The sequence below is a fragment of the Paenibacillus sp. PL91 genome, from assembly GCF_012935325.2.
Taxonomy (GTDB): Bacteria; Bacillota; Bacilli; order Paenibacillales; family Paenibacillaceae; genus Pristimantibacillus.
Map to the genome: position 1 here is coordinate 1 of NZ_JABBYG020000011.1, position 230,641 is coordinate 230,641.

The 230,641-nt window shown below is 47.6% G+C and carries 190 protein-coding genes, 1 pseudogene and 2 riboswitches; of the genes and pseudogenes, 128 read left to right on the top strand and 63 right to left on the bottom strand.

What is annotated here, in order from left to right:
• From HI950_RS37060 to HI950_RS22670, 4 genes are all read left to right on the top strand, one after another.
• Nucleotides 1-117 (top strand): IS3 family transposase (locus HI950_RS37060; RefSeq protein WP_411268111.1); only part of this gene is annotated, 117 nt, incomplete at its 5' end.
• Nucleotides 118-642: 525 nt separating this feature from the next.
• On the top strand, nucleotides 643-1,473 hold the full coding sequence (locus tag HI950_RS22660) for a MetQ/NlpA family ABC transporter substrate-binding protein (protein ID WP_169087462.1): 831 nt from the start codon (nucleotides 643-645) through the stop codon (nucleotides 1,471-1,473).
• A gap of 75 nt (nucleotides 1,474-1,548) precedes the next feature.
• On the top strand, nucleotides 1,549-2,577 hold the full coding sequence (locus HI950_RS22665) for a methionine ABC transporter ATP-binding protein (RefSeq protein ID WP_169087464.1): 1,029 nt from the start codon (nucleotides 1,549-1,551) through the stop codon (nucleotides 2,575-2,577).
• Nucleotides 2,567-3,241, top strand: coding sequence for a methionine ABC transporter permease (locus tag HI950_RS22670; RefSeq protein ID WP_169087466.1), 675 nt, complete (start codon nucleotides 2,567-2,569; stop codon nucleotides 3,239-3,241). The genes HI950_RS22665 and HI950_RS22670 overlap by 11 nt, the downstream gene beginning before the upstream one ends.
• 85 nt (nucleotides 3,242-3,326) lie before the next feature.
• Here the strand turns inward: HI950_RS22670 and HI950_RS22675 are convergent, their stop codons facing one another.
• Entirely contained in the window at nucleotides 3,327-4,775 is a 1,449-nt protein-coding gene (locus HI950_RS22675; protein ID WP_223285450.1) for a DHA2 family efflux MFS transporter permease subunit, read from the bottom strand.
• A gap of 304 nt (nucleotides 4,776-5,079) precedes the next feature.
• Here HI950_RS22675 and HI950_RS22680 point away from each other — a divergent pair, with 304 nt between their 5' ends.
• From HI950_RS22680 to HI950_RS22695, 4 genes are all read left to right on the top strand, one after another.
• Nucleotides 5,080-6,000, top strand: coding sequence for a PLP-dependent cysteine synthase family protein (locus HI950_RS22680; RefSeq protein WP_169087470.1), 921 nt, complete (start codon nucleotides 5,080-5,082; stop codon nucleotides 5,998-6,000).
• 1 nt (nucleotide 6,001) lies between these two features.
• Nucleotides 6,002-7,138 carry a bifunctional cystathionine gamma-lyase/homocysteine desulfhydrase gene (locus HI950_RS22685; RefSeq protein ID WP_169087802.1) on the top strand — a complete coding sequence of 379 codons (1,137 nt, stop codon included), beginning with the start codon at nucleotides 6,002-6,004 and terminating at the stop codon, nucleotides 7,136-7,138.
• Between the two features lie 109 nt (nucleotides 7,139-7,247).
• Nucleotides 7,248-8,375: a copper amine oxidase N-terminal domain-containing protein gene (locus HI950_RS22690; protein ID WP_169087472.1), complete on the top strand. Its 1,128-nt coding sequence runs from the start codon at nucleotides 7,248-7,250 to the stop codon at nucleotides 8,373-8,375.
• Nucleotides 8,376-8,622: 247 nt separating this feature from the next.
• Entirely contained in the window at nucleotides 8,623-10,203 is a 1,581-nt protein-coding gene (locus HI950_RS22695) for an ATP-binding protein (protein ID WP_169087475.1), read from the top strand.
• Between the two features lie 60 nt (nucleotides 10,204-10,263).
• On the opposite strand, the gene HI950_RS22700 is transcribed toward HI950_RS22695, so the two are convergent.
• A complete protein-coding gene (locus HI950_RS22700) occupies nucleotides 10,264-11,091 on the bottom strand; it encodes a hypothetical protein (protein WP_169087477.1) in 828 nt (275 codons plus the stop codon).
• Between the two features lie 161 nt (nucleotides 11,092-11,252).
• Nucleotides 11,253-12,059, bottom strand: coding sequence for a helix-turn-helix domain-containing protein (locus HI950_RS22705; protein WP_169087479.1), 807 nt, complete (start codon nucleotides 12,057-12,059; stop codon nucleotides 11,253-11,255).
• A 134-nt stretch (nucleotides 12,060-12,193) separates the two neighbouring features.
• Between HI950_RS22705 and HI950_RS22710 the strand changes: the two genes are divergently transcribed.
• From HI950_RS22710 to HI950_RS22740, 7 genes are all read left to right on the top strand, one after another.
• A complete protein-coding gene (locus HI950_RS22710; RefSeq protein WP_169087481.1) occupies nucleotides 12,194-12,643 on the top strand; it encodes an SRPBCC family protein in 450 nt (149 codons plus the stop codon).
• A gap of 168 nt (nucleotides 12,644-12,811) precedes the next feature.
• Nucleotides 12,812-13,591, top strand: coding sequence for a Cof-type HAD-IIB family hydrolase (locus HI950_RS22715; RefSeq protein WP_169087483.1), 780 nt, complete (start codon nucleotides 12,812-12,814; stop codon nucleotides 13,589-13,591).
• Nucleotides 13,592-13,753: 162 nt separating this feature from the next.
• Nucleotides 13,754-14,476, top strand: coding sequence for an ABC transporter ATP-binding protein (locus HI950_RS22720; RefSeq protein ID WP_169087485.1), 723 nt, complete (start codon nucleotides 13,754-13,756; stop codon nucleotides 14,474-14,476).
• A 14-nt stretch (nucleotides 14,477-14,490) separates the two neighbouring features.
• Nucleotides 14,491-15,723, top strand: a complete 1,233-nt coding sequence (locus tag HI950_RS22725) for an ABC transporter permease (RefSeq protein WP_169087487.1) — start codon at nucleotides 14,491-14,493, stop codon at nucleotides 15,721-15,723.
• Nucleotides 15,724-16,006: 283 nt separating this feature from the next.
• A riboswitch (cyclic di-GMP riboswitch) is annotated at nucleotides 16,007-16,092 on the top strand.
• A gap of 118 nt (nucleotides 16,093-16,210) precedes the next feature.
• Complete coding sequence (locus HI950_RS22730) at nucleotides 16,211-17,899, top strand: pyridoxal phosphate-dependent decarboxylase family protein (RefSeq protein ID WP_169087488.1); 1,689 nt, start codon at nucleotides 16,211-16,213, stop codon at nucleotides 17,897-17,899.
• Nucleotides 17,880-19,610: a methyl-accepting chemotaxis protein gene (locus HI950_RS22735; RefSeq protein WP_169087490.1), complete on the top strand. Its 1,731-nt coding sequence runs from the start codon at nucleotides 17,880-17,882 to the stop codon at nucleotides 19,608-19,610. Before HI950_RS22730 ends, HI950_RS22735 begins: the two co-directional genes overlap by 20 nt.
• 144 nt (nucleotides 19,611-19,754) lie before the next feature.
• Nucleotides 19,755-20,138, top strand: coding sequence for a GNAT family N-acetyltransferase (locus HI950_RS22740; protein WP_169087492.1), 384 nt, complete (start codon nucleotides 19,755-19,757; stop codon nucleotides 20,136-20,138).
• An 80-nt stretch (nucleotides 20,139-20,218) separates the two neighbouring features.
• Here the strand turns inward: HI950_RS22740 and HI950_RS22745 are convergent, their stop codons facing one another.
• The gene (locus tag HI950_RS22745) at nucleotides 20,219-22,378 is read right to left on the bottom strand and encodes an ABC transporter transmembrane domain-containing protein (RefSeq protein WP_169087494.1); all 2,160 of its coding nucleotides are present in this window, start codon (nucleotides 22,376-22,378) and stop codon (nucleotides 20,219-20,221) included.
• Between the two features lie 196 nt (nucleotides 22,379-22,574).
• Between HI950_RS22745 and HI950_RS22750 the strand changes: the two genes are divergently transcribed.
• The 9 genes from HI950_RS22750 (at nucleotide 22,575) to HI950_RS22790 (ending at nucleotide 33,296) form a co-directional block, all read left to right on the top strand.
• Complete coding sequence (locus HI950_RS22750) at nucleotides 22,575-23,393, top strand: protein-glutamine gamma-glutamyltransferase (RefSeq protein WP_169087496.1); 819 nt, start codon at nucleotides 22,575-22,577, stop codon at nucleotides 23,391-23,393.
• 114 nt (nucleotides 23,394-23,507) lie between these two features.
• Nucleotides 23,508-24,188 carry a response regulator transcription factor gene (locus HI950_RS22755; RefSeq protein ID WP_169087498.1) on the top strand — a complete coding sequence of 227 codons (681 nt, stop codon included), beginning with the start codon at nucleotides 23,508-23,510 and terminating at the stop codon, nucleotides 24,186-24,188.
• Nucleotides 24,185-25,567 (top strand): sensor histidine kinase, encoded by a 1,383-nt coding sequence (locus HI950_RS22760; protein ID WP_169087500.1) that lies wholly within the window; start codon nucleotides 24,185-24,187, stop codon nucleotides 25,565-25,567. The genes HI950_RS22755 and HI950_RS22760 overlap by 4 nt, the downstream gene beginning before the upstream one ends.
• Nucleotides 25,568-25,638: 71 nt before the next feature.
• Nucleotides 25,639-27,825, top strand: coding sequence for an MMPL family transporter (locus HI950_RS22765; protein WP_169087502.1), 2,187 nt, complete (start codon nucleotides 25,639-25,641; stop codon nucleotides 27,823-27,825).
• Between the two features lie 569 nt (nucleotides 27,826-28,394).
• Nucleotides 28,395-29,381 carry a YhdH/YhfP family quinone oxidoreductase gene (locus HI950_RS22770; protein WP_169087504.1) on the top strand — a complete coding sequence of 329 codons (987 nt, stop codon included), beginning with the start codon at nucleotides 28,395-28,397 and terminating at the stop codon, nucleotides 29,379-29,381.
• Between the two features lie 19 nt (nucleotides 29,382-29,400).
• Nucleotides 29,401-30,198, top strand: a complete 798-nt coding sequence (locus HI950_RS22775; RefSeq protein ID WP_169087505.1) for a helix-turn-helix transcriptional regulator — start codon at nucleotides 29,401-29,403, stop codon at nucleotides 30,196-30,198.
• A 114-nt stretch (nucleotides 30,199-30,312) separates the two neighbouring features.
• Nucleotides 30,313-31,290, top strand: coding sequence for an ABC transporter substrate-binding protein (locus HI950_RS22780; protein WP_169087506.1), 978 nt, complete (start codon nucleotides 30,313-30,315; stop codon nucleotides 31,288-31,290).
• Between the two features lie 4 nt (nucleotides 31,291-31,294).
• Nucleotides 31,295-32,323, top strand: coding sequence for a FecCD family ABC transporter permease (locus HI950_RS22785; RefSeq protein ID WP_169087507.1), 1,029 nt, complete (start codon nucleotides 31,295-31,297; stop codon nucleotides 32,321-32,323).
• Nucleotides 32,316-33,296: a FecCD family ABC transporter permease gene (locus HI950_RS22790; RefSeq protein WP_411268132.1), complete on the top strand. Its 981-nt coding sequence runs from the start codon at nucleotides 32,316-32,318 to the stop codon at nucleotides 33,294-33,296. The genes HI950_RS22785 and HI950_RS22790 overlap by 8 nt, the downstream gene beginning before the upstream one ends.
• Before the next feature lie 28 nt (nucleotides 33,297-33,324).
• Here the strand turns inward: HI950_RS22790 and HI950_RS22795 are convergent, their stop codons facing one another.
• Nucleotides 33,325-33,747: a DUF4395 domain-containing protein gene (locus tag HI950_RS22795; RefSeq protein ID WP_169087509.1), complete on the bottom strand. Its 423-nt coding sequence runs from the start codon at nucleotides 33,745-33,747 to the stop codon at nucleotides 33,325-33,327.
• Between the two features lie 459 nt (nucleotides 33,748-34,206).
• Between HI950_RS22795 and HI950_RS22800 the strand changes: the two genes are divergently transcribed.
• Genes HI950_RS22800 through HI950_RS22815 form a run of 4 tightly spaced genes read left to right on the top strand, consistent with a single transcriptional unit; the run spans nucleotide 34,207 to nucleotide 40,832 of the window.
• The gene (locus tag HI950_RS22800; protein ID WP_169087510.1) at nucleotides 34,207-35,970 is read left to right on the top strand and encodes a CHASE2 domain-containing protein; all 1,764 of its coding nucleotides are present in this window, start codon (nucleotides 34,207-34,209) and stop codon (nucleotides 35,968-35,970) included.
• Complete coding sequence (locus HI950_RS22805) at nucleotides 35,967-38,474, top strand: FecR family protein (RefSeq protein WP_169087511.1); 2,508 nt, start codon at nucleotides 35,967-35,969, stop codon at nucleotides 38,472-38,474. The genes HI950_RS22800 and HI950_RS22805 overlap by 4 nt, the downstream gene beginning before the upstream one ends.
• A 31-nt stretch (nucleotides 38,475-38,505) precedes the next feature.
• Nucleotides 38,506-39,975, top strand: coding sequence for an NHL domain-containing protein (locus HI950_RS22810; RefSeq protein WP_169087512.1), 1,470 nt, complete (start codon nucleotides 38,506-38,508; stop codon nucleotides 39,973-39,975).
• A 35-nt stretch (nucleotides 39,976-40,010) separates the two neighbouring features.
• The gene (locus HI950_RS22815; RefSeq protein WP_169087514.1) at nucleotides 40,011-40,832 is read left to right on the top strand and encodes a class I SAM-dependent methyltransferase; all 822 of its coding nucleotides are present in this window, start codon (nucleotides 40,011-40,013) and stop codon (nucleotides 40,830-40,832) included.
• Between the two features lie 434 nt (nucleotides 40,833-41,266).
• Here HI950_RS22815 and HI950_RS22820 read toward each other — a convergent pair whose 3' ends face one another.
• Nucleotides 41,267-41,461 (bottom strand): sporulation protein Cse60, encoded by a 195-nt coding sequence (locus HI950_RS22820; protein WP_169087516.1) that lies wholly within the window; start codon nucleotides 41,459-41,461, stop codon nucleotides 41,267-41,269.
• Between the two features lie 424 nt (nucleotides 41,462-41,885).
• On the opposite strand from HI950_RS22820, the gene HI950_RS22825 reads away from it, so the two are divergent.
• A complete protein-coding gene (locus HI950_RS22825; RefSeq protein ID WP_169087518.1) occupies nucleotides 41,886-43,289 on the top strand; it encodes an asparaginase in 1,404 nt (467 codons plus the stop codon).
• 20 nt (nucleotides 43,290-43,309) lie between these two features.
• The gene (locus HI950_RS22830) at nucleotides 43,310-45,514 is read left to right on the top strand and encodes an asparaginase domain-containing protein (protein WP_169087520.1); all 2,205 of its coding nucleotides are present in this window, start codon (nucleotides 43,310-43,312) and stop codon (nucleotides 45,512-45,514) included.
• A gap of 67 nt (nucleotides 45,515-45,581) precedes the next feature.
• Here HI950_RS22830 and HI950_RS36025 read toward each other — a convergent pair whose 3' ends face one another.
• The 6 genes from HI950_RS36025 to HI950_RS22855 form a co-directional block, all read right to left on the bottom strand.
• Complete coding sequence (locus tag HI950_RS36025; protein ID WP_317618430.1) at nucleotides 45,582-46,547, bottom strand: alpha/beta fold hydrolase; 966 nt, start codon at nucleotides 46,545-46,547, stop codon at nucleotides 45,582-45,584.
• Between the two features lie 5 nt (nucleotides 46,548-46,552).
• On the bottom strand, nucleotides 46,553-47,410 hold the full coding sequence (locus tag HI950_RS36030) for an SDR family oxidoreductase (protein ID WP_223285451.1): 858 nt from the start codon (nucleotides 47,408-47,410) through the stop codon (nucleotides 46,553-46,555).
• Between the two features lie 61 nt (nucleotides 47,411-47,471).
• A complete protein-coding gene (locus HI950_RS22840) occupies nucleotides 47,472-48,053 on the bottom strand; it encodes a TetR/AcrR family transcriptional regulator (protein WP_169087522.1) in 582 nt (193 codons plus the stop codon).
• Nucleotides 48,054-48,215: 162 nt separating this feature from the next.
• Complete coding sequence (locus HI950_RS22845; protein ID WP_169087524.1) at nucleotides 48,216-48,788, bottom strand: DUF6143 family protein; 573 nt, start codon at nucleotides 48,786-48,788, stop codon at nucleotides 48,216-48,218.
• 66 nt (nucleotides 48,789-48,854) lie between these two features.
• Nucleotides 48,855-50,345 carry an arabinan endo-1,5-alpha-L-arabinosidase AbnB gene (gene abnB, locus HI950_RS22850; RefSeq protein WP_169087804.1) on the bottom strand — a complete coding sequence of 497 codons (1,491 nt, stop codon included), beginning with the start codon at nucleotides 50,343-50,345 and terminating at the stop codon, nucleotides 48,855-48,857.
• 158 nt (nucleotides 50,346-50,503) lie between these two features.
• Nucleotides 50,504-51,214, bottom strand: a complete 711-nt coding sequence (locus HI950_RS22855; protein WP_169087526.1) for a peptidylprolyl isomerase — start codon at nucleotides 51,212-51,214, stop codon at nucleotides 50,504-50,506.
• 355 nt (nucleotides 51,215-51,569) lie between these two features.
• Here HI950_RS22855 and HI950_RS22860 point away from each other — a divergent pair, with 355 nt between their 5' ends.
• On the top strand, nucleotides 51,570-55,745 hold the full coding sequence (locus HI950_RS22860; protein ID WP_169087528.1) for a glycosyl hydrolase: 4,176 nt from the start codon (nucleotides 51,570-51,572) through the stop codon (nucleotides 55,743-55,745).
• 82 nt (nucleotides 55,746-55,827) lie between these two features.
• On the opposite strand, the gene HI950_RS22865 is transcribed toward HI950_RS22860, so the two are convergent.
• The 5 genes from HI950_RS22865 to HI950_RS22885 form a co-directional block, all read right to left on the bottom strand.
• Nucleotides 55,828-56,184, bottom strand: a complete 357-nt coding sequence (locus HI950_RS22865) for a VOC family protein (protein WP_169087530.1) — start codon at nucleotides 56,182-56,184, stop codon at nucleotides 55,828-55,830.
• 189 nt (nucleotides 56,185-56,373) lie between these two features.
• The gene (locus tag HI950_RS37065) at nucleotides 56,374-56,535 is read right to left on the bottom strand and encodes a GNAT family N-acetyltransferase (protein ID WP_169087532.1); all 162 of its coding nucleotides are present in this window, start codon (nucleotides 56,533-56,535) and stop codon (nucleotides 56,374-56,376) included.
• 142 nt (nucleotides 56,536-56,677) lie between these two features.
• A complete protein-coding gene (locus HI950_RS22875; protein ID WP_169087534.1) occupies nucleotides 56,678-57,592 on the bottom strand; it encodes a D-alanine--D-alanine ligase in 915 nt (304 codons plus the stop codon).
• Nucleotides 57,589-59,052 carry a MocR-like pyridoxine biosynthesis transcription factor PdxR gene (gene pdxR / locus HI950_RS22880; protein ID WP_169087536.1) on the bottom strand — a complete coding sequence of 488 codons (1,464 nt, stop codon included), beginning with the start codon at nucleotides 59,050-59,052 and terminating at the stop codon, nucleotides 57,589-57,591. Before pdxR ends, HI950_RS22875 begins: the two co-directional genes overlap by 4 nt.
• Before the next feature lie 287 nt (nucleotides 59,053-59,339).
• Nucleotides 59,340-59,729, bottom strand: a complete 390-nt coding sequence (locus tag HI950_RS22885; protein ID WP_169087538.1) for a bleomycin resistance protein — start codon at nucleotides 59,727-59,729, stop codon at nucleotides 59,340-59,342.
• A 351-nt stretch (nucleotides 59,730-60,080) separates the two neighbouring features.
• Here HI950_RS22885 and HI950_RS22890 point away from each other — a divergent pair, with 351 nt between their 5' ends.
• Nucleotides 60,081-60,749, top strand: coding sequence for a class I SAM-dependent methyltransferase (locus HI950_RS22890; RefSeq protein WP_169087540.1), 669 nt, complete (start codon nucleotides 60,081-60,083; stop codon nucleotides 60,747-60,749).
• Nucleotides 60,750-61,519: 770 nt separating this feature from the next.
• Here the strand turns inward: HI950_RS22890 and HI950_RS22895 are convergent.
• The gene (locus HI950_RS22895) at nucleotides 61,520-62,332 is read right to left on the bottom strand and encodes a helix-turn-helix transcriptional regulator (protein WP_169087542.1); all 813 of its coding nucleotides are present in this window, start codon (nucleotides 62,330-62,332) and stop codon (nucleotides 61,520-61,522) included.
• A 211-nt stretch (nucleotides 62,333-62,543) separates the two neighbouring features.
• Here HI950_RS22895 and HI950_RS22900 point away from each other — a divergent pair, with 211 nt between their 5' ends.
• The 7 genes from HI950_RS22900 (at nucleotide 62,544) to HI950_RS22930 (ending at nucleotide 76,187) form a co-directional block, all read left to right on the top strand.
• The gene (locus HI950_RS22900; RefSeq protein WP_169087544.1) at nucleotides 62,544-63,383 is read left to right on the top strand and encodes a phytanoyl-CoA dioxygenase family protein; all 840 of its coding nucleotides are present in this window, start codon (nucleotides 62,544-62,546) and stop codon (nucleotides 63,381-63,383) included.
• Between the two features lie 392 nt (nucleotides 63,384-63,775).
• Nucleotides 63,776-64,558 carry a CPBP family intramembrane glutamic endopeptidase gene (locus HI950_RS22905; protein ID WP_169087546.1) on the top strand — a complete coding sequence of 261 codons (783 nt, stop codon included), beginning with the start codon at nucleotides 63,776-63,778 and terminating at the stop codon, nucleotides 64,556-64,558.
• Nucleotides 64,559-64,844: 286 nt separating this feature from the next.
• Complete coding sequence (locus HI950_RS22910; protein ID WP_317618432.1) at nucleotides 64,845-66,155, top strand: histidine--tRNA ligase; 1,311 nt, start codon at nucleotides 64,845-64,847, stop codon at nucleotides 66,153-66,155.
• A gap of 303 nt (nucleotides 66,156-66,458) precedes the next feature.
• Entirely contained in the window at nucleotides 66,459-68,366 is a 1,908-nt protein-coding gene (locus tag HI950_RS22915) for an alpha/beta hydrolase family protein (RefSeq protein WP_169087548.1), read from the top strand.
• A 245-nt stretch (nucleotides 68,367-68,611) separates the two neighbouring features.
• Nucleotides 68,612-74,875, top strand: a complete 6,264-nt coding sequence (locus tag HI950_RS22920; protein WP_169087550.1) for an S-layer homology domain-containing protein — start codon at nucleotides 68,612-68,614, stop codon at nucleotides 74,873-74,875.
• 530 nt (nucleotides 74,876-75,405) lie between these two features.
• Nucleotides 75,406-75,927 carry a tubby C-terminal domain-like protein gene (locus tag HI950_RS22925; protein WP_169087552.1) on the top strand — a complete coding sequence of 174 codons (522 nt, stop codon included), beginning with the start codon at nucleotides 75,406-75,408 and terminating at the stop codon, nucleotides 75,925-75,927.
• 119 nt (nucleotides 75,928-76,046) lie between these two features.
• Nucleotides 76,047-76,187 carry a hypothetical protein gene (locus HI950_RS22930; protein ID WP_169087554.1) on the top strand — a complete coding sequence of 47 codons (141 nt, stop codon included), beginning with the start codon at nucleotides 76,047-76,049 and terminating at the stop codon, nucleotides 76,185-76,187.
• 309 nt (nucleotides 76,188-76,496) lie between these two features.
• On the opposite strand, the gene HI950_RS22935 is transcribed toward HI950_RS22930, so the two are convergent.
• On the bottom strand, nucleotides 76,497-76,991 hold the full coding sequence (locus tag HI950_RS22935) for a glutathione peroxidase (RefSeq protein WP_169087556.1): 495 nt from the start codon (nucleotides 76,989-76,991) through the stop codon (nucleotides 76,497-76,499).
• 477 nt (nucleotides 76,992-77,468) lie between these two features.
• Between HI950_RS22935 and HI950_RS22940 the strand changes: the two genes are divergently transcribed.
• From HI950_RS22940 to HI950_RS22960, 5 genes are all read left to right on the top strand, one after another.
• Nucleotides 77,469-79,223 (top strand): sensor histidine kinase, encoded by a 1,755-nt coding sequence (locus HI950_RS22940; RefSeq protein WP_169087558.1) that lies wholly within the window; start codon nucleotides 77,469-77,471, stop codon nucleotides 79,221-79,223.
• A 32-nt stretch (nucleotides 79,224-79,255) separates the two neighbouring features.
• Nucleotides 79,256-80,830, top strand: a complete 1,575-nt coding sequence (locus HI950_RS22945; RefSeq protein ID WP_169087560.1) for a response regulator — start codon at nucleotides 79,256-79,258, stop codon at nucleotides 80,828-80,830.
• Between the two features lie 164 nt (nucleotides 80,831-80,994).
• The gene (locus HI950_RS22950) at nucleotides 80,995-81,915 is read left to right on the top strand and encodes an ABC transporter permease (protein WP_169087562.1); all 921 of its coding nucleotides are present in this window, start codon (nucleotides 80,995-80,997) and stop codon (nucleotides 81,913-81,915) included.
• A 16-nt stretch (nucleotides 81,916-81,931) separates the two neighbouring features.
• Nucleotides 81,932-82,849 carry a carbohydrate ABC transporter permease gene (locus HI950_RS22955; RefSeq protein ID WP_169087564.1) on the top strand — a complete coding sequence of 306 codons (918 nt, stop codon included), beginning with the start codon at nucleotides 81,932-81,934 and terminating at the stop codon, nucleotides 82,847-82,849.
• Between the two features lie 48 nt (nucleotides 82,850-82,897).
• Nucleotides 82,898-84,460, top strand: coding sequence for an ABC transporter substrate-binding protein (locus HI950_RS22960; protein WP_169087566.1), 1,563 nt, complete (start codon nucleotides 82,898-82,900; stop codon nucleotides 84,458-84,460).
• Between the two features lie 159 nt (nucleotides 84,461-84,619).
• Here HI950_RS22960 and HI950_RS22965 read toward each other — a convergent pair whose 3' ends face one another.
• The 3 genes from HI950_RS22965 to HI950_RS22975 all read right to left on the bottom strand — a co-directional run bounded on the left by HI950_RS22965 (nucleotide 84,620) and on the right by HI950_RS22975 (nucleotide 86,685).
• Entirely contained in the window at nucleotides 84,620-85,105 is a 486-nt protein-coding gene (locus HI950_RS22965; protein ID WP_169087568.1) for a hypothetical protein, read from the bottom strand.
• 105 nt (nucleotides 85,106-85,210) lie between these two features.
• On the bottom strand, nucleotides 85,211-86,185 hold the full coding sequence (locus HI950_RS22970; RefSeq protein WP_169087808.1) for an aldo/keto reductase: 975 nt from the start codon (nucleotides 86,183-86,185) through the stop codon (nucleotides 85,211-85,213).
• A 50-nt stretch (nucleotides 86,186-86,235) separates the two neighbouring features.
• Nucleotides 86,236-86,685 carry a MarR family winged helix-turn-helix transcriptional regulator gene (locus HI950_RS22975; RefSeq protein ID WP_187768151.1) on the bottom strand — a complete coding sequence of 150 codons (450 nt, stop codon included), beginning with the start codon at nucleotides 86,683-86,685 and terminating at the stop codon, nucleotides 86,236-86,238.
• 190 nt (nucleotides 86,686-86,875) lie between these two features.
• On the opposite strand from HI950_RS22975, the gene HI950_RS22980 reads away from it, so the two are divergent.
• Nucleotides 86,876-87,112, top strand: coding sequence for a DUF6953 family protein (locus HI950_RS22980; protein WP_169087810.1), 237 nt, complete (start codon nucleotides 86,876-86,878; stop codon nucleotides 87,110-87,112).
• 101 nt (nucleotides 87,113-87,213) lie between these two features.
• Here HI950_RS22980 and HI950_RS22985 read toward each other — a convergent pair whose 3' ends face one another.
• Nucleotides 87,214-87,621: a DUF1761 domain-containing protein gene (locus tag HI950_RS22985; protein WP_169087572.1), complete on the bottom strand. Its 408-nt coding sequence runs from the start codon at nucleotides 87,619-87,621 to the stop codon at nucleotides 87,214-87,216.
• Nucleotides 87,622-87,881: 260 nt separating this feature from the next.
• Between HI950_RS22985 and HI950_RS22990 the strand changes: the two genes are divergently transcribed.
• The 6 genes from HI950_RS22990 to HI950_RS23015 all read left to right on the top strand — a co-directional run bounded on the left by HI950_RS22990 (nucleotide 87,882) and on the right by HI950_RS23015 (nucleotide 94,809).
• Nucleotides 87,882-88,247, top strand: coding sequence for a hypothetical protein (locus tag HI950_RS22990; RefSeq protein ID WP_169087574.1), 366 nt, complete (start codon nucleotides 87,882-87,884; stop codon nucleotides 88,245-88,247).
• A 249-nt stretch (nucleotides 88,248-88,496) separates the two neighbouring features.
• Nucleotides 88,497-89,840 carry an extracellular solute-binding protein gene (locus HI950_RS22995; RefSeq protein ID WP_169087576.1) on the top strand — a complete coding sequence of 448 codons (1,344 nt, stop codon included), beginning with the start codon at nucleotides 88,497-88,499 and terminating at the stop codon, nucleotides 89,838-89,840.
• Nucleotides 89,841-89,912: 72 nt separating this feature from the next.
• Nucleotides 89,913-90,806: a carbohydrate ABC transporter permease gene (locus HI950_RS23000; RefSeq protein WP_317618433.1), complete on the top strand. Its 894-nt coding sequence runs from the start codon at nucleotides 89,913-89,915 to the stop codon at nucleotides 90,804-90,806.
• A 120-nt stretch (nucleotides 90,807-90,926) separates the two neighbouring features.
• Nucleotides 90,927-91,715: a carbohydrate ABC transporter permease gene (locus HI950_RS23005; protein ID WP_223285464.1), complete on the top strand. Its 789-nt coding sequence runs from the start codon at nucleotides 90,927-90,929 to the stop codon at nucleotides 91,713-91,715.
• Nucleotides 91,716-91,787: 72 nt separating this feature from the next.
• The gene (locus tag HI950_RS23010) at nucleotides 91,788-93,611 is read left to right on the top strand and encodes a sensor histidine kinase (protein ID WP_169087580.1); all 1,824 of its coding nucleotides are present in this window, start codon (nucleotides 91,788-91,790) and stop codon (nucleotides 93,609-93,611) included.
• Between the two features lie 28 nt (nucleotides 93,612-93,639).
• Nucleotides 93,640-94,809 (top strand): response regulator, encoded by a 1,170-nt coding sequence (locus HI950_RS23015; protein ID WP_169087582.1) that lies wholly within the window; start codon nucleotides 93,640-93,642, stop codon nucleotides 94,807-94,809.
• A 63-nt stretch (nucleotides 94,810-94,872) separates the two neighbouring features.
• Here the strand turns inward: HI950_RS23015 and HI950_RS23020 are convergent, their stop codons facing one another.
• The 3 genes from HI950_RS23020 to HI950_RS23030 are packed head-to-tail and all read right to left on the bottom strand — an operon-like array spanning nucleotide 94,873 to nucleotide 98,114.
• Nucleotides 94,873-95,856 carry a 2,3-diaminopropionate biosynthesis protein SbnB gene (locus tag HI950_RS23020; RefSeq protein WP_187768152.1) on the bottom strand — a complete coding sequence of 328 codons (984 nt, stop codon included), beginning with the start codon at nucleotides 95,854-95,856 and terminating at the stop codon, nucleotides 94,873-94,875.
• 33 nt (nucleotides 95,857-95,889) lie between these two features.
• Nucleotides 95,890-96,861 (bottom strand): 2,3-diaminopropionate biosynthesis protein SbnA, encoded by a 972-nt coding sequence (gene sbnA, locus HI950_RS23025; protein WP_169087586.1) that lies wholly within the window; start codon nucleotides 96,859-96,861, stop codon nucleotides 95,890-95,892.
• A gap of 14 nt (nucleotides 96,862-96,875) precedes the next feature.
• Complete coding sequence (locus tag HI950_RS23030; RefSeq protein ID WP_169087588.1) at nucleotides 96,876-98,114, bottom strand: phenylacetate--CoA ligase family protein; 1,239 nt, start codon at nucleotides 98,112-98,114, stop codon at nucleotides 96,876-96,878.
• A 151-nt stretch (nucleotides 98,115-98,265) separates the two neighbouring features.
• On the opposite strand from HI950_RS23030, the gene HI950_RS23035 reads away from it, so the two are divergent.
• Nucleotides 98,266-99,105, top strand: coding sequence for a YheC/YheD family protein (locus HI950_RS23035; RefSeq protein WP_169087590.1), 840 nt, complete (start codon nucleotides 98,266-98,268; stop codon nucleotides 99,103-99,105).
• Between the two features lie 26 nt (nucleotides 99,106-99,131).
• Here HI950_RS23035 and HI950_RS23040 read toward each other — a convergent pair whose 3' ends face one another.
• Complete coding sequence (locus HI950_RS23040) at nucleotides 99,132-100,802, bottom strand: PucR family transcriptional regulator (protein WP_169087592.1); 1,671 nt, start codon at nucleotides 100,800-100,802, stop codon at nucleotides 99,132-99,134.
• 218 nt (nucleotides 100,803-101,020) lie between these two features.
• Between HI950_RS23040 and HI950_RS23045 the strand changes: the two genes are divergently transcribed.
• The 13 genes from HI950_RS23045 to HI950_RS23105 all read left to right on the top strand — a co-directional run bounded on the left by HI950_RS23045 (nucleotide 101,021) and on the right by HI950_RS23105 (nucleotide 116,678).
• Entirely contained in the window at nucleotides 101,021-101,782 is a 762-nt protein-coding gene (locus tag HI950_RS23045; RefSeq protein ID WP_169087594.1) for an ABC transporter ATP-binding protein, read from the top strand.
• Nucleotides 101,782-102,684 carry an ABC transporter permease gene (locus HI950_RS23050; RefSeq protein ID WP_169087596.1) on the top strand — a complete coding sequence of 301 codons (903 nt, stop codon included), beginning with the start codon at nucleotides 101,782-101,784 and terminating at the stop codon, nucleotides 102,682-102,684. The genes HI950_RS23045 and HI950_RS23050 overlap by 1 nt, the downstream gene beginning before the upstream one ends.
• 88 nt (nucleotides 102,685-102,772) lie before the next feature.
• Nucleotides 102,773-103,867, top strand: a complete 1,095-nt coding sequence (locus tag HI950_RS23055; RefSeq protein ID WP_169087598.1) for an ABC transporter substrate-binding protein — start codon at nucleotides 102,773-102,775, stop codon at nucleotides 103,865-103,867.
• A 254-nt stretch (nucleotides 103,868-104,121) separates the two neighbouring features.
• Nucleotides 104,122-105,492 carry an allantoinase gene (locus tag HI950_RS23060; protein ID WP_169087600.1) on the top strand — a complete coding sequence of 457 codons (1,371 nt, stop codon included), beginning with the start codon at nucleotides 104,122-104,124 and terminating at the stop codon, nucleotides 105,490-105,492.
• A 29-nt stretch (nucleotides 105,493-105,521) separates the two neighbouring features.
• Nucleotides 105,522-106,808, top strand: coding sequence for an allantoate deiminase (allC, locus tag HI950_RS23065; protein WP_169087602.1), 1,287 nt, complete (start codon nucleotides 105,522-105,524; stop codon nucleotides 106,806-106,808).
• Complete coding sequence (locus HI950_RS23070) at nucleotides 106,805-108,031, top strand: pyridoxal-phosphate-dependent aminotransferase family protein (RefSeq protein ID WP_169087605.1); 1,227 nt, start codon at nucleotides 106,805-106,807, stop codon at nucleotides 108,029-108,031. Before allC ends, HI950_RS23070 begins: the two co-directional genes overlap by 4 nt.
• A 108-nt stretch (nucleotides 108,032-108,139) precedes the next feature.
• Nucleotides 108,140-109,018, top strand: a complete 879-nt coding sequence (locus HI950_RS23075; protein WP_169087607.1) for a hypothetical protein — start codon at nucleotides 108,140-108,142, stop codon at nucleotides 109,016-109,018.
• Between the two features lie 304 nt (nucleotides 109,019-109,322).
• Nucleotides 109,323-111,329 (top strand): copper amine oxidase, encoded by a 2,007-nt coding sequence (locus HI950_RS23080; RefSeq protein ID WP_169087609.1) that lies wholly within the window; start codon nucleotides 109,323-109,325, stop codon nucleotides 111,327-111,329.
• Between the two features lie 289 nt (nucleotides 111,330-111,618).
• Nucleotides 111,619-112,296 carry a FadR/GntR family transcriptional regulator gene (locus tag HI950_RS23085; RefSeq protein ID WP_169087611.1) on the top strand — a complete coding sequence of 226 codons (678 nt, stop codon included), beginning with the start codon at nucleotides 111,619-111,621 and terminating at the stop codon, nucleotides 112,294-112,296.
• A 109-nt stretch (nucleotides 112,297-112,405) separates the two neighbouring features.
• A complete protein-coding gene (locus tag HI950_RS23090; RefSeq protein ID WP_169087613.1) occupies nucleotides 112,406-113,737 on the top strand; it encodes an ABC transporter substrate-binding protein in 1,332 nt (443 codons plus the stop codon).
• A 72-nt stretch (nucleotides 113,738-113,809) separates the two neighbouring features.
• Complete coding sequence (locus HI950_RS23095; protein ID WP_169087615.1) at nucleotides 113,810-114,691, top strand: carbohydrate ABC transporter permease; 882 nt, start codon at nucleotides 113,810-113,812, stop codon at nucleotides 114,689-114,691.
• Nucleotides 114,691-115,518, top strand: a complete 828-nt coding sequence (locus tag HI950_RS23100) for a carbohydrate ABC transporter permease (protein WP_169087617.1) — start codon at nucleotides 114,691-114,693, stop codon at nucleotides 115,516-115,518. The genes HI950_RS23095 and HI950_RS23100 overlap by 1 nt, the downstream gene beginning before the upstream one ends.
• A complete protein-coding gene (locus HI950_RS23105; RefSeq protein ID WP_169087619.1) occupies nucleotides 115,515-116,678 on the top strand; it encodes a trans-sulfuration enzyme family protein in 1,164 nt (387 codons plus the stop codon). The genes HI950_RS23100 and HI950_RS23105 overlap by 4 nt, the downstream gene beginning before the upstream one ends.
• Nucleotides 116,679-116,798: 120 nt before the next feature.
• Here the strand turns inward: HI950_RS23105 and HI950_RS23110 are convergent, their stop codons facing one another.
• The 3 genes from HI950_RS23110 to HI950_RS23120 all read right to left on the bottom strand — a co-directional run bounded on the left by HI950_RS23110 (nucleotide 116,799) and on the right by HI950_RS23120 (nucleotide 120,436).
• Complete coding sequence (locus HI950_RS23110) at nucleotides 116,799-118,943, bottom strand: sensor histidine kinase (protein ID WP_169087621.1); 2,145 nt, start codon at nucleotides 118,941-118,943, stop codon at nucleotides 116,799-116,801.
• Nucleotides 118,921-119,637 carry a response regulator transcription factor gene (locus HI950_RS23115; protein WP_169087623.1) on the bottom strand — a complete coding sequence of 239 codons (717 nt, stop codon included), beginning with the start codon at nucleotides 119,635-119,637 and terminating at the stop codon, nucleotides 118,921-118,923. Before HI950_RS23115 ends, HI950_RS23110 begins: the two co-directional genes overlap by 23 nt.
• A gap of 184 nt (nucleotides 119,638-119,821) precedes the next feature.
• A complete protein-coding gene (locus HI950_RS23120; RefSeq protein ID WP_169087625.1) occupies nucleotides 119,822-120,436 on the bottom strand; it encodes a PH domain-containing protein in 615 nt (204 codons plus the stop codon).
• A gap of 249 nt (nucleotides 120,437-120,685) precedes the next feature.
• Between HI950_RS23120 and HI950_RS23125 the strand changes: the two genes are divergently transcribed.
• Nucleotides 120,686-122,068, top strand: coding sequence for an amino acid permease (locus HI950_RS23125; RefSeq protein ID WP_169087814.1), 1,383 nt, complete (start codon nucleotides 120,686-120,688; stop codon nucleotides 122,066-122,068).
• Nucleotides 122,069-122,159: 91 nt separating this feature from the next.
• Here the strand turns inward: HI950_RS23125 and HI950_RS23130 are convergent, their stop codons facing one another.
• On the bottom strand, nucleotides 122,160-123,257 hold the full coding sequence (locus HI950_RS23130) for a PdaC/SigV domain-containing protein (protein ID WP_169087627.1): 1,098 nt from the start codon (nucleotides 123,255-123,257) through the stop codon (nucleotides 122,160-122,162).
• Between the two features lie 540 nt (nucleotides 123,258-123,797).
• Between HI950_RS23130 and HI950_RS23135 the strand changes: the two genes are divergently transcribed.
• Entirely contained in the window at nucleotides 123,798-126,179 is a 2,382-nt protein-coding gene (locus tag HI950_RS23135) for an S-layer homology domain-containing protein (RefSeq protein WP_169087629.1), read from the top strand.
• A 172-nt stretch (nucleotides 126,180-126,351) separates the two neighbouring features.
• On the opposite strand, the gene ytxJ is transcribed toward HI950_RS23135, so the two are convergent.
• A complete protein-coding gene (gene ytxJ, locus HI950_RS23140) occupies nucleotides 126,352-126,690 on the bottom strand; it encodes a bacillithiol system redox-active protein YtxJ (RefSeq protein WP_169087631.1) in 339 nt (112 codons plus the stop codon).
• Between the two features lie 273 nt (nucleotides 126,691-126,963).
• Between ytxJ and HI950_RS23145 the strand changes: the two genes are divergently transcribed.
• Both HI950_RS23145 and HI950_RS23150 read left to right on the top strand, forming a co-directional pair.
• Nucleotides 126,964-127,539, top strand: coding sequence for a TetR/AcrR family transcriptional regulator (locus tag HI950_RS23145; protein WP_169087633.1), 576 nt, complete (start codon nucleotides 126,964-126,966; stop codon nucleotides 127,537-127,539).
• 76 nt (nucleotides 127,540-127,615) lie between these two features.
• Nucleotides 127,616-129,850 (top strand): YhgE/Pip domain-containing protein, encoded by a 2,235-nt coding sequence (locus tag HI950_RS23150; protein ID WP_169087635.1) that lies wholly within the window; start codon nucleotides 127,616-127,618, stop codon nucleotides 129,848-129,850.
• 409 nt (nucleotides 129,851-130,259) lie between these two features.
• On the opposite strand, the gene HI950_RS23155 is transcribed toward HI950_RS23150, so the two are convergent.
• The 7 genes and pseudogenes from HI950_RS23155 to HI950_RS23185 form a co-directional block, all read right to left on the bottom strand.
• Nucleotides 130,260-130,520 carry an HPr family phosphocarrier protein gene (locus HI950_RS23155; protein WP_169087637.1) on the bottom strand — a complete coding sequence of 87 codons (261 nt, stop codon included), beginning with the start codon at nucleotides 130,518-130,520 and terminating at the stop codon, nucleotides 130,260-130,262.
• Nucleotides 130,513-132,246 (bottom strand): phosphoenolpyruvate--protein phosphotransferase, encoded by a 1,734-nt coding sequence (gene ptsP, locus HI950_RS23160; protein WP_169087639.1) that lies wholly within the window; start codon nucleotides 132,244-132,246, stop codon nucleotides 130,513-130,515. The genes HI950_RS23155 and ptsP overlap by 8 nt, the downstream gene beginning before the upstream one ends.
• Nucleotides 132,243-133,427: a mannitol-1-phosphate 5-dehydrogenase gene (locus HI950_RS23165; protein ID WP_169087641.1), complete on the bottom strand. Its 1,185-nt coding sequence runs from the start codon at nucleotides 133,425-133,427 to the stop codon at nucleotides 132,243-132,245. Before HI950_RS23165 ends, ptsP begins: the two co-directional genes overlap by 4 nt.
• Entirely contained in the window at nucleotides 133,424-133,861 is a 438-nt protein-coding gene (locus HI950_RS23170) for a PTS mannitol transporter subunit IIA (protein WP_169087643.1), read from the bottom strand. The genes HI950_RS23165 and HI950_RS23170 overlap by 4 nt, the downstream gene beginning before the upstream one ends.
• 3 nt (nucleotides 133,862-133,864) lie before the next feature.
• Entirely contained in the window at nucleotides 133,865-135,625 is a 1,761-nt protein-coding gene (locus tag HI950_RS23175; protein ID WP_169087645.1) for a BglG family transcription antiterminator, read from the bottom strand.
• Nucleotides 135,626-135,736: 111 nt separating this feature from the next.
• Nucleotides 135,737-135,913, bottom strand: a pseudogene (locus HI950_RS37070) (HTH domain-containing protein); the annotation flags it as partial.
• A gap of 68 nt (nucleotides 135,914-135,981) precedes the next feature.
• Nucleotides 135,982-137,418 carry a PTS mannitol transporter subunit IIBC gene (locus HI950_RS23185; RefSeq protein ID WP_169087647.1) on the bottom strand — a complete coding sequence of 479 codons (1,437 nt, stop codon included), beginning with the start codon at nucleotides 137,416-137,418 and terminating at the stop codon, nucleotides 135,982-135,984.
• A 201-nt stretch (nucleotides 137,419-137,619) separates the two neighbouring features.
• On the opposite strand from HI950_RS23185, the gene HI950_RS23190 reads away from it, so the two are divergent.
• The 32 genes from HI950_RS23190 to HI950_RS23345 all read left to right on the top strand — a co-directional run bounded on the left by HI950_RS23190 (nucleotide 137,620) and on the right by HI950_RS23345 (nucleotide 172,690).
• Nucleotides 137,620-138,729, top strand: coding sequence for an ABC transporter ATP-binding protein (locus HI950_RS23190; RefSeq protein WP_169087648.1), 1,110 nt, complete (start codon nucleotides 137,620-137,622; stop codon nucleotides 138,727-138,729).
• Nucleotides 138,719-139,537, top strand: coding sequence for an ABC transporter permease (locus HI950_RS23195; protein WP_169087650.1), 819 nt, complete (start codon nucleotides 138,719-138,721; stop codon nucleotides 139,535-139,537). The genes HI950_RS23190 and HI950_RS23195 overlap by 11 nt, the downstream gene beginning before the upstream one ends.
• The gene (locus HI950_RS23200) at nucleotides 139,521-140,321 is read left to right on the top strand and encodes an ABC transporter permease (protein ID WP_169087652.1); all 801 of its coding nucleotides are present in this window, start codon (nucleotides 139,521-139,523) and stop codon (nucleotides 140,319-140,321) included. The genes HI950_RS23195 and HI950_RS23200 overlap by 17 nt, the downstream gene beginning before the upstream one ends.
• Complete coding sequence (locus tag HI950_RS23205) at nucleotides 140,321-141,394, top strand: ABC transporter substrate-binding protein (protein WP_169087654.1); 1,074 nt, start codon at nucleotides 140,321-140,323, stop codon at nucleotides 141,392-141,394. The genes HI950_RS23200 and HI950_RS23205 overlap by 1 nt, the downstream gene beginning before the upstream one ends.
• A 93-nt stretch (nucleotides 141,395-141,487) precedes the next feature.
• Entirely contained in the window at nucleotides 141,488-142,426 is a 939-nt protein-coding gene (locus HI950_RS23210) for a DMT family transporter (RefSeq protein ID WP_169087656.1), read from the top strand.
• 366 nt (nucleotides 142,427-142,792) lie between these two features.
• Nucleotides 142,793-143,455 carry an HAD family hydrolase gene (locus tag HI950_RS23215; protein WP_169087658.1) on the top strand — a complete coding sequence of 221 codons (663 nt, stop codon included), beginning with the start codon at nucleotides 142,793-142,795 and terminating at the stop codon, nucleotides 143,453-143,455.
• 121 nt (nucleotides 143,456-143,576) lie between these two features.
• Nucleotides 143,577-144,743 (top strand): mannitol-1-phosphate 5-dehydrogenase, encoded by a 1,167-nt coding sequence (locus HI950_RS23220; protein WP_169087660.1) that lies wholly within the window; start codon nucleotides 143,577-143,579, stop codon nucleotides 144,741-144,743.
• 321 nt (nucleotides 144,744-145,064) lie between these two features.
• The gene (locus tag HI950_RS23225; RefSeq protein WP_169087662.1) at nucleotides 145,065-146,324 is read left to right on the top strand and encodes a Glu/Leu/Phe/Val family dehydrogenase; all 1,260 of its coding nucleotides are present in this window, start codon (nucleotides 145,065-145,067) and stop codon (nucleotides 146,322-146,324) included.
• A 34-nt stretch (nucleotides 146,325-146,358) separates the two neighbouring features.
• Nucleotides 146,359-147,336, top strand: coding sequence for a diaminopimelate dehydrogenase (locus tag HI950_RS23230; RefSeq protein ID WP_169087665.1), 978 nt, complete (start codon nucleotides 146,359-146,361; stop codon nucleotides 147,334-147,336).
• A 206-nt stretch (nucleotides 147,337-147,542) separates the two neighbouring features.
• Nucleotides 147,543-148,328, top strand: coding sequence for a tyrosine-protein phosphatase (locus tag HI950_RS23235; protein ID WP_169087667.1), 786 nt, complete (start codon nucleotides 147,543-147,545; stop codon nucleotides 148,326-148,328).
• Between the two features lie 288 nt (nucleotides 148,329-148,616).
• Entirely contained in the window at nucleotides 148,617-150,725 is a 2,109-nt protein-coding gene (locus tag HI950_RS23240) for an S-layer homology domain-containing protein (protein ID WP_169087669.1), read from the top strand.
• Nucleotides 150,726-150,887: 162 nt separating this feature from the next.
• Entirely contained in the window at nucleotides 150,888-151,655 is a 768-nt protein-coding gene (locus tag HI950_RS23245) for a YveK family protein (RefSeq protein WP_169087671.1), read from the top strand.
• Complete coding sequence (locus tag HI950_RS23250; protein WP_169087673.1) at nucleotides 151,636-152,328, top strand: CpsD/CapB family tyrosine-protein kinase; 693 nt, start codon at nucleotides 151,636-151,638, stop codon at nucleotides 152,326-152,328. The genes HI950_RS23245 and HI950_RS23250 overlap by 20 nt, the downstream gene beginning before the upstream one ends.
• A 45-nt stretch (nucleotides 152,329-152,373) precedes the next feature.
• Nucleotides 152,374-154,197, top strand: coding sequence for a polysaccharide biosynthesis protein (locus HI950_RS23255; protein WP_317618434.1), 1,824 nt, complete (start codon nucleotides 152,374-152,376; stop codon nucleotides 154,195-154,197).
• Nucleotides 154,198-154,229: 32 nt separating this feature from the next.
• Nucleotides 154,230-154,862 carry a hypothetical protein gene (locus tag HI950_RS23260; RefSeq protein ID WP_169087675.1) on the top strand — a complete coding sequence of 211 codons (633 nt, stop codon included), beginning with the start codon at nucleotides 154,230-154,232 and terminating at the stop codon, nucleotides 154,860-154,862.
• 26 nt (nucleotides 154,863-154,888) lie between these two features.
• Nucleotides 154,889-155,773 (top strand): UTP--glucose-1-phosphate uridylyltransferase GalU, encoded by an 885-nt coding sequence (gene galU, locus HI950_RS23265; RefSeq protein ID WP_169087677.1) that lies wholly within the window; start codon nucleotides 154,889-154,891, stop codon nucleotides 155,771-155,773.
• A gap of 245 nt (nucleotides 155,774-156,018) precedes the next feature.
• Nucleotides 156,019-157,269, top strand: coding sequence for a DegT/DnrJ/EryC1/StrS family aminotransferase (locus HI950_RS23270; protein ID WP_169087679.1), 1,251 nt, complete (start codon nucleotides 156,019-156,021; stop codon nucleotides 157,267-157,269).
• A 4-nt stretch (nucleotides 157,270-157,273) separates the two neighbouring features.
• Nucleotides 157,274-157,867, top strand: coding sequence for a sugar transferase (locus tag HI950_RS23275; protein WP_169087681.1), 594 nt, complete (start codon nucleotides 157,274-157,276; stop codon nucleotides 157,865-157,867).
• Between the two features lie 176 nt (nucleotides 157,868-158,043).
• The gene (locus HI950_RS23280; protein WP_169087683.1) at nucleotides 158,044-158,706 is read left to right on the top strand and encodes an LbetaH domain-containing protein; all 663 of its coding nucleotides are present in this window, start codon (nucleotides 158,044-158,046) and stop codon (nucleotides 158,704-158,706) included.
• Nucleotides 158,707-158,795: 89 nt separating this feature from the next.
• Entirely contained in the window at nucleotides 158,796-159,806 is a 1,011-nt protein-coding gene (locus HI950_RS23285; protein ID WP_169087685.1) for a 3-oxoacyl-ACP synthase III family protein, read from the top strand.
• A gap of 17 nt (nucleotides 159,807-159,823) precedes the next feature.
• Nucleotides 159,824-160,579, top strand: coding sequence for an SDR family NAD(P)-dependent oxidoreductase (locus HI950_RS23290; protein ID WP_169087687.1), 756 nt, complete (start codon nucleotides 159,824-159,826; stop codon nucleotides 160,577-160,579).
• A gap of 30 nt (nucleotides 160,580-160,609) precedes the next feature.
• Nucleotides 160,610-160,828, top strand: coding sequence for an acyl carrier protein (locus HI950_RS23295; protein ID WP_169087689.1), 219 nt, complete (start codon nucleotides 160,610-160,612; stop codon nucleotides 160,826-160,828).
• A gap of 158 nt (nucleotides 160,829-160,986) precedes the next feature.
• Complete coding sequence (locus tag HI950_RS23300) at nucleotides 160,987-162,189, top strand: ATP-grasp domain-containing protein (protein WP_223285453.1); 1,203 nt, start codon at nucleotides 160,987-160,989, stop codon at nucleotides 162,187-162,189.
• A 34-nt stretch (nucleotides 162,190-162,223) separates the two neighbouring features.
• Nucleotides 162,224-163,375 (top strand): glycosyltransferase family 4 protein, encoded by a 1,152-nt coding sequence (locus HI950_RS23305; protein ID WP_169087691.1) that lies wholly within the window; start codon nucleotides 162,224-162,226, stop codon nucleotides 163,373-163,375.
• A 272-nt stretch (nucleotides 163,376-163,647) separates the two neighbouring features.
• Nucleotides 163,648-164,751, top strand: a complete 1,104-nt coding sequence (locus HI950_RS23310) for a glycosyltransferase (protein ID WP_169087693.1) — start codon at nucleotides 163,648-163,650, stop codon at nucleotides 164,749-164,751.
• A gap of 578 nt (nucleotides 164,752-165,329) precedes the next feature.
• Complete coding sequence (locus HI950_RS23315; protein WP_169087695.1) at nucleotides 165,330-166,118, top strand: O-antigen ligase family protein; 789 nt, start codon at nucleotides 165,330-165,332, stop codon at nucleotides 166,116-166,118.
• A 16-nt stretch (nucleotides 166,119-166,134) separates the two neighbouring features.
• The gene (locus tag HI950_RS23320) at nucleotides 166,135-167,202 is read left to right on the top strand and encodes a glycosyltransferase family 2 protein (RefSeq protein ID WP_169087697.1); all 1,068 of its coding nucleotides are present in this window, start codon (nucleotides 166,135-166,137) and stop codon (nucleotides 167,200-167,202) included.
• 387 nt (nucleotides 167,203-167,589) lie between these two features.
• Nucleotides 167,590-168,906, top strand: coding sequence for a flippase (locus HI950_RS23325; protein WP_169087699.1), 1,317 nt, complete (start codon nucleotides 167,590-167,592; stop codon nucleotides 168,904-168,906).
• 217 nt (nucleotides 168,907-169,123) lie between these two features.
• Nucleotides 169,124-170,290 (top strand): nucleotide sugar dehydrogenase, encoded by a 1,167-nt coding sequence (locus HI950_RS23330; RefSeq protein ID WP_169087701.1) that lies wholly within the window; start codon nucleotides 169,124-169,126, stop codon nucleotides 170,288-170,290.
• A 233-nt stretch (nucleotides 170,291-170,523) separates the two neighbouring features.
• Nucleotides 170,524-170,608, top strand: a riboswitch (cyclic di-GMP riboswitch).
• Nucleotides 170,609-170,656: 48 nt separating this feature from the next.
• Nucleotides 170,657-170,815, top strand: coding sequence for a hypothetical protein (locus HI950_RS23335; RefSeq protein WP_169087703.1), 159 nt, complete (start codon nucleotides 170,657-170,659; stop codon nucleotides 170,813-170,815).
• Nucleotides 170,816-170,926: 111 nt separating this feature from the next.
• Nucleotides 170,927-171,685 (top strand): hypothetical protein, encoded by a 759-nt coding sequence (locus tag HI950_RS23340; RefSeq protein WP_169087705.1) that lies wholly within the window; start codon nucleotides 170,927-170,929, stop codon nucleotides 171,683-171,685.
• A 24-nt stretch (nucleotides 171,686-171,709) separates the two neighbouring features.
• Nucleotides 171,710-172,690 (top strand): stalk domain-containing protein, encoded by a 981-nt coding sequence (locus tag HI950_RS23345; RefSeq protein ID WP_169087707.1) that lies wholly within the window; start codon nucleotides 171,710-171,712, stop codon nucleotides 172,688-172,690.
• A gap of 73 nt (nucleotides 172,691-172,763) precedes the next feature.
• Here the strand turns inward: HI950_RS23345 and HI950_RS23350 are convergent, their stop codons facing one another.
• A complete protein-coding gene (locus HI950_RS23350) occupies nucleotides 172,764-177,947 on the bottom strand; it encodes an S-layer homology domain-containing protein (RefSeq protein ID WP_169087709.1) in 5,184 nt (1,727 codons plus the stop codon).
• 151 nt (nucleotides 177,948-178,098) lie between these two features.
• Here HI950_RS23350 and HI950_RS23355 point away from each other — a divergent pair, with 151 nt between their 5' ends.
• The 4 genes from HI950_RS23355 to HI950_RS23370 all read left to right on the top strand — a co-directional run bounded on the left by HI950_RS23355 (nucleotide 178,099) and on the right by HI950_RS23370 (nucleotide 182,193).
• Nucleotides 178,099-179,607: an alpha/beta hydrolase gene (locus HI950_RS23355; RefSeq protein ID WP_169087711.1), complete on the top strand. Its 1,509-nt coding sequence runs from the start codon at nucleotides 178,099-178,101 to the stop codon at nucleotides 179,605-179,607.
• A 40-nt stretch (nucleotides 179,608-179,647) separates the two neighbouring features.
• Entirely contained in the window at nucleotides 179,648-179,836 is a 189-nt protein-coding gene (locus HI950_RS37075) for an aspartyl-phosphate phosphatase Spo0E family protein (RefSeq protein WP_411268134.1), read from the top strand.
• 433 nt (nucleotides 179,837-180,269) lie between these two features.
• Nucleotides 180,270-180,812: a VanZ family protein gene (locus tag HI950_RS23365; RefSeq protein ID WP_169087715.1), complete on the top strand. Its 543-nt coding sequence runs from the start codon at nucleotides 180,270-180,272 to the stop codon at nucleotides 180,810-180,812.
• A 199-nt stretch (nucleotides 180,813-181,011) separates the two neighbouring features.
• On the top strand, nucleotides 181,012-182,193 hold the full coding sequence (locus HI950_RS23370; protein WP_169087717.1) for an acyltransferase family protein: 1,182 nt from the start codon (nucleotides 181,012-181,014) through the stop codon (nucleotides 182,191-182,193).
• Nucleotides 182,194-182,258: 65 nt separating this feature from the next.
• Here HI950_RS23370 and HI950_RS23375 read toward each other — a convergent pair whose 3' ends face one another.
• Nucleotides 182,259-183,143: an AraC family transcriptional regulator gene (locus HI950_RS23375; protein ID WP_169087719.1), complete on the bottom strand. Its 885-nt coding sequence runs from the start codon at nucleotides 183,141-183,143 to the stop codon at nucleotides 182,259-182,261.
• 160 nt (nucleotides 183,144-183,303) lie between these two features.
• Between HI950_RS23375 and HI950_RS23380 the strand changes: the two genes are divergently transcribed.
• From HI950_RS23380 to HI950_RS23405, 6 genes are all read left to right on the top strand, one after another.
• A complete protein-coding gene (locus HI950_RS23380) occupies nucleotides 183,304-184,716 on the top strand; it encodes an MATE family efflux transporter (RefSeq protein WP_169087721.1) in 1,413 nt (470 codons plus the stop codon).
• Nucleotides 184,717-184,816: 100 nt separating this feature from the next.
• Complete coding sequence (gene infC / locus HI950_RS23385; RefSeq protein ID WP_169087820.1) at nucleotides 184,817-185,305, top strand: translation initiation factor IF-3; 489 nt, start codon at nucleotides 184,817-184,819, stop codon at nucleotides 185,303-185,305.
• 265 nt (nucleotides 185,306-185,570) lie between these two features.
• Nucleotides 185,571-187,925, top strand: a complete 2,355-nt coding sequence (locus tag HI950_RS23390; RefSeq protein ID WP_169087724.1) for an FdhF/YdeP family oxidoreductase — start codon at nucleotides 185,571-185,573, stop codon at nucleotides 187,923-187,925.
• Between the two features lie 59 nt (nucleotides 187,926-187,984).
• Nucleotides 187,985-188,779: a formate dehydrogenase accessory sulfurtransferase FdhD gene (gene fdhD, locus HI950_RS23395; protein ID WP_169087726.1), complete on the top strand. Its 795-nt coding sequence runs from the start codon at nucleotides 187,985-187,987 to the stop codon at nucleotides 188,777-188,779.
• A gap of 74 nt (nucleotides 188,780-188,853) precedes the next feature.
• Entirely contained in the window at nucleotides 188,854-190,572 is a 1,719-nt protein-coding gene (locus HI950_RS23400; protein WP_169087728.1) for an ABC transporter ATP-binding protein, read from the top strand.
• Between the two features lie 158 nt (nucleotides 190,573-190,730).
• The gene (locus HI950_RS23405) at nucleotides 190,731-190,937 is read left to right on the top strand and encodes a hypothetical protein (RefSeq protein WP_169087730.1); all 207 of its coding nucleotides are present in this window, start codon (nucleotides 190,731-190,733) and stop codon (nucleotides 190,935-190,937) included.
• A 221-nt stretch (nucleotides 190,938-191,158) separates the two neighbouring features.
• Here the strand turns inward: HI950_RS23405 and HI950_RS23410 are convergent, their stop codons facing one another.
• Nucleotides 191,159-191,854 (bottom strand): hypothetical protein, encoded by a 696-nt coding sequence (locus tag HI950_RS23410; RefSeq protein WP_169087732.1) that lies wholly within the window; start codon nucleotides 191,852-191,854, stop codon nucleotides 191,159-191,161.
• Between the two features lie 123 nt (nucleotides 191,855-191,977).
• Here HI950_RS23410 and HI950_RS23415 point away from each other — a divergent pair, with 123 nt between their 5' ends.
• Together HI950_RS23415 and HI950_RS23420 are read left to right on the top strand one after the other, a co-directional pair.
• Nucleotides 191,978-192,757 (top strand): gluconate 2-dehydrogenase subunit 3 family protein, encoded by a 780-nt coding sequence (locus HI950_RS23415; RefSeq protein ID WP_223285454.1) that lies wholly within the window; start codon nucleotides 191,978-191,980, stop codon nucleotides 192,755-192,757.
• Nucleotides 192,758-192,773: 16 nt separating this feature from the next.
• Entirely contained in the window at nucleotides 192,774-194,489 is a 1,716-nt protein-coding gene (locus HI950_RS23420) for a GMC family oxidoreductase (RefSeq protein WP_169087734.1), read from the top strand.
• Between the two features lie 75 nt (nucleotides 194,490-194,564).
• Here HI950_RS23420 and tatA read toward each other — a convergent pair whose 3' ends face one another.
• The gene (gene tatA / locus HI950_RS23425) at nucleotides 194,565-194,768 is read right to left on the bottom strand and encodes a twin-arginine translocase TatA/TatE family subunit (protein WP_169087736.1); all 204 of its coding nucleotides are present in this window, start codon (nucleotides 194,766-194,768) and stop codon (nucleotides 194,565-194,567) included.
• 20 nt (nucleotides 194,769-194,788) lie between these two features.
• Nucleotides 194,789-195,520 carry a twin-arginine translocase subunit TatC gene (gene tatC / locus HI950_RS23430; protein WP_317618435.1) on the bottom strand — a complete coding sequence of 244 codons (732 nt, stop codon included), beginning with the start codon at nucleotides 195,518-195,520 and terminating at the stop codon, nucleotides 194,789-194,791.
• A gap of 182 nt (nucleotides 195,521-195,702) precedes the next feature.
• On the opposite strand from tatC, the gene HI950_RS23435 reads away from it, so the two are divergent.
• The 5 genes from HI950_RS23435 to HI950_RS23455 all read left to right on the top strand — a co-directional run bounded on the left by HI950_RS23435 (nucleotide 195,703) and on the right by HI950_RS23455 (nucleotide 198,902).
• Nucleotides 195,703-196,077: a c-type cytochrome gene (locus tag HI950_RS23435; protein ID WP_223285455.1), complete on the top strand. Its 375-nt coding sequence runs from the start codon at nucleotides 195,703-195,705 to the stop codon at nucleotides 196,075-196,077.
• Nucleotides 196,078-196,169: 92 nt separating this feature from the next.
• A complete protein-coding gene (locus HI950_RS23440; RefSeq protein WP_223285456.1) occupies nucleotides 196,170-196,880 on the top strand; it encodes a hypothetical protein in 711 nt (236 codons plus the stop codon).
• Nucleotides 196,881-197,172: 292 nt separating this feature from the next.
• Entirely contained in the window at nucleotides 197,173-197,949 is a 777-nt protein-coding gene (locus HI950_RS23445) for a hypothetical protein (protein WP_169087742.1), read from the top strand.
• 84 nt (nucleotides 197,950-198,033) lie between these two features.
• Nucleotides 198,034-198,477 carry a hypothetical protein gene (locus HI950_RS23450; protein ID WP_169087744.1) on the top strand — a complete coding sequence of 148 codons (444 nt, stop codon included), beginning with the start codon at nucleotides 198,034-198,036 and terminating at the stop codon, nucleotides 198,475-198,477.
• A gap of 14 nt (nucleotides 198,478-198,491) precedes the next feature.
• Complete coding sequence (locus HI950_RS23455) at nucleotides 198,492-198,902, top strand: DUF4275 family protein (RefSeq protein ID WP_169087746.1); 411 nt, start codon at nucleotides 198,492-198,494, stop codon at nucleotides 198,900-198,902.
• A 22-nt stretch (nucleotides 198,903-198,924) separates the two neighbouring features.
• Here the strand turns inward: HI950_RS23455 and HI950_RS23460 are convergent, their stop codons facing one another.
• On the bottom strand, nucleotides 198,925-199,677 hold the full coding sequence (locus HI950_RS23460) for a DUF6843 domain-containing protein (RefSeq protein ID WP_169087748.1): 753 nt from the start codon (nucleotides 199,675-199,677) through the stop codon (nucleotides 198,925-198,927).
• 435 nt (nucleotides 199,678-200,112) lie between these two features.
• Entirely contained in the window at nucleotides 200,113-200,751 is a 639-nt protein-coding gene (locus tag HI950_RS23465) for a nitroreductase family protein (RefSeq protein WP_169087750.1), read from the bottom strand.
• Between the two features lie 116 nt (nucleotides 200,752-200,867).
• Between HI950_RS23465 and HI950_RS23470 the strand changes: the two genes are divergently transcribed.
• The gene (locus HI950_RS23470; RefSeq protein WP_169087752.1) at nucleotides 200,868-201,227 is read left to right on the top strand and encodes a MerR family transcriptional regulator; all 360 of its coding nucleotides are present in this window, start codon (nucleotides 200,868-200,870) and stop codon (nucleotides 201,225-201,227) included.
• A gap of 166 nt (nucleotides 201,228-201,393) precedes the next feature.
• Here HI950_RS23470 and HI950_RS23475 read toward each other — a convergent pair whose 3' ends face one another.
• The 8 genes from HI950_RS23475 to HI950_RS23510 form a co-directional block, all read right to left on the bottom strand.
• Nucleotides 201,394-202,143, bottom strand: coding sequence for an ABC transporter permease (locus HI950_RS23475; RefSeq protein WP_169087754.1), 750 nt, complete (start codon nucleotides 202,141-202,143; stop codon nucleotides 201,394-201,396).
• A gap of 1 nt (nucleotide 202,144) precedes the next feature.
• Entirely contained in the window at nucleotides 202,145-202,861 is a 717-nt protein-coding gene (locus HI950_RS23480) for an ABC transporter permease (RefSeq protein ID WP_169087757.1), read from the bottom strand.
• A complete protein-coding gene (locus tag HI950_RS23485) occupies nucleotides 202,858-203,772 on the bottom strand; it encodes an ABC transporter ATP-binding protein (protein WP_169087759.1) in 915 nt (304 codons plus the stop codon). Before HI950_RS23485 ends, HI950_RS23480 begins: the two co-directional genes overlap by 4 nt.
• Before the next feature lie 86 nt (nucleotides 203,773-203,858).
• Nucleotides 203,859-205,247 (bottom strand): sensor histidine kinase, encoded by a 1,389-nt coding sequence (locus HI950_RS23490; protein ID WP_169087761.1) that lies wholly within the window; start codon nucleotides 205,245-205,247, stop codon nucleotides 203,859-203,861.
• On the bottom strand, nucleotides 205,244-205,918 hold the full coding sequence (locus tag HI950_RS23495; RefSeq protein ID WP_169087763.1) for a response regulator transcription factor: 675 nt from the start codon (nucleotides 205,916-205,918) through the stop codon (nucleotides 205,244-205,246). The genes HI950_RS23490 and HI950_RS23495 overlap by 4 nt, the downstream gene beginning before the upstream one ends.
• A 477-nt stretch (nucleotides 205,919-206,395) precedes the next feature.
• Nucleotides 206,396-207,637: a cation:proton antiporter gene (locus HI950_RS23500; protein ID WP_169087765.1), complete on the bottom strand. Its 1,242-nt coding sequence runs from the start codon at nucleotides 207,635-207,637 to the stop codon at nucleotides 206,396-206,398.
• Nucleotides 207,638-207,639: 2 nt separating this feature from the next.
• Nucleotides 207,640-208,131: a cation:proton antiporter regulatory subunit gene (locus tag HI950_RS23505; RefSeq protein ID WP_169087768.1), complete on the bottom strand. Its 492-nt coding sequence runs from the start codon at nucleotides 208,129-208,131 to the stop codon at nucleotides 207,640-207,642.
• Between the two features lie 48 nt (nucleotides 208,132-208,179).
• On the bottom strand, nucleotides 208,180-208,542 hold the full coding sequence (locus HI950_RS23510; protein ID WP_169087770.1) for a hypothetical protein: 363 nt from the start codon (nucleotides 208,540-208,542) through the stop codon (nucleotides 208,180-208,182).
• A 213-nt stretch (nucleotides 208,543-208,755) separates the two neighbouring features.
• Between HI950_RS23510 and HI950_RS23515 the strand changes: the two genes are divergently transcribed.
• On the top strand, nucleotides 208,756-209,217 hold the full coding sequence (locus tag HI950_RS23515; RefSeq protein ID WP_169087772.1) for a cupin domain-containing protein: 462 nt from the start codon (nucleotides 208,756-208,758) through the stop codon (nucleotides 209,215-209,217).
• 79 nt (nucleotides 209,218-209,296) lie between these two features.
• Here HI950_RS23515 and HI950_RS36805 read toward each other — a convergent pair whose 3' ends face one another.
• Nucleotides 209,297-210,457 (bottom strand): HD domain-containing phosphohydrolase, encoded by a 1,161-nt coding sequence (locus HI950_RS36805; RefSeq protein WP_317618436.1) that lies wholly within the window; start codon nucleotides 210,455-210,457, stop codon nucleotides 209,297-209,299.
• A 238-nt stretch (nucleotides 210,458-210,695) separates the two neighbouring features.
• On the opposite strand from HI950_RS36805, the gene HI950_RS23525 reads away from it, so the two are divergent.
• Nucleotides 210,696-211,886 (top strand): MFS transporter, encoded by a 1,191-nt coding sequence (locus HI950_RS23525; protein WP_169087774.1) that lies wholly within the window; start codon nucleotides 210,696-210,698, stop codon nucleotides 211,884-211,886.
• A gap of 40 nt (nucleotides 211,887-211,926) precedes the next feature.
• Here HI950_RS23525 and HI950_RS23530 read toward each other — a convergent pair whose 3' ends face one another.
• Complete coding sequence (locus tag HI950_RS23530; protein ID WP_169087776.1) at nucleotides 211,927-213,588, bottom strand: PAS domain S-box protein; 1,662 nt, start codon at nucleotides 213,586-213,588, stop codon at nucleotides 211,927-211,929.
• A 480-nt stretch (nucleotides 213,589-214,068) separates the two neighbouring features.
• On the opposite strand from HI950_RS23530, the gene deoC reads away from it, so the two are divergent.
• Nucleotides 214,069-214,758, top strand: a complete 690-nt coding sequence (gene deoC, locus HI950_RS23535; RefSeq protein ID WP_169087778.1) for a deoxyribose-phosphate aldolase — start codon at nucleotides 214,069-214,071, stop codon at nucleotides 214,756-214,758.
• 121 nt (nucleotides 214,759-214,879) lie between these two features.
• On the opposite strand, the gene HI950_RS23540 is transcribed toward deoC, so the two are convergent.
• Nucleotides 214,880-215,755, bottom strand: coding sequence for an aldose epimerase family protein (locus tag HI950_RS23540; protein WP_169087780.1), 876 nt, complete (start codon nucleotides 215,753-215,755; stop codon nucleotides 214,880-214,882).
• Nucleotides 215,756-216,214: 459 nt separating this feature from the next.
• Nucleotides 216,215-217,372 (bottom strand): peptidylprolyl isomerase, encoded by a 1,158-nt coding sequence (locus tag HI950_RS23545; protein WP_169087782.1) that lies wholly within the window; start codon nucleotides 217,370-217,372, stop codon nucleotides 216,215-216,217.
• A gap of 413 nt (nucleotides 217,373-217,785) precedes the next feature.
• On the opposite strand from HI950_RS23545, the gene HI950_RS23550 reads away from it, so the two are divergent.
• From HI950_RS23550 to HI950_RS23570, 5 genes are all read left to right on the top strand, one after another.
• Nucleotides 217,786-219,201: an HD-GYP domain-containing protein gene (locus HI950_RS23550; protein ID WP_223285458.1), complete on the top strand. Its 1,416-nt coding sequence runs from the start codon at nucleotides 217,786-217,788 to the stop codon at nucleotides 219,199-219,201.
• A 113-nt stretch (nucleotides 219,202-219,314) separates the two neighbouring features.
• Nucleotides 219,315-220,310 carry an L-glyceraldehyde 3-phosphate reductase gene (gene mgrA / locus HI950_RS23555; protein WP_169087786.1) on the top strand — a complete coding sequence of 332 codons (996 nt, stop codon included), beginning with the start codon at nucleotides 219,315-219,317 and terminating at the stop codon, nucleotides 220,308-220,310.
• A gap of 197 nt (nucleotides 220,311-220,507) precedes the next feature.
• Nucleotides 220,508-224,368 (top strand): response regulator, encoded by a 3,861-nt coding sequence (locus HI950_RS23560; RefSeq protein WP_317618437.1) that lies wholly within the window; start codon nucleotides 220,508-220,510, stop codon nucleotides 224,366-224,368.
• A gap of 102 nt (nucleotides 224,369-224,470) precedes the next feature.
• A complete protein-coding gene (locus tag HI950_RS23565; protein ID WP_169087790.1) occupies nucleotides 224,471-225,202 on the top strand; it encodes a response regulator transcription factor in 732 nt (243 codons plus the stop codon).
• Nucleotides 225,203-225,399: 197 nt separating this feature from the next.
• Nucleotides 225,400-226,695 (top strand): putative bifunctional diguanylate cyclase/phosphodiesterase, encoded by a 1,296-nt coding sequence (locus HI950_RS23570; protein WP_169087792.1) that lies wholly within the window; start codon nucleotides 225,400-225,402, stop codon nucleotides 226,693-226,695.
• A gap of 100 nt (nucleotides 226,696-226,795) precedes the next feature.
• On the opposite strand, the gene HI950_RS23575 is transcribed toward HI950_RS23570, so the two are convergent.
• Nucleotides 226,796-227,014: a hypothetical protein gene (locus tag HI950_RS23575; RefSeq protein ID WP_076268411.1), complete on the bottom strand. Its 219-nt coding sequence runs from the start codon at nucleotides 227,012-227,014 to the stop codon at nucleotides 226,796-226,798.
• Between the two features lie 126 nt (nucleotides 227,015-227,140).
• Entirely contained in the window at nucleotides 227,141-227,308 is a 168-nt protein-coding gene (locus HI950_RS23580) for a hypothetical protein (protein WP_169087794.1), read from the bottom strand.
• A gap of 267 nt (nucleotides 227,309-227,575) precedes the next feature.
• On the opposite strand from HI950_RS23580, the gene HI950_RS23585 reads away from it, so the two are divergent.
• Complete coding sequence (locus HI950_RS23585) at nucleotides 227,576-228,367, top strand: serine/threonine protein kinase (protein ID WP_223285459.1); 792 nt, start codon at nucleotides 227,576-227,578, stop codon at nucleotides 228,365-228,367.
• Here the strand turns inward: HI950_RS23585 and HI950_RS23590 are convergent, their stop codons facing one another.
• The 3 genes from HI950_RS23590 to HI950_RS23600 all read right to left on the bottom strand — a co-directional run.
• Entirely contained in the window at nucleotides 228,368-229,054 is a 687-nt protein-coding gene (locus tag HI950_RS23590) for a TraX family protein (protein WP_169087798.1), read from the bottom strand. It lies immediately after the preceding gene.
• A 113-nt stretch (nucleotides 229,055-229,167) separates the two neighbouring features.
• Nucleotides 229,168-230,064: a manganese catalase family protein gene (locus tag HI950_RS23595; RefSeq protein WP_169087800.1), complete on the bottom strand. Its 897-nt coding sequence runs from the start codon at nucleotides 230,062-230,064 to the stop codon at nucleotides 229,168-229,170.
• Nucleotides 230,065-230,188: 124 nt separating this feature from the next.
• Nucleotides 230,189-230,641, bottom strand: a 453-nt coding sequence (locus tag HI950_RS23600; protein WP_187768153.1) for a hypothetical protein, incomplete at its 5' end; no start/stop codon positions are given.

Sequence of the window (230,641 nt, forward strand, 5' to 3'; positions counted from 1 at the left end):
AACGAGATTTACAGATACATTGAATTCTTCTACAATCGCAAGCGAATTCACAGTGCACTGGGCTATTTGTCACCGGTTCGCTTTGCTGCACAATTCAATAAGAGAAAAGCAGGATAATTTGTGTCCACATTCTTGACGGAAGTCCAATTTTCCAGCTAAACAATCTATTTGTCTCCATATTGAAAATTTATAGGGAGATTTTCCTGCTAATTCCGTTCATACATAAATGGTTTTGAGATTTTCGCTTATGCGAAAGTGTTTTCCTGGCGTTGGCTTGGTAAATAGGGATCGAATAGGAACGCCGATTTTCATTTCCTGTTATTCCTGTTCAACAACATGGGCGGGAGTAAGCAGACTCCCAAGGATGCAGCATTCCTTTAATAACAATAGGCTAGCTGGCGCAACTACGATTTACCCAAAATTGGAAACGTTAGCATCTAAATGATAAATAAATCGTTGACAGAAACCTTCAATTTAATCTATAGTAACTATATCGGAATAATATGAAATTGAGCTGATTAGACGACTAAAAGCTCTTATTTGACAGAAAGGCCGTGCGGCCCTGCTTCTGTTTAATAAGAGCTTTTTTGTTTGTCTGGACGCTTAATGAGCTTGAACATTATGAAACAGGGGGAGTTTGAAATGAAGAAAAAAATGGTATTCATCGTGCTGACGCTGGCGTTAACGTTTGCACTTGCAGCTTGCAGCAACAAGTCGGACTCAGATGGGGCAGACGGCGAAGGAGATGGAGAAAAGGCAAAGCTTAAAGTAGGCATATCGGCAGGCGTCGAGGAAGAGATCTGGGCGCAGGTGAAGGAGGTTGCTGCGAAGGATAACCTTGATATCGAGCTCGTTGTATTTAATGACTACGTACAGCCTAATAAAGTGCTGGCAGAGGGCGAGCTAGATGCCAATGCGTTCCAGCATGAGCCTTATCTGGATCAATTCAAGAAGGATAACAACCTTGATATCGTGAAAATCGCCAACACGCTAAATTTTCCGATCGGTTTCTATTCCGAGAAAATCAAAGCGGTGTCGGAGATCAAAGAGGGCGACGTCATCGGCTTGCCGAATGATCCAACGAATGGCGCTAGGGCGCTAATCCTATTCGAAAATGCCGGCCTAATTAAGCTGAAGGAAGGCGTCGGCATTAAAGCGACCGTACGCGACATCGCTGAGAATAAGCTGAACCTGAAATTCGAGGAGCTGGATGCGGCGTTTATTCCGAAGGCACTGGGCGACTTGACGGCAGCGGTTATTAACACGAATTACGCGGTGGAAGCGGGCTTTGTCCCAACAAAGGATGCGATCTTTATCGAGCCCAAGGATTCTCCGTGGGTCAATATTATTGCGGTACGAACCGAGGACAAGGATAAACCCATATTCCAAAGGCTCATTAAGGCGTACCACTCCGATCAGGTTAAAAAATTTGTAGAAGAAAAATACGGCACTTATATCGTTGCCTCTTGGTAGTTAGGTAAAGGGTCAGGTCTCTTCTTAAGTGAAGGGACCTTTTTTAACATTTTAGCAAAGGGGAGCGTTCATACCGTGATCTGGATCGAGAAGGTAAGCAAATCGTATCAGCAAGGCAGTCAAGCCGTCCACGCGGTGAAGGATGCCAATCTTCATATTCGCAAAGGCGAGATATTCGGCATAATCGGCTACAGCGGAGCAGGCAAAAGCTCGCTTCTGCGCTGCATCAACTATTTGGAGCGGCCTTCTACGGGCATTGTTCGCGTGAATGGCACGGAGCTGGCGAGACTGAATGAGCAGCAGCTGCGGATGATGCGGCGCAAGATCGGCATGATTTTTCAAAATTTCAATTTACTGATGTCGAGCACGGTCTATCAAAATATAGCCGCGCCGCTCGTCCTCGCAGGCACGCCGAAGAAGCAAATCGAAACGAGGGTAACCGAGCTGCTGTCGCTCGTTGGGCTGGAGGATAAGAAAGGGGCGTACCCCGCCCAATTGTCGGGAGGCCAGAAGCAGCGCGTTGCGATTGCAAGAGCGCTTGCCAATGAGCCGGAAATTTTGTTGTGCGATGAGGCTACATCGGCGCTTGATCCGCAAACGACCGATTCGATACTGAATCTGCTGCAGGATATCCAACGTGCCTACGGCATCACGATCGTGCTCATTACCCATGAGATGTATGTCGTGAAGAAAATTTGCGACCGAGTGGCCGTGATGGAGGACGGGGTAATCGTGGAGCAGGGCACCGTTCTGGAGCTGTTCACAAGCCCGAAGACGGATACGACCAAAAAGTTTACGAAGAGCGTATTTGATGTTGATTTGCCGCAGGAGCTTCTGCCGATAGTCTCAATCCATGCCGAAAAAGGACAGCTGCTGCGCATCTCATTCGTTGGAGAAACGGTGAGCGAGCCGATTCTAGCGGATTTGACGATGCGTTTTCAGCTCCGGCCGAGTATTTTGTATGGCAATATTACAAAAATCAAAGACACCGTGTTTGGCTGTCTCATCATTAGCTTGCCTGGTGACCTGCCCATCGTGCAGGAAGGCATTGCGTATATGGCCCAAAATGGCATGCAGGTGGAGGTAATCGAACATGTTGAATAGCTTCCTAGACAGTCTTATTGATAACGGGGATCTCTACACGGAGGCATTAGGCGAGACGGCGGCGATGGTCGGCTATTCCTTATTCTTCTCGACGATCATCGGCTTATTTCTCGGCGTGTGCCTTGTCGTGCTGCGGCCGAATCATATTTATGCGAACAAAACACTTTATCATTTGTTGAATACATCTATAAACATCGTTCGTTCTGTCCCCTTTATCATTATATTGATTGCGATCATTCCGATTACGAAATGGCTTGTACATACAACAATCGGGGTGAAGGGGGCTATCGTTCCGCTAGTTTTCTACACCGCGCCCTATATTGCAAGACTTATTGAATCGGCTTTGCTGGAGGTGAATCCCGGCGTAATCGAAGCTTTTCAAGCGATGGGCGCGTCGCGGCGGCAAATCATTTGGAAGGTTATTTTGAAGGAGGCGAGGCCGGGCATCGTATTGGGTCTCACCATTGCTACAATTGGTCTAATCGGAGCAACGGCGATGGCCGGGGTGATGGGTGCTGGCGGCTTGGGCGACGTGGCGATCCGTTACGGATATCAGCGCTGGGAGCCCGATGTGATGTACGTATGCGTTATTATCCTTATCCTGCTGGTGCAGCTGATGCAATCGTTAGGCAACCGGATATCGAAGAAGCTGCGCAAGCATTAAGCCCGGCACCGACTTCTATATAGGACTGTTTTGACGCGGGTAGAGCTCATCTATCCGTCAAAACAGTCCTATTTGGATTTGGCTGCTAGTTCTGCTTGCTGCGCGCAAGCCGCCGTTTGCGAAGCAGCAGGGCTAGCGGCAGCGCCGCTACAAGAATGACAGCCGATAAGAGAAAGGCGTCATTGATGCTCATCGTATAGGCTTGCAGGCCGCTCGGCTCACTGTCCGAGGAGCGGGCTTGATGAACAGCGAGCCGGGCATAGAACAACGAGGTGAATAAGCCGAGCGCCATCGCGCTAAAAACCTGCCTTAGCCAATTAATGAGCGCTGATGCATGGCCGGACAGCTCCTTCGGGACGGCCATCATGCCGGCGTTGGTTACAGGCGTCAGCGCCAGCCCAGTTCCGGTGTTGCGGATCGCGATGATAAGCATGATCGTAAGCAAGCTCGTGCTGAGCTGGAGACGGCTGAACATATACGTTGTCATTATGAGAATGGCGCTGCCGACGATCACAAGCAAAGCGGGACCGAATTTATGGTAATAGCGGCCGGAGAAGAAGGTAGCGCAGGTCAAGCAAGCCGCCCCTGGCAGGAACAGGAGCCCGATATGGAATGAGCTGAGCGCATGAATCTCTGCCAAATAAAGCGGGACAAAGTAGATGCCCGAATATAATGCAACCGACAGGATGAGCGAGATAATTAAGCTTACCGTAAACGTTTTGTTGCGAAACAAGCGAAGCTGCAGCAAGGGCGCTGGCGTGCGAAGCTGGTGTATAACGAACCACACCGCGCTTCCGGCACCTACAACTAGGCATATCCAGAACGCAGCCGACTGCCAGCCCCAAGTGTAGATATTGCCGAAGAGCAGCAATAGCGATAGGCTGCCAAGTGCTGCAAGCGCAAGGCCGACGCGATCCAGCCTGGTTTCCTTATTGACCGGATTGGAAGGGAGAATCCGAATGCCGATCATAATCGCCACAATGCCAATAGGCACGGTTACAAGGAAGATGAGGTGCCAGTCATAGTCCTGCAGCCAGCCGCTCACCGACGGAGCAAGCGCCGTTCCAAGGATGGTGGAGAACGACCAGATACTTACCGCGATAGGCTGCTTCTCGGTCGGAACGGTTCGATATATCATAGCTAGCGATACAGGCTGAATAAGCCCGCAGAAGATGCCCTGCAATATTCGAAACGCAATTAGCGCGTAGATATTCCATGAAAGGGCGCATAGCACAGACGTAATCGTAATGCCGGATAGGCAAAATAGAAAAACATGCTTTCCCCCAAACCGGTCCCCGGCGTAGCCGCTGACAGGCGCAATAACCCCGCAGGCGAGCGAGAACCCCGTCACAATCCACTGCACCTTTCCTAAATCCGTTTGAAAAATGTCAATGAAGCCGGGCAACGATACATTAAGCGAAACGACATGATACATGCCGACGAATGAGCCGAAAAAGAGGGTCGCTAGTGCAGGCCAAAATGACTGCTTTACAGAAAGGGGCTTGTTTAATTTCTCGGTTAGTCCCGCTGACAACCGCTCACCTCCTATTTTTTGAAGAAAAACCGAATGGCTCTGAAGCATAAAGGGAGTATAGCACATAGGAATAGTAAGCTATTATTGAAAAGTTGTATTAAGCGATAGAACTATTTATGGCTCAACCTTAAGAAAAGGCATGGTAGTGCTGCGGCTGAGCTGTTTAAAGAAGGTTTGCAGGGCATAACACAAAGGGAAGCCGTTTCATATGATGAAGGGTATAGACCTAAGGTATAGACCTAAGATATAGACCAATCAACGGATGAGCGGAAGAGGAAATGGGATATCGCGGGAGGGACTGCGGATGGCACTGTATCAAAATGTCCACGAGCTTATCGGCAACACGCCTCTGGTTGAGCTTAAGGGGTACTTGCTTCCAAACGGCGTACGCCTTTATGCGAAGCTTGAGTGCTTAAATCCGGGGGGAAGCGTCAAGGATCGTCTTGGCATCCAATTGTTGAATGAGGCATTCGCAAACGGGCAATTGCAGCCTGGGGGCACGGTCATAGAAGCAACGGCAGGCAATACAGGCATAGGGCTCGCTCTGGCAGCAATCGGACGCGGCGTGTCCACGATCTTTGTTGTGCCAGACAAGTTCAGCATCGAGAAGCAGCAGCTGATGAGGGCGCTTGGCGCGCATATCGTAAATACGCCGACGGAGCTTGGCATAGTAGGCGCGATTCAGAAGGCGGAGGAGCTGGTAAATGAAATTCCAGGCGCCTATTCGCCGAGGCAGTTCTCGAATCCGGCTAACCCGGAAACCTATTATAAAACGCTCGCCCCTGAGCTATGGCAGGAGTTGAATGGGGAGATCGACGTTTTTGTCGCCGGAGCAGGCTCAGGCGGAACGTTCATGGGAACTGCCCGTTATTTAAAAGAGCAGAGCCTTCATGTGAAGACGGTTATCGTGGAGCCGGAGGGCTCGATCCTTGGCGGCGGAGCGCCAGGCCCGCACAGAACGGAGGGAATCGGCGTCGAGAAGATGGCCCCGTTCATGGACAGCTCGTATTTTGATGCGATTCATACGATTAAGGATGACCATGCCTTCGCAAGGGTGAAGGAGCTGGCGGAGCTTGAAGGTCTGCTTGTCGGCAGCTCGTCGGGCGCCGCGCTGCATGCCGCATTGCTTGAGGCAGAGGTCGCCGCGCCAGGCAGTCGAATCGTTACCATTTTCCCAGATAGCAGCGAACGGTATTTAAGCAAACAGATTTATGGAGGTGCTTAAGCTGAAGCGGAAAACGAAGCTTATTCATGGAGGCAATCCTTTTGATCCGCATACGGGTGCGGTTAGCGTTCCGATCTACCAAGTGAGCACCTATAAGCAGGATGATATTGGCGTTCATAAGGGCTATGAATATTCGCGCACCGGCAATCCGACGCGCCACGCACTCGAGCAGTATATTGCCGATTTGGAGGAAGGTGCAAGGGGCTTTGCGTTCAGCTCAGGAATGGCGGCGATCAACGCCGTTTTCTCGCTGCTGAGCGCGGGTGACCATATTATTTTGACCGATGATGTGTACGGGGGAACTTATCGGATCGTCACGAAGGTGCTCAGCCGGCTAGGCATGGAAGCGACCTTCGTGGATACGACGAGGCTGGAGGAAATCGAAGAAGCGATTCGTCCGAATACGAAGGCGCTGTTCGTGGAGACGCCAACGAATCCGCTGCTTAAAGTGACAGACCTTGCAAAAGCAGCCGATTTTGCTAAGGCCAACCATTTGCTGTTTGTCGTCGATAATACGTTCAGCACACCTTATTGGCAGACGCCGATTGCGCTCGGGGCGGATATTGTGCTGCATTCGGCAACAAAGTACATTGGAGGGCATAGCGATGTAGTGGCTGGTCTAGCTGTCGTGAATAGCGATAAGCTGGGCGAGGAGCTTCATTTTGTGCAAAATGCAACGGGCGGCGTGCTTGGTCCCCAGGATTCGTGGCTGCTTATGCGCGGTTTAAAGACGCTGGGCCTCCGGATGGAAGCTCATGAGGAAAATGCACAGGCAATCGTCTCCTATTTGTCGGGACTTGATTCCATTAAGAGCATTTACTACCCTGGACTGCCGAGTCATCCGCAGCATGAGCTGGCAGGGCGGCAGGCACGCGGGTTCGGCGGCATCATATCCTTTGACGTAGGCAGTGCTGAGCAAGCATCCGAGGTTATCCGTAAGCTGAAATATTTTACGCTTGCCGAAAGCCTGGGGGCGGTAGAGAGCCTCATATCTGTGCCTGCCAAAATGACGCATGCCTCGATCCCCCGTGAGCGGCGGGAGCAGCTAGGCATTACCGACGGTTTGATCCGCATATCGGTGGGCATTGAGGATAGCGAGGATCTGATTGAAGACCTTAAGCAAAGCTTGGAGGCTTAAACCATTATTTGTTAGAGCAGTTAGATGGATAGGCTCCGCAACATATATCATCCTTGTCACGTTAGTAGGGTACGCATAAAAACAACTAACAACAAAGGATGGTAGACAAATGGCTATTCAATCATTGCTAAGCAGAAACATTGTAGTTGCTTCACTTACGACAGCCGTACTTCTAAGTGCGATAGCACCTGGAGAGATTTCTTATAGCGCTTCAGCTAAACCGTCCATACCTCTTCAATTTCAAATAGGCAGCAACAAAGCTATCGATTACCGCGGAGAGCATACGCTCTCCGCAGCGCCTTATGTGGTTAACGGGATTACGATGGTACCGGTAAGAGCATTGGCGGAGGGTCTGCAAGCTAAGCTCGAATGGGATGGGAAAGCAAAAGAAATAACCTTGTCTCGCGATGGGCTTACCGTACACCTGAAGCAAAACAGCGATGAGGTAATCGGCACGTTTACCAAAAATGTAAAGCTTCCTGCCAAAGTTGCGGTAGTAAAGGGCATTGCCTTCATCCCGGCCAAAAGCGTGGCGCAATTGCTTGGAGCAAAAACGAGTTGGGATGGGAAGCACAAAAAAATCACAATTCAAACAAGCGAAGCTGCGCTATCCTATCATTATGCTTTTAACCAAAGCGAGGAGGGCTGGAAGGGAGCCTTCGCTGACTTGCCCGTCGATTACGATCCTGCCATTTACGAGCTAAAATACGGTAGAGAGCTGCTGCCAACGGCTAATAACAAAACCAATTACGGTTTAAAGCTTACTGGAATGAATCGGAGCGACGACTTGTTTATGTACGTTACGAAGAAAATCGAAGGATTGAAGCCAGGCTCTACTTACCAAGCATCGCTTTCCTTCCAGCTTTATACCGATCAAGCGGGCGGCATGATGGGTGTTGGCGGCGCGCCTGGTGAAGCAGTAAGCATTAAAGCGGGCTTCGTGAACAAGGAGCCGCAAGCGGTCGAGTCGGATGCGGAGGGTCATCCCCACTACCGTATGAACCTGGATAAAGGGAATCAAAAAACAGAAGGCGCGGATATGAAAATCGTCGGCAACATGGTGCAGCCAAATGATGAACTAAAATGCTTTCAGCCGGTTGCCATGCAATATGCTGCGTCGCTTACTGCAAATGAGAAGGGTGAGCTTTTCGTTATTGTGGGAAGCGACTCCGGCTATGAGGGTCTCACTACCTTATATCTGGATGATATAAAGATTACGCTTCAGCCTCAAGGATAATTGCAGCAGCAACAAAAAGCGATACTACTATGGCATAAAGCCAAAGTGGTGTCGCTTTTTGTTATACAAATATTATAGATGTGCCCGTTTCTTATGTTGAATTTTTTTTTATCTTTGGAGAATCCCGTTAATTATAAACGATTTTTAATAAAATTGGGAAGGATTGTGAACGGTTTAGCTAGAATATTGGGTAATGTCCAACTAAATGGAAGCAAGCCCTCCTGGAAAGGTTAATTGGTATAACAATATGTTAAATAACGATAGAATTATAGAGTCGCATAAACAATGCGTAAAGCAAGGCCTAAGTCCAGATTATCTTCCCGTCTATACAGAATGCTGTTCTGGTGCGGAGCTGGAAGCGAAGCGAAGCCAAAATCGAGAAGCTATTGAGGTTATCGGTTTTTTTGTAGACAAATTTCTGTCCTCTGTAGCAGGAGACCCTTTCTTTATCGCGATTTCAGATCATGAGGGCTATATTCTTGAATTTAAAGGGGATTCCTCCATTATCGCTACGGTGCGTCAGTTAGGTATTGTCGAGGGATTGCGATTCTCGGAAGAGATCGGTACGAATGCGGTCGATTTATGCATACGCAGCAATGGGCCTATTCAGCTCATTGGCGAGGATCATTTCCATAAGGCGCTTCACCAGCTGGCCTGTTATACGACACCCATCTACAACAAAGATAACGGACAACTGCTCGCAACCCTCTCCTTGATGACCGGTATACAATTCAACCACCCTCATCTGCTTGCTCTTTTATGCACGATCGTCGACTCCATTGAGCGAGAGCTGCTGCTCAGAAGAAATAATACCCAGCTTCAAATTTTGAATCAGGTTCTTCTGAAAACCAACTATTATGGCGTGGTCATTACAGATGCGCTCGGAACGATTATAGACACGAATGATATCGGAGCTGCCATACTGGGCAAAGATAAGGACTGGAAAGACAGCTGCTTAGGAACAAGCGTATTTGAAAGGAGCAGGATTGCTCCCTATTTTGAACAGGTGATTAGCAGCAGGGAGCCATGCGTAGGAATAGAGGTTGCGTTGCAGGTCGGAAATTTACAGCGCTATTACATGCTCGATGTGGTGCCGATCTATGATAATGAGCATCAGCTTACACGAGTGGTTGGCAGTCTACGGGATATTACGGAGATGAAGACAACAGAGGAGCTGCTGCGCAATACGGAGAAGCTAGTATTTGCAGGCCAGATTGCAGTCAGCATCGCGCATGAAATTCGCAATCCCATGACGACGGTTAAGGGAATGCTGCAATTGTCCAGTAAAACGACTAATCCTCATTATTACAATCTGATGATGTCTGAGCTGGAGCGCATGAACGCCATCGTCGGCGAGTTTTTAATATTAGGAAGACCGCAGGCGATACAGTACAAAGACGAGCAATGCTCTATCCTATTGCAAGAGGTGCTGTCGGTGTTTGAAATGCAGCTCGAAATGAACGGCATTCAAATCCATTGTGACACTCAGGAGCGGAAGACGATTCGATGCGACCGGGATCAAGTAAAGCAGGTCATTTTGAATATTTTGAAAAATGCGATGGAAGCTCTGCCCTTCGGTGGGGAGATTCGCATTCAGCTGGATGAGGTCGAGGGCTTTCAACGGATGCGATTTGCCGATAACGGCGTCGGCATGACGGATGAAGTGCTGCAGCGTATTGGACAGCCCTTTCATACGACAAGGCGCGACGGGAACGGTCTAGGCATGATGATCGTGGACAAAATCGTTTCCTCGCATAACGGTCGCTTAGTCATCTCAAGCGAGCTTGAGGTAGGGACGACGGTCGAAGTTTGGTTCCCGTGTGTTTAATACATCAGATTATGCAGAAGCGCGTTTCGGTTGCCGAGACGCGCTTTCTGCTGCGCTTCATTACGATGGGTCGGCGATTTGCGCATCGACCTTTGCAAGGATAGCCATCTTCTGCTGCTCATATGCGTAGGTATTTTGCTTGAGATCGTTAATCTGCTGCATATAGGCGAGCATTCTTATAAAGGAGCTTACTGTCGCTGCGGCATCTCCTTTTTTGATGACTTGGTTTAATACGGATGCCTCAGTAGCAAACTGTTTTTTTATACGGCTAACGGAGCTTTTTGCAGCTTTGATCTTTACTTTGATCGGGTCGATGCCGCTCAGCAAATCTCGAAGCTTTTTGATCGTGTTAGCCGTGTTTGCTTTCTCGCTTCTGAGCGCCGCTTCCTTGCTGCGTATATCCAGCTTGGCAAGCGAAACGGCAGCTTTGGTCGTTTCGACCTGAGGCTTGAGCACATTGACAATGGTCTTGTCCTTAAACGATTTAGCGATGCTTAGCTGCTGATTTAATGAATCATAGAGTCTAAACAAAGGCTCGTATTTCTTTTTGACCTGTGTGACGGCGGCTTCAAGCTTTAGCAGCTTGTCCGCATTTACTTCTTTTATTCGCTTGCGTGTTGCGAGTATAGCCTCTTCATTCTGGTAATGCAGCTTGCATATCCTTGCGTCCCAATCGATGGTCAGCCGCTGTTTGGCTTGCAATTCGGCATATTGCGAAGTTAGCTTGGCTGCGGTCGGTTTATCCGCAGCTCCTTTCATTTTGTCAAAGGCGGTTTTGACGGTAACGCCAAACTCGAACGAAGCGGCTGCAAGCATTGCTGGATTTACGAGCGCAAGCAGGAGCATGAGGGCAATTGATAATGCGGCAAACCTTGAGACAAAACGCATAATGTGAAGCCTCCTTTGATTTTGGCAAACAACGCAAAAAAAGCACCTGCAAGATAGGCGCCATGCGCCATCTCTTACGGGTGCTTCCATCGTAAGCCGTACATTTCATTGATTTCTATCAATATACAGGATGCTTCGGGGCGCCGTCAAGCGCTTGATAGCTATAAGGCTGCCGGTTTGGCATACATATCCGGCGTTTTGCCGATCATGGATTTAAATTCCTTAATGAAATGGGATTGATCGTAATATCCGAGTTCCGCAGACAGCTTAAGCAGGTCGGGATGTCTTCCAGTATCTATGGCCTCAGCCGCGTTTTGAAGACGGTACAGCTTGATGACCCACTTCGGGCTTATCCCGACATATTGGTTAAATAAGCGCTGGAGCTTCCTTTTGTTTATATCGAATAATACACATATTTGCTCCACCTTGGTCAACTCGCGATCCTCTTGGATGCGTGAAATGATTAGATTGATAAGCGTAATCGCATCGCTCTGTCTTGGAAGCGACTGTAGAAAAAGGGCTTCCGTATGCGCGATTTTACTGGTTATATCGGCCGTGGAATGAAGCTGCTGCTCGTACCTGAGAGCTTCGGTGCCAAATACAGCTTCAACCGACAAGGCCTGATCCGTAAGCTTGGAGAGCGGCGAATGAATAAAAGGATAGAAGCCGCCGGGCAAAAATTTTACGCCGAATACTTGTCCCGTTCCTTCCAATCTCTTCGTATACACGCGGCTGGAGACGCCATAGATGCCGCTTCTATCATTCTCCATAACCATATTGACGCAAGGATGCGGGACGACATCCTGCAAATAGGGAGGCTCACCCTCCAAGTTCCAGCTCACGGTCCAGTAGTGCTTAATGAAATGGCTTAGGGGCTCAGAGGGAGCATATCGGGAAAGCTGGAATTTCTTCTCGCCCTCGTTCATCTGCAAAATGCCCATGCTGCGCGTTTTATCCGTTGTATTCATCCTTGAATCACTCCAATTGGTCGTTTTGTCGCGTTTTTACAATACTAGCTATATGAATAGCGATATACTACGAATGGAAAGCGTTAATAGAGTACAATGCAGCCCTATATTGATTCAGAGAAGGAGTGTGTCACATGGAGTTTGAATATGAGTTTTATATCGGGGCGTCGCCCGAGAAGGTTTGGGATGCTCTTGTATCGCCGGAAGGAACTCGCCAAACGTTTTTTGGCTGCGTTATTGAATCTACCTTTGAAATAGGGTCGTCCTATAAATATGTTGGCCCAGGAACTGATGGTGATGAGACCGTTCATATCTATGGTACTATTTTAGCATATGAGCCTGGTAAAATATTTACCGTTTTAGAGCATCCAGGTCCTTCTTACAGGCCGAATCACGCGGAGCTGGAGTCTACTATCAGCTTCACGCTAGAAGAAGTTGGGGCAACAACTAAGCTGACTGTAATCAATAATGCATTTACCGAAAACCATCCCTCGCTGGAAACAGTCGATAGCCAGTGGTGGATGATTCTAAGCAATCTAAAAACGTTTGTCGAGACAGGCAAAGGATTGGACTTTGGCTGGTAAGCATACGGAAAACGATATTGGGGCTGTACCAAGAGGCGATGGCCTCTTGGTGCGGCCTCATTTTTTTTCATCGGTGCAAGAAGATTCCTTTTAAGGCCTTGATTCTTTATACTGTATAAAAAGGACAGGCGGAATACGTCTGCGACTACGGATAGGAGAGAAAGCAGAATGGGCTATAAAATCGTTTTTTTTGACATCGATGGAACGTTGATCAATGAACAGAAGGAAATACCTGCGGATACGATCAAGGCGATCGCAGAGCTGAAGGAAAGCGGTGTTGAGCCGGTTATCGCTACGGGCAGAGCGCCATATTTCATTAAACCGCTCGCTGAACAGCTAGGAATTGAATCATTCGTTTGCCTTAATGGCGGTTACGTTGTCTACAAGGGAACCCCGCTCTATAGACGCGAAATCGAGAAGAGCCGGCTGGAAGCGCTCGTGAAGACAGCCGCTGAGCATAATCACGGCCTCGTATTTGAAGGCGAGCATAACTATTTCGCGGACAAAGAGGATCATCCCTTTATTATTGCATCGGTCAATTCGTTAAAGGTTGATCTGCCGGGCTACAATCCGGAATTTTGGAAGACGGATGGCATCTATCAAGTGTTTCTTCACTGCGAAAGCCATGAGGAGCATTTATATGACGGACTGCACACGGAATTAAAGCTCATTCGCTGGCACCCGCAGGCGATTGATGTCCTGCCGGCAGGCGGTTCGAAGGCGCAAGGCATCGAGGCGCTGCTGGATAAGCTAGGCCTTACAGCGGCAGATGCGGTCGCATTTGGCGATGGGCTAAACGATAAAGAGATGCTGGAAACGGTTGGATTCGGAGTCGCTATGGGCAATTCCCATCCCGACCTGCTGCCATTTGCGGATTATGTGACGACGCATGTGGACGAGCAGGGGATTCGTAATGGTTTAATTGAAGCAGGCTTATTGCAAAAGTAGCTTCATGCATGTCTGTAAGTAGCCGGTTTACATAAGGATAAAAGCAGCCCTTTCTCTTCATGAGTCGGGGCTGTTTGCAATCCATGGACATGAATGGAACTTTCTGGGAAGACTATTCGTAGATGTTCTTTAAAGTGCGTCATGAAAGGCGGTTATTTTCTTATGGGCAGTATGAGCAAGCAGGAGTACGTGCTTCGCGTGGCGATTGCGGAGGCAGGCTATGAGGAAGAAAAGCCAGCTATTCGCGGCATTAAGCTGGAGGTGGCGCCGGGAGAGCTTGTTGGCTTAATTGGCCCTAACGGAGCGGGCAAAAGCACGACGATCAAAACGATTCTAGGGTTAATGGCACATGTGCGAGGAGAAATCGTGATTGGCGGTCAAAATAAACGATATGCCTACGTGCCGGAGCAGCCGGTGTTCTATGAATATTTTACGCTGTGGGAGCATCTTCATTTGGCAGCCTCAGCATTCGGGATAGAGGAGAAGCAGTTTGCAGTCAAAGCGGAAAAATTGCTGGAGCAATTTCGTCTAACCGAAGAGAGGCATCATTACCCGACGCATTTCTCCAAAGGGATGCAGCAAAAGCTGATGCTTATCATTGCATTTCTGCTTGAGCCGGATATTTATATCGTGGATGAGCCGTTCGTCGGTCTTGACCCGAGAGCGACGACAGATTTTTTGAAGCTGCTTGAGGGAGAGCGGGAGCGAGGCGCAGGCGTGCTCATGTCCACACATGTTCTGGACACCGCGGAGCGGATTTGCACCGGCTTTGTCCTTATTAACAAAGGATCAGTCGTTGCACGGGGTACGCTTGGACAAGTAAGGCAGGATGCGGGATGCGCTGAGGATGCGACATTGTTCGAATGCTTTCACGCATTGACTTAAGGGGGCTGAATTAATTGCTTACACCTCGCCAGCTCTTTTGGATTCGGTTAAAGCGGAGCGGGAAAGAGCAGCTCCGCGTTTGGAATAGTGTGCTCGACTGGACGGTTTGGCTCTATTTGCTTCTGCCAGGCTTGTTTATAGCCGGAGGGCTGTATTTAGAGGTTTTGCAGGAAATGCCGGATTGGGCTATGAGCTTGCCGTGGTCCAAGCTATATCCGATCCTACTGCTCATCTTGTTATTTTTTGGGCGGGTTCGCCTATTTGTCGAGGAAGCGGACCGATTGTTCTTGCTGCAGAGGCCGGAGTGGCTGCAGACGTTAAAGCGATGCGGAATTGGATATACATTGGTGGTGAAATTAGTCGCAATTGGTCTGCCAATGCTTATATTGCAGCCATTCCTACTAAAAGTTGAAGGATTGGCCGGGCTTCAGCTAGGTCTAGCCTATGCGTATACCATCGTAGCGGGCATGATATGGGCAATTGGCACACACATGATGAATGGCAGGCTGAGAGGCTGGCGCAAGCGGATAATCGATTTGATAGGCATGCTGCTGTTTATTGCCGTCTACCTCATTCCAATGCTGGCTTGGGCTTATGATACGAGACTGCTAAGCCTGTCTCTTGGCGGCGGAATTGTCACCTTGCTTATTATGCTGCGCTATGGCTGGCATTCAGCTATACATTTTGAAGCAGAGGTGAAGCAGGAGAGTGAGACGCGCCTGCGCAGCACAGAAATGCTCATGAGTCAGGTTATTGAATCGAAGCCGCTCGTTCGATTGAAGCGTCCGTTCCTCTTTCGACATTCCCAGCGCTTGTTCCGCAAATCGGACGCAGGGACTGTGCTGGCCGAAATGCGACTGAAGGCTTTCTTGCGCTGCATGGCACATCTAAGAGTCTGGCTTAGCTTCATCTCTGCTTCTACGGTGGCCATTACGCTGGTTCCTGGGCCGATTGCACTGTTTCTAGTCGCGGCTTTAACCATGCTTGGCTCCTCGTGGCTGCACATTCAATGGAAGCAGTGGTTCGCGGAGGACTTTATTCTACAATTCCCGTGGTCGCCTAGCAGTGCTAAGAAAGGGGCAGTCATATCGCGGTTTTGGCTGCTGCTGCTCCCTATGCTTTTATGGTCTGCCATTGCCGGTTATAAGCTGCTTGGCGTGAAGGCTGCTGTTCCCGCAGCGCTGCTCTGCTTTATCGTATGGGGCGGCATCCGTTTATTTACACTTCGCAAGCCAGCTGATTCATAAACGTTAAAGAACTAAAAAACGACCATGATCATTCTCTGATCATGGTCGTTTTTGATAGAAATCAAAGGTCGGTTTTCTCTTAGCCGAACGTTTTTTTATTGCACATACGACAACTCATGACGAGGTACGCGAGAGTGCTACATCTAAATATGTCGATTTCTGATGAATTATGATGAAAATTGAGATAAAAGTGTTGATCTTATAAATGGGGAATAGTAGAATGTTCCTAAATCCATCCAGTATCTGCCAATATTATCTATGGAATTAATATGCAATCCTAAAATCGAATATCAGGCAAAACCACTGAAAAGTGGCGACGCAAAGCTATAGGGACTACTTCTGATCAAGAAATGTCAGCCAGTTGCAAAAAAAAGCAAACGGTGTAGCTATGACTATTAGCCGATATCCTATTTTTCTTATGCTATTTTTCCTTAGGTATATTTCCACGGGGGATTATAGAGATAGCAGAGAGAAAGAGGGATAGTAAATGGAGAAAATCAATACATCTGATATTCGCAATCTTTTCCCAAGTGATGATGGTAACTTGCAACAAAGAAATTTGATGTTAGAGCTAATGGGCCAAATTGTAACGGGTGTAGATGAATTAAAAGATCCTGAATCGGTCTATCTTAAAGGCCAAAAGGATCGAGGGCCTGCTTTTTACAGTGATATCGTGAACGAAAGTCGCATTCCTAGTACGGGACAGCCGCTTCAAGACGTGAATAAAGAGCTGCTGAAGCTTCTTTACGCTCACCCTTATCATACGAAGTACTTTCTTACGAATATTTTGCCTATGGCAAGTATACCTGGTGTACTTGGCATGCTAGCCGCTTTTATGGTAAACGGCAACAATCTTTGGGATGTATATGGGCCTGCAGGTGCTGAAGCCGAGGTCAAAGTGGTCTCCATGATGTCTAAGCTTGTTGGATATAACGCTTCAGTAAGCGGAGGTTATACGACTTGGGGCGGTCAAGGCGCTATATTTACTGCATTGCGGTTAGCCATCAACAAATACTCGTCTGCTGCGTCCAAGAGCGGAGTGCCTAGCCATTTATACTCCTTTTGCTCCGAAGCGGCACACTACAGTCTATATAAATCGATGGAAGCAACGGGTCTAGGCAGCGACAATCTCATTAAAGTGAAAACGAACGAAGATAGCTCAATGAATGTGTCGGATCTAAAGGAAAAAATGGAGAAAGTCATTCAATCCGGAGGCATTCCTATCTTTATTGTTGCGACTACGGGGACAACCGATGCAATGGGGATAGATAACCTTGAAGAGATAACGGGTATGGCTGATCTGCTTGCAAGAGAATTCGGTATTTCCCGTCCACATATTCATGCTGACTCGGCTCTTGGCGGTTTTTTTGCCTTTTTTAACGAATATGATTTTACGCTAAATCCGCTTTCTTTTCATGATGAGGTGTTGATCAGCTTAAAAGAGATTCAAAGCCGAATGAGGCATTTGCATTTAGCGGATTCGCTCTGCTTCGATTTTCAAAAGCTTGGGCAGACGCCCTATTCGACAAGCTTGTTTCTGGTTAAAAATGCGGAGGATTTGAAGCTCGTGGATCTGGACCCGGACGAGACGCCGTATGTGGGACATCGGGGCTATGGGCAATACCACACCAGCTATACGCTGGAATGCTCAAGGATGGGCAGCTCTATCAGCATATACAGCGCACTTCTAGCCTTTGGAATTGAGGGTTATCAACGGCTTCTCGCTCAATTTGTCGAGGTCAACATCGCATTCCGCCGAACATTGGCTCGCGAAATTCCGGAGGCCATCATCGTTAATCCGAATAATCCTGGAATTATTACCCTTTTCCGAATTTATAGCGACGGACAAAGCGGTTATGGTAGCGAGCTAAGCGGGCACCAATCCTATGACCAAGTGGATCAAACGAACCAATTAAATGAAATTCTGTTTGAAATTCTCGGCAAAGGGAGAGGGAAGATGTTCTTTGGCGATACAAAGAAGCATCTCTACGTTCCGACATCTGATGGAAAACGTCTCGCCTTGTACGCTACAAAATTGTTTGTCATATCTCCATATACACAGCTTGAGCATGTTGAAGAAATCGTTGGCTATTTAAAGGCAAAAGTACAAGAAACATACACAGAATATCGGCTCAAACATCCTGGGGGTATCCTACATGAAGAAGTCTATCGTTAATTTTGCATGGTTTAGAGAACATCTTTCTGTAAAAATCGCATCTAGCATTTTTATACTGCAGCTTATCACCTGTATCGCATTCGCCTTTTCGGGTTATGTCTCAAATCAGAACCTCACAGACAGTTTAGTAGACCAGTTCGATGAACGCCTGAAGACCGACATTCAAATTGCTTCAGAAACCTTCTCTTCTATACCCGGTACAGATATCGAATTGGTTAGTGTAGAAGATCCCAACTATACAAAAGTGAAAAAGGAATTCGAAGCCGTAAAAGTGGCTCATAATCTTGAAAATATTTATATCTTGTCGAGGAGTCAAGAAAATGAACGTATTTTGATTCTATCTGATGTCCCCGATGATTTCGGCACTCCTTATCCATTTACTGCCGAGATGAAAGAAGCTATGAGCGCTAACAAGCTTGTCATTAGCCCAATCTATAAGGATGAGTACGGGACGCATAAATCGATCTTTGTCCCAATCGCTAATCAGAAGGGGGAAGCTTACGGAATTTTAGGGATCGACTTAGATGCTTCTATCGTACCCGAAACGGCTTCTTCGGCTAAGTGGACTTCCTTCATTATTACAATTGTCATGTTTGTTGTTGGCAGCCTCTTGGCAGTCGTGATCAGTAGAATTATTACGAATCCGCTTCGTAAATTGATGCTTGCAACGGAAAAGATCGCTAAGGGTGATTTGCAAACGACTATATCTGTGACTAGCCGTGATGAAATAGGGAAGCTGGCCGGCTCCTTTGACTCGATGATTCAAAGTCTCAAAAGCCTTATTCAACAGGTCATCGCTTCCTCTACTCTAATCGCGGATACGAGTCATCATTTGCACCAATCAGCAGGTGAGTCCACCAATAGCGCGGCGATGGTTGCGGATTCAACTAACCGGATGAGCGATGGCATCAACGACATTGTTGTCAGTGTTACTCACAGCAATACAACCATTACCGACATTGATTCCGAAATCAAAAGTGTTTCGGGCGGCATGAAGGATATGCAAAGTATTGCGGCTCAAGTACAAGAGCAATCGGAGCAAGGTCAAAATTTGGTTGAGCATACGCTTCAACAGATGAATGTCATTAAGCAATCAATGGCGCATTCCCAAGAGGCTGCAGCTATGCTTGATGAACGCTCAAAGGAAATAAGCGAAATTATTACGATCATCTCGGACATTTCATCGCAAACCAATCTGCTAGCTTTAAATGCTTCCATTGAGGCGGCTCGTGCAGGAGAAGTTGGTCGCGGATTTGCAGTCGTAGCGGGCGAAGTGAAAAAATTGGCTGCTCAGTCCGCAGAAGCTGCATTATCCGTAACGGAGCTCATCTCCAGCACCCAAGACAACAGCAGGCTAGTGATAGAACGCATTGCAGAAGGCAGCGAGGCGGCTGATCAAGGCTTATCGTGGATTACAGGCACGTACGATAACTTTAAAGACATTCATAGCGGCGTCACGCATTTCTATGCACACACGGATCATATGCTGAACGCTTTGGATAAGGTAGACGGCTCTTTTGGATCGATATCCGGGGCAATGCAGCAAATTTCAGGCGTTACGCAAGAGCAAGCGGCAGGCACGGAAGAAGTTGCAGCCGCAGCTGAGCAGCAAAGCGCGACTATGCAGGAAATATCCGCAGCAATCGCACAGCTATCTTCGCTCGCCGTTGATCTCAAGGATTCAGTCAAGCACTTTAAGCTTGATCAATAACTAGAAGCGCGTGCTTATTTTAGTGGGCTGTAAAATGGTTGTTGGCAGGCGGTTCATCGCTGGTGCATAAGGGTAAGGACTAGTAGTGAGCCGGCTGGGCCGAAAGAGGGCTCGAGCCACAACGTTCTAGGAGGTGCGGGCACAATGAGCACAGATCGAGACATGTATGGTGCAGTGGAAGAGGAAATTTTGGCGCAAAAACAGGGAAATAGCTATATTTTGACGACAGCCAAGGGAATGATTGGAGAGATTACGTACTCTCTAGTTGACGTGAATACGTGGGTCATTGACCATACGTTCGTTGATGGAGAATATCGCGGTCGGGATTTGGGTAGGCAATTGCTGGATTTTGTTGTCGAAGAGGCAAGGGAGAAAGGCAGAAGAATTATCCCTTCCTGCTCTTACGCGTTAGCGCAATTCAAGCGGCATCCCGAATATGCGGATGTATGGGAAAAAACGAACACGGAATACTCGGACACGTATAGTTCAAGCGGTGCCGGTACTTCTGGAGGAAAGCTGCCAAACTAAAGCATATGATAAAGATAGGAAGAGAACTGCTGATCCTGGGATCGGCGGTTCTCTTTTTTTATTTTAAACGAATGGCTTTCCTATTTTCGCACTTTTAATGTTTCCCTCACACGCTCATTGATTTCGGGGTGCTTAGAGAGAATGTAATGCAGCCCTTTCCGCTGTAGGGTAAGGAAGACACAAGGCGTAATAGCCGTTATATCGGCGGTACGGGGGACGTTATTAATGAGTGCGATTTCCCCGAAATGGTCGCCGTCCTCCAAAATAGCGAGGCGCTGCTTGCCGCCCTCAGCCTGAGCGTTGTGACGCGAGACTTCTACTCGGCCGCGAGCGATCAAATAAAATTTCTCTCCCTGCTCGCCCTCGGCAATAACAGGCTGGCCTGCGGCGGCTGTTTCCGTATTAAATAGGCTGCGAATTTCTTGCAGTATGCTGGTGTCGATCCCTTTAAAGAACGGCAGCTTCGCAAGCCTTTCTTCGTCAATATCCGCTTCCTGACCACTATTGGACACCTGCATCCCATTTTGCTTATCCCACAGCTCCTTATAATAGCCGCCGCTTGCAAGCATATGCTGGTGGGTGCCGCTGTCTACGAGCGCTCCTTTATCAAATACAAAAATACAATCCGCTCCTGTAATGGAGGACAAACGATGAGTGACCGTAATAACTGTGCGATTGTACGAGAGCTCCTTAAACGTGCGGTTAATGGCTGCCTCGGATATCGGGTCCAGCGCAGAGGTGGCTTCATCCAGCAATAAGATTTGCGGGTTTTTGATGATGGCGCGTGCGATCGCCAGCCGCTGCCGCTGCCCGCCGGAGAAGTTTGAGCCTTCATCCAACACCTCGGTGTCGTAGCCGCTTGGGAGCGTCATAATAAAATCGTGAATTTCTGCTTTCATCGCGGCTTCCATCACTTCTTCTTTGGTTGCTTCCGGCTTGCTGACGCGGATGTTCTCAAGAATCGTTCCGCGGAAGAGGAAGTTTTCCTGAAAGACGACGCCTAGCTGGTTTCGCAGCGAGCCTCGGCTAATGTCCTTCATAGGGTGCCCGTTAATTTCCAAATGCCCGATGGTAGGCTCATAGAAGCCGAGCACGAGCTGGACCAGCGTGCTTTTGCCGGAGCCGCTGGAGCCAACGAATGCTGCAGTAGTGCCGGGCGCGATATGCAAATCGATTTTTTTCAGCACCTCCTGCTCCTCGTTGTAGCGGAAGGATACACCTGAGAAGCGAATGTCTGGCAGTGTATTTTGCTGGCTCGTCAAAGGCATGCTGCCCGTCGCTTCTTTGGATGCATGCAGCAGCCTGTTCATTCTGTCGATACTGACCGAAGTATCGGTTATGGTCGGTATTGTAAAAGTAAGGTTAAATACCGAGTTGCCCATGGAGGTATACATGGTGAAGAAGGCGACTAAGGAGCCGAGCGTAATGTAACCGCGAAGCGCGAGATAGGAGCCGAATCCAATAATCGACAGGTTGACGACCAGCAAGCTAACCATCGGGAACCGCTCCAATTGGGCATTTATAACGTTTTTGCGGTAATGAATGAGAAACATCGCCTGCAGCCTGTCGGCAAATTTATCCGACATCGCTTGCTGCAGGTTAAATCCTTTGATTACCTTTTGTGCTTTAATATTTTCTTGTACGTCACCGATCAAATGATCCAGCTGTTCCTTATGGCTGGCGTTGATCGCTTGGGCCCGGCTGCCGAGCAGATAGGGGCCTGCGAAAATAATAGCAGCGCCAAGCAATATGGCAAGCGCCATGCTCCATTGCAAATAAAATAAAACGGCTGTACTGATCGTAACTACGGTTAACGATTGCAGGCCGATAGTCAACAGGACGTTCATCGATCGCTCGATAGTAGGAAGATCGACAGAGTAATAGGAGAGCAGCTCGCTAGAGCGCGTTTTTTGGAAAAAGCCGATATTGACCTGCTGCATATGCTCGAACAAACGCATCCGTAAATCCTTTTGGACTCGCGCAGTCAGCTTAGCGAGCGCGTAATCGCTAAGGATGCCGGCGCTAAGGCAGATTACGCCGCTTATGGTAAGGACAATTAGAATAAGGATGAAGGCGTTCATATCCTGAGGGACAATCGCTTTGTCGATGAGTACTTTAAAGCTGAGCGGCGCAAGGGATATAAAGGCGAGATCGAGAGACAGCATAATCAAAAAAAAGGCAGCCAGCGGCTTATAAGCTCGCATATAGCTGATTAAATGTTTCAAAACAGTAAAAACCATATCGTGTTCGGCTCCTTCTGAGCAATTGTGGGGATGCCGACAAATTATACCATGCTTAGACAATGAACAGAAGAAGATCGATAGATAGGACGGCAGGTTTTAAGAGATTTTGGTTTTGCGCAATCACTCCTCACAAAAAAGATTTTCACACGTACAATAACCTAATAGAAAATCGAAAAAATGGAGGAGAACGACAGTGATACTTGTTTCGGGTAGTCCTACGTTTTCGCTTAATCCGCTTACGCTGTCAGAGCTGGAGAGAAGAATGCTGCAAGCCAAGCAGAGAAGTCGGGTCGTTTATCGCTATCCGTCTGAAGATGCATTGGAGTTTGAGCTGAAAATGCGAACGCATATCGTAGAGGCGGCTAAAGCGCTATATGCAGGAGGAGCGAACTTTGCGACCTTTGCAGGGTCAAAATGCAATGAGCGATATTGGACGCGGACGGAAAACGGCGGCTTTCAACTGAACGGAGGCGTATTGCCTTCTGTAGGAATAAACGATATTTTTGAAAATGGGCATTTGTATGGGTTCGAATGCGCGGGCGCAATCATCATTATTTTTTATAAGGCGGTGCTTGATACCGTTGGCGAAGCGGTGTTTAATACGTATTTTCAAAACCTGTTTCTGCGGGACTGGCAGTATGACCGCGATTTGCGCTTAGTTACGACTTACAATAAAAACGAGGCTTATCCCGGCGATGTACTCTATTTCAAAAATCCGGAGCATGATCCGGAAACGCCGGAGTGGCAGGGCGAAAACGTCGTAATGCTGGACGACAATTTGTATTTTGGGCACGGCATCGGCATCGAATCGGGACAGGATATTATTGCCGCCCTTAATCGCATGCGGAGGGAAAACAGCACCATATCGGCATACCTTCAGGATTTGGTCGTTACGCCGGATTTCGAGTACTTACGAGGCCTTTCGGTGAGAGATGCTTGGTGGGAAGCTATTAGTGAGGCACGGGAATACCCGGTCGTTGGGACGATTGGCGGCGAGTACCTTTATTTATAAATAAGTATTATGATTAATACGAATAAACATCATTACAGAAGCACCCGTATCGAGAGCTTGACCGCTTGCGCTTACCGGTGTTTCTTTTATCCCTAATTAGACTGGAGCAATCCAATGAGAATGCATGTATTAATTGTAGATGATGATCCTTCGATTCGAGAGCTGCTGCGATTCGTGCTGGGGAAGGACGGCTATGTCGTGCTGGAAGCTGAAAATGGACAAGCTGCCTCCCGGCTGCTTGAGAGAGAGCAGGTGCATCTGGCCGTCGTCGATATTATGATGCCGGGGATGAACGGATTTGAGCTATGCCGCGAAATCAGGGAGCATTATGACATCCCTGTTATTATGCTGACGGCTAAGGCGGAGATGAAGGACAAGGAGCAAGGGTTTGATTCCGGGACCGATGATTATTTGACGAAGCCGTTCGACCCGAAGGAGCTCTTGTTCCGAATGAAGGCGCTGCTGCGCCGTTATCGCTTAGTGTCCTCCGAGGTTATTCGGCTCGGGCGCGTATCGATCGATCGTAAAGGCTATGAAATAAAAGTAGGCGATGAACTGATTACACTGCCGCTCCGGGAATTTGAGCTGCTGTCGCAGCTTGCCAGCCATCCGGGACGCATTTATACGAGAGAGCAGCTGATTCAGCTTATTTGGAGCGCGGACTTCAAAGGCGATAGCCGTACTGTCGATGTCCATATCAAACGTCTGAGAGAGCGCTTCGCGGATAGTCAGGATGATTTTACGATTACGACCATTCGTGGTCTTGGCTATAAGCTGGAGGTGCGCGAGGGATGAAATCGCTGTATGTGCGCATCGTATTTACGTTTGTTATGGTCGCAATGATTAGCGGTATTCTGGGCTTGTTGTTAACAAGCTTGTATTACCAAAATAAGCAGCAGAGCAGCAATGGGCAAAAAATGATCGATATTGCGAAAAACATCCAAGTCCAATACGAACGGAATCCGCAAATGGATCTGAACGACTATCTGAAGCATATAGCTGCGCTTGGTTTTCAAATTTATTTGGTTCGTGCGGATATGCAGGGACAAGCCTATGGCTCGCCCTTTAAGCATGGGAAGCTAACCGAGCAGCAAATTCAATCCGTAATAGATGGGGCTATATATCGTGGCATGGAGGAGCAGAAGGAACGGCTGCAGCTATTTTCCTATTTCAAAAACAGTGTATTGAACACGGCAGGCTTGCCCATCGAGACAAAAGAAGGCAGAGCGGCGCTGTTTATTCGTCCTGATCTGCAGCAGCAGATTGGGGAGGTTCGAATCATTGCAGCCATATTGATTGGATTTACCTTCATCATCAGTTTGGTGCTTATCGTTATTCTATCGCGGTTAATCGTAAGGCCGGTAAATGAGCTGACCAGAGCGACGAAGCAAATCGTAGCCGGTGACTTTGACGCGGGGCTGCAGCTGTCTCGGAAGGATGAGATCGGAGAGCTGGCACGTAACTTCTCGGTTATGACGGTTGCGATCAAGCAGCTGGACCAGATGCGGCAGGAGTTCGTCTCCAACGTGTCGCATGAATTTCAAACGCCGCTGACCTCGATTCAAGGCCTTGCCCGGGCAGCGCTTGATAAGGAAACGACGCGGGAGCAGACAGACCAATATTTGATGATCATCGAGAAGGAAAGCGAGCGTCTGTCTGCTTTGAGCAAGCAGCTCCTAACACTTGCCGCTCTGGATAAGGATCACAAGCCGCTGAATAAAACGCCGTTTCGTTTGGACGAGCAGATACGCCACATTTTAATTACGCTTGAATGGCAGTGGATGGAGAAGGAGCTGCAATGGGAGCTGGATTTGCCGGATACGACCATTCAAGCCGATCATCAGCTTCTCCACGAGGTGTGGCTGAACCTGATCGCCAATAGCATCAAGTTTTCCAATCCAGGACAATCTATTGGCATTGGCATCTCCCTATCGGAATCGGATATGATAGCAGTCGAGATACGCGACACGGGCATCGGGATACCTCAGGAGGACCTCCCTTTTATATTTGATCGCTTCTATAAAGCGGATAAGGCTCGCGGCCATTCGTCGGCTGGGAGTGGACTAGGCTTATCCATCGTTCATAAATTGGTCGCCCTGCATCAAGGCTCCATTCGCATTCAAAGCGAGCTTGAAGCGGGTACAATTGTTACGGTCACGCTTCCGCGTTTGTAATGTTCTGTTCATCGCTTGTTCATGTTCCTGCTCGATAATGCAGAAGAAGGACAGAACAGGAGGACAGGAACATGAATATAAGGCCATTACAAAAGGTGATTCAATATGTGTGCAGCCCGCGAGGGGCGAAAATAAGCTTGCTGTGCTGGGTGCTGCTGGCTATTGCGCTAAGCATGACGTCTCCCGGAGCGAAGGAATACGCGATAAGCGCTGGCGAAGGCAGCGCAAGCGGCAATAATCCGGCGCAGCAAGCGCAGCGGCTGCTTGATGAGCAATTCCCTTCGGCGGAAGGGCTGCCGGCGCTGCTCGTCTTTCATAACAAACAAACGATTACGGCTGAGCAGCTGCAAAGCATTTCGGAACTTAGCGAGTGGCTATCTTCGGATTCGAAGCCCGCGAATATAGATAAAGCGCTGCCGTTTCATGCGCTGCCGGCTCCTGTGCAGGAGGAGCAGCTGTCAGAGGATCGTACGACTTTGCTGCTTCCGGTTACGCTGATGAAGCATACGGAATCGGATCAAGTGCTGGCAGATCTCGATGCGATAAGAGAGAAGTGGAAGTTGGTCGGGGCTGCGGATGTCCAGCTTGAGCTGACGGGCCCGGCGGCGATCTCCGCCGATACGCTCACGCTCTTCCGCAATGCCGACGTCGTATTAATGCTCGCGACAGTCGTGCTTATTCTTGTGCTGCTGGTTGCGATCTACCGCTCACCGCTGCTTGCGATAATTCCGCTTGCGGCAGCCGGCCTTGTATACGCTGTTGTTGATCGGTTGATAGGACTTGCCGGCAAGGCAGGCTTATTCGTTATCGATAAGCAGTCGCTATCGATTATGATGATTCTATTATTCGCTGTTATAACGGACTACTGCCTATTCGTATTTTCGCGTTATCGCGAAGAGCTGCTGGGAACGCAGAGCAAGCATGCCGCAATGGAATCAGCGATGAAGCATGTCTCAGAGCCGATTCTGTTCAGCGGAGGGACGGTGCTGCTAGCCATGCTGGCACTGTTTGCGGCTACCTTTCAGCCTTATCGCGGGTTTGCGCCCGTGTTTGCAGCGGCGGTGGCCGTTATCCTGCTGGCGGGTCTAACGCTTGTGCCGGCTGTGTTCGCGCTGCTTGGCCGCAAAGCGTTCTGGCCCTTCGTGCCGAAGGTGCAGACGCAACAAACGAGCAATCGCAATCGCCTATGGACAAAAATCGGCAACTTCGTAACGAGCAGGCCGAAGCGCGTTGCGGGCATTATGCTCATTATGCTGCTATTAGCTGCAATCAATGCCTTGGGGCTTAATTTCTCCTTCAACCTCATGAAATCATTTCCGGAGAAGCTGGGCTCCCGTCAAGGGTTCGAGCTGCTGGAGCAGCATTATCCGCCAGGCGAGCTTGCTCCCGTGACGCTGGTGGTGAACAATGCAGAGGATATTGGAGCCGACGCTTCGTTCGCTGGCAAGCTGCGCTCGTTGACGGAGGAATTGCAAGGGCAAGGGAAAATTGCTTCAGTAATTCCTGATTTGACGAAGCTGGATATCGTGCCGGAAGAGACTCTATCGATAGATAAGCGGTCGATGCGGCTGCAGTTGATTTTGAAGATGAATCCGTATGATGAGGCAGCTTTGGATGCTGTGGAAGAGTGGCAGAAGGAGAGCGATTCCATGCTTCGCGCTAACGGCTTTGATCCGGCGCGGCAGTCGCTTCAATTCGCCGGGCAAACCGCAGAGCAGGTTGATGTAAGGGCGATGAACAAGCAGGATACGCTAGTCGTATTTGGTCTTATCACTTTGTTGATTACCATTATGCTTGCATGGCAGACGGGTTCGATCAAGCTTGCTTTGTGTATGATGATCACGATTTTGTTATCCTATGCTGCGACGCTTGGTTTAAGCTGGGGCGTGTTCCATGCCTTGCTTGGGTATGAGACGATCAGCTATAGACTGCCGATGTACAGCTTTGTATTTATGGTCGCCTTGGGTGTCGATTACAACATCATGCTTGTCTCAAGAGTGCAAGAGGAAGCGGCTCGGCATCCATGGAAAAAGGCGATTCAGCTCGCGGTTGCTTCGACTGGCGGCGTGATTTCGTCGGCCGGCATTATACTCGCCGCGACATTCGCCGTACTTATGACCCAGCCGCTGCAGGAGCTGTTTCTATTCGGCTTCATGATGGCAGTAGGCATCTTAATAGATACATTCCTCGTCAGAGGGATGCTGCTGCCAGCCGTGATGACGGTGCTGCTTAATCAGAAAAAGAATATACCGTCCTAACGGATTCGCTCAGCTTAAGAGAAAGCCCTATGTTTTATGGGGCTTTCTTTTTTTGTCCGTTCGTGTCCTTTTTTACGTTCAATAGCCATATCGCAATCCGCAGCCATAACTGTTAATGTAAAGGTGGAAGAAGAAAACGGGACTATGCTGATTTGATCCTTTTGCATGAAACGAGCTTATCTATGATCCGTGATCCATGATCCAAGATGTGCGGTGTGGCGTGGAGGTGAGAATGGTATGCCGTCTTTGCAGTAAATGTGATAGGGCATTTGCTGGCGAATGGTGTCATATTGTGTTACTTGGTGTTACCTTGTATCTACTCCTGTTGCCTGAAGGTGTTTCTATTGGCGGAGGATGGCTTGGTATGTCCGGGTGTCATTCACTTGCGCTGCAGGGAAGGATGCGGCAGATGACGGTATAAGCCCGATAGGATTAGCTAGAATTGGGGTTGCGTGAGCCGGATCGGCCGTAATATAGTTTGCATATGTGAAGGCGTATTCTGGATAGAGTCTATAAGATAAGCAGCAAATGGATCATCCTATTCTTTACCTATAAATGGAGGTGCTTGTATGTCATCTTTTAGAGCGCTTGTCATCAATAAAATAGATAACGAAATGATTGCGGAAACGAAGCAAATGGTGGTCGGTGATCTGCCGGCTGGGGAACTGCTCATTCAAGTTGCGTATTCCAGCGTAAATTACAAGGATGCGTTAGCGTGCTCGGGAAATGGCGGCATTGTGAAGAGTTATCCATTTATACCGGGGATCGATTTGGCTGGTACGGTTGTTTCGAGTAAAAACGAGAATTTCCGAGCAGGGGATCAGGTGGTGGCAACGGGCTACGGTCTGGGAGTCAGCCATTTTGGCGGATATAGCGAATATGCCCGTATACCAGCAGAATGGGCGCTTAAGCTGCCGAGCGGTCTTTCGATGAAAGAAGCGATGATACTTGGGACAGCGGGCTTTACAGCAGCGTTATCCGTGTATGAGCTTCAGCATAACGGGGTTCGTCCGGAGGATGGGCCTATTCTGGTCACGGGAGCTACGGGAGGCGTAGGGAGCGTCGCTGCCGCAATTGCTGCAAAGCTCGGCTACGAGGTGGCGGCGAGTACCGGAAAGCCGGATAAGCATCAATATTTGCTCGGTTTAGGCGTGAAGCGCATTCTCCCCAGGGAGGAGCTTGAGGTGGATTCGAAGCGGGCGCTGGATAGGCAGCTTTGGGCAGGCGCGATTGATTGTGTTGGAGGCAAGACGCTGTCATCGCTCCTTCCTCAAATGCAATACGGCGGTGTTGTTGCAGCGAGCGGTTTGACAGGCGGATCGGAGCTTTCGATGACGGTATTTCCTTTTATCATTAGAGGGGTTCGGCTGATCGGCATTGATTCCGTCATGGCAGGCATGGAGGTACGGAAAAAGGTGTGGGAGCTGCTAGCCGGCGCTTATAAGCCGCATATGCTGGATGAGCTGTGCGAGGAAATTGGGCTGGAACAGGTGAGCGAGCAGGTGGATATTCTTTTAGCAGGACGGTCAAAAGGCAGGAAGGTTGTTAAGCTCTAAAGGAAAGGGTTAGGCGAATATGGATTTTCAGCAGCTCAACATGCTTATACCTTGGCTAGAACGGGTTCATGTCTATCAAGCCTCGCAGCAGCTTATGCTTCAGGCGGGTCAGCATGCGCTTCTTATCGTGCGGCGCGGCCACATTACGGTGAAGACGGAGGGCGGCGTTGCTGTCGTCTGCTCGCAGGGATATGCCTGTCACCCCCTGCGGAGCGGGTACAGCATCGAGGTGCCAAAGACGAGGGGAGCAGAGTACGGCGTTATTATCTATCGCATCATTCCAGAAGACAAACCATGGACGCTTGCTGGCCCGCTCAGTACGTATAGCGAGATTAAAATTCATTACATGCTGGATGAAATGCTGCGAATAACGGAGCCGGAGTTAAGTGCTGCCGAGGAGGGGGACGAGGCACGGCGATTTCGGCTGCGGCTTATGCTGGAGCGGATTTTGTACATTTATCTGTATGAGTCCGGGATGAAGAAGGAGGAGAAGTCGGCGGAGCAAGCGATCGAAGATACGATTTCATATATGAATGAGCATTATATGCTGATGCTTTCGCTGCCGATGCTTGCGAATCGGGCCGGAATGAGCGAGGGGCATTTTACCGTCTTGTTCAAAAAATACACCGGCACGACGATGACAACTTATATGCGAAGGCTGAGAATCGAGAAAGCGAAGCAGCTTTTTCAGCAAACGGATTTGAATGCCAAGGATATTGCGCAAAAAGCAGGCTTCGCCGATTACTTTTATTTTAGCCGGATGTTCAAGAAGGAAGTGGGCTGCTCGCCGACGGAATTCAAAAAGAGCCTCTCATAAATCTAAAAATAAGACATGTCCAATCTTAAGATAAGATATGTTCGAATGACGATGATCCCTTTAGAATGTAAATGAGAATAATAATCATATTCACTTCTAGGGGGAACAAGTATTATGCTTCAAGGATTTAAGCGTGTACTCAGCTTCACTGCATTAAGTATTGTCCTACTGAGCCTTATCGCTTGCGGCAACGCAGCTAACAATGATTCAAAGCCGGCATCGGAAGCGGGTCAAGCTACAGAAGCGCCTGCTAACGCACCAGCCGAGTCCAAAACGGTAATCGAGCATGCGCTTGGTAAGATCGAGCTGGATAAAGCGCCGGAGCGTGTTATCGTATTGGAGTTCAGCTATACGGACGCGCTTATGACACTTGGCGTTCAGCCGGTTGGCGTAGCGGACGACGATGATCCAAAGTTGTTCATGGACGTGGTAAAGGAGCAATTAAAGGATTATACTTCGATAGGCTCCCGTTATGAGCCGAACATTGAGCTTATTAGCTCACTCAAGCCGGATCTGATTATTGCGGATTTGAATCATCACAAAACGGTATATGAACAGCTGAAAGCCATTGCGCCTACGCTTGTGCTGGATGATCATCAGGCGGATTATAATCAAATGCTGGAAAACTATAAAACCATCGCTAAGGCGATTGGTAAAGAGGCGGAAGGCGAGAAAAGGCTGGAGGAGCATGCGGCCAAAATGGCTGAAGCGAAGTCGAAAATCAAGGATGCAAGCTTGACCGTGCTTCCGGCAGTCGTAAATCCAAAAGGCTTCTATGCGCATTCTGATCATTCGTATACCGGATCATTCCTGGCAAGCCTGGGCTTTACCGATCCGGTGAAAAGCGATGATTCTTATCCGCAGCTAAGCCTGGAGCAGTTGGTTGAGACGAACCCGAAAGCGATTTTCCTGCTGCCGGCTACTGAAGAGACTATCATAAGCCAGTGGGAAGCGAACCCGCTTTGGAAGGAGCTGGATGCGGTAAAATCGGAGCATGTATTTACAGTGGAAAGACGGAATTGGGCATTATCTCGCGGATTGCTTGGATCGGAGAAAATGGCCGAGGATATCGTTACCTATTTAGGGGAGTAACAGGATGATTAAACTATCTAAGCTGCAGCAGCAGAACCGCAAGCCGGTTCTGCTCTTCCTTTTTTGCATATCGTTTATCATCTTAATGATGGGGTTTCTCGGCAGCTTGAAATGGGGGCAAGCGCATACCTCGTGGTCTACGCTTTGGGAGGCACTAACGTGGCAGGGACAGGATAAAGCGCATTTGTATATTCAAACGCTTCGCTTACCCCGAACGCTTACGGCTCTTCTCGTTGGCGTACAATTGGCGCTGGCAGGCCTGTTGACCCAGCTGATTACTAGAAATCCGCTCGCTTCGCCGCATTTGCTTGGCATTCATGCAGGCGCTTCTCTAGCGGTAGTAATCTCTTTACTTACATTTACAGGCATTACGTTGACCCATTCGGTATGGTTTGGATTTGTTGGCGCTGCCTTTGGCGCCTTTTTGGTTTGGCTGCTTGCGGGTACGCAGCAGAAGCAGCATGTTCAGCTGACGTTAGCAGGTATCGCTGTCTCGGTGCTGCTCTCCTCCTTGACGGAGGGGCTTACGATTTTGAATCAGCATTCCACAGACAGCATGCTGTTCTGGCTCGTTGGCTCCGTTGATCACGCCTCTTGGGTGGAGGTGCGAACCCTATGGCCCTTTGCTGTTATCGGGCTTATTGTGTTTATGCTTATGATTCCATCGATTAAGCTGCTGGCGATGGATGATGCGGTTGCGATTGGATTAGGCGGACGCATTGTCGTGATTAAGGCGATATGTATGCTGCTCGTCATTATACTCGCAGGATCAGCGGTAGCCATTTGTGGGCCAATCGGCTTCATCGGGCTGATCGTTCCGCATATTGCCCGTGCGCTAGTCGGAGGAAGGCTCGTCCTTCTTGTGCCTTTAACGGCGATGCTTGGCGGCAGCCTGCTGCTCTATGCCGATTTCATCAGCCGCTATATCGCCTTTCCCTATGAGTCGCCGGTCGGAATTGTGACGGCTGCAATCGGCGGCCCATTTTTTATTTATTTGGCGCGTAAAAAAGGAGGTGCCGGCCATGCTGCGTAAGAGCATGCCTCTTTTGATCGCCTTTGCGCTTCTCATTATGTTGTCTATACTATCCGTGCGGGTGGGTGCCATTTCGGTTCCCTTTCGCGAGCTATGGGAAAGCTTGGCGACAAAAGACGGCTCCTTCTCGTTTATTGTGCGGGAGTACCGGCTGCCGCGCATAGCCGTAGGCATTTTGGCGGGTTTCGGGCTGGCGGTGGCGGGCGTTATTCTGCAAAGCATCATACGCAATCCGTTGGCAAGCCCCGACGTCATTGGCATTACGAAGGGAGCGGGCTTCGCGGCAACCCTGGTCATCTTCGTATTTCCGGGAGCCCCAAGCTATGCGCTTCCCGCTGCGGCTTTTGCCGGTGCTCTTCTCGCATTCTTGCTGCTCTTGCTGCTCAGCAGGAGAATGACGCTGACGCCAGCTTCCTTCGCGCTCGTCGGCATTGCGATCGGCGCGATCTTCCAAGCGGGCATTCAATACATGCTCGTCAAAAATCCGTCGGACATTAATATGGCGCTGCTATGGATGTCGGGAAGCTTATGGGGACGCAGCTGGGACGAGGTGCTGATGCTATTGCCTTGGATTGTCGTATTGCTGCCAATCGTGTGGTGGAATTTCGCTAAGCTGAACATCTTTCAGCTAGGGGATGAAGGAAGTGCGGCACTTGGGCTTAGTCTTGCGAGGGATCGGCTGTGGCTGCTGCTGCTCGCGGTTGCACTTACGGCTATTTCAGTAGCGGCAGTGGGAGCAATCGGCTTTATTGGCTTGATTGCTCCACATACCGCGAGGCTATTGGTTGGAGGAAGGCATCAATGGCTTATTCCGCTAGCAGCGCTCATTGGGGCAGATATGATATTGCTAGGCGATTGCATTGGCCGCGTAATCATTATCCCGCGAGAGGTATCTGTCGGGATTATGACCGCGATTATCGGAGCGCCCTATTTCGTATATTTATTGCGCCGTGCTCGATTGCGGAGCGGATAATGCAGCTAGGCCCTAGGGAGGATAGCTGCTAGCTTCTGTTTAATCTCCGCGCGCGGAATTGCTTGAACTGAAAATAGATGGTGCAGCCGATGCAAAAGCCGAGTATAGCGGCTAGGGCAGCAGCCCCCATCATGCCAGCAAAAATATAACCAGCTACGGACCAGCCGAGCGTAAAGCTAAGCAGCGAACAGGTGAGGAACCCTACACCAAGTGAGTTGTTGAAGCGTTGCAGCTCGGCTGCTTCTGTTTGAGCATTCGCAATCCGTTTTACGAGAAATGGACGTGCAACAATAATAAACAAATTTGCTTTCGGTCCGAAGATCAATCCAGCCACCTGAACAATCCAAAGCGCAGCGATGAGCCAAGGCAATTGCAAGATAATCGCAAGGAGCAGAACGGCAACGATACCGGCTTGATTGCTGCGAACGTACGGAATCGGAATCTCTTTCATTTATCTAAACCAACTTTCCTTATTGGATTTTGTTAATTTAATAGTAGTGAATGTATGGTTATTTGGCAATAGATGATGGGAATTTCGATCTAAGAATGGAATTCGGATATGTTTACAGCAAAAAATATAATAAGTAAACTTTCGACAATATTCTATTATTTTCCGTCTTCATATATAATAGGTTTATATAACTTTAGAACTAATTTCACATCGTAAGAGGTAGGTTTAAAGCTTCAAAATTGCATAGCGTGCTGGAGATTATCCCTCTCTTACTGCATGCTTTCAAGAAATTCTATCACCTCCGATTGGTCTATCCCAGCAAGTGGCTTGAAGCCTGTACTTAACAATATGAGCAAGGAACGATATGATGCATCCCAGCCTCCGATCATTTTTCGATCGGGTTCCTGGAATTAGGAAATCGCGATACAAAGCAGGGCAGCGAAAGCGAGAGGTGATATTGTGAAAATAAAGCTCGTACATATGATTGCGCTGCTGACAGCTATGGCAGTGTTACTCATGTATAGAGGGACACTAGACACGATGGATTATTTTTTTCAGGATCGATTTATGCAGAAGGAGAGCGCAGTTGATACACGCATTGCGATTATTGCGATTGACGACGAGAGCATAAACAATTTTGGCAGCTGGCCTTGGAATCGCAGCGTGCATGCGCAGCTCATTGATACGCTTGCTGAAGGGGAGCCTGCAGTCATTGCATTTGACGTTACCTTTCCAGCACCCTCGGCAGACGATCCCGACTCTGATGCGGCACTCATCACAGCGGTGTCGAATGCGGGCAATATTGTCATGCCGGTCTTTGGCACGTTCGCTAGCTCCGCTAAGCGAGGAGGGATTGAAGCGCTTGCCATGTCGGAGCCGTTCCCTGCACTTAAAGAAGCGGCGGCTGCGGTCGGGCACATCAATACGATACCGGACCGTGACCGGGTTGTAAGAAATGCCTTGTATAGTTTTGCTAGTAAAGGCGAGCAGATCGAGAGTTTTTCTGGGGTTATTTATAAGATGTTCATGGAGCGCTCCGGCAAACAAGTGAATACGAATATGCTTCCGCTGGACGCATTCGGCCAGTTCCATATCCCGTATACGGGGCGGCCAGGACAGTATGAGGCGATTCCTTATTCAGCCGTTCTTAGCGGCGACGTTCCTGCGGATTATTTTAAGGACCGCATTGTGCTGATCGGTCCGTACGCTACAGGGTTTAAGGATGATTACCTGACGCCGCTGCAGGTAAAGATCCCGATGTATGGGGTGGAAATACACGCAAACATTATTCAGGCGCTTCTGGAGGGCGACCTCAAGCAAGAGCTCGATTGGAAATGGAATGCACTCATTCTGCTCATTGCGGCCGCGCTCGCCTACTTCCTGTTTCGGAAGTGGAATATGATTATTTCCTTTTTGGCTGTCGCGGCAATTATGGCTGTGTTTGTAATAGGAAGCAGCTACTTATATAGTCGAGGCTTTATTATATCGATAGGTTATGTCGTCCCGCTGCTGATTATCAGCTGTATTGTCGTCGTCGGCTTTCATTATGTGGAGGAGCTGCTGGAGCGGCGGAGAGTGACGGATATTTTCGGCAGATATGTTGCGCCGGAGGTCGTGAGCCAGATTTTGAGAAGCGGCGAGGAAGGCCTGAAGCTAGGCGGGACGCGCCGTGAGCTGACTGTTCTGTTCGTTGATATTCGCGGCTTTACGCCTCTCTCGGAGAAGGCGGAGCCGGAGGAAATCGTTGAAATTTTAAATGAGTATCTCGATCTCGCGGCTAATTGCATTTTTAAGTATGACGGCACGCTGGACAAATTTATTGGAGATGCGGCGATGGCTATTTTTAACGCGCCGCTGCTGCTGGAGGATCATCCAATGCGTGCTGTAGAGGCGGCATGGGCGATGAAGGAAGGGTCGGCTGCGCTTGAGTGCAAGCTGATCGAACGGTTTGGGTTTGGCGTTAAGTTTGGTATAGGCATACATACGGGCCCTGCCGTCTTCGGCAACATCGGCTCGAAGAGCCGAATGGATTATACCGCAATCGGAGACACCGTCAATACGTCCGCAAGGCTGGAGAGCAACGCGAAGCCGGGGCAAATTATTTTGAGCGATGCGGTTTATCAGGTGGTTAAGGATCGCGTTAACGCTAATTCTCTTGGCGAAATTAAGGTCAAAGGGAAAGAACAGGGCATATCAATCTATGAATTGGAGGGATTAAAATGAAGACATTCAAGCTTTTTGTCGTCCTGCTGCTCGTCATCGGGCTGATTATGCCAACTTCCGTCTTTGCGAAGGACACGGATAAAACGGGCAAGATTACGCGTGTAGACGGCAAAGCTGAAGTGAAAAAGGGCGGCGGCTCCAAAAAGTTTAAAGCTTTTAAAGGGATGGCTATTACCAAGGGCGATACTATTGCAACCGGCAGTGACGGCAAGGTGACGATGGATCTGGATAGCGATAAAGAAGTGACCATCGGCGTAAATACGACACTGGTTGTGAGTGAGCTTGTTAAGAGCGCCAAGGCGCTGGGCGGCAAGACAAGCCTTAGCCTGCTGAAGGGCAAGGTGCTTGTTACGATTAAGAAGAAGCTTGATGGGGATTCGAGGTTCGAGATAGAGACGCCAACGGCAATTATGGGTGTAATGGGTACGGAGTTTACGGTTGCACACGAGAACGACGAGACCTACGTCGGCGTATTTGAAGGCGCGGTGAAGACGAGCCATGGCGGAGAGTTGGAGGATGAAACGATCGTCAATCCGAATGAGCAGCTGCAATTAAATGTAGAAGGAACAGGCGACAAAATGGAGCTGGATTATCGTGATCTCCCGCTTGTAGGCTTGGAGCGCTATATTCAATTGCTTGAAGAGGATCCAAAAACCGATAAATCGCTGCTTAATGAGGCCAAAAAGTTAATAGATACGAAAAAGCAGGAAGAGGAAACGGAGGCTTCCAAGTCCACTGGAGGCGCGTTATCCGACAACACCATTATATTCGAGGATAGCTCGGGGCAATCAGGTGGTGGTAGTAGTGGCGATGGAGTGACGCCGACAGTAACGCCGACGCCAACGGCATCACCGACGCCAACGGCATCACCGACGCCAACCGCGTCACCGACGCCAACGGCATCACCGACGCCAACCGCGTCACCGACGCCAACCGCGTCACCGACGCCAACCGCGTCACCGATGCCAACGGCATCACCGACGCCAACCGCGTCACCGACGCCAACCGCGTCACCGACGCCAATGCCAGTACCTAAACCGCCGGTGTTAGACGTGAATGCTTTTTATAGTGATCTTTACTCGTATATGATTGATGATAAAACGATTATTTTGCCGTTTACGACAACACTGGCTTATAACGATAATTTGGAGTTCCCTGCAAAAGGATTAGTAAAACTGAAACGATATGAAACGGAAAGTGGATTTACTGAAATGATAGATGCCGTTGAATCGGTTAAGATCGATCCGGATCATTCCAACCGGTTGGTCATTACATTATCCCAGCCTATTTCGTACAATTCAAAAATTCAAATAAAGATTCAAAAGGGGCAGTTGAAAAACGCAGAAACAAACGATATTCAACAGGATGAACAGGTAACGGCAAGAGGGCCCTTGGAAGGGTTTGTATTTAAATTTGAGGATGTTAGCACACCGATTATTTACAAGCATGCCGCCGCTTCAGAAGAACCTAGCCATATTGTAACGTTTTCTACGCTTGGGTATTATTCACCTGATGAGCCTCCTGCCATTACTTTAAGCAGGGTTTGCCCGGGCGATGGGGGCGAAGTTGGTTTTGATGAAACACCCGAATGCGATCCATACTTTGAATATAATTTGACCGATGTAATAGACATGAGAGTCGATAATGGCATAGCGTCAGTTAAGCTGAAAGCATCGTATTTTAATGCGGATTATGTTGATGCGGGCATGTACCATTTACGAATCAAATTTACAGCTGATGATGAAGCCAGTATCGATATTTATGTGAATGTAAGGGCCTCGACTGCTCCAATGCTTCTTAGCGATCAAGCCTATATGACCGATGCCTTTACGTTAATATTACCGTTTAGCAGCAATCTTCAGATGACATCTAACTATACAGATCCAGTCGATACGATGGTGGTCAGCGTTTTTTCTGATGAATTTGAGGGGCCATTTAATTCGATAATCGGAGAAGGTGATGAGCCTAATTTGCCGCTGCCCAACATTGTCGGTGTAGCGAGCGTGGTTATTAATGAGGATAATCCAGCAGAGTTAATCGTTACCCTATTGGATGCTGTGAAATACGGTTCCTCAGTGATTGTCGTTGTTCAGCCAAATAGCTGGGAAAATGCAGAGACTCATGAGGTGCAGGAATGGGTGCAAGTTGTTTTCTATCCATACCGGGCTCAAGTATCGGAGAATTTCGCGGTGTTCAGCAAAATGGACGAAGAAACGGTTGATGTGGCGCTGACATTGAAGACGCTAGGCTATGACATAGGAGAACTAAGGCTCGATATGCTTTGCTTTGAGAATGATGACGAGGACTGTGATGGATTTGAAGCTCCTTATAATTTGGCAGGGGAAGTTTACGAGCTAACGGGGACGGGCATGAACAGAAATCTCGTGCTAAAGGCAAATTATTTCAAAAACGTGCCTATGGGAATGTACGAGCTTAGTATTCCTATTTTTAAAGATGAAGAATGGATAGATGAGATCATTATAAAGATCCGGGTGACTGCTTGAGTTTGAATACAAAAAAGAAAGGAGCAGTAGCGTGAAAAATACATTTCGATTACTTGCAGCGGGAACTGCGATTTTGACAGCATTGGTTACGGTTAATGCAACGGCATATGCAGCAGTTGAAGAGATCGTGTCCAAAGCGGAGAGCACGAGTGCTACATCGGTTGCTAAGGTGATGGACAAGATCAGTCAGCCCTCCGGGCTCTCAATGACGCCAGATGGCGGCATCGTTGTTGTCAGCTCAGGGAGCAATCAAATAAGCAGGTGGCAAAATGGCAAGCTGTCGCCTGTTACGACGCAGACTGCTGCGGGCTATTTAGACGGGACGACGGTGAATTCCGCCTTTAATCAACCGTACGACTCCGCAGTGAACAGCAAAGGTGTCATCTATGTGAGCGATACTGAAAACCATGTTGTTCGCAAAATCGTAAACGATCGCGTGTACACGGCTGCCGGAAATGGCAAAGCGGGCAGCAATGACGGCAAGTTTGGAGAAGTGCAGTTCAACGCGCCAACCGGTCTTGCGATTGACGCCAAAGATAACGTATATGTAGCGGACTCGCTTAACAACGTTATTCGCATGATTTCGCCAGAGGGTGTAACTACTATATTTGCTGGGAGTGTTACTGAAACGGGCGGATACAAGAACGGAACCGTTGCCGAAGCGCTTTTTAACGAGCCTATGGGACTTGTTTTCGATGATAAAGGCGGCCTATACGTAGCGGACAGCGGCAATCATTTGATTCGTTATATTTATGAGGGAAAAGTGACCACCTATGCCGGAAAGCCGACTGCCGTCGATACGCTTACAGGCTATATGTCAGGCGGTTATGCCAATGGTTCAGGCGATGAAGCGCGGTTTAATCGGCCTCGCGGCCTTGCTTATGCAGGCGGTGTGCTGTTTGTAGCGGACAGCTTGAACAACCGTATTCGTGCTGTGCAAGCCGATCGGAAAGTGATTTCAATTGCAGGCATGAGCAAGCCGGGCGATAAGGTTGGGACAGCAGATACGGCGCAATTCAATCAGCCTTCCTCGCTGCTCTATGCGGCTGGCAAGCTGTATGTTGCGGACACTTTAAACAATAGCGTTAAGGTGCTTGCGGTTGATTCCAAGGCGCTTAAGCCGATCCATAATAAAGAGGAATTAATTGCCGGAACAGAGCTGCTCCCTGCAAGCAAGGATGTACAGGTCTGGCTGGAGGGCAAGCAAGTGAAGTTTGCTGCAGCGCAGAAGCCCTATAAGAGCGGAGACAAAACCTATTTGCCGGTCAGAGCCTTGTTTCAAGCATGGGGAGCGGATTTGAAATGGAATGCTGCTGCGAAGGAATTGCGACTTGCCAAAAACGGTTGGAAGCTTGCGCTTAAAGCCAACGCGAAGCGTGCGGTCGTGATTGAGAAGGGGATCATGTACGTAGAGGTGGCCTATTTGGAGGATGCGGCTTCGTTCTTAATTGCGCAAGATACTGAATTCAATGCTATTATTATTAGTAGCGAGCAGCAATAAGCTCAGCTCCTTATACCAGGAACGGAGGCTGTGAAATGACTTCAGGAAGCCATTTGCAAAATAACGTAGATCGATTCTCCGGATTTGAAAATGATTATGACCAGCATCGACCAAAGGCACCTGCGGCAGTTGTAGATATTTTGACAAGCTATCTGGGGCGTAAGCCAGCTCTTGTTGCTGACGTCGGCTGCGGTACGGGCTTGTCCTCCTTTGTGTGGAACAAGCATGCCGAGCGGATCATTGGCTTTGAGCCCAATGATGATATGAGGGGCAAGGCGCTCTCTCGCTTGTCAGAGCTGACGGATGCAGAGCATATTTCCTTCGTCAAAGGCTACTCTGACAAGCTTGCGTTGGAAGCGGAGACTGTCGATATCGTAACGTGCTCACAGTCGTTTCACTGGATGGAGCCCGTCAGCACGCTGCGCGAATTTGCACGCGTTCTTAAACCGGAGGGCGTATTTGCAGCCTATGACTGCGATTGGCCGCCGACGCTGCATTGGTCCGTTGAGGCGGAGTATAAGCGGCTTATCGACCGGAGCGAGGCAGTTATCGCGAGCAATATTGCGGAGAAGGACCGAGCAAGCAAGCGTGACAAGGAACAGCATGTAACGCAAATTAGAGAAAGCGGCTTGTTTCGTTTCTCTAAGGAGATTGTATTTCATAACATGGAACGATGCGATGCGCAGCGTTACGTTGGTTTAGCGCTTAGCCAAGGCGGCGTGCAGGCTGTGTTTAAGCTTGGCTCAACGGAGCTTGTGAAGCCGATCGAGGCGTTCCGAAGCAGTGTGGACGATTATTTTGCGGGCAGAGAGCTAGAGGTTATGTTCAGCTATCGGATGAGGCTGGGCGTGAAGTAGCCCCTTTTTTAAGAAAAACGTTTGAATAGACAACTCAAAGAAGCAAGTCGCTGGCGCCGTAACTGGGCAAAGGCTGCTTGCTTCTTTTCTATTTCATGCTGGAAAGGAATGAGGGGGACTACGGCTTTGTGAATATTCCGCTCTTTAATCTATACAATCGATCATTAGTAAAATCGTTCATGGCTCAACCTCCGTACAATATAAGTGATAACGGTTGCAACATAACTGCTTTTACTGCTTGATAAATAGATAAACGGTATATCCGATAGCCGTAGCTAATAAACCGATTGTTGCCGTGCAAGAGAGCACGAGGAAGAAGAACTCCCACTTATCTCTTTTTATGCCTCGAATGTCCTTTGCCTCATTCCCCTTTTTCTCCGATGGTGCCAGATTAGTTTGACGGGGCTTAGTGATGGGATCACCCGCTTTCTTCTTTACTTATCTTTATTTTGCTTATAAACAACTAAGATCGTGCTGCGTTGATAAGCGTTGCCGGATGTGGCTGTTTTGATCATGGACCCGTAACAAATGTTAATGACTTGATCCTCGCTCAGCTCCGCCAAAAACTCATTTGCTCTTTTTTCGGCAAACACCGTATCTGTATCGATAAACTCTTTAACCTGTATCATGCTTGTCTCACCTCCCCTTGCTAAATAGACAGATAGGCACCTCGCGAAAGTCGCGAAATGCCTTCTGACGTCCACCATAGCATTGGGCGGTGCAAGTGTCAACTTGGACAGGCGAAGAGCGAGAAAGTTGGCGGTAAAGACGTTTTAACGAGGCAATCGGAGCATCCAAAACAGCCGTTGTTGATTTCGTATATTGTTGTCTATGTTCACTCTAACATTAGCTTCCTTCATTCATAGATAATGTAAATATAGCTAACATATACATACTTTAATATAGTAAGAGACTAAATAAATTATGTAGATATAAGCAGTAAAAAGCGGATGGATACGCTTTATTGACTGTTTTTGAATTTGTTAACTTATCTAACATGAAATAGACTATTGAATAGGAAAGAGAGATATATAACATTGGAGGAGAATTAACATGACACAAATGATCAAAAGTGAGTTGGCGAAAAAGGTTCTTATTCCTCTATTAGTTCTATCGCTGCTAGCAGCGATGGTTGGGGTGCTGACAAGAACGGACTTTGTTCGAGCTGAAGAAGCGCCGCAGCTACCGAAATTTGATATTCCGGCTCTCTCATCCGAGCATAAGGAATCAAGCCTTCCGAATGTTATCGTAGTTGCAACAGGGGGTACGCTTGCTGGAAAAGCAAGAAACGATGATCCTACAAACTTTCAAAACTATGCGGCTGGCACTTATTTGATGGCAGATTTAGTAGCGCAGCTTCCTAAAAAAGATAAAATAGCCGATGTCTCCACCTTCCAATTCGGAAATAAGGGGTCAGGCGGCTACAGCATTAAAGAGCTTTACGATCTCTCGCTTGCTGTTGATGCGGCGCTTGAGATTTATGACAGTGCTGTCGTAACGACAGGTACCGATACGATGGAGGAAATTGCTTACTTCCTTGACCTGACGGTCCGCAGTGAGAAGCCGGTTGTCGTAACGGGCGCTATGAGACCTTGGGATGTAATCGGAACGGACGGGCCTGCCAATCTTTATCAAGCGATTAAAGTAGCTGGCAGCGGCAAAACAAAATGGTTTGGCACGGTTGTTATGCTGAACGATGTCATTTATGCGGCACGCGAAGTGACGAAAACAAACGCACACCGCAACGATACATTCGATGCTCCGATGTTTGGCGCGCTTGGCTATGTAGATGATCCTGCCGTTCGTATTTACCGGGCACCTGCAAGAGCGAGCAAAGCAGGGACGAAGAGCTGGGCATCACCATTTGATCTTAAAACGATCTCCAAAGACAGCCTTCCAATCGTAGAGATTATTTATGGCTACCAAGAGGCTGGCGGCGGCAGTATCCGTGGATTGGTAGAGGATGGGGCAAAAGGAATCGTAACGGCAGGCACTGGTGCAGGCGGCATTTCGTCCAAGCAAAGCGCGGCTCGCACGGCAGCCATTAAAGATAAAGGCGTAGTCTTCGTATCGACCACAAGAACAGGCTCAGGCTCAATCTATGATAGCGGCAGCGGCAATGTCATTGGCGGCGACAATCTGAATGCAGCTCATGCTCGCATGATGCTATTGCTTTCACTCGCTTTTACCAATGATGTCGGAACGATTAGAGGCTGGTTCACAACCTTCGGCACACAAGATGTTGAAATTTCGGTTGATGAGAACACGGTGCTGAAAACTTCTGTCGAGGAGCCGCTCGTTGAGCCGGTAGTGACCGAGCCTGTTGTAACGGAGCCAGCTGCTACCCCGGCTCCTACTCCTGAAGCTGAGCTTCCAACTGCTACAGTAGAACCAACCGTTGCGCCGACAGAGCCTGCAGCGACAGCAACGCCTGAACCAGCATTGGTCACGCAATAATTTAGGGGAGGAGCACGGTTATGACCATAAGAAGCAACCCGAATACAGCGAAGAAAATATTTATTCCTCTCCTCATAGCGGCGCTTCTCAGCACGATCCTGACTGGTTATGCCAGCTCGGTTCGTGCCGAGACGGCGGCACCGCAGCTGCCCGCCTTTAACATTCCGGCTTTGTCCGAGGCGCATAAGGCATCGCAGCTGCCAAATGTCATCGTAGTGGCGACAGGCGGAACGCTTGCAGGCAAAGCTAGAGACAATGATCCGACCAACTTTCAAAATTACGCGGCAGGCACGTACCTGATGTCAGATTTAGTGTCTCAGCTGCCAAGAAAAGATAAACTTGCCGATGTGTCGACGTTCCAATTCGGAAATAAGGGCTCAGGCGGCTACACGATGAAGGAGCTCTATGATCTATCTCTTGCAGTAGACGCAGCGCTTGAAATCTATGATAGTGCTGTCGTGACTACAGGAACCGATACGATGGAGGAAATTGCTTATTTCCTTGATCTGACCGTTCAAAGCGAGAAGCCGGTAGTCGTTACCGGTGCGATGAGACCTTGGGATGTTATCGGAACCGATGGCCCGGCTAACCTTTATCAAGCGATTAAAGTAGCGGGCAGCGGCAAAACAAAATGGTACGGTACGGTCGTCATGCTCAATGATGTCATTCATGCGGCTCGCGAGGTGACGAAGTCCAATTCGCATCGGATGGATACGTTCGAGACGCCGATGTTCGGAGCGCTGGGCTATGTCGATGATCCGGCTGTACGCATTTATCGTCTTAACGCGAGAGCGCTGAAGGCGGGTCAGGCCGACTGGGCAACCCCATTTAATTTGAAGCTTATCTCGAAGGATAATCTTCCGATCGTAGAGATCGCCTACAGCTACCAGGAAGCTGGCGGCGGAGCGATCCGCGCCTTAGTTGAGGATGGCGCTAAGGGCATTGTCACGGCAGGCACCGGAGCGGCGGGCATTTCATCGAAAATGAGCGCAGCGCGTACCGCGGCTATTCGCGACCACGGTGTCACCTTTGTCTCAACAACAAGAACGGGCTCAGGCACGATTACGGGCAGCGGAAACGGCATTATTGCCGGAGACAACTTAAATCCGCAGCATGCCCGTATTATGCTTATGCTGTCACTTGCTTTCTCCAGTGATTTCAATACGGTGAAAGGCTGGTTTGAGACAGTAGGCACGCAGGATATTACGGTAGATGTGCCAGAGACGACTACTCCTCCTGTAGGCGGGGATAGCGGATCGGGTGGATCGGGCGGTAATGTGCCAAGCAAAGGCAAGGTTACGATTGGTGCTGGAAGCGCGGGCACGCTAGGCTTGGAAGACAGCGTCACGGTATCCGTACCGGCAGGAGCGACGAAGGAGCAAATGCTGCTTTCGATTGAAAAGCTGACAGGTACGGGCGGTATCGTTGAATCAACGAGTCAGCTGGTATCACCGATTTTTGAAATACTCAAAAACATTTCAGCCAACTTCTTAGTTCCGGTCACCTTAACCTTCAAATTTGATACGACTCTTATCAAAGATGGCAAGACGGCTTCTGTATTCTATTACGACGAGACGAAGAAGCAGTGGGTGGAGATGGGCGGAACGATTAACGGCAGCGTGATTACTGTGAAATCCGACCACTTCACCAAGTTTGCCGTATTTGCCGTAGATAAGAAGGATGAACCGGCTTCCTTTACGGACATTTCCGGGCACTGGGCAGAGGCAGCCATTAAAGAGGCGGTTGCATCCAGCATTGTGAAGGGATATGTCGACGGCACGTTCAGACCGGGTAACACAGTAACGCGCGCAGAGTTCTCCGTCATGTTGATGGGGGCGTTAAAAGCGGAGGGTGAGGGTGCTGCGCTTGCCTTTGCCGACAATGACAAAATCGCGGCGTGGGCAAAGGATGCTGTTGCTCGAGCGGTGAAAGCAAAAGTTATTAGCGGCTATCCAGACGGTACGTTCCGTCCAAGCGCTAATATTCTGCGAATGGAAATGGTCTCGATGATCGCAAGCGGAGCTGGACTTGAGCTGGACGCTAATGCATCAACAAGCTTTGCCGACAATGAGGATATTCCGGCATGGGCGAAGGGCGCTGTCAAAGTAGTCAGCGACAAAGGCATTATTCAAGGCCGGACGGGCAACATCTTCGCGCCCAAAGCTACCGCTACTAGAGCGGATGCGATTACGATTATTATGAACATGCTTAAAGCAAGTAAATAATGAAACGAAAGGCGGTTCCAAGGGTCTTATTAGACCACTTGGAGCCGCCTTTTTTGCATGCCATGGACTAGAGCCCGGACTGAAGCAATAGCCGCGCCGTTTCGGCTGGATGTGAAATCGGGAAGTGATGGCCGTAGGGGAGAAGCGTTGTAGGAATGACAGCATAAGCTGTGGGAATTGAGTAGACGCGTTCCTTTGTGCCCCAAAGCATGCTTACTTGGCTGCTGCTCCAGCGCCCTGGCTGCAAACGGAAATGCTCGGCTCTGGTCAAGGCGGCCTGCGTATCCGCCAAGGTGGCTCTGACTCTTGGAGAGCTAAGCTCATTCCGTGCAAACTGGACATAGCTGTCTGGCATTTCGCTCGAATGGCCGAAGCAGCCGCGCGCTAAAAGCTCCTTACGCAGCCTATCTTCCGTAACATGAGGCAGAAGCAAACGATTTGCAAATCTGCTCTTGTACCGTGAGTTAGCCGGATGGAATACAGGCTGAAGCAGGCGTACGGCGTGAAAATGATCTGATGACATACGCTCCATAACTTTGGCTGCGAGCAAGGCGCCGTAGGAATGACCGATCAAGGTAACGGGCTCTTGCTGCGAAGCGACAGCCTCTATGATCGCTTGGACATGCCCTTCTATTACGTTTGCGCTATGATGGTAGGGCGATCGTCCAAAGCCGGGCAGGTCGGCAATCCAAACGGGACGGCCATGCAGCTCGGAGGCTAGCGGCAGCAGGCAATCGGCTCCGCTAAAGGTGCCCGGCAGCATAAGAATAGGATGGCCGCTGCCGGCTTTCTTTAACGTTGCTAGTGAGCCGCGCCTGCCGCGCTCAAAGCCCGGATGAATCGATTGTCCGTGCGATAGCCGATAATCCAAATCAGCAACAACATGCGGAAGAGTAGACGGATTGACGGAAGTGGGCAGCGCGTGCTTTTGCTGAATATGTCTAGCGGATTGGAGAGGGAATGGCTGGTTCACGATAAAGCTGAGCGACTGCTCGGGAATGCCAAGCTTGCTGCCTAGGCTGGTGCCTAGCACTTTTCCTAGTAATGAAAGAGAAATGGAGCCGATAGGCGCTGGAACGCGCAGCTCCTTATTATTATCCGTATGAGCTGGGTCATATTTGGACTTGCGGTTTGCTCATCAAGCAGGTAGTAGGTATCGCTGACAGGCTGCTGTTCATTGACGAGCGCCGCAATGAATGCAGCGGTATGGTCAATGTGAACAAGCGGAAGCCAGTGCTTGGGTCCGCCGGGCACTGTGCCCATCAGCTTCCGTCTGGCAGAGGCGATGAGAATGCCAAGCCCGCCGGTTTGCTCGGTATTTCCTGTAACGGAATCGCCGATAATGACACTCGGGTGAACGACGGACAGTGAATAGCCGTGTTGCCTAGCATGCTGTAGGATATAGAAATCAGCGGTGATCTTCATTCGCTCGTAAGGGGATTCATGCTCCAACCGCTTCAAAATGGCAGCTTGCTCGTTTACATTGCGATCCGTTGCCGGGCTCTTGAAGCCAACGACGTGAATGAAATGGCGCAGCTGGCCGTTTCTTTGCAAATGGTCAGCTAGTAGTGTTAAATGCTCAGCTGCATCGAGAAATACACGCTTCGCTTCCTGTTCGCTTAGCAAAATATCCATAGGCCCGCCGGCATGAATAATAACGTCTGTGGTAAGTAGAAGCTCGCGGTCGCTTGAAGAAAGGCCAAGTCCCGGCTGCGTCAAATCCCCGACAATGGCGGATAGGGAAGGGAGCATCTCCTCTCCGGCTTGCCCAAACAGCGCATTGAACCGAGCGGCTGATCGAACCAGCGCGGTAATGCGGTGGCCTTCGGCGACGAGCTGCCTCACCAGTTGCGAACCGATAAATCCGGTTCCTCCTGTTATAAAAATATGTGCCATATATATGTCCTCCTCTTTATTTACATACTAGTACTAAACAGTACTAATACACTCAAAAAAATTACTTTAGCATGGAAGCTAAAGCATGAAGCGAGTGCTGCAATAGGGATGAATCCTGATTCGTATGCTGTAGGAACAGTCCGCCTTCAATCGTTGATAGAATTAAGGCAGCCGTCTGCTGCGGCTCCAGCCTGCTGTTTATTTCATTGCTCGCGATTCCTTGAACGATGAGCTTCTCAAGAATCTGCAGCTGTCTGCCGAAAAAACGGCTGATTTGCTCACGAATAGCAGTGGCTTCCTTCGGTGTCTGTGTATATAGCGTCAGGAAGGGGCAGCCTCCGAGGCAGTCGGCGTCCTGTTCGATAAGCACGTTCATCAGTCTCATGAGCCGATCCATGACAGGCAGCTCCGTCTGGCTTGCAATGTAAGTGATAAGCTGCTCGTACTGGTCGGTCATTTTCTCGATAATGGCGGACAACAGCTCCTCCTTGCTTTTGAAATAATAATAAATGTTCGTTTTAGATACCTTGCTTTCGGCAACGATATCATCCATGCTGGTAACGAGGTAGCCTTTGCTCAAAAATAGGCTCGCAGCGGTTTGAAGTGCAATCTCGCGATTGGAAATTTTAGTTTTCGGCCTCATAATTAGCACTATACAGTACTAATGATGAGGCTGTCAATGGGCGTTAAAATACCAAGTAAAAGGGCGCGGAAAATAATAAATGTGATTTCATAAATTGTTCTCAATAGTTGCCATAACAAAAAATCGCCCCTCGACCATTGCTGGTTGAGGGGCGATTTTGCCTTAATACATGCCTTGAGCCTCTTCCCACCAGCCTATGGAGATGACGGCGGGAGCGGGATGATTCATGGAGCTGGTTAGCGTGAAGAGAATCGCTTGGCCGGGACCGATGATCCAGTGGCCCGCTTTCTCGCTCGAGACGCTGGAGTAAGACGGAATGACTCGCGTAGATACGGGAACTGCAGCGAGAGCGGTCGTGTCGAGGCCGCTGCCGAATTGGACCTGCCCGCGCGGCGTCGGCTTCGGATTGAGCGTTAAATTTGCAGTGGATACCTCATGCGACTGCTTGCCGTGCGTTGGCAGGTTGGAGCAGAAGCAAATTTGCGAGACGAGCTTATCATCCGACAAATTGCTCAGCACATAAATATCCAAATAAAGATTAACGCCCGAATGGGGAGGGTTGATGAGCGCTCCCCAAGTTCGGTTCGAATCGGTTGGATTTAGTTGATCCGTCTCGCCCAAAAAGTATTTCCCCTGCAGCGACTTGTTAAGCGGATTTGTTAGATTGACCACGCTGACTGGCCCATTGCCATACATCGCTTCACCATCCTTCGCAACATGCCTATACTCCACCATATGATTGGAATTCTGTAACATGCCTGCGGATCGGGGCCGTGATTGTGCAATGCTATTGCGGGGGAGCTATTCTTTGGACACGTGGCTGCCCCAAATCGCCATTCCGTCCTTGGATAATGCGCTAAACGTCATGACATAACTCAGTGTACCTTCGTTCCATTCTCGCAGCAGGGCGCCATTATATAGCTTCCCGTCGATCGTTAGATCAATTGTTGCTTCCCCGGTGCTTTTCCATGTTCCGCTCACGCTGCCGGAAATTTTGCCGTCTTTGCCTAGCGTAATAAGACTGGCTTGCTTAACGTCAGCCGTAATATCCTTGCCGTGATTCACATATTTGTAGTCGCCAACGATTTGGTCAGCGGTTACGCGCTCAGCCGTTTCACCCGAGTAGCGATGCGGGGCAACGACCGGCCAGCCCTCCGTGTTCATCAGCATCTGATGCACCCTCACCTCATGCGCTTCGCCGCGGGATGGGAAGCGGGTATGGAAGATGAGAAACATTTTGCCGGTGTCCGGATCTACGAAGGTTGAATTATGACCAGGCGATGCGTACCCCGTTCCGATATTCGCGATCTCCCCGTCGACATTATCCATTTGGAAGTTGCCCATCAGCTTCACCCCGTAAGGCGCGATAGACGCGTCGTCGAACAGCGTGCCGGAAGCTCCAAATGCATCAATCATATCCTTGCCCTCGGAGTCGAGAAAAGGCCCGTCGGGTTTTTTGGAGCGGGCAACGCGAATGTTGTACCCGCCGCTTGAATCTAGGCCGCCATAGGATAGAAATAAATAATAATAGTCCGTTTCCTTGCTGTACATCATATACGGCGCTTCGATGCGGCTGTGATTATTGCCAAGAAGCCGCTTACCATAGCCTTGACCTTGATAAGGCAGACCGGTTTCCGGATTCATTTTCATCATAAAAATCCCGCCCGAATACGAGCCGTACACCATCCACAGAACGCCGTCTTTATCGTAAAAGACGTTCGGGTCCACAACGTTCGGATGCACGGTCGCATCATAGATCGTCCCGTCCTCGCTCGGATCATTCCACATGCCGGATTTCAATATAATGCCCTTGTTATGATAAGGCCCCTCCACCTTGTCGGCGACCGCATAGCCAAGCACAGAACGAGGAGAATCGCCCTTGCACATGCTGTAATACATATAAAATTTGCCGTCGGGCAATTGGATAACGTCACCCGCCCAGAACGTATCCGTCTCCGCCCAAGCAAGCTCCTCGCTCATTTCGGCCAATACGTCCGAGATAATCGGATTTCCTTCATAGACGCTTGAGTTAAGCTGCTCCCAAGACATCAAATCCTTTGACTTCGCAGCAGCGAGGTGGGAGCCGAAAATATAATAGGTATCGCCGACTTTAATGATCGATGGATCGTGTACGGAAGCGTCAGCAAATGCGGGCTCATTGGTTGTAACCGCTTCCGAATTTGTGCCGTTTGCAGCTTCGGCCGTGGAGGCAGGCGCCGCGCTTTCGGCGGGCGGTTGATTGCCTGCGTTGCTGGCGTTACTTCCGCTGCATGCGCTCATGAAGGTCATCATGCATACGGTTAGCAAAATAATCGTTTGTTTTCTCAATGTGACAGATCCCCTTTGACGGATGTTTGGATAATTATATAAATATTAATCAATTAATAAATTTATTATATATTAAGCCGTAAAAAAAGAGAAGGGCTTAGCCCTCCTCTTTAGCGCTTCTCTTATTTCGTTTTTACCGGTTCCTCAAACGTCATGCCAAGCGTGTCTACCGTTACTTTTTTCATCGAAATCGGAGTTTCCGGCCTATCGTTCGCACCGACGGCCTGATTCACGATTTCATCTACCGCTTCCATGCCCTCCGTTACTTTGCCGAAGGATGCGTACAGGTTGTCAAGCGAAGGCGCATCGGCCACCATGATGAAAAATTGCGAGCCGCCCGTATCGGGGTCGTTCGTGCGAGCCATGGAGAGTACGCCGCGCGTATGCTTGAGCTTGTTCTCGAAGCCGTTGTCTGTGAACTCGCCAGGGATGCTGTAGTCAGGACCGCCCATTCCAGTGCCATCAGGATCGCCGCCTTGAATCATAAAGCCTGGGATAACACGGTGGAAAATAACGCCGTCATAAAAGCCTTTATTAATAAGGGATACAAAGTTGTTTACTGTATTTGGAGCAACCTCAGGATATAGCTCAAGCTTAATGATTTTGTCATTGCTTAATTGAATGGTTACAACAGGATGCTTGTCCGGGCCTAGCAGCGCTGGGCCATCCTCTGCTGGAGCCTCGGTTGGGGGAGTCGTTGTGCTTGTATTGCCGCCGGTGCCGGTATTTTTGTCTCCGTCCGCCGCACGGTTTGCTCCGCATCCAGATGCAACAACGAGCAGAATGAGCATGAGGAGCAGCGTGGTCCCAAGACGTTTGTTTTTATAAAGCATTTCAATATCCTCCTTAAGTTGTGTGAATGCAAAAAAATTCGCAGATTCGTCTGCCTTTTTCCCCGCATTCGCAATCATGATTCAATCTGTATAATACCATATTGGTTGTTTTAAATGCGAGGGAGTTGTCTATTGCGAGCAGTGTAGCAGCCTTAATATTCATGTGGTTTACCCTTAGCCACCTTAACTATCTACCTAACAAAATAACAAAAATAAATAGTAAAACAGCATTTTAGCCCTATAAAAGCTAGTTTAAACCATTTATTTTACAATAGGAACCTCATATACTTGTTGTTAAGCGCTTACATTATTCACCAGTAGGTGATAACAAAAATAACAAAACAGGAGGGTTATCATGAAGAAAATACGGAAGTGGGTTGCGATGCTGATTGTACCGATGCTCGCCTTCTCTGTTGTCATGCCCGTATCCACAAAAGCGGCAGCGGCGGACGAGCGAGGCCATTGGGCACAGGCAGCCATTGAGAGGTGGAAATCCAATGGCGTAGTGGGCGGCTATTTGGACGGCTCCTTCAGGCCTAACCAAAACGTGACGAGAGCTGAGTTTGTAACGATCGTTAACGCGGTGCTTGGTTATACAACGGGGTCAAACGAAGCGTTCTCGGATGTGGAACCGACTGCTTGGTATGCAAAGTCCATCTCGGCTGCACGCGCGGCTGGCTACTACAAGGGCAGCTCCAATAATAAAGCGAATCCGACGCAGCCGATCACCCGTCAGGATGCAGCTGCTCTTGTTGCTAGAGCTTTCCGGCTAAGCGGAAATGGCAGCGCTTCATTTACGGATGCTGATAAGGTTTCGGAATATGCCAGAGCAGGCGTGGATGCTCTGTCAGGCGTTCTCAGCGGCTATAAAGACGGCTCGTTCAGGCCTAGCGGGAATTTGACGCGAGCGGAGCTTGTGACAGTAATAGACAAGCTCATTAAAGAATATTATCCGAAGGCTGGGGCATTCGGAGGCTCGACTATCTCAGGCAACGTTGTAGTTCATGCAGCAAACGTTGTCTTAAAGGATGCAAAGATCGCCGGCAATCTTTATTTATCCGCAGGCATTGGCGATGGCGATGCGAAGCTCGATAACGTAACGGTAGCGGGCACGACGTACGTTTGGGGCGGAGGCTTAAATACGGTAGAAATCAATAACTCCGTACTAGGCGAAGTGCAAGTGAATCGCCAGGCAGGACCGGTTCGCGTCCTGTTCAGCGGAACGGCATCGGCAAAGCATCTTACGGGGGGCAGCGAATTTACACTTGAGCTTGGTGAAGGCGCACGGATTGAGGAGCTTACGCTCGGCAGTCAGGCAAAGGGTTCCGCAATTAAAGGCCAGGGTGATGTGAAGAAAGCTAATGTTGATGCGGACGGCGTAACCTTAAATGGCAGCGCGTTAAGCAGGGGAGCTATTGTAATTACGAATGGCGTACCAGCCACATCTGGCGCAAGCGGAGGGGCTAGCAGCGGCAGTGGCAGTGGTGGCAATGGTAACGGTGGAATTGGCGGCGACGATGGTGAAGGTGAAGTCGGAACGGAGCGGCGAGTGGAGAACTTCGTTGATTCGAATGCCACCGATTATACGAAATCGCTGTTTGCTTATTTGGACGATGTGCGCGGCAAGCAAGTATTGTTCGGCCATCAGCATGCGACGACGGAGGGAATCTCTTTTACCGAAACGACAGGCATTCAATCCGATGTTAAAAACTCGGTAGGCGATTATCCGGCTGTCTTTGGCTGGGATACGCTTAGCTTGGAGGGCAAGGAGAAGCCCGGCGTTTCAAACGATTTGGAACAAAGCAGAATCAATTTGGCTGCCAAAATGAAGGAAGCGCATAAACTCGGCGGCATCGTTACGCTCAGCGCGCATCTGCCTAACTTCGTGACAGGCGGAAGCTTTAACGATACGGGCGGCTCGGTCGTGCAGCATATTTTGCCGGGAGGCGACAAGCACACTGATTTGAACGCTTTTCTTGATCGCATCGCTGCGCTTGCGAGCAACCTGAAGGATAACGACGGAAAGCTCATACCGATCTTGTTCCGTCCCTTCCATGAGCAAAACGGCGGCTGGTTCTGGTGGGGCGCCAAAACGACAACGACAAGCGAGTATGTGGGAATTTACCGGTACACGGTTGAGTACTTGCGCGACACCAAGGACGTTCATAACCTGCTGTACGTCTACTCGCCAAACGGTACCTTTGGCGGCAGCGAATCCAATTATTTAACGACCTATCCGGGCGATGACTACGTCGATGTGCTCGGCATGGATCAATATGATAATCAGCAAAATCCGGGCAGCGAATCCTTCCTTAGCAATCTCGTTGCGGATTTGGGGATGATTTCGAAGCTCGCCGATTCCAAAGGTAAAATAGCGACCTTCTCCGAATTCGGCTATAGTCCGCAAGGGATGCTTCAGCAGGGCAATGCGGATAAGGCTTGGTTTACGAAGCTGCTGAACGCAATCAAATCCGACCCAGACGCCAAGCGGATATCCTATATGCAGACATGGGCGAATTTCAGTACAAACGGCAATTTATTTGTTCCCTATCGCAATGCTCCGCTGCTTGGCGACCATGAATTGCTAGAGGATTTGGTCGCGTACTATGACGACCCGTATACCGCGTTCGCGAAAGAGGCGACGGGTGTGTATGGGAATCAGGTAAAGGCGGCGGTTGAGCAGCCATTCCTGCATATTGCAAGTCCTGTTAGCCAGAGCACGGTAAAAGAAAATCAGACAATTGTTCGCGCTCGCGTGCTGAATGCGGCGCCATCTAAAGTCGTCTATGTTGCGCAGGGCTTCTCGGTTGAAGTGCCAATGACCTTGGATGCAGACGGGTTCTACTCGGCAAACTGGATGCCTGCCGGCGAGCAAAACGGAAAGACGGCTGATATTACCGTGAAGGTCTATAAGGAAAGCGGCGTTGCGCTTGAACAAACCGTTACGGTTTTTGTAAAAGCAGATGAAATCGCGCTGAAGACATACACGTTTGATACAGATGTTGCGGGTATTCAAAATAACGGTACTTGGCCATCGGCGATGGGCCTAACGGTTGGGCATGAGAGCTTTAACGGCAATGGCGCCCTTAAACTAAGCGTAACGGATGCAGTATATCAAGATACCTGGCAGGAGTTTAAGCTGGAGCTGGTTCAAGCGGCAAGCGAGGTTCCGCTCGCTATGGTGAATCGTGTTGCGTTTGACGCTTGGATTCCGGCATCGGCAGGCTCGGAGACGGCAAGCGCAAGCCTGCGCGGCATTGTGCAGCTTCCGCCGGACTGGACGGATGAAGGGAAATACGGCATGCTGACGACGGAAGAGAAGCTGACGGAGCTGCCGACCGTTACGGTGGATGGGGTGGATTATGTGAAATACTCTGCTTCCATAGACCTGAATAACCCAAGCAAATCAACAGAAGCAACAAGCCTTGCGTTGTCGATTATCGGCAGCGGCTTGCAGCTTGACGGACCGATTTACGTCGATAATATTGCACTCATAAACAGCTATTATGAGCCGCCGGTTATCCCTTCGTTAGTGGATCATTTTGAAGGATATCAAGGCGTGAACGCCGCACTGCAAGCGAAGTTTGTAAAAGCGGGCGGGGATACGGTTAATGTCAGCTTAGATGGCGTGCATGAGAGCGGCGGCTTATATGCAATGAAATTTGATTATACGCTCGCAGGCTCTGGTTATGGCGGCATTACGAAGTCGCTTGGCGGCGCGGACTGGTCTACGTTCAACAAGCTTAAATTCTGGCTAGTACCGGATGGACATAATCAGAAGCTGGTTATTCAACTGAAGGTGGACGGCGTTTCTTACGAGGCTTATCCATCGCTTGCGGGTACGGCTGGCGAATGGGTTACGATTCCTTTTAGTGAATTTGCGGTTGCGCCATGGGATACAGGCAATATCGGCAAGAAGCTAAATAAGGTCAGCTTGAAAAATGTGCAGGATTTCTCGATTTATGTAAATGCGGTGTCAGGCGCTACACTTAGCAGCAGCTTGTACTTTGATGATATCGAAGCGATTAATGACGGTACGGGCGGTGTGCCAAATGGCGGCAGCGGACCGGGCAGCTCACCGGAGCAAGCCGGTGTACTATATGATTTTGAAAGCGAAGCTTCTGGCTTTATCGTAGAGGTTAACAATGCAAGCGCGACTGCGCCGGCCATTTCGACAGATGCGGCGACGAAAGGCACGCACGCTTTGACTTCAACATTCAGCCTATCGGGATCAGGCTTTGAACTGACGAAGGCATCCGCGCTTGATCTATCGGCAGTCGGTTCGATAAGCGTAAAGGTGAAGCTGTCTGCCGGGACGGCAAATGCGCGGTTGTATATGAAAACCGGCTCGAATTGGAGCTGGTACGATAGCGGTATGGCAGCAGTGGATTCGTCCGGATTCCAGACGCTTACTCTTTCACTTGGCGAGGTAGCGGGTCGTGATGCCGTGAAGTCTATCGGTATCAAAATCGAACCAACAAGCGGCAGCGGCACAGCGTCGGTATATGTGGACGAGATCACACTCAACTAGAATAGCGAATAGACAAAGCCCCGGAAGAGACTGGCAAATGCCGTCTCGCCCGGGGCCTTGAGCTGCCGCTATATAAAATCTCTTAGCACTTGCAAATCATCAGCATGTTCCCGTCTGGGTCTTTAAAATTAAACCAATGGCCATTCTCAATCTTTGTAACAAGCTCAACTCCAAGGTCTTTCATGAAATGGTAAGCCTTATCTATATCGTCCGTATTAAAATGGAAGGCAGGATTTCTAAGGTAAGAATCTGCATTGTAAATTTTGCTATCTAAGACAAGGTTTAATCCGTTATTATCCAACGGTATACAGCATAGATGGCCTGCGATAATATCAAACGTAGGTTCAAGACCAAGAATGGAGCAATACCATTCCCGTGCTTTACTAATATCACCTACTGGGACGAAAATGGCTCCTACTTTACTCAAAATTTCACTCATACTGTTCACTCCTATTTTTTTTATGGTGTTGGACAACGTAAAAAAATGGAACTGCGCTAATCCGTTTGACGTTTTCCGTCAGTTCAGTACCCAATAAGGTCTGTCAGTTAGAAAATATTTTTTTGAAGTAATAATGGTTACTCCCGGTCGGGGCTTCATTAAATATTGCAACTTCGACATAACCATTCATCAGATAAAATGCTGGAGCTTGGAAGCTGAAGGTATTAGCTTGGTATACGTACAACCTTTTTCTTTTGCAATGCGCTCAATTTGATTTAATAAGTGTGTCCCATATCCTAGTCCTCTTAGAGATTCCTCAATCCAAAGGATTTCTACTTCAATCCAATTCAATTTGTATTAACTATTCGATAAGTCATTGTTGATTCCTTTTTCTGGGAATGCATTGAGCTAACCTGTCTATTAGCGGCTCAACCTGTAAGAGCGAGCCATGACCAAAGCCTCGTCTCAAGCATTGAGGACGAGGCTCTTTGATTTATTTCTCTGATTTATTTCTTTCCTTAAGAGAGTATTCAATTATCAAATCCAACAGTTGACTGAATGATATCCCCGCAGCTTTGGCACTTTTGGGCAGGAGGCTATTTTTCGTCAAGCCTGGCAGTGTGTTCACTTCCATGACATAAGGAATTCCATCTTTAAGAATCATATCGATTCGGGCGTAAACGCTGCATTTCAATGTTTTATAACAGCCTAGCGCAGAAGCGCGGACTCGCTCAAAAATATCGGGAGGCAATTGGATCACTTGTTCATCAGCCCCGCCGTCGTCATACTTGGAAGAGTAATCAAAAAATTCGGATTTAGACCGAATAGAGATGATGGGAAGAAGTTTTCCATTTAATATCGAGCAGGTTATCTCTTCACCGCTAATATATTGTTCGATCAACACTTCATCATCCCATTGAAAGGTTTCATGTACCTCAGGAATTAACGTTTCTTTGTTTTTTATCATTTTGATTCCTATGCTCGATCCGCCTGAATTTGGCTTCACAATAACCGGATATCCCATTCGTTCGACGTCTCCGATAGATAATTCATCTGCGCTACTCAAATGAATCCAGTCAGGGGTAGGGATGCCTTCATGACGAAATAGTTTTTTGGAGATATTCTTATCCATGCTAAGGCTGCTCGATAAAACGCCGCACCCCGTATAAGGAACGCAAAGTGTTTCAAGTGCTCCTTGAATCGTTCCATCTTCACCATACTTTCCATGAAGCGCAAGCAGTGCCACATCAATATTTTTCACTTTTTCAACGAGTTCATCTTTCGTATTGATTTCAATCGGATACAGCTCATATTTTTCTCTATCCAAATTAGCCATCATTTCTCTCCCAGTCATAAGGGATACCTCTCTTTCTGATGAAATACCCCCCATAATCACACCCACTCTCATAGCTGTGCCTCCTTCATCATTTGTTTAGCTGTATCACCTATGATTTGAATCCCTTTTATAATGTCCTCATCTGCGACTCGTGAGAAACCAAGACGCATAGTATGATGACCTTTGTTATTCGTAAAAAAAATGTTGCCCGGTGTAAATATGACCCCTTTATGGCGACAGCGTTCTAACAGGACATTCGTATCCAAGTTAACGTCGAATTCAATAAACACGTGGAGTCCTCCGTCGCCCGAAAGCTGCTTTAACGGAATAAACGCTCTACAGCACCGAATGACTAATTCACATTTTCGTTTATATTCTGATTTTGCTTTTTTTAAATATTTCTCGAAGTTGCCATTATGAAGATATTGATAGAGCAATGATTGATCTAGCGTGGAGGTATGAATGCTTCGCGCTCTCTTTACGCTTTCCAGATAATAAACGAGCTCTTTTTCGGCCAAGACCCATCCAACCCGAAGGCCAGGGAAAAGGATTTTAGAAAAGCTGCCTATATAAATGACACTGTTTCCATTACCGTTGCATGCAATTAACGGGGCAATGTGGGATCCTGAATACCGTAGCTCCTCGTTGAAACCGTCTTCTATAAGCGGGACTTGATATTTATTCAACAGCTTGATAACTTCCATTCGTTTATGGGGAGACATCACAATGCCAGTTGGATTATGATAGGAAGGCACAAGGTAGGTTAAATCAAACGGTCGTTCTGACAATGCTCTCTCCAATTCCAAAAGACTGATTCCGTCTTGCTCCATCTCGATACCTGTAATATCAAATCCATGCATCTTAAAAATTTTAATCGCTGCATGATGAGTAGGATTTTCGCAAATGATACGCCCGCTTTTCTTGATTAAAGCCGACAAAATGATGTCTAACCCTTCTGTAAAACCGTTCGTAATCAGGATCTCCTTACCCTCCAGATTAACCCCTTTATTCTCCATATAACGAAGCAAATATTCCATTAACGGTTTGTAGCCTTGCGCATATCCATAGTTTAAGATGATTTCACCCTCAATGGACATCCGATCTAAAAATGCTCGTTTGACATTATCGAGATCAAACAATTTTTCATCCGGTGCGATACTGGTAAAATTGATTTCCCCTTTATTCGAGCGTATCCCGTGCTTGATAAGATCCAGTTCTTCAGCAATCATCGCTTGATCGCTAATGTTTTGCTTCCAATTAAGCCGCCATGATTGTGTAGTTGCTGCCTCGCCCAATATTTGAGCAACAAAACTCCCTTTTCCTTTCTCTACATACACGAACCCTTCGTCTTTCAAATCAGCGTAAGCACTAACTACCGTATTTCTGCTGACATTCAACAAAGAACTGAGTTCACGCGTGGACGGGAGTTTCTGATTTGCTTGCAATACACCTGCAGTAATTAAACGTTTCATGTATTCCTTTACCTGGGTATAGGCTGGGCGGTCATCCGTCAATTTGAATTCAGTAAACATCCAATCACCCCTACAAATATAATGGCATACATTTAACAATAAAATAAGAACCACGTTGTGTGATTTTCTACCCAATTGTGGATATGTAGCTGCTAGCTGGAGAGGAATAGGTATCACGGTTCGGTGATACCAACCTGTCATCGTTTGCGGTCGTTCTACAGACGCTGAAATAACAAACGGATGAAAAATCATAACAAAAAGCCCAAGCACAGGGATCGCTCGGGCCTTTTGTTTTTTACGCTAATTCACTTTTCGATTTTTCTTTATTAAATACATAATTAGGTATCCTAAGATGCACCGAAAGCAATGCAGTAGCCATTATTATCACGGATGGTCACTTCACTCCATCCTTCGGACCAATGAGGCCCATTGACGATTTCGACACCTTTGGATTGGAATGTTTCAAATAAGAGTTTCAGCTCTACTGGATTCGTATAGCAAAACACATCAAAATATAGTCCGCCTTCAACGGACGAATTTGGCCGAACATCGCTTATATGTTTAGCCTCATGCAGAATAAATGTCACTGCTCCATGATTCATATGGATATGGCCGCCAATATTTTCTGCGATGAAGCCTATTGCTTCATAATAATTAATTGAGTCTTGTAGATTAGCAACTAGCAGAACAATAGACGATCCTTTCAAGTGAACTGAATTTGCATTAATAGATCCCATCTTCATATCCGCTCCTAACTGCCTTTTGTTCGTTCGACTATCGATAACCGTTAGCGTAAAGCATCAGCAGCATCTAAGGGGTCCTTCGCAATAAAATCTAACGCCTCTCCTTGCAATGACGAACGAAAGTCCTTGAACCTGTCCGGAATCCATCTAGTTCGTCATCAATCGTTCTATCGCAAAAATGGTATTTAATCCCATAATAGCAAACGGGTGTTCCGATGTAAATATCGATGTGCCTTCTTTTCCCGTTTTGCGTAACCAAATAGATTCTCCTCAATATAATATAGATTATGAAGAAGTATATGAGGCTGGATAGAGTAGGAATACATCGTTTAAGGAGAGAGGCGTATGCGCAGAAGCAAAGGAACAGGTGACCGGTACTGGCAGAACTGGGACAACCAAGATGTGGCGAAGAAAATCAACGAATTCTGGCTTCAGAGCGATGGAGAGGATAACTGGAGAGCCTTACTCGTAGGTCATATACAAGAGTGCTTAGGGTATGGAGCCAACATAACGGAGATCGGCTGCGGCTCGGGACTGATCGGGGAGAAGCTGCTGCAGATGAATGTGGTCGGCAATGACTCTTATAAGGGCGGCGATATTTCGGAAAAAATGCTTATTCTCGCAAAGGATAGGCTGCCTGATGTGAAATTTTTCAATTGGGATATCCTTAACTTAGATATCGACACCGATTCGCAGCCCAATGTCATTTGCATTCATGTCCTGCAGCATCTGCCAAGCTATAACGGCGCTTTGCCGGAATTAGTCCGCGTTGCCAAAGACAGTCTATATATTGCGTGCTGGTTCACCGAGTCGAATGAGGATAAGATTGACTTTTCCAAGCCGTCCAACGATTGGGAAGGACAGCGCTTCTACAATAATGTTTATTCGCTTCCCAAGTTTTTGAGTGAAGTTGAGGCTGCCGCGGTTCAATATGGAAAAGCGATTCAATCCATCAACGTGCACAAATTCTCGTACCATGAGAATTACGCTATCCATATTTTGTTTGCCAATTGAAGGCATGCATCAACAATTAAATTGACTCCTCCGCGCGGGCGGGAGGAGTCTTCATCCTGCTAAAAGCTCATGCGGCCAAGACAAAGCCGAGATACGTCCAAGCCTGTATTTCCGAGCTTCGCATATTCCATTTCATTGTCCCTCGCTTTCAAATAGATATGATTTCCTTCGGATGTAGTTTACTCTTCGGAGTTAACTCCAAGTCAAGCGATTGCTAACGTACAGATGATGTTAATTAGATTCATGTATAACCGCGGATGCTTTTTCAGCTAAAAAACCGTCTATTATACTGTATACAAGTCCGCATATCCCGAAGATGATAATTGCTGTGAGATCATTTAATTCATATCCGTATCCCTCAATAAAATGGCTATATTGCTTCTGAAAGACCCATTTGCCCCCAGCAGCTCCTAGTATGCTAAATACGACCGACCTTATCCAAAATATCATACTGCCCGCTTTTCGTAAGAGAACCGACAAAGGCAGAACCATTAGAAAGTATAGCGCCGTTGCTGGCGGGGAGATAGACAAAAAAATTACAGCAATATATATGTACCCCAAGTTTTGTAGTCCGTAATATTCGGTTGTCTTGATTTTCGTCCCTTCCATCATTTCTAGACCGAATGCACCGATGCTAACGCAGAGAACAAATACAATCCACATTGCTCCATAATGCTTCGCGAACTGAGACATCTTAATCCTCCGATAATATGTCTTTATCTTAAAGACGAAATCTAGGTTGAAAGGTTCCTATCGTTAGAGCGGCATGCCTATCCTTCATTGTCCGTTTGGGGAGCATTGGGCCGCTGTCTGAATTCGCTCGGCGAGAGGCCTGTCTCTTTCTTAAAGTTGTTGCTGAAGTAGTGTATGCTCGCATAACCGAGTTCGGCCGCGATCGCATCGATCGGCTCTCCCCGCAGTAGCGCCTGCTTCGCCTGCTTGATACGCTCGGAGATCAGGTACTGTTTCGGATTCTGGCCCACCTCCTGGTGGAATATAACGGTGAAATAACCCGGATGATAGCCGCACAGCTCGGCCAGCTCGGCTACTGTCCACTGTCTGCCTGGCTGTTCACGCATCGCGTCTATCGCCGGCCCAATCTTACTGGCTGGTCCGTCTGCCTTCGCACTCAAAGTCGAGCGGACAACGAGCGTTAGCAGCTCCATCATCAGAGCGCGCAGCGCGAACGGATACGCCGCATTCGCACTGACGTACTCCTTGACGATGCGAGCGAACAGCGCCTCCACGTGGACGATCGAAAAGTGGCTCGGCAGTTCGATATCGGCTGCGTCCGGGATTGCGATGCGGAACCGCTCCGGCTCCGCATCGAGCTGCACCGCAGATGCTGCCCGGATTAAGTAGGCCGGGTGAACGGGGACAGGGGAATCACTGTGGAACGTGAAATGAACGCTGTAATATTCGGTCGCCTTCGTCGTCGCGAGCAAATGGGCGCCGCTTGGTCCAAACAACACGCCTTCGCCTGGCGAGATACGGTATTTGCTCGGTCCCAAATGCAGAACGCCTTCACCGGAAATGACATAAAAAAACTGCCAGTCAGGGATGAATCGCGGGCCCCACTGCACGTTCGGATTGGCGACGTCACGGCTGGCAAAATTCACCGCGGGGCTGCAGTTAAACAACGACCCCAGATGCATACGGATCAGGCCTCCTATGTTTAAAATCTTGAAAAAACGTAAATCTCTCCGTTGTTTGTCTAAATACGACCCATTGCTCCTAATGTATATTTAAAGCGTATACAAAATCAACTTCATTTAAATGGAGGTGCGTCGGGCCATGTTAACGAAAGCGCAAGTGAATCAGTTCGAGCAGGACGGTTTTCTTAAAGGGGATGTGATATTAAGCGATGAAGAGGTAGAGGTGCTCCGCCGCGAGCTGCAGGATGTCATGGAAGGGAAGACAGTCAACAAGCCGGTTATGAATCATAACATGCTGGACTCCGGGTCGCTCTACGACAATATGAAAATGACGGTCAGCGAGCGCGTCGTGCAAATCGTAAACATCTGGATGGCGAGCGACGTCTATTTCAAGCATGCGTCGAACCATCGGATTTGCGAGGAGATCGCCCAGCTTTCCGGCACCGATACCGTACGAATCTGGCACGACCAGATCCAATACAAGCCCCCGGTATCCGGAGGGCCAACCGGCTGGCACCAAGACCATCCTCTGTGGCCAATCATACAACCAGCCGATCTCGTCAGTGCATGGGTGGCGCTTGACGATGCAGTAATCGAGAACGGCTGTATGTGGATGGTTCCCGGCAGCCATAAGTGGGGTAACCATCAGAAATATTTGGCCAGTGACAAAAACTTCATGCCGTACCATAAGCAGCCCGAGTTGCTGCCGGAAGGCGCCGACGTGAAGGCTGTTCCATTCGAGATCAAGAAGGGGCAAGTCGGCTACCACCACTGCATGACTTGGCACGGCAGCCCGCATAACCGTTCCGAAATGCATCGTCGGGCAATTGCGGTCCACTACATGCCTGGTCATACCAGATACGAACCGTCTGAGAATCATCCGATGCACGATTATGTGAACGTGAAGGCTGGTGAAATTCTTCAGGGCGACCATTTCCCAGTCGTGTACACGTCGAAGCCGGCGATCGAAAGCGCTTGATTACAAGCGCCTAGCATGCCTAGATCCTGCGACATGAATAAAGCTGTCGTTTGGACAGCGGTTTCGTCCCGGGACCGCTCTAACCACCTGCCTGATTGATTCCCTTTTGCGCAACGAGGCTGCCGTTTTATCCGGCAGCCTCGTCCTCATGATTTTAAAGTTTTAGCCCAAAATCACTCCGCTTTAATCCAATTTAGTTTTTATTGAACTACCATTTACCTAAAGAAAACCATGAACCTCCATTATTTTCATTATACCCCTCAAAAAGAAAGACATCGGGGTTTAGGGATATACGGCAATCTCGCGAATATACATGAAACTATATGTGCTCGATAACGCCTTATTTTGGACGAGCGGGCATCCATTATATTTTTGCGGGAAGGGTCTGAATAATGGGAATGCTATTCGCGGTCATCGGTTTTCTAATTATTGATTCATTCTTTCATTTAATTCCGAAATTATTTTCGCTAGATATCGTCTCTTGGCTAGCGTATGCTTGCATACTCTTTATCCTGGTTCATCATGTAGCCAAGCTGACTGGTCTAGGCGGGATGGGTGATTTAGGCGTAAAAGCCCATTTTGGCTGGAAAAGAAACCTGCGAATCGGTTTTTTAATTAGCTCTGGCATTTGGATAGCCATGTATGTGCTCTTGTGGGGCTTTGCGGATTTTCAGGTCGTGGGCGTTAAGAAAGCGCCGGAAGCTATTCTTTTGTTCATCGAAATCCTTGGCGTTATGCTTCTTAGCTCGCTTATGAATAATCTTATTGTGACCGGTTATGTATTTGCTCACCTTAAGGGTAAAATACGGAATGGTAGTTTGCTGCTCATATCTGCAATTATTTTTGCAATGGATGATGTGTGGTTAGTAGGCTTCAGCCTATCGAACGCTCTTTTTTCGTTAGTGCTGGGCCTATCCCTTGGCTATGTGCTTTTAAAAACGGGTTCGATTTGGATGGGTACAGGCATACATATGGGTCTCGGCGTAATGTACAGCTTGGTTAACGGAGTTCCGGGGAGTGAAGCTGCCAAAGGCTTGCTGATTACCGCAGCTGGTGAGAACGCCTTGTTTGCGTATGAGCATGTCTATACTTTTGCGGCTACCGCAATGCTGTTAGTTATTCTGATTATATATCCTCGGTTGAAGCTGAATTCGGCCCATACATACAAGTATTAAATACAGCAAAGGATGGCGGCAGACGAGAGATTGTGAGGCGCGTTGTGAAAATAAAGTTGCGCCGCATGCTTCGATTCGCTATAATCACTATAATTCAGTCGAAGGGATTGGGTATCATGTACAAATTCCAATTGAATCAGCTTCATCACTTCACCAAGCGTTAGCACACCTGATCAACATTCAGGGTGGGCTAGCGCTTCTCGCGTTGGCCTCCCTGCAGCATACGATGCGCGCAGGACCAAGAGGTCCTGCGCGTTTTTTTTATTCCAAATAAATGGAGAGAGGAATGATCGTGATGCAAAATGTGAAGGGGACTTATGATTATTTTGGCAAAGAACAGCTGCTGCGGAGAAGGGTTCAAGATACCCTGCGCGATAAATTTGAGCTCTATGACTTCAATGAAATGGTGACGACTGAGCTGACCGAGCTCGACTTATTGACCTCTAAATATGCGGGCGGCGATGAAATTATAAAGGAAATGTACCAGTTGACGGATCAGCGCAAGCGACGATTAGGCTTACGGTATGACCTGACGATTCCATTCGCGAAGGTGATCGCTTTAAATCCAAGCATTGATCTGCCCATAAAACGGTATGAGATCGGAAAGGTATTCCGAGACGGACCCGTTAAGCGCGGGAGGCTAAGGGAGTTTTTGCAATGCGATGTGGATGTTGTGGGGGTAAAAGGCCCGGAGGCTGAGGTGGAGCTGATGCAGCTGGCCATCGACGTGTTCCGGTCGCTTGCGATCAAGGTTCAGCTGAAGTGGAATAATAGACGGTTTCTTGGCGAGGTTATGGCTGCAATCGGCGTGCCCGCAAGCGAATCGCTGTCGGTCATGCTGACACTCGATAAGCTCGCAAAGGTCGGGGAAGCCGGCGTGAAGCTGGAGCTTGCTGAGAAAGGGCTCTCAGCCGAAGTAACGGACGCCGTCATGGAGCTGATAGCCCTGCCAAATCCTTCGCTCGAGGAAATGATGGACAAATACGGCCTGCGGGGCAGCGCGGGGGCGCTGGAGGTGCTTACGGTAACCGATATGTTGCGCAAGCTTGGGCTGGAGCAGGACTGCGTATTCGATCCTTTTCTCTCGCGAGGGTTATCGTTCTATACGGGAACGGTCTACGAAATATTTGAAACGTCAAACGGCTTTGCTTCGAGCTTGGGCGGCGGCGGCCGGTATGACGCCATTATCGGACAGTTGGTCGGCAGGGAGGATGCCGAGTATAGCGCGGTTGGACTATCGTTTGGCATGGAGTCGATTATGGCGCTGCTTCAAAATCGTACAACGGAGGCTCCTTCCGCTTCCGTAATGCTCATACCCGTAGGCGTAACGGCTGCGGAGATGCTGCAAACGGCAGCCGAGCTGCGTGCCAGCGGTATTCGAGTGAAGCTGGATACGAGCGGCCGCAAGCTGAAAAATATCCTTGCATCGGTAGCAGGGAGCGGGATTCGATACGCGCTGCTGCTGGGTGAAACGGAGTGGAAGGCGGGATTGGTGCGCCTCAAGGATATGGATGAGCGGACCGAGCGGGAGTTAAGCCTGGATGAAGCGATATATGTGTTAGAGAACATAAGCTGCCCCCTTTTATTCGCAAATTAATGATAAAACAGCGGCCATTTCGAACAGGAGCATTCGGTTTGGAATGGCTGCTGTGGCTTGTGAGCATCAATAGATTTTATCTAGCAGGGGAGCATATCGAAGGTGAGATTGCTTCCCGAAAAATAGGACAAGCAGACAGCAAACCCAATATTGACAGCGTTTTCACGCTAGCATATACTGGGAACAAGTTAATAATGTGACGGAGACATGGAGATTCACAACAATTGCTTATCCTAATTTGGGTTTGCTTTTGATGTGAATCTTTTTTTGGTCCCCACAAACCAATGGGAGGTCGTTATTAGGATGAAACATTTCTTCTCTAGGCCTATCTCGATTATTGTCGCGCTTGTGGTTGTGCTTATCGGCAGTTTGATTGCGAGCAATGTGCAAACAAGCGGCGGCAAGGTGAATGTGTCGGACGTGAGGTTTGTAGGTGATGGTGGCAATAGGCTAAGCGGCTTGCTCTATACACCTTCAGACATGGATCCGAACAAGGCACATCCCGCCGTGCTTACAATGCACGGATACATTAACTCCCGTGAAGTTCAGGACCCTTTCAACATTGAATTTGCGCGCAGAGGCTACGTGGTGCTTTCCATGGATATGGAGGGCCATGGCTATTCCAAGCAATCTCCGCTTGACCCAACCATGAGGGGTTCGCTGGCTGGTCTGAGCTACCTAAGAAATTTAGCCTTCGTCGATAAAGAGAAGATTGCTTTGGAAGGCCACTCCATGGGCGGCTGGTCACTGCTGGCTGCAGCAACCGCGAAGCCGGAGTGGGTGCATACCCTTATTCAAGAAGGCTCTTCAACCGAGACATTCGGCTCCGGTGAGGTGACTGCGGAAACGCCATTCAATTATGCGATTGTGTTCAGCAAATACGATGAGTTTGCCCCGCTTATGTGGGAAGTGCCGAAGGCATCCCAAATCGTAGGTACCGACAAGCTGAAGAAAGTGTTCGGTACGACAGAAGCTGTAGTTCCAGGCAAGCTGTATGGCTCCTTTGAAAATAAATCGGCACGCATGCTTTATATCCCCAATGTCATTCATCCCGCTGACCATTGGTCGACTGCGGCAGTGGGGAACGCTGTCGATTTCCTTCAACAAGCGATGCCTGCTCCAAATCCTGTTGATCACAGCGATCAAACCTGGCGCATGAAGGAATATGGCACATTGCTCGCGTTGATCGGCGCATTTATGCTGCTGTTTTCCGTAGCGGGAAATTTGCTGAGAACGAGCTATTTCCGCAAAATAACCCAGCCTTTGCCTGAGCCGCATGGCGTTCGTCCGGGAGCAGGCTGGATGCTCGGCGCATTGATCGCCACGGCGATTCCTGCACTGACCTTCTTCAAATTTCAAGAATGGGGCAGCAAGTGGATGCCGGCAGGCGGTTTCTGGTCGCAATCGCTCACGAATGGCTTCGTGATCTGGATTCTCTTCAATGCGGCGATCACCGTCATCTTGTTTGGGCTGTGGCATCGATTCATGAATCAAAAGCTGGGAGCTTCATTACGCCACTACGGCGTGACCAATCAAGCAGGTTCCTTCGGAATGGATATCGGAGCGACGGGCAGAGCTCTGGCGCTTGCCATTCTCTCTGTTGGAAGCGTGTATGTAACGACTGCTGCGGCAGGTGCGTTGTTCCACATCGATTTCAGGATATGGGTTATGGGGCTGAAGGTCATGAGCGTAGACCAGCTGTTCCTAATGCTGAAATATGCCCTTCCGTTCCTCGCATTCTTCCTTGCTAATGGGCTGCTGCTGCATGGCCAATTCAGGCTGCGGGAGAGCAGCACGGAAACCAAAACAGCATGGAAATGGTTTCTTTCAAATGCGATGATCAATACCGTTGGCATCATCATCCTCATTCTCATCCAATACGTCACGATGTTCACGACAGAAGAAATCTTCTGGAAATCGCAAGCGCTGCTTGGCATTGTAGCCTTTCAGTTCGTTCCGGTAAACATCGTCATGGCGCTGGTATCGACATACTTCTTCCGCAAAACCGGTACGATCTATGCTGGCGCGTTCGCCAATACACTCTTAATCACTTGGTATATCGTCGCAGGGCAAGCCATTCAATTCGCCGGTCAGCCAGCTTCGAACACGACAGCGATTGTCATATTCGCTCTATCAGCCCTTTTCGTGGCAGCTGTGTTGTTTCGGAGAAGCGGCAAATCCGTAAGCAAAGAAAAGAATGCGTCTGCTTAACAAAAGCCGTATCCCTTTTGCTTCCCAATACGAATTATGCTAAATAAGAGGCAGCCTCTAAAGGTCCTAGACCTATAGGGGCTGCCTCTTTGTATGATCAGGTCAACATAGGCAAAAAAAACACAATGACCCCTAAAGCTACACACTCACCTACGGGAAGGCTGCAGTGATATATTTGTTTGGAAGCGCTTACTAAATTGATTGATTTTAAAAAGCGCGAAAAAGGAAAGGGGAGAATTCCTATCATGAGCAAGAAGCATTCGCTATGGATAAAGGCGACTTGTATGGTCTTGAGCTTACTGGTTGGAGTATCGGGCTTGCTTCCTTCATTTTCTGAACATGTATCTGCTGCTGAGAGAGTTGCACATATGATCTTTAGCGACGGCTTTGAATCCGAGAGTCCCTTTGCAAATTGGACTCAGGAAGGAGACGGAAGTGCCGCCGGTATTTCGAATTCTGCATTAAGATCGGGGCTGGCAAGCGTGAAGCTCGATCAAACCGATGCACTTCGTGTATCGGTTAGTACGTCTGTATATGAGGATATTTCCTTTAGCTATTATTACAAGACCGGCAGCAACTATGCGGGAAGCCTGACGGTGGAATACTCGGTTGATGGCGGAACGCAGTGGGAGAGCCTGGATGTTATTCAAGCCTCGAAGGGAAGCTTTACGCTGAAGCAGTATGAGCTGCCGCCGCCAGCGGAGCGGCTTGATGATCTTCGCATCCGGTTCGTCTCAAATGATTCCGGCACTAACGCTGTCTATATCGACGATATCGAAATGATCGGTCATGTCATTACGGAGCCAAACGAGCAACCTGAGCCGACGGGTCCGACCATGGAGATCTATTCTGAAACGTTTGACGATCCGGACAATTTCGGCTCGGAGGGGGGCGTTGTTGTTCCGCATCCTTGGCTGCAAGAGGGCGACAGAAGCGAGGCCAAAACATCGGTTTCCTCCTCAGCCCCATCGACGCCAAACAGGGTCAAGATCGACAGCAGGGATTCCATGGCCCTGCCGTTAATTGCGACAGGGTACGGTAATCTAACACTGAGCTATTACACGACAGCCTCGTCCTATGGCTCCGGAAGCATCATGGCAGAATGGTCGGGAAACGGCGGCACAACCTGGAATGTGCTTGAGGAATTTAAGCTGCCACCAGATCCGAATAAGCAAGGCAAGCAGGAAAACACCAAAAAAACCTGGACCCTCGACAGCAGCGCCAACAACAATCCAAATGTTAAGTTTCGATTTAGGGTAGGTGATGCGATGAACGCAAATATGTACATCGACAGCGTGGTCATCTCCGGGCAGCGTATCGAAGGCATTGAACCGGTTCCCACGCCAGTACCGATGCCTGATCCTGTAGAAACGCCGCCTTTTGTGCCGCCGGCTGGAGTCATTATGCATGAAGACGTAGAGATCGGCATGGCGGGTGACCGGAAGCTGTATACGTCCATTGCTGTGCCGGAGGTCGCTAGTGCCGCTCCTATGCCCGTCTTGATCTATATTCATGGGGGCGGATGGAATCATGGAGATCGCAAGAGCGCGCTGTCTACGATAAGCAATTATGTAAAAAATCGCGACTACATTGGGGTTTCGCTTAGCTACCGCCTCACTCCTGAGGCACCGTTCCCTGCTCAAATTCAGGACGTGAAATTAGCTATTCGTTACCTGAGAGCGAACGCGGACAAATATAATATCGATCCAAGCCGAATCGGGATATGGGGCTCGTCGGCAGGCGGACATTTGGCGTCGCTTCTAGGAACAACAGCGGATTTGTCTTCTAGTGAGCAAATTACGCTTGATAATGGAAGCAGGGTCCATGTTCCCGACTTGGAAGGGGCGGGAGGATATCCCGAATACTCCACCCGCGTTCAGGCTGTAGTTGATTGGTTCGGGCCTGCCGACTTTACGACTGAATTCGCGAATAATTACAGCTCCGTGACTAAGCTGCTAGGCGGGAATAAGGCATTCACCGTACCGGATGCAGCGCGTCTAGCGATGCCGGGAACGTATGCTTCTCCTGATGATCCGCCTTTTTGGATCAGGCACGGGAAAGCGGATCTTACGATTCCGTATCAAGACAGCGAAAAATTATATGCGCAGCTGAGATCGGCTCATGTGCCGATCATCGATTTTAAACTCGTAGAAGGTCAAGGACATGGCTTTGTAGGAGAGGCGAAGACGACCGCGGACGCCGAAGCATGGGCGTTTTTGGATGAGCATGTGAAGAACCGGCCTGTTCGTGCAGGCGATCCTATCCTCTACAAGCCGGGGCTTGAGCCTAATCCGCCAAAAGAGGTGGTCACTGAAATCGCCAGCTTGCTCCCGGTAGATGATGCGGCAATCGACAGCCTTAATGCGGACGTTAACTACAATGACCGAACAGGAGGAACTGCGGGATTGTTTAGTGTTGCCACGAGCAATGACAGGCAGAGATATGTGTACTTCAAATACGATGTCGCAGAGGCAGCCTCTCCTGATTACAAATACACGCTTAATATTTCTGCAAAACGCGGCTCCTCCGGCTCCGATGTGGAACTATCTTTGTATGGACTTGATGATGTGAGCTGGTCTGAAACGGAGTTGACTTGGAACAATGCTCCGGCTAAAAGCTTAATCCCATCATCGGTGCTCGGGAAATTTACCGTTAACGCCAGCACGACCCAGCTGTATGAGGTGGATGTGACCGATTACGTTAGAAGCCGACTGCCGAATGGGAAAGTCGCGTTTATGGTAGGAGACGCAGGAAATACAGGTGTTTCTTTAAACCTATACACGAAGGAAACGACAAGCAGCAGCAATCCGAAGCCGAAGCTTGTTGTGGAACAGGTAGTCGATTATTCGAACGATATGGAGCCGCCGGCGTGGCCTATAAACAGCAGCTTATCGGCTGCCAATATAGGCACGGATTTTGTTGATTTGCGCTGGCCGGCTGCAACGGATAATACGGTTGTCTCGCATTATATCGTATATCGTGACAACATCCATCTAGGTACAGTTCAGGGAACGCAGTATAAAGCGGAGGGATTGACTTCAGCGACGGCTTATAAGTTCACCGTAGAAGCAGTGGACGTTGCAGGGCATCACGGCGCGCCGCTCGTCCTCAGCAGAACGACGCTGGCGGAGCCGATCTCGCCAATTCCTGTTGCAGGGGTAACGGCAAGCGGGAGCGACGGCAATCCGGAATACAACGCGGTTGATAACAATCTATATACGAGGTGGTCGGCCCCTGGAGCAGGGCAGTGGATCCAATTCGACTTGGGTGCATTGAAGCAGGTGGGTTACATCGGCATCGCCTTCTATAAAGGGGACGTTCGATCGACGCAAATCGAAATTGCTACGTCGACAGACGGAATAACGTGGACGCCTAGACATGCTGCTGCAAGCAGCGGAAAAACGATTCAAATGCAGGCTTTTGATTTTGCCGACGCAGAAGCAAGATTCGTACGAATAACAGGGAATGGCAACTCGGATGGCTCCCTATTTACGAGCTTAACGGAGATTCAGATGTATCCGCCATTTGAAAATGGAGATACGCCGGTAGCTGTCATTCCGAACAAGGAGCCAAGCCGCCCAGATGATGCCGTTCCGTTTACCCAGCCGGGCATGAGAGAAGCGGGTGGCGCAGAACATCAGGTTCATACTCCGCATGCGACAACGGGTAAGGTATGGAGTGTGCTGGATTTTGGCGCCGATCCGGCGGATAACGGGAGTGATGACCGACTTGCGATTCAAGCTGCGATTGATGCGGCCGGAGCGGGAGACGAAGTGTTCCTGCCTCACGGTGTCTACAATTTGAATACCTCGCCGGACGGCTTCACGAATTTGATTTTGAAATCGGAAGTTAACTTCCGGGGAGAGAGTGAAGCTGGTACGATACTGCGTACATCACTCAACCAAGTGAAGAACAGCGTCGTCCTGAAAGCGTCAAACGTACATGATATAGTCATCTCGGGCCTGACCTTAACATCGACCTGGAACGGCCAATATTCGACCGATCATCAGACGAATAATCCGTCGGCAGGCGGACCGGACAACCAGATCGTCATATCGAATTTTGGTGAAAATCCATCCTACAACATTACAATCGATCACGTTACAGTGGAGAAGTATGTCCGCATGGGCGTTCGGATCGACAGCAGCCATGACATCGTCGTGCGGGGCAGCACCTTCCGCAATGCAACGGATGTAGGCGGGGGAGGCGCAGGCTATGGCGTTTCCATCCAAGGGGTTGCGAAGGTGGATCGGCTAGGTTTTCCAAACGATACGATTTGGAATCTTGTAGAGGACTCGACCTTTGAAGGCCCGTACCTTAGGCATGGAGTGCTTATACAATTTGTTGCCCACAATAACGTTGTTCGGAATAATCGGTTTGACCTTAGCAAGCTGGATGCTATCGATCTTCATGGCGAATGGGAATATTTGAACGAAATTCACGGCAATCTCATTACCAATATTGAGACTGGAGCGGGGATCGCTCTTGGCAATACCGGAGGAACGGCGCCAAGCAACCATAGCAAGTCGGGTCCCGGCAACTATATCCACGATAATACAATCCGGAATGCCCGGGAAGGAATCAAGGTTCATATGGGTACGCCAGATACGGTGATCGAGCGCAACATAATCGAGGAGACGAAGGAAATGGAGGGAGCCACTGGGATCATGGTCATGAACGGGCCAAGGACAATCATCCGGGATAATATCGTCCGCAACAATACGGCTCCGAATTATTGGGGGATTATATTGGAGCATGACTTCGGTGATCAGAACGCGGGTAATGACGGCGAAGGCGATCCCCATCAAATAAAGCTGTTAAGAAACAAAGTGATAGGCAATACAAACGGCATTCATCTTAAAGCGGGCACAGAGATTGCTCTTAGGGGAAATGTGTGGGATAACCTCGGGACGAACTACCTGATTGCCGAGGGAGTTGACGCGCTGGAAGAAGCACTGGATTCCAACGCTGATCTCAGCAGCCTGTCGGTAAGCGCGGGATCGCTTAGTCCGTCGTTCGCATCCGATTTAACAGCCTATACCGTGAATCTGGATCATGCTGTAACGAGCTTGAATATTGCGTTCAGCACGGCAGATGCATCGGCAGCCGTACGAGTGAATGGAGCGCCAATAACCGGCGGCACTTACCCCGTAACGGGGCTGCAGGCGGGTGAATCCGTTATTCAGCTTGAAGTAACGGCAGAGAACGGCGCGAAGAAAACATACGCGCTGCATCTAAACCGAGCGGCTGCCTCAGTTCAAGACGGGAATAGCGGGGGCATGAATAACAGCAACGATGTAGTCAGCAGCGGCAGCAAGCTGACCGCTCAAGTGAGCACGGTGAACGGCAAGCTAGCTGCAACGGCACAAGTAGACGAGAGTGCGCTAGGCCAGATTATGCTATCGATTCAAAATGGCGTCGTTCCGCTGGTCATCGACACGCCTGCCTCTGCCAAGCCTGACCAAATATCGGTCTCTCTTAATAGCAAGGCTTTGCAGCAGCTCGTTAAGAATGATAAGGCAGCGATATTGCGCATCACTACACAGTTAGGCACGTATGATCTGCCTGTCAAGGAGCTAAAGCTGTCCGATTGGGCCGAGAGTCTGGACACATCTCAGGATCTATTAAGCTTTGCGATTACGTTACAGAGCAGTGTCGAAAGGGCGGACCAAGCGACCCAAGAAGGACAAAGGGTGCTCGGAGCCATCGACTTCACATTAATGGTAACGACGGCAGACCATAAATCGATGGAAATCAATCAATTCAGCCTGTATGTACCTAGAACGGTTCATCTCTCGCATGAAGCGGATGAAGGAAAGCTTGCTGCCGTTCGAGTGTCTGTTGGAGAGAATGGCAAGCTTATATACGAGCCTATTCCGTTTACGGTTGTCGGGCTGGAGGCAACGATTTACAGCCGTACGAATAGTACGTATATGCTGCTGGAGAAGGATGTCTCATTCGATGACATTCAGAAGCATTGGGCTAAGCGGGAGATTGAGCGAATGGCCAATAAATTTATCGTGCAAGGCGCAGCTATAGAGGAATTCCGGCCGGAACAAGCGATCACTCGCTCTGAATTTGTGGCGTTGATCGTAAGGGCGCTCGGCTTGGATCAAGCTCATTCAGCAGAGACTGATTTCGGAGACGTGAGCTCTAACGGTTGGTATCGCCCCTATGTGAATGCTGCAGTAGAAGCGGGAATTGTAACCGGCTATGACGATCATTCCTACCGTCCGCATCAAGTGGTTTCTCGCGAAGAGATGGCTGTTTTCATTTATCGAGCGATGAAGTTCGCTGACTATGTGCCTGCTGGAGCAGCGGTTCCGGGAATTTCGTTCCATGATGCGAATCTCATCGAGGATTGGGCGCAGGAAGCAGTCCGAGAGATGACGGCGCAGGGCATCCTGCTCGGCGTGGAGGAAGGACAGTTCGATCCAAACGGCTCAGCAACTAGAGCGCAAAGCGCTGTCATCGTTAGCCGTATGCTCGATAAGCTTTTTATTAAATAAAGAATGGATAAGCGACAGAATGAATAAGCCCGCTAAGAAGCGTACAGGACTACGAGTCCTGTGCGCTTTTTTTTGTGCGTCCAGCATGTGCGCTATCTAAGAAAGCCGCATCTAACTTGGTAGGTTATTGACCTGAAACAGTTGCTTATATGTATAAAAATGAAAAAAACCAATATAAAAGAAAAACTTGTAATAATTAAATATTTTGATGGTATATGTCGGAGATAGGCGGTGAATTCGAGTGAAGAAGCCATGGTTGGCCATTTTACTTTCTATGATTTAACCAGGTTTAGGTCACTTATAGTTGGGCTATGTGAAAAAAGGAATAATCATTATTTTTATAGAGTTCATTTCTATATTGCTAATGGCTGTCATTGTTGGGGTAATCCTATATCCGATTGCTTGGATTTATGGAATTGTCAGTGCGTATTATCTATCTACTCAAAAACTTACTATTTAGCGGCTTGTTTAGAGGTCTATATCCCCAACAAATTTGTTCCTCGTTCTAAGTCATTAAAAAAGGAGTCAAGATGATCTATAAAGCGATTCTACCTCTTCTACGGATAAGCACCGCTACGGTGGTTATTAACGATGAAACTAGCCAAGCTGTAGGAACAATGAAAAGGTATCACTCCAGCAAAATACAAAAGTTAATGAATGTTCTTTTCGATAATGTAGTGAATAATGTCCAGGCTTTTAACCTAGAAGGGGAAATTCAGGCGGATATTAAAGAAATAAACACTATAAAAACATGGATTAAGGAAAAATGGCAAGTCAAATTGCAGGAGGAAAATTTCATATGCGAGAATCGGACTAAAATTAGAACAAATCCGCAGTTTTATTATGAGAAGGGTACTCTTGCCGTTTGGATCAAAAAGGATTTTACGGATAAGGTCACTCGATTTTTCGTTGATCAAATTGTGGTTGCCGAGATTCATCCTGAAGGCTGGATACCGCCGAAATCCAATCGTCATACAATTAAAATTTTCGATTCTCGATTTGATATTTACGAAATTGCGTCATTATACTATGTATTTAACTTGAAAAACTAGCTGATTCACGTTTGATATTGTTTATCTATCCAGGATGATAATACAAAAGAAAATCCTAAGGATGAGAACGCTAAAAAACTTTTTTGAGCATAAAATATACGAAGTAAACGAGTCACAGAATGGCTTCCAAGGGTGGAACAGAAATAACAGGAAAAGGTCCATCTCATTTTCACGCGAGAGGGAAAATGGGCCATTTAGCTGAAAAAAATCCAGTTAAAAAGGTGCTTTTACTTCATTTAGGCAAAAAAATAGAAGATTAACAGGAGAAAATCCTGCTAACATTCATTTCAGCCTAAAATTAGCTGAAATAACCAGAGCTTTTCCTGTTAATCTTAATGCAGCCAGCCATAGGGATTGAGGCGGGGGTGCGATGCAGCCACAGTCATAAAAAAATCGGCTCCAAGCAATGCTCTCCCGGCACGATAAGGAAAACAAACGAGCCCTAGATTCGCATCTAAGGCTCGTTTGTTTAAATGGAGTTCTAGCGGGTTCCCCTTAGTACCATGCGTTTTCCCCAAACAATACTTCTACAGGTTCTCTCCTAAATGTAGAACGTCTGCATCCGAGCTTTAAGCGTGCGTAGGAACTCTAACCAGCTTCTGGATATGCTTCTCGATTTGCTCAGGCGTATCCTTCGACCCGAAGCGCTTCAATACTTTTCCGTTCTGATCGACTAGAAATTTTGTAAAGTTCCACTTGATCGATTTGGAGCCGAGGAAGCCGCGAGCTTCGTTTGTGAGGTGTTGGAAAAGCGGGTGAGCGGTGCTGCCGTTCACATCGATTTTCGCGTACAGCGGAAAGGACACGCCGAAGTTGATTTCGCAAGCTTCAGCCACTTTGCTGTCATCGCTTAGCTCTTGATTTGCGAACTGGGAGGAAGGGAAGCCTAGAACGGCGAAGCCTTGCTTGCTATACGTATCATGAAGCTTTTGAAGACCTTTGAACTGCGTCGCGAAGCCGCACTTGGTCGCTGTATTCACGATTAGCATCACTTTCCCTTTGTAGGGAGCGAGAGTCTGTTGCTCGCCTTTGATCGTATTCACATCAATATTGTATATGGACATAGGGGATAACCTCCAATAACCGATTTTAATTTCACTTAATTTAATTGTAAACAATTTATATAATGCTGTCAATTTAATTTAAAAGATGTCCAAACAAAAAAAGAGGGGCACACGTAAGAGATGATTCCTTTACTGAACGGGAGTCATCTTTTTTTAGTCCCCACTGCTATCTGTGAGGATTGTAATCATGAATATGCATCTTTATGGAGTTTTAAGCGCCTCTGCCTCATTAACGATTCAATGGTTTTTGTAACAAGCGGCAGATGGAGGGATTCTTCCTGGATGCTAGGCGATTTGGCGACACCCTGTAAGGTAATAAAGACGCCCACAGGCGCCCACAGAATGACGCTTGAAGGATAGGACTTATGTCCACAGAAACAGACGGATGGAACGATATCTGCTTATTTACCAATATACTTAAGCTTTTTAATCCTGTATATTTAATAAAAATAAATTTGCCCCGAGAGAGGAAGACCCATGCGCCGCTTCAGACTAGGAAGGCTGTATATCCCGTTCACCTACAAAATGATGATCCCTTACCTCCTGCTTGTTCTGATGACTGACTTGCTCATTGGGTATATTTCGTACACGATGCTCATTCAGTCCCGAACAGAGATGGCGGAAACGAATATTCGGACAGCTATGAAGCAGACACGCAACAATATCGAATATCAAATGGATGAAATCAACCGAATGTCGAGCACCTTGTTCACCAGCCTTACCTTTCAAAACGCGCTTCAGAATAAGGGAGACCCTCTTGAGGTAATGCTCAAAATGAGAGATGACATCATTCCTCAAATGAAAGCACCTCTTCAGCTATACGGCAACAACATCCGTCTCGTCCTCTACACCGTGAATGAAAAAATGTACGATGTTCCCGGCGACAATATGGAGAAGGAGATTACCAGAAGGGACTATTACGTCTTTCCTGCAAGCAGCATCCAAAACACGGATTGGTTCAAATCGATTCAAGCCATGAATCAGGATAATCTGTGGCTTCAACTTGATACAGACAAGAAGCTGGATCATATTTCTCATTTCCGCAAGCTGGTTTCCTCCAGCGGCATGGCGTCTGTGATTGGCTATATCCGCGTTACAGCAAGGTTCGACGAGCTTTTTGGCAACTTCGATACGTTTCCGATTGATCAAGGCATCAGCTTGCGGTTAGTCGATACGACGACAGGCGCTACCCTATACACCCGAGGATCGACAGACACGCATTCGAAGCAAAGCAACGAGCTCAGCATCAAAGAACAAATTAGCGGAACACCTTTCATTATCGAATCTCTTGTACCCCATGCTTATTTGAACAAAGATGCCAGCAGAATGCAAAGGGTGATCGGCACCGTCTGTATGATTAGCTTTTTGGTCATGGCTTTTATCGGCTTTATCGTTGCAAGGCTCTCCGGCAAAAAAATGAAGCGAATCGTCACGCTGGTCCGTTCCTTTCAGGAAGGAAACTTTCATAAGCGGATCGTGTTCACAGGCAATGACGAATTTGTCCATATTGCCGATTCGTTTAACCAGATGGCCACCAGCATTCAGGAATTGATCAAAAATGAGTATGTGCAAGGCATTCAGAAGAAACAGGCCGAGCTTGATGTGCTTCAGGCACAGATCAGTCCTCATTTTTTATATAATACCTTGTCTACAATAGGCAGTCTTGCCAATCTCGGTGAGGTTCAGAAGGTCACGCAAATGGTTCAAGGCTTGTCCAAGTTTTACCGGCTCACCTTAAATGGCGGCAATGTCTATATCTCATTGGAGAAGGAGCTTGAACAGATTGAAGCCTATCTCGATATTCAGCGTGTCAAGTATGCAGACACTTTCAAGGTCTATTTCGATATTGAGCCTGACATTCTGCATACGCCGATCATTAAGCTGATTCTGCAGCCGTTTGTCGAGAATATATTCAAGCATTCGTGGTTCGGCAAATCAATTGCCATTCGAATTACCGGGAAACGGCTGGGCGACCATATTGAGCTAAAAGTCATCGATAACGGTATCGGAATGAGGCCGGATACCCTTAGGAAAATGCAATCGAATACGCTGCAGCCGGACAACCAATCGGATAAGTACGGACTCAAAAACGTTGAGGAGAGGATTAAGCTCCGGTACGGTAACGACTTCGGCATTCGCATCGGAAGCCATTACGGAGGAGGAACGACCGTGCAAATTATTCTTCCAATGGCTAATTCAGAAATAAAGGAAGATGGCGATATCAACGCCTGATCTCAGGGCAACGATGAGAGGAGCAGAAGATTATGGAGATGAGCATCTTACTGGTTGATGATGAATCAATTGATTTGGAATGGCTTCGGCGGCGTGTTGTGAGCAACAAGGCGGTGCAGCATCAGAATGTGAGAACGGCGGTAAGCGGCTTCGAAGCGCTTCAGCTTATGGAGCAGCACCCGGTTGATCTTATTCTCTCCGATATACGAATGCCGATTATGTCCGGCATGGAATTCGCACGTAAAGCGAAGGGGATCAACCCGCAGGTTCATATCGTTTTTATAAGCGGTCATCAGGACTTCAGCTATGCTAAAGAAGCGATTCAATTGAACGCTTCCGGCTACCTTCTTAAACCTGTGGAGGATCGTGAACTGCATGATATGCTGGATCTTATGTACAACAAAATCGAGGAGGAATGGAAGCAGCGCTCTTCCCTTTCGGATACACTGAGCCTCGTGCATCAGGAGCTGCTGCTGCGGTGGTTTAAGGAGCCTACATCAGGACAGGTTGAGGAGCATCTTCACCGTTTTCTTGCTCCCATCCTCCAAAGTGGAGCCGCAGTCGCTATTATCGAAGTAGATGATTTAGCCTGGAAAATCAATCAAATGACGGAAGAGGAACGGCGGCTGTTAATCGCAAGCATCACCCACTTCATCCGAGAATTTGTGAAAGCGAAAAGCTTGGGAACATTAATGGCGAGCTACAACGACCATTTCGTGCTGCTGACAACGATTCAGGAAGAACATATAAAGGCAATGCTAGAACAATTGATTGAAGCATTCTACAAAGAATTTTCCTACTCTATTACGATTGGCACGGGTAAATATACGTCGGAGATAAATCAACTGCATGACTCCTATCGACAAGCCCAAGCCGCGCTAAGCATCAAATGGGTGTTTGGCAAAAACAGGCTCATACAGGATGCTTCGGCTTGGTCTCCCAAGCAAGCAATGGCTTTGAATTTGGAGGAGACGGTTAACCGGATGCTGCAAGCGATGCTCGAATACGACCTAACTACGATCGACGATTGCTTGCTTGATCTGTTTAATGGGGATCAGCCCCTAACTCAGAAAAGCGACATCTATGATCTTATCATTCGTATTACTTCCAAGCTTCATGCTGATCTTCAGCAAATGAACGAGCATTTGTATGAAATTTTGAAATGGGAATCGCATCAGCCCTTTATTCTGTTTCAATTTGAAACGGTGCATGATATTTTATCCTGGCTGCGAAGACGATTCTTCGAATTGTCTGAACGGCTGTATTTGAAGAAGCAGCGGCAGAAACGCAAGCTTATTGATGAGATTACACGATTCGTCGAGCAAAGGCTCGACCAGAAGATCACGCTAAATGAGGTGGCTTCGCATTTCGACTTCACGCCCAACTACTTAGGACAGCTCTTCAAGGCTGAAACGAATACGTTATTTACCGATTTCCTTATCGATCTGCGGATGAAGCGTGTATGTGAATTGTTGAAGGATCCGACTAGAAAGGTGTATGAGATCGCAGAGCTTGCCGGATACAAAAATATTGTGTATTTCAACCGGCAATTCAAGCTGTCCACAGGCATGTCGCCTGGAGAATATCGCAAGCAGCATAAAATTTAAAGCATGAATAAGCAACTGCCCGGTCTGCTCATGACCGGGCAGTTGCTTTGCTCTTATACAGCCAATCGTTGAATTAGTATTGGTTTTAGTTGATCAACCTAATTATGCAGCTCTCTTCTATTTTTTATAATAAACGTAGACAAGAGATGAGAGAGGGAGCACATATGAAACGACACGGATTTATAAATGATTTGTTCAAATACCGCACGATTCTGCTGATGCTAACGCCCGCTGTTTTGTTTTTCCTGCTGTTTGCTTATGTACCGATGGCAGGAATAATCATTGCGTTCAAGCATTATGATTATGCCGGCGGTATTTTTGGAAGCGCGTGGAACGGGCTGGATAATTTCCGGTTTTTCTTTGAATCGGGGGACGCTTGGAGAATTACGAGAAATACGGCGCTCTATAATATCGCGTTTATAATCGTAAATAACGTCTTGCAAATTTTTACCGCGATTCTATTGTTTGAGGTTGGGGGCAAATGGTTCCGTAAAATTACGCAATCCATTCTGTTTCTACCCTATTTCATTTCATGGGTCGTTGTAGGCGCAATTGCTTATAATTTATTGAATTTCGATATTGGTACCGTCAATTCCCTGCTTAGAGGAATCGGCATGGAGCCAATCGACATCTATAATACACCAGCTTATTGGCCATATATTTTGACGATTGTGTCCGCTTGGAAGATGCTTGGTTATGGTACGGTCATGTATCTGGCAGCAATTACGAGCATCGATACGGAAATGTATGAAGCAGCTGAGATCGACGGAGCGAATGTGTTCCAGCGTATCCTGAAAGTGACGGTTCCAAACCTGTATCCAACTGTTATCATTCTAGTGCTGCTCGCGGTAGGCAATATTTTTAGAGGCGATTTCGGAATGTTCTATAATATGATCGGCAACAATGGTGTTCTATTCTCATCCACCGACGTAATCGACACATTCGTATTCCGGTCACTGATTACCTCGAATGATATTGGCATGTCGGCCGCAGCAGGAGTTTTCCAATCCGTTCTTGGATTTACAGCCATCATGCTCGTGAACTACTCAGTTCGCAGGTATGACAAAGATCGGGCCTTATTCTAATGGGAGGTAATATGATATGAGTGGAACTGAGTTTGAAGTGAAACCAGTAAGATCATTACAACGGGATCGCCTATTGCTTTCCGTTATCGGCTATATATCTTTAACTGTCCTGGCTGCTCTATGTATCCTGCCTTTTATTCTAATCTTATCTTCGTCACTGTCCGAAGAAAGTACGATTGTTACAGAAGGGTATCAATTTTTCCCGAGTGCATTTTCATTCGAACCCTATAAAATTTTGTTTCAATATCCCGAGCAAATTATACGGGCATACTCGGTGACACTGACTGTTACCGCGATCGGAACCGTTATCGGATTATTTTTGACAGCGATGACTGCGTATTGCTTGTCCAGAAGAGATTTCAAATGGCGTAATCAATTTTCATTCTTCTTCTTCTTTACCACATTGTTCAGCGGCGGCCTTGTGCCGTGGTACCTTCTGATGGTCAATTACTTGCACATGAAGGATACGATTCTGGCATTGATTATTCCGCTGGTGCTGAACGTGTTTTATATGATTGTTATGAAATCGTTTATGAGCAATATCCCAGAAGCGATTGTAGAATCGGCTAAAATAGACGGTGCAGGCGACTTTCACATTTTCCTACGTCTGATTCTTCCGCTCTCGAAGCCTGCACTCGCAACAATTGGATTATTTCTTGCCCTCGGTTATTGGAACGACTGGTACAACGCCTTGCTTTTTGTCTCGGACGAAAAGCTGATGCCGCTCCAATACTACCTATACAAAATGCTCGGCAATATGGATGGCATGCGCAAGGCGATGATGGGCTCAGGCGCAGTCGTTACAAACGTGCTGCCTACTGAAGGCTTGAAGATGGCGATGACCGTTGTCGCAAGCGGTCCGATACTAGTTGCGTATCCGTTTATTCAGAAATACTTTGTTAAAGGCTTGACGATTGGCGCTGTTAAAGGATGATTCCAAGGAAACTTGGTTTATCGATAAATAATAAGGGGGATATTTCAAATGGTTAAAAAGAAAAGTATAATGATGCTCGCTTTGATCATGGCAATGGTGATGATAATCAGTGCTTGCGGCAACAAAAATAACGCACCTGCTGCTACCGAGACACCTGACGGTGGAGAGACAAGCACAAATACGGAGCAAGTCGCAGGCGCAGTAGATACATCAGAGGCTGTTAAACTTAAAATGGTGTTTGTAGGACCTAAACCGATTGATTATGACAGTGTTTTTGCAGCTATTAACGAAAAATTGAAAGCAAAAATCAATGTAACACTTGAAGGTGAATTTCTGGATTGGTCCGATTGGGCGCAGAAATATCCTTTGAAGCTTGCGGCTAACGAAAATTTCGACCTTATCTATACAGCCAACTGGGCTGGATATAATGATCAGGCGCTAAAAGGCGGCTTTCTTGAATTGACAGAAGAGATGCTTAAAACCTATATGCCTGAAACTTTTAAAGCAATGTCCGATGTGAACTGGGATCAAGCTAAAGTAAACGGCAAGCTGTATATGGTTCCTCAAAACCTTGGTGAATCAGTAGAGAAACTTATTCTATATCGTGAAGATTTGCGCAAAAAATACAACCTGCCTGCAATCAACAGCCCGGAAACATTTGCAAACTATTTAAAGGCCGTGGCAGCTAACGAGAAAGGAATCACTCCTTTCACACCGGAAACTGGCGACTGGAAGATGCACAACCTAGACCGTATCTTGTTGAAGCAACAAAATGATTGGAACCTGTTTGATTTAGACATTCCACTCGGCTTTAAAATAACGGATGAAACTGGACAGGTCTTTAATGTCTATGAAACACCAGAATTTAAAGAGCTGCTTCATTACTACAAAGACCTTGCGGACAATAATGCTTGGTCCAAAAACGTTCTGAACAACAAAAATGATCATCAGCAAGATTTCAGAGAGGGTAAAACCGCTTCTATTTCTCATAATATGGGTACGCTCGGCTCTCTCATGGCCTTGATGCGCCAAACCAATCAATACGAAGTTGCACTTGCTGACATTAACCCAAACAATAAGAAATCCCAAGCTGTTGCTACACAGAACGGGGTATCCGTACATGCAACATCGAAACATCCGGAACGTGCACTTATGTTTATTGATTTGATGCAAAATGACAAAGAGCTGCATGACCTAATTAATCTCGGTATTGAAGGCGTTCACTACACAGCTGTTGGTGATGAAAAATTCAAATCAACAGACAAAAGCCCGAACTACACTGGCTTCTCCTTCTGGGGCTTTAACTCCCCTCTAAACCGTGATAATGAGTCATTCCCTGAGGAAGCGACTGCTATGCAGAACGGTTGGGATAGCAACGTGTACCACTATCCGCTTGAAACTTTTGTTTTCGATAACAGTAAAGTAAAAACAGAAGTTGCTAATGTAAGTAATGTTATGCTTCGTTATGCGATTCCACTGGAGTACGGTGTGATCAAAGACGTGGAAAAAGGCCTTGAAGATTTGAACAAACAAATCAAAGCAGCAGGTATCGAAAAGATTCAGAACGAACTGCAATCCCAAATCGATGCATTCCTTGCAGCGAAGAAATAAAACAATTACTAGACCACACGTAAGAGATGACTCCTGTGCTGAACAGGAGTCATCTTTTTTAGTCCTCACTGATATCTGTGATAAAAAAGTACCCATACGCTAAACCCTTTTTTCAAAGTGTCCAGTGTATGGGTACCCTTTTAGGGGAGCCTTTACTTTTTAATATACTACGTTAGTGGCTCCAGCCAGTCGAAGCAGAGATTCGGCTTCTTCCTCGGAATCCGTTTCGAGAATTAGCAAATATCGTCCGACTTCAAGCGCATCGCCGCATTCATTCGCATGCTTCTCAGGAATTCCGATATCATGCAGCACGTCATTTGTACCCGGGTGATCATCAAGATCGCTAACGACTGGAACAAAGCCGGCAGGACTGCCGCTTGCTCCAACCGATCCGGCTGTGTAGCCGCCAGCAGCGAGCGGAACCGCTCCAAGCGGGGCAACCCTATCTGTAAGTGGCCCCCTTGCCTCGAGAATTTCATAAACCTCTTCAACAGGGACATCTGATTGAGAAGCCAGTATCGGAGCTGACTCCTTATTTTTTAAGACAATCCGCAGGTTGTAATCATTCGTCCGAGCCGTTTGAAACATTTTGGTCGCTTCCAAAACGCCTTCTTCTTTTTTGAAAATGCCGATGGTCACCGTCATGGTGAGCCCTCCTCTCGCTTTTTAGCTAATATGAGGTTACAACTTCTTATACCCTTTCCTCACAGCTTTGAATCGAGAAACGAGATTCGGATTGATTATTCGGCCTCAGCGACAGACGAACCGTGACACTTCACTAATTTCCTTTATTTCATTGGCGGTTAGCTTGAAGCGCATCGCCTTCACGTTCTGCTCGGCGTGATGGACTTTGGATGCGCCTGGAATCGCGAATACTGTCTCGCCGTGAGCGTGAATAAGCCAATTCAGCGCTACTTGCGTTGCGGTAGCATCGTAATGGCCAGCCATTTGCTCCAGCGAATCGATGAGCGGTTTCGCTCGGCGCAGCCCTTCCTTGCGGAATGCCAGACTCCATTTGCGAGGACCGCTTATCGATTTGACCAGATCGGGATCATGATGGAACTTTCCGCTTAATATGCCTTGCTCAAGCGGGGAATAGGCGATAATAGCGGCACCTAGCTCCTTCGCTGTTTCCAGTATGCCGTTCTGCTCGATTCGGCGGTCCAGCAGGCTGTATTTCACTTGGTTGGATGCAAGCCGCAGGCCGTGCTCCCGCAGGACACGGTCAGCCTCGCGCATTTGCTTGGCGGAGAAATTGCTTACGCCTACATGCCCAATTTTGCCGGCAGCCGCCAGCTTCGCCATTTCCTTCATCTCGCTGCTTACGGAAGAGAGGGAGAAGGGCTGATGCACCTGATACAGGTTTATTGTTCGGCCTTCTAGCTGACGTATTCGCTCATCGATGGTGCTTCCTATACTGCTTGCGGTACGCATCATCGGCCACCATTTGGTCGCAATAAATACAGGGTCTGAAGCAGGAATGGTTTCGCGCAATGCACGAGCAAGCAATTGCTCGGATTGACCGTTGCCGTAAATCTCGGCAGTGTCGAACCAATTCATGCCGCCCTCGTAGCTGATTTTGACAATATCATTAATCATGGCGCCCTGCAGAACAGGCCAGAATTTTCCCACAACGCCTTTGCCGTTGCTGAACTGCCAGCAGCCAAGGCCGAGTGGCGATAGTTGCAAGTTCGTTGGGCCAAAGGGCCGGAGTACGGATTTCATCATGGCGTGTTGCCTCCTGAACAAGTAATGAAGTAGCGGCAAATTTGATATTACTCCTTGGCTGCGCTTTGCTGCATTCTGTGCAGAAATTGATGCATGAGATCAAGCATCGCGGCTCCTTCTTCCGGCGTTCCGTCCAGCTTGCATGCGAGCTGATAAGGGAAATCGAGCGCTTGCTCCTTTAAAGCTCTTCCTTGCTCGGTGAGCGCAACCAATACGCTCCGCTCATCGTTGCGATCACGTGTCCGAGTAATATGTCCGGCAGCCTCCAGCTTTTTAAGGAGAGGGGTCAAGGTGCCTGAATCCAGATAGAGCTTATTGCCAAGCGCGGTTACGGTCACATGATCCTGCTCCCATAGAGCCAGCATCGTAACATATTGCGTATAAGTCAGATCTATTTTCTCCAGCATCGGCCGATATAGCTTCGTTATTTCTCTGGAACAGGCGTAAAAGGCGAAGCAGATTTGATTGTCCAGCTTTAACATTTCGTTGGTATCCATATTGTTTTCCTCCATTAGGAAGGTGAATTTTTATTGCTATCGCTTTATTTCGTAAAATTAAATTGTGATAAATATAATATAGAGGAAATGGCAATAGACTGTCAATGACAGCCGCAGATCAAGTATTATTGAAGTGAGACGTCTAAGTATGCTATAGTTACAGCGTTTATTTGATGAAGGAGTGAGAATGATGTCCTATACCGCTAATGAGGTTGCAGAATGGATGCTGAATGAGTTGAAGGAAAAAGGAATTTTGCATCAAAGTGCTGCCGTTGAGCATATTAAGAGCCATTTTGGCGAATCTTTTATATATGTGAATGAGCATGGCAATCAGTCGATTGATAAAGAAGTGAAAAAGGTGTTCCGTAAGCTGCACAAAGGAAAAGCAGCATGGGAGAGAGACGGCTTCTTCTGGGGCTGGAGTTAAATCATTGCCTCGAGACGATAGAAAAGGCGTTATCGCATAAGCACGGCATTGATGCCTGTTCATACGAATAGCGCCTTATTTTCTCCGTTGAATATCGTTGATTATTGCATGCAGCCGATAATAAGGCCAGCGATTACATACGAGATCAAGTGATAGCCGATCGTAATGAAGTAAAGGCCAAGCTTGTGTCCTTCAAATAAGTAGTTCATGCCGATTTTGAGCGAAATGCTAATTCCGATCAGCAGTCCTACGACTAATCCGCTCCATACCGTTGTTTCATCAGCAAGCGTGAGCAGCAGCGCCAATACAAAGGAGCCGCCAAGCGCGGTCAAGGCTGTCAGCACATAGGTCAGTGCTCCGCCTCCCGACATTTCAGTTTTGGATAAGCCGCGTTGCTTCATCCATGCATTGCCGAGCAAAATAGGGGAATACCATAAAAAGCCTAGCACCATCGTCGTGATCGTTGCAAGCAATACAGCTACATAATTGACATCAGCCAGATGCACCATTCGTTAATTCCTCCTTTAATGAGTAAAGCCATGTTTATTTTAGCAGATAAGAAGCCAGCTCGTTAGCGAAAAGCCCAAATTTTATAACAACTTGACAAAGTGAACTGTAATCATTAAACTTACAGTATGGAAGTCAGGAAGAAGACGGCGCTTGAAAGAAGCAAGTTTCAGAGAATCGTCTACTTTTTTACAGTAAATGTACAAAAAAATGTTACAGTTAAGCGAGTGTTCTTACTATTAGGGATAGGTGGTGTTGGAAGATGAAATTCAACATAAGCGACTGGGTGCAAGGTAAAACGAAGGATGGCGAGCTTATTCACGGATTTGTCGAAACGATCGATATTTTGCAAGGATTTGTTACCGTGAATGTTGTGAAATCAGATAACGAGGAAGTCATAGGGAAAATCGTTGCGGTTCGGTCATCCTGGCTCAAAAACGTATCCGACATCGCATTGGATGATGCCCAAATTTTTCAAAACTCCATTGACTTGGCATTAGATACGTGGGACGAGGCTTGGTTTATGGAGCTTACGAATACACGGAAAGCCAGCGATGATGCGGCGAAATCCGGAGATCGCTCTAAAGTATATTCATTCCCTGTCAATCGACTGGGGCAATCCGCATAAAGCGAGCGGGTCGCCGCTTAATCATAGCAGTACCTAGAAGGATGATGCCATGCAGCTGCTGGCGTCATCCTTTTTTATTTGTGCGGGATGGGGGACAAAAGTACAAGGTATTATTTAAAATGGGAGTATGTGTCGTAAAATGTGATTGAAAATTTAAACATGAGTGGTTGATTTTTTGTCTTACAGGGAACTTCCGTAAATTGTACAGTTAGACATGTAAGCGATATCTAGTATAGGGGGAAACAAGATATGATAAAAAAACGAGTGATGGGCTTAGCATTGGCGACAGCGCTAACATTCACATTAGCAGCCTGCGGAAGCAACAATGTAGCGAGCAATGGTGAAGGCGGGACGGCAACAGGGAACGCTCCAGCGTCGAATGAGCCGGAAGCGAAGAAAGTAACCCTTACCTTCCAAACCCTGCAGACGGACAAAAGCACGCCATCTTATCAGATTGAGGAAGAGATCGCTAATAATTATATGAAAGAGTTTCCGAATGTAACGATTGAATGGGATCGTCTTGATACCGAGCAGCAGAAGGTTAAGCTGAAGACGCAAGCCGCATCGGGCGAAGTATCCGACATTACGATGGTCAATCCTGGCGCGCAGCTGCAGCCATTCGCAAATGGCAAAGTGCTGGCACCGTTAAATGATATTTTGGACGATGAGCTAAAAGGAACGTTCCTAGAGGGCGTGCTTGACTACTATTCCTTCGATGGCAATCTGTATGCGCTTCCTTACAACATGAATATCGCAGGCATTTACTACAACAAGGAATTGTTTGAGAAGGCCGGCGTACAGCCGCCAGCGACTTTCGAGGACATCATTGCATCGGTTCCGAAATTTAAAGATGCAGGCATCCCTACCATTATGCTTGCAGGCAAGGACAAATGGCCGCTTTCCTTCATGTTCACGAACATTTTGCAGCGCGTAAACGGCGGACCGAAATTTCTGGATGACGTTGTAGCCGGCAATAAAAGCTTTACAGATCCCGTATTCGTGGAAGCGATTCAGAAGACGCAGGATTTGATAAAAGCTGGCGCTTTCCAAGAGGGAGCAGCCACATACGACTACAATACCGCATCGCAGCAATTCCGTGACGGCAAAGCGGCCATGTATTTCATGGGAACATGGGAAATTGCATCCATTGATGCATCTGAAGCGGTAAAAGGTAAAATCGGCTTCCTGCCGTTCCCTACTGTTGGCGGCAAGGGCAGCGCGACAGACTATGTTATTGCTCCAGGCACAGCTTATGCGCTCGGCGCAAACAGCGAGCATTTGGAAGAAAGCAAAGCGTTCTTGAAATACCTTCTTCTGAACTATCCAAAGGTGGCTTTTGGCCAAAAAGCGGCTGTAGGCTTAGCGCAAAAAGTAGAAGGTGACCTTAAAGCGGCAGGCTACTCCGATCTTGCTGTGGATGCGATGGGCCGTTTCAATGAAGTGAAAGGCGGCGACATGAACTTCGACAACGTGATCGAGCCTGCAACGACGCAAACGCATTTGACTGGCTTGCAAAGCTTGCTTATCAAAGACGTTAAAGCGGAAGACCTGGCTAAAGAACATCAAAGCACGTGGGAACTGAACAAAAAATAAAAAAATGGTAGCTGCAAAGGGAGCCGGATGGTTCCCTTTGCGGGTTCTAGCAAAGCATAGGAGGGAATTCATGTGAACGGTGTGTTGAGAGTAGGCAAAGGAACGTTAGCCGTCTTCGTTCTTCCCTGTTTATTATTTTATTTAGCTTTTGTTTTTGCGCCTATTCTCGTATCGGTCTACTATTCCTTTATGGAATGGGCCGGAATGGGTGAGAAAACATTCGTTGGGCTTGAAAACTATAAAGTATTGTTTACGAAAGACACGATATTTTGGCCGGCTGTGTTGAGGACGTTATATATTTCCTTGTTCTCGCTTGCGCAAATCCCGATTGCCATATTGGTAGCCGTGCTGCTAAGCCGTTATGTGAAAAAACCGAATTTCTTGGTCTCCAGCTACTTTTTGCCGGTTATCCTCTCCGTTGTCGTTATCGGGCAGCTCTGGAAAGCGATCTATAATCCGGCTTCGCTCGGGGGGATGCTCAATCAACTGCTCACAGCTGCAGGGCTGCAATCTTGGACCAGAACCTGGCTGGCGGATACCGACATAGCGATTTTTGCACTGTGCTTCGTTATTTTCTGGCAGTATATCGGCTATCACGTTCTGATTCAATTTACGGGGGTTCAAAATATTTCGACGGATCTCTACGAGGCAGCGAGCATCGACGGCGCGGAAGGCTTTAAGGCGGATCGCTATATTACGCTTCCCTTGCTGGCGCCGGTCATCAAAATTTCCGTCGTGCTTGCCGTCATCGGCTCGCTGAAGGCCTTCGATCTCATCGTCGTTATGACGGGCGGAGGACCAGCCAATACGACAGAGGTCATATCAACGCATATGTATTATATGACCTTCAATTCATTCAAATATGGGTATGGCAGTACCATTTCAACCTTCCTTGTCATTTTCTGCTTAGTGATGACGGTTGTGTTGAACCTGCTGTTCAAGCGCGCAGAAGAAGCCGCATCCTAAGGAAGGGAGCTACGAGAGATGATTACAGAAGCAGCAAGCAAGAAGGTTGCGAGAGCATCGTCCAGAAAAACCGAGAGCTTCGATACTCGCAAAATCAGACGTGCCGGAGCTTGGGTGTTTATGGGGATACTCGCTGTCACGCAGCTTTATCCTCTGATTTGGCTCCTGCTATATTCATTTAAAACCAATAGCGAGATTATGTCCGGCCAATTTTTCGCGCTGCCTAAATCGCTGCAATGGAACAATTATACGGAGGCCTTTACTTCGGGCAATTATATGAAGTATGTTGGAAATAGCATTATCGTAACGGGAACGACGCTGATCCTAACGCTTGTGTTCAGCGGCATGGTATCGTATGCGATCACCAGGTTTAAGTGGCGTTATGGCAACACGGTTCTGCTGCTGTTCATGGTCGGGATCATGATTCCGATTCAGTCCACGCTGCTGCCGCTCATGATTATTTTCAAAAACTTGCATCTTCTGAATACGCATTTGTCGATCATTATTCCATATGTCGCGTTCTCGATTCCGATTGCCGTGTTCATCCTGTCGGGATTTCTAAAGGGCATTCCGCATGAAATCGAAGAATCTTCTATGATCGATGGCGCATCGATCTATAGAACCTTTTTCAGCATTATCCTTCCTATTATGGTGCCGCCGATCATGACGGTCACGATACTTACGTTTATCTCGATTTGGAACGAATATATTATCGCAGCAACATTCCTATCCTCTGATTCGCTCAAGACGCTGCCATTTGGACTTAATAGCTTCGTTGGCCAATATACGGCGAATTTTGGCGCGATTGGCGCTTTCCTTGTACTGGGAGCGCTGCCCGTCATCATCGTTTATTTCATTCTATCGGAGAAGATTACGAAGGGCATGGTTGCTGGTGCAGTTAAAGGCTAAGCGGATGCAATGAAAGGCTGGAGACAGCCTTTTTGCGTTTGAGAGATTGGAATGTTTGTAGGGGGTACGTTTTTGAAAAGGCTAAGGCTCAACTCGTTCGGCGCGCGACTGCTGCTCTGGATATTGCTGTCTACTCTAGTGCTGCTTAGCGGAGTTACCGGTGTATTCTATCATTACACGACGAAGCAAATCGATATGCGTGTCGGCGAGGCTGCACAGCGAAACGTCTCGCAAGCGATGGATAATTTTACGCTGCTGGCTAAAGGGTATGACAGCCTCACGAAGTCGATCATTGGCAATGCGGAAATTCAGCGGCTGCTGTCGAAGGAAGAGACGGATCCTAATTTGCAGTTTAATAAGGAATTGCTGATGATGGGCGCTTTAGGCTCGATTCTTTACAGCTATAACGATGTGAAGGGCATTCATGTCATTACGAGCAATGGCAACGTGTACAGCTACGAAACGACTACCCATACATTGAATCGCGGTTTTTTGAAAAATGAGTGGTATCAGGAATTGGAAAGCTCGGACGGCGCGATGGTTTGGGGCGGTATGCTGGAGGAGTCGCTGACGGTAAGGGATGATGCCGTGTTTACGTTCGGACGTGTGATGACCAATTTGTTTACAAACAGGCCATTAGGCGTGCTGCTAATCGAGGCTGATCCGAAATCGTTCATCTCCTCGATGAATAACTTGATGATCAAGCCAGACAGCCGCTCGTATGTCTATTCGGATGCAAACCGATTGCTGGTATCCTCGGGCCCGGAAAATGAAGCTGCTCCGACGTTATCGGATTTGTCGCGCTATTCCTTTCTGTTTGAGGCTGCTGACAACAGTGACTCCAGCCATTTAATCGTAACCTCAAGGGATCAGAAGCTGGGCTGGAAGCTTCTTAGCATTACGCCCAAGCCGGTTACGATGGTCGAGCGGGCAGAGGTGAACCGCTACTTTATTATTGTGACATCCTCACTCGTGCTATTGGCTATTATACTGGCTACCTTCCTGTCCAGATCCATTTCGAGACCGATCAAGACGATCGTGCAGGAGATGAAACGAGTCGAGCGGGGGAATCTGAGCACAAATTTGGTCGCTACGCGCTCCTATGATGAGTTCAATTATTTAAACGAGCATTTCAACCGGATGGTTACCGAGATCCATCAGCTTGTAGAGCGTGTGAAAATGGCGGCTGCGAGCGAGAAAAACGCTGAAATTCATGCCCTGCAATCGCAGGTTAATCCGCATTTTTTGTACAATACGCTTGATATGATTTATTGGCTGCTGGATGAGCAGGGCAATGATAAGCCTGCGAATTTGGTTCTTTCTTTATCGCGGATGTTCAGGTACAGCAGCGACTGGCGAAGCTCGCTCGTTAGCTTGAAGGAGGAGCTTGATCAGATTAAACATTATCTGACCATTATACAAGCGCGCTCTGATGGCCGCATTCGGGTAAATATCCATATTGATGAGCAATGGCTGCAAACGCTATTGCCCAAAATGACGCTCCAGCCGCTAATTGAAAATGCCGTTATCCATGGCTTAACGCAGCAGGAGGCCGAGGGCTTGGTTCAAATTATGACCTCGGAAAAGGGACAGAAGCTGTATATCCATATCAGAGATAATGGAAAAGGGATGTCCCGTGCGAAGCTGGCGGAGCTTCAGCAATCTCTGAGCCTCGCGGAGCGGCTCGAATGGAGCCAGCTCGAGGAGGAGAAGCGTATGAATAACGCCGAACCGCAAGTTTATGGCGAAACGCTTCGTTCGGGTACTGGCTTCTTGAACGTGCATCGACGGCTTGTGCTGGAGTATGGCATCGGTTACGGCTTGCAAATGGAGAGCGAAGAAAATATCGGAACGACGGTCACCGTAGTGCTTCCTGTATTAAAGCCGCAGCCGTAAATGCACTTGCGAAACGGAGGGACATAAATTGAATGTATTAGTGGTTGACGATGAGAGAGCGATTCGGGAAGGAATTAAACGGACGGTTGTCCATTCATTTCCGCATTTAGATGTAAGCACGGCCGCTTCTGCATCAGAGGCGCTTCAGGTGCTGCAGCAATCGCGGATTCAGGTCGTTTTTCTCGATATTATGATGCCCGGCATGAATGGCTTGGAATTGCTGAAGCATGTCCGAAGTTCGCACGCTTATACGAAGTGGATTGTCGTAACGGCCCATTCCGAGTTTGCCTATGCCCAAGAAGCGCTCCGGCTCGGAGCGCGTGATTATATATTAAAGCCGATAGGCAAGGATCAGATTGTTGAGGCGATTGCTGCCCTTGAAGACGAGTATCGCGAAGAGAAGCGCCAGACGCCGGATGCCGGTTTATTTGAGCTGAATCTGAAATATTTGCGGGAGGCCGTTTTTAGAAGATGGATCGGGGGGCTTGATATTGGTCGCTTCGATCTGACAGCCATTAAGGATGAGTATGAGCAGTTCTATCTCATTACGATTAAGCTTGCGAGCAGTGGAGAGCTGACGCTTCATAATTTTATCGTCGAGAACGTCATGTCCGAATATTTGGGCTTGAGCGGCAAAGGCTTCATTCTTAGTCTGGATGGCGATTTCCTGACCGGAGTCGTCACGTTGAACGAGAGTCTTACACCCGAGGCATTCACAGCTGGCGCAAGCGAGCATTTGACGCGTTATTTGAAGGTCGCTTACCAGCTCGATATGAGCCCGCTGCTATCGGATTTTTATGCCATTCCAAGTGAAATTCGCAAGCTCCATTTGGCCGAAAACGCACAAGTGGCAGTTCCCCCGTCCGAAAATAAAAATGATGTCATCGATATCGCTCTTCAATATATTCGCAGCAACTTTAAAGAAAATTTATCGCTGGAAATCGTCGCATCGGTCGTTTATTTGAACCCGGTTTATTTCAGCAAACTATTTAAGCAAAAGACGGGCAATGGCTACAAGGAGTATGTGACTCAGCTTCGGATGGAGCGGGCGAAAGAGCTGCTGGCTGCTCCTGACATGAGCGTAACCCGGGTGGGCGAGCTTGTCGGTTATCCCGATGTCCGGCATTTCACGCAGGTGTTTAGGAAATATTGCGAAAGCACTCCGAGCCAGTATCGGCTGGAGAAAAAGAGCTTATAGCCGCGTAGATCCGAGAGCGCTTTGAGGGTGATGATGGAGTAGCTGCTTCTGCAGGATAGCGCGTTAGTTGAGTTGTATTCCTATTCCAAGAGCCTTAGCGCGCCCTACAAAATAATTCGCAATCGCCATATCGAACACCGCCATACCCATCGGGCAAAATAATACGGGCTCCGATGCAGCGAACTTCGCCAAAGCTCCTCGGCATACGACATCGGTTAACGAGCTAGTCTGTGCTTTGGATAAGCCGCGTTCAAGATGCAGCAGCTCGATGTCGGTATTCTCACGGCATACCTCCTCCCAGTCGTCGACAATAATCGCGGTAATGCTGCTTAGGGCTGACGCTGTATAGTCGCGCAAGGACACATCCAGCAGTAGGCCGCCTGCTGCCGGAGGGCTATCGATATACCGCTTATTGCTCACGGTGCACGTAATAATGAGATCGCACTCGCTATATAGTTGCTGCCAGCTGCTCGCTAGCTTGGTGCGTCTCCGCAGAGCGCCGTCAACACCGGCCAGCTCAGGGCTATCCAGCTCGCAGCCGCGTATATCGTATACGTGCACCTCCTCCAGGCGCTCCCCGAATAGCTGACTGCACATGTCATAATGAAGCCGTCCTACCGGTCCGAAGCCAATAATGCCAAGCTTAAAGCGTCGCTCTGCATCTTGCTCCTTAAGATAATGGCGGATCAGCAAGCCGCTGACCGCTGCGGTTCGAGCGGCGCTTGGCAGCGGCGTGCCAAGCATGGCGTACGGGATGCCCGTATCGGCGTTGTTTAGCAGCGTAACGCTGTGCGCGCGAGGCAAACCGGCATCGATATTGCCAGGAAAGCTGGCAATCCATTTGATGCCGGCTGCCTGAATGGAGCCGCCGATGTAAGCGGGCATGGCAATGATCCGATTGGCTGGATTGCGGTAACGCAAATAAGGCTTTATGGGCTGCGCATAGTCTCCGGAATCCATAATTCGCACCGCAGTCTCAATGCTGTCAACAAGCTCTCCCCAGTGTAAGCCGATGGTGCGAATATGCTGATCGCCGAGATATAACACGGGCATTATCCTTTCGATTATCGAATATAGAGCTTATGAATCTGATCTAAAGCGAAACCCTTCGAATTGCTGCTCCACCCATTCATCGCAAAATACGGTATCCATATAACGCTCCCCGCGATCATGCAAAATGACCACGCATACCGCATCGTTTGGCAGCTCATTCTCGATTGATTTTAAGGCGTGGATAACCGCGCCAGAGGAAGGGCCAGCCAATATCGATTCCTTCGCAGCGAGTTGCCTGCAGCCGGCGACCATATCTAGGTCGGCTACCTTTATAGCCTTATCCATAAACCTTGTATGGCCAAAAGGAGGGATGATGCCTGTTCCGAGGCCGGGAAATCGTCTGATGCCGTTTGCTCCGCCAAAAATAACGCTGCCTTCCGCATCTACGGCAACGATTTTAGTCGGAAGCCCATGCTCGCGTGCATAATTAGCGCAGCCGAGCATCGTACCGCAGGTGCTTACTCCGCCAACGATGTAGTCGACATGACCCAGCTCCCCGATGACTTCGCGCATCGTTCCCTCGGAATGGGACAAGTGGTTGTTCTTATTTGCATATTGATTCGGCCAGAAGCTATTTGGAGTGAGCGATACAAGCTGCTGTACTCTGTGAAGCCTTGCAGGCAGAAATTGTCCGGTTTCAGGGTCCACCTTGTCAACCAGCTCAATATCGGCACCGTATGCGCGCATAATCCGAATGTTCTGCTGCGTCGTCTTTGGATCGATAACGCTGATGAACCGCATGCCCAAATAGGAGCAGATAGCTGCGAGGCTAATGGCCATATTGCCTGAGCTTGACTCGATAATGACGGAGCCGGGTCCGATGGCGCCCTCATCCCATGCCTCGTTAATGATGCGGGCCGCGGACCGATCCTTGGCGCTGCCTCCCGGGTTAAGCAATTCGAGCTTGGCATATACTTGAATGCCGCGATCATTAGCGAACAGCTTCGACAGCTGAATAAGCGGCGTATTCCCGATGATTGACAACACATTTTTACCCAAAGGCTAAGCACTCCTCAAAAATACAGTTTTTTTGATTTCACCGCCCCGCGCTCAAGCTGCTCTGTTTCCGCTGCGCGTGTCACTGCAATGCCGTCCAGCATGCGATTTTGAATCATTTGTCCGATCTCACCAATTTTATGCTCGATTGCATGCTGAATATGAACAAGCATTTCATCTTTCAACGATTTACTTTGAATATGAATGGACAGCTTGTTATGACGAAGCCTTACGCGCAGCGCAGCATCGCTTACGAATTGATGAACGACGCTTTCGATGTCGTATAGGCTGATTTTTTCCCCATGCTTCAGATCCGTGCCGATCCGCTTAGAAATACAGCTGAAGCATTGCCTCTCCCGCCCGTCAATGATGCGGATCTGAAAATCTCGAACGACATCGTAGGTAACGTATCGAATGGCCGGGAATAAGGTGCGCACGTAAGAGGTAAGCACAAGAACGGCCTCATTTTGCTGCAACGGCTCAAATTGTTCATCGATTTGCTCGGCGGGCAGGGCCTCGGCTTGAATGCCGTCTTCGATGACATATAGGCCGTGCGAGTGAGAGTACGAGGCAATAGCGCCAATCTCAATCGAGCCATACGTATCGAGAATATGGCGAGGCTCGATTCCAAACCGGGCTGCCATGTTGGACTGCCACTGAAGGGGCGCAATTTCACCGACAAGTATCATTTTTTTGATGCCATAATGCTGCGGATCGACTGAGTTGGAAGCGATCGCGTCCAAAATCGACGGCATCGTATAAAGAAGGTCTGGGCGAGTGGATTCCAGCCTTGCGATATGCTCTTCGATGGGCAGCGCAAAGGATAAGGAATCTGCCTGCAGGCCAAGCCGCGCAAAGATCGTCATGGCTGTGTTGGCCGCATGCCCCGTACCCATGTCCGCTAACGCTTTGCGGATCACAATTGGCTGGTGGCCGTCTGAGTCGGACGCCGCGAGCCAGTCCCGAAAGCAAGCTGTTTTCGCTTCGATGTAGCGCTCATCGTCCTCCTGTGAATAATAAATCGCTTTGCGAACACCCGACGAGGTGCCGGAGGTTCGGTAAACAGATAAACCGGCCTCGCGCCTAGCCTCTTGGGTGAAATAATGCTTTTCCAAAATATCGGATGTGATAAGGGGGAGGTCGATTAACTCGCATGCTTGCGTATCTATTCCTTGCTCATCAAGGAGAGATTTGTACCAAGGGTGCAGCTGGCCTATACGTTCTATTTGCTGCTGAAACGGGGTTAATGGCGACATTCGGTTTGAGCCTCCTGCAACTTGGATGAATGCGTTAATTAAGCATATGTCGCTAGCGTTTACAGGTTCGACCTATGCCGTCAGCGGCCTACATCCAATTTGCAAAAGGTTCGTATGCTATTAGGGGGTGAAGAAAGATAGGAGGGATTGGATGAGAGGGAAGCGCGTTAAGGCTTCGTCTACGAATAAATTAAGTAAACACATATCGGATAAGTGGGCGAAGACCGAGGTGTTGAAGAATGATGCTGAGATAAGAAAGCATTTGCCTATGACACAAATGTTGACGGAGAGTCGTTTGCAGGGAATGCTGCAGCAGTATGGGATGGTTTATGTGAAGCCGACAAAGGGATCTCAGGGACGCGGCGTGATGAAGGTGGAATTAAAGGAGGTTAAGAGAGCGGGCAAGCTCGTTCAGAGCTACACGTATCAGCTTGGCCTGAAGAAGCGAACCTTCACTACGCATAGAGCGTTATACCTTTCCATTTTGAAATACGCGAAGGGGAAGGTCTATTTGATTCAGAAGGGTATCCATCTGCTTAGGCATAAAGGATGCCCTTTTGACCTTCGGCTCGTTGTGCAGCGAACGCCTCGCGGCGGCTGGAATGCAACAGCAACAGTGGGCAGGGTAGCCCATCGTCGCAAGATCGTAACGAACGGAAGCGCAGGGGGAACGATCTATCCAACGGCGCATTTGCTGAGAAGCTATGCGAGTTCGGCTAAGCTTACAAGCATGCTGAAGCAGATGGACCAGCTCGGCGTCCGCACGGCGACGCGGCTTCATCGCGTCTATCCCGGCATTGTGGAGATTGGTCTCGATCTTGCCCTCGACGCGCAATTGAAGCCATGGATCCTTGAGGTAAACACCTCGCCTGATCCTTGTCCGTTCGCGCTGCTTAATGATCAAACGATGCTTCGCAGAATCGTGCGTTACGGCAAAATGAACGGAAAAACCTACAGGCTTCGCTGTAAAAAGGCGAAGCGCGGGCTGTAAAGAGGACGCTGCTGCGCCACTAAAGTCTAATCGGCAAGAAACAGCGATTCCATGGAAAAAGCAGTGCGGAAACGAAGGCTCTCGACGGGATCGCGAAGATCGCGGCCGGTGAGCCTTTCGCATTTTTCAAGGCGATAGGTGACGGTGTTGCGGTGGACGAACAGCTGTTTGGCGGTCTCCGCAAGCTGGCAATGCGTCTCGTAGAAGGTGCTGAGCGTCTTGAGCAAATCGCTTCGCTCTTTCCCCTCAATGCTGAGCATATCCTTGAACGTTTCCTCGTAATACTCCCTCAGTTCCTCCTTTGGGATCATCCGAAGCAAGTTGTTGAAGTTTTTGGCGCGGTAGGGCTGAACAAACTGCTTCTTGCGCGCATCGTAGCCGGTTTGCAGCGCTTCGACCGCTTCCTTGTAGGACAAGGGCACATCGGGAAGCTGCGATACCGGATTGCCGATGCCGATCGAGATAGGGATGCCGTGTGTCTCTCCAAGGCTGCCGACCATCTGCTTCAGCTGCTCGACAAACTTGCTCCCCTTGCCCTCTGTCACATCCTGGCCCCCATGCATGGCGATGAGGAAGCAGAAATATTCGTTCTTGGTAAATAGGACAAAGCGAAGATCCAGCTTCGAAAACTCGCCTTTTAGCAGGTTGTAATGGCGGTCGCGCTCGGAAATGAAGCGACCGTCCGACTCAAGCGCGCTGGAGGGGCGAAGCAGGTCGAAGGACGTATCCCGCTTGGCGACAACGCTGATATAGACGGGATGGTTGAGCAGCTCGTAGTTTTTGCTGCGATGCAGAAGCTCCTGCTCGGAAGTGATCAGACCATCGACGAAGTCGGAGAAAAACTCGTTTTTGTACCGCCGCGACCGCTCCTTGACAGCCTGCTTCTTCATGAGCTCCAGCCCAATAACGTTGGCGGCTTGCTCCATCGCATGCTTCGTGAGGTTGCTGAGCTGCTTGCTAATATCACTCGTTAATGCAAACAAGCAGCCTTCCAGCTGAAAGGTGACGATCGGATGCAGCACGGCTGACGAATATAACGTGCCTGCGAACGATTGTAAGGGAAGCGGGATCGTAATGGAGCTGTGCAGCGGGGGTGCTGCCAGCTCTCCTTGGAGCACGTTCATCAGCTCAGCATACAGATCCTCTGTCATGGAGCTGGAGCGAAAGAGCAGTCCGGCATGCTGGTTCATGAGCATAACTGGCGAATCGATAAGAATCGCGAGTGCTTCGATGACATCCTCCGTGCTTTTGCCCTGCATAATCATTTGAGAAAACTGCTTATGCGTCGTTAACGCATAGTGCAGCTCGTCGGTGCGCTTCTCCAAAATATGACTGAGCGAGTAGTTGGCGATATCCCCTAGCGATTGCTCCAGAGAAAGCTCGATAATCGGAAATTGCAGCTTCTCAGCGCGCTCAATGACATCCCTCGGGACCTCCTGCAGAAAACGTTTTGTCTTAATCGCAAGACCAGCGCAGCCGACCTTCGCCATATTAGTTACGAGAGCCAGCAGCGCTTCAGGGTTATCCTTCATCGCGTAGCCTGTCGTCAAAAGCAGCTCCTGCGGCTTTAAATAATGAATAATATCAGGCGCGTCCATGATATTCACCGACTGGACGCTATTTGTTATGCCGTCTTGTCCGGCAACCACTTTTGCATTCGCGTAAATAGGGAGAGATATGAGCTCTTTGAGCAGCATGATAGCACCACCAATGGATTAATGTTATGTTTTATGACATCAATATATCACTTATGCAGATTGGTGTAAATGTATGATTGTATAGGTTATTCAACGAAATCCGGCTATTTTTAGCTAATGTGCACAATGACAAGGAAACGAATTCGGATTATGATGTAGCTATACATCACCGATACATGTAAGTTAAACTGACAACAAAATGGATTGGGGTTGGAGAAATGAAGTTGGTCGTGAACCAAGTTGGGAAGAGCTTCGGAAGCAGAACGATTTTGAAAAATGTAGATCTCACCGTTAACTCACACGAGTTTATTTGCATACTTGGCCATAGCGGATGCGGCAAATCGACGCTGTTAAATATGATTGCGGGTTACCTCTTGCCTGATGACGGTGCCATAACGGTAGACGGAGAAGAGATTAAGGGCCCTTCGAAGTCGCGGGGAATGGTGTTTCAGGACCATGCGCTTTTCCCTTGGATGACCCTCAAGGACAACATTGCCTTTGGTCCTGAGGTACAGAAGATGCCGAAGGCTCAGGCGAAGGAAACGGCGATGGAGTTTCTAAAGCTGGTGGGGCTGGAGCAATACGCCTCGCATTATCCAGGCGAGCTCTCGGGCGGCATGAAGCAGCGGGTGGGCATTGCGAGAGCACTCGCGAGCAAGCCGGATATTTTGCTCATGGATGAGCCGTTTGGCGCACTGGACGTATTGACGCGTGAGACGATGCGAGTCGAGCTGCAAAAGATTTGCAGTCAGCTGAAGCCGACGATCCTGTTCGTTACGCACAGCATTAGCGAGGCAGTGTACTTGGCAGACCGCGTAGTCGTCATGAAGCATGGCGAGATTGCGGAAATTTTTGAGGTGGGCATCAAGCATCCTCGCTCGTCGCATTCTACAGGCTTTGGCGAAATGATGAGCCGGATTGAACGGGTTCTAATGGATGAGGAGCATCTGGAGCTTGCTCCTGCAAAGGTGGGGTCGTAATGAATGGAGCGAAATTATCTACAACTACGGTAAAGGAAGCGGGAGCAGCATCGCCTGCATTAGGCGGAGCGAGCGTTATTAGCAAGCAGACACGCGGCAAGCGCCCGTCGGCAATCCATTCGTTTTTTCAAAAATACAACATTCTCCCTTCCATCTTGTTCTTCGTGTTCTGGGAGCTGTTCTCTAGAGTGAATGAAACCGCCAAGTTTTTTAATCCGAACTTCCTGCCGGCTCCGACCGTGCTGCTCGCGGAAGGCTGGGAACTGGCGAAGACGGGTATTATTACGGACAGTCTGATCTCAAGCACGATTCGAATTGCGCTCGGATTTGTGATCGGCAGCGCGGTGGCAGTTGGCCTCGGCGTCATTATGAGCAAGTTCAAAACGGTGGAGCGCTGGTTTTCGCCGATTCTTAATCTGGTCGGACCCATTCCGACGCTGGCGCTTTTGCCCTTGTTCATTATTTGGTTCGGCATCGGCGAGTTTCCGAAGGTGCTGCTCATCGCTTGGACTACCTTTATTCCGGTGCTGGTGTATACGCTTGACGGCTTCAAATCGGTTCCATCGACCTTAATTCGTTCAGCGCTTAGCCTCGGCGCGTCGGAGCGGCAAGTTTTTACAAGAGTCATGCTGCCGTCCGCTATTCCGAATTTCCTCGTTGGGGCGCAGGTCAGTCTCGGGCTTTCGTTCTCCGCTCTTATCGTCTCTGAGATGATGGGTGCAAAATCGGGGCTTGGCTATATCATCGTTGACGCAAGAAATTATTTTAAAATCTCCAATATGTTCATTGCCATCATTTTGATTGGCTTGGAATATAGCTTGTTCTCCTATCTGCTGAAGCTGGTAGAGAAGAGGGTCATGGTTTGGCGCAAAGGCGGGCTTCGAGATGCCATCGAGAAGTAACGCTGCATAACCGAGCCAGTCGGCAACAAGCGAAACCCGCAAGGCGCAAAGCAAAACAACTACAAAGAGAAAAGTGGAGGGAATACCTATGAAGAGATCGGGGAATTGGTTCAAATCTGCAATTGTACTTACGTCGTTAACCTTTGTGCTTGCTGCCTGCGGCGGCAACAATAATGCGCCAGCAGCTGTGAATGAAGGCTCGTCCACGAATGCGCCGACAACTGAGGCCTCAACGGCGCTTGAGACGGTGGATCTAACGCTGGTCGGCGTTCGTGACGCCCAAATCTCCTCGCAGCAAATTATTGCCGATAAGCTTGGCTACTTCAAGGAAGAGGGGCTTAACGTAACGAGCCAGCTGATTGAGAGCGGCCCGGATATCGGACCGATGGTTGCCGGCGGCAGCGCGCCTGTGAGCATTCAAACGAACTTTATGGATATTATTTTGAAATCGACGGACATTCCGGTCAAAATCATTGCTCCGCTCGCTCAAATCGCCGGTACGCAGGCGGTAGTTGGTTCAAGCAAGCTTGAGCTGAAGAGCGCGAAGGATCTCGAAGGCAAAACGATCGGTATTCCGAGCGGCGCCGACGTTACGATTGCGATCAACAACATGGCCAAAGAGCTTGGCGTTGACGCCAGCAAAATCAAATACGTAAACCTCGCACCTAGTGACGCGGTTGTTGCACTAGAGAAAGGCGATATCGATGCGCTGGCTGCGTGGGAGCCGTTCATTACGAAGGCGATACAAGGCGGCGGCAAATTCCTCTTCAGCGGAACGAAGAGCGAGCTGCCTGACAAGCAGGGCGATGTGAACTGGATGAGCGTGCATACGACGCTTCAAGTAACGGATGACTTCCTTGCGAAAAACCCGAACACGCTGAAGGCAGTGCTGCGCGCTTTGAAGAAAGCGACGGATTACATCAACGACAACCGTGAGGAAGCAATCAAAACGCTGGCTCCCGAGCTGCACTTAAGCGTAGAGGAGCTTACGCAAATTATGACCCGCAACGTGTATTCGATGGAGGTTGGCGACACTTACGTGAACGGAAGCAACGGTCCGGCTGTTGGCGAGTACTTGAAGTCGGTTGGCAACATCAAGTCGATTCCGGCGCCTGCTTCCTACCATAACCTAAGCCTGCTGAAAGAAGTGGATGCAAGCTTGATCGTGACGGAGCTGAAGTAATAGTCGGATCAAAATGCCGCAGATGGGCTGAGGTTAGGCGCATCTGCACGAAATAAGCAGCAAATCGGGCCGCTGACCTCATAGTCCGCGGCCTGATTTTTTTTACAAAGCTGTATCCATTGAAAATTTGATTAACGATGTTTAACTATTTGGCTGTATCGCCTCATAAACTGCAATCAGAGTGTTTAAACGAAGTGAGCGCGAGCGCGAAATGAGCGGATTTTAACGATGGACGGAGAAAGGCGGGGAGTTCGATGATCGGACGGGATAAGCTGGATGTCATCATAAAAAAGGGTACTGTCGTGTTGAAAAATGAAGTTCGCGTGCTGGATATTGGCATTAAATCGGGAAAAATCGTTCAGCTTGGCGAGCGGCTGGATGCCGATCAGGCGGTTGAGCTGGTGGATGCAGCTGGACTAACGGTCATGGCGGGCATGATTGATGTTCACGTGCATCTGAACGAGCCTGGCCTTGGCGACTGGGAGGGCTTCGAGACGGGCTCCGCAGCACTTGCGGCTGGCGGCTGCACGACCTATGTCGATATGCCGCTGAACGGGATTCCGCCTACCGTTACCGTCAGCGCCATGCGGCAGAAGCTTGCTGCCGCGAAGGATCGGTCCTATGTGGATTATGCCCTATGGGGCGGGTTGGTGCCGGGCAAGCTGCATGAACTGATCCCGCTGCACGAGGCGGGCGTCGTCGGCTTTAAGGCGTTTATGTCATCGCCGGGCGATCCGAGCGAGGATGCGTTCCGCGAGGTAGACGATTATACGCTCTACGAAGGGATGAAGATCATTGCGAGCGTGAACAAGGTGCTTGCGCTGCATGCCGAGAGCGAGCCGATTGTCGCTAAGCTTGGCCAAGCTATGCGGGCGGAAGGGCGGCTGACGTCGGCTGATTATGTGGCCTCGCGGCCCGTTATTGCCGAGCTGGAGGCGATTAACCGGGCGCTCTTTTATGCGGAGCAGACGGGCTGCACGCTTCATTTTGTCCATATTAGCAGCGAGGCTGGCGTTCAATTGATCAAGCAAGCGCGTGAGAGCGGGATGAATGTTACGGTGGAAACCTGCCCGCACTATTTGACATTAACGGCAGCCGATCTGGACGTGTTGGGCGCGGTTGCCAAGTGCTCGCCGCCGCTGCGCGACACCGCGGAGCAAGAAAAGCTGTGGAGCGTATTGGCAAAAGGCCATGTCGATATGATCTCGTCGGATCATTCGCCTTGTCCAGCTTCAATGAAGGAAGCGGATAACTTCTTCGATGCATGGGGCGGCATTGCCGGCGCGCAAAGCTCGATGGAGCTTATGGTCGGGGAAGGCCATATTAAGCGAGGCTTACCGCTTACCCAAATCAGCGAGCTGCTTGCTGGCGGCCCCGCACGGCGCTTTGGCCTGCAGGCTGCTAAAGGTGAAATCCGAATTGGCATAGACGCCGATCTGGTGCTGATTGATCTAAACAAAACGTATACGTTGGAAGAGGAGCATTTGTATCAAAAGCATAAGCACAGTCCTTATATCGGCAGACAGCTTCATTGCAAAATCAAGGCCACCTATTTGCGCGGTCAACTGGTATACGGGGAAGCTGCGGGGCTCAGCGAGAGCAAGCATGGCCAATGGGTGAAATAGATTTGGCTATCGAGATAGGAGGAGCAGCTATGGAACAAAATGTACGTATCTCTCCGCAGGAGAAGGAGCGGCTATTATCCCATTTTGAGACGCAGATTATGCAGGTGTTGAACTGGCTGGCTACATTCAGCCCGGATGAGGAAGGCGGCATTACGCGGCTGCTCTATACCGAAGGCTGGCTAGAGGCGCAGCAGGCGCTGGCACAGAAAATGGCAGGCTGCGGCCTGAAGACGGAATTTGATCATGTCGGCAACTTATTTGGAAAATTACTAGGCGAGGATTTGGATGCGCCTTCTATTATAACGGGGTCCCATATCGATACGGTTGTTCAAGGCGGTATGTATGACGGAGCCTATGGCATTGCGGCGGGTCTTTTGGCGCTGGATTATTTGCAGCAGCAGTTCGGCAAGCCGAAGCGGACGCTTGAAATCGTCTCCCTCTGCGAAGAAGAGGGAAGTCGGTTTCCGATGGCTTATTGGGGCTCGGGCAGCATCGTCGGGAAGCGGAATTTTGAGCAAATCGTGCATTTGCAGGATTCCGACGAGGTGTTTTTTACGGATGCGATGCAGCTATGCGGCTTTGGCGAGGGAATGGGAAGGGATAGCCGCCGCAGCGACATTGGCGCCTTCATTGAAGTGCATATTGAACAAGGGGCGGTGCTTGAGGAAGAGGGAATTGCGATCGGCGTTGTAGATACGATTGCAGGCCAACGAAGGCTGAAGTTCGAGGTAATCGGCGAATCCAATCATGCGGGGACGACGCCGATGCATATGCGAAGGGATGCGCTTGAGGGCGTGAGCATGATGATTCAGGCGCTGCGCCGGGAGGCGGTACGAATTGGCGAGCCGCTCGTAGCGACCGTCGGCAGGCTTCTGGTGTTGCCGAATGTGCCGAACGTCGTGCCGGGCAAAGCCATCTTTACGGTAGATGCGCGCCATGCCGATGGGCAGGTGCTTGATCGCTTTTGCCGGTGGGTTATGCAAGAATTCAGCTCCATAGCAGACGAGCGTCAGCTCGCTATCCAGGGGACGGAATGGTTCCGCGAAGAGCCGGTGCCTATGCACGGCAAGCTCAAAGCGTATATGGACGATGTATGCGGCAAAATGTCGATTTCCTCGAAGCGAATGGTTAGCGGCGCGGGACATGATGCCCAAATGTTCGAGCATATTTGTCCGACCGCTATGCTGTTCGTTCCGAGCAGGCGCGGCATTTCACATTCGCCCGAGGAATACACGGAGCCGCGCGATCTCGCGGTTGGCGTACTCGTATTGACGGAGCTGCTTTACCGATTAGGCTATGAGGGGGAAGAGCTATGAAGGCTTATAAGGATTTATCGCCATCGCCGCGTACGATTATGACACCAGGCCCGGTCGAGGTCGATCCACGGGTGCTGCGGGCGATGTCTTTTCCGATATTGGGACAGTTTGATCCTGAGTTTACGACGCTTATGAATGAGACGATGGGGATGCTGCGGCAGCTGTTCAAGACGGAAAACGAATGGGCGTTTCCCGTAGACGGGACGTCAAGATCCGGCATTGAAGCGGTGCTCGTCGGATTAATTGAGCCGGGAGACAAGGTGCTTGTGCCCATCTACGGGCGATTCGGCCATTTGCTGACGGAGATTGCGAGGCGCTGCGGCGCAGAGGTCGTGACGCTGGAGAAGGAATGGGGCTATACGTTCGATACGGAGGAAATCGTTAACGCCATTCGTGAGCATCAGCCTAAGCTGGTGGCTCTTGTCCATGGCGAGACATCGACGGGACGGATGCAATCGCTCGAAGGGATCGGACAGGTGTGCAGGGAAGTGGATGCGTTATTCGTGGTGGATGCCGTTGCGACGATCGGCGGTATCGAGGTGGCGACGGATCGTTTGCTTATCGATGCCGTTATCGCCGGCACGCAGAAGTGCTTGTCCGTGCCAGCTGGAATGGCGCCGATCACCTATAACAAACGTGCGGAAGCGAAGCTGCAAAGCCGCAAGAGAATTGAAAGAGGCTTGCTTCTCGCTGACGGCGAGGATGATCCGCTGCTGCGCCCGATCCAGAGCAACTATTTGGACTTGAGCCAGCTTCAGGATTACTGGAGCCCGGCTCGGCTCAATCATCATACGGAAGCGACCTCGATGCTCTATGCGCTGCGCGAGGGCTTGCGCTTAGTGCTGGAGGAAGGGCTCGAAGCGCGCTTTGCCCGGCACAGAGAGCATGAGGGTGCGCTGATTGCCGGCTTGGAGGCGATGGGACTGCGGCTCTACGGGGACCCGTCCTGCAAAATGACCGTCGTCACATGCATCGAAATTCCTTCCGGAGTAGACGGGGAATCCGTCAGGACGATGCTGCTTGACCATTTTGGAATTGAAATTGCCAGCTCCTTCGGTCCCCTGAAGGGCAAAATATGGCGCATCGGCACGATGGGCTACAGCTGCAGCAAACGTAACGTGCTTCTTACGCTTGGCGCGCTCGAAGCGGTGCTGCTCCGCCATGGCCATCAGCTGGAATCGGGCCGGTCGCTGCAGGCGGCGATGGATGCTTACGCGATGTAGCGACATTTTATAAAGACTTTACGTTAACTTTACTTTGCTGCGGCTTTACTTTTACCACCGACCTATACAATGTCCTCAAGGCGAATGAATCGGATTGGGGGCAAGAGGATGGTCAAGTACAAGTGGACGCTTATGGTTACGATGTTGATGCTTGCTTTGACGGCGGCATTCCTGCTGCAAGGGATGAATCGGTTTAATGCGAATGCTTCGGGAGATATGTCGGACCCGTTTCTCGATCCCTATGCCTTGTCGCTTGCGCATAAGCATGCGGGGCCAGCTATGGAATCGGCGGCGGAGAAGGGTGTGCAGATGGAGCTGTCTTGGCCGCGGGGCGAACCTGCTGCAGGCATGCCATCACTGCTTTCATTAACCGTTATGAACGGCAAGGGTGCAGGAATTAATGATTTTGAAATGTCGAATGAGAAGCTGCTTCATCTCATCGTCGTAAGCGAGGATTTGCAGCAGTTCCAGCATGTCCATCCCGTGTATAATGGCGCGGGCATGTTCGAGCTGCCGATTACGTTTCCTGCGGGAGGCAGGTATAAGCTGTATGCGGATTTTTTGCCGAAAGGGATGAATGAGCTGACGCGAATGGGCGAGGTGGAGGTGCGCGGTGAGGCGGCCGCGCCGACTGTCTTGAAGGCGAGTGAAGTCTTGGCAGCTCATGCTGGCGGTATGAAAGTAGAACTTGCGTTTCCAGAGAGACTTGCGCCGCAGACGCAGTTGAGCATGACCTATACGTTTACCGACGAGAAGACCGGCGAGCCGATTGAGGATTTGGAGCTTTACCTCGGCGCGGTTGGCCATGTCGTCGCGATTGACGAAACGATGGGGCAAATCATCCATATTCATCCGCTCAACTGGGCGTCTTCAGGGCCGCAGGCCGTGTTCGGCGTCAGCTTTCCGGCAAGCGGCTTATATAAAATATGGGGTCAGTTCCAGCGTGATGGTCAGACGCTGATTGTGCCGTTCGTTATTCAAGTGTAGTTGATCGAACAATGTTGAAGAGTCTATCTACGAAAGCGGTTTTTGCCTTCCCAACGGAAGCAGAAGCGTATGGCTTTCGTAGGTAGGCTTTTTTTGTGCTGAGCCAAGGCCGAAGGTTTACCGAAAAAGGATAAACATATTAAGCTCCCTTTACCTTTATGCCCGTGTTTTATTACCTTCGCATGTTAGAGTATGTAACATTAACAAACGGAAAAGGGGGATACGGTGGAAATGTGAGAAGAAGCGTCTAGAAGTCTTAGCGTCACCGACCGACTAATAGAGAAATGATAATTGGAGGGAAACTATGAGAAAGAAAAAACTAATCGTATCCGTTATTGCCGTGTCCGTCGTTATTGCTTCCATTAATATTTTTCCGGGGGCGCTTGGGCTAGGGAGGCTGAGTGCCGCTGAGATTGACAAGATCGTCTACCATCCGCTTAATCCGTTAAGCCCGCAAGAGATTGAAGAAGCAGCCGATATCATTCGAAAATCGCAATATGGCAGCAAGGATATGTATTTCTCTGAAATTAAGCTGGAGGAGCCGGAGAAAGAGCAGGTGTGGGCATGGGATGATGCCGGCGGAGCCAAGCTGACTAGGGAAGCGACATTTACCCTCGTCAAAGGAAGCAAGCCTTATGAAGGCACCGTGAATCTGGATACGGATAAGGTTGTGTACTGGAAGGAAGTGAAGGAAGGCTGGCCTTTCTATACGGAGTGGGGGCAATCTGAAGCGATCGTCGAAAAGGATAAGGATGCAGTAGCCGCTCTAGCAAGGCATGGCATAACCGACCTCAGCAAAGTATCCTTCGCAGACGGTCCGCTTGGCGATTATGGACCAGAGCTGACGCCGCCGGGCTCGCGCCTTGCGATGTCGGTACCGCGTCCGAAGATCGAGGGAGCCGTCAACAATTTCGCGCACCCTATGGACGGCCTTGCCTTCCTAGTTGATCTGAACGCCAAAAAGGTTCTTAAAATTTATGAGTCAGGTAACCCTCCGGTTTCGACTGATCCTAACGATTACACGAAGATTATCAAGACGAAGCGGACGGACGAGATTAAGCCGCTCATTATCAGCCAGCCGCAAGGCGCAAGCTTCTCGGTTAAAGGAACGTCGGTCGATTGGCAAAACTGGAAGTTCCACTTCCGCCTCGATCCGCGCGTAGGTCCTATGGTTTCGACCGTGTCCTACACGGAGAACGGAGATAAGCGCAAGATTATGTATGAGGGCGGGCTTGGCGGCATGATGGTTCCTTACGGCGATCCTGACGCGGCGTGGCTGTACAAAATATTTATGGATGCGGGCGAATACGGCGTAGGCCTATCGACTCGCAGCCTCAATATAGGCTCCGATGTGCCGAAGAACGCGACCTTGTTCGATGCGGCTATCAATGACACGCAGGGCAAGGCAGTAATTATTAAAAACTCGTTTGCGTTATTCGAGCGCTACGCAGACCCGGAATGGTCACATAATGGCGATGCGAGAGAGCGGCGCGAGCTCGTGCTGCGGGCGATTGCTACGATCGGCAACTACGATTATGTTCTGGACTGGGTGTTCCTGCAAAATGGTTCGATCAAGCTGATGGCAGGCGCAACTGGCCTTGCTCAGGTCAAGGCGGTCGAGTCCAAGACGATGGACGATAAAACGGCAGTGAGCGATACGCGCAACGGCAAGCTTGTGGATGCGAACATCGTCGCGCCGACGCATCAGCATATTTTCAGCTACAGGCTTGATTTGGATGTGGATGGCGAATCCAACTCCGTTGGCGAGATATTGCCGAAGGCGATTACGGTGAAAAATCCGGAATTCGCGCGCAGTGAGATGATTACGGTAGAGAAAACGTATAAGGTCGAGCAGGAAGCGATTCAGAAGTTTGATCCGGATAAAATCGTTCTCGTGACAAATTCAAGCAAGGAAAATAAACTCGGTTACGCAACAGGCTATCAGGTGATGCCATATGCAGGCGGGACCCACCCATTTATGGAGGAGCCGCTCTTCACGAAAACGGACTATGTATTGAAACGTGCGGAATTCATTAATAATCATATTTGGGTAACGCCTTACAAGAAGGATGAGTTATATTCCGAGGGCAAGTATACGACGCACAACAAAGACACGGGACTTGGGCTATGGACGCAGCAAAACCGCAGCATCGAGAATAAGGATACGGTCGTATGGCTCACAACGGGAACGACGCATGTCATGCGGGCGGAGGAATTCCCGATCATGCCGACGGAGTGGGTAACGGCCATGATTAAGCCATTCAACTTCTTTAACGAAACGCCGACGCTGGATTTGCAGAAGACAGAGTAGAGTAAAAAGTAGACAAATAAAGGGAAATAAATAGTCGGTATAATAGCCTAAGTGGTCGTATCCTCGTCAGTTTATCATGAGCAAAGCTTTTGAAGCAGCGGCTTTTCCCAGTATTCTTCCCGGGAGAGGCCGCTTTTTTTATTTTGAAAATGTTAATAGTTTCAAAAAATCGCTAGAGGAGGGAAAATAGCAGATGCAAATTAAACGGATAGGCTTCATTGACAATACTAGAACGGTAAATTAAGATTTACCTATCGGACAGGCAGTAAGGTGAGGAGCGAGACAGGCTATGGGGAAAATTCAAAAAATACTTGTACATGAATTGGTATCGCAGGAAATTCAAAATTATATCCAAGAGAAGGATCTTCAAGAGGGCGACAAGCTGCCATCCGTTGAGGAAATGACGCAAATGTTTGGCGTTGGCCGTTCCTCGCTGCGAGAAGCGTTGAGATACTTGGAAGCCATCGATATCGTTCGCGTGGAGAATGGCAAAGGCATATTTGTAAGTGATGTCCATACGTTCCGTTTCTCTGGGAAAGTTAAATTTGAGCTGGAGCGCAATTACTTGCTGAATACGCTCGACATTCGCAGGGCGCTTGAAGGCAAGGCAGTGGAGCTGGCTTCGAAGAACATTACGGCAGACCAGATCAAGGAATTGGAGCTATGCCTGGAGCAATACCAAGCTTTGAAAGACAGTAATAGGGATACCTCCCAAATCGACCTTGCTTTCCACCGCTACGTGATCAGAGCTGCGCACAACCCCATTCTCGAAACCGTGATGGATTCGTTCTCCGGTCTTTATGAGAAGTTCTTCAATGAACCGTTAGGCGAAAAACGTCTCTTCGACGATACTTACCCTTATCATCGCACGATGTTCGACGCAATTGCCTTGAATGATACGGAAAAAGCGTTAGAAGAGTTTAATAAAATGATGGATTGCATCGAAGACAAAATCAAAAAGTTTTAGCGAAAAAGCGCTTTATTTTGTATTGACAAGGTAAAGCGCTTTCACTATAATCAACCTATCAGACAGGACGACTGTATGATACATGTGATTTAAAGGGGGATTTAAATCAATGAAAACGCGTAAAAAAGTACTAGCCTCGCTGTTGATTTCCATTTTAACGATCAGTATGTTAGCTGGGTGCGGCAGCAAGAACGAAGAAGGCGGAAGCAAGAACGAAGGAAGCGGCAACGGTGAGAAAAAAGTTACGCTTCGCATGATTGAAAGCTTAACAAGCCCAAAGAGAACAGCGCTGATCCAGGCGATGGTCACGAAATTCGAAGAGGCCAATCCCAACATTAAAGTGGAATTTATCTCGCCTCCATTCGATCAGGCGGACAACAAAATCAGAACGATGCTCGCATCCAATGAACAGATTGACGTTCTGGAAGCACGGGATTTAAACGTTGCCGAGTTCGTGAATAACGGTTATCTCGAGCCGCTGAATACTTACGCCGACAAGTGGAGTGATTACGCTACGATAAGCGCCGTATCCAAGTCGGTCGGGTCAGTTGGCGATAAATTGTATTTCATTCCTAACGGCCTCTACCAAAGACAAATGTTCTATCGTGCGGACTGGCTGAAAGAAGCGGGTCTAAATCCTCCGACAACATGGGATGAGTTGTATGAGGTTTCGAAGAAATTAACGGATCCAGCCCAAAATCGCTTCGGCTTCTCGTTCCGCGGCGGTGCAGGCTCCACGGGAACTACGGATGCAATGATTCTCGCCTTCAATGGCGATAAGGTGAATCTGGAAGATTCCATGTTTACGAAAGACGGGGCGACGATCTATTCTACGCCCGAGGCGAAAGCAGCTATGGAGCTCTACCTGAAGCTCTACAAAGAAGGATCACCTCCTGACTCCATCAACTGGGGCTTCCAGGAGCAAGTACAGGCATTCACATCAGGCGTAACGGGTATTCTGCTTCAGGATCCAGACGTTATCCAATCCTTGCAGGAGAAAATGACCGAAGGAACTTGGGCAACTGCACCACTTGTAACCGGTCCGACAGGAAAAGCGCTGTTCGCAGCAGGCGGAGCTGGATGGGGAATCGGAGCCAAATCCGAGTATAAGGAAGAGGCATGGAAGCTGATTGAATTCCTTTCAAGCCCTGAAGCGAACACATCGTTCTCCAAGGACTACGGATTAATTCCGATTCATGCAAGCGCTACAGAAGACGAGTTTTTCAAAACAGGCCCATACAAAACATTAATTGACATGACCAACAAACCAGATACGTTTGTAAACTTCAAGCCGGCATTCCAATATCCGGGCAACGCGCAATGGGGTCAAGTCGCGATGGAGTCTGGACAATCGCTTCTGCTTGGCAACACCAATGTTGACGAAACGCTTAAGAAGTGGGATCAATACTGGGCAGATGAGAAATCAAAGTTAAACAAATAACGGTTTGAAGTCATGATGGGCGGCACAATTGTTGCCGCCCATCAAACTTTATCAACCAAAGGCGGTGCGGAAATGAAAAAACAAAGAGCTTTTATTCTATCTGGGTTGATTCCCGCTTTGCTGCTCGTGCTGGCATTCACCTACTACCCCTTCCTTAAAGGGATCGTTATGGCTTTCCAAGAGTATAAGCTGTTCGACTTGCGAAATGTCCACTTTATCGGGCTAGACAACTTTAAAAATGCTTTTAAGGACCCGAAGTTTTTAATGGCTTTGGAGAATAGCGCCTACTGGGTGTTCTTCTCGCTCATTTTTCAATTTTTATTCGGATTTACGCTTGCGCTTCTGCTGAAGAAACCGTTCAGAGGGCGGGGCATTTACCAAGGCTTCGTATTCTATTCCTGGGCGTTGTCCGGCTTCCTGATTGGGATGATCTGGAAGTGGATGTTCAACTCCCAAATCGGCGTTATCAACGACATCCTTCTCCACTTAGGCATTATCCATGAGAGAATAGGATTTCTGTCGGACCCGAAATGGGCGATGATATCCGTCATTATCGCCAACGTATGGTATGGCATAGCTTTCTTCGCCATCATGCTTTTGGCTGCCTTGCAATCCGTGCCTTCCGAGCTTTATGAAGCGGCGGTTATGGACGGAGCGAACAGCTTCCGCAAGCTGTGGAACGTTACGCTTCCTTATATTTTTCCGACGATCATCGCGACTACGCTGCTAAGGGCGATTTGGATATTCAACGATCCGACGATTATATACGGATTGACGAACGGTGGACCTGCTGGCAGCACGCATATTCTATCTTCCTTGATGCTGGATAAAATCATTTATGCCGGAGATTACGGAGCTGCTTCTGCCATTGGCATCATTATGATCGTTGTTCTGCTGCTCTATACGATCTTTTTCCTATCAGTCACCAAGGCGGAGAAAGCGGGGGATTTCTGATGAAGCTGCGACTACTGGGACTGTCCAAAATCATTTATTTGGCCATCTACTTGCTAATCATGGTTTTTCCGTTGTATTGGATTATCATTACATCGCTTAAGCCGCAAAAGGATATTTTCTCGTTCCCGCTGAAATATTGGCCTGAACGGTTTACGCTGGACAATTACATTCATATTTTCAAAATTTCTAAGTTCCATATTTACATCGGCAACAGCTTGCTAGTGGCAATCACTTCGGCGATTATCGTGATCGTTATCGCTGTCTTAAGCGCCTATGTGCTTGCACGCTTTAAATTTCGGGGACATCGGCAAATTATGCTCGCCTTTTTTGCTACACAAATGCTGCCCGGATTTGTAGCGCTTGCTCCGCTTTACCTCATGATGAGCAACATGGGCTTGATCAATAACCGGATTTCACTCGTACTTATGTATACCGTTGGCCTTATCCCATTCACGACCATCATGCTCCGCGGATTTTTCGAGCGCATCCCGTCAAGCTTGGAAGAAGCGGCGATGATCGATGGATGCTCAAGATGGACGGCACTTGTGAGGATCATCATTCCGGTCATGCTGCCGGGGATCGCTTCGACATTTATTTTTGCCTTCGTTCAAAACTGGAATGAGCTGTTTCTCGCGGTCATGTTCATCGACAACGATGCGCTCAAGACGCTGCCGGTAGCGATGAATTCATTCATACTGAAATTTGACGTGGATTGGGGCGCGATGTCGGCTGGAGCGGTGCTATCGATCATTCCGACTATTTTATTATTTGCTTTCGCCCAAAGATTCATTGTAGAAGGCTTGACGCAAGGAGCGGAAAAAGGATGAGCAAACTAAAGAAACAGTTTACCAAGTCAGCTTATGATCCGCTAGATGACAGACATCATGGTGCGATTCATGTACCGATTTATCAGAACAGTCTGTTTGCCTTTACAAGCTACGATCAGTTCGATGAAGCGATGAAAGCGCAGCTAGACCATCATATTTACTCACGCGGGAACAACCCTACCGTTCAATATTTGGAGATGAAGCTGGCGGATTTGGAAGAAGTCGAGTCCGCCAAATGCTTTGCCTCGGGAATGGCTGCCATTTCCTCAGCCATTATGTCCGTCGTCTCGCAAGGCGACCATATCATCTGTGTTAATCAGGCCTACGGCCCGACACGGGAATTTCTAGGCTCGTATTTGACCCGGTTTGGCGTGGAAACTTCGTTTATCGACGGCAGCTCAATCGAACAATGGCGCAGTGCCGTGCGCCCCAATACGAAGCTGTTGTATTTGGAAAGTCCGACAACGATGTATTTTGAATTGCAAAATTTAAAGCAAGTCGCGGAGCTGGCTCGAAGCATAGGAGCCGTAACTATCATTGACAATACATGGGCGACACCTTGCTTTCAAAACCCGACTACGCTGGGAATTGATCTAGTGGTGCATTCCATAACCAAATATATCGGCGGGCACAGCGATTGTATCGGCGGTGTCGTACTGGGCTCGAAGGAGCTTGTGGGCCGGATCAGGAACAACGAATATATGCTGCTTGGCGGCATTATGACTCCGCAAACGGCGGCACTCGTATCCAAAGGCCTTCGGACGCTTCCGCTGCGCATGCAAAGGCATGAGCAGAGCGGGCTATATGTGGCGCAGCAGCTTGTTAAACAAAGCTTCGTCACCCGCGTCAACCATCCGGGTTTGCCTTCCCATCCGCAGTATGAGCTCGGGCGGCAACAAATGTCGGGTTACGGCAGCTTGTTTTCCTTCCTTTCTCATGAGTCTCCTGAACGAATGAAGGAATGGGCAAGCCTGTTGAAGTATTTCAAGATTGGCGTCAGCTGGGGCGGATTCGAAAGTTTGGTAACCGTCAATCGCCCTGTGAAAGATGAACTTACAGGTGTCGAGCCGGACACTGTCGTTAGACTGTATGTCGGCATGGAAGATCCGGAAGATCTGGTTGAAGACATCGAACAGGCATGGGGGCAGGTAACGAAGTAAGTAACAACCTTAAGTAATAGTGGAACAGGCATACGAAGCGGCGGCTTATCCTCGGTCATGACCTTGGATAAGCCGCTCTTTTTTTCGGGAAAATTAATCATCATGCAGCCGAATGCTTATTCAATCAGGCTTGAATAGAGGGAGCGTTAAGGAGAATATACTGCCTTGTCCGTGCTCGCTGTTCGGCATGACGGTCAGCTGGCCGCCATGGATGTCGGTAATTTCCTTCGCAATCGATAAGCCGAGTCCGCTTCCGGGTATGCCGCTGTTTCTTGATTTATCCACGCGGTAGAACGAGTTGAACACATAGGGCAGCGCATCCTCCGGTATGCCTGCTCCGTTGTCGATGACGCGGAAGGCTGCGCTGTGATCAGCGAGCTCGATAGTAAAGGCAATCGGGCTGCCTGCCTCTGAATACTTCATGGCATTGTCCAGCAAGTTGTCGATAACTCGTCTGATGAGGTGGGGATCAACGCGTAAGCGGCCGCCAGGCGTTAGCTGCCTTGTATGGAAGGGGCGGCGCTCCAGCTTCATATAAGCGGTCCATTTGGTAACCATGTCATTGAAGAAGGCATCTGCTTCGACAACGATAAACTTGGCTTCCAGCTGCCGGGTTTCGAGCAAGCTCAGCTCGTTTAAATTGCGAACGAATTGATTGATCGTCTGGATATCCTCGTATATTCTGCGCAAATAGATGCCCGTATCTTCCCCGCCGATCGTGCCATCGTTAATCGCTTCAATGTAGCCGCGAATCAAGGTGATCGGCGTTTTCAAATCATGCGATATGTTCATGAACAGCTCCTTGCGCCAATGCTCGAGTCGCAGAAGCTCATCCACGCGCGCTTCCAGCTCGTTATTCATATCCCGCAGCTCTTCCGTGCGCAGCTCAACTTTATGCTCTAGCTGCTGATTATGCTCCGACTGCTGCTCCATAAGCTCGCGGATTTTGTGTGACATGCGGTTAAAGGAGCGAAGCAATTGGTTGAATTCGAGTGTCCGTGTGTCGTCGAGAGAAGAGGTGAACTGGCCCTCGCCCATCTCGGCAAAAGCGGTCGCGAGCAGATTGACGGGCCTTGAAACCTTGGAGCGCAAATAGAACGAGAGTATGACGCATAAGCTGACGGCGACTAAGCCAAGCAGGGACAGCTGGACGATGAGCTGGTCGCCTGTCTGGGCTGAGAGCTGATCCGTTGCCAGATGAATCGACTCAAGGAGCTTATGCTCCGGAATGATATAGCCGAGTATCCAATCGGTTGATGGGATGGCTCGGCTGAATACGACTTTCTGCTGGCCGCCAAGCTGCATGCTGCGGAAGCTGTTTACCGTATCTTTGCTGAAGAGGGCGGCCAAATCGAGCTGACCGATCTCACTCGCACCATGCTGCTGGGCAGCGATGAGCTCATGATCGGTGTCCAGCAGCAGCGCAATGCCGTCCTCGTCGCCAAACCTCGTATCCAGCACATTGTTTACGAAGCGCTCGATCGTCACGTCCGCTGCCACGACCCCTTTCAAGACCCGGTTCTCATCGTAGACAGGCGTCGTTGCGGTGAACATCCAGCCTCTTGGCGTAATATCGAGGTAGGGCTTCGTCCACGCGACCTGATTGTGATTTGGCCGGACGTTGAGGGCGTCGGAATAAAATTTGTAGGAGGTCAGCATATGGATAGGCCTCGATGTCTCATCCTCGAGTTGACCCGTATACTCCGGATAATAGAAGGAGCCGGATTTTGGATGGATGTAATACATCGATACGATATTTTGCTTCCGCGACGATTCGGACTTGAACAGCGGAAACAAAGCTTTGCTGCGCGCTAAATCATAAGCCTGTTCGGCCGATGGATAGCGGAGAGGATTATCCGTGCGAATTGAAATAACGCCCATGCCGTCGGCATGCTTCTCGGTAAATCGCTTTTTCTCCGAATCGTATAAGAAGGTGATCGGCTGCACGGCTGTTTGATTTTCGATGGAAAAAATGGATTCGGCAAGCGCCTTGGACAACAGGACCGCATCCTCAACCAAGCGGAGCTCGGTATCGATGGCGCGAACCTGCTCCTCGATGTTGGCCTCGTACATGCTTATGTAATTTTTTTCGATCAATGCGGTATTCAGAGTGCTAAAGCGATGAAGCTGGGAGGTTACCGTCTGTAAGGCGAATGCAGTTAATAGCAATAGCGGGATGAGAGATACGGTCAGCATAGCCGCAAGCATCTGGAAGGCGAAGGTGCGCGGCCGAAGGAGAGCCTTAATGCTCTTTAATCGGTTCATCGAATTTATATCCAATGCCGCGTATCGTAATGATGCGCGATGGCGAAGACGGATTGCGCTCAATTTTTTTGCGCAAATGCCCGATATGCACTTGCAGGGTTTTGGTGTCGAGGCTGCAGTCGTACCCCCAAATATGACTGAGGAGGCGTTCCGCCGGCAGCACTTGCCGCGCGTTTTGCATGAGGTAGGCCAGCAATTGAAATTCCTTGGCGGACAGCTCGATTCGTTTGCCGTCAACGTATGCCTCATGCGCATCGATGCGCAGCTGAACATGTTCGGACGTTATCACCGCAGAGGGGATCGCTTCGGATTGCCGATTGCTGACGATCCGGTTGCGGCGCAGCTGTGCCTTAATGCGGGCGACCAGCTCCACAGGGCTGAAGGGCTTGCTGACGTAATCATCTGCACCGACGCTCAGTCCGACGACCTTGTCGATTTCGGTATCCTTGCAGCTAAGAAACAGGATAGGAACATCCGTCTTTTGCCGCAGCCTTGCGCAAAGCTCATAGCCTTCCATATCGGGAAGCAGAACATCAAGCACGATAAGCGAAGGCTGCTCGTTCTCGGCAAGCTCAATGGCCTGCTTGCCGCTTGTTGCGCTCAAATGGCGAAAGCCATCCTTGGATAAATACATGCCTACGAGCTCGCCGATTCTAACTTCATCATCAACCGTTAATATGAGTTCTCCTGGCAAGTCGATTCACCTCTTCGCATGTGATATAAACGTTACCCTATCGTTTAAATATATACGTGCAGGTGAGTTTTACGCAATGTCTGTGTAAGGTTATATTACACAAAAGCGTTTCCATCAGCACAAAAAAGCAGATCGGCTCAATTGAGCCGATCTGCCGGGTGCTGCCGTCTTCAAGGCAGCGATATTAATTGTTGATATAACGCTCGAAAATGGCGCCAAAATCTTTAATGCGATACTGCTTATGTGTATTTACTAGCCAGTTGAAGGCGGATTTGTTCAGACCGTCGAATTGCTCGACGACATTGAAGTCGCCTTTGTGGAAATGCTGCAGCGTAGTGGATGCGAGATCCATGCTGCGCCTTGCGTATTCTAGCGAGATTTCATTCTCGCGCGTAATTTCGGAAATTTTGATCAGCGCTTTATAAAGGTCCTTCAGCTCTTCGATATGCTTCTTGTTGACGTCGATAGAGAAGGGGACGGAGCCGATCGTGAACTTGATTTCAACGTCCAGATCGACGGTGCCTGCCGTTTCGAGCGCAACTTGAGAGATTTGGTTGGAGCTGTAAGAATAACGCTTTAGCGTGCGCTTCTTGCTTAGTGCGCTTGTACCATCCAAATGAATGAGTGCTAGATTCGTAAAACAATACTCGTCGGTTTTGGATTTGATGAGAAAATATATTTTCTCGTTATCCTCATGCATGACATAATCGTCAGAATCCGCTTTGCTGAAATCTGCAGGCTTAATAATGGCGCCAATGTCGCTTAATCCAAGCGCATCAGCAGCTAATTTACCAAACATCGTACCATTCCCTTCATAATCGCTTTGACTTATTACTTACACATTATATAATAGATTCCGGTGTTTATGACCATTCATTATAGGTTTTTTCCTAAGAGATGGATAAAATTAAAAAAAATTAACAAACTGAGGACATGACATGCGTGATCACGATGGAAGTCGATAAGTAGTGAAGAACGGAGTGTTTTGCATTTGAGCAAGAAACAGGAAGACACGAATACGCTGCGCAGGGGGCTGAAGGCCCGGCATATGACGATGATATCGCTCGGAGGGTCCATCGGTACGGGGCTGTTCCTTGCAAGCGGAGGCGCTATACATTCCGCTGGCCCTGGCGGCGCGGTGCTCGCTTATGCCCTGATTGGCATTATGGTTTATTTTCTAATGACAAGCCTAGGTGAGATGGCTACCCACATGCCGGTATCAGGGACGTTCAGCACCTATGCAACAAGGTTTGTTGATCCTTCGCTTGGCTTTGCGCTAGGGTGGAACTATTGGTACAACTGGGCAATTACGATCGCAGCGGAGCTGTCGGCAGCAACGCTGATTATGAAATTTTGGTTTCCGGACAGTCCATCTATTTTATGGAGCGCCTTGTTTCTGCTGTTGATGCTTGGTCTCAACTTTCTGTCCGTCAAGAGCTACGGGGAGTCGGAGTATTGGTTTGCGATGATCAAAATTGTTACGGTCATCGTGTTCATCGCGATTGGTCTCATGATGGTGATCGGCATTTGGACCGAGCCTGCCGTTGGGTTTAGCAATCTGACGGATAATCCCTTCCCGGCAGGCTTCCTAGCTACGCTAGGCGTGTTTATGGCAGCGGGCTTCTCGTTTCAAGGGACGGAGCTCATTGGCGTGACGGCTGGGGAGAGCGAGAATCCGCGCGAAAATATTCCGCGTGCGATCCGTTCGATTTTTTGGCGCATTCTTTTGTTCTACATTCTCGCGATCCTGCTGATTGGCTTGCTGATCCCTTATTCAAACGAGCAGCTGGCGAGCGGCGAAATTTCGACGAGTCCGTTTACGATTATTTTCGAGAAGGCCGGGCTTGCGGTTGCGGCTTCCATAATGAATGCAGTCATCTTGACCTCGGTATTGTCGGCGGGCAATTCCGGCATGTACGCTTCCACGCGCATGCTTTGGGTGCTCGCGAAGGAGGGCAAGGCGCCTCGTTTCCTAGCTCGCCTTAATGCACGCGGCGTTCCGGTTGCATCACTGCTCGTGACTGGGGCGCTCGGCATGCTCGCCTTTCTTGCATCGTTCTTTGGCGATGGGGTTGTCTATGTGTGGCTGCTCAATGCATCAGGCATGTCGGGGTTCATCGTATGGCTAGGCATTGCCATTAGCCATTACCGATTCCGCAAAGCATATGTAGCGCAGGGACGGGATTTGAAGGATCTCGCCTACCGTGCGAAATGGTTTCCCTTCGGCCCGATCCTGGCGATGCTGCTCTGCTTGGTCGTTATTGGCGGACAGTTTATCGGCGCCATTAATGACGGGGAAATCGATTGGGCTTATATGATTGCTTCCTATGTCGGTATCCCGCTGTTCCTCGCCATCTTTATCGGCCATAAGTGGAAGCATCGCACCCGCATGCTGACGCTGGCGGAATGCAAGCTAGACCCCGAGGAATAAGCGATAATAACATTAAAAGAAGGTCTCTTCAGGCTGCAGCCGAGGAAGACCTTCTTTTTTTTATCCTGCGTATGTTAGGTTTGGCTATCTATTAAAAGGCGTTGAACGGAACAATGAATTCCGGCATGCCCTCTGCATAGGAGGTGTATTCATACTGGCCAAATGTGATGGCGACTCCGTCATGCTTGAGGTAGAAAGAGCGATCCGAATCGATTCCGTTAAATGGATGAATAAGCAGCAGCTTTCTAGCCTTGATCTGCTCGCGAATGGAGGCATTGATAATAGAGGTGTAATGGATAGAATCGTTCGTTACATCCTCAAGCCCCAGCTCCTTGCCAGTCGCAAGATCGAATGTGTACGATGCACGCTCGGTTATGCCATGCGCACCGCCAAGATAAGAATAATAGTCGACGTAGAGGCTTAATGTATTTTGTTCGTTATACGTAATCGTATAAGAGCCGGTAAACGATAGGGGTGGGATATTCGCCTGGATTCCTTTATTGTCCACAGCGGCTTTGGAAAGGGCTTCTTCGCCGGAAGCGGCGTAGGCTTCTGCTTCTTTTTTCAGCAAGTCATTGATTCTGTTCTGGGAGCCTTTGTTCGCATAGCCGGTAATCACTGGATAATGAATAAGCAGCGATTGGTTTTTCGTCGTGTTGCTGATTGTTTCGGTGCCAATGGACAGCTCGTTTTCCTCGATTGTCTCGATGCCGATCGTCCTCGTTTTGCCGTCATACGAAATGCCAAAGCCCATTCGCTCCAATAGGAAGCGAAGCGGCAGATACGTCGTGCCATTATTTATAATGGCTGGATTGCCGTAAACAGGCTGGCCGTTCAGCTTGTAGCTTCCGTCGACGGAAGAAGCGGTAAACGTTCTGTCACGTCCTTCGATGACGGCGGATCTCGTTGTTTCGTCCCAGCTTGTTGCGAGTCCGAGCTTATCGTTAAGCGCACGGAGACTGATATACGTATCGCCTTCTACATTTGCTGTAGGGACGGATGTGCCGATGCCGTCGATGACGAAGGGCTGGGAGACGATTTTAAGCTGCTGGGAGGCTGCCGCCGCTGTACTTCCTCCCGGCAGCCATCCTGTGGCGGGAGCAGATGCAAATAGCAGGGCGGCGATAATAGCTGCTGCCTTTCGGTTTGCGCGTGATTGTTTAGTGCCTGTTTGCTTTATACGCCTCATAATTAGAAACCTCCTCAGTGATGGTGTAGATTAGACGTGAATATAATACCTGATGTTGCGTCCAAAAAGAAGTTGTTTCTGGACATTAACCGTCTTGCAGCTTCTTAAAACAGAAGGCTTTCTTATATTTTTGTAACGATTGAGAAAATGACCGTCTTCGCTGCTGTGTCCACTTGAATATTGGCGTTATCGGTGCCGATCATTTTCATGCTAGAGAACTGTTTTGATGCAGGCCAGTACGAAAAAAAGAGCATGTTGATGAATTGATCAACCTTCACGGGGGCTTGTGGTCGGAAGGTGCCGACTTGATATCCGTTTAAATTCCCAGTTTAATTTAGTAATAAAAATACAGTTGATATTTATAATGGATTAATGTAGTAATTAGATTGTCCATGATTAGATGAAATACTTTCCAAAGAATGCTCTATTTAGTAATAGATTTTGATATAATGAATGAGTTTTGAAAGAACTATTTGTTTAGTGGGAGGTAGAACGGTGTCTTTTTTTACCAAAGTGAAGAATATTCTAAGTGTTTCTATTATGACAACAATGTTGCTATCAACAGTATCGGTAGCGTCTGCTGCAAAATCTAGTGATGCTGACGGGCACTGGGCCCAGGATAATTTGCGAAAATGGGTGGATAGCGGATTGTTACAGGGCTATGACGATGGCTCTATTCAACCTGACCGTCCTGTTACGCGTGCTGAATTGATGACGCTAATCAATCGATCTTTTGAGCTTAAGGAGAAGCAAACGGTATCATTCACAGACTTGCCTAGTTCAGGTTGGGCTGCCGAGCAAGTGGCGATCGCTGTTAAGGCAGGCTATGTGAAAGGTTATGAGGATGGTACGATCCGCTGGAATGAACAAGTAACACGAGAAGAAGCGGCAAGCATGGTTGCTCAATTGCTTGAGATGGATGATAGCGTCTCAACGAGCGCTCAATCTTTCGATGATGCTTCGTCCATTGGCGGCTGGAGCAAAGCGTCGGTAGGAGCATTAGTAGACGCGAAAATTATAAGCGGATACCCGAGTGGTCTTTTTGTGCCTAAGGGGAAATTTACGCGAGCGCAAAGTGTAACTGTTTTGGAGAAAGCGCTCCATTACATAAAATCTGGTGTTGAGTACAGTACGGCTGGCGTGTATGGTCCGGAGAAGGGTGCGGAATCTATCAAAGGAAACCTTATCGTATCGGCACCGGGTGTCGTGCTTCGCAATATGGTTATTGAAGGAGATTTAACACTAACGGCGGCTATTGGCGAAGGCGACGTTCACTTAGATAAAGTGACAGTGAAGGGAAAGACGAATATAGCAGGCGGCGGCTCAAAATCCGTTCATCTGCGCGATTCAGTTCTTGTGCATATAACAGTAAATAAGCAAAGTGGCGCCGTCCGCATTGTTGCGGAGGGCTCAACAGATGTTCAATCGGTTGTCTTGCAGTCTGCATCAATCGTTGAAGAGAAAGGTTTGACGGGAGCAGGATTTACTGCTGTTCAGCTGGCAAAAGAGCTTTCGGCGAATGAGGAGGTAAAGTTCCTTGGATCTTTCACGGACGTAAATGTGTATGCGGCATCCGTTCGCCTTCAGACAGCGAACGGTTCAATTGATAAGCTCACCGTACATGATTCGGCGGCAGAAGCTGTGATACAAATGGATGTCACCTCCAAAATCTTAAACATGGTGCTGGATGCTGCAGCTAAGCTTTCAGGACAAGGCGTGATTGAGAAAGCTGTTATTAACAAAGGCGGTGCCAAAACAGTCTTCGAGAAGCAGCCCGCAAAGGTTGAGGGTGAGGGCGCTGTTCCTGAAGCACCTGTCATTGTTGGTGGTGGCGGCAATGGAGGCGGAGATGGTGTTGTCGTACCAAACACGCAATTAAAATCTATCCGCATAGATGGCTATGCATTGAAGCAGAAGCCAGCAGATCCAGATCAAGAAGCTCGCGAGGGCTTTGATTCTGAGCATAGCAATTATGAGATTATGGTTCCAAATAACGTTGCGCTTAATGATCTGAAGCTCCGGACAGAGACCACGGGTCCAGGCACGAGCGTGACTGTTATGCTGGAAAAAATGAAAGGGTATGATGTCGCAGCTTTGCAGACAGACACAGACGGAAATCTTTATTACCCTATTCCGCTTCAAATAGCAAAGCATCAATATGTGACTATAGAATCGAAGCAGCCATCGGGGCAGGTCAAGCGCTACAGCCTACTGGTTAAGCGCCTTCCTAATGCTCCGGTAGCTGATCGAAATAAGCTGGACGAGACAGATATATTGGTCGAGCATAGAGGCATAGATATCTCTCTCAGCATTCCGCCTATTCCAGCTACAGTAACGGTATCGGTCTATGATTCAGCAGATAGAAAAAACTTACTGATAAAAGAGACCGTTGTGCCTAAGAAAGGTTTCGGCATTTATCATGCATACGTTTTTCTGAATACCCTCCCTCAAATAGGGGCAATATGGATATCTGTTATTAATGATGATACGGGAGAGGATGTTTTTCTTAAAAAGGAATACATGATTCTCGATTCTATACTCCCAATCTATAACGGAGAAATGTCAGGAGACATATTACGGCCTGCAACCGCTGAAGAGGTCGCTAAGCACAATGCGGAAACCATTAATCCCTCATCTACTGGAGCTGCGTTAACCTTGTATAAGGAACAACTTCCTGAGCAAATAAGGAATTTTGCTTATTTAAGGTTTGAGCAGAGGAATTCTATAGTCACGCCATTTTACAGTCAACAAGAACGGGCGTATCATGGTGCGACCTACGATCCGGCAAGCGATGCTTGGACTACGTTAACTTTTTTTGAATTTTCAAGCGAGCAGCCTAAAGGTTACCGTATTATATTTTATGACCGAAACGATGTTCCTCTTGGCGGACTTTTCTTTATAAACAATTTAATAAATCAATAGTTGTTTACGCCTCTTCCGTTTCGCTTATTGAGCGGGAGAGGCTTTTTCTTACTTTAAAGAGCTGGCTTGAAATAAAGCTATAGTACAATAACCAAACAACTCCCAGCCTTACGCATGGAAGCGAAGGGCTGGGAGCTGTTATCAGAACATCTTACTAATAACGGCGTAATGCTTAATCAAGCACAGCAGTAATATGAGCTTTCGTAATGGACCAGTGGGAAGCCGTCCATACTTTTTCTTTTTTCTCGATAAACATAATTTGCGGCGACTCGTGCTTAACGGACGTATCTTCGGCAATTTGGTTGGAAACCGGACGCGACTCGATAACCTTCACTAGCACGTATTCCACGTCTTCTCTTGGCTTTCCGTCAAGATATTGATTGAATTCTTGATGGGCATTCGCGCTGACCGGGCAAGTCGTGCTGTGTTTGAATACAACGAGTGGACGAGTGGCAGAAGCCTCATAAACTTGATTCCATTCTTCAATGGACGTAATTTCTTTGTATGACATAAGGGTTACACTCCTTTTAATCTGCTGTGCAGAAGATAGTTACAACTGTATATGTATTATAGCTCTTTTTGGCGAAGAAAGTCATCTATAGACGAATGGGCTTAAGCGGAATGATGGAGGACGGAGTATTCATTAATTGAAGAAAATAGTTTTTCATTCAGGTATTGCAATCGGAAATGGAGCATGCTATGATTACAAAAGTCGAAATGACCGCTTTAGTTTTTTGGTCAATTGTTCAAAATGATACGATTTTGAATGCACGGAGGTGAAGGGATGGCCATTGATCGGCGACAGCAGATTGTGGATGCTGCGGGGAAGTCGTTCGCGTTATTTGGATATAAGGCAACGACTATGGATCAGGTAGCGAAAATCGCGAATGTGGGCAAAGGGACGATTTATACGTTTTTTACAAATAAAGAAGAGCTGTTCCATGAAATTATGAAGCGGCTTATTATCGAAATGAAGCAGGTGGCGGAGAGAGTCGTGGATCCGAATCGACGCTTCTTCGATAATTTGAACGCTGCGCTCGAGCAGCTGCTTGAATTCCGCGAGGAGCATGAGCTGGCGCTGAAGCTGTCGCATGAGGTGCGCGAAATTGGCACGCCAATGGCGGTAGAGGGCATGCAGCAAATTGAGAAGGCAGTCGTTGGCTACATTCAGCAGCAAATTCAGCTTGCCATCGATAAAGGCGAGATTAAGCCGTGCAATCCGGAAATGACTGCATTCGTCATGCTGAGGTTATATATGGCGCTCACCGTAGAGTGGAAAAAAACGCATGAACCGCTGGATAAGCAGCAAGTGGCGGAACAATTGCGATTCTATATGCAAGTAGGATTGGCTCCGGAATAGACTGGATGCCTTTTTTTACAGATAGAAATGACTAAATGAGAGAAATGGTCAATCAGTAAATGGGAGAGTGGACAATTTGAAGTTCAGAGGTTTAAAGCAGTTTGGTGAGGAATTGTCCGGGATCGCCCGCAACAAAATGTTGTTGATATCGGTAATTGGCGTACTGATGATTCCGGTCATGTATTCTTCGATGTTTCTAGGCGCCTTTTGGGACCCGTACGGGCATTTGGATAAAATGCCGGTGGCTGTCGTGAATGCGGATAAAGGTTATACGTTTAACGATGAGATGATGCATATTGGCGATGATTTTGAGGCAGAGCTAAAGGAAAATGAAAAGTTCGAGTGGCATTTCGTGAGTAAAGCGGAGGCGGAAGCGGGTATCGAAGATCATAGCTATTATTTAGCGATTGAGATTCCAGCCGATTTCTCGGAGAAAACAACCTCCCTGACATCGGCTAATCCAACGCCGGCACAGCTTACCTATTTGGCTAATGAGAGCTATAACTTCTTAGCCTCTCAGATCGGAAGCAAAGCCGTAGACACGATGAAGATGGAGCTTAACAAAGAGGTGACGGCGGCTTATACGCGTACCGTTTTTGAGCAAATGGAAGAGCTTGCGGACGGCATAGGCAAAGCGAGCGATGGTGCTGGCGAGATTGCAGACGGCACGACGAAGGCTAAGGATGGCGTCGTACTCATCGAGCAAAATCTGGCGAAGCTCGTCAGCGGATCGATGACGCTGCAAGAGGGAGTCGGCAAGCTCAGCGATGGCGGCAAGGCGCTTGGCAAGGGCAGTGCCGAGCTGAGCACAGGCACGGCCAGCTTAGCTAGCGGCCTGGCGCAGCTGCAGGCTGCGCAGCAGCAGCTTGGCGCGGGAGCCGCATCGCTGGGCGATGGCGCGGCTTCGCTTGGCGCCGGAGCGGTGAAGCTTAGCGATGGCTTGGCGCAATTGGCCGGAGCGAGCGGACAGCTGGCGGGAGGCGCTACGGACGCGCAGCAGGCTGCGGGGCAGCTGGCGGGCGGTCTTAAGCAATCAGCTGCGGGCGAGGAGCAGCTGAAGGCAGGAGCGGCGCAGCTGGCAAGCGGGCTGGCGCAGTTGGGTCAAGCGAATCCGCAGCTGGCGGAGAGCGAGAGCTTTGCGTCTTTGTTGAAAGCGAGTCAAGAGCTTGCGGCTGGCTTGGAGAAATCTTCGGAGGGCCAGAAGCAGCTGAGCGACGGAGCTGCAAAGCTTAATGACGGCCTTGTCAAAGTATCGGATGGTCTAGGTACCTTCGATAAGAAGGTCGAGGAAGCCGCAGCCGGAGGCAAGCAGCTCGGCGCAGGCGGAGAGCAGTTGGTCGCTGGAGCGGAGAAATTCTCAAGCGGCATGACGCAGTTTGGCACGAAGCTTGCTGAAGCAAGCGAAGGCGGAGCGAAGCTGGCAGCAGGCGCCAAGCAGCTTAACAGTGGTGCTGTGACGCTGACGTCTGGACTATCCCAGCTTTCCTCAAGCGTAACCCCGTTTGTGGATGGCACAGTTAAGCTGGAGGATGGCGCGCAGCAGGTAGCTTCCGGGCTATTGAAGCTTGAGGATGGCACGCAGGAGCTGTCTGGCAAGCTGAATGAAGCGTCAGATAAGACAGCCGATTTGAAGCTGTCTGACACCATGGTGGATATGTTCTCCGATCCCGTGAAGCTGGATGTAGAAAAAGTAACGAAGGTTGACAACTACGGTACGGGGCTTGCTCCTTACTTCCTGTCGCTCGGGTTATACGTTGGAGCTATGCTGCTTACGATCGTATACTCGGTTCGCGAGCCGGCAGTTCGTCCGGTGAACGGCTGGAGCTGGTTCTGGAGCAAGGCGCTCACCCTGGCGCTAATCGGTACGATTCAGGCATTGATCGCCGATGCTGCGCTGATTTATGTGCTGAAGCTAGAGGTTCAAAGCATGGGGCTGTTCTTGTTCTATTCGATTCTAACAAGCATTACCTTTATGATGATTATTCAGTTCTTGGTTGCTTCGATGGGCAATCCGGGCCGGTTTATCGCAGTTATTCTGCTGATCTTCCAGCTCACGAGCTCCGCAGGTACATTCCCAATCGAGCTTGTGCCGGGCTGGCTGCAAAAGGTATCGCCATACCTGCCTATGACTTACTCGGTAGCCGGCTTTAGAGATATTATCTCAAGCGGCGATTACAGCTCGATAGGCGGATACATTGCGGTTATGGCAGGCATTGCGATCCTGTTCGCCGTACTGTCGTACATTTACTTTGCTATATCCCATCGCAAAACGAAGGATGATACGGAACCAGCAGTATTACCATCTGTTTAAAAATGACGAAAGAGGACAGCGATTGCTCGCTGTCCTCTTTTTTTATTTAGTTATTAGGCGGCTGGGCTTTCGCTTCCTATTAATTGGAGGGCCAAAGCAGCTGCGTTCGACTCGCAGACGGATAGAAAGCTGGTCTACGTTGTAGTTTGTACAACGTATGGGCGCAAATAGCAGCAGATCACTTGCTACAATGCAGTTAATGCAGCAGAATCCCAGAATAACTTCAAATTCACCGGTATGCTGCTAATTCTGCTGCATTTCTGCAACGCAGCTTATGATTTCGGGTGATATGTGAGGTTTCTGCTGTATTTTGTGCAACGTAATCGCCGCCAGCGTGGATTGATAAGTAAAGCAAAACGGCTGCCCAAGAAGGAAAGCATCTAGCCTTCTTTCTCGGGCAGCCGTTCTATTACTCATGGATGGCTGTAAGCAGCTGCCCTAGCGCCTCAAGCGCCTGTTCTTCCTGCTCGCCGTCTATCTCAAGCGTAACTTCCTCGTTTGCTGCGATACCTAGTGTAAGCATGCTTAGCGAGCTTTTGCCGTTAACTTTCTTCCCTTTATTGATCACGTTCACCTTACAGGGGAAGGTGCTAGCGGTTTGGACGAAGGTTTTGGTTGGGCGCACGTGAAAGCCCGTCGGATTAAGGATAGTAAACGTTTTGCTAATCATGATGAACCACTCCATTTCTTGTACGTTCTACAAATTGTGTAATTTCCTGCGTGCTCCTCATGGTCAGCGCTTGATTCGCGTATCCGGACCATTCGGCTTGGTCAAGCTGTCCGATCAGTTCTCTTGCTTGCAGGATGGAGCCTGCGCTCATGCTGAACTCATGCAGGCCAAGACCGAGCAGCAAAGGGATAGCGGTCTGATCGCCAGCCATCTCGCCGCACATGCCAACCCATTTGCCTTCCTTCTCCGCCGCTTGAATCACGAAGCGAATGAGGCGCAGCAGGGAGGGATGCCATGGCTGATACAGGTAGGATACCGTTTCGTTCATCCGGTCTGCCGCCATCGTATATTGAATCAAATCGTTTGAGCCGATGCTGAAGAAATCAATCTCCGGCGCAAAGAGGTCAGCGGAAACTGCCGCAGCCGGAATTTCGACCATCATGCCAACCTCGATATGCTCGGCAAGCTGAACGCCCTCAGCGATAAGCTTCTGCTTCTCTTCCTCAAGCAGCTTCTTCGCCTCAAGCAGCTCCTCTAATACGGCGATCATCGGGAACATGATTTTCAAGTTGCCAAAGCGGCTGGCGCGAAGCAGCGCCCGCAGCTGTGTACGGAACAGATCCTGCCTATCCAGGCATAGACGCAAGGCGCGCTGTCCAAGGAAAGGATTGGTTTCCTTCGGAAGCTCCATGTAAGGAAGCTCCTTGTCGCCGCCAATATCAAGCGTCCTTATGACGACGGGCTTCGGATTCATTTTCTCAAGCGCGTATTTATAGCTGGTGAACTGCTCCTCCTCAGTAGGGAGGGAACTGCGTCCCATGTATAGAAATTCGGTGCGAAAAAGTCCGATCCCTTCGGCGCCGTTGTCGATCGCCCGCTGAATGTCCTCTAGCTTGCCGATATTGGCTGCCAGCTCAACCTGCTTGCCATCCTTGGATAGCGTTGCCTTATCCTTCAGCTTGCTTAACTCTACCCTGCGCGAATCATCCTTCTGCTTCTTAGCTTGATAGGAAGCCAGCTCCTCCGCAGTTGGCTCGGTAAGGACCAAACCCTCGTTCGCATCCATGACGATGACGCCATGCGCTGGAATATCGTGAATCGCTGGGCCGATCCCAACGATTGCGGGTATTTCCAAAGATCTCGCCATAATGGCGGAATGGGAGGTGCGGCTGCCAACCTCGGTTACGAAGCCGCGCACGAAGTCGAGATTGAGCTGGGCGGTATCCGACGGCGTCAGGTCACGCGCCACGATAATGCATTCCTCTGCTAGATTGGCGAGGTCGACATGCGGAACCCCGCGCAGATGGCTCATGATGCGGCCGGCGACATCCTCGATATCAACAGCGCGCCCGCGCAGCAATTCATCAGACATCGATTGCAGCAGCTCGATAAAAGATTGCGACACCTCATGCAGAGCAAATTCAGCGTTAATGGCTTCATCGGCAATTTTAAGCTCGATCGCTTCAATGAGATCCGGGTCTTCAAGGATCATTAGATGCCCTTCAAAAATCTCCGCCTTATCGGCTCCAAGCCGCTCCTCAGCCGATGCGCGTATAGCCTCGACCTCACCTTGGGTAATAGCTACGGCCTGGCGAAACCGTTCGACCTCCGATGCGCTGTCTTGAATAGACTGCCGAACCGGTAGGAACCGCTCGGCAGCAAGATGATACGCGCGCGCGATAGCGATGCCCGGCGATGCCGCGATCCCTTTTAAAGAAATGCTCATAAAGATCCTGCTCCTCTCGCTGCGGATTGGAGTACAGACTCCTGCTCACGGTATTGCGCTGCTGCTTGTTTATGAAGCGGATGCTGCTCATCTAGGCCAGTATATTTGGTTAAGGTATAAGCAATGCCATGCTCCTTGATGGAAGCCTGAAGCTCTGCGGCTTCAGGATCATCGGCATTGTTAAAGTGCAGGGCTGCTGCCATAGCGGCTGTCAATTCCGCAACGGGTATGCCATATTGATAGGCTAATAAGGCCGGTCTAACCAGACGGTCATTCGGAGACAGCTTGCGAATCGGCGAGCGGCCAATTCGGGCGACCTCATCTACCAAGTAAGGATTGATGAAGCGCTCCAATATTTGATCGATATAGTGGGCATGCTCACTCTCGTCGAATTGATACGTTTGAACGAGCGCGGCTCCCGATTCCAGAAGCGCGCCTCTCACTTTAGCTACAATTTCCGGATCCTTCATCGCTTCTTGGATCGTCGCATAGCCCTTCAAAAATCCGTGATAGGCGGCCACGCAATGACCCGTATTAACGGTAAACAGCTTGCGTTCAATATATGGCTCTAAATCATCGACATAATGCACGCCTACGATTTCTGCCAGCGAAGCCAGCAATGGGGAGCGCTCCACCGTCCATTCGTAGAACGGTTCGACGGTAACTTGAAGCGGGTCCTCGTGCTGCTGAAGCGGGACGATGCGGTCAACGGCGGCGTCAGGGAAGGCGATATTCAAATCGGCCTCCGCCTTCGCTTCCGCAGATAGATGCTCATAGACGAATTGTTTCAAAATCGTGCTGCCGCCGAGGGCATTCTCGCACGCAACAATAGGAAGAGCGGCGGCTTTGCAGTCCGCTAGCCGCAGCTCAATCCCCTTGGCAATTGCAGCAGCGATATGCTTCAGGACCGATACGCCGACAGCAGTCGTGACGATATCGGCTTCTGCAATCTTCTCAGCGACTAAGGCCATATCCTTGCCATCAATGGCTGTTATATGATCAACAAGATACGTATCGCCTTGCTCGTTCGCAATCCTCACCGCATACTGCTGCTTTGCTTGCAGCTCCGCGACGAGGGCGTCGTTCACATCGACAAAGCAAACCTCGTAGCCCGCGTTATGCAGCAGCAGTCCGATAAAGCCCCGGCCTATGTTGCCAGCTCCGAAGTGAACCGCCTTCATGATTCCATCCCCGATTCAAATATGGAAATCAGCTCTTGCGCCGAGGACGCATTCAAAATGCGCTGCATGTCGTCATCTTCAGATACGAGCATAGCGACGTTGGTCAAAATATCGAGGTGATCGTCGCCGACCGCCGCTAAACCGATAACTAATTGTGCAGGCTCCTCGCCGCCGAAGTCTACGCCCGCAGGGACGATAATGATCGCCATGCCTGTCGTTTGAATGAGCGCCTTTGATTCATTTGTGCCATGAGGCATAGCAAGGCCGCCGCCGATGTAGGTGGAAAGGGCATCCTCGCGTTCAATCATTTTATCGATATACGCCTGCGGCGCGTGTCCCGCGTCAACAAGTATTTGCCCGACCATGCGGATCGCTTCGTATTTGTCCTTTACGCTCACATTTAGCTTAACTTTCTCTGTCGATAGAATGGTCATGATTCATTCTCTCCAATCCAATTTGGTTTTTATATAATGCTCCAGCTTTTTTGAAATAAAGAGCTTGATGCCCGCCGTATGATCATGCGCAAGCACGGCAAGAAGTTCAGGCAGCAGCAGCATCGCGCTTATTTCGCTGAGCAGTTCTAGGCTATACGAATCAAGCTTGAGGGGACCGAGCATCATTAAGAGATGCTTCGCCTCTGCATCCTCGCCAAGCTGCAATGGCCTGTCGTACCGATACAAGGCAAGCAGCGGCTCTTCGATCCATTCGCTGCGCGTATGAAGCAAAGCGAGCTCGGTGTCTGGGATGACAAGACTGCCTTGAAGCTCTCTAGCTAGCAGCTGAGTAGCTATTTTGGCGTTATTCGCTTCAATGTACTTCTTGCCGATCAAGGAAAGCATGTTAGACAGCTGATGCTCCAGTCGCTCTTGACCCTGCATGAGAGTTAGGTCATGAACATGGAAGCCGTCAAGCAGCCGCAGAACGACGCCGGAATACAACTGAAGCTGCAGCAAGCGATCCATTGGCGATTGGCCATCAGTGCCAGCGTCCGCCGCAGTGGCGGGCTTGCGTTTCTTAAGCGTTGTTCCTTCGATATAAGCGCGCAGCTTATTGGTTTCCTCGGGCGATAGCATAGGGCTGAGCTTAATGTAACGGTCCGGCTCCAGCGGCAAATCAACGGTTGAAATGATCAAGTCATAGCGGCTTGGCGCAAGCCTTGTCGCTTCGTACCACGAGTAGTGGCCGATCAAGTCAATTTGCGGCAGCTCCTTGGCGATTTTTACAGCGAGAAGCTTGGATGAGCCGATGCCGCTCGTGCAGACGAGGACAGCTCTGACTTTTCTCGGAAAAGGCTTTAATCGCTCCAAGGAAGCTCCGAAATGCATCACGATATAGCCGATTTCCTCATCAGGCACTTGGATGTGCCCATATATCTTCTGTACACCGCTTCGCACAATGGCAAACAACGGTCCGTATTCCTTTTTGATTGGGGCAAGCATCGGATTGCGTATGGCGATGCCGTCCATAATGCGCTGGAATGCCGGCTTTATATGCTGGATAAGCCCTTCCTCAAGCGAGCGGTCTTCCGTCAGCGACATATGCAGCCGCTCCTCAACAAAGCGGATAAGCTGCTTGACGCCTTCGATAGTCGGCATATCGTCATGATGGATCAGCAGGCTGCTTTCCGGAAAAGCCTCGTTGCTCAGCAACCGAGAAAGATAATGTTTTTCTTCTATAGGAAGCTGGATGTCAAGCAGAGCCATCAGGCTGCTCAGCAAAGCAATGTCTTCGCCGGTATCATATTCGCTCGCTGAAACCAAGCAGTCATGCTCGATGCGTGTTAATGCAACCGACAGCTTAATAAGCAATCTTGTATAGTCGGACTCGGACAAGCTGTTAGGCCAATCGTCATTCAGCTCCCATAGCGCGTGCTCGAGCTTCTTGAAGTTTTCTTTGCCAATCATATCGAGCAGCTGCGCGGTTGTCGGATTCGAGACGGCCTGATCCTTGAATTGCCCGAACAAATCGGAATCGTCGAGATGATTAAACGCAAGCAAGCTGATGGAATGACGCTTCGCTTCCTCGGGACCGTTGATTTCGACGCCGTAGCCTCTTTTTCGGACGAGCGTCAGCCCTTGCTTGCTAATCAATTGCTCCAGCTCATCGAGATCATGGCTGACTGTCGGCATTGTCACGCGCAGCTCGTGGGCGAGCGAGAACAGCTTGATGGGCTCATCGTGCTCAAGCAGCCTGCACATAATAACAATCTTGCGTTCCTCAGACGAATATTCGAAGGAATCGGATGGATCGAAAGACTGCTTGAATCGCTCAAGCGTCCCCTTATCTGCTTCGACTCGAATGCCAAGCCCGGCGGTTTTATGAAGGACGATGCCGTTTGCGCCTAGCAGCGGTTCAATGTCAGCAAGCTCGCGATGAATCGTTCTTGTGCTTGCTCCGACGATAGACGCGATATCGGCAGCCGTAATTTCATGCTTCTGGTCGAGCAGCAGCTCGATGATTCGTCGTTGCCTAGTTGAGGCTTTGATAGGCTATCCTCCTTAGCAGAAGAATGGACTAAGGCGCCGACAGAAATCTGTCAGCGCTGAGTCTTGTATCATGAACTTAGTCTTTGTACGAGCAGGTCATACTCTGGACTTTTGAGAAAATTATCGATGGAAATATGCTCGGCGCCAGGCGCTTTTTGCCGTGCGCGGTCGGTCAGCGTTTTGTGGGTGATGACGATGTCGGCATCTCCTGGAATATCGTTGATCGCCGTGTTGATGACGGTAATCGGCAGCTCGGCGGCATTTATTTTTTTGCGCAAAATGGAAGCGCCCATAGCGCTTGAGCCCATGCCGGCATCGCAGGAAAATACGATTTTGTTAACCTGCTCCTTCGCAAGCTGTGTTTGCGAAGCGGATGGCGCTGCGGCATTGCCTTTGGATTCGGCTTTCATTTGCTGCACTTTTTTCGCCGCTTCCTCAAGCTCGTTGTCGGCATCCTCGTTCTGCTTGCTCGTTTTGAGCAGTACGGCAGAGACAAGGAAGGACACGATCGTTGCTACGGCTACACCGGCCAGCATAGCGAGCAGTCCGCCTTTTGGCGTCATGGTGAAGTAGGCGATAATGCTGCCTGGCGATGGTGCGGCGACAAGCCCAGCTCCGAAGATGGAGAAGGTGAATGTGCCGGCTACGCCGCCAGCGATTGCTGCAAGAATCAAACGCGGATTCATGAGAATGTACGGGAAGTAAATTTCATGAATACCGCCGAAGAAATGGATGACCACAGCGCCCGGCGCCGATTGCTTAACCATCCCTTTGCCAAACAGCCAATAAGCAAGCAGGATGCCAAGACCCGGACCTGGGTTGGATTCCAGCATATAAATAATCGATTTGCCCGTTTGCGAGGCCTGATCCAGCGCTAGCGGTCCAAGTATGCCATGGTTAATGGCGTTGTTGAGAAATAATACTTTAGCCGGCTCGATCAAAACGTTCGCGAGCGGAAGCAAGCCTGTGTTGATCAGCCACTCTACGCCGGAAGCGAGTATTTTGCTCAGTGTGGCAACGACCGGGCCAATCCCTTTGAAGGCAATGATGGCAAGCCCGCCGCCGATAATACCGGACGAGAAGTTGTTGATGAGCATTTCAAAGCCGGAAGGAATCTTACCTTCAATAGATTGATCGAATTTCTTCAACACCCATGCGGCGAACGGACCAACGATCATGGCGCCTAGGAACATTGGGATGTCCGCTCCTGCTATAACGCCGAGTGTGACGATTGCGCCGACTACGCCTCCGCGTACGCCATGAATCATTTGGCCGCCGGTATATCCGATGAGTATAGGGAGCAAATAGGTAATCATCGGACCAACAAGCGTTGCTAGACTCTCGTTTGGAATCCAGCCAGTTGGGATAAATAATGCCGTTATGAGTCCCCATGCAATAAAAGCGCCAATATTCGGCATGACCATGCCGCTTAGAAAACGACCAAATCGTTGAACGGAAACTTTAACACCGCCGGAATTCGGTTGCTCGGATGTCAGTTTACTCATGCTTCAACCTCCAATGTATAATAATGTTCACTAACTGAACCTGAATTAATCGTAATGTATAGCGCTTACATATTCAATGAATTGAAAAGCAGGTTGCGTCATGATCGCTGTTGACATCATTTTGCCTTTTGCTATTGCTGATTTTCGGGGATGCTGTATAATCACTATTGTTTCTTCTAAATATGCAAAGGGGAATGCCAGATGCTAGATCAAACAATCATTCGCTTTGAGCATGTGACAAAGCAATATGACCATAATGATGCCGCTGTGCTTCGGGATGTCAGCTTTACGATAGACCGCGGCAAATTTTATACGCTGCTGGGTCCGTCCGGCTGCGGCAAAACGACGATTCTCCGGCTAATCGCAGGCTTTACGGAGCCATCTGAGGGGAAGATTTATTTTAACGGGAAAGTCATTAATCGCGTGCCGGCGAACGAGCGTCAGGTGAACACCGTATTCCAGGATTACGCGCTGTTCCCTCATCTTAACGTGTTCGAAAATGTCGCCTTCGGCCTCCGCATCAAAAAGCTCAAGAACGCCGACGTAACCGCCAAAGTGAAGGAAGCGCTGCGCTTCGTCAACTTGAACGGCTACGAATCGCGGGAAATTACCGAGATGTCCGGCGGCCAGCGGCAGCGCGTTGCGATCGCCCGCGCTATCGTGAACGAGCCGGAAATTATTTTGCTGGACGAGCCGCTCTCCGCGCTTGATCTGAAGCTTCGAACAGAAATGCAGTACGAGCTGAGAGAGCTGCAGCGCCGCCTTGGCATCACGTTTATATTCGTTACGCATGACCAAGAGGAAGCGCTGGCCATGTCCGACGAGATTTTTGTTATTAATGAAGGAAAAATTCAGCAGAGCGGAACGCCTACAGACATATACGATGAGCCGATCAACCGTTTTGTCGCTGATTTTATCGGAGAATCGAACATTGTGCCGGGCCGGATGGCGCGCGACTTCGTGGTGGAGTTCGCTGGCCGCTCGTTCGAATGCGTCGACCAAGGGCTGACGCCAAACGAGGCAGTCGACATCGTGATCAGGCCGGAGGATTTGGAGATTACTTCCTCAGATAACGGGAAGCTTCAGGTGCGCGTTGATTCGCAGCTGTTCCGCGGCGTTCATTACGAAATATGCTGCTACGATGAATCGGGCAATGAATGGCTTGTCCATTCGACGCGCAAAGCGACGGTTGGCGAGCAAATTGGACTGACGTTCGATTCAGAAGCGATTCACGTCATGCGGCTTGGCGAGACGGAAGAAGAGTTCGATAAGCGTCTTGAGGCATACAGCGAGGCCGCCGATGTCAAATAAATCGCGCAGCTTTTATCTCATCCCCTATATGGCTTGGATCGTATTGTTCGTCGTTGCGCCGATCGTCTTAGTGGCGTATTACTCGCTCTTCGATGTGGAGGGCAACTTCACGCTGGGCAATTACGCAAAGTTTTTTACGCCGGTTTATTTGCGTATGACACTAAGCTCGTTCTGGTATGCGTTTCTCATAACCGCCATCTCCTTGCTTACGGCCTATCCGACGGCGTATCTGCTAACAAGAACGAAGCATAAACAGCTTTGGCTTCTGCTTATCATACTGCCAAGCTGGATCAATCTGCTGCTGAAGGCTTACGCATTCATCGGCTTGTTCGGTACATACGGCTTCGTCAATTCGGTGCTGGAAGCGATCGGCATCGGAAATAAGCAAATTTTGTTCACCGACTTCAGCTTTATATTCGTATCGGTCTATATCTTTATCCCGTTCATGATTTTGCCGATCTTCAATGCGCTGGAGGAAATGAATCCATCGCTCGTCTATGCGGCGCGTGATCTTGGCGCATCGGCGTGGACGACGTTCCGCCGCGTTATATTTCCGCTCACGATCAGCGGCGTGAAATCCGGATGCATGGCCGTATTTATCCCGGCGCTATCGCTGTTTATGATTACGCGGCTCATCGCCGGCAACCGCGTCATTACACTCGGAACGGCAATCGAGCAGCATTTTCTCGTGACGCAGGACTGGGGGATGGGCGCGACCATTGCAGTATTCCTGATTTTGGCGATGGCAGCGATGATGCTTATAACCGGCAATCGAAAGCGAGGTGCAGCCGATGCGCGGAAAAAATAAATGGTCCAACCTTTATCTCCTATTCATATTCGTAGTCCTTTATGCGCCGATTTTCTATTTAATGTTCTATTCGTTCAATAGCGGCGGCTCGATGCGCAATTTCGAGAGCTTCACGCTCGATTATTACAAAGAAGTGTTCGCTGACACGCGCTTGCTTATCATTGTGCTGAATACATTCGTCATTGCGCTGCTGTCTGCGGCGATCTCGACGATTTTGGGCGTAGTTGGCGCTATCGCCATCCATCACATACGGAGCAACAGGCCGAAGCAAACACTGCTGACGCTCAACAACGTACTGATTGTCAGCCCGGATGTCATTATCGGCGCATCATTCTTAATCTTGTTTACTATTATCGGCATTAAGCTTGGCTTCGTGTCTGTGCTGCTCTCGCATATCGCATTCAGCGTGCCGATCGTCGTCATCATGGTGCTGCCGAAGCTGCAGGAGATGAGCTCGACGCTGGTCGATGCGGCGCGCGATCTTGGCGCAAGCTCCTGGCAGGTGCTGACGCGGGTGCTGCTGCCATTCATTAAACCGGGCATTTTCGCCGGATTCTTTATGGCATTAACCTATTCGTTGGATGATTTCGCTGTTACGTTCTTCGTGACGGGCAACGGCTTCTCGACGCTCTCGGTCGAAATCTATTCACGGGCGCGCCAGGGCGTATCGCTATCGATCAACGCGTTATCGACGCTTATTTTCCTATTTACGATTGTGCTGGTCGTCGGCTACTACTTTATTAATCAACGGAACATGAAGCCGTCCATGAAGGAGGGCCGCTAATGAATCAGCTTGTGCGCATGTTCGTTGTCGTGTTTGTTGTTTCCTTGGGGCTTATCTACTTGACTGCCTACCTGAATTCAAGCGAGGGCTACAGCGGCGACAATACGTTGACGATTTATAACTGGGGCGATTATGTCGATCCCGAGCTGCTTGAACGCTTTGAGGAGGAGACCGGCATTAAAGTCATCTACCAAACGTTTGATTCGAATGAAGCGATGATGACCAAAATCGAGCAAGGCGGCACCACGTTCGACGTAAGTGTTCCTTCCGAGTATGCGATTAGCAAAATGAAAGAGGAAGGCCTTCTGCTCGAGCTCGACCATTCGAAGCTTCCGAACCTAAAATATATCGATCCGCGATTCATGCATCTGTCGTTTGATCCAGACAATGCATATTCGATTCCTTATTTCTGGGGAACGGTCGGCATTATTTACAATCCTGAGCTGGTGGGCGATCTCGACTTCTCTAGCTGGGACGATCTGTGGGATAAGAGCCTCCGCAATCAAATTTTGCTACTGGACGGCGCGCGCGAGGTTATGGGCATGGGCCTGAACAGCTTGCGCTATTCGCTCAATGATACCAATGAGTCGCACTTGCAGGAGGCGAAGGCGAAGCTGCTTCAAATGACGCCAAACGTGAAGGCCATTGTAGGCGACGAGATCAAAATGCTGCTGGCGAACGAAGAGGCGGCAGTCGGGCTCGTCTGGTCCGGAGATGCTTCGGAGATTATGGGCGAGAATGATAAGCTCGATTATGTCGTGCCGGAGGAAGGCTCGAACCTATGGTTCGATAATATGGTCATTCCAAAAACAGCCCGGAATATCGAGGGCGCGCATCAATTTATTAACTTTATGCTCGATCCCGAGGTAGCGGCGCAAAATGCGGAATATGTCGGCTACTCGACGCCAAACCAAGCGGCGCTCGCCCTGCTGCCAGAGGAGATATCGGGCGATGACCGTTTTTATCCGAATGAGGAGCTGACCGGCAGGCTTGAGGTGTACGATAATCTTGGCAAAAAAATGCTGGCCCATTACAACGAGCTGTTCCTCGAGTTTAAAATGCATAAGAAATGAGCTAAATCTCTTGAATATTTTAACGTGTGCGCATGCTATGATGAATGAGGAATTTGTAGTTTGTGACATATGCGAATAGATGGGGCGAACAGAATGAATAACAAATGGATGAATTACGGCGGACTTGTGCTCATTGCGGTAGTATGGGGAGCGAACTTCGGCATATCGCGTCTGGCGATGGAATCGTTTAACCCGATTGTATTTGCTTTTTTGAGATTTGGATTGGCTCTTCCGTTCTTCTTCCTGATCCTGAAGCTGACCGAGGGAAGCGTGGGCATTCCGTGGCGCATCGTTCCGAAGCTGGCGCTCATTGGATTGGTTGGCATTACGCTGCTCGAAATCACGGTGATGTACTCGATCAAATATACGACTTTGGCGAATGCGTCGCTCCTCAACGTAGCGCCATGGCCAATCTTCGCTGCTTTGTTCGCGCCGCTCTTCGTGAAGGAATCGATCACGCTTCGGCTTATCGTCGGCGGCGCAATCTCGATTGTCGGCGTAAGCTTAGTTATACTAGGCGGTGGAGAGGGCTTCAGTCTTTCCTCTGAAAATATGCTGGGCAACGCGATGGCGTTTGGCGTCAGCATCATTGGACCGTTATTTAATCTCAGCTCGATGTCGCTAATGAAGCAGTACTCGGCACTTCGGGTGAGCACATGGACCATCGCGTTTGGATCATTGTTCATGCTGCCGCTAACGTTTGGAACATGGGGACAGACAGACTGGTCCGCTCTAAATGCTGGCCATTATTTAGCCATTGGCTACAATGTACTTATTTGCACGGTGCTGGCTTTTGTCCTGTGGAACGCCTGCATGTTTAAAGTAGGAGCGACCCGGTCGAACTTCTTCCGTTATGCGGTTCCTGCTGCGGCAGTCATTGCCGGCTACTTCATGTTCGACGAGAAGATCGCCTTCATTCAAATGTGCGGTGCCGGCTGCATGGCTGCTGGCCTGATCTGGATAAGCATAGAACGCAAGCGGCGAGTGGAGCCGATCATTTCTGCTACGAAAACAGGCGGACAGATGCTTTAATGAGAATGGCAAATCTAGCGGTGCAAGCTGCGGGAAGCAGTACGATGTGAGCTTTCATACATAAGGAGTTGTTCTAGGAGCCAGTGGGCTCTAGGACAACTCCTTTTTTTGAGGTGGAGAAGGGAGAGGATGGATGTAAGCGCTTGATAAAAATGGGGCTGAAAATTTTTTTCGCGGAATATCAAAGCGTTTGCAAAAAGTGCCAAAAACCCTACAGCCGCACAGGTTTTCCCCGATTTCGGTAAGAGGGGAGACAACCGCAGAAAGGCAGTTGCAGGCAGCGCCTTCCCTTGACGTAAACTTTTAAAACATGTTACGGTTTTGTTAGTAAATCTAACATTTAAGCTCTTGAGAGGAGACGGATGGATGATTAAAGCGATAATTTTTGATTTTGACGGTACGATAATTGACACGGAGACGGCTTGGTACAACGCATTTCGTGATGCCTATCAAGAACATGGGGTAGAGCTTACATTAGAGCAGTATTCTGGTTGCATCGGCACGAGTCTGCATGCCTTTAATCCTTATGAATATTTAATGACCGATCTTAACCTGCCAATCGACAAGCAAGCCTTTCGCGAGCTGGTGCATCTCCAGCATTCCGAGCTTATGCGAAGCGAGCAGGTCAGATCCGGCATCCTGGATTATTTGAACTTCGCTCAAGAGTCTGGCTTAAAGATCGGCCTCGCTTCAAGCTCAGCCCGTGCTTGGATCGATAAGTATTTGGAGCAGCTCGAAATCGCGCATTACTTCGAATGCATTAGAACGGCAGATGATGTAGCCAAGGTGAAGCCGGACCCTGAGCTGTACAGACAGACGCTTTATGCTCTTGGCGTTGAAGCGAGCGAAGCGGTGGCCATTGAGGATTCCCCTAATGGAGCGCGTGCTGCGTCGGCTGCCGGCATGTCATGTATCGTTGTGCCGAATACGATTACGAAGAGCTTGGCGTTCGACAAATCCGATCGTTATTATCATGCGGAATCATTAGCGCATATTGATTTTCATGAAATGGTTGCCGGTGCGCTATAACGCTCGTTATTAAGGCGGATAATTGGTGATTTTCGAAATAGTTGTTTTGCAAGCAAATAAGTCAGAAAATTCAGACTATATTCCAAAGACGACACCACCCCAGAAAAAGGAGGTTCGGACGATGAGGGCTGTACATTTTGGCGCAGGCAATATTGGTAGAGGTTTTATTGGCCTTCTTCTGTCGAATGCGGGTTATGAGGTCACGTTTGTGGCTCGGAATGAGAGAAAGGTCCAGCTGCTTCAGCAGCAGGGGCAATATTCCGTTACGCTGGCTAACGAGGCGAGAGATACGGAAATCGTAAACAATGTCACGGCGATCAGCGGCAAAAATATTACGGCGGTGACAAAAGCGGTTGCGTCAGCGGATATAGTCACGACAGCGGTGGGAGTAAGCGCGCTTAAGCATATAGCGGAATCTATAGCTAAAGGCATTGAGCTGAGACTTCGAAGCCGCAACTACAAACCGCTGCATATTATTGCTTGCGAGAACGCGATCTCCGGCAGCTCGCTGCTTAAACGGCGCGTTTATGAGCATCTGCCTGCGGATTGGCATGAGGCTGCGGATCGTTGCATCGCTTTTCCGGATACGGCCGTTGACCGGATTGTCCCCGTGCAGGAGCATGATGATCCGCTTAAAGTAACGGTGGAGCCTTATTTTGAGTGGATATTGGACCGTTCGGCGATGATCGAGGGCTATGAGAAGATCGAAGGAATTAAATATGTGGACGCTTTAGAACCTTACATTGAACGTAAGTTATTCACAGTCAACACGGGACATTGCACCGCAGCTTACCATGGTTACCTTGAAGGTTATGCAACGATTCAAGAAGCGATGGGGGATGATAAGATCAAGGAGGAATTATCGCATGTGCTTAGAGAGACGGGCAGTCTTCTTACCTCCAAGTACCATTGGGATAACCAGAAACATGACAAGTATATTAAGAAAATGATGGTAAGGTTCACGAATCCCCGTTTGACGGATAACGTTATTCGCGTCGGGCGCTCTCCCCTTCGCAAGCTCTCATTGAATGATAGGCTTGTCAGGCCCGCCTTGCAGGCCCATAAGCTGGGCATTCCAATCCCTCATTTAACTTCTGCGATTGCCGCCGCGCTCTTATTTGATTACGAGAAGGATGAGGAGGCCGTCATGCTGCAGGCTGCGCTTCGGAACTCGGGCATACACGAGGTTATCACCTCTCATATGGGGATTCCTCAAAAACATGACATGCATCAAAAAATCGTAGATAGCTACGGCGCGCTGAGAGAGAATTATACCGCTGCGAAATGAAAACTTGATCCGTTATAGTTGTCCGCAATGGGCTAAACTTGCAAAGATGCAAAAAAAAGCGATGGAAGCCGGACTTCCATCGCTTTTTTTAGTGCCTTTTAGATCAAACGTTTGAAGAAAAGGTATATTTATTCAGTCTATGTCAGGTGTTATTGTTGCTGTCATCTAATGAAACCTTACATGACAATGGATTTATTGGAAGAATATTTGCACTATTTAGCGAAAAATTTCTTTTAAAATAGAAATGAAAAAGGTAAAATCAAAAAAGCGGCTTTTCAATGGAATGGGAGTCGAATTTTACGGAGAAGGACTGAAGCTAAAATGACAGTGAGTATAGTAGAAGAAACGTTAAATCCGTACCAAATCGCACAGCAGCAAATTGATGCTGCGGCAGCGCATCTGAATCTGCCTGAGCATGTCACGCAAATCTTGAAACGCCCGAAACGCGTGCTGTCGGTTAGTTTCTCCGTTCGTATGGATGATGGCTCGATCCGCGTGTTCGAAGGCTATCGTGCTCAGCATAATGATGCGATTGGACCAACTAAGGGCGGCATTCGCTTTCATCCTGATGTGACGCTTGACGAGGTTAAAGCACTATCTATGTGGATGAGTTTTAAGTGCGGCGTTGTTGGATTGCCATATGGCGGCGGCAAGGGCGGCGTTATTTGCGATCCGCGTCTGCTTAGCAAGGGTGAACTGGAGCGCGTGAGTCGTGCATTCATGGAATCTATCGCTGACTTCGTAGGTCCCGATAAAGATATTCCTGCACCGGATGTATATACGACACCGCAAGTTATGGGCTGGATGATGGATACGTACAGCAGACTGAAAGGTGTAAATTCGCCAGGCGTTATTACAGGCAAACCGCTAATTTTGGGCGGGTCGAAGGGCCGTAATGAAGCGACAGCTCAAGGCTGCGTCTATACGATTTTGGCAGCGCTCCAAGATAAAGGTATTCCTGTGCAAAATGCGACTGCAGCTATTCAAGGTTATGGCAATGCAGGCCGTATTGCGGCTCGTTTGCTTAGCGAAGCAGGCTGTAAAATTGTTGCGGTCAGCGATTCCAAAGGCGGCGTTTATGATCCGAATGGATTAGATATCGAAAGAATTTCCATACTAAAGGATACGTCTTCCATCCGTGAATACGGCGAATCCTTCTCCATTTCAAATGAAGCGCTTCTTGAGCTTGATGTCGACATTTTGGTGCCGGCTGCACTGGAGAACGTTATTACGGCTGCGAATGCAGATCGTATCAAAGCGAAAATTGTTGCAGAAGCTGCTAACGGTCCGACGACACCGGAAGCCGACCGCGTGCTTGCCAGCCATGGCATCACGGTTATTCCGGATGTGCTTGCAAATGCCGGCGGCGTTACGGTGTCGTATTTTGAGTGGGTACAGAATTTGATGAACTACTACTGGAGCGAAGCGGAAGTGCTTGAAAAGCTGGAGACGAACATGATTCTATCTTACGTTGCTGTTCGCGACCTTGCTAAGGAGCATAATACCGATCTTCGTACGGCGGCTTATATGATTTCGATTAAACGGATCGCGGCGGCAATGGAAGCAAGAGGCTGGATCTAAGCACGATATAAAATGAAGAAGAGGTGACGGCATCATGACAGAACAGATTCGCATCGGTATCGTAGGTTACGGCAATTTGGGGCGCGGCGTTGAGCTGGCGATCAAACAAAATCCGGATATGAGATTGGACGCGGTATTTACGCGCAGAGACCCGGCATCCATTCCATCTGCTGCAAAGGCATATGCAATCGAAGATGCTGAACGCTTCGTTGATGAGATCGATGTAATGATTCTTTGCGGCGGTTCAGCGACGGATCTGCCGGAGCAGGGTCCTGCTTTTGCACGGTTGTTCCACACGGTAGACAGCTTCGATACGCATGCGCGCATACCGGAGTATTTTGAGCAGGTTGATGAGGCTGCAAAGGTAAGTCGTAAAGTAAGCGTCATTTCGACAGGCTGGGACCCGGGACTGTTCTCGCTTAACCGACTGCTTGCGGAATCGATTTTGCCAGAAGGCAAGGAGTATACGTTCTGGGGCAAGGGTGTAAGCCAAGGCCACTCCGACGCGATCCGCCGGGTTAAGGGCGTTAAGCATGGCGTGCAATACACAATCCCGAGCGACGAAGCAGTAGAACGTGTGCGCGGCGGGGAGAACCCAGAGCTTGCTACGCGCGATAAGCATATCCGTGATTGTTATATCGTTGCTGAGGAAGGCGCTGACCAGGAGGCGATTGCGGAAGAAATCCGTACGATGCCGAACTACTTCTCCGATTACGATACAACCGTTCATTTCATTGACGAAGCAACGATGAAGGCTGAGCATTCCTCGATGCCGCATGGCGGGATGGTGCTTCGCAGCGGCAAGACGGGCGAGAGCAGCACGCAGATCATTGAGTTTGGATTGAAGCTTGACAGCAATCCGGAGTTCACGGCGAGCGTTCTAGTTGCCTATGCAAGAGCGGCTTATAAGCTTGCCCGCGCGGGACAAGCCGGAGCGAAGACTGTTTTTGACATTCCGTTTGCGTACCTTTCGCCAAAATCAGCTGCTGAATTGCGCAAAGAGCTGCTATAATTACAAATTTTTCTGGACAAGTGCCCGTTTTTACATTTTATTACTATCCGTTTTGGGAAATCTAGGCTATAATGACCAAAGTGTGAAAAAAGAACTGTCGAAATGTATCGAGAAGTGCTGAAAGTTCTATCTTCTTGTGGTAGAATAAGGTCATAACCTGCCTATCAGGAGCTTTTGATCAAAATCTACTAGGACGTGAGATCAGCATGATAGACATTCATACCCACATATTGCCTGGATTGGATGATGGCGCAGCGAGCTTTGATGATACTTTGAATATGGCCCGGGCAGCCGTTTCAGAGGGAATTACAACCATCATTGCAACGCCGCACCACGCCAACGGGACCTATACCAATACAGCAGACGTCGTAGCAGTGCACACTTCCTCCATTAACGATCAGTTACTGGCAGCAGGTGTGCCTGTTACTATTAGGGCTGGCCAAGAGATTCGAGTCCATGATGATCTGCTAGATGCTTGGAATAGGAAAGAGCTGCTATCATTAGCCGGCTCTAGCTTTGTATTAATAGAAATGCCATCCTCCCGCATACCAAAGAGTATGATTGAGCTCGTTCACGAGCTTAATATATTAAACCTCAAACCCATTATCGCCCATCCTGAAAGAAATGCAGAGGTTGTGAAGCATCCTGAACGATTAGCCGAGCTAATAGAAGCGGGAGCATTCGCACAGGTTACGTCTCATTCCTTGCTAGGCGGGTTCGGTAAGCGTATTGAACAATCCTCTTGGTCGTTGCTTAAAGCTGGACTAATCCATATTGTTTCATCCGATGCTCATCATATCGAGCGGCGCGGTTTTAGACTGCGCGAAGCCTATGATGCTATTGAGAGGCGGATGGGAGAACAGTGGGTGAGCTACCTGCAGATGAATGCCCAATCCGTTATTGCGGATGAGCCATTCCATTCTCAACCGGCTGCAGCAGCAACTACGGACGGAGTCGTTCGGCGCATTATTTCCTATTTCTACAAAAGATAGACAGCCCTAGCGTTAATGACAGTTGAAGTAATTACATACTGAACATGACTACCTGTAGATGAATGCCCAATCCGTTATTGCGGATGAGCCGTTTCATTCTCAACCGGCTGCAGCAGCAACTGCGGACGGAGTCGTTCGGCGTATTATTTCCTATTTCTACAAAAGATAGACAGCCCTAGCGTTAATGACAGTTCGAGTAATTACATACTGAATATGATTAGATTGGCTTTATTAGTCATTTGTCTATTAGACGAATGCAACTATTCTACATACAGGAGTGAAATCAGAGTGACATTAAGAAAAAAACTAGCAGTATCTACGATTGCAGCGAGCGTAGCCCTTACGGCTCTCGCTGGAATTCCGCTTAGCAGCAAAGGTTTGGCGGAGAAGCTTGGAGTAAGCGGGGTCGCTTATGCAGCGTCATTAGACGATTCTAAGCTAATTGCTGAAATCAAAAAGCTTCATGACGCACTAGTTGCGACAGAAGGCGAGGGTAAAGTTAAAGCGCTTCAAGATAGCCTTAACGGTTTGGACATTCATGAACAGGGAGATATCGTAGACCCTATCGTTAACAAGTTCAATCCAACTAACGATGAAGAAACACAATTGGAGAAGCTTTTCATTGATGCAGTGAAATTGTCTTACTCACCTTCTGTAGAAGGTCTTGAAGCTCTTCGTACGAATTATGGAACAGTGCTTCAACAGTTTGCTACTGAAGCAGGTGTGAATGATCTAACGGTAGATGACATCGCTACCTATTTCTTGGAAGTTCAAGAGGAGCTCGTTAATCAACTCCAAGGGAAAAAACTATCGGAACTTCTCGATCTTATGACGGACAAGGACAGCTTAAAGAAATTGATGAAAGACGTCATTGCTGCATTGTCGGCAACAGACTACAACGTTCAGAAAGTGTTCGTTCATTACAAAGTGAATACAGATGACGTGCTTGAAGTATTGACACGTTCAAGAGAAAAAGTAGATGTTGAAGTGTTTTCTGCAGCTGCTGTAGCTTTATTCGAAGCCTATCAATCACTTCAGCCTAATCCTGAAGGTCCATCAACATCAGCGCCTGGTGGCACTGGCCCTGTAGTGGTGCCGGTGAAACTACCAGAATCAACAGACAAATTGCTGAATGATTTGAAAGCAGCGCTTGATAAGGCGACTGAAGCTGAGAAAGCGGCTCTAATTACTAAATTCGTTACAGATGCGACAGCAGAAATTGCGAAGCTGGCAACGGTTAATGCTTCTGGGAATGTAACAACCGTAAATGGACAAGCAGTTCTTCAATTGGATGAAAACAGTGTACTATCGGCGATTGCCGGTATTAATGCGATTGCAGCAAAGGTCAAAGAGGTAGCTCCTACATCAACGTTTGCTAAAACTGTTGTAAAAATTGATCTAGGTACTTTGGCGCAGAAAGATGTCGTGCTTAACCTTTCAGATGCAGTTGTAAAAGCAGCAGCAGCCGGCAACGTGTCGGGCGTAGCATTCACAATTGGCAAATTCGAAGTGACGGTTCCAGTTGGAGGTTCATTCTCATCTGCAATCGGCCTTACGATCAAGAAGACCGATGCGACTGCTGAGGTTGTAGGCGCTTTGAAATCGGTTTCGGAAGTTTATGACTTTAGCCTGACTGTTGGCGGCATTGCCAAAACAACTTTTGATCAACCGATCGTTATCAGTATCCCGCTAGGCGATACAACGGGTCTTGATCAAGAGCTTCTATCCGTAGCGAAAATCGTCGATGGCAAGCTTGTATTCCACGGCGGACGCGTGAAGGGCAGCTCCATTGTTGAGTCCCGTGACTCGTTCTCCTCATATGTAGTCGTAGAGAACAAAGTTTCGTTCAGCGATATTGCTTCCGTTGAGAAATGGGCTAGCCGTGAAATTCAAGTCGTTGCTGCTAAGGGTGCTATCGAAGGCAAATCTGCTGGCGTATTTGCACCTAAGGATAAAGTAACACGCGCTGAATTTGCTAAAATGCTTATCCGTGCACTTGATTTGGAGAGCGGTTCTGCGACAGAAAGCTTTGATGATGTGAAAGCTGGCGACTGGCATGCGCCTTACGTGGCTGCAGCCGTACAGCTTAAGATCATCAACGGTCGTTCAGCTACGAAGTTCGTTCCTAACGCAACAATCACACGCGCTGAGATGGCGACTATGATTGCACGCGCCTTGAAAGTATCGCAAGGTGCAGCTGATGTGACTGACACGAATGCAGCTTTGAAAGATTTTGCTGACGCAGGTAAAATCAGTGCTACTTTGAAAGATGGCGTTGCATTTGCAGCTACACACAAAATCGTAATCGGGGACGCTGGCAAATTTTTGCCTAACAATAACGCGACTCGCGCAGAAGCGGCAGTTATTATTTATAGAGCGATAAATTTTAACAAATAATTCAAGTTAAAAGTAAAATCTTCCTCTCATGTAGATGGGAGGAAGATTTTTTTCGAAAATTATAGAATATTGTTAGATTATAGTATATTATGTAGTAGGATGTAGTCCAAAGGAATCACTCGAAATCATACTAAAAGACTATATCTGACGGAGGAGTATGGAGTGTCTAACGAACTAGATTTGCGTCAGTACATGGCGATCATCAAGAAGAGATTAGCCCTTATTATATTGTTTGTCTTCGTTTGTACAGTGGCAGCGGCAGTAGTTAGTTTGTTTTTTAAAGACCCGGTTTATGAGGCCTCTACCAAAATAATTGTAAACCAGACTGCCACACAAATGGCAACTGGCCAGCTTGATCTTAATCAAATTAACTCCAATATAAAGATGATTGATACGTACAAAGAAATCATTAAGACGCCTGCCATATTAGATAAAGTGGCACTTCAGTATCCACAGCTTGGCTTAACGCCCACTGAGCTCTCACGCAAGATTCAGGTCAGCTCCGTCAACAATACCCAAGTTATGACGTTAATCGTACAGGACGTGAACTATGCGCAGGCGGCGCAAGTCGTAAACGCTGTATCTAACGTGTTCCGGGAAGAGATTCAGCATATCTTCAAGGTTGAGAATGTGTCGATTCTGAATGAAGCCGTAGTAAATGCACAGCCAAGTCCAGTAGCGCCTAATGTACCGCTAAATATCGCCATCGCTTTTGTTGTTTCCTTAATGATTGCAGTCGGGATTACATTCTTGCTTGAATACATGGATGACACGATTAAGACCGAAGCAGACGTGCTGCAATATTTGGGACAGCCTACGCTTGCAATGATCTCAAGAATGAATACGGAGGATGCTAATTCAAGCCAAACCAGCAAAACCAATCAAACCTACAAGGCAGGTGAATTAGAGCGTGTCTCGATTGAAAAATAAGCGTCAGATTATTACGCTAACGAATCCTCGTTCCCCCATTTCGGAATCCTATCGGGCGTTGCGGACAAATATTGAGTTTTCTTCCATAGACGAGCAGCTTCAAGTGTTAATGGTTTCATCAGCGGGCCCTGGCGAAGGCAAATCGACTACCATTACGAATCTGGCAGTCACATTCGCACAATCGGAGAAGAAGGTTGTTCTAATCGACGCCGATCTTCGCAAGCCAACCGCCCACCATACTTTTTCTATTTCTAATCGGTTGGGACTATCCACCGTTATTTCACAGCAATGCTCCTTAGAGGAAGTTATACAAGTATCGGATATTCCTAATCTTGATGTCATTACATCGGGAGCTATTCCGCCAAACCCGGCAGAAATGATGAACTCAAAACGGATGACTGCTGTTATTGATCGATTAAGAGAAATGTATGACATCATTTTAATAGATACGCCACCTCTGCTCGCAGTAACCGATGCTCAGATTGTAGCTACAAAGAGTGATGGCGTCATTCTTGTGGTTGATCAGGGCAGAGTGAAACGGGAAATTGCAGGCAAGGCAGTAAAGAACTTAGAGAGTGTGAATGCACGTATTCTTGGTGTCGTGCTGAATAATGTGAAGCGCAAGGCGAATGAAGAGGCTTACTATTATTACTATGGTGTACAAGATAAATAGTGAGATATGTTCGTAGATGGTTATCGCTGTGGGGGGATGAGCTAGGTGAGTAATAAGAATAGAATGCTGATCATACTGGTTGTAGATATTTGTATTATATGGATTGCGATTGGGATATCCTATCTCTTTCGTTTTAATGGAAGCATCCCTCCCATCTACGAAATTCAAATGCTCGAGTTTGCATTGTTAACCACCGTTATATGCGGCAGCAGCCTAGCCTACTTCCGCATGTACAGAAGAATGTGGCAATATGCGAGCATTGGGGAAATCATTGAGCTTGCTAAAGCGATATTAATCGGTCTTATTTTATCTTACGGAGCAACCTATGCACTAAATGGAGAACGGGTTCCTTTATCGATTACTTCAAGAACACTCGAGTTAATGCTGTTACTAATGGGAGGCTCGCGCTTCCTATGGCGCTTAATCCGAGTAAACAGAACAAAAAAGACTGCTTTAACGAACAACGTGATTATTGTAGGTGCTGGGGATTGCGGAGCGCTTATTGCAAAGGAATTTATGACGAGCAATAGCTTTGTGGGAAACCGAATTATAGGTTTTATTGATGACGATCCTCATAAACGTAATATGCAGGTCGTAGGGTTGCCAGTGCTTGGATCTCGTTTGCACATTGAAGAGCTTGTAGCTAAGCATAAAATTCATGATATTATTATTGCCATGCCTTCCGCTAAACGGGTACATATAACGGAAATTATAAATATCTGCAAGCTGACCGGAGCGAAGGTCAAAATTATTCCTTCCATTAATGATTTTATTAGAGGCCGTGTCGCAGTGAAATCGCTGCGAAATGTAGAAGTAGAGGACTTGCTTGGAAGAGAGCCTGTTGTGACAGATTTGGAAGGTATAGCCAATTATGTATCGGATAAAGTCGTTCTCGTAACAGGTGCGGGCGGATCGATTGGTTCTGAGCTCTGCAGACAAATTTCATTCTTCAAGCCTTCAAGGCTATTGCTGCTTGGACATGGCGAGAACAGCATTTATACGATCGAGATGGAGCTCAGAACAAGGTTTCCGAATGTTCATTTGGAAACGGTAATTGCAGATATTCAAGATCGAGGTCGCATAGATGATGTATTCCGCAAGTTCAGACCACAGGTTGTATTCCATGCAGCGGCCCATAAGCATGTGCCACTCATGGAGCGAAACCCATCAGAGGCAGTAAAGAACAATGTGTTCGGGACAAGAAACGTAGCGGATTGTGCAGACAAATATAAAGCGGAACGATTCGTTATGATATCCTCCGACAAGGCCGTTAATCCTTCCAGCATTATGGGAGCGACCAAGAGAATTGCAGAGATGTACATACAGAGTATCAACACCATAAGTGAAACACAGTTTGTAGCGGTCCGATTCGGGAATGTACTAGGAAGTCGCGGCAGTGTTATTCCGAGATTTAAAGAACAAATTGCTGCTGGCGGTCCTGTTACCGTAACCCACCCCGATATGGTTAGGTATTTCATGACCATACCTGAAGCCGTTCAGTTAGTTATCCAAGCGGGTTCATTCGCGAAAGGCGGCGAAATCTTCGTCTTGGATATGGGCAAGCCGGTCCGTATCCTGGATCTAGCGCAGGATCTCATTCGATTGTCAGGCTATGAGCCTAACGTTGATATTGAAATCAACTTTAGCGGCATGCGAGAAGGCGAGAAGCTATTCGAGGAGCTGCTAACAGATGAAGAGGCAGTATCGTCAACACAACATGAGCGCATTTACATAGGTAAACCAACGCAAATTAATCGAGTAGAGCTTGAGCTTCAATTCAAGCGAATAGAGAAAGTAATTGGAGAAAACCAAAATTCGATAAAAGATGTTATTGAGCATCTTGTTCCTTTTTATTCACATGTATCCTAACAGACAGTCTATGAGAGCGGAGGAGATTACATATGCGTAAGAAAAAGTGGAAGAAGATTTTAATTTGGGTGGCATCGATTGTTGTCATACTAGGAGTGGGGGGCTTATTTGCAGCTAATTATGCTGTTGATAAGCTTATTTCTACTCTAGCTGCCGATCTTGAGAGTGATTTATTGAATGAGGAAGTTGTAGCCCCAGAGACAAAGACAGAACAAGAGACGGATCAGACTGAACAAGATGATTCGAAATCATCAGTCGATACGGATGGAGCTGTGACGGGCTCTACAGACAAAGTGGAGAAACCGAGTGAAGATGGATCGAGCACAACTGGCAACGGCTCTAATGATACGAAAAAAGAAGAAAAGCCGAAGGACGGTTATAACGGCGAAGTAACCATAGATAAAGCCAAGGATCTTCAAGAGAAAATTACGGTTTCTGAGAAAGCACAGGTTTCATCCGTGTTACTAAAAGAACTTAGTGTGTCTGATATAAAAGAGCTTCAAGCACTTGCTAGCGGTGGGATGAGCCTTGAGGAGAAGAAACAAGCTCGCAGCATTATCTTAGAAAAGCTGTCGCCTGAGCAATATGATGAGTTGATTCAGGTGGCTAAGAAGTATGGGATGAGTCAGGGGAAAACTTATGACCAAGTAATAGATGAAAAATGAGGGTTTGAGAATGAGGAGCGATATTAATGAAGGTACGTAAGGCGATTATTCCAGCTGCAGGTCTAGGGACAAGATTTTTACCGGCGACTAAGGCAATGCCTAAAGAGATGCTTCCTATCGTAGATAAACCGACTATTCAATATATAGTAGAAGAAGCAATTGAATCAGGTATCGAGGATATTATTATTGTTACGGGTAAGGGGAAAAGGGCAATTGAAGACCATTTTGACCATTCATTTGAACTTGAACAAAGTTTATTGGAAAAAGGGAAGCTCGAACTTTTAGATGCAGTTCAAAAGTCTTCTAAAATGGTTGATATTCATTATATTCGGCAGAAGGAAGCAAAGGGTTTGGGGCATGCCATTTGGTGTGCTCGTAAGTTTATTGGAGATGAACCTTTTGCAGTGTTACTGGGTGATGATATTGTACAGGCGAATAAACCTTGTTTAAGACAAATGATTGAACAATATGATCGTTATAAGTCGTCAATAATTGGTGTTCAACGTGTTTCAGAGGATGACGTATCTAGATATGGTATTGTCGATGGAAAGGAAATTCATGATCGACTTTACAGTGTAAGCCACTTAGTCGAGAAACCAAACAAGAATGAGGCTCCATCTAATATTGCAATTATGGGGCGTTACATTCTTAGTCCAAAGATTTTTGAAATATTAAACAGTCAAACACCAGGAGCTGGTGGTGAAATTCAATTAACGGATGCTATCGCTAAATTAAATTATATCGAAGCTGTATATGCGTATAACTTTGAAGGTGTAAGGTATGATGTTGGCGAAAAACTTGGCTTTATTAAAACTACATTGGAGTTCGCATTACAACGTCAGGATTTAAGACAAGACATACTGAAATACCTTAGGAAATTATTCGAGAATGAGCTGACTAATATTAAATAGTCCTCATTACCTTATTTACTCCAATATATGAATCTTAAGAACACATTTATTTTATGGAAAATCAAACCTAATTACTATCTAATTGCAAATAAATTATTATCATTTTTATGAATCTTATAATTCTACGTCTCAATAATAAATAATTAATTATAATATATTCCTGTTGGTAATTAGCGGTTAATAAATGTTTTGTAATCGCAATTAATGAATTTCATGCTAGATACTATAAAATTGAGGTGAATTTAATGATTGTAAATGTAACAAGAAATATTCCGTTCTCTCCCCCGGATATGTCAGATGCGGAGATCGATGAAGTTATTAAAACGTTGAAATCCGGTTGGATTACAACTGGGCCGAGAACTAAGCTCTTTGAAAAAAAAATATCTGAATATATAGGTGTAAAGAAAGCCGTCTGCTTAAATTCTGCAACTGCTGCAATGGAACTTACACTTCGTATTCTTGGTATTGGTGCTGGTGATGAGATTATAACCACGGCTTATACATATACAGCGTCAGCCTCTGTAATAAACCATGTTGGTGCGAAAATTGTGTTAGTTGATGTGTCACCGGATTCATTTGAGATGGATTATTCGAAGTTAGCTGATTCAATTACTGAGAAGACTAAGGCAATCATCTCAGTAGATATTGCAGGGAAGATGTGTGATTATGATGCGATATATCGAATTGTGGAGAGTAAGCGAGGATTGTTTAAAGCTAATAATGAACTGCAACGGATATTTAACAGAATAATCGTGATGGCTGATGCTGCTCATGCTTTTGGGGCTGAAAGAAAGGGTATAAGGTGTGGGAAAGCCGCTGACTTTACCTGTTTCTCCTTCCACGCTGTGAAGAATTTGACAACGGCTGAAGGTGGAGCTGTTGTCTGGACTAACGATAAAGGAATAGATAATGAATATCTTTACAACCAATTTATGTTGTATTCCCTCCATGGTCAGTCTAAAGATGCATTAGCGAAGACTCAAATAGGCGCTTGGGAATATGACATAATATACCCGGGATTTAAGTGTAATATGACTGATATTTTTGCTGGTATTGGGTTGGTGCAACTTAGTAGATACGATAGGCTCATGAAGAGACGGCGGCAGATAATTGAGATGTACAATAGTGCTTTAATGCCTTTTGGGATTCAGAGTTTGCAACATTATGGTCAAGAATTTGGCTCCTCAGGTCATCTATACTTGACGAGAATTCCAGGAATTGGTGAAGTTGAACGCAATGAAATTATAAAGAAGATGGCGGAGGCGGGGGTATCTTGTAACGTCCACTACAAGCCGTTACCAATGTTCACTGCCTATAAAATGTTGGGATTTGATATAGAAGATTATCCTAATGCTTATAAACAATACGCTAATGAAATCACGCTTCCATTGCATACTTTGTTGAGCGATGAAGATGTTGAGTATGTATGTTTATGTTTGAAAAGAGCGATTAAAGAGATTTTTATAGGTATAAAGGATGTAACACAAGTGGGGTGAGTGAATGTATAGACACTTTTTTAAACGATTATTCGATTTAGTACTAGCATTAATCGCTCTACCATTCTGGTTAATTATATTAATTATAGTTAGCCCAATAATATACTTTCAAGATAATGGCTCAATCTTCTATAATGCGTCACGACTTGGTAAGAACGGAAAGATATTTAAAATGTATAAATTTCGCTCTATGAAGATGAGTGCGCCTGACATAAGGAACGAAGATGGTTCAACCTTTAATTCAGAGGATGATCCTAGGCTGACAAAAATAGGAAAAATCCTACGAAAGACAAGTCTTGATGAAACACCGCAGCTATTGAATATCATAAAAGGTGAAATGAGTATTATTGGACCAAGACCAGATTTGCCAGAGGCAATTAATATTTATCAAGGTGATGAGAGATTAAAAATTAGCGTACGGCCAGGGGTTACTGGATATAGTCAAGCATATTATAGAAACTCAATTTCGGCAAAGGATAAGTTTGCAAATGATATTTATTATGTTAATCACATCTCATTATTACTAGATTTAAAAATTATTATCAAAACGGTGCTGTCGGTATTAAAAAACAGAAATATATATGTTTCTGCGGATTAAAGAAAAAGTGTCTGATTGCTTTAAAACAGAAACTTAGCATTATTATTAAAAAAAGATATTAGCATTTAAATTCATAAATTTAATTAGTAAGTAATATTAAAAAATTAATTATTATAAAATTTATTTAAACATAGATCAATTATTTCAAAGAAAAAATCAAAGAAGTGGTGACATAGGTGATTAATAAGGGAATAGTTATATTTGGTACTGGAGATTTTGGGAGGTTAATGAAATTTTATATCGATCAAGAAGGCAGAGAAGTAGTAGCTTTTTGTGCGCACAGGCAATTCATTGATACAGATACTTTTTGTGAGTTGCCAGTAATAGCATTCGAAGAAATTTGCGATAAATATCCAAGTGATAAATATGAGATTTTATTAGCTATCGGTTATACGAAAATGAATGATATAAGAAAGCTAATATGGCATGAATGTAAGGAAAAAGGTTATAAGATTGCATCAATCATCCATCCTAGCGCAACTATTCTCGCTGAAAATGTAGGAGAAGGTAATATAATTCTTGAAAATGTTGTAATCCAACCGTTTGTTAAAATTGGTTTTGGTAATTTAATATGGCCAAGCGTTACAATTGGACACGATTGTAATATTGGGAATTTTAATACATTTACAGGAAATGTTTCTTTTTCTGGATTTGTTAATGTAGGTAATAATTGTTTTATTGGAAATTCATGTGTGTTTAGAGATCATATAAATATTGGAGACTATACTTTTACAGGGATTAATACTTCAATTATAAAGGACACTAAGCCTTATTCTGTAATAGTACCTCCAAAATCTCAGTTGTTGAAAAAAATAAAAAGTATAGATATGTTTGATTGATGTTTCTCGAATTATATAGTTGTGATAACGAATCATATGTTAGGAAATTTGAAAAATATTAGTAAACTGCAAAGATTGGAGTTGTGATAATGAAAATTGGGATTAAGGCGATTGAATACTATTTGCCGGAGGATATTCTCACAAATGATGAGTTGGCAGCAATATATGATGACTGGACAGCAGAGAAAATTTTGAATAAAACTGGTATTGAACATAGACATATCAGTAAAAGTAATGAAACCGCAGCAGACCTAGCCTTTTACGCAGCAGAAAAATTATTCCACGAGCAAAACATCGATCGTCAAGATATTGATTTTGTTATACTGCTCACACAAAGCCCTGACTATCATTTGCCTACATCAGCCTGTATTTTGCAGCATCGTTTGGGATTATCGCAGAAGTCGGGTGCATTTGATATTAACCTAGGCTGTTCCGCCTATATCTATGGCCTTGCTGTTGCTAAAGGTCTAATCAATTCAGGAATTGCAAAAAACGTTTTATTACTAACAGCAGAAACCTATTCTAAATATATTCATCCCATGGATAAAAGCAATAGAACCATCTTTGGTGACGGCGCTGCTGCTACTTTAATAAGCACAGGAGATGACGTAGCAGAAATTGGTGCTTTTGATTTAGGCACCGATGGAAGTGGAGCGGAATATCTAATGGTACCTGCTGGCGCTGCAAGAATTCCTAAGAGTGTAGAAACTGGTGTAGCTAAATCCGACGAAAATGGATCTGTGCGATCAGAAGAAAATATATATATGTCTGGTGCAGACGTGTTTAATTTCACTATTGAAGTGGTACCTCAAACCATAAAAGAAATTCTGATTAAAGAAAACTTGCAGCAAGAGGATATCGATCTTTTTATATTTCATCAAGCTAATAAATTCATGCTAGATTATCTTCGTAAAAAGATCAAGATTGATAAAGAGAAATTTTATATGAACTTTGCTGACATAGGAAATACTGTATCCGCTACTATCCCAATAGCTTTAAAGAGAGCACAGGAAGATGGAAAACTTAAGTCAGGTGATAAAGTCATGTTGGTTGGCTTTGGAGTTGGTTTATCTTGGGGATCGACAATTTTAAATTGGTGAAATAGGTGATGAGAATAATGGTTAATCCAATGGATCTTACTGGGAAGCGTATCCTAGTAACTGGAGCTTCATCCGGCATCGGTAGAGCAGTGGCAATTCAACTTAGTAAGTTGGGTGCGATTGTGGCTTTAGTTGCTAGAAGTTCGCAACGGTTGCAGGAAACTTTAGAACAGATGGAGGGCACGGGGCATCAGATCTTTCCCTTTGACTTGACTGATATAGACGGAATTGAGGGATGGATTAAAAAAACCGTTTCTGAATTTGGCTCATTCAATGGGTTGGCACATTGTGCAGGTATAGGTCCTATGCGCCCTTTGCAGATGACTAACTTTGCGTTCCTTAATAACGTCATGACGATTAATTTTTATGCCTTTATAGAAATTGTCAGAATGATGTCGAGGAAAAAGTATTATGAGGAAGGTGCATCGTTTGTTGCAATATCATCTATCATGAGTAAACAAGGTGATAAAACAACTACCGCATATTGTGCATCTAAAGGTGCGTTAGATAGCTCAATTAGACCACTTGCAAAAGAGTTAGCTCTAAAAAAAATACGCGTTAATTCGGTAATTCCAGGGTTTATTAGAACAAACATGTATACACAGTACGCTGATACCACTGGAGAATCAGAAGAAAATCAAATAATATCCCGCCAATATCTTGGAATAGGTGAACCTACAGATGTTGCAAATGCTATAGCGTATCTTTTAAGTGATGCATCAAAATTCATTACTGGTACAGGCTTAGCGGTGGATGGCGGATATTTATCTTAAAAACCTCAAAATAAAAGGAGAGAAATAATTATGGAATTAAAAGAAAAAATAGCTTTACTGGAAGAAATGCTGGAAATGGATGAGGGAAGCTTGACACCTGAAGATAAATTAGAAGATATAGATGAGTGGGATTCACTGGCCTTTATATCATTGGTTGCCTTAATTGATGAGAAATTCAATAGAAATGTTACTGGTCAAGTAATTAGAGGATTCAAAACAGTGCAGAACATCTTGGATGAAATGGAATAGAAGAGTTGCTAACTTGAAACGTGGTTTAGTTATTTGAGATAAATTATTTTAAATTGTTTGTATGCTATGTATTTAAGTTCCTATAAAAATAGCCTCTCTACTGAAAAGAAGAAATAGACCATCAAATTTGATTTGAAGGAATCAAAAGGATGAACATAATGAACTTACTTAATAAAAAAATAATGATACTTGGTGCCAGTATATTACAGCTCCCTGCTATATTGAAGGCAAAAGAGATGGGTTTACAGGTAATAGCAGTGGATATGGATAAAAATGCGATAGGTTTCAAGGATGCAGATGTGTGTCTTGAAGTAAGTACAATCGATATACCAAATGTAATTAATTTGGCTAAGGATTATAAAGTTGATGGTATTATGACATTGGCCAGCGACATGCCGATGAAAACAGTTGCTGCCGTAGCGGAAGCACTTAATATTGTTGGTGTGACTACAGATACAGCTCTTAAAGCTACAAATAAGGCCTTGATGCGTGAATGTTTAAAACAGAACGATGTTGCCATTCCGATGTTTTTTGGAGTTATGGGCTATTTAGATTATTTGTCTGCTATTCAGCATTTTAAAGATAAATTCATTGTTAAACCGGCAGACAACTCAGGAAGCCGTGGAGTTTTTTTAGTGAATGACAAAAATGATAAAAGTAGCATTGACTACGCATATGAGTACAGTATGAAATACTCCCGTAACGGTGAACTAGTTGTAGAGGAATTTATGGAGGGTCCTGAAGTAAGTGTTGAAGCCTTAAGTGTCGATGGCCAAGTACATATTATTGCTATCACGGATAAGCTGACGACAGGTGCGCCTAGATTCGTGGAAATGGGGCATTCACAACCTACCTGTCTATCAGATGACTTGAAGAGACAGATTGAAGCGATTACAGTTTCAGCAGTTAAAGCTATAGGCATTGAGAACGGACCATCTCATACAGAAATCATAGTGACAGCTAATGGACCGAAAATTGTCGAATTGGGTGCTAGGCTAGGTGGAGATAATATAACGACGCACTTAGTTCCGTTTTCAACAGGGGTAGATATAGTTAAATGTTGTATTGAAATTGCGCTTGGGTATAGTCCTGACTTGAAAAAAAAGAAAGATTTAGCATCAGCGATACGGTATTTTGATGTATCCCCAGGCAGAATAATAGATATAATCGGGCAAGAAAAAGTATCGCAGTTATCGGATGTTAAGATGGTCTGTATTATGAAGAGAATAGGCGATAATATTGGCAAAATAAATAATAGCACCGATAGAATAGGATTTGTAATCTCGCAAGCCGAGGATGCTCGGGAAGCAATAAAAGTGTGTGAAGATGCGATGAGAATTATTGATATTAAGATTATTTGAGATATGTGTATAGAATAGGACGGGAAATAATAATATGAAAAAATTACTTTTCATATCCAATAGCACAAAGCCAACTTATGAGCAACAAGTGAGTCGTGACGGAATAAAATTAGATAACGTTAGTATTCCTAGTGTAGAAGCTGCACAGTCTATGGGCTATGAAGTTTTTATTGGAGTTAATAGGATTAATGCGAAAGAGTTAGATTGTGATTATAATGTAACATTTTATAATGCGAGTATATATCGTAATATATTTGATTTTAAAAGTAATTATACAGCTTATAAAAATTTAATGACTCTTTTAAAAAAAGAAAAATTTGACGTCATACATTGCAATACTCCTATTGGAGGCGTATTAGGACGGCTATGTGGAAAGAAAGCTAAAGTTCCCAAAGTTATCTATACAGTTCATGGTTTTCATTTTTATGAAGGTGCTTCGATACTTAATCGTACTATTTTTAAATGGGCCGAGATGTTTTTAGCTTATTATACGGATGCAATAATTACCATTAATAAAGAAGACTACCAAGCTGCCCAGAAATTCATGAGTTCTGACAAAGTATACTATGTTCCGGGTGTTGGTGTTGACACTAGTTTATATAGACCTGGGGAATTGGACAAGCGAGCTATAAGAAATTCACTCGGTTTATCAAATGAGGATATTTTGTTAATTGCAATGGGTGATCTAATTCATCGTAAGAACTATGCTGTCTCAATCAGAGCAATCGCTAAAGCTGATAATTCTAAACTTCATTTTCTAATCTGTGGGAAAGGGCCTAAATTGGAGGAGCTTAAAGGACTTGCTAAGGACTTGAATATAGAGAACCAAATTCACTTTTTAGGATTTAGAACCGACACAAAAGAACTTCAGCAAGTAGCGGATATCTTTTTGTTTACAACTCATCAAGAAGGTTTACCTCGATCGATGATGGAAGCCATGGCATCGGGATTACCTTGTGTCGCTTCAAAAATTAGAGGCAACGTGGACTTGATTGAGAACAGTATAGGGGGATATTTATTTCCTCCAGAGGATATTGATGGGTTCGCTAAAGCCATATCTGAGCTTGCAGTAGATGAGGGTTTGAGAAAAACAATGGGACTTAAAAACCTAGAAACTATTAAGCAGTTTGATGTGGCCAATATAAAAATAAAAATGAAGGAAATTTATAAAAAAGAATTGCTCTAGAATTATTCTAAATTAAGAGAAGTTTCATTTCTTAATACTATGTAAAAAATAAGAAAGATTATGTATGAAGAAGTAACAATGACTTTCCTACCAGAGCTTTCCGTGTAGGATTCATAGTTAAATGCAATTGTCCAAAGTATTAATTAATCAATTTCTAATATATTTTATTTCAGGTATGTAATTCTAGTTCTAGATCTCACTTTTTGGGTCGTTATTTTTACTAGTATTTTGACTTGTGTTGCTTAACTACTAAGAAGATACAGGGGATTGATATGATTAATATTGATTTGCAACATTCAAATAATATTAATTCTGATTCTGGTTTAGTGTCAGAAAATGATATGCCATTAGTATCAATTATTATGCCAGTTTACAATTGTGAGAATTTTTTGGATGAAAGTATAAATTCGGTCTTGAATCAGACATATTCGAACTTTGAATTAATCATTATCAATGATGGTTCCAAAGATAATAGTGGGAGTATGTGTGATGTCTACTCATTAAAAGATAAAAGAATTAAAACAATTCATCAAAACAATGGGGGACCAAGTTCTGCGCGAAATAAAGGTTTAGATTATGTGAATGGGATTTATACAATGTTTATTGATTCTGATGATAGCTATGATACTGAAATGATATACAAGATGGTAAATGCAATAAGTAATGAAAAAGTTGATATTGCTATATGTGGAATCAAAACAATTCAACACGAGAAAAACAAAACTATTGAAAATAATATTATTATGCCTTCTGAGTCACTAGATGGAAAGAAAGAGATATTAGCTCGGTTAGAAACTTTGTTTAAAAATAGACTTTTCAATGGTATATACAATAAAATTTATAAAACTAATTTTATTAAAACTAAAAAAATAAGATTTAATGAAACCTCTGAAATGGGAGAAGATTTCTTATTTAATTTAAATTATATAGAATACTGTAGTTGTATCAATATTATTAGTGAGGCTCTATATAATTATAAAGTTGATAATAGTAATTTAACAAAAAAATATAGAGAAAATGAATTTGAACATAGAAAGACAAATATTGAGAGACTTAATATTTTTTATAGACAGAATAATTATAAAGATAAATCAGTTGATTTTTTGTATATAAAATTAGCTTTTGCTTGTTTTATGCAATTATCACACAAGGATAACCAAAGAACATATAAAGAAAATTTAAGTTATATAACAACTATATTAGCTAAAAAAGAAATGATTAAATGTTTGAATGAGATAATTCCTAGGGGATATACTGAGAAATTTTTAGTAGCAGTATTAAATACCAAGTCGCCAAAAGTAATATATTGGACATCAATAGTAATTAATTTTATACGTACTAAACAATTGATAAAGTGGAAAAGAATTAGCTTGTAGCATTCATAAAATTTTAAAAACTAAACTAAGCTATTAAAAAGTCCACTTAAAGGAGCATGGTTGTATACAGCACGATTATTATTTTTATGTTTGTTGACATAAATGAATAACTGTTATTTGGAAAATCTAATTATTTATATTTTTCTACACAATACTCAACTTTAATAAATAGATTTAAGTTAAGAGGAGAATAAATGTATAAATATGAAACAATTGAAAATGTGTATGCTCCAATAAAACGAATGCATAATGATGTATTTTTGAAGATTATATTTTTTTTGAATTGGCTAACCTGTATCGGATTTCTATATGATAAACAAATATTAATATCAATGGGTAACTACACAATTTCAATAATGATACTATTTTCATCTCTTTATTTTTCCTTAAAAAAAACCAATAGAAAATCATTGTTGATAATGTTATGCATCCTCATCTTTTTTTCTGTAAATTTATCATATAAGATAATAAATAATATTTATTTATTTGAATTCAGAAATTTTATGTATATACTACTAATATTTTTTTTGATAATATGCAGCAAATATTTTAAAGTTAAAAAAAGTGATGTTTTATTTATGATTACATTATCTATGTTTTTGACCCTACTATTCATATTAAAACTATCTGATAATACTATGTATGAGTATTATAGTTCGGATTATGCTTTAAATTTGAATTTTTCTAATCCAAATGTATTAGGTTCCGTGTTATTAACAAATTTAATATACATATCTTTGGGATTTATATATGTAAATCAAAAAATAATAAAATTAATATTAATGTGTATTGTACTTGCGAATATTTATCTGATCTATTTGACAGAATCAAGAAGTTCGTTTTTTACTGGAATTCTATTTATGATAATGGTAATAATATTTAAAAATAATTTGAATATTGGAAAAAAAATTTCGAAAATAATTGGGTGGGTTCCATTAGTTTGTGTTGTATTTTCTTCTTTAATTAGTAAGGTAGCTTCACTGAATATATTTAAATCATCAGGAAAAATTGGGTTAAGTAGTAGAGAGGAAATTTGGCAATATGTTATAAATAATAGTTTTATAAGAATTGAAAGTCTTATTTTTGGTGGCAACTACACGTTATCTATCTCGAATCCACATAATATATATTTGTATTTACTATGGGATTACGGGTTATTCATTTCATTATTTTTAATATTATTGATTATATTTCAAATTATCAAAGCAGGTAGAAAAATTAGTAATGTGAAAGAGAACGTTTCTTTTTTTGGTTTTTCAATAATATTACTTAATAATAGTTTTGAAACACATTTATTTATAGGAATAATAGGAATATCATTTTTGTCGTTTTTGCTCTTATCTCAATATCCTCAAAATGAAAACTAACTTCAAGGAGGTACACATGATATTAGTAAGTATTATAGTTCCTGTTTATAATATGGGTTCGAAATTAGAAACTTGTTTAGAATCATTATTAAAGCAGACGTATAGGAACTTAGAAATAATATTAGTGGATGATGGTTCATCGGATGATAGTTTAGCTATTTGTGAAAAAATTGCAACCACGGATAATCGATTGAAAGTAATTCATACGGAGAACCAGGGAGCAGGGAAAGCTCGGAACTCAGGCATAGAAGTATCAACAGGTGACTACGTGTACTTCCCAGATGCGGATGATGAATTATCGATACAAGCTATCGAGGAATTGGTTGAATGTGCCACAGTAAATCAAAGTGATTTAGTTGTTTTTGGTTATAAGTGTATCAATACGCGGGAGAATATTAGTTCATTAAAAGAATATGAAGAGATTACATTACTTGGAGCAGACGCGAGAAATAACTATCAGCTACATTTTAGTATGAATGATAGATTTGCAATTCAAGGGGCGCCATGGAATAAGTTTTTTGATCTAAAAAAAATTAAAGAAAAGAGCATTAGATATCCAGATTTAAGAAGACATCAAGATGAAATATTTATTATGAGGTATATGAATTACGCTGAAAAAGTTGTATTTCTTAATAAAGCATTATATACATACTATATCAATGATATAAATCTAATATGGAATAAATTTCCTGAAAATTACAGCGAAATTATTAATAAAGTAGATAGTTATAGGCGCGATATGATTCTTAATTGGAATATAAATAATAAAAACATAATAAAGAGAATAAATGAATCTTATGTTTTAGGTTCAGTAAAAGCATTAGAATTGGTTTATAATGAAAAGTTTAAGTTCAATCTTCGTATGAGATTTAATTGGTTAATGAAAATTGTTTCAGATCAGAATTTAAAGAGTAATTTTGCAAATGCAGAGATGGATACATATCTTTATCAAAGAACTATTGTCAAATTGGTAAATGGTAAACACTATAAAAGTGTGTTTTTACTTTTAGGGCTTAAAGTTTTTGTTAATAAAAATTTCACTCAACTTTTTGTGCAATTAAAGAAAATAAATAATAAAAAGTAGAATAAATAATAATATTCTATTAAGTTACTATTTAATTAAATTTTGTTATAAAAATAAGTTGAAAGTTCTCGTAAGCTTAATCATAAAGAATAAATCACATAAAAAGAAATCGACTTATTGCATGAATAAATAGTAACAGTTCTGAATAGCATGCCTTATTGCTTGTAGAATAGAAATAACTATCACAAAGTTATTATGAATAAGTATAGATAATTAGCCTGTATGCTTAAAACTGATAGTTAGTTGGAGAAAAATTCGTATTTCGAGGTTTGTCGCATGTTTATCATAGATTTGTTTTTCATTTTTTAAGAAGCCTATTTAAATTATTGATTGCTATAATAGTCAAAAAAAGTGATAGTCAGCACGGAAAGAGATGAGTATCTGAAAATGAGTAAGTTTAACAAAGCAATAATTATAATATCAGGGAAATTTATGAAGAATACCGGATGGCTGTTATTTGAGCAGATATTTCGAATGATATTATCATTGATAGTTACAGCGCTAATGGCAAGGTATCTAGGTATTCATAATTTTGGGTTAATAAGTTATGGTGCAGCTTATGTGGCGATATTTACAGTGATTTGCAAATTAGGTATGGACAGCATTTTGGTAAATGAAATAATAAATAAAAGAGAAGATACTGGGCAGATGCTTGGCACAACAATTATACTTCGTCTAGTCGCATCACTGCTTTCAATTGTAGTAATATTTGTAATTATGGCTTTTTTAAATCCCAATAATAATACGTTGCAGATAGTTGTATTTATACAATCGATTTCTCTATTATTTATTTCATTTGATATTGTTGCATATTGGTTTCAATCAAATTTACAGTCTAAATATGCTGTTATATCAAAGATTGTCGCATATGTACTTATTGCAGTTTGGAGAGTTGTACTTATTTATTTTAAAGCATCTGTAACATATTTTGCTTTTGCTACTATACTTGAAGCTATTGTAGTTAGTGTTTTACTAATTACTTTTTACTATAAATTTAAAGGACAAAAGCTCAGATTTTCTTTTTTAACTGCTAAGATGCTGATATCACGAAGTTATCATTTATTAATAGCTAATTTAATAGCTACTATTTATACTCAAATGGACAAAATTATGCTAGGTCAATTGGCAAGTGAGTCAACTGTTGGGATCTATACAGCGGCTATGACTATTTCTTCATTGTGGATGTTTATACCTAATGCTCTAATTGAATCCGCAAGACCTCTAATATTGACCGCAAAGATAAATGATAATAAAGCTTATATTAAGCGATATAAACAACTTAATTGCTCGATTATATGGATTGGCATATTAGCATCTGTATTTATATACTTGTTTTCTAAGTCTATAATATTTCTTGTATTTGGGGAACAATTTGCAGACGCTGTTGTGGTGTTAGCAGTTTTAATTTGGTCGAGGACATTTTCGTTGCTTGGAAGTGTTAGATCAATTTGGTTAATATCTGAAAATCTCAAACAATATCACATATACTTTATTGGTATTGGTGCAATTCTAAATGTAATACTAAACTTAACATTGATACCTCGTTATGGTGCAATAGGGGCAGCTATAGCTGCTATTATTGCTGAGGTAGTATCTTCTACATTGGCGTTGTTATTGTTCAAGCAAACTAGGCCACTTTTCAAATTAATAGTCGATTCGTTTTTGTTTAAAGGTGTTATCGGTTATTCTGCAAAGAAGGCATAAGGGAATAATGCTAATTTGAATAAGTTGAGTTCCTTTAAAGGCTGTGCGGGATAAGATTCAAGTTATTGACGTTAATATATTATTTCAGTAATAAGTCATTATTTTTCAGTATAAATAATTGAACTAAGCTTTATTAGTTTACTTCCTATTTAATTTGATGCAAATTATTTGGTGAGACAGGATTACAAAACATAATTCTAAAGAAGGGGGAATATTTATGAAGATTGCAATTGTGGGAACTGGTTATGTTGGGATGTCAAATGCTGTATTATTATCCCAAGAAAACGAAGTAATCGCTCTTGACATAATTCAAGAAAAAGTTGATATGATCAATAGAAAAGAATCGCCTATTGTGGATAATGATATTGAAATATTCTTAAAGACAAAGGAATTAAATCTTTTAGCTACAACAGATAAATATAAAGCTTATAAAGACTCAGATTTCGTCATTATCGCTACTCCAACAGACTATGATCCTGAAAAAAACTATTTTAATACACGTACTGTAGAAAGTGTTATTGCAACGGTTAAAGAGATCAACCCAGATGCAGTAATGATAATAAAATCAACTGTTCCAGTGGGTTTTACTGATATGATTAAAGAAAAATTTGAAACCAATAACATAATATTTTCACCAGAGTTCTTAAGAGAAGGAAAAGCGCTATATGATAATTTGTATCCATCAAGAATTATAATTGGAGAAAAGTCGGAGAGAGCAGAAAGATTCGCAACATTGTTAATAGAGGGAGCAATTAAAGAGGATATTCCTGTCCTGTTTACTGATTCAACAGAAGCAGAGGCCGTAAAGTTATTTTCAAATACATATTTAGCCCTTAGAGTAGCTTATTTTAATGAACTAGATACTTATGCAGAAGTGAGGGGGTTAAATACTAAAGCGATCATAGAAGGAGTAGGGCTTGATCCAAGAATAGGTACCCAATATAACAATCCTTCTTTTGGCTATGGTGGATATTGCCTCCCTAAAGATACAAAGCAATTACGAGCAAATTATGCAGATGTACCAAATAACATAATAGGTGCTATCGTTGATGCAAATAGAACAAGAAAAGATCATATTGCTAGCAAAATAATAGAAATGAATCCAATGATTGTAGGGATATATAGATTAACAATGAAAACTGACTCTGATAATTATAGAGCCTCTTCGATACAAGGAATAATGAAGAGAATAAAGGCTAAAGGAATAGAAGTAATAATTTATGAGCCAGTATTAAAAGAACTTTCTTTTTATAACTCCAGGGTTATTAAAGATTTAGATGAATTTAAATATCTATCAGATGTTATTGTAACAAATAGAATTTCAAATGAGCTATTAGATGTTAAAGAGAAAGTTTATACAAGAGACTTATATAATAGAGACTAATTATTTTATATTAGCAAGTTGTTCTTTGGTTAATACTAGGTATGGTTAGTCGGGATACAAGAATCATTTATATTAAATTTAGTGAACAATAATAGAAAGCGATGAATCCCGAACAGTGTAATCAAAGTTCATAGAATGGTACAAATAACTTAATTGCATAATAAGTTAATGTATTCTATACATCCTCCCACATTTTTGTTAACATACCATTAAACAACACACCTACATAAACCGTACGATAAAGGCAAAACCATTGAAAAGTGGCGACGCAAAGCTAAAGGGGCTTATCTGAAACCAGACTGCCAGCCAGCTACCGAATATCGTGCCTCCCGTCGAGGTTTATGTGGAAAAATGGAGGTTATTCATATGATCATACGCGCAAATATTGTACGTGAATGGCATCAGCTTTGTATGTTGTTCCATGAAATGTTGTGGGAAGAGTGCTTGGATGAAGAGAAGCGCATGGAGCTCTATTTAAAAATGGTTTATCATAAGAATAAACTTGCCGCTGTTACTCTCTCATAAACAAGCTCATGGATTACAATTTGTTGGTCTGAAAAAGCGATATCCCAAGCTGGCGCCCTGTCTATATGAAGCGTCAGCTTGTTTTTTTGAAAATATGACAAGGAGAATCATATGGGGTCATTGCTCATACAGCGCCCGTATGAAACCAAAACGATGAAAATAACAAATAAAACGCTTTTTATAATTGCAGGTGCAATCGTCGTTATCGGAATTGTGATTTATGGCGGTATGAGTCTATTTTCGAAGCTGAATCAGGTGGAAGAGTTAAATGAACGTATAGAGGAAACGGCTCAGATGGATGGGGGACAGGTTACTGCTGAGAGCTCAGAGAAGCCTGACGATCAGCCGGAGCAGACGCCGGCAGCTGAGCCAGCTCAGACAGAGGTGGCAGTTCCAACGCCTCAGACAGAGGAAGACCTTCTGCCTAGCCCAACTTCAGCTTTGACACCTGAACCCACGTCTGATAACTTAGATGTAGGCCAGAAGTCAGGGGATGGATCTAGCAATTCGGAAGAAAAGTCCCGAAAGAAGAAAGAGATTGATGCCTCGGTTACAGCCAAGCTCGGGAAGCTGAAGTCTTCGTGCCAAGCAAGCAGTAATAGCCTGGTTCGTCAGATCGCACAAGAGCTTAGCAGTGATGAAGATGCAACGCTTGCGACTATTCAGAGCAAATATCTGAATAAGGTTTTTTCTGCTGAGGCCGACTGTGATGCGAAGTTCAATCTATTAATTAGCAATGCCAAGAGCGAGTATAAGGCGGCAGATCTAGGCGATCAGCCCTTTCCTGATTGGAGCTCGCAATATGAGAGTGCTAAGGCTTCGGCCAGAGCCGATGCGCTTGCCATTATTGCCAACTCGCTCAACAAGTAAGCTCTATCATTCTGAGGAGGCTCTATGAAAAAGTCACGTGCATTATCTATCTTTCTAGTCGTTACGATGCTTTCATCTTTACTTGCTACTGTCGCATCGGGGGCAACGCAGACAATTAAGGCAACGACGCAGCCGATTAAACTGCAATTTGATGGTCAATCGCTTCAACTGCCCGACGGGCAATATTCGTTTGTTTATCAAGGTCGTACATATGTGCCGATTCGTTACATTTCCTATGCGCTGCAAAAAACGGTGAACTGGGATGGGACGAAGGCTGCAATCACCGAGCCAACGGAGAAGGAGCTTGCTGCGCTGAAGAAGCAATTGCAAGCAGGCGCATCAAGCAGCCAAAAGCCGCAAGCAAGCATTGAAATTACGATTAAGCCTGTAAAGGCATCGCTGGTATTCGATGGGAAGACTTCTGCTTTGCCGGCTGGCCAATCGCTCTACGGTTTTAAAGGCTCTATCTACGCGCCTCTTCGCTTCCTATCAGAGTCGGTAGGTACGCAGATCAACTTTGACCCGGTCACTAAGATGGTTAGCGGAGAATCCGCTGCTTATCGGTCTGAGCAGGGAGCCGGTGTTGTTCTTCCAGGGACTGGCGGTGCTGGTGAAACCGGTAATGCTGGAACTGGTGGTGCAGGCACAGGTGCTGGTGGCACTGGTGGAACTGGCGGCGCGGGTGGAGGTGCGGTTAAACCGACATTTGAGCAAATTACAGCAGATACCGAAAAGAGGCTTGCTGCGCTGCAGGAAAGCTGTGAGGCGACTCTATGGGATATTGCTTCGGAGTACCTTTCAGCAAAAGATGAGAACAAAGCTAGTATAAAGGCAAGAGGGCTTCAGGAGCTTGATAATTGCTCTGCAAGCTTTGAGACGATTATGTCGGACACATCGTCTCAGTTGACCGCTAACGGATATAGCACGGCCGTTATTGCTACTTATCGAGAAACCTTTAACAAGGAGCTTGAAGCTGGAAGAAAAATTGCGGATAGCTTGGCATAATCGTTACTCTCATAAATAAAAAAGGGGCAGTAGTGAAGTCGTATTGACTTCTCTACTGCCCCTTTTGCATGTGCTATTGACCGGTATAGATGCGGTAAATAAGTGCTGCTGCCTCTGCTTTGGTCGTGGTTTGCTTCGGCTTGTAAGTGCTGTCCTCGTAGCCTGTAATTAGCTTCTGCTGCTTAAGAAGCGCTACGCCGTCCTTTGCCCAATCGGCAATGGATGAAGCGTCCTTGAAGCCTTTGAGCTGTTCATTGCTTGTGCTTGATAATTTCTTGTTGTTGTAGGCTGTAAGAGCTCTTGAAAGGAGCGCAGCAATTTCCTGACGCGTAATTTCGGCTTTTGGCTCAAAGGTTGTTGCCGATTTGCCTTGAATTAAGCCTTGTGCATAAGCGGCTGCGATCTCATCGTAATACTCGTTGTCCTTCGCTACATCCTTGAACGGCAAGCTGAGGCCTGTGCCGTCTAGCCCGTAAGAGCGGATAAGCCATGCTGCGAATTGCTCGCGCGTCACTTTCTTACTTGGACCAAATTCAGCGGTCTGGTCAAGAACGCCTTTGTTTAGCAGCGTATTGACGGCCGATGCCGCCCAGTGTGCTGCTGGGATATCCTTGAAGGATTGGCTCGCCTTCATGACCGTGTATTTACTGAAATGTCCGCGGTTTACGTTTACGGTTTTTGTAACCGGATCATATAGTCCGCCTACGGGTTCCCAAGTCAACGTTTTTTCGTTCAATAGGTAAACGGTGAGGCCAGCCAAATCTGCCTCGGAGTATTTGGTAGTATCGATATTAGATACATCGAACGATACAGGCATCGGCTTGTTGAATGCTTCTACCTTCTTGCCGCCTACGGATGCATGGAATTCCATAACAGGTATGTTAGCCACTTGAGCTGCCGATGTTGGCGCAGTTACCGTCAGATTATGGACGACCTCCGCTGCGAGAGAGATGGTCTGTCCGCCAGTAACGCTGCCAAATGTATCCGGCTCAACGGTAAAGGAGGTATTACCCATAGTAAGCTTTAAGCCTGCTAGACCGCTATCCTGCACGGCTTGATAGATCTCTGAAGGCAGATCCGCTGCCAGCTTCGTGATATTCTCGCCTTGTTTTGGAATATTGATCGTAATGACTGGTTTAATGCTTGTTGCTTTGTCCGCTCCGACTGCTCCCGTAAGGTCCTTCATCGTGTCATCCAAAGCTTTCTTAGTCGTTTCCAGCTGTTGTCCGATTTGCTTCGTATCAAGCGTTGTCGTCAGAGCATTGCCTTCTACTTTAACATCCTTGCTATCAAGCGTTACGGTAGCTGCTTTCTCTACCGCTTTCTTGCTGAGCTCAACAAGCGAATCCTTGAGTGCTTCAATTTGAGCTGCATCTACGCTGCCTAGATTTTGCAAGACGGAAGCGGTGTCCTTGATGATTGATTTAGCAAGCTCGAGTGCTTTTGGCCCATTCTCGACCTGCTCAAATGCGTATTTGGTGTTAGTAACCATCTGTGTGATGGTATTAGCTACCTTTGCTTTCTCTTCCGCTGTTTGCATAGATTCAAGCAGCTTGGAAGCAGAAGCAAGCGTGGCGGATACGTTCTGTACCGACTTCTCAGCTTCTTTGCCGTCCTTAACGTCTTTCATCGAGTCTAGAAGGCTGTTCATGAGGTCTGACGCTTTATCTGCTTTCTCTTTGTCCGTCTTACCGTTCTCCAGCAGTTCCTGCAAGCCTTTGTCGGCATCGGCAGGCGTTGGAGCCGGTGTTGGGATAACTTCCGGATTAGTACCTGGATAAGTACCCGGTGGAGTTGTAGGCACAGGTGTCGGCGTTGGAGTAGGTGTTGTGCCTGGGTCTGTAACCTTTTCTCCTATTGTGCTTACCGTAATCGTTTTGTCTAGCGTATAGGTCTTGCCTTCAATTGTGATAGATCCGGTTACGGTATACACGCCGTCCTCTTCAACATATACCCATGTAGGTAGGTAAGCAGCATCCGTGCTGTCTTGAACGATTACGCCGCTGCTGTTCTTAACGACAAGCTTTGCAGCATCTGGAAGAATAGATTTCGACCATTTGCTCCAACCATAGTGGAATATTGCTAACTCTGGCGTACTGTACTGCTGAATCTCATCGCCATTCTCATTAACGAGCCCAACCTTTATCCATCTTTGATTGACAGGGAGTTCTATTTTACCTGTATGGTCGAGGCCGAATACGTCAATCCCATTAAGAGCAGATGTTGTAATATTTGTTTGTGTACCGGCTTTCAGTTCATCCTTCGTAAAATGTACGTCATATTGGTATTGCTTCGAACCGTCAAAGCCGTTAATGGATATGGCTACGTTGCCCGGCGTTAGATTAACAAAATTATCATCGTGGTGAACATAGGCTCTCAGCTTGGTCTGCTGATCCGAAATATAATCAACGGAGCTAATCGTAGCATCCCCAAGCACCTTCACACGAGCAAGGGAGCTTGAATCGGATGGAATATCAAGTGTATTCACATCTTGGTTCAGCACAACGCTTTCCAAATAAATCATGTTGCCTTCCAAGGTTCTTGCTACTACGTTATAAGTGCCCTTTGTTGCATAGAAACGGTTCTCTTCTCCCTCGTTATCATCGATGAGATAAGGTAGGTAGTCAGCACCGGTAAGATCCTTGCGTGCAATGGTTACTTCGTCCATTCGTTTAGTTAGCTTGACAGTAGATACCTGCTGAAGTGGCTGCCTCGCATCAAGCACAACATTATAGTCTTTGCCTGGCTCTGTCTTCAAGTTGCCTAGCATATAATAGCCGAATGGCGATCCGTTATTTGAGCTGTTCAAGTTGCCGCTCCGTACGAAATCAACGTTAACTACTGAGGGGGAAGGTACGATCAAATAGCTTACAGTCTCGTCTCCATAAATCGAATCCTGCTGCTTTTGAATCGTGTCGCCAGCCTGAATGGTAGAATACACGTAAGCATTCGTCATCGGGACTCCGCCAGCTACATTAACGTTACTGCTCGATTCAGGCTTATCAAGTCCGGAAACACGAATGATAGCTTGGGTTTCGGGGTCAATCGCCATGAGATCAATCGTTTTGTCCAAATAACCGGCTTTGCTGAATGTGAACTCGTTATGTTCGCCGGCATAAAGTTGAGTTAAGGTTATGAGGCCGTTGGCATCTGATTTGCTTGTGTGTGCTTGGCCGTGCAGGTAGAGAGATACGCCTTCAACAGGAGCGCCTACCTTGCCTGCTACATGTTCACGTACAGTGATTGACAATTTTTCAACTTGTGTACTTGTGAGATACGGCTTATTGACTAGATCAACAAGGATGCCGTTCTGATCACGAATTTCCAAGTCAAACTCATGCTTTGGCGCAACGGTAATGGTCGTGCTGCTTAGTTCATTCCAATTCGATTGATTGTTTCTTTGCATCATTTTAATCGTGTACGTTCCTGTTTCCGTCGGACGGAATTCGTTGCTGTAGGCTTGATTCAATTTACCGTCTTTGATATCGGCATGCCAATTAAGGTAATTATACTCCAGATAGGTCTCATTATTTTTTAGGACGAGTGACTTGATTTCGGACTTGCGGTCAATGGTATGGCCATTGTCGTCTTTTAACAGTGTGTTGAGCTTGAAGGTTTCGCCTAAAATAAGATCAGTGCGCTGATCCATGACGTTTTGCTTGTCGACGCCTGCTGTTACAAGCGCGGTAATGGTTGTACCGGATTTGAAAGAATAGCTATTCGCTGTCGGAGTAAAGTAGGAATCAAGAATGGCTTCGTCTCCATTGCTGTTAATGACAGCGTTCAGCTTGTATATTTGTTTATCCTTCTCTGCATACAGCTGCTTATCGCCAGCAAGATTAAAGAAATGCTCTTGATAGTTGTATCTATCATTCAAATAGGCAATTCGCAAGGAGGCCGCATTATCCGTTGTCTTATAATCCGCGGCAACGCTGAGCGCTGAAAACGCATTTGGAAGAAGGTTGTCCGAGAAGGTATGAGTGTCCTGATTGGTATTGAGAACATTTTTGACGACGGCTTTGTCGCCATTAGGCAGAGGAAGCACGGCGATAAATTGAAAGGCCTGTCCCTTAGCAACGTAGAGCGAATCCACATTTGAAATAGGTTGGTCGTATTGATGGTAAACTTGTTTAAAGCCGCTGTTATTAATGAGGCTAAGCGATTCTACAGCTACAGGCTGATTGTCCCAGCTATAAGCAAAGGATTGCTTGCTGTATTCGGCCGCATTGAGGATAATCGTTTTGCGCTGCTCCCCAAGTGCAGGTGTGAAATCATCATTGTTTAAGCTGTACAAATAAGTATCCGTATTGGATTGCGGTTTAATTATATGCTGGTAATTGCCGATTTTTCCATTTGTTAAGTAGACCGCAACGCTCGGGGTTGAGAATTTCACGGGATTGCTTTCGTTATTGTTAAACGTGCTGCGACTGTTGGTTTGCGTAAATAATTTACTATCTTTGTCCAAAAAGCGGAGCTCGGCTACCTTGTAGTTTGGGTAACGATCGTCAAGGATGTCTTGCATATATACAGTCCCAACTGTATAGGAGTCTGTATTCTGATCCACACGCAAGAAGAGTACGGGATCAAGATTCGTTGCTGGGATACCACCTGGCCCGATCAAGGCAATCTGTCCGTCTGCATCTGTTGTAAGTGTAACGTTGCTGATTTCATGATACCCAACGTTAACTGGCTTATCTGCAACCGGCTTACCATACTCATCAAGCAGCGTTACGATGACTTTATCGTCATCCGAACGGATGGTGTCATTGACAGCAACGGAGGAAGCCGTTTCGCCTTTTGCCGTACGCTCGATCTTAAAGCTATAGCTGGAAGGCAGAATATTCACGCTTTGCTCCCAATTGAGCGGCCTGACCTCACTGTGGAAGGCGGCTTTAAGCGTATAAGCTTTACCCGGCTGAAGACTCGTATATTCAAGTCCAGCAAAGGGGATGGAATAGGTTGATCCGGAAATCGTAACTTCATTTTCCTGAATCTGCTTCGTAATGGCAGGAGCGGCTTTCTTACCCTCAGCGTCCACTAACGTAAATTCAATGGATTTGCCTCCCATCATATAAGCGAAGTCCTCTTTTTCGACATCGATTGTGCTTTTGAGAACGACGTTTTTGGTACCGTCCTGCTGCGTAGACGTCGAGACGACGTCTAAAGACTGGGCTGCCATAACGGTAAAAGAATTGCCTAACGCTAGCAGCAGGGTCATCAACAGCAGAAAGCTGTGCTTGAACTTCTTATTTTGCATCTGTTTTTTGTCTCTCCTTACCTCATATTGTGGTTAATGTAAAAAAAAACTCATTTCTCTAGCAAAAGCACTACCATAGTACTAAATTTTGCATTACACTATCATTACGCACCAACCTAAATTCATACAATAGTGGTAATGTAGGGGGACTATGGACATATTTAAGCTGTTCTACCAAATAGATCGTTGTACTTCCAACCCTCATGCGGAGGCTCTTATACTTTTGCATGGACTAGGTCTAAATACACAAATATGGGATCCGCTCGTCATTTTGCTTTCCGAACGATATCATGTTATTCGATATGATTTGCGCGGGCATGGCCAAAGCTTTCATAATGGCTCTGAATTGACCTGGGAGCTGCTGTGCGCAGATCTTGATAGTCTGTTCAACCTATGCGGCATAGCGGAAGCTCATGTAATTGGGTATGGCTTTGGCGGCAGCCTTGCTGTCAGGTATGGGGCTAGTCGTACGGAACGAATCAAGACGTACACGCTAATGTCGACGATCGGGTTTTATCCCCCAGAGGTCATGGCGCGCTCCATACAGCTGCGGCGGGGCTACGTCAGGAACGGCACAGCAAATGAGCTGGCTGAACAGATGGCTAGCTTAATAACTAGTCTACCACCGGACAGGGAAGAAGTAGGGCGGATTAGAGAGGCATACATGCAATGCGATATAGATGTCTACTTTAAAGGAATAGAGCTCTTTGCAGCGTCCAATCCCTTAGATGAAATGTCAGGAATCAATAAGCCGTGTTTGGTTATGGCAGGAGAAAAAGATACCATTTACCCGTCCTACATGTCAGAGATCACAGCTCAATTTATTCCGAATGCGATCTCTGTTATCGTACCCGACGCGGCTAATATGTTGTTTATGGATAATCCGGTCTATACCGTTCAGAAAATATTTACTTTTCTCACCGATTCAAAAATGGGCAGGGAGACGGTAGTTGCCAGCAACCCTCAGCTCGGGATGACGGGCAGCGACGCGATCAAGATGTTCGGCAAAGCATATCAGAAGGCTTCTAGCCTTGAAGCGTTGCTTCAGGTCAAGCTTATTGGAACATTTCAAGTATCTTTCAAAGGGATAGAAATACACAATGGCTGGCAGCAGCGTAATGCGAAGAGGCTGCTTGTATATTTGTTATTTCACCCGCATGCTGCCCGTGAACAGATTTGCGATGCGTTATGGCCGCTGGTAGATACGAGCAAGGCGAGTAATCTGTTGCGGGTTAGTCTCTCGCATATGAAGGCACTCTTCGAGGCCGCAGGCGTCGTGAGTCCCATTGTTGCAGATCGCACTCATGTCAAGCTGAATGCTGCAGTAGAGTGTGACGTGCTGGAATGGATTCGGATGCTAGGTGAGGCTCGGATGGAAAAACATCCATCAAGAAAAGTGATGCTCGTTAAAGAATTGCTCGCTTACCCAATTGAGGAGCTGCTTGCTGGCTTGTACGATAACTGGGCGCTGCATGAGAGAAGTCGGCTGGAATATATGCTGTTGGAGCTTGTGGAATCGCTTGTGGAAAGCTACAAGAATGATGGTGACCATTTGGCAGCCAACCAAGTCACAAGAAGGCTGAGCAACATGTTTGGCGAGGAAATGTCCGTTGATGTCGATTCTAATCGTTTTAATCAGAGAGAGGTGAGGGTCCATTAATAGAGATACTGTTCTGCAAAAAAAGAAGCTAGAGCAGACGATCGAGCTGCTGCGGCAGGAAATGGTCGATAAGCTATTTGTGAGCCAATCCTACCAATCTGATGAAGTGTTAGGAGCGAGCCAAGCGTTGGATCGTGTTCTTAATTGCTATGATTGCGTCAGATATGAGAAAGAGTGTAAAAATAAGACGAGTTGTGCATCATTAACTTTTAGTATGGAAATGAAATAGCTTTATTTAAATAAACGTTTCCGTTTATTCTGTTTGAATTTGTACCAATATTTCCCGTTTTCATCCTTAAAAATCCTAATACCGATCAGTTTTAGTGGTGTGGATAATTCGGTAAACATTAAATAGCTAGAGATGGTGATCACCCTCGTTTCTCTTCTTTTAAGTCATAATACCAAACTTTAGAAGTATTGACTATACAAAAATAGGACTTTTATCCCTCTTTTATTAAAAGATAGTGGATTATTCTTCTTATTTTTCCAGCTACGTACGGTTTAAAATGTCAGCGGCTGCTTCTTTTGAGCAAGTATGCCGTTCTTTGGCGTGCCTATCCAGCCTGCTCTCTGCATGCTCAAATTTTGTTTGTGCCATTCTTTTCAAGTATGATAGAAGAAGAGAATAGAGAGAAGGTTTCTTTGCAGGAGGTGCTAGAGAAATGACCAAAGCTACGAAATGGATGCCAACCCTCGTATGGGGGGTCCTGTTTGCGGGATGGCTCGCGCTTTTATTTATGTTTTCGTCCCAGACGTATGATCAGCAAAGCATTCAGCCTTTCTTGCGCAGCCATTTTGACTACCATCAGCTTGTAAGATGGCTGCCTGATGTGACGATTACTTATCGAACCAGCGTAATTAATTCACATGAACGGCCATATAGCTTTATTGAATTTCTATTTCGCAAAGGCGCGCATCTATTTGTGTACGCTACATTCGCTGCCATGCTGTACATGTTCCTGCGTGCGCTGAGCCGCGGGCGTTGGTTTATTTCGATTGTGATTACGCTGCTGGTTGCGATTGCTGTTCCAGCCTTGGATGAATGGAATCAGCTTGGCTCTGACGAGCGGACTGGCAACGCGACGGATGTTGTGCTTGATTTTGTCGGGGGCTGTGCGGGCCTATTGGTCTGCTTGAGTATCTTAGGGGTAGTTAAGCTAGTGCGCTCCCTGTCACGGTCGAGAGCAAGAAATAGGATTGAATAGGCATTGCGATAAGAGTGCCGTTCAAGCTGTGAATGTGGCTGAGCGGCAGTTTTTTGCTCATGAGCGATGTATCAACTAATAAATTCGCAAGAAACAAACTGTAATGGATTGGAAAATAGCGAAAAAAACGGACAAACAGGTCAGCTATCCTATATAATCGTCTTTGTTACTATAAAGAATAAGGTGGAGGTATCGCAGCTTGCAGCGCTATGAGGAGTTGGATTCGCTTAGAGGTTTGGCGGCGCTTGCCGTTATGGTTGGCCATTTCTTAATGGTGTTTACGCCAATCGTGCAAAATACATCAGGCTTAAGCTTTCTGGATTATCCGCTTAACCTGCTGAAATATACGCCGCTGCATGCCATATGGGGCGGCCATGAAGCGGTCATTATGTTTTTTCTGCTTAGCGGGTTTGTGCTCTCCTTGCCGTTCTTCAGCAATCGCCAGCAGAATTATACGAAATATGTGATTAAGCGGATCTGCCGCATTTACATCCCTTTTCTAGTCGCTTTAATAATAGCGATTGTGATGAGGGAAGCCGTCTATGTGTCTAAGCTCACGGACTTAACGACCTACTATAACGAGCTATGGGTGGCACCGCCGGATATGAGCTCCATTGTTCATCACCTGCTGTTTGTCGGGAACTACAATTCGACGAGATATGATCCGATATTGTGGACGCTTGTCCATGAGATGCGCATCTCGTTATTATTCCCTTTTATTATGTTTGCTATTGTCAAAGGCGGCTGGAAAATCGGGCTGCCGCTTGCGATCGTCTTATCCTATGGAGCTGCGATTATGCTCGAAAATATAGAAACCCGCTATATGACTAATTTTGTAGTCTCTCTGCATTATGCTTCTTTCTTCATCGTTGGTGCCCTTCTTGCCAAGTATCAGAAGCCGCTGAGGGCTGTTTTCTCGAAGTTGAACGGCTGGTGGGCAGCCTTGCTTCTAATCGTCGCTCTTTGCAGCTACACGTTCAAATGGATCGGTTATGGCGAGGATTTTCATGACAGGTTCATGCCGCATGGCGGCGATTGGATGACGGCGATCGGTGCTTCCATCTTCATTATAGCAGCCCTATCGTCCGTTCGATTATCGCAGCAGCTGCAGCGGAAGCCGTTATTATTTTTGGGCAAAATCTCGTACAGCCTCTACTTGTATCATATGATTGTACTGCTATCGCTCATTCATCTGCTGAATGGCGAGCTGGATACGCCGTTTATCGTCATGCTCGCTTTTGTAGCTTCGTTCGTCGCGGGAGCGCTAAGCTACTATTTCATAGAGCTGCCGTCCATTCGTTTAGGCAGGTGGCTTACAAGCTGGGGCAAGAAGCCGAGTGTGGCTGTAGGAAGCAGTGGAGAAAGAAGCGTATCCTCTTAAGGAGGACGATCGGCTGAATAGAAGAAAGGGACGGCTCTCCTACGGGGAGCCGTTCCTTTTTTTGTTTATCCATGGGAAAAGCGCTGACGATACTTACGTGGAGAGATGCTCTCGTATTTGGCGAAGCAGGAGGTGAAGTAGGCGGCATGGTTGAAGCCGACCTCCTCGCCGATGCGGGCGATGGAGAGGTCGGTTTGGAGCAGCAGCAGCTTTGCCCGTTCGATGCGGAATCGCATTAAGTAATCGAACGGGGCGCATCCAAACTCCTTCTGCATGCACCTGGCAATATAGACCGGATGAAAGTTGATGCTCTCGCCAAGCTCCTGCGCCGTAATAGGGTCACGGTAATGCTCGCGCAAATAGGAGGCGGCTTGCTCTGCACATAAGGCTGACGGTGACGGTCCTTCCGCCTCCATTGAGGCGGACAAATGCTCGATTATTTCCTGAAAGGCCAGCTGCTGCTTCCATTTCACGCTCGGGATATGGTCGTTCATATTGAGCTGCACGAGCTGGCGAAGCAGATTGTCCATCTTGGAGGGCTGGAGCAGCTTAGCGAACTGGGGCAGCTGCTTGGTGAAGGTTTGCGTAGCGTAAATGTTTGAAGTAAGCGCTCTCACTTTGCTGCTGTCCCCCGGCTCCTCTCTCACTGATTGGTCAGACACGCTCCAAGCTCCGGTCGTCTGGAAATGAATCCAGTAATAAGTCGTCTGCTCTTGGCAGGCAAGCGTAGCGTAATGATGGGCGTCCGGCCTCAAAATAAGGGCATGACCGGCGCTGACTTCGTAGTGCTGCTCTTCTTCTCCCATATATAAGCACCCTCGCGTTACGACCAGCAGGTCAAACACGCCGATATTGCGCCGGCTCGGATGTTTGCGGCCTGAAGGAGCAACGGTATATCCTCCGATTATATAGTGGGGAAGCGGCGGAATCGTCATATGAATGATGGTCATGGCATGGGATGCTCCTTGCAAGTTTGAAGTTGGAATCGTTATAGTTTCGGTTGTAAAAGTGATACATCAAGCTCAGTATAGCATCTATAATTTGAAATGACGAATGAGGAACGAACAACGGATGCGGACTCACAAGAGACCGATGCAGGGGGACACAATAATGGCTTTATCAGACAAAAAATTTTCGCTCTGGACGCTGGCTTGGCCCATTTTCATAGAGTTGTTTTTACAGTTTTTGCTCGGTGCGGCAGACACGCTGATGGTCAGCCGAATTTCGGATGACGCGGTAGCGGTAGTAGGCTTCTCTAACCAGCTGTTTCAGGCATTAACGACTTTGTTTATAACGGTTGCGAGCGGCGCGGGCATTCTCATTGCCCAAAAGATCGGCTCCCGCAACAGCGAGGATGCGCGTACGATTGCGATTATGGCGGTCAACGTAAGTGCCGTCATTGGAATCGGGCTAAGCGCCGTCTTGTTTCTACTGCCTGGCCAGATTGCATCGGTGCTTCAGCTTCCGGAGCATCTGCTGCCGCTCGCCGAAACGTATATTTCGATTGTTGGCGGAGGCATGGTGCTTATTGCGCTTATGTCGGCACTCAGCACGTCGATTCGCAATACGGGCAACACGAAGGGGCCCATGTACACCGCGATCGGCATGAACGTCGTGCATGTATTTTTCAATTATGCGTTTATATTCGGGGCGTTTGGTTTTCCAAAATGGGGCTTGATGGGCGTAGCGATCTCGACTGTGCTGTGCCGCTTGCTGGCAAAGATCGTCCTCTTCATAATGTTTCTCAGCTCGTTCGAGCGTACGATTAGCCTTCGGGATCTTCATGTATTTAATCGCAAGCTGTTCGGAGACATTCTCCGCATCGGATGGCCGCTTGGCGTGAATATGTCGTGTTGGGTGTTTACGCAGCTGCTTATTTTCACCTTCATAGCTATTCTCGGCTCAAATGAGCTGGCAGCGCGGACGTATATGAATACGCTGGAATCGTTCTGCTTCATGCTGGGCTATTCGATTGCGCTGGCGGTGCAAATTCAGATTGCGCACCTGTTTGGAGCGGGAAGGGTGAAGGAGGCATACGGGCTTGCCTTTCGGGCAATGTGGATCGGCCTTGGGGTAGTCACGGTCAATGCATTTCTCATCTATCTATTTGGCAGGCAGCTGCTTGGCTTGTTCACGGAAAATAAAGAAATCGTAGCGCTTGGCGTATCGCTGCTGGGAATGAATCTGCTGCTTCAGCCAGGCAAAATGGTCAATATGGCGCTTAATAACGCACTTAATGCGGTAGGCGATACTCGGTTTACGATGTGGATATCGGTGTTCTCGATGTGGCTGATCGCGACGGGTCTTGCTTATTGGGTAGGAATAGGGCTCGGCTGGGGCTTGATCGGCATTTACGCGTGCATGATCTTGGATGAGTATGTTCGCGGGGTGCTGTCGCTCATTCGCTGGCGCGGGAAAAAGTTTCTTCGAAGAGCGGAGCGGGATGAAGCCGAGGCTAGAGGGAGTGCAGCTGGCGCAGCCGCAAGCGGCTCCATTCAAAAACAAACCGCGCTAGACGTTTAATAAAAGCGTATAATAGAAGTAGGAAATGGCAGCGGCTTTGCTAGTAAAGGCTGCTGTTTTCCTTATTCACGGCATGGGAGTGATATGAAATATGGCATCAATGGTCATTATGAATGAAAAAATACGCGCCTCAGAGGTGCGGCTAACGGGCCTTCGGGGCGAGGATTTGGGCATTGTTTCGCGTGATGAAGCGCTGGCGAAGGCGCGCGAGCTGAAGGTAGACCTCGTCTGCACCTCGCTGATGAGCAGCCCGCCGCCTTGCAAGCTTGTTGCCAAGGGACAGGCTAAGCAGCAGGCGGATCAAGAGAAGCGCGGCGCCAAGGTGAAGGAACAGCCCAGCAAGGTGAAGGAGCTCCGATTGACCCCGCATATCGAGGAGCATGATTACGATACGAAGCTGCGGCAAGCGGCGAAGCTACTCGGCTCGGGCAACGGCGTCCAGCTTGTTGTTAAGATTCAAGGCAAGGAAGGCCCGAAAGCGAAGGAGCTGCTGGAGCGGATGCTGAAGGATCTGGCTGAGAGCGGCAAGAAGCAGTCGGGCATTCAAGTGAGCGGGAAGCAAGCGGCTGTGCAAGTATTGCCATTGTGAGCCGTCCGCGTTAAATGTAAGCTTTTAGAAGAGGAAGAATCTCTGAGCGGCGCTTCGAATGACATGGTGTTGAACCATCGTATTCGTTCTGGGGCTGCTCAGCATTCTCGGTGTGAGCTCGGTCATTCATTTATGTATGCGCTTACTTTTATGAAGGGACAGTTAATGAGGCTTATCGTATAGGAGCAGAACCAGTCGGGGCAGCATGAACAGATTTATGGGCTTAATGGTATTCATCCCATTCTATTAACGAGGTGAATGATTAATGAAGAAAACCGTTCATACTGGACCCATCAAGCTGCCTGCGCGGCCTGATCCGAAGCTGTGGGTCAGCAAAGCGCCTTTTGGGCTAGGACGAATTAAGCCGCATCATATTCGCGATACGCTGAAGGTGGCGTGGGACAACCGCGATAATTTGCCTTATGCTTACCGGATTTTGACGCAGGGGGTATGCGACGGCTGCGCGCTGGGCGTATCCGGGCTATATGATCAGACGCTGAACGGCCCTCATATTTGCACGACCCGGCTGAATGTTCTGCGGCTTAATACGATGCCGGCCATTAAGGGGGCAACGCTGCATTCGGATATCGATGAGCTGCGCAAGCTGGACAGCACGCAGCTGCGCAAGCTGGGGCGCTTGCCGTACCCGATTATTAGGGCCAAAGGGGAGCGCAGCTTCCGCAGGCTGTCATGGGAGGATGCGCTGGACCGGATTGCGGCGAAAGCAAGGTCGATCGATCCGAAGCAGCTGGCCTTTTATTTAACGGCGCGCGGAATAACAAATGAGTCCTATTATGTGGCGGCGAAGGCGGCGCGGCTTATCGGTACAAACAATATTGATAATGCCTCGCGAATTTGCCATTCTCCCTCCAAGACGGCGATGAAGCGCTCGGTTGGAGTAGGGGCTTCAACCTGCAATTACAAGGATTGGATCGGTACGGATGTGCTTGTATTCTGGGGCAGCGTAGCCGCCAATAACCAGCCTGTATCCACTAAGTATATGTATGCTGCGAAGCGGAAGGGAACCAAAATCATCGTCATCAACCCTTACCGCGAGCCAGCGATGGAGGGCTACTGGATTCCGTCTATCCCGGAATCGGCTCTCTTTGGCACGAAGCTGGCTGATGACTTCTATCAGGTTAACATCGGAGGCGACATCGCGTTCATGCATGGCGTGATGAAGTGCTGGTTCGAGATGGAGGAGGAGCAGCCGGGATCGGCGATTGATCATGCATTCGTTCAGGAGCATGCGAATGGATATGAGGAGCTGAGGGCGCATGTCGTGCAGCAGGATTGGGAGCTGCTCGAGCAGTCATCCGGCCTGACAAGGGAGCGCATGAGGGAATTCGCTGTGCAGCTGGCAGGAGCGAATTCCGGCGTATTCGTGTGGAGCATGGGGCTTACGCAGCATCGGTTCGGAACGGACAATATTTCGCAGGTGGCGAACCTTGCGCTGCTGCGAGGCTTCCTCGGACGCGAGCATTGCGGCTTGATGCCGATCCGCGGCCATAGCGGCGTTCAGGGCTCGGGTGAAATGGGAGCCGACCCGTTCAGCCTGCCTGGCGGCGAGTTTAAAAGCGGGGATATCAGCCGAATAGAGCGCCTGTGGGGCTTCAAGCTGCCGGATTGGCAGGGCGATATCGTCGGCGTATCGCTGGAGAACGCTTTGCTGCCGGAGCAGCATGAGCGAAGGCTGAAGCTGTTCTATACGTCCGGCGGCAATTTTGTCGAGACGATGCCGGACCCTGATTTTGTGAAGCGATGCTTGGAAGCGGTTGATCTAAGGGTGCATCAGGATATTGTGCTGAACAGCTCTACGCTGCTGGACGCGCAGGAGGAGGTTATCGTGCTGCCGGCAATGACGCGTTATGAGCAGCCAGGCGGCGGCACGTCGACCTCGACGGAGCGGATGGTTTATTTTTCCCCGATGATTGAAGGGCCTAGGATGGAGGAGGCTCGTTCGGAATGGCAAATCTATGCGGACCTTGCTGCACGCATTCGGCCTGAGCTGAGAGAAGCGATAACCTTTAAAGATGCATACGCGGTCAGGCGGGAGATTGCTTTAGCGGCGCCCAATTATGATGGCATTCAGAAGCTGCGCAATAAAGGCGATGTGTTCCAGTGGGGTGGGGCGTGGCTGTGCGAGGATGGCATCTGCCCAACGGCTGACGGCAAAGGCCGATTAATCCCGATTGAGCTGCCTGAGCTGCGTATACCAGAAGGCCATTTCTATGCGACGACGCGGCGAGGCAAGCAGTTCAATTCCATGATTTATGGTGAAAAGGATGCCTTCAACGATGCCGGTCGCTACGATGTGCTGATGAGTGGAGCGGATTTAGCCAAGCTTGCGATTGCTGAAGGAGATGCGATTGTGGTGTATAACCGGAACGGCACCTACCATGGCCGGGCAAAAAGCGAGGACATCGCGCCTGGGAATATCGAGCTGTACTGGCCGGAGGGCAACAGTCTTTTTCCGAGAGGGGTATATGAGCCGCTTGCGGGCATTCCTGAATACAATACATCGGTAATAGTGGAGCGGGCAGAAACGTATCATGCATTTAAGGATACGAAATATATCGAGAAGCGGATCGTCGAGCTTGAGATGGAGCCGCCGGCATAGGCTGGCAGCTTGGCAGGAGCGAAGCGCGCTTAAGCGTGATGCGAAAGGGGACCATTCGGATGGATTTATCCAACACGACCAAATGGCGGATACTCAAATACGACGGAAGCGCGCGCTGGGAGAAGGATGACGACATCGCTGCGGAATTTCCGCTTACCTTAAAGCTGGATGGCGAGGAGTTCGCAACCTTGGTTTGCTCGCCATCTGACCTGCAGGAGCTTGTCATTGGCTTTCTCGCTTCTGAAGGCGTTATACGGGCGGCTGGGCAGGTGAAGTCCTTGAACATCCATGAGGATACGGGATTTGCCTACATCGAGCTTGAACATAAGCATACGGCGAGCCTTGACCATTACTCCAAACGCTTCATCGGCTCCTGCTGCGGGAAGGGGCGCCAGTTTTATTTGCACAACGATATGCTTACGGCAAAAACGATCATGACCCGTACGAAAATAACGGCTGAGCAGTGCATTCGCTTTATGCGGGAGCTGCAGGAAAGCTCTGCGGATTTCCGCAGCACGGGCGGCGTTCACAACGCAGCTATCGGTAGGCCTGCCGAGCTGCTCGCCGTTCGAACGGACATCGGCCGCCACAACGCGCTCGATAAGCTGTTCGGCTATTGTTTGCTGCATCGGCTGCGCACCTCGGACAAAGTGATCGCATTCAGCGGAAGGCTTTCCTCGGAAGCGGTTTTGAAGGCGGCGAAGATCGGCTGCGGCATTTTGCTCAGCAAGTCAGCGCCTACGGACCTCGCTCTTCGGCTCGCGGACGATCTGGGCATCACCTGCGTAGGTTTTATAAGGGGCGGGGAAATGAACGTCTATACGCATCATGACCGAATTGATTTTGGCAATTGATTGACAGCTTGGTAGTGATTGTATATCATTTTAAATGAAAATGATTATCACTACGGAATGAGAAGGAGTTCAAGATGCTTTTACGATTTTTTGCCTATTATAAGCCTTACAAAAAACTGTTCCTGCTTGATTTCTGCTGTGCGGTTCTGCTCTCGGTGCTGGAGCTATGCTTCCCTCTAGCGGTCAGCTATGTGATTGATACGCTGCTGCCGGACGAGAATTGGGGTCTGATTATAACAGCTTGCGCTATCCTTCTCGTCGTTTATGTTATTAATACCATATTGCAATATGTCGTCACCTACTGGGGGCACATGCTTGGCATTAATATTGAGACGGACATGCGGAAGAAGCTGTTCGATCATATTCAGAAGCTGTCGTTCCGATTTTTCGATAATACGAAAACAGGCCATCTTATTTCGCGCCTTACGAATGATTTGTTCGAGATCGGCGAGGTTGCCCATCACGGTCCGGAGGATATGTTCATAGCAGCAATGACGCTCGTCGGCGCTTTCGGCATCATGGCTTATATTAATTTGGAGCTAGCCATTCTAACGTTCATCATTGTTCCAATTATTATATGGCTCGTTCTGATGTTCAACGGCAAAATGACGAAAGCAGCGAATCGGCTGTTCTCGGATATGGCTGATTTCAACGCGCGCGTAGAGGATACGGTTGGCGGCATACGTGTCGTTCAAGCGTTCTCGAACGAGAAGCATGAAAGAAAGCTGTTCAAGGTCAACAACATGCGCTTCCGTGAAGCCAAGCTAATCTCCTACAAAATTATCGGCTTGAACTCGTCGATTACGTACATGCTGATGAGGCTCGTATCGGTATTTGTACTAATTGCGGGCACATGGTTCGTTATTAAGGGAGAATTGAAATACGGCGAATTCGTTAGCTTTGTTTTGCTAACGAATATCTTCTTTAAGCCGATTGAAAAAATTAATGCCGTTATCGAGAGCTATCCGAAAGGCATCGCCGGCTTTAAGCGCTACGTGCAGCTGCTGGAGACAGCGCCAGACGTTGCGGATAAGCCGGATGCTGTAGAAGTGGATCGTTTAAGCGGAAATATTGTTTATCAAAATGTTACGTTCGGTTATGAGGGCGAAGCGAAGGTGCTTCAAAATATCGATCTGAAAATCCGCGCAGGCGAGACGATTGCTTTCGTTGGACCATCCGGTGCCGGCAAAACGACGCTTTGCAGCCTGCTGCCGCGTTTCTATGAGATCGAGGACGGCAGCATTTCGGTTGACGGCTTCGATATTCGCGATCTGAAGATGGAATCGCTGCGGAAGCAGATCGGTATCGTTCAGCAGGATGTATTCCTGTTCGCGGGCACGATTCGTGAAAATATTGTTTACGGCAAGCTGGGCGCATCCGATGAGGATATTTGGCAGGCAGCTCGCAGAGCGAAGCTCGAGGAATTCATCCATGCGCAGCCGCAGGGACTGGAAACGGTTGTCGGCGAACGCGGCGTGAAGCTGTCCGGCGGACAGAAGCAGCGCCTTGCAATTGCGCGGATGTTCCTCAAAAATCCGCCAATTCTCATTCTCGACGAAGCGACATCGGCGCTCGATACAGAAACAGAAGCGGCGATTCAGCAGTCGCTCGCTGAGCTGTCCGTCGGCCGGACGACGCTCGTGATCGCGCATCGCCTTGCGACGATCAAAAATGCGGACCGCATCGTCGTTGTGACGGAGCAGGGCATAACCGAGCAAGGCCGCCACGAGGAGCTTGTGTCGGCGGGCGGCATTTACAGCCGCTTGCACCACGCGCAGTTCGGCACCAAATAATCGCAGGGCGATGCCTTAGCGAAGGTTGAACCAGGGAGAGTGGAAGGGCTGACTCCAAAGTCATAACCGGATTCACTCCATCCCGATTTTTGACAGGAAGAATTCAAAAAAAACGCCTCCAATCCCGCTTGAACAGTGGTTTTGGAGGCGTTTTTCTTATGATTTGGAACTCGTTTATTTTCGAGCATTCCCTTGAAACAATCTTCTTCTTTATTATCGCAGACTACTCTTCGGCTGCTGTTCCCGCTCTGATCGCCACAGTGCAGAAAATACAGCAGAAACCCGACATGCCACTCCGAATGAAAGGCTGCGCTGTAGAAAATACAACAGAAATAGCCGCCAATGTGAACAATGAGAAGTTATAGGGTGATGCTGTTGTACTAACTACAGCGTAGCTGGAGAGAAGTCGATAAGGAGAAGATTCTGTTGTACTAACTGCAGCGTAGCTGGAGTGAAGCCGTTAAGGAGGGGAATCTACTGTAAAAGATACAATTAGAGAATTAATAAGAGAACCTTTAACATAGTTATGGACAAAAATGAAAAGCGGCTGCCGGCCTATTGCCGGCAGCCGCTTTATTTAATGTGCTTAACGGCTGCTGCGCTGCTCCGCTTTCACTAGCCTCAGCAGATCCCGGATACCGTTTGCCACCTTATCGGGGGATATGTTTTTGGCCATCGCATCCGCACGAATTTGCTCGATCACCTTTACCGCTTTAGCTCCAGTTACGGTTAGTACCTTGACGTCCCCGCCCATGAACGTCTTGATCTGGCTTGCTGCCATCGCCAGATTGTCGTGGCTGCCTTCGTTCGTGACGCTGTTGCCGCCGAGGCCGTCTTCCGGCGAATAGCCTTTGCCAGAAAGCCCTTCGGTATGATCGAGCAGCTTTCTTTGCAGGTTGTCATATTGCGAAGCGGAGGCCGTATGCTTCTCCGCGGCGAGCACGACTGTATCGTCAAAGACGAATACGCGCACGTCCGGGATGCCGATGCCGCTGAGGCGTGATTCCAGATGCGCGGAGAAGCCGCTTGCGTGCAGCCCGGAGCTGCCGATCATGCTGTAGACGGATGTGCCCATGCCATTAGTGGTTTTACCATGCTTATTGGTCGTATGCAGCTTCTGTCCGCCTTCGCTTGGAATGATGGAGGGGTCATGAAGCATATGAGCCTGCTGCTGCTGATCAGATTTTGTTTGTGTGTTTGGCGTTGTTCCATTGGCGCAGCCGGTAAAAGCCAATGCCAAAGCGGCAGATGTCAGAACGAGCAGTTTGCGGGTGGTAGTCATTGAAGAATCATCCTCCATAGGTTGCATTTTGTTTTTAGGATGACCCTTTCTATGAAATGAATATTCATGAGTTCTTGGAAAATAATAAAGGGGAAAGATTGAAGCTTCCAGGAGGTGCAAGCATTGGATCGGATAGACAAAAAGAAAGAGCCAGGCAAACGCGCGGTAGATAGCAGCTCCCGTCGTAAGTTTCTTGTCAATACAGGCTATGCGCTGGGCGGTATTATGGTGGGCGGGGCACTCGGCTCCCTGATCAAAAGAAAGCCGGCCACGGATAATGCGCCTGCAGCGCCGGATGGCGGAAAGACGCCCGAGGCCAAAAACTACAATCGCGCGCTCATGTTTTTTACGCAAGAGCAATTCCGAATCACCGAGAGCGCGACAGAGCGTATTTTTCCCGAGGATGAGAACGGTCCCGGTGCAAAGTCGCTTGGGGTAGCCTTCTTCATCGACCACCAACTGGCCGGGGAATGGGGCTTCAACGGGCGGGATTATATGACGCCGCCGTTTTTCACGGGAGAGAAGGAGCAGGGCTACCAAGGACGGTTGAAGCGGCGGGAAATATTCGAAATCGGACTGCGTGAGATGGAGAACTACAGCATGACCAAATACCAGAAAAGCTTCGTGGAATTAGCCGGCGAGGAGCAGGATGAGGTGCTTAAGAGCTTCGAGTCAGACGCTGTGAAGCTGACGACGATCTCTGCCAGCAGCTTCTTCAAAATGCTGCGAAGCAACACCCTTGAAGGCGCGTACAGCGACCCGCTATATGGGGGCAATATGAACATGAATGGGTGGAAGATGCGCAACTATCCGGGCAATCAGATGAGCTATGTCAGCATCATTGATAAGGAATTTACCAAAATCGAACCGAGCAGCCTGCAAGATCATTTGGTTTCTCATTAGCGAATCGGAGGATAATATGGCCAAAACATTACCGAAAACCGACGTCGTCATCGTAGGCGTCGGATGGTCCGGCGGCATCATCGCCGCGGAGCTGACGAAGAAAGGCTTAAACGTAGTCGGACTAGAGCGAGGCAAAGAGCGGAAGACCGAGGACTATTTTATGATCCATGACGAGCTCCGCTACGCGCTGCGTTACGAAATGATGCAGGACTTGTCCAAGGAAACGATCACGTTCCGCAGCAATGAGAAAATTCGCGCGCTTCCTATGCGGCAATACGGCTCATTTCTAATAGGAGACGGGCTTGGTGGAGCCGGCGTTCATTGGAACGGCCAAACGTATCGTTTCTTGCCGTATGATTTTGAAATCCGCAGCAAAACGATTGAAAAATACGGGAAAAATAAAATTCCGGCTAATATGACGATTCAGGATTGGGGCATCACCTACGACGAGCTGGAGCCGTATTACGAAAAATTCGAAAGTATGGCCGGCATTTCGGGCGAGGAGAATCCGCTTGGCGGCAAACGAAGCAAACCCTATCCGACTCCGCCAATGAAAAAATCGCCCGCGATGCAGCTGTTTGTCGATACAACTACCCGCATGAAGCTGAATCCGTATATGATGCCTTCGGCGAATTTATCGGAAAATTATACGAATCCCGACGGTATTGCCCGCGCGGCTTGCCAGTACTGCGGATATTGCGAGCGCTTCGGCTGTGAATACGGAGCCAAAGCCGATCCTGTGGTGACCGTCATTCCGGTTGCCAATAAGACGGGAAAGTTTGAAATTCGCACCCATTCAAACGTTCGTCGGATTTTACATAAAGGCGGAAAGGCGACAGGCGTCATGTACACGGATGTGACCACGGGAGAGGAAATCATTCAGCCTGCGGATATCGTCGTCGTGACGAGCTATGTGTTCAACAATGTTCGCCTGCTGCTCATGTCTGGGCTTGGGAAGCCTTACGATCCGTCGACAGGTACGGGAGTCATCGGCCGGAACTATGCGTATCAGGTCATCAAAGGCAGCGCTGTAGGCTTTTTCGAAAAACAGCAGTTCAATAGCTTTGCGGGCGCAGGCGCGCTGGGCGTCTCAATCGACGATTTCAATGGCGATAACTTTGACCACTCCGAGCTGAATTTTATCCATGGAGGCGTCATCGCGATCGGTCAAGCCGGCGCTCGTCCGATTCAGAATAATCCCACTCCGTCGGGTACAGCCTCATGGGGTTATGAATTTAAGGAAAAATCAGTCCATTATGCGAATCGTACGCTTAGTATTGGAGCGCAGGGGTCCTCGATGGCGTTCAAGCATCATTTTCTCGATCTGGACACAACTTATAAGGATGTCTATGGCGACCCGCTGCTCCGCATAACGTTCGATTTCGAGGAGCAGGATCGTGAGCTGGCGAAGTTTCTGTCACATCGCTGCTCGCAGATCATGAAGGAGATGGGCGCGGATAAAGTCGATTATTTAAAGGAGCTCGGTCCGTACGAAATCATGACCTATCAGTCCACGCATAATACGGGAGGCGTCATGATGGGAACGACTCCAGACACATCAGCGGTTAATAGGTATAGTCAATTGTGGGATGCGGACAACGTTTTTGTTGTCGGAGCAAGCTCATTTCCGCAGAACGCCGGCTATAATCCGACGAATACGGTTGGAGCGCTGGCTTACCTTGCAGCAGAGGGCATTTTGAAGTACAGGGAAAAGGGCGGTTTGCTCGTCTAATTGGATGAAGCGCCTGTAAACCGCAAAAAAAGGCCGCTCCCGAAGTGATCGGGGCGGCCTTATTGCTGCTGCGGACTAAAGCAGCTTCTTGATGTCATCCTTTTTGTCCGTGGACGGATCGTCTTGCTCCTCGTCGACAATGCCGCGCGTCGAGCTGCGGAATTCACGCAGCGTATCGCCGAATGCCCTGCCGAGCAGCGGCAGCTTAGCAGGCCCAAACACGATGAGCGCGATAAGCAAAATGATTACTAACCCTGACACGCCGATATTGTTAAACATGTGCAAATCTCCTTTTTGGTTCAAGTTGGGGAAGGGACAGCGGCAAGCCGCTTGGCATACCTCCGTGTAACGAGCACGCTGATCTCGAAGAGCAGCAGCAGCGGAACGGTTACGGAGAGGTGTGAGACAAAGTCCGGCGGGGAGATGCATGCCCCGACAACGGCTAGACTGACATAGGCGTATTTGCGCGAGCTGCTCAGTCGCTCCGGAGTCAATAGTCCGAGCCTCGTCAGAAACAAAATAATGAGCGGCATCTCGAACGCAACACCTAGCGGGAACACGACGCTGAACAGAAAGCTGAAATACCGGTCGATGCCGTATGTCTCAACTGCGCCTACGTTATGGTTCATTTCAATCATGAATCCGAGCATCATCGGAAATACGAGAAAGTAGCTGAAGGATACGCCTGTGAGAAACAACAGGAAGGATACGGGCACATAGGCCAGCGTCCCCTTTGCTTCTGTTTCCGTTAAGCCCGGCCGCACGAATGCCCATGTCTGATACAGCAATACGGGCAGCGTGAACAAAATGGCGAACAGGAAGGCGCAGCGCAAATAGATGAACAAACCGTCCGTGAACGAGAAGACGTTCCACTCCACCGATTTGGCGGTTAGCCCTGACTTGATGTATCGCAAAATGGCTGGGGACATGTAGAGCCCTCCGCTCATCGCGACGAAGAAGCAGGCGATCACAATGATCAGCCTCTTCCGCAGCTCGGTCAAGTGGTTGACCAGATCCCCCTGAATATCCACATTTTCACCCCGCATTACAAGCTTTTTACTATTAATCCCCCATGATATTTCCTTAGGATAACCAGTAACCTTACGGTTATTCGCTGCTTTGCCTTTTTTGAAAATCTTTGGGAGCGTTTGTATATGACCTATGCATTTCGGGAAACGTAACAACGATTCTCCCTGAATTAGGAGGCAATACAATGATGAGAAAAAACAAATGGTTTCTATGGATTGCCGGTACTGTACTGGTAATCGGGCTGTCCGCTTGCGGCGGCAATAATACGAATAACGGAGTAAACGAGCAACCGCCTGCCGAGAACAACGGGGGGAACGGGGGAACAACCGTTAATACGGAAGAAGCGGAATCCCTATACGGGAAAAACTGCGTAAGCTGCCATGCCGTTGACCTCTCTGGCGGCGTAGGTCCCAACCTGCAGAAAATAGGCTCCAGAATGACCGTCGATCAGATCAATGCGCAAATCAGCAACGGCGGAAACGGAATGCCTGCTTACAAAGGGCAGCTTAAGGATACTGAGATTGCAGCGCTCTCAGCGTGGCTGGCCGAGCACAAGTAGCGTTGGCAAAATGAATGGTATAGGTTTTGAGAAGGGGCAGCTGCGGCTGCTCCTTTTATTTTGTTGCGATGAAATAGTTATAAATAGTGGGAATGAAGGGAGTTAATGATAAAATAACGTTAACCCCTGATGCGGTCAGGGCCAGTGTCGTTTATCAAAAAGAAGCAGGTGCCACCATGACAGTATTAGAATTGTTGCCGGAGCCGGAATGGTTAAAGAAACAAATGCTTGTACAAGCCGCTTTGAATATCATTTTGTGTGAGGAAGATTGGCTTCGTTATCATAGTTTTGATCCTAATTGGGGCCAGAACATTTCACTCGCGAAAATCGACAACGGAGCGGGAGATCACCTGTTTATTCTCTTTGCATCGGAAGGCACCTTGTTAAAAGGGTTTGATCACGAATCTGAGCTTAGTCCGTATGCAAATGATGAAGAAGAAATAGCGCCGGGGATTTATGAAGCGGTTCCTAGCGCACTCAGTCATTTACTGGAGGATGATGCGCTTGAGCGGGAGGACGTTACTTTTTGTATTTGGCGAGAAAAGAGCGACACGGCGTGGAAAAAAGGAAACGCTGAGGTATCTGAACACGTGGATGGCTCCGGCTTTTTGATCGGTGCGATCTTTCAAACAGCCGAAGATTATGTGGAGTTTGCCGAAGGCTATTTTGAACAACAGTTGCCGTTCGAAGTCGTCTCGAAAATTTATCAAGGAAATCCGATCACGGATGAAATGATCCGAACGCTTAATCCAGAACGCAATGTGGAGGAAACACTGAAAGAGCTGGCGGAGCTTGGATTTTAAGGAGGTATGTGTGACCTTGAAATATGGCATAATCGCTTCTGTTGGATGTGCTTGTGTGGGTATCATAGCCTCCATACCGAGTTTATGGAATCTCTATATTGTCGTGCTCATTTTATATCTCATTTCCGCCGTAAAAATGAAGGCTGTCGATTATTTGGATCGATAGTCTTTTTTTTGATGTGGTTTATACGGGGAGGTTCTACAAAAGTTAGAACTGTTTGCAGCTCATGCGCTTCGTTATGATTAATAAACAACAGCGAAATAAGCTGCAAAGGATGGGGGAGCCAGCATAATGGATCAAGCGGTAAGTCTCATGATACGAAAGTTTTTTACGACCTATATCGTAACCGCTTTAGCTTCATTCTTGATGGCAGTCTCAAGCGTGTTCGGGAATGGGGAGTGGGTGCTTGCCTACAACCGTGGGAATGAGCTGATCGGCTGGACGTTTATCTACATTATGTATATCGGAACAATCATCCTCATTTACGGGAACGCGGTGTCGTTAGGGTTAGAGTGGATAAGGCAAAAAGGAATTATTCCATACTCATGGATTGTGATTGTCATGCACGGTATTTTTGGGATGGTGATCGGTCTCCTATTTCCATATGGGTTGTTAATCGTATGCGGAATGGCGATTGCATTAGGATATGGGGTTATCGACTGGTGGCTGAGAGTAAGGCCATTAAGGCCAGCGGGCATGCTCATCGTTGTTCTTTTTCCCGTACTTCTGTTTGGGGTGTCTTGGGGGACACTGGAATACCTTTCGCCCCCGATGCCGCCTTTTACGATAGAGGAGGCTGTTGCATTTGCTACCGATGGGGAAGGAACGTCTATAAGTGTATTCCCTGATGAAATTGGGCGATGGCAGGGAGTGATCGACGGCTATCAGGTAGTCAGAGAAACAAGCGCGCAAGCCATATCCAAAAACGAATACATCGTTACCTTTAGTGAAAGCTGGACAAAAGAGGCGGAAATGAGCTCGCGGTATCTGTCTTACCATGTAGAACGCTCAGGAATGACCATGTACAAAACAGAAGGAGAAGACCCGCCGTATCTCAGCCGCACGTAGATCAGGGAAGGGAAATAGGGAAGCAGTCTCTAATATAATAGATTAGGGGTGATTTCGATGTTTTCAAAAAAGAGGCATATCAGGATGGATAACGATGATTTCGTTGAAGGTGATGAGAACGCTCAGGTTTGTGTCGTCGTAACTTTTCCTGATTCCTCGCGATGGCTCACGAATGTCTATACTTTAACATGCATCCAGTCGATTCGAGAGGATGCTTTGAGCAGCGGCAATGACGCATATATGTGGTCAACTCGGCCTTTAATTATCGTCGATAAGATAAGCAGGCAGCATATTGAAGAAATGATTGATAAGAGCATTGCCGATAATAGCTTTGAGTACTTCTTTGAATATTTTGGCGGAGTTGAGCCAAGGCAGATTAAACAGTACCCTGAAGGTTTTTTTGACAAGGAATCAACAATCGATCAAGATCTTGTTTTACAGCAAGCGAGCACCCTGCTGCAAATGCTGGGGCATTCGAGCGATGAATGTAAGGGAATGGTCAAGAATACTTATTTGGCGAGCGGGTAGATGGGATCGAGCATTTGAAGCTCCTGCCGATTCTGGAAGCTAAACATATAAGAGCGGAGAAAGCGGATTTTGACGGACAAGACCTCAAGCGCATGTGGGAGCAAGCTTTTGCCGATGGATTAGATGCTCCTGAAAAAGAAGCCATTTATATGGATCAGTTTTTATGGCATCTATTTAGCTATAAGAGAAAGCCGTGCTTAAGCGATGAGGCGGCTGTTGAAGCATTTTGTAACGTTGAAAAGCAAGGCTGTTACGTCTTTTACCAGCATGGATGTTCGGCTATCTATATCGAAAATGCGGCTGATTTGACCTTGGCAGATTTGGAAGGCGAGTCTGACATCTATGTCGTGGATAAGACGTTTCAATGGACCTATGTGCAGACGCATGAGTCGCAGTGCGGGCCATATTTTAGCTGCAAAAGTTAATCAGGGAAGAGGTCCCATTACGTTATGGAACCTCATATTCGCTAATCATAGCTGTTGGTGAGTCGCCATATTTGCTTATTTCATCCAGAGAGTTGATATTGTGTATGCTTTGTCCTCGCTCGTCTACTATAGTGTGCCGAATGCCCCTTGAAGGACGTGGGCTAGAGGTGTAGTAGATGCCGTTCTCTGGAATTCGTATGACCTCATATCCCTTAATCCTCGGAATAGGCGGATAATGAGGCTCGCCATAATGGATAGTGACAGTACCGTGAAAGCTATGCGGAATTTGGTGGATAACCGGCCTGCTCTTCTCGGCTTCGGAGACCAGCGTACTGACGGCGAAATAGATGATGATCAGGGATGCAAGCATAAATAGCTTGTGTCCCCGTTTTTTTGACGCAATGAATGAACCAACCGTAAACACGAGAGACGAGCTGGCAAAGAGGATCATAAACAGGCCTAGCTCAGGAGAGAAGAGATCCTGCAGCCGCCATATGCCAAAGCCCATCAGGAAGGGAACGGATGCTGCCGCGACGACGCTTAATCCAATCAGAAGAATCAGTCGCAGCCAGAGCGCTGCTTTACTCCAGCGGAACATGAGTGTGTAGAAGGGGAGGATGACAAATAGATATGGAGGGAGAGTCCACACAATAAACTTACTCGATTCACTGCCGATTCCTTGGTGATAGACGAGCGACAAATAGCCGAGATAAGCAAGAACTCCTGCAAAATAGCTCGTCACCGCCACCAAAATATAAAAAAGTATTTTTTTCATATGCTGCGCACCTCTTCTTTCTAAAAGCCTCGTTCGGACTCTTAAATCATAGCGCACACATGGAATGCCGCAGTAGTTCTATCTTTTGTAGTACCGGAATGATGATCCAGTTGTAATCAAATTTATATATGTCTTTACGAATTAGAATTTCGTCAGACTTCGTAAAATGAGTATTAGACTGACCCCAATGAAAGAAAATACGACAGCCATGGACGAGATAATAAAGTCCTAGACTGCCGCTATTTTATTGAACTATCGCTTCCCGTTAGTACAATAAGAAAAATTCGAGCTCTCTAATTCAATACAAAGCTAACTTATAATGGATATAAAAAGATTAAATGAATCAATGAAAAGTAGACCGCTTTGTAAGCATCCGTGCTTATTATAAGTGTAATTATGAAGAAAGAATAGCTAATAGATTACGGATAAATATGGCTACCTCCAAAATGTAATCTTATCAGAACCTAATCGAACGGACTCATGCCCAGCTTCTTTGGCTTTTCCTATTGAAATAATCATTACTGGAGCATAGCGTTCTTCATCTAAATCAAATGCTTTTGCTAACTGATCAACTTCAAAGCCTGCCATTGGATTCGTATCATACCCGTGTGCACGAGCCACTAACATTAGCTGCATGGCAAAGAGACTGCTATCGATTTTTGCAACTTCAACTTTCAATTCTTTTGATAGAGTCGGGAACATCGTTAGAATAGTTTTGAGTTGACTATCTCGTACTTCAGCGGGCATTTTTCCTTGTTCCACTGCTGTATTGTAAATTTCTTCAGCATATAAATAGCTTTCGGTATCACCAAAAATTAATAACATGGCTGATGAAGTATCATTTTGTAAAGTATTGAAACGCATAAGAGGTCTTAGTTTTTCTTTTCCTTCTGGAGTATCAACCACAATTACACGCCAAGGCTGCATATTTGCAGAGGATGGCGCCAAACTGGCTTCCGAAATAATCTCGCCTATCTCCTCTTTCGATATTTTAATATTCTCATCATAATTACGCACAGAACGTCGTCCCTTGACTATATTGGCGAAATCGTTATTTTGAATATTGTTAAACATAACATCTCTCCTTTTGACAACATTAGATTTTTTGACATTGTGTATGTCGTTCGTTATCATATTCGTATTATGAACTATAAACTTAGGTTTATAGCAATAACAAAAGAGGTCATATTATGAAAATAAATGATGTTTCAAAATTAACTGGTCTGCCAATATCAACATTGAGATTCTATGAACGTAAAAACCTAATTCCGGACACATTTGTTAAAAGAGATGTAAATAATTATCGTATTTATTCTGAAGAGATTGTTGAATTTCTAGATGATGTGAAGGCACTGTTATCCGTAGACTTTTCTATAGAAGAGTTAAGTTTGCTCGTAAATCAACAACTTAACTTATCTTACGAGGTAAAGAAGAAAATGGTTGAACAAAAAATCAAAGAAATTGAGGATATCCAGAAGAGATTGAGAAAGTCGAAAAAATTCTTGCATGCAAGTTTGGAAGGAAAAGCGAATTTTCGAACAAAGTGTTAAGGACAATTAACATAAACATAGATCTATTAAATTATCGCTAACACCACTATTATTACCTTCGCTCAACCAACAGCAAACTCACAGAACCCTACCGAGTCTATAAGAAAGAAGCGCCAGTCTAAAACATGATTATCATGTTCCAGACTGGCGCTTTCATAAGACAAGCTTATATTTCCTTCCGTTTAAAATAGAGCAGGCCGGCTGCCAGAAATAAAACAAAGCTGCCCGTAATGGTGACCAGTATGTTGGTCAGCGGCAGGCCGAGGCCGCCAAACTCTTGATCGCTATAGCTCAGCATGGTCAGCATAGGCTGTGCCCAAGGATAGAAAGGCGCGAACCTTTCAGAGTTAATAATCAGCATATTAGGTATGGTCAGCATGACGTTAATGACAAGCGGAGCGGCGAAGCTGCTCCAGCCTACGGATACAAGCAGCTGCAGAGCCGCTAGCGGAAGGCAGGCAAGCCAGCCGCCCCCAATGCCCGCAAGCAGCATTCTCCAAGGAAAATCCCCACCCAGTCCTTGATAGGAGGCGGCGATCAAGACTGCGCCAAGGAACAACAATTGCGTTAAGGCAAGCAATAGAGCGACAACGGTGAATTTGGCGAAATAGAGGCCGGTCCTGGTTATCGGAAGCGTGAGCAGCTGCTTCCAGCCTCCGCCAGCATGCTCGTATCTGCATACGAAGGCGGAGAGGATGCCCGTGAGTATGGGCAAAAACAGCATGGCATGGAACGTTGCCATTGCAGAAACGAGCATGGCATATTTCCCGAACTCCCATGATGAATCCACATTGTCGAGGGAAACGAATACTCCGATGGCAATAGACAGGAGCGGGCTTATCGGAAGGAGGAGCCAAATGAATGATTTGGACAGCTTAAGATACTCCGAAGCGACTAGTCGAATAAAGGCATTCATTTCAATCCACATCCTTTTTGTTGAAATGAAGGCTGCCTAAACTCCATATCATCACACCGAACAACAGCCCTGCGCCGACGAAAAGCTCCCGATGCGGTCCCAAATAGCCAAACATAGGCCAATTGAGTGGAAACCATTCGGATAGCTGAAAAGAGAAGACAGAGCTAATGGCGATTATGACGCCAAGCGTTATGGGTATGGCTTGATTTTTGTTCGCCATGCATAGCCACAGAAAGAGAGCTAGCGCTGGAAGCGAGGCGAAGAAAGGCAGGAAGCTAAGCCGCAAAATATCGATGACCGGCATATCGCCAAGCTCAAACCGCAAGGTTAACCCAAGCACAGCAATTCCAACTGCAAGCACAGCGCAAGAGGATATAAGCAAAATGAAGCTTACCGCAAGCTTGGAGCAGAATACAGCGCTTCTTGAAATCGGCAGGGCAAGCAGCTGCTTCCATGCGTTCGTGCTGTGCTCGACGTTGGCGAGCAGCGAAGCAACGAGCGTGATGCCGAGAAACAACGAAATGGGCACGAACATTTGGATGTTCTCGAGCAGTACTTCCCAGAGTCTTCCTGCGTATCTTTGCGTCAAATAATCATAGCGCAGCCCAAAGTTGAGCGCCTGCAAGGCGATCAAGCCAATCGGACCAATAAAGATGAGGAACCAGAGCCCTTTGCCGCGTATTTTCAAAAAGTCGGACGAAAGCGCTTTGACCATCATAGCTGCCCTCCCTCCCCGACAATTTGGAGAAAGAGATCCTCGAGCGACTTTTTCTTCTCTTCAACACGATAAATGGCGTGATCCCGTTCAACGAGGCTTTTTACGATACGCGCGATGGCCTGATCATCCGTCTGCTCAAACAGCAGAGCCGCACCGCTTTGTACGGCCGCCACTCCTTGCTGCCGCAACGCGTTAAGCGCCAGCTCAGGCTCAGAGACGACAAGCGACATGCTGCCCTGGGCCTGTTGGTGTAGATTTTTGATCGTATCCTGAAATACTAGCTCGCCCTGCCGAATGATGCCGACTGTACCAGCCGTCAGCTCTACCTCGCTTAATAAATGGCTGGATATTAGGACGGTTATGCCATGCTGCTTGGGCATTTGCTTGATGAGCTCGCGTATTTCCAAAATGCCGGATGGATCTAACCCATTCGTCGGCTCGTCAAGGATGAGCAGCTCCGGATTGCCGAGCAATGCGCTAGCGATGCCTAACCGCTGCTTCATTCCGAGCGAAAAACCCTTTACCGGTCGCCGCGCGTCCTTGGCAAGCCCTACGATATCCAGCACTTCGGCGATCTTAGCGGCAGGAACACCAAGAATGCGCCTGATCGCTTCGAGATTGTCGACGGCATTTAGATGCCCATAATAAGAGGGATATTCAACTAATGAGCCAATACGCCGCAGTATCGAAAGCCGATCCTTATTCAAGGACTGGCCAAACATATGCACAGATCCGCTCGATGGCTTGATTAACCCGAGCAGCATGCGGATGGTTGTCGTTTTACCAGCGCCGTTCGGTCCAAGAAAGCCGTAAATATCTCCTTTTGCAATTTTCAAGTTAAGATTGGAAACCGCATAACGTCCTTTGTAACGCTTGCTGAGTCCTTTCGTTTCAATAACCCATTCATTCACGCTAATCACCTCAGAACTTACATTAACGGATGAAGGTTAAACAGAGAGCACCCCAAGTTTAAATTTCGTTTAAAAAAGCTGTCCGCTCACCTCAGAAAAATATAGACGCTTGTTCCAGCTGCATGGCTGTCCATGTGCCACTCTAGGTTCATCTCATGAAGGAGATAATCGACAATGGCAAGTCCAATGCCTGCGCCCTTGCTGATTGAATCGTTTTCCAGCCCGCTGCCGTGATCATGAATAACCAGTGCGGTTCGTCCTTGCGGCTTCTCTAGCTTGATTCCAATATATTTGCCGCTTACCGCATGCCTCGTTACATTTTGAAACAAATTATCGAGCACGCGTCTGAACGCATCCTTATCCACATCCTGCAGCATTTGTTCATCAGGGAGCTCCACCTCTGCCGCAATGCCTTCCTGCTCCCATAATGGGAACCAGGACGCCGCGCTCTCTCGGACGATGCGCAGCAAATCCTGCCGCTCCAGCTGGAGAGGGTAGCGCCCACTGGTCATAAGCGTGTAAGAAAGCAGGTTCTCGATAAGGCTGCTTATGCTGGCGATCTTCTGCTCCATTTGCTTGATTGAAGCATGTCCGGTCGTGCTTATCGATTCCTTTTGCAAGGAGTAGAGATGGCTGCTCATAACTGTTAAAGGCGTACGCAAGTCATGAGACAGGCTGGCGATAAGACGTTTGCGCAGCTCCTCCTCCGCACGCTCCCTTTCCGCGCTTTCCCGCAGCTGCTCGACCATATGATTGAAGGCAGCCTCAAGCTGTCCGATTTCATCGGGTTTGTTCAAGGCGATCGGCTGTGGAAGCCCGTTATCGCCATGCAGCGCCATCGCTGCTTGCAGGCCGAGCAGCCGCTTGCGGATATGCCGGAAGAAGAGCAGAGATATGAGGAAGAACAAGGCGAGCATGATAAATAGAAACGCGATATAAAAGGGCGTTCCCGTACCAATAGGCCTATCCAGCTGAATGATTGAGCGCGGCAGCTGCATCACCATGAAGGCAGGCTCTTCGTGTTCAGAGCCGAGAAACGATACGACGGTAAAGGGATCGCTGTCGATGCTCTTCTTCATAAACTGAATCGCATCAGCTGGCATCCACCGGCGCGGAAGCTGCTCTTGCTGCGGCAGCTGAAGCCTTGTCGAGCCAGAAGAATCGACCCAGAAGAAGGAGGCTTCAGCGTATTTTTGCTTCAGCTCATGCAGCCTGCTGTCGATTGCAGCAGCATCGCCCTCGCGCAGCAGCGACGCTTGCGTATGCCACATTGCGATAAGGTCGTTGCCACTTCCGTATTTTAAATAATCCGCATCAGAGGTGTGCGTATTTTCTTGAATAACGACATAAAGAAGGGAGGACAGCGGGAATACAATCGGGATAAATAAAAAGGCGAATAAAATAATAAACATATAGCGGGACAACAAGGTTTGGCGGAATTTCATGCCGCTGGAGCGCTGACTTGGCTTTTTCATGCCCGTACCCGATAGCCAATGCCGCGCACTGTTTCAATGATTTCGGGGGATGCTGGATCACGCTCGATTTTTTCCCGCAAATACCGAATATGAACCATTAACGTTTTGTCCCCCTCGATGAACGATTCTCCCCACACGGCCTCGTAAATTTGCTCCTTCGTCATAATTTGACCCAAATGGCGCAGCAGGTAGCTGAAAATATGAAACTGCTTGCCCGTAAGCGTGATTTCTTCCCCAGTATCGCGGTTTTCGACGCGATTTTGCTGCTCATGCACAAGCAGATGCTTAATAGCGAGCGGCTCCGAGAGACGTGCGCCAGAGCGGCGGAGCAGCACCTCGATGCGAGCCGTCAGCTCGTCGGGATGAAAGGGCTTGGTCAAGTAGTCATCCGCGAATTGCAGACCTTGCAGCTTATCATCGATGGAGGTGCGTGCCGACAGCATGAGGATCGGGATATCTGGTGCAGCCTTCTTCAGCCTTTGCCCGATCGTAAACCCATCAAGCCCCGGAAGCATGACGTCGAGAATGGCAAGCTTGCAGCCCATTGCAGCCTCGGATGCGCCATCACCATTTCTCAGCCATTTGACCTCATACCCTTGCTCCTGCAAATGTTGGTAAACGAAGCTGCCGATTTCCTGATCATCTTCAATATATAAAAGCGAATTACTCATCCTTTTAGTCCGTCCCTTTCATATTTCCAATTATTTTCCTGTTCATTCCTGTTATAGTTTCGATTATAAGACAGAGCTTCGCGGATAGCTATGCCGGGGAGCTTGCCGGTGCGAATAAGCATAGTAAGGCATAGTGGAAAGCAGCATGCGAATCATGGTTGTTCCCATGCATTGTTGGCAAGCTTTCCGGCAAAGTTGGGGGAGACTAATGGGGCACGCAGCAACATGGTTTGGGTACGTTGCAGAAAGTGCAATAGAAACCTGACATAGCTGTCTACTTAAGGAGCTACGTTGCACATTTGCAACCAGAATCGCTCCAAAGGCAGAAAATAGGCTAGTCAGGGTCGATTCTGTTGTAGTAACTGCAACGCAGCGGATAGGATTCGGCTGGGAAGAAGCCGCACCACCAACCAACCGTTGCGCTATAGCCACTAAATAAGGAAGAGGCCTGGATTTAGCATCCAGGCCCCCTTTATATCAACTATTGTCTGCCGGTTCCTTCGCCGGCACAGGCTCTCGGGGCTTTTTCGGTTTTTCCCATCGGAAAATCGAATTTAGCCCTTTGAATACCAGCTTCGACTCCTTCGTTAGAAGAGGTCCTAATATCGCTAGGATGAGCACATACAAGGCAGCGAACGGCTGCAGAAGCTCGAGCAAGCCGCCGGCCTTGCCTAAGTTCGCCATAATGATGGAGAACTCGCCGCGCGATACGATTGTCAGGCCGATGTTTGCGGATGCCTTAGGCGACAAGCCAGCACTTTTTCCCGCCAGCATGCCTGCGACGAAGTTGCCAAACAGCGTAACGGCAACGGCTCCAAGCGACAGCCATACCGCGCCGCCAAGCGCGAACGGGTCGATCGTCAGACCGAAGCTGAAGAAGAATAGCGCTCCGAAGAAATCGCGGAAGGGCAGGATAAGATGCTCGATCCGCTTCATATGGACCGTCTCCGCCAGCACCAAGCCAACGAGCAGCGCGCCGATTGCCTCTGCCACGTGAATCGTTTCGGAGAAGCCTGCTACGAGGAACAGGAAGCCGAATACGAGCAGCAGAAACAGCTCATTCGAGCGAATGTTGAAAATTTTGTTCAGGAGAGGCGCTGCCTTCCTGCCAATAATAAGGAAGAGCAGCATAAAGCCTAATGCGTACGATGCGGACAGCAGCACGCCGCCTAAGGATGACGAGTCGCTTAGCACAAGTCCCGAGAGAACCGAGATGTATACCGCTAGGAAAATATCTTCGAACATAATGATTCCAAGAATCATCTCCGTCTCCGGGTTTGCGGTCCGTTTCAAATCGACGAGTACCTTCGCGACAATCGCGCTCGAAGATATGGTTGTAATACCGGCAATGACCATCGTCTCCTCAACAGGGAAGTCGTTGAGGAAGCCGAACAGCAAGCCAAGTGAAAAGTTGATTAGAATATAGATGGTTCCGCCTATCGCTATAGAGCGACCCGATTTCATTAATCGACCCACAGAAAACTCCAGACCTAAATAGAACAGCAGGAACAGCACGCCGAGCCGCCCCATGAATTCGATTAGTTCTGCACTATGAATAAACCTAAAGTCCAGTATGCCAACGTGAGGCGCATGAGGACCTACGGCCATGCCGATTAAAATATAAAACGGGATGACGGAAAACCGAATTTTTGCAGCTAACAGCCCGACTAAGGCGATGAGTATAACAGCAAGACCGATCTCCAGCACCATGTGATCCATAATTAACGGCTCCCGTTTTGCAGCATTAGCTTAAGAAGCTTCAAATGCTGGCGTTCACCTGCGACGATGAGGGTCGTATCTGCCTTAAAAATATAGTCGGGGCCGGGATTTATATGCTTTGCTTCCTTCTCGACAGCTGCGATGATCGTTGCTCCGGTCGTTTGACGGATATCGGCTTGGCCGATCGTCATGCCGATGCATGCGGCGTTTGGTTCAATTTTGTACCATTCAATCGTCAGATCGTCAAGCGCCACCTCGATGGTCTCGAGCGCCTTCGGCTTGTAGGTCATGCCGCCAATGATGGCAGCGACTTGCCTTGCTTCTTCATCTTCAAGGGAAACCATGGAAATGCTATCATCTGGATCCTCATAATCAAAGTGGTACATCTCGCGGCGTCCGTCATCATGAATGATGATTACAAACTTATCGCCGCTTCTCGTCATAACTTGGTATTTGCGCCCAATGCCGGGCAGATCGGATTCTCTGATATTCATTGTGCGTGCCTCCTCATTTGTGGTTAGTATACGAACCAAATGAGAGGATTAACCAACGAAATGGGATGTGAATTTAATCGGAGTCATAAGCAAATCACGCAATCGCTGCGGAACAGTCGTGCGAAGTGCGGATAGGTTGGCGGATAGCCAGTGCAAATGCAGGAATGCATGCATATAGGCAGCCAGGAGTACGTTCTCGGGAAAAAAAACCTTTGTTGTGGTGTTCTGCTTCCCTACGTTAGATATCGAGTATTTCGCTGACGCCGTCATTCGACTTGCGCCAGCTGTCAGCTCGAACGTATTGCCTGCTTGGTAGGCGAACAGCGCTGCCAGGAGCAGCGGAACAATAATAAGCAAATTCATCAAATGCTTGCGGCTGATGCGACCAAAATCATATACGTTATTGTTCATCTGTCCACCTCCAACAAGTTAGTTAATATAAGTATAACTTATAAATTAAAAATAACAAAGCCGATTCCATATATTAGTTAGGCAAAAAAATGAACATTAACCTTCTATCCCCACCTGTTTAATGAATTGACGATATAAGTTGCTGCGTTATAGAATGAGGGAACGAATCGAATAACAAGATGTACGCAAAAGAGAGAAAGAAGGTTGAGATGGATGGGAGTATCAGTAAAACAACTGTCGCCGCTGGTGGAGTCGCTTGGACTTAAGCAGCATGTGGAAGGCGGATGGTACAAGGAAATTTGGAAGGCTGGATTTGAAATACCGCAGGAGGTGCTCGGTGCTCCTTATTCAGGACCTCGCTTTGCGGCATCATCTATATATTTCCTGCTGCATCCCGACGAGTTTTCGGATTGGCACACCGTTTATTCGGACGAGCTGTGGATGTGGCATGCCGGCAGCCCTTTGATGCTGACGCTTGGCGGAACGAAAGAGTCGCCGGAGACACGGAAAGAAATTATTGTTGGGCCGGATGTGCTGGCGGGCCATCATCCGCAGGCGCTCGTGCCGGCGAATGAATGGCAAATGTCGCGTCCGCTTGGCGACGAGCCGGTGCTCGTTTCCTGCGTCGTGGCGCCAGGCTTCCATTATGATGACTTTAAGCTTATTAAACGGTAATCAGCACTCCTTTTTCATAAGAACGCAGAAAGAGCCATCCGAGAAGGAATATCTCCTTGCCGGATGGCTCTTCTTGCATTCAAGAGGCTTCTTCGTCCGTTCTTTCCTTCCCGCGAAGCGATTCAATGAAGAGCTGCGCGAGCTTAGGATCCCATTGGGTGCCCTTGCCTTCCTCTATAATCGAGATGGCGCGCTCATAGGTCATGCCTCTCCGGTACGGCCTGTCCGAGGTCATCGCGTCGAAGGCATCCGCAATGGCGATCGCGCGGCCAAACAGCGGGATGTCGGTGCCAGCCAGCCCATCGGGATAACCCTTGCCGTCGTAACGCTCATGATGCGAGCGAACGCCTGGCAGCAGGTCGGCCATCGCATCAGCCGGCTCGATCTGCTTCAAAATATCGCGCTCTTTCAGCCCATTTACCATATGATTGAAGCCCGCAACAAGCTTGGAAAACTCATCGGAGTAGATGTCTGCCGCGCTCGAATCGAAATTGCCGGCTTGCACGCTGCTCATGCCTTCTTGAATCGTATGGATGGGATCTTCAATGTTGCGCGATAGGAGTGACGCCCCAAGCAGGGAGTAGAGCACTCCGATGATCAGAATAATACCAGCCCACTGCCAATAAGCGGATGAACCTTCCCCTTGGATGCGGTCAAGCCGGATTTGCGAGGCAAGGCCGAACAGCAATAAAGGAAGCGTTCCGATAAGAAAGGCGCTAAGGCGAAACTTCGTGCGGATGGATACGAGAACTCGGCCGCCTAGCGTAATATCCTGTTTATATAATTGCTTATGCTTATCTCGAATATAGGCAACGACGGGCCGAATCGCTTTGGACGTTAAAAAGAATTCAATCATCGCATGCATGCTGGCGATCATGAAAGCTACTGCGGAAGCAATTCCGATGTATGAGTAGGGGAGCTTTAAATAGCCTGACTTTATGAACACAAATGCCATAATGACGGCTGGCACCAGCAAGCCGAGGAAATGCGGGCCGAAGGTACGCCTAACGGAAAGGGTCGGAAATTGATGCGTTTGAAGATAAGCGGTTTTGAGCTGCTCGGACGTCGGCTGCCCATTTTTGAAGATGGCCTGAATGGGCCGGAGATGGCGATAGAAGACCAAAAGCTCGCAAGCGATCATAATGGGAAGCGAAATCAGCATAATAGCGCCTAACAGTATACGTTCCTTGGACGGAATCGTAAGGGTCGAAAAGAGGACGATGCCGCCTACTCCAAGCACAGCGACACTAGCCGAAGATATAATTACGAAGGAGCTGTGAGAGGAAAGAGGTATAGACGCGGCCTCCGCCTTGTTCGCGCTCGCTTTGTAAATGCATAAAATGTAACCTCTTTTCCCGAAATGTCAATTAGACTAGTACACTGTACCTATAGTATAAATCGGCATTTTAAAAATGTATATTAGATATAATGAATAAAAGCTGCGCGTAAATACAGGGAACATGAGAGGAAAACAAAAGGTGAAGGAAACGCTATGGACCAAACCATTTATATTGCTGATTTTGTCTAATTTATTTTTATTTTTATCGCTAGAGATGCTGCTGCCGACGCTTCCGATGTTTGCGGCGAATAAGGGCGGAACCGATGCACAGATCGGACTTATTATCGGCTTATTCACGTTCTCAGCGGTATTGCTGCGGCCTTTTGTCGGAATGGCATCTGATAGATTCGGCAAAAAGCTGCTTCTGCTTGTCGGTGTAGCGATCTGCTTAATCGGGACAGCCAGCTACTACGCCGCAGTGACCATAACGATGATGCTAATGCTACGAATCGTGCATGGGGTTGGCTTCGGCATTTCGACGACCCTATACGGCACAGTCGCCTCCGATATTATTCCTGCCTCTCGCAGAGGCGAGGGGATGGGCTTCTTCGGCACGGGCAATGCGGTAGCGATCTCGCTTGGGCCTTTTCTTGGGATTTGGCTGATGGAGAAGTTTGGGTTCTCCGTCTTGTTCATTGTCGGCGCGTGCATTTTGCTGGTCGCAGTCGTCTGTACCGCCTTCGTAAAGGAGGATTCGAGAGAGGAACGGGCACAAGCGCAGGTAGCATCAGCCGCTAATACAAGCTTCATGCTTCGGTTCGTAGAGCCGAAGGCGCTGATGCCGTCCTTGCTCGGGACGCTTGTTGGCTTATCCCTTGGGGGAATTATTAGCTTTATTACGTTGTTCGGCAAAGAAGCGGGCGTGGAAAATATCGGCTTCTTCTTCCTTGTGCTTGCGATTAGCGAATTTCTGATTCGGTTTGTGAGCGGAAAAATATTTGATACGAAAGGACGGTTCTGGGTGCTATTCCCAGCGGCTGTTTTTTGCATAGTGGGATGTATCATTCTGTTTTTTACAAAATCAACGGGGTTGCTGCTGCTTGCAGCGGTATTTTACGGAGCGGGCTTTGGGGCGATTTTCCCTGGCTTGCAGGCTTGGGTAATCGATAGAGTGGAGCCGAAGCGCAGAGGCGTGGCGACAGCTACGTTCTATAATGCCTTCGATATTGGAATCGGCAGCGGTGCGATGCTGCTCGGTTTGGTCGCAACATGGTCGAACTATGCAACGATGTATCTGGTGTCCAGTGTGTTCTTCCTTATTTACTTGGCCGTGTACTTCTTGTACGAGAGGCGGTTGAAGCGGGAGCAAAGGATAACAGAAGAGGTGTGATCGTAGCTCTGCAAAAGCAGAGGCTACGATCGCCGTTTATTTATTGAGAAACGTAACGATCTTTCCCTTCGCGCTTCGCCTGATAGAGCGCTTTGTCCGCATGGGTGAACAGCTCGTCCTGCGTAAAGGAGCAATCGGGATTCCAGGTTGCAGAGCCGATGCTGATCGTCACATAAGGCTTGCCGGCTTCCTCGGCATGGGGGATTTGCAGCTGCCGAACCGCTTCGAGCAGCCGCTTCGCGATTGTAGCGGCACGCTCCTTGCTCGTTTGCGGCAAAATAATGCCAAATTCCTCGCCTCCGTAACGGGCGACAATATCCAGCGGGCGCTTCAAGGCGCTGCGCATGGCGGCGGCGATCTGTCTGAGGCAGTCGTCGCCTTTTTGATGCCCGAACGTATCATTATAGGTTTTAAAATTGTCGATATCACCCAGCATCAGCGTAACGGGCATATGGTGGCGCTGCGCATCTTCCCACTCGTTATTCCACGATTCATCGAATGTTCGCCTGTTGGCTATATTCGTCAGCTCATCGATGTGAGAAAGAGCATGCAAAATTTGATACTGCTCCAGCATCTTCAGTTCAATCTCTTTGCGAGGGGTAATATCTCTGGATACGGAAACGAGCGTTTGCGTGCGGTCGCCATCGTGAAAGACGAGGCGGGAGGTGGATTCAAACCACCGGTAGGTGCCATCCTTGCGTCTCATTCGGTAAGTAATGGCACTGGAATCAAAATTTTTGTAAATAAGCTCTTGGTTGTCGAGCATACGCTGCTGGTCGTCAGGATGGTACAGATGAAAGGGAGATTGCCCAACCAGCTCATCGTCCCGATAGCCGAGCAGCGTGTAACAAGCAGGAGAGACGTAAGTGAATAAGCCGTTCCGGTTATGCTTGGAAATCATATCGCTTGAGTTCTCGGCAAGCAGGCGGAAGCTCTTCTCGCTTTCCTGCAGCTGATCGGCTATCCGCTTGCGCTCTGTAATTTGGCGAAAATGAACGGAGAGGCCGAATTCGTAAGGGTATACATTCGCTTCAAACCATTGGTTCAGCTTCGGAACAAACTGCTCGTACAGCCGCTGCTGCTTGTTTTCCATCGAAAGCTTATACTCGTGCTGGCTGATTGAACCGACTAACCACGGGAACACCTCCCAGATGTTTTGGCCGATCAGCTCTTGCTCGCTTCGTCCAAACAACTTCTGTGCGGCTTCATTCGTATAAATAAACCTGTACTGATCATCAAGCGAGAAGAAGGCATCCAAGATGCTCTCCAAAATGTTGGAGATGCGCAGCGTTAGCTGCTCTACTTCTGATATCGCTTTCTTTTTTTCAGATATATCCATCATCTGCGATATAAAGTGGCGAGGATTGCCCTGCTGATCATATACAAGCGATACGGATAGCAGCACAGGCACAATTTCGCCGGATTTTTTGAAATATCTCTTTTGCATTTGATACGTATCTATTTCGCCGTCCAAAAGCTGCTTCACATAGCTGTTATCTTGCTCCAAATCATCTGGATGGGTAATATGAGAATAGTTTACGGTGCAAAGCTCATTTTCCTCGTAGCCAAGCATCGTTTGAGCGGAAGGGTTAATCACCATAATGCTGCCGTCTAAATCAACTAAAGCCATACCGATTGGGGCGTAATGGAATGCGCTGCGGAATAAATCGGCTTCGCGATTCGGTTTTGAGATCAAGGTCAAGCTTCGCACCTCTTCTGCTTTCCATACTGGATAAGAATGTTAGTATATAGTAAAGAATAGAACACAATAATTCGTTTGTCCACAGCACTTAAGCATTAATATTTAAGCCTTTTCGCAAAAAAAAGCCGCCCATAAGCCCGCTGTTTCTAGCCTTTCCAACAAATCATGGAATTAGAAGCATAATGTGCCTTCTGATGTCTTTAGGCATGACTGCGGAAGCAGCCAGCGGCCTGCTGTGATGGGGCGGTTGCCAAAGCAATGAAAGCGTCCTCACAGCAATCATATCGTAGCGTTTGCTAAAAAGTAAACAAATGTAATATTTACCAGTTTATTATTGTTGTTTTTTTGAAAGCCACGTATAATAAAACATAACATGCGTATCTCGTTCTTCTATTTGGAAAGGATAAGCTAGTAACGTTGCGCGTTGGCGGCTCCTTGCCAGAACTTAGATTAGTATGAGACGAATCGGAGGAATATATCATGAGTAATAGCACTAATTACACGCCTGCTGAAGTAGCGGCGATGATCGACCATACAATGCTCAAGGCGGATGCGACGAAGGAAGAAATTTTGCAACTATGTCGCGAGGCTAAGCAATATCAATTTGCAACGGTGTGCGTAAACGCGGGCTGGGTAGCGGCAGCTGCTGAAGAGCTGAAGGGCTCGGGCGTCGGCATTACTACGGTTGTAGGTTTTCCGCTTGGGGCAACCACGACGGCCTCCAAGGCTGCTGAAGCAAAGTTTGCAATTGAAGATGGAGCGACCGAGGTAGACATGGTTCTGAACATCGGGCTGCTGAAATCAGGCGATCTTGAAGGTGTGCAGCGTGACGTGGAAGGCGTAGCTGCTGCCGTTAAAGGACAAGCATTGCTTAAAGTCATTCTTGAGACTGGGCTTCTGACAGATGAAGAGAAGGTTACGGCATGTCATATATGCAAACAAGCGGGAGCTGACTTTGTGAAGACGTCGACAGGCTTCGGCAAGGGCGGGGCTACGGTAGAGGATATCGCGCTTATGCGCCGCACCGTTGGTCCAGACCTCGGCGTGAAGGCATCGGGCGGCGTACGCGACCGTGAAACCGCGCTGCAAATGTTCACGGCTGGCGCAACACGCATTGGCGCAAGCTCCGGCATCGCCATCGTCACAGGCGGCAAGGGAGAAGGCTATTAATATTTAGCAACAGACTAAGCTTTAGAAGCTGGCGAAAAAAAGAAATAAAGGAAACCTTGCTCGCCGTGAGACCATTCTCATGGAGAGCAAGGTTTTCTGTTTTTTTGGAAGAGGAAAGGGTTTAACGCTCGCAGCTTATCGTAAGGTTAGCATGCAGCTCTTCGCCCGCATTCAGCATCACAAGCTCCTCTTGGCGATTCAGCTCCCCGTTCATAGCCATCCACGGCTCAACGCATACGAATGGACGGTCCTTCACCGACCACAGCACCATATATTTGAAGATGTCATCGTAAGTCAGGCGAACACGTGCGCCCTGCAGGGCACGGAAGGAAATTTCACTCTTCTTAGGATCAAGCAAAGTTACGGACTCTACAAGCCCTTCCAAATCAACAACGCCTTCGAATGGCTTCTCGATATTATCGTTGTAGTCGAGGTAACGGGTCGCATCGATGTTGTCGTAGGCGATCTTCTTATCCGAATCAATGGCAAAGTAAGGGTGGAACCCTGCATAGAATGGCATAGCAGCTGCTTTGCTCAAATTGCGGTATTGCTGACGCGTATGTAGTTCGCCGTCCTTTAGTACATAAGTGAACAGCAGCTCGAAGTCAAAAGGGTAGGAGCGAAGCGTCTCTTCGCTGCTTTGCAGACGAATCGTAATCGACGCCTCATCTTCGGCTTTGGTGCTGACAACCTCCCAAACCGCCGTGCGGGCTACCCCATGGTTAGCCATTTTGTACGATTGCCCGTTCCATTCATAAGCTTGTCCTTCAAGCTGGCCGCAGATCGGGAACAAGATGGGGTTGCCGCCGCGAATATTCGCGGTTGGATTCTCGAACGTCGACTTGTCCAGATAAAAGAGTTCTATTCCGTGCAGCTGGCAGCCAATCACGATACCGCCTCGCTCCGGACACACAAGCACGCGCGAATCGGTGTTTTTCTCGGTCAATTCATATAACGTAAACGTATCCTTGTAGCTGCGTACTTCGTAGTTGCTCAATTCAATTCCCTCCAATTAATAGATGAATGAAATATTGTTCCCATCATATCATATTCGCTATTCACGATCTCGTGCAATCTCGCACAGGTTGCGCTTCATTCCAGCCTATCGTGTCATATTTCCTTCCCCGTCATCAGTCGGCTCATCATCCGCAAATACGACGCTGGTTTCAAAATGGTCGAATCTAGTAAATCAATCATCTATTCCTCATTTAAGAGAATCGCATACAATAGATTAACTTCAGAAAGCAGCAGGCTATATCGATCGAGCAGAGCAGGCAGTCATGTGACGACAGCAACAAATGACATCCTTCTGCTTTTACTGAAGCCAAAGCCATCCCTAGCTCCTCCCTCCGGGCGAAGGGTGGCTTTTAATTTAACATTTGCGGCAAATAAAAGGGACAGTGTCCCGCAGGTCATAAAGCTCCTGCGAGGCACTGCCCCTTTGTTCTATTTCGCCTTATTCAGCTTTTGGAGCCTCAGTCGCTGCAGGGTCGGTAGTCGCTTCCGGAGTCAGCGTGTTTGTGATTTTCGCTTTTGTGCGAATTTCACTCATCCAAGCCTCGGAAAGCTCATTAACTTCTGTAGCAACAAGCTGCTTCTTGATTTCTTCCTTCTTCTCTTCGAAGGTTGGTACAACAGCGGCTTTTTCAGCTGTTTTCTTAATAATATGGAAGCCATGCTCGGATTGAACAACTCCGCTTATTTCATTAACCTTTAGTGCGAAAGCAGCCTCTTCGAACTCAGGCACCATAGCGCCTCTGCCAAAGAAGCCAAGGTCGCCGCCTTTATCCTTTGAGCCGTCGATTGATTTCTCCTTCGCAATAGCTGCGAAGTCTCCGCCTTGCTTAAGCTCAGCAAGAATCGCGTCTGCTTCTTCTTTAGTAGCTACCAAAATATGCGATGCTTGAATCTGCTCAGGCGTGCCGAGTTGTTCTTTGTTCGCATCATAGAATTGCTGCATCTCTTCGGCTGTAACGTCCGTTTTTGGTTCCAAAATTTTGCGGATCGTCAGATTGATTTTTGTATCCTTCTTCAAGCTGTCGAGCGTCATGTTGTATTGGGCAAGCGCGGAGTTGAATTCCTCATCCGTACCAAAGCTCTTCTTAATAAGCGCGATTTCGGCGTCAATGTCAGCATCCGTAACCGTAATGCTTGCCGCTTTGGCTTCTTGCTGAATAAGCTCTTGCGTAACGAGGTTCTCAAGGGTAGCAGGTCCGCCTGCTTTAACTAACTCATCGTAAAGCTCGTCTTTACTTATGTTTTCACCGTTGACGGTTGCCACGGTTTCATTTTTCGTTCCAAATGGCGGCTTAATCAATACGACGATGAGCAAAATGGCCAGCACAGCAGAGACGATCATCCATGCTTTTCCGCCTCCGCCTTTTGGCGCTTGATGAGCGCTCGCGCTCTCTGCTCCTAAGGATGCCGTGCGAATATCGTCGTTTGATGCCTCTGGCAGCTCTCCGTCGGAATCTTTAAGAAGCTCCTCTTCGATAGCCGCATCTTGCGTTGAAAGCTTGTCCTGCTGATTTGTTTCGTCGAAAGTATAACGTTCTTCTTTCGCGTCCAATTCTTTTTCTGGCTCTTTGTTGGACTGCGAGTCTTTGTTAGTCATTAAATAAACTCCCTTCATATTTGCCTGTCTTTCAATACTATAACAAAACATGCATGAAAAAACCTTAATCTAACATAAAAATATAGCTTGCTGAAATTTGTCGATACCTATCACAAGTATAAAAAATGATCGCTGCATTCTTTTTAAGCTAACGAATGGCTGGAAATAGAAATTCTCACATTTCAGCATAAACTTCACTGTTTAAAGGAAGCAGGAGGGATGATATGATAGTGACAGATTGATTCCAACATTATCCTACAAATTTCGCGTTTGGATAAGGCTGATAACTATAACATTGCAACTCATATGGCGTAGAAATCATTTAAAGCCTTAGCGGCTTATACATAAGTACATTAATTATGAGATATGTAGGAGGAATAAGCTTGCGCAAAAATGCGGGAGTATTCATACGTTTGTCAATATCAATGCTTATCCCTTTGGTAGGCTATTGGATACTGCGTGGTACTGAGCTGGATAAGAGCATTAATGCGCCTCAGGAGCATTTTTATATCGTCAGTTTCGTATCTGCTCTCTCGCTGGCATTAGCGGTTGCGGTCGGTTTCGTCGCTATTCAGCTTCGCAATATTAAGATTAGTTTTTTGTCGTTATCTTATGTATCTCTTACTACGATGTTTGTTCTGCATGGCCTATCTACGCCAGGATTTTTGCTGCATCATGCCAGTATTGCGAGCAATGCTGCTCAGCTTAGCGTCATGCTGGCTGTTATCTGGCTTTGGATGTCTTCCGTTTCGGTGGATCAGCCTCTGATCAAATGGTTCGCATACTGGCAGAGATTGCTGCTCCCGGTGTGGACGCTGCTGCTGCTCGTTTTTTGCGCAGCGCTTTGGTTGAACCCCGATCTCATATTATATTTTCATCTAAAAGAGCTTCCGATGAAATGGTCTGTCAGTATTTTCATTATCGGCTTAAACAGCTGGACGATATACCGTTATTTGAATACCTATTTATCCTCCCGTTTTCCTATGCAGCTGGCAATCGTCTATAGCTCAGGCTGGATGATTATCGCTCAGATCATCATTGTTAGCGGTACGATCTGGGATTTAAGCTGGTGGCTCTACCATTTCCTGCTGCTTGCCTCCGTTATCGTTATGGTCATAGGCATTATTAATCAATATGTCAGCTCCAAGTCGATAACCTCTTCCGTCAAGCTAATGTTCCGCGCCAATCCGCGCGATTGGATCAATACGTACATGTCAACCAGTGTGCGAGAGCTGGTCATGACTACGGAGGCGCGGGACTCGTATACAGCGGGGCATAATTACCGGGTTGCCTTATATGCTCTAAAGCTTGGAGAGGAGCTTGCGCTTACTTCTGCTGATCTGAGAGCCATTGCCCAAGGCGGCCTAGTTCACGACGTCGGCAAGCTGCGCATTCCGGATACGATTCTGAACAAGCCCGGCAAGCTTACCCCCGAAGAGCGCCTAGTCATCGAGGAGCATCCTGTTTCGGGTTATGACCTGTGCAAACGGTTAGGCTTTATGCCGGAGGAGCTATCCGTCATTCGCTCTCATCATGAGAAATGGGATGGCAGCGGCTACCCGGATCAGCTGACGGGAGAACAGATTCCGCTCCTTGCGAGAGTAACCGCTGTGGCAGACGTTTATGACGCTTTGACCTCTTCGCGTTCCTATCGGAAAGCAATGTCGCATGAGGATGCCATGGCGATTATTTTGAAGGAGAGCGGACATCATTTTGACCCTCTTTGCGTGCATGCATGGGTGCGGCTAGTGAGCGAGCAGCCGGGCTTTTTCGAGGAAACGGTGCGTAACAGTCCACACCTCAAGCTGGACAAAAAAAATACTAGATAGAATGAGTGAGAGAGTTTCCTTTGTTTATATACAGTTGTACAATAGACAGGGGAGCCTCATCATTTTTCCAAATGAGATGAGGTTTACCACTAACTGGTTGGGGGATATCGAACATGACGTATTTAGCGGCTAATAATCGGTATGAGGGAATGAAGTATAACCGCGTCGGACGCAGCGGCTTGAAGCTTCCAGCTATTTCCCTAGGGCTATGGCATAATTTCGGCGGTGTTGACCGCCTTGAGAATGGTCGAGCTATGGTGCACCGCGCATTCGACCTAGGCATTACCCATTTCGACCTTGCTAACAACTATGGACCGCCTCCAGGCTCGGCTGAAGAAAGTTTCGGCCAAGTTTTAAAACAAGATCTTACTGCTTACCGCGATGAGCTTATCATCTCGACCAAAGCAGGCTACCATATGTGGGAAGGGCCTTACGGTGACTGGGGCTCTCGTAAATATTTGATTTCAAGCCTGGATCAGAGCTTGAAGCGGATGAGTCTGGATTACGTCGATATTTTTTATCATCACCGTCCGGACCCGAACACGCCGCTTGAAGAGACGATGGGCGCGCTCGATCATATCGTTCGGCAAGGCAAGGCGCTGTATGTCGGCGTTTCGAATTATAACGCAGAGCAAACAGCTCGTGCGGCTGCTATATTGAAAGACCTTGGCACGCCTTTTCTTATCCACCAGCCATCTTATTCGATGTTTAATCGCTGGATCGAAGATGGCCTGCAGGACGTGCTGGAGCAGGAAGGCATCGGCTCTATCGTATTCTCTCCGCTTGCAGGCGGCATGCTTACTAACCGTTATCTGAACGGCGTCCCTGCCGATTCGCGCGCAGGAGGACCAAGCGTATTCCTGAAGGCTGATCAAATTACGGACAGCAAGCTGAACAAGGTTAAGCTTCTTAATGAGCTTGCTCAGGGGCGCGGACAATCGCTCGCCCAAATGTCACTAGCGTGGGTACTTAGAGGCGGAAAAGTCACCTCGGCTTTGATCGGCGCAAGCCGTGTAGAGCAAATTGATGACAATGTGGCAGCGCTCAGCCGACTGGATTTCAGCGACGACGAGCTTAGCCGCATTGAATCGATACTAGCAGCCGAGTAATAGCTTAAACATAATCACAGCTAGCAAAACGATTAAAAATGAAAAGTTAAAGCTAGAGCAGCAGGCCGCAGCAATGCGGAATGCTGGCCCTAGCTTTTTTTATTCTCCAAGCGCTCGTTAAAGAGTATAATAGTGTCAAAGTTCGACAATTTCGGCAAAGTCAAGGAGGAGCGGGAGGAGAAAGCGGCTTGAAAAAAGTGTCGTTACGCACAAAAGGGTTGATTTTGATTGTTCTCATTTCTTTTATCCCGCTGTTGATTGCCGGGGTAGGCAATTATTCCGCCGTGAAGGAAGCGATGCTTCAATCGGAGATTGAGAAGACAAGCAGCCGGCAAAGCAACCGCGCAAATGTATTGGCGTCTTGGATGGCAATCCGCAAGGCGGAGGTTGTCGTGATGAGCCGCACGGAAGTCGTGCGATTCGGAACGGATGAGGAGCGGCTTCATTATTTTGGGCGTGAGCTTGTGCGCGGCGCTTTCATCTATCATTCGATCGGGTATATAGATGAGAATGGACTTGGCTTGCGCACCGATGGCGGAAGGCTGGATATGAGCGGCGAGTCCTTTTTCAAAGAGGCTATTAAAGGTCAGGTCGTTATCACAGATCCTATAACGCCATCGTTTTCAGACACGAAGCAATCGCTTATCGTTGTCCCTGTTTATGGGATCACAAATGAAATTAAAGGGGTCGTATATGCTTCCTTCGTGTTCTCGACCTTGCGGCCATTCATTGAGTTTGCAGATGAGAATTCGGTTATTCGTTTGTTTAATGATCGGGGAGGCATCCTTTATCTCTCGGATCCCGACGCGCAGATGCGTCTGAGCTTGTTCGATAAACAATCCCCGCTCAATCCGATTGCAAACAAGCTGCTGGATTCGCAAGAGGGGATGACAAAGTTAAGTATAGAAGGCAAGGAATATGCCGTCTTCCACACGAAGGTAAGCGATACGCCGTGGCGCTTCGCCCTGCAAGAGCCGATGTCGAAGCTGCAAGAGAAGATGAAGCCGATCTTTTGGCGCATTTTTACGACAATCGCCGTTTCGGAGATCATTATAGTCATCTTCTTTTATCTCTATTTCGAGCGTATTGTTAAGCGGTTGGAGCGCATTCTGGGTGTTACGGAGCAGGCTGCTGCCGGGAGATTCGAGGCTGAGCATCTTGAGATTGAGCCGCATGATGAGATCGGTCAGCTTGGCCATTCCGTTAACGGCATGATGGAGCATCTGCAAGAAATGTTCGATCGGCTTGAGGCTATTATCAATCAGAACCAATATGCCTTCATCGTTCTTGACGATGAATATAAGATTTCCTATTTGAACAAAACGGCAGAGGAGATGCTGGGCTATAAAACCGAGGAGCTGGCCGGGATCGCTACGCCGCTGCTGTTCATGGATTTGGACGAGATTCGCTTGGATGCCGAGAAGCTGTCATTAGAGCTTGGCAGAGAGGTTAAGCCTGGCATTGAGCTATTTAAGGAGCTTCGCAAACAGAGCTTCTCCTATGAGCGGGAATGGACCTTTATACATAAAGACGGCACTCGCATACCAACGCTGCATAGCTCGAATGGCCTGCGTGACCGCAATGGTCGTTTCTCTGGCGTCGTAGGCATGGTCTTGGATATTTCAGATCGCAAGCAGATGGAGAAAACACGCAATCGCCTGCTCGACATTGTGGAATCAGCGAAGGATTTGATCGCCTCAGTCAACTCCGACGGCAAGGTCGTTTATATCAACCGGGCCGGCAGAGAAATGTTAGGCTTGCAAAATGCTGTGAATGGCGATTATACCGTCAAGCAGCATTCTCAGCCAGATATGTATGCGGAGCTTGTGAATGGAGCCATTTTAGCCAAAGAATTCGGCTACTGGGAAAGCGTCACACAGCTGCTAAAGAGCAGCGGCGAGCCGCTTCATGTGTCGATGGTCGTCGTCGCTCATCAAGATGAAGATACGGGAGATCTGTTTTTCTCATGCATCGCCCGTGACATCTCCGAGCAGAAAATTGTGCAGGAGGAGCTTGTGCGCGCCACGCAGGAGGCGGAGGAGGCGAATCAGGCGAAAAGCCATTTCCTTGCGCTGATGAGCCATGAGATTCGGACCCCGCTCAACGGGATTATTGGCTTAACGCAGTTAATGCGCAAGACAGGGCTCTCTGCGTCGCAGAAGGATTATATGGATAAGATGAATACATCCTCTGAGACGCTTCTGCGCATTATCAATGATATTTTGGACTTCTCCAAAATTGAGGCAGGCAAGGTTGAAATTGAACGATTGCCGTTCCAGCCGGATGAACTTATGCACCGCATAACCGACCAACTAAGCGTCTTTATGGGGGGCAAGGAGCAGTTCGAATTTATTGTAGATATGCCTGAGCATTTGCCCCAAACGATTATTGGGGATGCGATGCGGCTTGAGCAGGTTCTTCTCAACCTATGCATGAATGCCATCAAATTTACGAACCGAGGACGAGTGAAGCTGCAGCTGGAGCTTATGGAGGAGTCTGATAATGGCGTGAGCATACGCTTCTCCATCGTGGATACAGGCATCGGCATGAGCGCAGGGCAGGTGGATAAGCTATTTAAGCCCTTTACGCAGGCGGATGGGTCAACGACCCGGAAGTTTGGAGGCACGGGCCTTGGACTCGTCATTTCAAAAACGTTGGTTGAATTGATGGGAGGCAGGCTGGAGGTTTCAAGCGAGGCTTATGTGGGCAGTCAGTTTTATTTCACGCTTCCCTTCACTGTTATTCACAAATACAGAGAGCAGGCCAGCCTAGTTCGTCAGGAGTTGAAGGAGCAGCTTGTTTGGATTGTAGAGGATGACGACGAGATGCGGGAGCATTGGAGCGAGATAATCGAATCCTATGGCTTAACGCCATTACCGTTCCATTCGTGGAAAATGGCCAGGGATCGCCTTCGCCGCATCGGGGCGGGCGCATTGCCGAAGCTCATCGTGCTGGATATGGAAATGCCCGATATGTACGGCGCGGAAACGTGGCTTGAGTTCCACTGCGATGCGGAGGCGGCAGGCGTCAAGACGATTGCGATGACGACTTCTTACGGACGTGATGAGATGATGCAGCTGCCAGCAGAGCAAAGACCGGTCACGCTGCTTATCAAGCCGATCATGCGAAGAGGCATGCTGCGTGCGATCGAAAACGTCCTTGAGCAAAAGGGCATAGGCGCAAACGAGCAGGAAAGCGCGCCTCCCGTTGTGGAGATGCGGGAGAAAGGTGTGAATACGCGCATTCTGCTTGCGGAGGACAACAAGATCAATCAGCTGGTCGCAATTGAAATATTGAAAGAGCAGGGCTACGAGGTGGGATTGGCGGAGACCGGCGAGGAAGTGCTTCAAAAGCTAGCGGAAGAACGCTGGGATCTAATCTTGATGGATATTCATATGCCGATTATGGATGGTTCGGAAGCGGTTCGCCTGATTCGCACCCAACCGATCTATGATGATCTTCCCATTATCGCAGTGACGGCAAACGTGCTTCGCAACGATCACGAGCGTTATTTAAAGCTCGGCATGAATGATGTGGTGACAAAGCCGATCTCATCCGAGCGTCTGCATACGGTCATCACCTATTGGCTGAAGCAGGGCAGCGAGCAAATGGCGAATTCAGAGGCCAAGCAAGAGCTGAATGCATTGGCGAATCGCTCTGATGAATCAGACGGTGCAGCGGGCAGCGCTTTGCCGGACATTGCCGGAATGGATGTGGCAGGCGCTCTGGCGAGAGTAAATGGGAAGCTGCCGATATTGCTGCATATGATGGAGCAGTTTATGCTCGATTACGATTCCTTTGCCGATAATCTGCGTATCGCAGTCCAGCAATCGGAGCTAACCGTAGTCAAACGTATGGCGCACACCCTAAAGGGAGCAGCCGGATATTTGTCTGCTTATGAATTGTTGGAAGCGGTATGCGAGGTGGAGCGAATCGTTAAGCAGCCGCAGCTTGAGACGGAGAGCCTTCACACCGCTATTGACCATTTGGGATTGAAGCTGAAGCAGCTTTTGGAAGGGCTTCGGATTGCGAAAGAAGTATTCGACAATAAATCCTAACAAATTTCTAACAAGTTATTGTTCCTTTAATTCTCGTATTGTATAGTAGAGATACGTTAAATATTCGACAGAAATCTTCAATCCTCCAAAAGGGTGACGACAATGTATAAAGTTCTAGTTATTGAAGATGACGTCATGATGAGTGATATGCTGTCTATGTATTTATCAGAAGAAGGCTATTCCGTCATGCAAGCCTACAGAGCGGACGAAGGATTGAAGCTCACGTCAGAGTTTGTTCCTGACTTGGTGCTTCTTGATTTAATCCTGCCCGATTTGGACGGTATGGAGGTTTGTACACTCATTAGAAAGCGCTCTAACGTACCGATTATGATTCTATCTATGAAGAGTGAAGTGTCTGAGCGGGTACAGGCTTTGAAGGCTGGAGCGGATGACTACATGTGCAAGCCATTTAGCATGCATGAGATGACAGCTCGGGTAGAAGCATTAATTCGACGTTCGAATACGATGCAGGCAGAAACGACGCAGCAGGCTGCAGCAGCAGTAGAAGTGATTGATGATCGTGAGCCGATCCAGCTTGATTTTGAAAGACGCCTATTGCTTGTTCGTGGTCAACTGGTTGAAACGACCTTCTCGGAGTACGAGCTGATGAAGCTATTTTTAGCTTACCCAGGCAAGGTGTTCAGCAGGGAAGAACTCATAAATACGATTCGCGGCTTTGACTCCTTCGTGACAGACCGTGCCATCGACGTACATATTGTCAATCTCCGCAAAAAAATCGAAACAAACCCGAAGGAGCCAAGGTTGATCCGGACGGTTTGGGGGTTTGGCTACAAGTATACGGCCGAGCATACAAACAGCGTGAGCCAAAGCTAAACGCACCTAATTTTTCAGTTTATATTTCATCTAAAAACCATTTCGCTGATGCGGAGTGGTTTTTTTCTCGCCAAGATTAAGGATGTTAAGGCAGTTATTAAATTATCTAACATTCTCCTAAATAAATCCCCTAAATTTTCCTAATGGTTATATGGCAAGATGGATATAATTTAGTATTGGGACGGTGGTGTGAAAAAATGGATGCCTTGACCGGTTTGCCTGGTCGCAACGAAGCTTTTGCACAGCTTGAATTGGCCGTCAATGTCGTACGTGCGGCGGGTAAGCGTATGGTAGTGGCGTTGGTCGATTTGGATCGGTTTTATCGCGTAAATGAAACACGGGGAACGGAGTTCGGCAATGATGTGCTTTGCATAATGGGGAAGCGATTGGCTGAAGCAAGAATGGTATCTACTAGCGTGAGCAGGGTTGGCGGAAATCGGTTTATGGTAGCCATGCCAATTGAGCAGGATGATGGGCAAAGCTTGCAAGCGGTGGAAGAGATCAAAAACGCAGTCGAGCGTCCCATAGATGTCGATGGAACAGAGCTGTATCTGACCTCTAGCATCGGAGCAACGTTGTTTCCACAGGATGGCCGGACAAGCGAGCAGCTGATATGCAGGGCGGAGTCGGCTTTATACCAATCCAAGGAGCAAGGCGGCAACCAAGCGCGGTTTTATAATACGGAGGACACCATCCATCTGAATCGCCGCATTGATATCGAAGCGGGACTGAGACCGGCTTTATGTTTGCAGCAATTTCATCTCTGTTTCCAGCCTATCTATCGCCTGACCGATGGCAGGCTAAGAGGACTCGAAGCGCTGATTAAGTGGCAGCACCCGGAGCTGGGCGATATTTCGCCAACGGAATTTATTCCTATAGCCGAGCATAGCGGCTTGATCGTGCCTGTCGGAGAATGGATGCTGCGAGAAGCGTGCAGAATGCTCGCAAGTATGAGTAAATATGGCGTGAATCGCATGATCATGTCCATGAATGTCTCGCCACTGCAGCTGCAGAATGCAGCATTTTCTCAGACGGTCCTACATGCATTAAAAGATTATGGACTTGACCCGGCTTGCTTTGAGCTCGAAATTACCGAAAATACGATGATTAACTCCTCGGCTACAGCCCTGTCCAACCTAAGCTGGCTTCGCGCCGCGGGCGTGCGCATTGTGCTTGATGATTTTGGCGTCGGCTCTTCTTCTCTCGCGAACTTAAAGCTGCTGCCGATACAGGCTTTAAAGATCGATAAGTCATTCATTAAACAGATTGATCGTCATAGTGCGGAACGGATTATCGTCGAAGGCATCATTAAGCTTGCTCAAAAACTGGGGCTCGAGGTTATTGCCGAGGGCGTCGAATACAAGGAGCAATACGAGCTGCTGAGTAAATGGGGCTGCAACTACGTTCAGGGATTTCTTCTCGGCAAGCCGCAGGAGCCTGATGTGCTTGACCTTTCCATGATTCGCCGTGCCGGCTACACCTTTGAAAATTAGGCAGGCTCACGGTTTATTTCGGAGCACGTCTTAAAAAATATAAAAGACCTGACAGGGCATCTTAAAGGATGCGCCTTCAGGTCTTTTTATCTATCAATAATCAGCATACTTCAAGATAAAGCTTAGTGCCGTCGTTATACTGGAAAATAGCGACGTCGCGCACCATTTCAACGGATTTAATTCTTCTCCATTTTTTGCGGAAATCAAAATCTAATTCCAATTCGTACAATTTATGATGAAGCAGATCTATGGATGCGGATTGTTCGTTAGGATAGTAGACAGGGACAGAACGACTTTTGAAGGTAACGATTTTCATCATTTCCTATAACACCTCCGATCAATTTCCCCTATTCTAACGTAAACCTTTTAGCCTCTTATGAAACTGTCGTCAGGATTTTGTTTATTTTGTTGACACTTTTCTAACATATTCGACATTTCCTGCATTCTAGCTGGAATAGCTGCTGTACTTCTTCTTATAGTAACCGTGCCCGCGATGCGGACGATTGTAAGGGCGATGCCCGTTATGGTAATCACTGCTGCTGTAATGCCGATGGCTGTGGCGCTTGCGTCCCATAAGTGAATATAACAGACGTTTGAGAAGATGTTTTAACATATTTTTAACCTCCTTAATACTTAATGAAATAAATAAGCTATGAAAGCAAAATGCTCTCGATTCGTGAAACATTTCCGGTATCGAAAGCGTACGCTCTCTTATGGCAAGAGTACGAATATTTATAGTCAAAGTTTCTGCAAGGCCGATAAATGAGCAGCAACAAGTGCTGCTGGGGGTGAAATAGTGATGTGGACTAGGATAGCTGGCAAATGCAAGGCTATGATCAACCATTGGCGGGACTATCCGCTTCCAAGTGGGAGGATTTGGATGGGACGATACCGCATAGAGCATTTCATCGGCAGGGGCAGCTATGGTCAAGCTTATGCATGCACCGATATAGTGAAGGGACATCAGGTTTTACTCAAGCGCAGCATGCCTAGCAAGAAGGAAATAGGCAGATTGCTGCTGGAGCGGGAAAGCATGATTTTGCAGCAATTAAACCATCCTCAAATTCCAAAGTGGCTCTCATACGAGAAGCAAGGCCGTCATGAGGCGCTTGTCATGGAGTTTGTAGATGGCGAAAATTTGGAGCATAAGCTGATGGAACAGGGCCAAATCTACTCGCTCAAGCAGTCGCTAATCGTTATGATGGAGCTTTTGCGGCCGCTTGATTATTTGCACCAAGCTGGATACGTGCATCGTGACGTACGCATACCGAATGTGCTGGACAAAGGCGGACGTTTGTATTTGATTGATTATGGGCTCTCCTGCCGGATCGGTGAGCAGCTGCCAGAAGAGCTGCGTACAGCTCTAAATGAGACGGAGCTTTTCGAAAAGAATAGGTCTGACAGCAGCTGGTCCGGGGCGAAGCGCCGAATGAGACGGCCTGAACCTGCGAGCGACTTGTACGGGCTTGGGCATTTGTTTCTGTTCATGATGTATGCAGGCTACGAATACGACGAAGGGCAGACGGAGCTCAGCTGGGAAGAGGAGCTGGAGCTTCCGCCGATCGTGAAGCAATTCGTTCGTAGACTGCTCCAGCAAAGCGAGCCGGGCTGGCAGTCAGCCGAGCATTGCATGCAAGAGCTGGAGCAGCTTATCGCTGCTCTGCCGGAATAATCAATTGAACGAAAGCGTGCGCATAATTTCTTTAAAGCTCTGATTGCTTCCGACATAGTAGATGATGGCAATAAGGGTCAAATGAACCGGATAGAAGCTTCGCCATACCAAACGAGGTATCTTCACCTTGTCAGCGCTGCGCATGAAATCGGGCAAGAAAACGATCAGAACGGTGGCAAAGATGCTGAAGGCTTGAATGAACCAGTCCTTTATCAGAAAGCTTACCACATTTAGCGAGAAGTGAAACAAGACAAACCAGTGAACCTGGGCATATCGATAGATGAGTACAAGAAGCACGACATAAGCGCCATAGCTAAAGGGCAGAAATTCTAGCAATCCAGCGCAAGCAGCGGCCATAAGACATTGCAGGAGAGGTCGGCCGCTCCATTTATCAAGAACATATAAAAGCAGCAGGCATAGAAATAATGAGCCCACAGTATTGACTTCAAGCCGGTGGAAAGCAAATTGATAGGGCAGCTGCGAGAGGAGCGCGATCCAAGCGACTCTCTTCAGGTAGAGATGAATGTTCTTCGTTCGATAATAGCCAAGCACAATCGCGAAGGCATAGAAGGGGAGCGCCAGCCGTCCAATGATCCTCCATACCATATGCTCAGGGAACCATACGAGACCGATATGATCAATAAGCATCGTTAGCATTGCCAAAAATTGAATCGAAACCACCCTCATTCTCTCATTTTGCACCCAGTATAGCACAAAGAATGCGAGAGAATATGAACAAGGAAGACCTCCAAGCCGCTTTGCGCGAATAAGGAGGTCTTCATTGGTTCGTATTGAGCTGACTAAAGGCCTGCGTTCTTCTGAAGCCGCCTTGCAATTTCAATAAAGTCCTCCTGTGAGATGCCAGGCGCAAACTCCTCCGGCACTTCGCTTAAATCGGGCATAGGCGCACCTTGCGGAGCGCCTTGAATGACCTCAAGCGGAGCGCCGGTAAGCGGATTTTGGCCGTTCCAAATGAGGACGATATCCTTGTAGTCATTCGGACTGAACGTATACAGCTTATTGCCAAGCCCCATAGCTTCATATTTCCGCGCCGTCTCAAAGCTATTGTTGCTTAGATCCGGTATGGGAATGAGCCTCTTCACGTCAACGCCTGTCGCGATTTCCAATGCTTTGGCGTAAGCCAGCACATGTACGCCGCCTCGAACAAGCAAGTATCCTATCATCGCACGTGCTGTCGGATGGTCGGTCATCTCATAGACGCGCATCTTATGCGTTCGCGCCCCGCACTCCAAGAAGAAATTGTGGAGCAGGTCAAGCACGAGGTTCCCGCTGCTGAACACATTATCACCCGTCCAAGCACGGCCCATGGAATCGCCGGGCAAGGAGGTTTGCGCGGTTTGAATAAAAAAGTAGCTATTGCGCTTGTTGACTCCCTCCCTCAGAGGAGTCGAATTAGGGTCGCCTGTGGTTGTGGTCCCTGTAAGTACCATGTTAATTGCAGTGGAGACAAGCTCCACATGGCCAAACTCCTCCGCCGTGATGCTTGATACAAGATCATAGAAGGGCTTAAGCTTCTTTTTCTCGCGAAAATTAAAGGATTGATACATGTAGTTGTTTAAGGTTGACATCTCGCCAAACTTACCCCCAAGCAGCTCCTGTACCGCAGCCGCGGCATTCGCATCCGCATAAGGGGAAGGCGGTAGCTCCACCTGAAGCCTATTTATTCGTTCAATCATAAGCATGCTCACCTCTTTTCATCGACAATTCCAGTTATTGATATCTATGACAGCTTTCGCGGCCATAGACCGTCGATGTCAAAGGGACAGCCTATTGTCGAATGGACAGACTTGCAGGGTTAGGCTAGAGCAGCGTAATGACGAGCAGCTCGTAGAGAATGAGCGGCAGCACGGCGCTATAGGGATTCATAAATGCGCGTGAATCACGCATCGTACATTGCAAATACAAGACACAGTGATCGATGTGCATAATCGTTCCTTCGTAGACATGGCCATCTACCATTTGGACACAAACGTATTTGTGCATGTGGCCGCCGCACTTGCCCATAACGCGATCGCGAATCTCCATTACCATGGCCGTATGCTTCGGATCAGCTTCATAGAGTACCGGTGCAGTATTCTCCATAGCCATTTGCCCCATCGGCATATTGCTGGCGTTTGCCATACCGCCCATTTGCCCCATATTCGGCATATTGCCCATGCTGCCGGGGGCTGCCATGCCGCCCATTTGCCCCATGTTCGGCATATTGCCCATGCTGCCGGGGGCTGCCATACCGCCCATTTGCCCCATGTTCGG

What these genes read in the sequence shown, in the direction of transcription:
- HI950_RS22660 (WP_169087462.1), top strand. Translation starts at nt 643, where the DNA reads ATGAAGAAAAAAATGGTATTCATCGTGCTGACGCTGGCGTTAACGTTT.
- HI950_RS22670 (WP_169087466.1), top strand. Translation starts at nt 2,567, where the DNA reads ATGTTGAATAGCTTCCTAGACAGTCTTATTGATAACGGGGATCTCTAC.
- HI950_RS22680 (WP_169087470.1), top strand. Translation starts at nt 5,080, where the DNA reads ATGGCACTGTATCAAAATGTCCACGAGCTTATCGGCAACACGCCTCTG.
- HI950_RS22690 (WP_169087472.1), top strand. Translation starts at nt 7,248, where the DNA reads ATGGCTATTCAATCATTGCTAAGCAGAAACATTGTAGTTGCTTCACTT.
- HI950_RS22695 (WP_169087475.1), top strand. Translation starts at nt 8,623, where the DNA reads ATGTTAAATAACGATAGAATTATAGAGTCGCATAAACAATGCGTAAAG.
- HI950_RS22700 (WP_169087477.1), bottom strand. Translation starts at nt 11,091, where the DNA reads ATGCGTTTTGTCTCAAGGTTTGCCGCATTATCAATTGCCCTCATGCTC.
- HI950_RS22705 (WP_169087479.1), bottom strand. Translation starts at nt 12,059, where the DNA reads ATGAATACAACGGATAAAACGCGCAGCATGGGCATTTTGCAGATGAAC.
- HI950_RS22710 (WP_169087481.1), top strand. Translation starts at nt 12,194, where the DNA reads ATGGAGTTTGAATATGAGTTTTATATCGGGGCGTCGCCCGAGAAGGTT.
- HI950_RS22715 (WP_169087483.1), top strand. Translation starts at nt 12,812, where the DNA reads ATGGGCTATAAAATCGTTTTTTTTGACATCGATGGAACGTTGATCAAT.
- HI950_RS22720 (WP_169087485.1), top strand. Translation starts at nt 13,754, where the DNA reads ATGGGCAGTATGAGCAAGCAGGAGTACGTGCTTCGCGTGGCGATTGCG.
- HI950_RS22730 (WP_169087488.1), top strand. Translation starts at nt 16,211, where the DNA reads ATGGAGAAAATCAATACATCTGATATTCGCAATCTTTTCCCAAGTGAT.
- HI950_RS22735 (WP_169087490.1), top strand. Translation starts at nt 17,880, where the DNA reads ATGAAGAAGTCTATCGTTAATTTTGCATGGTTTAGAGAACATCTTTCT.
- HI950_RS22740 (WP_169087492.1), top strand. Translation starts at nt 19,755, where the DNA reads ATGAGCACAGATCGAGACATGTATGGTGCAGTGGAAGAGGAAATTTTG.
- HI950_RS22745 (WP_169087494.1), bottom strand. Translation starts at nt 22,378, where the DNA reads ATGGTTTTTACTGTTTTGAAACATTTAATCAGCTATATGCGAGCTTAT.
- HI950_RS22755 (WP_169087498.1), top strand. Translation starts at nt 23,508, where the DNA reads ATGAGAATGCATGTATTAATTGTAGATGATGATCCTTCGATTCGAGAG.
- HI950_RS22760 (WP_169087500.1), top strand. Translation starts at nt 24,185, where the DNA reads ATGAAATCGCTGTATGTGCGCATCGTATTTACGTTTGTTATGGTCGCA.
- HI950_RS22765 (WP_169087502.1), top strand. Translation starts at nt 25,639, where the DNA reads ATGAATATAAGGCCATTACAAAAGGTGATTCAATATGTGTGCAGCCCG.
- HI950_RS22770 (WP_169087504.1), top strand. Translation starts at nt 28,395, where the DNA reads ATGTCATCTTTTAGAGCGCTTGTCATCAATAAAATAGATAACGAAATG.
- HI950_RS22775 (WP_169087505.1), top strand. Translation starts at nt 29,401, where the DNA reads ATGGATTTTCAGCAGCTCAACATGCTTATACCTTGGCTAGAACGGGTT.
- HI950_RS22780 (WP_169087506.1), top strand. Translation starts at nt 30,313, where the DNA reads ATGCTTCAAGGATTTAAGCGTGTACTCAGCTTCACTGCATTAAGTATT.
- HI950_RS22785 (WP_169087507.1), top strand. Translation starts at nt 31,295, where the DNA reads ATGATTAAACTATCTAAGCTGCAGCAGCAGAACCGCAAGCCGGTTCTG.
- HI950_RS22795 (WP_169087509.1), bottom strand. Translation starts at nt 33,747, where the DNA reads ATGAAAGAGATTCCGATTCCGTACGTTCGCAGCAATCAAGCCGGTATC.
- HI950_RS22805 (WP_169087511.1), top strand. Translation starts at nt 35,967, where the DNA reads ATGAAGACATTCAAGCTTTTTGTCGTCCTGCTGCTCGTCATCGGGCTG.
- HI950_RS22815 (WP_169087514.1), top strand. Translation starts at nt 40,011, where the DNA reads ATGACTTCAGGAAGCCATTTGCAAAATAACGTAGATCGATTCTCCGGA.
- HI950_RS22820 (WP_169087516.1), bottom strand. Translation starts at nt 41,461, where the DNA reads ATGATACAGGTTAAAGAGTTTATCGATACAGATACGGTGTTTGCCGAA.
- HI950_RS22825 (WP_169087518.1), top strand. Translation starts at nt 41,886, where the DNA reads ATGACACAAATGATCAAAAGTGAGTTGGCGAAAAAGGTTCTTATTCCT.
- HI950_RS22830 (WP_169087520.1), top strand. Translation starts at nt 43,310, where the DNA reads ATGACCATAAGAAGCAACCCGAATACAGCGAAGAAAATATTTATTCCT.
- HI950_RS36030 (WP_223285451.1), bottom strand. Translation starts at nt 47,410, where the DNA reads ATGGCACATATTTTTATAACAGGAGGAACCGGATTTATCGGTTCGCAA.
- HI950_RS22840 (WP_169087522.1), bottom strand. Translation starts at nt 48,053, where the DNA reads ATGAGGCCGAAAACTAAAATTTCCAATCGCGAGATTGCACTTCAAACC.
- HI950_RS22845 (WP_169087524.1), bottom strand. Translation starts at nt 48,788, where the DNA reads ATGGTGGAGTATAGGCATGTTGCGAAGGATGGTGAAGCGATGTATGGC.
- abnB (WP_169087804.1), bottom strand. Translation starts at nt 50,345, where the DNA reads ATGATGACCTTCATGAGCGCATGCAGCGGAAGTAACGCCAGCAACGCA.
- HI950_RS22855 (WP_169087526.1), bottom strand. Translation starts at nt 51,214, where the DNA reads ATGCTTTATAAAAACAAACGTCTTGGGACCACGCTGCTCCTCATGCTC.
- HI950_RS22860 (WP_169087528.1), top strand. Translation starts at nt 51,570, where the DNA reads ATGAAGAAAATACGGAAGTGGGTTGCGATGCTGATTGTACCGATGCTC.
- HI950_RS22865 (WP_169087530.1), bottom strand. Translation starts at nt 56,184, where the DNA reads ATGAGTGAAATTTTGAGTAAAGTAGGAGCCATTTTCGTCCCAGTAGGT.
- HI950_RS22875 (WP_169087534.1), bottom strand. Translation starts at nt 57,592, where the DNA reads ATGAGAGTGGGTGTGATTATGGGGGGTATTTCATCAGAAAGAGAGGTA.
- pdxR (WP_169087536.1), bottom strand. Translation starts at nt 59,052, where the DNA reads ATGTTTACTGAATTCAAATTGACGGATGACCGCCCAGCCTATACCCAG.
- HI950_RS22885 (WP_169087538.1), bottom strand. Translation starts at nt 59,729, where the DNA reads ATGGGATCTATTAATGCAAATTCAGTTCACTTGAAAGGATCGTCTATT.
- HI950_RS22890 (WP_169087540.1), top strand. Translation starts at nt 60,081, where the DNA reads ATGCGCAGAAGCAAAGGAACAGGTGACCGGTACTGGCAGAACTGGGAC.
- HI950_RS22900 (WP_169087544.1), top strand. Translation starts at nt 62,544, where the DNA reads ATGTTAACGAAAGCGCAAGTGAATCAGTTCGAGCAGGACGGTTTTCTT.
- HI950_RS22905 (WP_169087546.1), top strand. Translation starts at nt 63,776, where the DNA reads ATGGGAATGCTATTCGCGGTCATCGGTTTTCTAATTATTGATTCATTC.
- HI950_RS22910 (WP_317618432.1), top strand. Translation starts at nt 64,845, where the DNA reads ATGATCGTGATGCAAAATGTGAAGGGGACTTATGATTATTTTGGCAAA.
- HI950_RS22915 (WP_169087548.1), top strand. Translation starts at nt 66,459, where the DNA reads ATGAAACATTTCTTCTCTAGGCCTATCTCGATTATTGTCGCGCTTGTG.
- HI950_RS22920 (WP_169087550.1), top strand. Translation starts at nt 68,612, where the DNA reads ATGAGCAAGAAGCATTCGCTATGGATAAAGGCGACTTGTATGGTCTTG.
- HI950_RS22925 (WP_169087552.1), top strand. Translation starts at nt 75,406, where the DNA reads ATGATCTATAAAGCGATTCTACCTCTTCTACGGATAAGCACCGCTACG.
- HI950_RS22930 (WP_169087554.1), top strand. Translation starts at nt 76,047, where the DNA reads ATGGCTTCCAAGGGTGGAACAGAAATAACAGGAAAAGGTCCATCTCAT.
- HI950_RS22935 (WP_169087556.1), bottom strand. Translation starts at nt 76,991, where the DNA reads ATGTCCATATACAATATTGATGTGAATACGATCAAAGGCGAGCAACAG.
- HI950_RS22940 (WP_169087558.1), top strand. Translation starts at nt 77,469, where the DNA reads ATGCGCCGCTTCAGACTAGGAAGGCTGTATATCCCGTTCACCTACAAA.
- HI950_RS22945 (WP_169087560.1), top strand. Translation starts at nt 79,256, where the DNA reads ATGGAGATGAGCATCTTACTGGTTGATGATGAATCAATTGATTTGGAA.
- HI950_RS22950 (WP_169087562.1), top strand. Translation starts at nt 80,995, where the DNA reads ATGAAACGACACGGATTTATAAATGATTTGTTCAAATACCGCACGATT.
- HI950_RS22955 (WP_169087564.1), top strand. Translation starts at nt 81,932, where the DNA reads ATGAGTGGAACTGAGTTTGAAGTGAAACCAGTAAGATCATTACAACGG.
- HI950_RS22960 (WP_169087566.1), top strand. Translation starts at nt 82,898, where the DNA reads ATGGTTAAAAAGAAAAGTATAATGATGCTCGCTTTGATCATGGCAATG.
- HI950_RS22965 (WP_169087568.1), bottom strand. Translation starts at nt 85,105, where the DNA reads ATGACGGTGACCATCGGCATTTTCAAAAAAGAAGAAGGCGTTTTGGAA.
- HI950_RS22970 (WP_169087808.1), bottom strand. Translation starts at nt 86,185, where the DNA reads ATGAAATCCGTACTCCGGCCCTTTGGCCCAACGAACTTGCAACTATCG.
- HI950_RS22975 (WP_187768151.1), bottom strand. Translation starts at nt 86,685, where the DNA reads ATGGATACCAACGAAATGTTAAAGCTGGACAATCAAATCTGCTTCGCC.
- HI950_RS22980 (WP_169087810.1), top strand. Translation starts at nt 86,876, where the DNA reads ATGTCCTATACCGCTAATGAGGTTGCAGAATGGATGCTGAATGAGTTG.
- HI950_RS22985 (WP_169087572.1), bottom strand. Translation starts at nt 87,621, where the DNA reads ATGGTGCATCTGGCTGATGTCAATTATGTAGCTGTATTGCTTGCAACG.
- HI950_RS22990 (WP_169087574.1), top strand. Translation starts at nt 87,882, where the DNA reads ATGAAATTCAACATAAGCGACTGGGTGCAAGGTAAAACGAAGGATGGC.
- HI950_RS22995 (WP_169087576.1), top strand. Translation starts at nt 88,497, where the DNA reads ATGATAAAAAAACGAGTGATGGGCTTAGCATTGGCGACAGCGCTAACA.
- HI950_RS23005 (WP_223285464.1), top strand. Translation starts at nt 90,927, where the DNA reads ATGGGGATACTCGCTGTCACGCAGCTTTATCCTCTGATTTGGCTCCTG.
- HI950_RS23030 (WP_169087588.1), bottom strand. Translation starts at nt 98,114, where the DNA reads ATGTCGCCATTAACCCCGTTTCAGCAGCAAATAGAACGTATAGGCCAG.
- HI950_RS23035 (WP_169087590.1), top strand. Translation starts at nt 98,266, where the DNA reads ATGAGAGGGAAGCGCGTTAAGGCTTCGTCTACGAATAAATTAAGTAAA.
- HI950_RS23040 (WP_169087592.1), bottom strand. Translation starts at nt 100,802, where the DNA reads ATGCTGCTCAAAGAGCTCATATCTCTCCCTATTTACGCGAATGCAAAA.
- HI950_RS23045 (WP_169087594.1), top strand. Translation starts at nt 101,021, where the DNA reads ATGAAGTTGGTCGTGAACCAAGTTGGGAAGAGCTTCGGAAGCAGAACG.
- HI950_RS23050 (WP_169087596.1), top strand. Translation starts at nt 101,782, where the DNA reads ATGAATGGAGCGAAATTATCTACAACTACGGTAAAGGAAGCGGGAGCA.
- HI950_RS23055 (WP_169087598.1), top strand. Translation starts at nt 102,773, where the DNA reads ATGAAGAGATCGGGGAATTGGTTCAAATCTGCAATTGTACTTACGTCG.
- HI950_RS23060 (WP_169087600.1), top strand. Translation starts at nt 104,122, where the DNA reads ATGATCGGACGGGATAAGCTGGATGTCATCATAAAAAAGGGTACTGTC.
- allC (WP_169087602.1), top strand. Translation starts at nt 105,522, where the DNA reads ATGGAACAAAATGTACGTATCTCTCCGCAGGAGAAGGAGCGGCTATTA.
- HI950_RS23070 (WP_169087605.1), top strand. Translation starts at nt 106,805, where the DNA reads ATGAAGGCTTATAAGGATTTATCGCCATCGCCGCGTACGATTATGACA.
- HI950_RS23075 (WP_169087607.1), top strand. Translation starts at nt 108,140, where the DNA reads ATGGTCAAGTACAAGTGGACGCTTATGGTTACGATGTTGATGCTTGCT.
- HI950_RS23080 (WP_169087609.1), top strand. Translation starts at nt 109,323, where the DNA reads ATGAGAAAGAAAAAACTAATCGTATCCGTTATTGCCGTGTCCGTCGTT.
- HI950_RS23085 (WP_169087611.1), top strand. Translation starts at nt 111,619, where the DNA reads ATGGGGAAAATTCAAAAAATACTTGTACATGAATTGGTATCGCAGGAA.
- HI950_RS23090 (WP_169087613.1), top strand. Translation starts at nt 112,406, where the DNA reads ATGAAAACGCGTAAAAAAGTACTAGCCTCGCTGTTGATTTCCATTTTA.
- HI950_RS23095 (WP_169087615.1), top strand. Translation starts at nt 113,810, where the DNA reads ATGAAAAAACAAAGAGCTTTTATTCTATCTGGGTTGATTCCCGCTTTG.
- HI950_RS23100 (WP_169087617.1), top strand. Translation starts at nt 114,691, where the DNA reads ATGAAGCTGCGACTACTGGGACTGTCCAAAATCATTTATTTGGCCATC.
- HI950_RS23105 (WP_169087619.1), top strand. Translation starts at nt 115,515, where the DNA reads ATGAGCAAACTAAAGAAACAGTTTACCAAGTCAGCTTATGATCCGCTA.
- HI950_RS23110 (WP_169087621.1), bottom strand. Translation starts at nt 118,943, where the DNA reads ATGAACCGATTAAAGAGCATTAAGGCTCTCCTTCGGCCGCGCACCTTC.
- HI950_RS23120 (WP_169087625.1), bottom strand. Translation starts at nt 120,436, where the DNA reads ATGTTTGGTAAATTAGCTGCTGATGCGCTTGGATTAAGCGACATTGGC.
- HI950_RS23125 (WP_169087814.1), top strand. Translation starts at nt 120,686, where the DNA reads ATGACGATGATATCGCTCGGAGGGTCCATCGGTACGGGGCTGTTCCTT.
- HI950_RS23130 (WP_169087627.1), bottom strand. Translation starts at nt 123,257, where the DNA reads ATGAGGCGTATAAAGCAAACAGGCACTAAACAATCACGCGCAAACCGA.
- HI950_RS23135 (WP_169087629.1), top strand. Translation starts at nt 123,798, where the DNA reads ATGACAACAATGTTGCTATCAACAGTATCGGTAGCGTCTGCTGCAAAA.
- ytxJ (WP_169087631.1), bottom strand. Translation starts at nt 126,690, where the DNA reads ATGTCATACAAAGAAATTACGTCCATTGAAGAATGGAATCAAGTTTAT.
- HI950_RS23145 (WP_169087633.1), top strand. Translation starts at nt 126,964, where the DNA reads ATGGCCATTGATCGGCGACAGCAGATTGTGGATGCTGCGGGGAAGTCG.
- HI950_RS23155 (WP_169087637.1), bottom strand. Translation starts at nt 130,520, where the DNA reads ATGATTAGCAAAACGTTTACTATCCTTAATCCGACGGGCTTTCACGTG.
- ptsP (WP_169087639.1), bottom strand. Translation starts at nt 132,246, where the DNA reads ATGAGCATTTCTTTAAAAGGGATCGCGGCATCGCCGGGCATCGCTATC.
- HI950_RS23165 (WP_169087641.1), bottom strand. Translation starts at nt 133,427, where the DNA reads ATGAAGGCGGTTCACTTCGGAGCTGGCAACATAGGCCGGGGCTTTATC.
- HI950_RS23170 (WP_169087643.1), bottom strand. Translation starts at nt 133,861, where the DNA reads ATGACCATTCTATCGACAGAGAAAGTTAAGCTAAATGTGAGCGTAAAG.
- HI950_RS23175 (WP_169087645.1), bottom strand. Translation starts at nt 135,625, where the DNA reads ATGTGCAGGCTGCTTGAGCACGATGAGCCCATCAAGCTGTTCTCGCTC.
- HI950_RS23185 (WP_169087647.1), bottom strand. Translation starts at nt 137,418, where the DNA reads ATGAGTAAACTGACATCCGAGCAACCGAATTCCGGCGGTGTTAAAGTT.
- HI950_RS23190 (WP_169087648.1), top strand. Translation starts at nt 137,620, where the DNA reads ATGCTAGATCAAACAATCATTCGCTTTGAGCATGTGACAAAGCAATAT.
- HI950_RS23195 (WP_169087650.1), top strand. Translation starts at nt 138,719, where the DNA reads ATGTCAAATAAATCGCGCAGCTTTTATCTCATCCCCTATATGGCTTGG.
- HI950_RS23200 (WP_169087652.1), top strand. Translation starts at nt 139,521, where the DNA reads ATGCGCGGAAAAAATAAATGGTCCAACCTTTATCTCCTATTCATATTC.
- HI950_RS23205 (WP_169087654.1), top strand. Translation starts at nt 140,321, where the DNA reads ATGAATCAGCTTGTGCGCATGTTCGTTGTCGTGTTTGTTGTTTCCTTG.
- HI950_RS23210 (WP_169087656.1), top strand. Translation starts at nt 141,488, where the DNA reads ATGAATAACAAATGGATGAATTACGGCGGACTTGTGCTCATTGCGGTA.
- HI950_RS23215 (WP_169087658.1), top strand. Translation starts at nt 142,793, where the DNA reads ATGATTAAAGCGATAATTTTTGATTTTGACGGTACGATAATTGACACG.
- HI950_RS23220 (WP_169087660.1), top strand. Translation starts at nt 143,577, where the DNA reads ATGAGGGCTGTACATTTTGGCGCAGGCAATATTGGTAGAGGTTTTATT.
- HI950_RS23225 (WP_169087662.1), top strand. Translation starts at nt 145,065, where the DNA reads ATGACAGTGAGTATAGTAGAAGAAACGTTAAATCCGTACCAAATCGCA.
- HI950_RS23230 (WP_169087665.1), top strand. Translation starts at nt 146,359, where the DNA reads ATGACAGAACAGATTCGCATCGGTATCGTAGGTTACGGCAATTTGGGG.
- HI950_RS23235 (WP_169087667.1), top strand. Translation starts at nt 147,543, where the DNA reads ATGATAGACATTCATACCCACATATTGCCTGGATTGGATGATGGCGCA.
- HI950_RS23260 (WP_169087675.1), top strand. Translation starts at nt 154,230, where the DNA reads ATGCGTAAGAAAAAGTGGAAGAAGATTTTAATTTGGGTGGCATCGATT.
- galU (WP_169087677.1), top strand. Translation starts at nt 154,889, where the DNA reads ATGAAGGTACGTAAGGCGATTATTCCAGCTGCAGGTCTAGGGACAAGA.
- HI950_RS23270 (WP_169087679.1), top strand. Translation starts at nt 156,019, where the DNA reads ATGATTGTAAATGTAACAAGAAATATTCCGTTCTCTCCCCCGGATATG.
- HI950_RS23275 (WP_169087681.1), top strand. Translation starts at nt 157,274, where the DNA reads ATGTATAGACACTTTTTTAAACGATTATTCGATTTAGTACTAGCATTA.
- HI950_RS23285 (WP_169087685.1), top strand. Translation starts at nt 158,796, where the DNA reads ATGAAAATTGGGATTAAGGCGATTGAATACTATTTGCCGGAGGATATT.
- HI950_RS23290 (WP_169087687.1), top strand. Translation starts at nt 159,824, where the DNA reads ATGGTTAATCCAATGGATCTTACTGGGAAGCGTATCCTAGTAACTGGA.
- HI950_RS23295 (WP_169087689.1), top strand. Translation starts at nt 160,610, where the DNA reads ATGGAATTAAAAGAAAAAATAGCTTTACTGGAAGAAATGCTGGAAATG.
- HI950_RS23300 (WP_223285453.1), top strand. Translation starts at nt 160,987, where the DNA reads ATGAACTTACTTAATAAAAAAATAATGATACTTGGTGCCAGTATATTA.
- HI950_RS23305 (WP_169087691.1), top strand. Translation starts at nt 162,224, where the DNA reads ATGAAAAAATTACTTTTCATATCCAATAGCACAAAGCCAACTTATGAG.
- HI950_RS23310 (WP_169087693.1), top strand. Translation starts at nt 163,648, where the DNA reads ATGATTAATATTGATTTGCAACATTCAAATAATATTAATTCTGATTCT.
- HI950_RS23315 (WP_169087695.1), top strand. Translation starts at nt 165,330, where the DNA reads ATGATTACATTATCTATGTTTTTGACCCTACTATTCATATTAAAACTA.
- HI950_RS23320 (WP_169087697.1), top strand. Translation starts at nt 166,135, where the DNA reads ATGATATTAGTAAGTATTATAGTTCCTGTTTATAATATGGGTTCGAAA.
- HI950_RS23325 (WP_169087699.1), top strand. Translation starts at nt 167,590, where the DNA reads ATGAGTAAGTTTAACAAAGCAATAATTATAATATCAGGGAAATTTATG.
- HI950_RS23330 (WP_169087701.1), top strand. Translation starts at nt 169,124, where the DNA reads ATGAAGATTGCAATTGTGGGAACTGGTTATGTTGGGATGTCAAATGCT.
- HI950_RS23335 (WP_169087703.1), top strand. Translation starts at nt 170,657, where the DNA reads ATGATCATACGCGCAAATATTGTACGTGAATGGCATCAGCTTTGTATG.
- HI950_RS23340 (WP_169087705.1), top strand. Translation starts at nt 170,927, where the DNA reads ATGGGGTCATTGCTCATACAGCGCCCGTATGAAACCAAAACGATGAAA.
- HI950_RS23345 (WP_169087707.1), top strand. Translation starts at nt 171,710, where the DNA reads ATGAAAAAGTCACGTGCATTATCTATCTTTCTAGTCGTTACGATGCTT.
- HI950_RS23350 (WP_169087709.1), bottom strand. Translation starts at nt 177,947, where the DNA reads ATGCAAAATAAGAAGTTCAAGCACAGCTTTCTGCTGTTGATGACCCTG.
- HI950_RS23355 (WP_169087711.1), top strand. Translation starts at nt 178,099, where the DNA reads ATGGACATATTTAAGCTGTTCTACCAAATAGATCGTTGTACTTCCAAC.
- HI950_RS23365 (WP_169087715.1), top strand. Translation starts at nt 180,270, where the DNA reads ATGACCAAAGCTACGAAATGGATGCCAACCCTCGTATGGGGGGTCCTG.
- HI950_RS23375 (WP_169087719.1), bottom strand. Translation starts at nt 183,143, where the DNA reads ATGACCATCATTCATATGACGATTCCGCCGCTTCCCCACTATATAATC.
- HI950_RS23380 (WP_169087721.1), top strand. Translation starts at nt 183,304, where the DNA reads ATGGCTTTATCAGACAAAAAATTTTCGCTCTGGACGCTGGCTTGGCCC.
- infC (WP_169087820.1), top strand. Translation starts at nt 184,817, where the DNA reads ATGGTCATTATGAATGAAAAAATACGCGCCTCAGAGGTGCGGCTAACG.
- HI950_RS23390 (WP_169087724.1), top strand. Translation starts at nt 185,571, where the DNA reads ATGAAGAAAACCGTTCATACTGGACCCATCAAGCTGCCTGCGCGGCCT.
- fdhD (WP_169087726.1), top strand. Translation starts at nt 187,985, where the DNA reads ATGGATTTATCCAACACGACCAAATGGCGGATACTCAAATACGACGGA.
- HI950_RS23400 (WP_169087728.1), top strand. Translation starts at nt 188,854, where the DNA reads ATGCTTTTACGATTTTTTGCCTATTATAAGCCTTACAAAAAACTGTTC.
- HI950_RS23405 (WP_169087730.1), top strand. Translation starts at nt 190,731, where the DNA reads ATGATTTGGAACTCGTTTATTTTCGAGCATTCCCTTGAAACAATCTTC.
- HI950_RS23410 (WP_169087732.1), bottom strand. Translation starts at nt 191,854, where the DNA reads ATGACTACCACCCGCAAACTGCTCGTTCTGACATCTGCCGCTTTGGCA.
- HI950_RS23420 (WP_169087734.1), top strand. Translation starts at nt 192,774, where the DNA reads ATGGCCAAAACATTACCGAAAACCGACGTCGTCATCGTAGGCGTCGGA.
- tatA (WP_169087736.1), bottom strand. Translation starts at nt 194,768, where the DNA reads ATGTTTAACAATATCGGCGTGTCAGGGTTAGTAATCATTTTGCTTATC.
- HI950_RS23435 (WP_223285455.1), top strand. Translation starts at nt 195,703, where the DNA reads ATGATGAGAAAAAACAAATGGTTTCTATGGATTGCCGGTACTGTACTG.
- HI950_RS23440 (WP_223285456.1), top strand. Translation starts at nt 196,170, where the DNA reads ATGAAGGGAGTTAATGATAAAATAACGTTAACCCCTGATGCGGTCAGG.
- HI950_RS23445 (WP_169087742.1), top strand. Translation starts at nt 197,173, where the DNA reads ATGGATCAAGCGGTAAGTCTCATGATACGAAAGTTTTTTACGACCTAT.
- HI950_RS23450 (WP_169087744.1), top strand. Translation starts at nt 198,034, where the DNA reads ATGGATAACGATGATTTCGTTGAAGGTGATGAGAACGCTCAGGTTTGT.
- HI950_RS23460 (WP_169087748.1), bottom strand. Translation starts at nt 199,677, where the DNA reads ATGAAAAAAATACTTTTTTATATTTTGGTGGCGGTGACGAGCTATTTT.
- HI950_RS23465 (WP_169087750.1), bottom strand. Translation starts at nt 200,751, where the DNA reads ATGTTTAACAATATTCAAAATAACGATTTCGCCAATATAGTCAAGGGA.
- HI950_RS23470 (WP_169087752.1), top strand. Translation starts at nt 200,868, where the DNA reads ATGAAAATAAATGATGTTTCAAAATTAACTGGTCTGCCAATATCAACA.
- HI950_RS23475 (WP_169087754.1), bottom strand. Translation starts at nt 202,143, where the DNA reads ATGAATGCCTTTATTCGACTAGTCGCTTCGGAGTATCTTAAGCTGTCC.
- HI950_RS23480 (WP_169087757.1), bottom strand. Translation starts at nt 202,861, where the DNA reads ATGATGGTCAAAGCGCTTTCGTCCGACTTTTTGAAAATACGCGGCAAA.
- HI950_RS23490 (WP_169087761.1), bottom strand. Translation starts at nt 205,247, where the DNA reads ATGAAAAAGCCAAGTCAGCGCTCCAGCGGCATGAAATTCCGCCAAACC.
- HI950_RS23495 (WP_169087763.1), bottom strand. Translation starts at nt 205,918, where the DNA reads ATGAGTAATTCGCTTTTATATATTGAAGATGATCAGGAAATCGGCAGC.
- HI950_RS23500 (WP_169087765.1), bottom strand. Translation starts at nt 207,637, where the DNA reads ATGGATCACATGGTGCTGGAGATCGGTCTTGCTGTTATACTCATCGCC.
- HI950_RS23505 (WP_169087768.1), bottom strand. Translation starts at nt 208,131, where the DNA reads ATGAATATCAGAGAATCCGATCTGCCCGGCATTGGGCGCAAATACCAA.
- HI950_RS23510 (WP_169087770.1), bottom strand. Translation starts at nt 208,542, where the DNA reads ATGAACAATAACGTATATGATTTTGGTCGCATCAGCCGCAAGCATTTG.
- HI950_RS23515 (WP_169087772.1), top strand. Translation starts at nt 208,756, where the DNA reads ATGGGAGTATCAGTAAAACAACTGTCGCCGCTGGTGGAGTCGCTTGGA.
- deoC (WP_169087778.1), top strand. Translation starts at nt 214,069, where the DNA reads ATGAGTAATAGCACTAATTACACGCCTGCTGAAGTAGCGGCGATGATC.
- HI950_RS23545 (WP_169087782.1), bottom strand. Translation starts at nt 217,372, where the DNA reads ATGACTAACAAAGACTCGCAGTCCAACAAAGAGCCAGAAAAAGAATTG.
- mgrA (WP_169087786.1), top strand. Translation starts at nt 219,315, where the DNA reads ATGACGTATTTAGCGGCTAATAATCGGTATGAGGGAATGAAGTATAAC.
- HI950_RS23565 (WP_169087790.1), top strand. Translation starts at nt 224,471, where the DNA reads ATGTATAAAGTTCTAGTTATTGAAGATGACGTCATGATGAGTGATATG.
- HI950_RS23570 (WP_169087792.1), top strand. Translation starts at nt 225,400, where the DNA reads ATGGATGCCTTGACCGGTTTGCCTGGTCGCAACGAAGCTTTTGCACAG.
- HI950_RS23575 (WP_076268411.1), bottom strand. Translation starts at nt 227,014, where the DNA reads ATGATGAAAATCGTTACCTTCAAAAGTCGTTCTGTCCCTGTCTACTAT.
- HI950_RS23580 (WP_169087794.1), bottom strand. Translation starts at nt 227,308, where the DNA reads ATGTTAAAACATCTTCTCAAACGTCTGTTATATTCACTTATGGGACGC.
- HI950_RS23585 (WP_223285459.1), top strand. Translation starts at nt 227,576, where the DNA reads ATGGGACGATACCGCATAGAGCATTTCATCGGCAGGGGCAGCTATGGT.
- HI950_RS23590 (WP_169087798.1), bottom strand. Translation starts at nt 229,054, where the DNA reads ATGAGGGTGGTTTCGATTCAATTTTTGGCAATGCTAACGATGCTTATT.
- HI950_RS23595 (WP_169087800.1), bottom strand. Translation starts at nt 230,064, where the DNA reads ATGATTGAACGAATAAATAGGCTTCAGGTGGAGCTACCGCCTTCCCCT.